General features: G+C 63.0%; 218 protein-coding genes, 5 tRNA genes, 2 pseudogenes and 1 riboswitch (2 of these 226 only partly in view). Of the genes and pseudogenes, 103 read left to right on the forward strand and 122 right to left on the reverse strand.

Annotated elements, in window-relative coordinates; genetic code table 11:
* The 4 genes and pseudogenes from AC1DYC_RS08250 to AC1DYC_RS08265 form a co-directional block, all read left to right on the forward strand.
* Positions 1–21, forward strand: partial view of a hypothetical protein gene (locus AC1DYC_RS08250; protein ID WP_477405343.1) — the end only. Its footprint begins 180 nt before the window's first position; 21 of the gene's 201 nt are visible here — the last part of the coding sequence; its start codon lies off the left edge, out of view; it ends in the stop codon at positions 19–21.
* A 254-nt stretch (positions 22–275) separates the two neighbouring features.
* Entirely contained in the window at positions 276–1553 is a 1278-nt protein-coding gene (locus AC1DYC_RS08255) for an efflux RND transporter periplasmic adaptor subunit (RefSeq protein WP_477405345.1), read from the forward strand.
* A 4-nt stretch (positions 1554–1557) separates the two neighbouring features.
* On the forward strand, positions 1558–4695 hold the full coding sequence (locus AC1DYC_RS08260; protein ID WP_477405347.1) for an efflux RND transporter permease subunit: 3138 nt from the start codon (positions 1558–1560) through the stop codon (positions 4693–4695).
* An 11-nt stretch (positions 4696–4706) separates the two neighbouring features.
* Positions 4707–6206, forward strand: a pseudogene (locus tag AC1DYC_RS08265) (efflux transporter outer membrane subunit).
* Between the two features lie 29 nt (positions 6207–6235).
* On the opposite strand, the gene AC1DYC_RS08270 reads toward AC1DYC_RS08265, so the two are convergent.
* The 4 genes from AC1DYC_RS08270 to AC1DYC_RS08285 form a co-directional block, all read right to left on the reverse strand.
* Entirely contained in the window at positions 6236–6511 is a 276-nt protein-coding gene (locus AC1DYC_RS08270; RefSeq protein WP_477405349.1) for a DUF6074 family protein, read from the reverse strand.
* Positions 6512–6656: 145 nt separating this feature from the next.
* Entirely contained in the window at positions 6657–6956 is a 300-nt protein-coding gene (locus AC1DYC_RS08275) for a DUF982 domain-containing protein (protein WP_477405351.1), read from the reverse strand.
* Positions 6957–7151: 195 nt separating this feature from the next.
* Entirely contained in the window at positions 7152–7376 is a 225-nt protein-coding gene (locus AC1DYC_RS08280) for a hypothetical protein (RefSeq protein ID WP_477405353.1), read from the reverse strand.
* A gap of 134 nt (positions 7377–7510) precedes the next feature.
* Positions 7511–7903, reverse strand: a complete 393-nt coding sequence (locus tag AC1DYC_RS08285) for a hypothetical protein (RefSeq protein WP_477405355.1) — start codon at positions 7901–7903, stop codon at positions 7511–7513.
* 234 nt (positions 7904–8137) lie between these two features.
* Between AC1DYC_RS08285 and map the strand changes: the two genes are divergently transcribed.
* The gene (gene map / locus AC1DYC_RS08290) at positions 8138–8965 is read left to right on the forward strand and encodes a type I methionyl aminopeptidase (RefSeq protein WP_477405357.1); all 828 of its coding nucleotides are present in this window, start codon (positions 8138–8140) and stop codon (positions 8963–8965) included.
* A 46-nt stretch (positions 8966–9011) separates the two neighbouring features.
* On the opposite strand, the gene AC1DYC_RS08295 is transcribed toward map, so the two are convergent.
* Both AC1DYC_RS08295 and AC1DYC_RS08300 read right to left on the reverse strand, forming a co-directional pair.
* On the reverse strand, positions 9012–9914 hold the full coding sequence (locus AC1DYC_RS08295; RefSeq protein WP_477405359.1) for an SDR family oxidoreductase: 903 nt from the start codon (positions 9912–9914) through the stop codon (positions 9012–9014).
* A 62-nt stretch (positions 9915–9976) separates the two neighbouring features.
* Positions 9977–10726: an SDR family oxidoreductase gene (locus tag AC1DYC_RS08300; protein ID WP_477405361.1), complete on the reverse strand. Its 750-nt coding sequence runs from the start codon at positions 10724–10726 to the stop codon at positions 9977–9979.
* A 107-nt stretch (positions 10727–10833) separates the two neighbouring features.
* Here AC1DYC_RS08300 and AC1DYC_RS08305 point away from each other — a divergent pair, with 107 nt between their 5' ends.
* Positions 10834–11736, forward strand: coding sequence for a LysR family transcriptional regulator (locus AC1DYC_RS08305; protein ID WP_477405363.1), 903 nt, complete (start codon positions 10834–10836; stop codon positions 11734–11736).
* Between the two features lie 37 nt (positions 11737–11773).
* On the opposite strand, the gene AC1DYC_RS08310 is transcribed toward AC1DYC_RS08305, so the two are convergent.
* Genes AC1DYC_RS08310 through AC1DYC_RS08320 form a run of 3 tightly spaced genes read right to left on the reverse strand, consistent with a single transcriptional unit; the run spans position 11774 to position 14745 of the window.
* Entirely contained in the window at positions 11774–13099 is a 1326-nt protein-coding gene (locus AC1DYC_RS08310; protein ID WP_477405365.1) for an ATP-binding protein, read from the reverse strand.
* Positions 13096–13866, reverse strand: a complete 771-nt coding sequence (locus AC1DYC_RS08315; RefSeq protein ID WP_477408209.1) for a response regulator transcription factor — start codon at positions 13864–13866, stop codon at positions 13096–13098. The genes AC1DYC_RS08310 and AC1DYC_RS08315 overlap by 4 nt, the downstream gene beginning before the upstream one ends.
* Before the next feature lie 27 nt (positions 13867–13893).
* A complete protein-coding gene (locus AC1DYC_RS08320; protein WP_477405367.1) occupies positions 13894–14745 on the reverse strand; it encodes a MipA/OmpV family protein in 852 nt (283 codons plus the stop codon).
* 199 nt (positions 14746–14944) lie between these two features.
* Between AC1DYC_RS08320 and radC the strand changes: the two genes are divergently transcribed.
* Positions 14945–15715 carry a RadC family protein gene (gene radC / locus AC1DYC_RS08325; protein ID WP_477405369.1) on the forward strand — a complete coding sequence of 257 codons (771 nt, stop codon included), beginning with the start codon at positions 14945–14947 and terminating at the stop codon, positions 15713–15715.
* A gap of 71 nt (positions 15716–15786) precedes the next feature.
* Here the strand turns inward: radC and AC1DYC_RS08330 are convergent, their stop codons facing one another.
* Together AC1DYC_RS08330 and AC1DYC_RS08335 are read right to left on the reverse strand one after the other, a co-directional pair.
* Positions 15787–16566 carry an alpha/beta hydrolase gene (locus AC1DYC_RS08330; RefSeq protein WP_477408211.1) on the reverse strand — a complete coding sequence of 260 codons (780 nt, stop codon included), beginning with the start codon at positions 16564–16566 and terminating at the stop codon, positions 15787–15789.
* Between the two features lie 199 nt (positions 16567–16765).
* The gene (locus AC1DYC_RS08335; protein ID WP_477405371.1) at positions 16766–17698 is read right to left on the reverse strand and encodes a LysR family transcriptional regulator; all 933 of its coding nucleotides are present in this window, start codon (positions 17696–17698) and stop codon (positions 16766–16768) included.
* A gap of 191 nt (positions 17699–17889) precedes the next feature.
* Between AC1DYC_RS08335 and AC1DYC_RS08340 the strand changes: the two genes are divergently transcribed.
* The 7 genes from AC1DYC_RS08340 to AC1DYC_RS08370 all read left to right on the forward strand — a co-directional run bounded on the left by AC1DYC_RS08340 (position 17890) and on the right by AC1DYC_RS08370 (position 24143).
* Positions 17890–18816: a DMT family transporter gene (locus AC1DYC_RS08340; protein ID WP_477405373.1), complete on the forward strand. Its 927-nt coding sequence runs from the start codon at positions 17890–17892 to the stop codon at positions 18814–18816.
* Positions 18817–18967: 151 nt separating this feature from the next.
* Entirely contained in the window at positions 18968–19852 is an 885-nt protein-coding gene (locus AC1DYC_RS08345; RefSeq protein ID WP_477405375.1) for a cytochrome c oxidase subunit II, read from the forward strand.
* A 20-nt stretch (positions 19853–19872) separates the two neighbouring features.
* The gene (ctaD, locus tag AC1DYC_RS08350; protein WP_477405377.1) at positions 19873–21642 is read left to right on the forward strand and encodes a cytochrome c oxidase subunit I; all 1770 of its coding nucleotides are present in this window, start codon (positions 19873–19875) and stop codon (positions 21640–21642) included.
* Complete coding sequence (locus tag AC1DYC_RS08355) at positions 21639–22343, forward strand: cytochrome c oxidase subunit 3 (protein ID WP_477405379.1); 705 nt, start codon at positions 21639–21641, stop codon at positions 22341–22343. The genes ctaD and AC1DYC_RS08355 overlap by 4 nt, the downstream gene beginning before the upstream one ends.
* Before the next feature lie 13 nt (positions 22344–22356).
* Positions 22357–23079, forward strand: a complete 723-nt coding sequence (locus tag AC1DYC_RS08360; protein WP_477405381.1) for a heme-copper oxidase subunit III family protein — start codon at positions 22357–22359, stop codon at positions 23077–23079.
* A 9-nt stretch (positions 23080–23088) separates the two neighbouring features.
* Entirely contained in the window at positions 23089–23493 is a 405-nt protein-coding gene (locus AC1DYC_RS08365; protein WP_477405383.1) for a cytochrome C oxidase subunit IV family protein, read from the forward strand.
* Between the two features lie 176 nt (positions 23494–23669).
* Positions 23670–24143 (forward strand): aminoacyl-tRNA deacylase, encoded by a 474-nt coding sequence (locus tag AC1DYC_RS08370; protein ID WP_477401440.1) that lies wholly within the window; start codon positions 23670–23672, stop codon positions 24141–24143.
* 53 nt (positions 24144–24196) lie between these two features.
* Here the strand turns inward: AC1DYC_RS08370 and AC1DYC_RS08375 are convergent, their stop codons facing one another.
* The 4 genes from AC1DYC_RS08375 to tig all read right to left on the reverse strand — a co-directional run bounded on the left by AC1DYC_RS08375 (position 24197) and on the right by tig (position 28680).
* Complete coding sequence (locus AC1DYC_RS08375) at positions 24197–25015, reverse strand: DUF2189 domain-containing protein (protein WP_477308131.1); 819 nt, start codon at positions 25013–25015, stop codon at positions 24197–24199.
* A gap of 378 nt (positions 25016–25393) precedes the next feature.
* The gene (gene cyoE / locus AC1DYC_RS08380) at positions 25394–26326 is read right to left on the reverse strand and encodes a heme o synthase (protein ID WP_477308129.1); all 933 of its coding nucleotides are present in this window, start codon (positions 26324–26326) and stop codon (positions 25394–25396) included.
* Positions 26327–26378: 52 nt separating this feature from the next.
* On the reverse strand, positions 26379–26759 hold the full coding sequence (locus AC1DYC_RS08385; protein ID WP_477405385.1) for a c-type cytochrome: 381 nt from the start codon (positions 26757–26759) through the stop codon (positions 26379–26381).
* A gap of 445 nt (positions 26760–27204) precedes the next feature.
* A complete protein-coding gene (gene tig, locus AC1DYC_RS08390) occupies positions 27205–28680 on the reverse strand; it encodes a trigger factor (RefSeq protein ID WP_477405387.1) in 1476 nt (491 codons plus the stop codon).
* Positions 28681–29020: 340 nt separating this feature from the next.
* Here tig and AC1DYC_RS08395 point away from each other — a divergent pair.
* Both AC1DYC_RS08395 and AC1DYC_RS08400 read left to right on the forward strand, forming a co-directional pair.
* A tRNA-Leu gene (locus AC1DYC_RS08395) sits at positions 29021–29105 on the forward strand.
* A 137-nt stretch (positions 29106–29242) separates the two neighbouring features.
* The gene (locus tag AC1DYC_RS08400; protein WP_477405389.1) at positions 29243–29947 is read left to right on the forward strand and encodes a class I SAM-dependent methyltransferase; all 705 of its coding nucleotides are present in this window, start codon (positions 29243–29245) and stop codon (positions 29945–29947) included.
* Positions 29948–30002: 55 nt separating this feature from the next.
* Here AC1DYC_RS08400 and AC1DYC_RS08405 read toward each other — a convergent pair whose 3' ends face one another.
* The 3 genes from AC1DYC_RS08405 to AC1DYC_RS08415 form a co-directional block, all read right to left on the reverse strand.
* On the reverse strand, positions 30003–31451 hold the full coding sequence (locus AC1DYC_RS08405) for an aromatic amino acid lyase (RefSeq protein ID WP_477405391.1): 1449 nt from the start codon (positions 31449–31451) through the stop codon (positions 30003–30005).
* A 75-nt stretch (positions 31452–31526) separates the two neighbouring features.
* The gene (locus tag AC1DYC_RS08410) at positions 31527–32108 is read right to left on the reverse strand and encodes a GDYXXLXY domain-containing protein (RefSeq protein WP_477405393.1); all 582 of its coding nucleotides are present in this window, start codon (positions 32106–32108) and stop codon (positions 31527–31529) included.
* A complete protein-coding gene (locus AC1DYC_RS08415) occupies positions 32105–33217 on the reverse strand; it encodes a DUF2157 domain-containing protein (RefSeq protein WP_477405395.1) in 1113 nt (370 codons plus the stop codon). The genes AC1DYC_RS08410 and AC1DYC_RS08415 overlap by 4 nt, the downstream gene beginning before the upstream one ends.
* 235 nt (positions 33218–33452) lie before the next feature.
* On the opposite strand from AC1DYC_RS08415, the gene AC1DYC_RS08420 reads away from it, so the two are divergent.
* Together AC1DYC_RS08420 and AC1DYC_RS08425 are read left to right on the forward strand one after the other, a co-directional pair.
* Positions 33453–33593: a DUF1127 domain-containing protein gene (locus AC1DYC_RS08420; protein ID WP_006335194.1), complete on the forward strand. Its 141-nt coding sequence runs from the start codon at positions 33453–33455 to the stop codon at positions 33591–33593.
* 51 nt (positions 33594–33644) lie between these two features.
* Positions 33645–33788, forward strand: coding sequence for a DUF1127 domain-containing protein (locus AC1DYC_RS08425; protein ID WP_142865062.1), 144 nt, complete (start codon positions 33645–33647; stop codon positions 33786–33788).
* Positions 33789–34105: 317 nt separating this feature from the next.
* On the opposite strand, the gene AC1DYC_RS08430 is transcribed toward AC1DYC_RS08425, so the two are convergent.
* On the reverse strand, positions 34106–35005 hold the full coding sequence (locus AC1DYC_RS08430; protein ID WP_477405397.1) for a LysR family transcriptional regulator: 900 nt from the start codon (positions 35003–35005) through the stop codon (positions 34106–34108).
* A gap of 131 nt (positions 35006–35136) precedes the next feature.
* Between AC1DYC_RS08430 and AC1DYC_RS08435 the strand changes: the two genes are divergently transcribed.
* The 4 genes from AC1DYC_RS08435 (at position 35137) to AC1DYC_RS08450 (ending at position 37982) form a co-directional block, all read left to right on the forward strand.
* Positions 35137–35616, forward strand: coding sequence for a carboxymuconolactone decarboxylase family protein (locus AC1DYC_RS08435; RefSeq protein ID WP_477405399.1), 480 nt, complete (start codon positions 35137–35139; stop codon positions 35614–35616).
* A gap of 36 nt (positions 35617–35652) precedes the next feature.
* Entirely contained in the window at positions 35653–36405 is a 753-nt protein-coding gene (locus tag AC1DYC_RS08440; protein WP_477405401.1) for an SDR family oxidoreductase, read from the forward strand.
* Positions 36406–36464: 59 nt separating this feature from the next.
* Positions 36465–36890 (forward strand): cupin domain-containing protein, encoded by a 426-nt coding sequence (locus AC1DYC_RS08445; protein WP_477405403.1) that lies wholly within the window; start codon positions 36465–36467, stop codon positions 36888–36890.
* 66 nt (positions 36891–36956) lie between these two features.
* Positions 36957–37982 carry a mechanosensitive ion channel family protein gene (locus AC1DYC_RS08450; protein WP_477405405.1) on the forward strand — a complete coding sequence of 342 codons (1026 nt, stop codon included), beginning with the start codon at positions 36957–36959 and terminating at the stop codon, positions 37980–37982.
* Here AC1DYC_RS08450 and AC1DYC_RS08455 read toward each other — a convergent pair.
* Positions 37965–38453 carry an RrF2 family transcriptional regulator gene (locus tag AC1DYC_RS08455; RefSeq protein WP_436260344.1) on the reverse strand — a complete coding sequence of 163 codons (489 nt, stop codon included), beginning with the start codon at positions 38451–38453 and terminating at the stop codon, positions 37965–37967. The genes AC1DYC_RS08450 and AC1DYC_RS08455 overlap by 18 nt on opposite strands.
* A gap of 170 nt (positions 38454–38623) precedes the next feature.
* Between AC1DYC_RS08455 and trmFO the strand changes: the two genes are divergently transcribed.
* From trmFO to AC1DYC_RS08470, 3 genes are all read left to right on the forward strand, one after another.
* The gene (gene trmFO, locus AC1DYC_RS08460) at positions 38624–40033 is read left to right on the forward strand and encodes a methylenetetrahydrofolate--tRNA-(uracil(54)-C(5))-methyltransferase (FADH(2)-oxidizing) TrmFO (RefSeq protein ID WP_477405407.1); all 1410 of its coding nucleotides are present in this window, start codon (positions 38624–38626) and stop codon (positions 40031–40033) included.
* A 69-nt stretch (positions 40034–40102) separates the two neighbouring features.
* Entirely contained in the window at positions 40103–40405 is a 303-nt protein-coding gene (locus AC1DYC_RS08465; RefSeq protein ID WP_477405409.1) for a type II toxin-antitoxin system ParD family antitoxin, read from the forward strand.
* Positions 40377–40709, forward strand: coding sequence for a type II toxin-antitoxin system RelE/ParE family toxin (locus tag AC1DYC_RS08470; protein WP_477408213.1), 333 nt, complete (start codon positions 40377–40379; stop codon positions 40707–40709). Before AC1DYC_RS08465 ends, AC1DYC_RS08470 begins: the two co-directional genes overlap by 29 nt.
* 8 nt (positions 40710–40717) lie before the next feature.
* On the opposite strand, the gene AC1DYC_RS08475 is transcribed toward AC1DYC_RS08470, so the two are convergent.
* The 7 genes from AC1DYC_RS08475 to yajC form a co-directional block, all read right to left on the reverse strand.
* Complete coding sequence (locus AC1DYC_RS08475; protein WP_477405411.1) at positions 40718–41668, reverse strand: sterol desaturase family protein; 951 nt, start codon at positions 41666–41668, stop codon at positions 40718–40720.
* Positions 41668–42102 (reverse strand): hypothetical protein, encoded by a 435-nt coding sequence (locus AC1DYC_RS08480; protein WP_477405413.1) that lies wholly within the window; start codon positions 42100–42102, stop codon positions 41668–41670. Before AC1DYC_RS08480 ends, AC1DYC_RS08475 begins: the two co-directional genes overlap by 1 nt.
* Positions 42103–42184: 82 nt before the next feature.
* Positions 42185–43006 carry a phytoene/squalene synthase family protein gene (locus AC1DYC_RS08485; RefSeq protein ID WP_477408215.1) on the reverse strand — a complete coding sequence of 274 codons (822 nt, stop codon included), beginning with the start codon at positions 43004–43006 and terminating at the stop codon, positions 42185–42187.
* Positions 43007–43031: 25 nt separating this feature from the next.
* On the reverse strand, positions 43032–43421 hold the full coding sequence (locus AC1DYC_RS08490) for an Mth938-like domain-containing protein (protein WP_477308100.1): 390 nt from the start codon (positions 43419–43421) through the stop codon (positions 43032–43034).
* Positions 43422–43432: 11 nt separating this feature from the next.
* Positions 43433–45985 carry a protein translocase subunit SecDF gene (gene secDF / locus AC1DYC_RS08495; RefSeq protein WP_477405415.1) on the reverse strand — a complete coding sequence of 851 codons (2553 nt, stop codon included), beginning with the start codon at positions 45983–45985 and terminating at the stop codon, positions 43433–43435.
* A 185-nt stretch (positions 45986–46170) separates the two neighbouring features.
* Positions 46171–47271, reverse strand: coding sequence for a SecDF P1 head subdomain-containing protein (locus AC1DYC_RS08500; protein WP_477405417.1), 1101 nt, complete (start codon positions 47269–47271; stop codon positions 46171–46173).
* Positions 47272–47326: 55 nt separating this feature from the next.
* On the reverse strand, positions 47327–47674 hold the full coding sequence (gene yajC, locus AC1DYC_RS08505; protein ID WP_112564772.1) for a preprotein translocase subunit YajC: 348 nt from the start codon (positions 47672–47674) through the stop codon (positions 47327–47329).
* Positions 47675–47944: 270 nt separating this feature from the next.
* Here yajC and AC1DYC_RS08510 point away from each other — a divergent pair, with 270 nt between their 5' ends.
* The gene (locus tag AC1DYC_RS08510) at positions 47945–48820 is read left to right on the forward strand and encodes an ATP-binding protein (RefSeq protein ID WP_477308093.1); all 876 of its coding nucleotides are present in this window, start codon (positions 47945–47947) and stop codon (positions 48818–48820) included.
* Between the two features lie 146 nt (positions 48821–48966).
* On the opposite strand, the gene AC1DYC_RS08515 is transcribed toward AC1DYC_RS08510, so the two are convergent.
* From AC1DYC_RS08515 to AC1DYC_RS08575, 13 genes are all read right to left on the reverse strand, one after another.
* The gene (locus tag AC1DYC_RS08515) at positions 48967–50460 is read right to left on the reverse strand and encodes a peptidoglycan DD-metalloendopeptidase family protein (protein ID WP_477405419.1); all 1494 of its coding nucleotides are present in this window, start codon (positions 50458–50460) and stop codon (positions 48967–48969) included.
* Between the two features lie 117 nt (positions 50461–50577).
* Positions 50578–51231 carry a protein-L-isoaspartate(D-aspartate) O-methyltransferase gene (locus AC1DYC_RS08520; RefSeq protein WP_477405421.1) on the reverse strand — a complete coding sequence of 218 codons (654 nt, stop codon included), beginning with the start codon at positions 51229–51231 and terminating at the stop codon, positions 50578–50580.
* Between the two features lie 30 nt (positions 51232–51261).
* Positions 51262–52020: a 5'/3'-nucleotidase SurE gene (surE, locus tag AC1DYC_RS08525; protein WP_477405423.1), complete on the reverse strand. Its 759-nt coding sequence runs from the start codon at positions 52018–52020 to the stop codon at positions 51262–51264.
* Positions 52020–53324, reverse strand: coding sequence for a serine--tRNA ligase (gene serS / locus AC1DYC_RS08530; protein WP_477405425.1), 1305 nt, complete (start codon positions 53322–53324; stop codon positions 52020–52022). The genes surE and serS overlap by 1 nt, the downstream gene beginning before the upstream one ends.
* A 116-nt stretch (positions 53325–53440) precedes the next feature.
* Entirely contained in the window at positions 53441–54316 is an 876-nt protein-coding gene (tatC, locus tag AC1DYC_RS08535; protein WP_477401452.1) for a twin-arginine translocase subunit TatC, read from the reverse strand.
* Positions 54313–55056 carry a Sec-independent protein translocase protein TatB gene (gene tatB, locus AC1DYC_RS08540; RefSeq protein ID WP_477405427.1) on the reverse strand — a complete coding sequence of 248 codons (744 nt, stop codon included), beginning with the start codon at positions 55054–55056 and terminating at the stop codon, positions 54313–54315. Before tatB ends, tatC begins: the two co-directional genes overlap by 4 nt.
* A 29-nt stretch (positions 55057–55085) precedes the next feature.
* The gene (locus AC1DYC_RS08545) at positions 55086–55307 is read right to left on the reverse strand and encodes a twin-arginine translocase TatA/TatE family subunit (protein ID WP_023681650.1); all 222 of its coding nucleotides are present in this window, start codon (positions 55305–55307) and stop codon (positions 55086–55088) included.
* Between the two features lie 180 nt (positions 55308–55487).
* A complete protein-coding gene (gene scpB, locus AC1DYC_RS08550) occupies positions 55488–56261 on the reverse strand; it encodes an SMC-Scp complex subunit ScpB (RefSeq protein WP_477405429.1) in 774 nt (257 codons plus the stop codon).
* Positions 56258–57061: a segregation and condensation protein A gene (locus AC1DYC_RS08555; RefSeq protein ID WP_477408217.1), complete on the reverse strand. Its 804-nt coding sequence runs from the start codon at positions 57059–57061 to the stop codon at positions 56258–56260. The genes scpB and AC1DYC_RS08555 overlap by 4 nt, the downstream gene beginning before the upstream one ends.
* 61 nt (positions 57062–57122) lie before the next feature.
* Positions 57123–58142, reverse strand: a complete 1020-nt coding sequence (gene nagZ / locus AC1DYC_RS08560; protein WP_477405431.1) for a beta-N-acetylhexosaminidase — start codon at positions 58140–58142, stop codon at positions 57123–57125.
* A 134-nt stretch (positions 58143–58276) separates the two neighbouring features.
* Positions 58277–61675 carry an SPOR domain-containing protein gene (locus tag AC1DYC_RS08565; protein ID WP_477405433.1) on the reverse strand — a complete coding sequence of 1133 codons (3399 nt, stop codon included), beginning with the start codon at positions 61673–61675 and terminating at the stop codon, positions 58277–58279.
* A gap of 103 nt (positions 61676–61778) precedes the next feature.
* Complete coding sequence (argS, locus tag AC1DYC_RS08570) at positions 61779–63542, reverse strand: arginine--tRNA ligase (protein WP_477405435.1); 1764 nt, start codon at positions 63540–63542, stop codon at positions 61779–61781.
* A gap of 62 nt (positions 63543–63604) precedes the next feature.
* A complete protein-coding gene (locus AC1DYC_RS08575; protein WP_477405437.1) occupies positions 63605–64819 on the reverse strand; it encodes a deoxyguanosinetriphosphate triphosphohydrolase in 1215 nt (404 codons plus the stop codon).
* Between the two features lie 76 nt (positions 64820–64895).
* On the opposite strand from AC1DYC_RS08575, the gene erpA reads away from it, so the two are divergent.
* From erpA to AC1DYC_RS08595, 4 genes are all read left to right on the forward strand, one after another.
* Positions 64896–65243 (forward strand): iron-sulfur cluster insertion protein ErpA, encoded by a 348-nt coding sequence (gene erpA, locus AC1DYC_RS08580; protein WP_142865088.1) that lies wholly within the window; start codon positions 64896–64898, stop codon positions 65241–65243.
* A 4-nt stretch (positions 65244–65247) separates the two neighbouring features.
* Complete coding sequence (locus AC1DYC_RS08585) at positions 65248–65640, forward strand: VOC family protein (RefSeq protein WP_477308070.1); 393 nt, start codon at positions 65248–65250, stop codon at positions 65638–65640.
* 8 nt (positions 65641–65648) lie between these two features.
* A complete protein-coding gene (gene xth, locus AC1DYC_RS08590; protein ID WP_477308068.1) occupies positions 65649–66443 on the forward strand; it encodes an exodeoxyribonuclease III in 795 nt (264 codons plus the stop codon).
* 68 nt (positions 66444–66511) lie between these two features.
* Positions 66512–66811, forward strand: a complete 300-nt coding sequence (locus tag AC1DYC_RS08595) for a hypothetical protein (RefSeq protein ID WP_477405439.1) — start codon at positions 66512–66514, stop codon at positions 66809–66811.
* Positions 66812–67023: 212 nt separating this feature from the next.
* Here AC1DYC_RS08595 and AC1DYC_RS08600 read toward each other — a convergent pair whose 3' ends face one another.
* The 5 genes from AC1DYC_RS08600 to AC1DYC_RS08620 all read right to left on the reverse strand — a co-directional run bounded on the left by AC1DYC_RS08600 (position 67024) and on the right by AC1DYC_RS08620 (position 74659).
* Positions 67024–67848 carry a tetratricopeptide repeat protein gene (locus AC1DYC_RS08600; RefSeq protein ID WP_477308064.1) on the reverse strand — a complete coding sequence of 275 codons (825 nt, stop codon included), beginning with the start codon at positions 67846–67848 and terminating at the stop codon, positions 67024–67026.
* Positions 67835–69559: a dihydroxy-acid dehydratase gene (gene ilvD / locus AC1DYC_RS08605; RefSeq protein ID WP_477405441.1), complete on the reverse strand. Its 1725-nt coding sequence runs from the start codon at positions 69557–69559 to the stop codon at positions 67835–67837. Before ilvD ends, AC1DYC_RS08600 begins: the two co-directional genes overlap by 14 nt.
* A 290-nt stretch (positions 69560–69849) precedes the next feature.
* A complete protein-coding gene (locus AC1DYC_RS08610; protein WP_477405443.1) occupies positions 69850–71118 on the reverse strand; it encodes an OmpP1/FadL family transporter in 1269 nt (422 codons plus the stop codon).
* A 359-nt stretch (positions 71119–71477) separates the two neighbouring features.
* Positions 71478–74261, reverse strand: a complete 2784-nt coding sequence (locus tag AC1DYC_RS08615) for a valine--tRNA ligase (protein WP_477405445.1) — start codon at positions 74259–74261, stop codon at positions 71478–71480.
* Between the two features lie 122 nt (positions 74262–74383).
* A complete protein-coding gene (locus tag AC1DYC_RS08620; RefSeq protein ID WP_477405447.1) occupies positions 74384–74659 on the reverse strand; it encodes a hypothetical protein in 276 nt (91 codons plus the stop codon).
* A 203-nt stretch (positions 74660–74862) separates the two neighbouring features.
* Here AC1DYC_RS08620 and AC1DYC_RS08625 point away from each other — a divergent pair, with 203 nt between their 5' ends.
* The gene (locus tag AC1DYC_RS08625) at positions 74863–75495 is read left to right on the forward strand and encodes a bleomycin resistance protein (RefSeq protein ID WP_477405449.1); all 633 of its coding nucleotides are present in this window, start codon (positions 74863–74865) and stop codon (positions 75493–75495) included.
* Positions 75496–75555: 60 nt separating this feature from the next.
* Here the strand turns inward: AC1DYC_RS08625 and AC1DYC_RS08630 are convergent, their stop codons facing one another.
* The 4 genes from AC1DYC_RS08630 to AC1DYC_RS08645 form a co-directional block, all read right to left on the reverse strand.
* Positions 75556–76476, reverse strand: a complete 921-nt coding sequence (locus AC1DYC_RS08630) for a PopZ family protein (protein WP_477405451.1) — start codon at positions 76474–76476, stop codon at positions 75556–75558.
* Between the two features lie 269 nt (positions 76477–76745).
* A complete protein-coding gene (locus AC1DYC_RS08635) occupies positions 76746–78137 on the reverse strand; it encodes a TolC family outer membrane protein (RefSeq protein WP_477405453.1) in 1392 nt (463 codons plus the stop codon).
* 186 nt (positions 78138–78323) lie between these two features.
* A complete protein-coding gene (locus tag AC1DYC_RS08640) occupies positions 78324–78998 on the reverse strand; it encodes a protein-L-isoaspartate O-methyltransferase family protein (RefSeq protein WP_477405455.1) in 675 nt (224 codons plus the stop codon).
* Between the two features lie 109 nt (positions 78999–79107).
* Positions 79108–79181, reverse strand: a tRNA-Cys gene (locus AC1DYC_RS08645).
* A gap of 218 nt (positions 79182–79399) precedes the next feature.
* Here AC1DYC_RS08645 and AC1DYC_RS08650 point away from each other — a divergent pair.
* Positions 79400–79603, forward strand: a complete 204-nt coding sequence (locus AC1DYC_RS08650) for a hypothetical protein (protein WP_477405457.1) — start codon at positions 79400–79402, stop codon at positions 79601–79603.
* Between the two features lie 23 nt (positions 79604–79626).
* Here AC1DYC_RS08650 and AC1DYC_RS08655 read toward each other — a convergent pair whose 3' ends face one another.
* Positions 79627–79887 (reverse strand): hypothetical protein, encoded by a 261-nt coding sequence (locus tag AC1DYC_RS08655; protein ID WP_477408219.1) that lies wholly within the window; start codon positions 79885–79887, stop codon positions 79627–79629.
* A 231-nt stretch (positions 79888–80118) separates the two neighbouring features.
* Here AC1DYC_RS08655 and AC1DYC_RS08660 point away from each other — a divergent pair.
* Positions 80119–80193, forward strand: a tRNA-Asn gene (locus AC1DYC_RS08660).
* Positions 80194–80452: 259 nt separating this feature from the next.
* Here the strand turns inward: AC1DYC_RS08660 and AC1DYC_RS08665 are convergent.
* Positions 80453–80722: a hypothetical protein gene (locus AC1DYC_RS08665; RefSeq protein ID WP_477405459.1), complete on the reverse strand. Its 270-nt coding sequence runs from the start codon at positions 80720–80722 to the stop codon at positions 80453–80455.
* A gap of 114 nt (positions 80723–80836) precedes the next feature.
* On the reverse strand, positions 80837–81100 hold the full coding sequence (locus AC1DYC_RS08670; RefSeq protein ID WP_477405460.1) for a hypothetical protein: 264 nt from the start codon (positions 81098–81100) through the stop codon (positions 80837–80839).
* A 667-nt stretch (positions 81101–81767) separates the two neighbouring features.
* Between AC1DYC_RS08670 and AC1DYC_RS08675 the strand changes: the two genes are divergently transcribed.
* The gene (locus AC1DYC_RS08675; protein ID WP_477405462.1) at positions 81768–83270 is read left to right on the forward strand and encodes a winged helix-turn-helix domain-containing tetratricopeptide repeat protein; all 1503 of its coding nucleotides are present in this window, start codon (positions 81768–81770) and stop codon (positions 83268–83270) included.
* Between the two features lie 386 nt (positions 83271–83656).
* Here the strand turns inward: AC1DYC_RS08675 and speD are convergent, their stop codons facing one another.
* The 9 genes from speD to AC1DYC_RS08720 all read right to left on the reverse strand — a co-directional run bounded on the left by speD (position 83657) and on the right by AC1DYC_RS08720 (position 91858).
* Positions 83657–84040 carry an adenosylmethionine decarboxylase gene (gene speD, locus AC1DYC_RS08680; protein ID WP_477405464.1) on the reverse strand — a complete coding sequence of 128 codons (384 nt, stop codon included), beginning with the start codon at positions 84038–84040 and terminating at the stop codon, positions 83657–83659.
* A gap of 11 nt (positions 84041–84051) precedes the next feature.
* On the reverse strand, positions 84052–85176 hold the full coding sequence (locus tag AC1DYC_RS08685; protein ID WP_477405466.1) for a hypothetical protein: 1125 nt from the start codon (positions 85174–85176) through the stop codon (positions 84052–84054).
* Positions 85176–86825 (reverse strand): FAD-dependent oxidoreductase, encoded by a 1650-nt coding sequence (locus AC1DYC_RS08690; protein ID WP_477405468.1) that lies wholly within the window; start codon positions 86823–86825, stop codon positions 85176–85178. The genes AC1DYC_RS08685 and AC1DYC_RS08690 overlap by 1 nt, the downstream gene beginning before the upstream one ends.
* Before the next feature lie 27 nt (positions 86826–86852).
* Positions 86853–88364 (reverse strand): polyamine aminopropyltransferase, encoded by a 1512-nt coding sequence (locus tag AC1DYC_RS08695; RefSeq protein ID WP_477405470.1) that lies wholly within the window; start codon positions 88362–88364, stop codon positions 86853–86855.
* A 37-nt stretch (positions 88365–88401) separates the two neighbouring features.
* Positions 88402–88629 (reverse strand): DUF350 domain-containing protein, encoded by a 228-nt coding sequence (locus tag AC1DYC_RS08700; protein ID WP_477405472.1) that lies wholly within the window; start codon positions 88627–88629, stop codon positions 88402–88404.
* Positions 88630–88638: 9 nt separating this feature from the next.
* Complete coding sequence (locus tag AC1DYC_RS08705) at positions 88639–88776, reverse strand: hypothetical protein (protein ID WP_477280944.1); 138 nt, start codon at positions 88774–88776, stop codon at positions 88639–88641.
* Positions 88777–88792: 16 nt separating this feature from the next.
* Positions 88793–90091 carry a DUF4178 domain-containing protein gene (locus tag AC1DYC_RS08710; protein WP_477405474.1) on the reverse strand — a complete coding sequence of 433 codons (1299 nt, stop codon included), beginning with the start codon at positions 90089–90091 and terminating at the stop codon, positions 88793–88795.
* The gene (locus AC1DYC_RS08715; protein WP_477405476.1) at positions 90091–90768 is read right to left on the reverse strand and encodes a DUF4178 domain-containing protein; all 678 of its coding nucleotides are present in this window, start codon (positions 90766–90768) and stop codon (positions 90091–90093) included. The genes AC1DYC_RS08710 and AC1DYC_RS08715 overlap by 1 nt, the downstream gene beginning before the upstream one ends.
* A gap of 76 nt (positions 90769–90844) precedes the next feature.
* Positions 90845–91858 carry an SPFH domain-containing protein gene (locus tag AC1DYC_RS08720; protein WP_477405478.1) on the reverse strand — a complete coding sequence of 338 codons (1014 nt, stop codon included), beginning with the start codon at positions 91856–91858 and terminating at the stop codon, positions 90845–90847.
* Positions 91859–92207: 349 nt separating this feature from the next.
* Between AC1DYC_RS08720 and AC1DYC_RS08725 the strand changes: the two genes are divergently transcribed.
* The 5 genes from AC1DYC_RS08725 (at position 92208) to AC1DYC_RS08745 (ending at position 95005) form a co-directional block, all read left to right on the forward strand.
* Positions 92208–92588 (forward strand): hypothetical protein, encoded by a 381-nt coding sequence (locus tag AC1DYC_RS08725; protein WP_477405480.1) that lies wholly within the window; start codon positions 92208–92210, stop codon positions 92586–92588.
* A 73-nt stretch (positions 92589–92661) separates the two neighbouring features.
* Positions 92662–93093, forward strand: coding sequence for a cupin domain-containing protein (locus AC1DYC_RS08730; RefSeq protein ID WP_477405482.1), 432 nt, complete (start codon positions 92662–92664; stop codon positions 93091–93093).
* 92 nt (positions 93094–93185) lie between these two features.
* The gene (locus tag AC1DYC_RS08735; RefSeq protein ID WP_477405484.1) at positions 93186–93956 is read left to right on the forward strand and encodes a copper homeostasis protein CutC; all 771 of its coding nucleotides are present in this window, start codon (positions 93186–93188) and stop codon (positions 93954–93956) included.
* Positions 93956–94450 (forward strand): GNAT family N-acetyltransferase, encoded by a 495-nt coding sequence (locus AC1DYC_RS08740; protein ID WP_477405486.1) that lies wholly within the window; start codon positions 93956–93958, stop codon positions 94448–94450. Before AC1DYC_RS08735 ends, AC1DYC_RS08740 begins: the two co-directional genes overlap by 1 nt.
* Before the next feature lie 66 nt (positions 94451–94516).
* Positions 94517–95005 (forward strand): SRPBCC family protein, encoded by a 489-nt coding sequence (locus tag AC1DYC_RS08745; protein ID WP_477405488.1) that lies wholly within the window; start codon positions 94517–94519, stop codon positions 95003–95005.
* A gap of 115 nt (positions 95006–95120) precedes the next feature.
* On the opposite strand, the gene AC1DYC_RS08750 is transcribed toward AC1DYC_RS08745, so the two are convergent.
* The 4 genes from AC1DYC_RS08750 to AC1DYC_RS08765 all read right to left on the reverse strand — a co-directional run bounded on the left by AC1DYC_RS08750 (position 95121) and on the right by AC1DYC_RS08765 (position 100204).
* Positions 95121–96143, reverse strand: a complete 1023-nt coding sequence (locus AC1DYC_RS08750; RefSeq protein WP_477405490.1) for an acyltransferase family protein — start codon at positions 96141–96143, stop codon at positions 95121–95123.
* A 284-nt stretch (positions 96144–96427) separates the two neighbouring features.
* On the reverse strand, positions 96428–97225 hold the full coding sequence (locus AC1DYC_RS08755; RefSeq protein WP_477405492.1) for an FAD binding domain-containing protein: 798 nt from the start codon (positions 97223–97225) through the stop codon (positions 96428–96430).
* Between the two features lie 12 nt (positions 97226–97237).
* On the reverse strand, positions 97238–99589 hold the full coding sequence (locus AC1DYC_RS08760; RefSeq protein WP_477405494.1) for a xanthine dehydrogenase family protein molybdopterin-binding subunit: 2352 nt from the start codon (positions 99587–99589) through the stop codon (positions 97238–97240).
* Positions 99590–99703: 114 nt separating this feature from the next.
* On the reverse strand, positions 99704–100204 hold the full coding sequence (locus tag AC1DYC_RS08765) for a (2Fe-2S)-binding protein (RefSeq protein ID WP_477405496.1): 501 nt from the start codon (positions 100202–100204) through the stop codon (positions 99704–99706).
* Between the two features lie 246 nt (positions 100205–100450).
* Here AC1DYC_RS08765 and AC1DYC_RS08770 point away from each other — a divergent pair, with 246 nt between their 5' ends.
* The 4 genes from AC1DYC_RS08770 (at position 100451) to AC1DYC_RS08785 (ending at position 104330) form a co-directional block, all read left to right on the forward strand.
* Positions 100451–101635: an FIST N-terminal domain-containing protein gene (locus tag AC1DYC_RS08770; RefSeq protein ID WP_477405498.1), complete on the forward strand. Its 1185-nt coding sequence runs from the start codon at positions 100451–100453 to the stop codon at positions 101633–101635.
* Between the two features lie 5 nt (positions 101636–101640).
* Positions 101641–102984, forward strand: coding sequence for an ATP-binding response regulator (locus AC1DYC_RS08775; RefSeq protein WP_477405500.1), 1344 nt, complete (start codon positions 101641–101643; stop codon positions 102982–102984).
* A gap of 26 nt (positions 102985–103010) precedes the next feature.
* Positions 103011–103442, forward strand: coding sequence for a hypothetical protein (locus tag AC1DYC_RS08780; RefSeq protein WP_477405502.1), 432 nt, complete (start codon positions 103011–103013; stop codon positions 103440–103442).
* A gap of 507 nt (positions 103443–103949) precedes the next feature.
* Positions 103950–104330, forward strand: a complete 381-nt coding sequence (locus AC1DYC_RS08785; RefSeq protein WP_477405504.1) for a hypothetical protein — start codon at positions 103950–103952, stop codon at positions 104328–104330.
* 47 nt (positions 104331–104377) lie between these two features.
* On the opposite strand, the gene AC1DYC_RS08790 is transcribed toward AC1DYC_RS08785, so the two are convergent.
* Positions 104378–105061: a response regulator gene (locus tag AC1DYC_RS08790; RefSeq protein WP_023681717.1), complete on the reverse strand. Its 684-nt coding sequence runs from the start codon at positions 105059–105061 to the stop codon at positions 104378–104380.
* 178 nt (positions 105062–105239) lie between these two features.
* Here AC1DYC_RS08790 and AC1DYC_RS08795 point away from each other — a divergent pair, with 178 nt between their 5' ends.
* From AC1DYC_RS08795 to AC1DYC_RS08805, 3 genes are read left to right on the forward strand one after another with little or no spacing between them, the layout of a single operon-like run.
* Positions 105240–105947: a fumarylacetoacetate hydrolase family protein gene (locus AC1DYC_RS08795; RefSeq protein ID WP_477405506.1), complete on the forward strand. Its 708-nt coding sequence runs from the start codon at positions 105240–105242 to the stop codon at positions 105945–105947.
* Positions 105948–105951: 4 nt separating this feature from the next.
* Positions 105952–106602 (forward strand): maleylacetoacetate isomerase, encoded by a 651-nt coding sequence (gene maiA, locus AC1DYC_RS08800; protein WP_477405508.1) that lies wholly within the window; start codon positions 105952–105954, stop codon positions 106600–106602.
* Between the two features lie 33 nt (positions 106603–106635).
* Positions 106636–107676, forward strand: coding sequence for a zinc-dependent alcohol dehydrogenase family protein (locus AC1DYC_RS08805; RefSeq protein WP_477341946.1), 1041 nt, complete (start codon positions 106636–106638; stop codon positions 107674–107676).
* A gap of 27 nt (positions 107677–107703) precedes the next feature.
* Here the strand turns inward: AC1DYC_RS08805 and AC1DYC_RS08810 are convergent, their stop codons facing one another.
* Complete coding sequence (locus tag AC1DYC_RS08810; RefSeq protein ID WP_477405510.1) at positions 107704–108567, reverse strand: DMT family transporter; 864 nt, start codon at positions 108565–108567, stop codon at positions 107704–107706.
* A gap of 106 nt (positions 108568–108673) precedes the next feature.
* Here AC1DYC_RS08810 and AC1DYC_RS08815 point away from each other — a divergent pair, with 106 nt between their 5' ends.
* A complete protein-coding gene (locus tag AC1DYC_RS08815; RefSeq protein WP_477405512.1) occupies positions 108674–110092 on the forward strand; it encodes an aminotransferase-like domain-containing protein in 1419 nt (472 codons plus the stop codon).
* A gap of 6 nt (positions 110093–110098) precedes the next feature.
* On the opposite strand, the gene AC1DYC_RS08820 is transcribed toward AC1DYC_RS08815, so the two are convergent.
* Positions 110099–110989, reverse strand: a complete 891-nt coding sequence (locus AC1DYC_RS08820) for a LysR family transcriptional regulator (RefSeq protein WP_477405514.1) — start codon at positions 110987–110989, stop codon at positions 110099–110101.
* A 131-nt stretch (positions 110990–111120) separates the two neighbouring features.
* On the opposite strand from AC1DYC_RS08820, the gene AC1DYC_RS08825 reads away from it, so the two are divergent.
* On the forward strand, positions 111121–112557 hold the full coding sequence (locus tag AC1DYC_RS08825; RefSeq protein WP_477408221.1) for an MFS transporter: 1437 nt from the start codon (positions 111121–111123) through the stop codon (positions 112555–112557).
* Here AC1DYC_RS08825 and AC1DYC_RS08830 read toward each other — a convergent pair.
* From AC1DYC_RS08830 to AC1DYC_RS08840, 3 genes are all read right to left on the reverse strand, one after another.
* Positions 112554–113051, reverse strand: coding sequence for a MaoC family dehydratase (locus tag AC1DYC_RS08830; protein ID WP_477307288.1), 498 nt, complete (start codon positions 113049–113051; stop codon positions 112554–112556). The two genes, AC1DYC_RS08825 and AC1DYC_RS08830, sit on opposite strands and share 4 nt — an antisense overlap.
* A 178-nt stretch (positions 113052–113229) precedes the next feature.
* The gene (locus AC1DYC_RS08835; protein WP_477405516.1) at positions 113230–113661 is read right to left on the reverse strand and encodes a phasin family protein; all 432 of its coding nucleotides are present in this window, start codon (positions 113659–113661) and stop codon (positions 113230–113232) included.
* A 217-nt stretch (positions 113662–113878) separates the two neighbouring features.
* Positions 113879–115174, reverse strand: a complete 1296-nt coding sequence (locus AC1DYC_RS08840) for a DUF445 domain-containing protein (protein WP_477405518.1) — start codon at positions 115172–115174, stop codon at positions 113879–113881.
* A 296-nt stretch (positions 115175–115470) separates the two neighbouring features.
* On the opposite strand from AC1DYC_RS08840, the gene rirA reads away from it, so the two are divergent.
* The gene (gene rirA / locus AC1DYC_RS08845) at positions 115471–115932 is read left to right on the forward strand and encodes an iron-responsive transcriptional regulator RirA (RefSeq protein ID WP_112565484.1); all 462 of its coding nucleotides are present in this window, start codon (positions 115471–115473) and stop codon (positions 115930–115932) included.
* Positions 115933–115937: 5 nt separating this feature from the next.
* On the opposite strand, the gene AC1DYC_RS08850 is transcribed toward rirA, so the two are convergent.
* The 5 genes from AC1DYC_RS08850 to hemP are packed head-to-tail and all read right to left on the reverse strand — an operon-like array spanning position 115938 to position 120047.
* A complete protein-coding gene (locus AC1DYC_RS08850) occupies positions 115938–116726 on the reverse strand; it encodes a heme ABC transporter ATP-binding protein (RefSeq protein ID WP_477405520.1) in 789 nt (262 codons plus the stop codon).
* Between the two features lie 22 nt (positions 116727–116748).
* Positions 116749–117846: a FecCD family ABC transporter permease gene (locus AC1DYC_RS08855; protein ID WP_477405522.1), complete on the reverse strand. Its 1098-nt coding sequence runs from the start codon at positions 117844–117846 to the stop codon at positions 116749–116751.
* Between the two features lie 4 nt (positions 117847–117850).
* Positions 117851–118738: a heme/hemin ABC transporter substrate-binding protein gene (locus AC1DYC_RS08860; RefSeq protein ID WP_477405524.1), complete on the reverse strand. Its 888-nt coding sequence runs from the start codon at positions 118736–118738 to the stop codon at positions 117851–117853.
* Positions 118739–118749: 11 nt separating this feature from the next.
* Positions 118750–119808, reverse strand: a complete 1059-nt coding sequence (locus tag AC1DYC_RS08865) for a hemin-degrading factor (RefSeq protein WP_477405526.1) — start codon at positions 119806–119808, stop codon at positions 118750–118752.
* 32 nt (positions 119809–119840) lie between these two features.
* Positions 119841–120047, reverse strand: coding sequence for a hemin uptake protein HemP (hemP, locus tag AC1DYC_RS08870; protein ID WP_023673860.1), 207 nt, complete (start codon positions 120045–120047; stop codon positions 119841–119843).
* Here hemP and AC1DYC_RS08875 point away from each other — a divergent pair.
* From AC1DYC_RS08875 to hmuQ, 5 genes are all read left to right on the forward strand, one after another.
* On the forward strand, positions 120040–120363 hold the full coding sequence (locus AC1DYC_RS08875) for a hypothetical protein (protein ID WP_477405528.1): 324 nt from the start codon (positions 120040–120042) through the stop codon (positions 120361–120363). The two genes, hemP and AC1DYC_RS08875, sit on opposite strands and share 8 nt — an antisense overlap.
* Positions 120321–122456 (forward strand): TonB-dependent hemoglobin/transferrin/lactoferrin family receptor, encoded by a 2136-nt coding sequence (locus tag AC1DYC_RS08880; protein WP_477405530.1) that lies wholly within the window; start codon positions 120321–120323, stop codon positions 122454–122456. The genes AC1DYC_RS08875 and AC1DYC_RS08880 overlap by 43 nt, the downstream gene beginning before the upstream one ends.
* A gap of 5 nt (positions 122457–122461) precedes the next feature.
* On the forward strand, positions 122462–122902 hold the full coding sequence (locus AC1DYC_RS08885; protein WP_477405532.1) for a hypothetical protein: 441 nt from the start codon (positions 122462–122464) through the stop codon (positions 122900–122902).
* 127 nt (positions 122903–123029) lie between these two features.
* Positions 123030–123995 carry an energy transducer TonB family protein gene (locus tag AC1DYC_RS08890; RefSeq protein ID WP_477405534.1) on the forward strand — a complete coding sequence of 322 codons (966 nt, stop codon included), beginning with the start codon at positions 123030–123032 and terminating at the stop codon, positions 123993–123995.
* A gap of 35 nt (positions 123996–124030) precedes the next feature.
* Positions 124031–124345, forward strand: coding sequence for a heme-degrading protein HmuQ (gene hmuQ / locus AC1DYC_RS08895; protein ID WP_477405536.1), 315 nt, complete (start codon positions 124031–124033; stop codon positions 124343–124345).
* A gap of 86 nt (positions 124346–124431) precedes the next feature.
* Here the strand turns inward: hmuQ and AC1DYC_RS08900 are convergent, their stop codons facing one another.
* Both AC1DYC_RS08900 and putA read right to left on the reverse strand, forming a co-directional pair.
* Entirely contained in the window at positions 124432–125490 is a 1059-nt protein-coding gene (locus AC1DYC_RS08900) for a glycosyltransferase (RefSeq protein ID WP_477405538.1), read from the reverse strand.
* Positions 125491–125575: 85 nt separating this feature from the next.
* Complete coding sequence (putA, locus tag AC1DYC_RS08905; protein ID WP_477405540.1) at positions 125576–129184, reverse strand: bifunctional proline dehydrogenase/L-glutamate gamma-semialdehyde dehydrogenase PutA; 3609 nt, start codon at positions 129182–129184, stop codon at positions 125576–125578.
* A 164-nt stretch (positions 129185–129348) separates the two neighbouring features.
* Between putA and AC1DYC_RS08910 the strand changes: the two genes are divergently transcribed.
* Positions 129349–129801, forward strand: a complete 453-nt coding sequence (locus AC1DYC_RS08910; RefSeq protein WP_477307316.1) for an Lrp/AsnC family transcriptional regulator — start codon at positions 129349–129351, stop codon at positions 129799–129801.
* Positions 129802–129805: 4 nt separating this feature from the next.
* On the opposite strand, the gene AC1DYC_RS08915 is transcribed toward AC1DYC_RS08910, so the two are convergent.
* Together AC1DYC_RS08915 and AC1DYC_RS08920 are read right to left on the reverse strand one after the other, a co-directional pair.
* Positions 129806–131005 (reverse strand): cytochrome-c peroxidase, encoded by a 1200-nt coding sequence (locus tag AC1DYC_RS08915; RefSeq protein ID WP_477405542.1) that lies wholly within the window; start codon positions 131003–131005, stop codon positions 129806–129808.
* 4 nt (positions 131006–131009) lie between these two features.
* On the reverse strand, positions 131010–131453 hold the full coding sequence (locus tag AC1DYC_RS08920; protein ID WP_352557407.1) for a FixH family protein: 444 nt from the start codon (positions 131451–131453) through the stop codon (positions 131010–131012).
* A 156-nt stretch (positions 131454–131609) separates the two neighbouring features.
* Here AC1DYC_RS08920 and AC1DYC_RS08925 point away from each other — a divergent pair, with 156 nt between their 5' ends.
* The gene (locus tag AC1DYC_RS08925) at positions 131610–132530 is read left to right on the forward strand and encodes a sugar kinase (protein ID WP_477405544.1); all 921 of its coding nucleotides are present in this window, start codon (positions 131610–131612) and stop codon (positions 132528–132530) included.
* Between the two features lie 4 nt (positions 132531–132534).
* Here the strand turns inward: AC1DYC_RS08925 and AC1DYC_RS08930 are convergent, their stop codons facing one another.
* From AC1DYC_RS08930 to AC1DYC_RS08940, 3 genes are all read right to left on the reverse strand, one after another.
* On the reverse strand, positions 132535–133560 hold the full coding sequence (locus AC1DYC_RS08930; RefSeq protein ID WP_477408223.1) for an aldose epimerase family protein: 1026 nt from the start codon (positions 133558–133560) through the stop codon (positions 132535–132537).
* 92 nt (positions 133561–133652) lie between these two features.
* Positions 133653–135110, reverse strand: a complete 1458-nt coding sequence (locus AC1DYC_RS08935; RefSeq protein WP_477280853.1) for an NAD-dependent succinate-semialdehyde dehydrogenase — start codon at positions 135108–135110, stop codon at positions 133653–133655.
* Positions 135111–135315: 205 nt separating this feature from the next.
* On the reverse strand, positions 135316–136266 hold the full coding sequence (locus AC1DYC_RS08940) for an AEC family transporter (protein ID WP_477405546.1): 951 nt from the start codon (positions 136264–136266) through the stop codon (positions 135316–135318).
* A 110-nt stretch (positions 136267–136376) separates the two neighbouring features.
* Between AC1DYC_RS08940 and AC1DYC_RS08945 the strand changes: the two genes are divergently transcribed.
* The 11 genes from AC1DYC_RS08945 (at position 136377) to AC1DYC_RS08995 (ending at position 146993) form a co-directional block, all read left to right on the forward strand.
* On the forward strand, positions 136377–139391 hold the full coding sequence (locus AC1DYC_RS08945) for a caspase family protein (RefSeq protein WP_477405548.1): 3015 nt from the start codon (positions 136377–136379) through the stop codon (positions 139389–139391).
* A gap of 102 nt (positions 139392–139493) precedes the next feature.
* Positions 139494–140042: a histidine phosphatase family protein gene (locus tag AC1DYC_RS08950; RefSeq protein WP_477405550.1), complete on the forward strand. Its 549-nt coding sequence runs from the start codon at positions 139494–139496 to the stop codon at positions 140040–140042.
* 217 nt (positions 140043–140259) lie between these two features.
* Positions 140260–140332: transfer RNA gene (locus tag AC1DYC_RS08955), tRNA-Gln, on the forward strand.
* A gap of 2 nt (positions 140333–140334) precedes the next feature.
* Positions 140335–140404 (forward strand) — tRNA-Lys (locus AC1DYC_RS08960).
* A gap of 360 nt (positions 140405–140764) precedes the next feature.
* Complete coding sequence (locus AC1DYC_RS08965) at positions 140765–141559, forward strand: SPFH domain-containing protein (RefSeq protein ID WP_477405552.1); 795 nt, start codon at positions 140765–140767, stop codon at positions 141557–141559.
* Positions 141556–141912 (forward strand): SPFH domain-containing protein, encoded by a 357-nt coding sequence (locus tag AC1DYC_RS08970; RefSeq protein WP_477405554.1) that lies wholly within the window; start codon positions 141556–141558, stop codon positions 141910–141912. Before AC1DYC_RS08965 ends, AC1DYC_RS08970 begins: the two co-directional genes overlap by 4 nt.
* A 177-nt stretch (positions 141913–142089) precedes the next feature.
* Positions 142090–142371, forward strand: a complete 282-nt coding sequence (locus tag AC1DYC_RS08975; protein ID WP_181056006.1) for an acyl carrier protein — start codon at positions 142090–142092, stop codon at positions 142369–142371.
* Positions 142372–142426: 55 nt separating this feature from the next.
* Positions 142427–143617, forward strand: coding sequence for a beta-ketoacyl-ACP synthase (locus tag AC1DYC_RS08980; RefSeq protein ID WP_477405556.1), 1191 nt, complete (start codon positions 142427–142429; stop codon positions 143615–143617).
* A gap of 42 nt (positions 143618–143659) precedes the next feature.
* Positions 143660–144931 carry a beta-ketoacyl-ACP synthase gene (locus AC1DYC_RS08985; RefSeq protein ID WP_477405558.1) on the forward strand — a complete coding sequence of 424 codons (1272 nt, stop codon included), beginning with the start codon at positions 143660–143662 and terminating at the stop codon, positions 144929–144931.
* Between the two features lie 36 nt (positions 144932–144967).
* On the forward strand, positions 144968–145996 hold the full coding sequence (locus AC1DYC_RS08990; protein ID WP_477341999.1) for a zinc-binding dehydrogenase: 1029 nt from the start codon (positions 144968–144970) through the stop codon (positions 145994–145996).
* A 4-nt stretch (positions 145997–146000) separates the two neighbouring features.
* Positions 146001–146993, forward strand: coding sequence for a lipid A biosynthesis lauroyl acyltransferase (locus tag AC1DYC_RS08995; protein ID WP_477405560.1), 993 nt, complete (start codon positions 146001–146003; stop codon positions 146991–146993).
* 243 nt (positions 146994–147236) lie between these two features.
* On the opposite strand, the gene AC1DYC_RS09000 is transcribed toward AC1DYC_RS08995, so the two are convergent.
* Both AC1DYC_RS09000 and AC1DYC_RS09005 read right to left on the reverse strand, forming a co-directional pair.
* Positions 147237–148139 carry a hypothetical protein gene (locus tag AC1DYC_RS09000; protein WP_477405562.1) on the reverse strand — a complete coding sequence of 301 codons (903 nt, stop codon included), beginning with the start codon at positions 148137–148139 and terminating at the stop codon, positions 147237–147239.
* Positions 148140–148270: 131 nt separating this feature from the next.
* Positions 148271–148702 (reverse strand): L,D-transpeptidase, encoded by a 432-nt coding sequence (locus AC1DYC_RS09005; RefSeq protein ID WP_477307343.1) that lies wholly within the window; start codon positions 148700–148702, stop codon positions 148271–148273.
* A gap of 223 nt (positions 148703–148925) precedes the next feature.
* Between AC1DYC_RS09005 and AC1DYC_RS09010 the strand changes: the two genes are divergently transcribed.
* The 5 genes from AC1DYC_RS09010 (at position 148926) to AC1DYC_RS09030 (ending at position 155467) form a co-directional block, all read left to right on the forward strand.
* Positions 148926–150206, forward strand: coding sequence for an acetylornithine deacetylase/succinyl-diaminopimelate desuccinylase family protein (locus tag AC1DYC_RS09010; protein ID WP_477405564.1), 1281 nt, complete (start codon positions 148926–148928; stop codon positions 150204–150206).
* 120 nt (positions 150207–150326) lie between these two features.
* The gene (locus tag AC1DYC_RS09015) at positions 150327–151805 is read left to right on the forward strand and encodes an ABC transporter substrate-binding protein (protein WP_477405566.1); all 1479 of its coding nucleotides are present in this window, start codon (positions 150327–150329) and stop codon (positions 151803–151805) included.
* A 229-nt stretch (positions 151806–152034) separates the two neighbouring features.
* Positions 152035–152982 (forward strand): ABC transporter permease, encoded by a 948-nt coding sequence (locus tag AC1DYC_RS09020; protein ID WP_477405568.1) that lies wholly within the window; start codon positions 152035–152037, stop codon positions 152980–152982.
* Positions 152979–153848, forward strand: coding sequence for an ABC transporter permease (locus tag AC1DYC_RS09025; RefSeq protein ID WP_477405570.1), 870 nt, complete (start codon positions 152979–152981; stop codon positions 153846–153848). Before AC1DYC_RS09020 ends, AC1DYC_RS09025 begins: the two co-directional genes overlap by 4 nt.
* On the forward strand, positions 153845–155467 hold the full coding sequence (locus tag AC1DYC_RS09030) for an ABC transporter ATP-binding protein (protein WP_477405572.1): 1623 nt from the start codon (positions 153845–153847) through the stop codon (positions 155465–155467). Before AC1DYC_RS09025 ends, AC1DYC_RS09030 begins: the two co-directional genes overlap by 4 nt.
* 15 nt (positions 155468–155482) lie before the next feature.
* Here AC1DYC_RS09030 and AC1DYC_RS09035 read toward each other — a convergent pair whose 3' ends face one another.
* Entirely contained in the window at positions 155483–155908 is a 426-nt protein-coding gene (locus AC1DYC_RS09035; protein ID WP_477280825.1) for a TerB family tellurite resistance protein, read from the reverse strand.
* Positions 155909–156114: 206 nt separating this feature from the next.
* Between AC1DYC_RS09035 and AC1DYC_RS09040 the strand changes: the two genes are divergently transcribed.
* From AC1DYC_RS09040 to AC1DYC_RS09055, 4 genes are all read left to right on the forward strand, one after another.
* Positions 156115–156900: a TSUP family transporter gene (locus AC1DYC_RS09040; protein ID WP_477405574.1), complete on the forward strand. Its 786-nt coding sequence runs from the start codon at positions 156115–156117 to the stop codon at positions 156898–156900.
* A gap of 52 nt (positions 156901–156952) precedes the next feature.
* Positions 156953–157123: a hypothetical protein gene (locus AC1DYC_RS09045; protein WP_477405576.1), complete on the forward strand. Its 171-nt coding sequence runs from the start codon at positions 156953–156955 to the stop codon at positions 157121–157123.
* A 116-nt stretch (positions 157124–157239) separates the two neighbouring features.
* Positions 157240–158064: a helix-turn-helix domain-containing protein gene (locus AC1DYC_RS09050; RefSeq protein ID WP_477405578.1), complete on the forward strand. Its 825-nt coding sequence runs from the start codon at positions 157240–157242 to the stop codon at positions 158062–158064.
* Positions 158065–158136: 72 nt separating this feature from the next.
* Positions 158137–158556 carry a VOC family protein gene (locus tag AC1DYC_RS09055; RefSeq protein WP_477405580.1) on the forward strand — a complete coding sequence of 140 codons (420 nt, stop codon included), beginning with the start codon at positions 158137–158139 and terminating at the stop codon, positions 158554–158556.
* Positions 158557–158810: 254 nt separating this feature from the next.
* Here the strand turns inward: AC1DYC_RS09055 and AC1DYC_RS09060 are convergent, their stop codons facing one another.
* A complete protein-coding gene (locus tag AC1DYC_RS09060; protein ID WP_477405582.1) occupies positions 158811–160286 on the reverse strand; it encodes a cobyric acid synthase in 1476 nt (491 codons plus the stop codon).
* A 3-nt stretch (positions 160287–160289) separates the two neighbouring features.
* Positions 160290–160898 (reverse strand): dimethylsulfonioproprionate lyase family protein, encoded by a 609-nt coding sequence (locus AC1DYC_RS09065; RefSeq protein WP_477405584.1) that lies wholly within the window; start codon positions 160896–160898, stop codon positions 160290–160292.
* Between the two features lie 150 nt (positions 160899–161048).
* Between AC1DYC_RS09065 and AC1DYC_RS09070 the strand changes: the two genes are divergently transcribed.
* The 3 genes from AC1DYC_RS09070 (at position 161049) to mmsB (ending at position 163613) form a co-directional block, all read left to right on the forward strand.
* Positions 161049–162215: an isobutyryl-CoA dehydrogenase gene (locus AC1DYC_RS09070; RefSeq protein ID WP_477405586.1), complete on the forward strand. Its 1167-nt coding sequence runs from the start codon at positions 161049–161051 to the stop codon at positions 162213–162215.
* A gap of 35 nt (positions 162216–162250) precedes the next feature.
* The gene (locus AC1DYC_RS09075) at positions 162251–162619 is read left to right on the forward strand and encodes a four helix bundle protein (protein WP_477405588.1); all 369 of its coding nucleotides are present in this window, start codon (positions 162251–162253) and stop codon (positions 162617–162619) included.
* Positions 162620–162728: 109 nt separating this feature from the next.
* A complete protein-coding gene (mmsB, locus tag AC1DYC_RS09080; protein ID WP_477405590.1) occupies positions 162729–163613 on the forward strand; it encodes a 3-hydroxyisobutyrate dehydrogenase in 885 nt (294 codons plus the stop codon).
* 283 nt (positions 163614–163896) lie between these two features.
* On the opposite strand, the gene AC1DYC_RS09085 is transcribed toward mmsB, so the two are convergent.
* The 5 genes from AC1DYC_RS09085 to AC1DYC_RS09105 all read right to left on the reverse strand — a co-directional run bounded on the left by AC1DYC_RS09085 (position 163897) and on the right by AC1DYC_RS09105 (position 170140).
* Complete coding sequence (locus AC1DYC_RS09085; RefSeq protein ID WP_477405592.1) at positions 163897–164538, reverse strand: cytochrome c oxidase assembly factor Coa1 family protein; 642 nt, start codon at positions 164536–164538, stop codon at positions 163897–163899.
* An 84-nt stretch (positions 164539–164622) separates the two neighbouring features.
* Positions 164623–164991, reverse strand: coding sequence for a hypothetical protein (locus tag AC1DYC_RS09090; RefSeq protein ID WP_477405594.1), 369 nt, complete (start codon positions 164989–164991; stop codon positions 164623–164625).
* 145 nt (positions 164992–165136) lie between these two features.
* The gene (locus tag AC1DYC_RS09095) at positions 165137–166516 is read right to left on the reverse strand and encodes an aspartate aminotransferase family protein (RefSeq protein ID WP_477405596.1); all 1380 of its coding nucleotides are present in this window, start codon (positions 166514–166516) and stop codon (positions 165137–165139) included.
* Positions 166517–166785: 269 nt separating this feature from the next.
* Positions 166786–168855 (reverse strand): prolyl oligopeptidase family serine peptidase, encoded by a 2070-nt coding sequence (locus AC1DYC_RS09100; RefSeq protein ID WP_477405598.1) that lies wholly within the window; start codon positions 168853–168855, stop codon positions 166786–166788.
* A 109-nt stretch (positions 168856–168964) separates the two neighbouring features.
* Positions 168965–170140, reverse strand: coding sequence for an MFS transporter (locus AC1DYC_RS09105; protein ID WP_477405600.1), 1176 nt, complete (start codon positions 170138–170140; stop codon positions 168965–168967).
* 267 nt (positions 170141–170407) lie between these two features.
* Here AC1DYC_RS09105 and AC1DYC_RS09110 point away from each other — a divergent pair, with 267 nt between their 5' ends.
* The 5 genes from AC1DYC_RS09110 (at position 170408) to AC1DYC_RS09130 (ending at position 178181) form a co-directional block, all read left to right on the forward strand.
* Positions 170408–171985, forward strand: a complete 1578-nt coding sequence (locus AC1DYC_RS09110) for a trimethylamine methyltransferase family protein (protein WP_477405602.1) — start codon at positions 170408–170410, stop codon at positions 171983–171985.
* Between the two features lie 166 nt (positions 171986–172151).
* Entirely contained in the window at positions 172152–172637 is a 486-nt protein-coding gene (locus tag AC1DYC_RS09115) for an endonuclease domain-containing protein (protein WP_477405604.1), read from the forward strand.
* Positions 172634–175204, forward strand: a complete 2571-nt coding sequence (locus tag AC1DYC_RS09120; RefSeq protein ID WP_477405606.1) for a GcvT family protein — start codon at positions 172634–172636, stop codon at positions 175202–175204. Before AC1DYC_RS09115 ends, AC1DYC_RS09120 begins: the two co-directional genes overlap by 4 nt.
* A gap of 80 nt (positions 175205–175284) precedes the next feature.
* Positions 175285–176817 (forward strand): ArnT family glycosyltransferase, encoded by a 1533-nt coding sequence (locus AC1DYC_RS09125; RefSeq protein WP_477405608.1) that lies wholly within the window; start codon positions 175285–175287, stop codon positions 176815–176817.
* 56 nt (positions 176818–176873) lie between these two features.
* Positions 176874–178181, forward strand: a complete 1308-nt coding sequence (locus tag AC1DYC_RS09130; protein ID WP_477408225.1) for a M24 family metallopeptidase — start codon at positions 176874–176876, stop codon at positions 178179–178181.
* On the opposite strand, the gene AC1DYC_RS09135 is transcribed toward AC1DYC_RS09130, so the two are convergent.
* Positions 178146–178973 carry a phosphate/phosphite/phosphonate ABC transporter substrate-binding protein gene (locus AC1DYC_RS09135; RefSeq protein ID WP_477405610.1) on the reverse strand — a complete coding sequence of 276 codons (828 nt, stop codon included), beginning with the start codon at positions 178971–178973 and terminating at the stop codon, positions 178146–178148. The genes AC1DYC_RS09130 and AC1DYC_RS09135 overlap by 36 nt on opposite strands.
* Before the next feature lie 91 nt (positions 178974–179064).
* Positions 179065–180075 carry a fatty acid desaturase gene (locus tag AC1DYC_RS09140; RefSeq protein WP_477405612.1) on the reverse strand — a complete coding sequence of 337 codons (1011 nt, stop codon included), beginning with the start codon at positions 180073–180075 and terminating at the stop codon, positions 179065–179067.
* Positions 180076–180305: 230 nt separating this feature from the next.
* On the opposite strand from AC1DYC_RS09140, the gene AC1DYC_RS09145 reads away from it, so the two are divergent.
* The 3 genes from AC1DYC_RS09145 (at position 180306) to bmt (ending at position 184301) form a co-directional block, all read left to right on the forward strand.
* The gene (locus AC1DYC_RS09145) at positions 180306–181163 is read left to right on the forward strand and encodes a helix-turn-helix domain-containing protein (RefSeq protein WP_477405614.1); all 858 of its coding nucleotides are present in this window, start codon (positions 180306–180308) and stop codon (positions 181161–181163) included.
* A 140-nt stretch (positions 181164–181303) separates the two neighbouring features.
* Positions 181304–183067, forward strand: a complete 1764-nt coding sequence (locus tag AC1DYC_RS09150; protein ID WP_477405616.1) for an adenylate/guanylate cyclase domain-containing protein — start codon at positions 181304–181306, stop codon at positions 183065–183067.
* A 211-nt stretch (positions 183068–183278) separates the two neighbouring features.
* Complete coding sequence (gene bmt, locus AC1DYC_RS09155) at positions 183279–184301, forward strand: betaine--homocysteine S-methyltransferase (RefSeq protein WP_477405618.1); 1023 nt, start codon at positions 183279–183281, stop codon at positions 184299–184301.
* Between the two features lie 92 nt (positions 184302–184393).
* Here the strand turns inward: bmt and AC1DYC_RS09160 are convergent, their stop codons facing one another.
* The 7 genes from AC1DYC_RS09160 to AC1DYC_RS09190 form a co-directional block, all read right to left on the reverse strand.
* On the reverse strand, positions 184394–184585 hold the full coding sequence (locus AC1DYC_RS09160) for a hypothetical protein (protein WP_477405620.1): 192 nt from the start codon (positions 184583–184585) through the stop codon (positions 184394–184396).
* A gap of 337 nt (positions 184586–184922) precedes the next feature.
* On the reverse strand, positions 184923–187061 hold the full coding sequence (locus AC1DYC_RS09165) for a vWA domain-containing protein (protein WP_477405622.1): 2139 nt from the start codon (positions 187059–187061) through the stop codon (positions 184923–184925).
* 2 nt (positions 187062–187063) lie between these two features.
* Positions 187064–187624 carry an RNA polymerase sigma factor gene (locus tag AC1DYC_RS09170; RefSeq protein ID WP_477405624.1) on the reverse strand — a complete coding sequence of 187 codons (561 nt, stop codon included), beginning with the start codon at positions 187622–187624 and terminating at the stop codon, positions 187064–187066.
* Between the two features lie 79 nt (positions 187625–187703).
* Complete coding sequence (locus AC1DYC_RS09175; RefSeq protein WP_477405626.1) at positions 187704–188882, reverse strand: BaiN/RdsA family NAD(P)/FAD-dependent oxidoreductase; 1179 nt, start codon at positions 188880–188882, stop codon at positions 187704–187706.
* 93 nt (positions 188883–188975) lie between these two features.
* Positions 188976–189713 (reverse strand): dienelactone hydrolase family protein, encoded by a 738-nt coding sequence (locus AC1DYC_RS09180; RefSeq protein ID WP_477405628.1) that lies wholly within the window; start codon positions 189711–189713, stop codon positions 188976–188978.
* A gap of 106 nt (positions 189714–189819) precedes the next feature.
* Entirely contained in the window at positions 189820–190506 is a 687-nt protein-coding gene (locus AC1DYC_RS09185; RefSeq protein WP_477307400.1) for a hypothetical protein, read from the reverse strand.
* A gap of 89 nt (positions 190507–190595) precedes the next feature.
* Positions 190596–192170: a trimethylamine methyltransferase family protein gene (locus tag AC1DYC_RS09190; RefSeq protein WP_477405630.1), complete on the reverse strand. Its 1575-nt coding sequence runs from the start codon at positions 192168–192170 to the stop codon at positions 190596–190598.
* Positions 192171–192432: 262 nt separating this feature from the next.
* On the opposite strand from AC1DYC_RS09190, the gene AC1DYC_RS09195 reads away from it, so the two are divergent.
* Positions 192433–193131, forward strand: a complete 699-nt coding sequence (locus tag AC1DYC_RS09195; protein ID WP_027029468.1) for a corrinoid protein — start codon at positions 192433–192435, stop codon at positions 193129–193131.
* Positions 193132–193220: 89 nt separating this feature from the next.
* Here AC1DYC_RS09195 and AC1DYC_RS09200 read toward each other — a convergent pair whose 3' ends face one another.
* Positions 193221–193361 carry an entericidin A/B family lipoprotein gene (locus tag AC1DYC_RS09200; RefSeq protein WP_023670401.1) on the reverse strand — a complete coding sequence of 47 codons (141 nt, stop codon included), beginning with the start codon at positions 193359–193361 and terminating at the stop codon, positions 193221–193223.
* A 65-nt stretch (positions 193362–193426) separates the two neighbouring features.
* Here AC1DYC_RS09200 and AC1DYC_RS09205 point away from each other — a divergent pair, with 65 nt between their 5' ends.
* The 10 genes from AC1DYC_RS09205 to AC1DYC_RS09250 all read left to right on the forward strand — a co-directional run bounded on the left by AC1DYC_RS09205 (position 193427) and on the right by AC1DYC_RS09250 (position 202523).
* Entirely contained in the window at positions 193427–194056 is a 630-nt protein-coding gene (locus tag AC1DYC_RS09205) for a DUF1638 domain-containing protein (protein WP_477405632.1), read from the forward strand.
* Positions 194057–194169: 113 nt separating this feature from the next.
* The gene (locus AC1DYC_RS09210) at positions 194170–194745 is read left to right on the forward strand and encodes a DUF4893 domain-containing protein (RefSeq protein WP_477405634.1); all 576 of its coding nucleotides are present in this window, start codon (positions 194170–194172) and stop codon (positions 194743–194745) included.
* 120 nt (positions 194746–194865) lie between these two features.
* Complete coding sequence (locus AC1DYC_RS09215; RefSeq protein ID WP_477405636.1) at positions 194866–195648, forward strand: formyl transferase; 783 nt, start codon at positions 194866–194868, stop codon at positions 195646–195648.
* 192 nt (positions 195649–195840) lie between these two features.
* A complete protein-coding gene (locus AC1DYC_RS09220) occupies positions 195841–196143 on the forward strand; it encodes a virulence factor (RefSeq protein ID WP_477405638.1) in 303 nt (100 codons plus the stop codon).
* Positions 196136–196732 (forward strand): methylenetetrahydrofolate reductase C-terminal domain-containing protein, encoded by a 597-nt coding sequence (locus tag AC1DYC_RS09225; RefSeq protein ID WP_477405640.1) that lies wholly within the window; start codon positions 196136–196138, stop codon positions 196730–196732. Before AC1DYC_RS09220 ends, AC1DYC_RS09225 begins: the two co-directional genes overlap by 8 nt.
* On the forward strand, positions 196729–197820 hold the full coding sequence (locus AC1DYC_RS09230; RefSeq protein WP_477405642.1) for a methylenetetrahydrofolate reductase: 1092 nt from the start codon (positions 196729–196731) through the stop codon (positions 197818–197820). The genes AC1DYC_RS09225 and AC1DYC_RS09230 overlap by 4 nt, the downstream gene beginning before the upstream one ends.
* Before the next feature lie 76 nt (positions 197821–197896).
* Positions 197897–198871, forward strand: coding sequence for a methyltetrahydrofolate cobalamin methyltransferase (locus tag AC1DYC_RS09235; RefSeq protein WP_477307418.1), 975 nt, complete (start codon positions 197897–197899; stop codon positions 198869–198871).
* The gene (locus AC1DYC_RS09240; protein WP_477405644.1) at positions 198822–200951 is read left to right on the forward strand and encodes an ASKHA domain-containing protein; all 2130 of its coding nucleotides are present in this window, start codon (positions 198822–198824) and stop codon (positions 200949–200951) included. The genes AC1DYC_RS09235 and AC1DYC_RS09240 overlap by 50 nt, the downstream gene beginning before the upstream one ends.
* 186 nt (positions 200952–201137) lie before the next feature.
* A complete protein-coding gene (locus AC1DYC_RS09245; protein ID WP_477307422.1) occupies positions 201138–201305 on the forward strand; it encodes a hypothetical protein in 168 nt (55 codons plus the stop codon).
* A gap of 252 nt (positions 201306–201557) precedes the next feature.
* Complete coding sequence (locus tag AC1DYC_RS09250; RefSeq protein WP_477405646.1) at positions 201558–202523, forward strand: alpha/beta hydrolase; 966 nt, start codon at positions 201558–201560, stop codon at positions 202521–202523.
* 1 nt (position 202524) lies between these two features.
* On the opposite strand, the gene AC1DYC_RS09255 is transcribed toward AC1DYC_RS09250, so the two are convergent.
* Positions 202525–203424, reverse strand: coding sequence for a LysR substrate-binding domain-containing protein (locus AC1DYC_RS09255; protein WP_023670389.1), 900 nt, complete (start codon positions 203422–203424; stop codon positions 202525–202527).
* Between the two features lie 202 nt (positions 203425–203626).
* Between AC1DYC_RS09255 and AC1DYC_RS09260 the strand changes: the two genes are divergently transcribed.
* From AC1DYC_RS09260 to AC1DYC_RS09270, 3 genes are all read left to right on the forward strand, one after another.
* Entirely contained in the window at positions 203627–203812 is a 186-nt protein-coding gene (locus tag AC1DYC_RS09260; RefSeq protein ID WP_477405648.1) for a hypothetical protein, read from the forward strand.
* Between the two features lie 341 nt (positions 203813–204153).
* The gene (locus tag AC1DYC_RS09265) at positions 204154–204288 is read left to right on the forward strand and encodes a hypothetical protein (protein ID WP_112565447.1); all 135 of its coding nucleotides are present in this window, start codon (positions 204154–204156) and stop codon (positions 204286–204288) included.
* A gap of 349 nt (positions 204289–204637) precedes the next feature.
* Complete coding sequence (locus AC1DYC_RS09270) at positions 204638–205576, forward strand: GlxA family transcriptional regulator (RefSeq protein ID WP_348643807.1); 939 nt, start codon at positions 204638–204640, stop codon at positions 205574–205576.
* A gap of 49 nt (positions 205577–205625) precedes the next feature.
* On the opposite strand, the gene AC1DYC_RS09275 is transcribed toward AC1DYC_RS09270, so the two are convergent.
* Positions 205626–206420, reverse strand: a complete 795-nt coding sequence (locus AC1DYC_RS09275) for a class I SAM-dependent methyltransferase (protein ID WP_477405650.1) — start codon at positions 206418–206420, stop codon at positions 205626–205628.
* An 80-nt stretch (positions 206421–206500) separates the two neighbouring features.
* Between AC1DYC_RS09275 and AC1DYC_RS09280 the strand changes: the two genes are divergently transcribed.
* Positions 206501–207349, forward strand: coding sequence for a hypothetical protein (locus AC1DYC_RS09280; protein ID WP_477405652.1), 849 nt, complete (start codon positions 206501–206503; stop codon positions 207347–207349).
* A gap of 28 nt (positions 207350–207377) precedes the next feature.
* Here AC1DYC_RS09280 and AC1DYC_RS09285 read toward each other — a convergent pair whose 3' ends face one another.
* The 4 genes from AC1DYC_RS09285 to AC1DYC_RS09300 all read right to left on the reverse strand — a co-directional run bounded on the left by AC1DYC_RS09285 (position 207378) and on the right by AC1DYC_RS09300 (position 212224).
* Positions 207378–208223 carry a DUF1194 domain-containing protein gene (locus AC1DYC_RS09285; RefSeq protein ID WP_477405654.1) on the reverse strand — a complete coding sequence of 282 codons (846 nt, stop codon included), beginning with the start codon at positions 208221–208223 and terminating at the stop codon, positions 207378–207380.
* Between the two features lie 94 nt (positions 208224–208317).
* The gene (locus AC1DYC_RS09290) at positions 208318–209148 is read right to left on the reverse strand and encodes a M50 family metallopeptidase (RefSeq protein ID WP_477405656.1); all 831 of its coding nucleotides are present in this window, start codon (positions 209146–209148) and stop codon (positions 208318–208320) included.
* A 126-nt stretch (positions 209149–209274) separates the two neighbouring features.
* Complete coding sequence (locus tag AC1DYC_RS09295; RefSeq protein ID WP_477405658.1) at positions 209275–211836, reverse strand: GcvT family protein; 2562 nt, start codon at positions 211834–211836, stop codon at positions 209275–209277.
* A 121-nt stretch (positions 211837–211957) separates the two neighbouring features.
* Positions 211958–212224, reverse strand: coding sequence for a hypothetical protein (locus tag AC1DYC_RS09300; protein WP_477408340.1), 267 nt, complete (start codon positions 212222–212224; stop codon positions 211958–211960).
* Here AC1DYC_RS09300 and AC1DYC_RS09305 point away from each other — a divergent pair.
* Positions 212197–212493: pseudogene (locus tag AC1DYC_RS09305) on the forward strand (helix-turn-helix domain-containing protein); the annotation flags it as partial. The gene AC1DYC_RS09300 and the pseudogene AC1DYC_RS09305 overlap by 28 nt on opposite strands.
* On the opposite strand, the gene AC1DYC_RS09310 reads toward AC1DYC_RS09305, so the two are convergent.
* The 13 genes from AC1DYC_RS09310 to AC1DYC_RS09370 form a co-directional block, all read right to left on the reverse strand.
* Entirely contained in the window at positions 212448–213254 is an 807-nt protein-coding gene (locus AC1DYC_RS09310) for a hydroxymethylpyrimidine/phosphomethylpyrimidine kinase (protein ID WP_477405660.1), read from the reverse strand. The pseudogene AC1DYC_RS09305 and the gene AC1DYC_RS09310 overlap by 46 nt on opposite strands.
* Positions 213245–213850 (reverse strand): thiamine phosphate synthase, encoded by a 606-nt coding sequence (locus tag AC1DYC_RS09315; protein ID WP_477405661.1) that lies wholly within the window; start codon positions 213848–213850, stop codon positions 213245–213247. Before AC1DYC_RS09315 ends, AC1DYC_RS09310 begins: the two co-directional genes overlap by 10 nt.
* A complete protein-coding gene (locus AC1DYC_RS09320) occupies positions 213847–214620 on the reverse strand; it encodes a thiazole synthase (protein WP_477405663.1) in 774 nt (257 codons plus the stop codon). Before AC1DYC_RS09320 ends, AC1DYC_RS09315 begins: the two co-directional genes overlap by 4 nt.
* A 1-nt stretch (position 214621) precedes the next feature.
* Complete coding sequence (thiS, locus tag AC1DYC_RS09325) at positions 214622–214819, reverse strand: sulfur carrier protein ThiS (protein ID WP_477307442.1); 198 nt, start codon at positions 214817–214819, stop codon at positions 214622–214624.
* Positions 214788–215786, reverse strand: a complete 999-nt coding sequence (thiO, locus tag AC1DYC_RS09330) for a glycine oxidase ThiO (RefSeq protein WP_477405665.1) — start codon at positions 215784–215786, stop codon at positions 214788–214790. Before thiO ends, thiS begins: the two co-directional genes overlap by 32 nt.
* Positions 215783–217618 (reverse strand): phosphomethylpyrimidine synthase ThiC, encoded by a 1836-nt coding sequence (gene thiC / locus AC1DYC_RS09335; RefSeq protein WP_477405667.1) that lies wholly within the window; start codon positions 217616–217618, stop codon positions 215783–215785. The genes thiO and thiC overlap by 4 nt, the downstream gene beginning before the upstream one ends.
* Before the next feature lie 104 nt (positions 217619–217722).
* Positions 217723–217839: riboswitch (TPP riboswitch) on the reverse strand.
* Positions 217840–217884: 45 nt separating this feature from the next.
* The gene (locus AC1DYC_RS09340; protein ID WP_477307448.1) at positions 217885–218643 is read right to left on the reverse strand and encodes an FkbM family methyltransferase; all 759 of its coding nucleotides are present in this window, start codon (positions 218641–218643) and stop codon (positions 217885–217887) included.
* A complete protein-coding gene (locus tag AC1DYC_RS09345) occupies positions 218640–219875 on the reverse strand; it encodes a hypothetical protein (protein WP_477405669.1) in 1236 nt (411 codons plus the stop codon). Before AC1DYC_RS09345 ends, AC1DYC_RS09340 begins: the two co-directional genes overlap by 4 nt.
* Positions 219876–219890: 15 nt before the next feature.
* Positions 219891–221321, reverse strand: coding sequence for an aspartate aminotransferase family protein (locus AC1DYC_RS09350; protein WP_477408227.1), 1431 nt, complete (start codon positions 221319–221321; stop codon positions 219891–219893).
* A 68-nt stretch (positions 221322–221389) separates the two neighbouring features.
* Positions 221390–222397: an NAD-dependent epimerase/dehydratase family protein gene (locus tag AC1DYC_RS09355; protein ID WP_477405671.1), complete on the reverse strand. Its 1008-nt coding sequence runs from the start codon at positions 222395–222397 to the stop codon at positions 221390–221392.
* Entirely contained in the window at positions 222394–222828 is a 435-nt protein-coding gene (locus AC1DYC_RS09360) for an EamA family transporter (protein ID WP_477342087.1), read from the reverse strand. Before AC1DYC_RS09360 ends, AC1DYC_RS09355 begins: the two co-directional genes overlap by 4 nt.
* Positions 222829–222935: 107 nt before the next feature.
* Positions 222936–224303: an FAD-binding oxidoreductase gene (locus AC1DYC_RS09365; RefSeq protein ID WP_477405673.1), complete on the reverse strand. Its 1368-nt coding sequence runs from the start codon at positions 224301–224303 to the stop codon at positions 222936–222938.
* Positions 224304–224306: 3 nt separating this feature from the next.
* Positions 224307–224998, reverse strand: partial view of a UbiA family prenyltransferase gene (locus tag AC1DYC_RS09370; RefSeq protein ID WP_477405675.1) — the final stretch only. Its footprint extends 742 nt past the window's final position; 692 of the gene's 1434 nt are visible here — the last part of the coding sequence; its start codon lies beyond the right edge, outside the window; the stop codon is at positions 224307–224309.

Below are 224998 nucleotides of genomic sequence, written 5' to 3' on the forward strand. Positions count from 1 at the left end.
GATGACAAGAAAATTGCTTAGTGGCCGCTCGTTGCCGATCACGGCAAAGCGCTTGGCGAAACGCTGTCTATTGGCCTATGGATGGTGCTGGGCATCGCGGCCAAAGACTTCATTCTGCCAAAGACTTCATTGTGCTTGTGAATACGACCTGGCCGCCGAGAAGGAGCGCGAGATGAGCCGCTTCGGGGCATTGCTCGACGCCACGCGCAAGCGGGCGCGGCCGATTGCAATAACCTTCCGATTGCCATGACCTTCGACCGCAACCCCAGCGAAAGATGATCGACGCCATGCCGTTCCCGTCCAGCCAGTCCTATCTGCCGTCGCGCCGGTCCGCATCCTGGGCCGCGCTTTGCGCCGCACTCCTTCTCGCGGCCTGCTCGCAGGAGGGAGCAAAGGCTCCGGCAGGCATGGGCGCTGCCGGTCGGCCCGAAGTCGGTGTCGTCACGCTGCATCCGCAGTCGGTGGCCATCACCGCCGAACTGTCTGGGCGCACCAGCGCGTCGCTGACCGCCGATGTCCGCCCGCAGGTGAACGGCATCATTCAGGCCCGGCTTTTCCAGGAAGGCAGCGAGGTCGTGGTCGGCCAACCGCTCTATCTCATCAACCCCGCGAGCTACCAGGCAGCCCTGGATAGCGCAAAGGCAGCCCAGCAAAAGGCCGAAGCGGCGGTGCCTACCGCACAGTCCAAGTTCGACCGCTACGCCGGCCTGCTGGCGCAAAAGGTTGTCTCGCAGCAGGATTACGACGACGCTGCCGCGACGCTGGCACAGGCGCAGGCGGATGTGGCGTCGGCCAAGGCGAGCGTGGAAACCGCCCGCATCAATCTCGACTACACCAAGATCACCGCGCCGATCGCCGGCCGCATCGACAAGTCGTCGCTGACGCCGGGCGCCCTGGTCACTGCCAACCAGGACACGGTGCTTACCACCATCCGCGCGCTCGATCCGATCAATGTCGATGTCACGCAGTCGAGCACCAACCTGCTCAATTTGCGCCAAGCGATCAATGAAGGCCGGCTGAAGTTCAGCGGCCCCAATGTCTCGGTCAAGCTGAAGCTCGACAACGGTACCGTCTATACGCAGACCGGCAAGATGGAATTCGCCAGCGCCAACGTCGACCAGTCCACCGGCACCTTCGCTCTTAGAGCGCAGTTTCCCAACCCGGATCGCCTGTTGTTGCCGGGCATGTATGTGCGCGCGCTCATCGAAGAAGGCGTCGCCCAGAACAGTTTCCTGGTGCCGCAGCGCGCCGTCAGCCGCAACACCAAGGGTGAAGCGACAGCCATGGTCATCAACGCCGCCGGCAAGGTTGAGCAGCGCGTGCTCGCCGTGCGCAACAGCGTTGGCAACAGCTGGCTGGTGGATTCGGGCGTTGGCGACGGCGACCGCGTCATCGTCGAGGGCTTGCAACTCGTGCGCCCAGGTGGCGACGCGACCGGTGTCGAGGTGACGATCGACGAGGCGACCGGCGAGGTCAAGGACCGCGCACAGACCTCATCGGCCGTGCCTGCCACCTCTGAGGTGGCCGCCAACGCCCCGAAGACCGGGAACTGAGCCGATGTCCGCATTCTTCATCAACCGGCCGATCTTCGCCTGGGTGATCGCCATCGTGATCATGTTGGGCGGCCTGCTCGCCCTCACCACGCTGCCGATCTCGCAATACCCGCAGATCGCGCCGACCACGGTCAACATCAGCGCCACCTATCCCGGCGCTGACGCCCAGACGGTGGAAAACTCGGTGACCAAGGTCATCGAGCAAGGCATGACCGGCATCGACAATCTCGACTACATGACGGCGACGTCGACCTCGACGGGTGCGGCCTCGATCACACTGACCTTCACCACCGCCGCCGATCCAGATACCGCGCAGGTGCAGACCCAGAACAAGCTGCAGCTGGTGCAGTCGCAGCTGCCGCAGGTGGTGCAGAGCAACGGCATCACCGTCTCCAAATCCTCGACCGGCTTCCTGATGGTCATCGGCTTCGTCTCCAGTGACGGCAAGATGAACTCGACCGACCTCGCCGACTATGTCGACTCGACCATCAATGACACGCTGAAGCGCGTCGCGGGTGTCGGCTCGACGCAGCTTTTCGGGTCCGGCTACGCCATGCGCATCTGGCTCGACCCCGACCGGCTCGCCAAATATGCCTTGATGCCGAGCGACGTGGCCGCCGCAATCGAGGCGCAGAACACGCAGGTGTCGGCCGGCCAGCTCGGCGGCCTGCCGCAACGCAAGGGCCAGCAGCTCAATGCAACGGTAACCGCCAAGAGCCGGCTGCAGACCGCCGAACAGTTCCGCAACATCATCCTGAAGAGCCAGACCGACGGCTCGCTGGTCCGCCTCAACGATGTCGCCACCGTCGCGCTCGGCGCCGAAAGCTATACGACGCAGGCCAATTACAACGGCAAGCCGGCGGCCGGTGTCGCCATCAATCTGGCGACCGGCGCCAACGCCATCAGCACGGCGGAAGCGGTGCGTTCGACGATCAACCGGCTGAGTTCGACCTTCCCGCAAGGCGTCGAGGTCGTCTACCCCTACGACACCTCGCCCTTCGTGCGGCTGTCGATCGAGGAGGTGGTCAAGACGCTGCTCGAAGCCATCGTGCTCGTCTTCCTGGTGATGTTCGTCTTTCTGCAGAACTTGCGCGCCACCATCATCCCGACCATCGCCGTGCCGGTGGTGTTGCTCGGCACATTCGGCGTGCTCTCCTTCTTCGGCTATTCGATCAACACGCTGACCATGTTCGCCATGGTGCTCGCCATCGGCCTGCTCGTCGACGACGCCATCGTCGTGGTCGAGAATGTCGAGCGCGTCATGCAGGAAGAAGACCTGTCGCCGAAAGAGGCGACGCGCAAATCGATGAACGAGATCACCGGGGCGCTGGTCGGCATCGCCACAGTGCTGTCGGCGGTGTTCGTGCCGATGGCTTTTTTCGGCGGCTCGACCGGCATCATCTACCGGCAGTTCTCGGTGACCATCGTCTCGGCGATGGTGCTATCGGTGCTGGTCGCACTGGTGCTGACGCCGGCGCTGTGCGCCACCATCCTGCGCCGGCCCAAGGACCACGCGACGCAGACCGGTCCGTTCGGCTGGTTCAACCGCGTCTTCGACCGCGGCACGACGGCCTATCGCGACGGCTCGCACGGCATCATCAACCGGTCCTGGCGTTTCCTCGCCGTGTTCCTGGCCATCGTCATCGCCATGGGCTGGATGTTTGCCCGGCTACCGAGTTCCTTCCTGCCGGAAGAGGACCAGGGCATCCTGATCACCAGCGTGTCGCTGCCGGTCGGCGCCACACAGGACCGCACGGAGCGCGTGCTGAAGCAAGTCACCGACCACTATCTCAACGATGAAAAGGACGCCGTCGCAGGGGTGTTCACTGCCTCCGGCTTCGGCTTCGGCGGCGCCGGCCAGAATGTCGGCATCGCTTTCGTGCCGCTGAAGGCGTTCAGCCAGCGCAAATCGCCGGCCTTGGCGGCGCAAGCGGTCGCCGGCCGCGCCATGGGCGCCTTCCGCAAGATCAGGGACGCGCAGGTGTTTGCGCTGGCTCCGCCCGCCATCCAGGGTTTCGGCAACACCAACGGCTTCGACTTCTACCTGCAGGACGTCAACGGCGCCGGCCATGACGCGCTGATCCAGACCCGCAACCAGCTGCTGGGTCTTGCCGCGCAGAGCAAGGTGCTCACCGCCACAAGGCCCAACGGCCAGGAGGACCAACCGCAATTCTCGGTCGACATCGACCAGGAGAAAGCCAGCGCGCTCGGCGTCAACCTCGCCGATATCAACAACACGCTGTCGGCCGCCTGGGGCAGCGACTACGTCAATGACTTCATCGATCGCGGACGGGTGAAGCCGGTCTATTTGCAGTCGGACCCGAATTTCCGCATGCAGCCGGAGGATCTGGACAAATGGCAGGTCCGCAACTCAGCCGGCACAATGGTGCCGTTCTCCTCCTTCGCCTCCAGCCACTGGACATTCGGCTCGCCGCGGCTTGAACGCTACAATGGTTCGGCCGCGGTCGAGATCCAGGGCGCCGCGGCCGCCGGCATCAGCTCGGGCGCGGCGATGGACGAGATCGACAAACTCGTGGCGCAGCTGCCCCCCGGCTACTCCCATGAATGGACCGGGCTGTCGCACCAGGAACGGCTTTCCGGCAACCAGGCGCTGTCGCTCTACGCAATCTCGGCACTGGTCGTGTTCCTGTGCCTGGCAGCACTCTATGAAAGCTGGTCGATCCCGTTCGCGGTCATGCTGTCGGTGCCGATCGGCATCTTCGGCGCATTGCTCGCCGCCAGCCTGTTCGGCCAGACCAACGACGTCTATTTCAAGGTCGGCCTGCTGACCACGATCGGCCTCGCCGCCAAGAACGCGATCCTCATTGTCGAGTTCGCCATCGAGCGGCAGACCGCCGGAATGGGTCTGGTCGAGGCGACGCTGGAGGCAGCGCGACAACGATTGCGGCCGATCCTGATGACGTCGCTGGCCTTCATCCTCGGCGTCACGCCGCTTGCGATCGCCAACGGCGCCGGCTCGGGCGCGCAGAACTCCGTCGGCATCGGCGTCATGGGCGGCATGATAGCGGCGACGGTGATCGGCGTATTCCTGGTGCCGCTGCTGTTCGTCACAGTGCGGCGCATCTTCAAGGGCGGGGCGGCTAAACAGGGCGAAGCACCAGCAGCAGCCAACCAGCAATAAGGGTTCTTCACATGGCAGGTTTTGAACGTGGCCGTCCGGCCGCGAGGCGGACGCTTTTGTCTATTTTTGCCGTCGTCCTGCTTTCAGGCTGCGTCGTCGGGCCGGACTATGAGAAACCGCTTCTGGCGATGCCGGCAAGCTGGAGCGACCAGAAGACGGCTTCAATAGCCAGGCCGCCGCAGCTGTCGCAATGGTGGCAGCGGCTGCGCGATCCGCAACTGAACACGCTCATCGACGAGGCGGTTGCCGGCAACCTCGATGTCGCTACCGCCAAGGCCAAGATCCGCTAGGCCCGCGCCAGCTACCGCCAGAGCGCCGGGACCTTGTTCCCCACCGTCGACGGCAGCGGCTCCGCCAACCGCAACAAGACCGCCGCGACCACGGAAGGTGGTGCCGCCAGCGATGCCTACAGCTATTACCAGGCCGGCTTCGACGCCAGCTGGGAGCTCGACCTCTTCGGCGCCAACCGCAGGGGCGTCGAGGCCGCCCGCTACGGTGTGGATGCTTCCGAAGAGGAGCTACGCTCGGCGCTGCTGACCCTGGTCGGCGACGTCGCCTCCTATTATGCGCAGGCACGCGGCTACCAGGCGCGCATCCAGTTGGCGCGGCGCACGGCCGCATCGCAACAACAGACCGCCGCCCTCACCCACACCATGCTGCTGGCCGGCACGGCAACGGCGGCCGACGTCGCCAAGGCCCAGGGACAGGCAAGCGCCACGGCGGCCGATGTCCCCTCGCTCGAGGCCAGTTACGCCCAAGCCGTACACCGGCTTTCCGTGCTGACCGGCCGCCCGCCGGCGGCACTGAACGAGCGGCTGAAGCGCGGGGCACCGATCCCGGCTCCGCGCCTGCCGCTGCCGACCGGCATTCCCGCCGACATCCTGCTGACCCGGCCGGACGTGCGCATGGCCGAGCGGCAATATGCCCAATTTACTGCCAAGGTCGGCCAGGCCGAGGCGGCCCGCTATCCCGCGGTGAGCCTCACCGGCAATATCGACACGTCGGCTTTCAGGGTCGGCGACCTCGGCAAGAATTCCACCATCGGCTGGTCGTTCGGACCGACGCTCAGCGTGCCGATCTTCAATGCCGGGCAATTGAAGGCGGCGGCTGACGTCGCCAGGGCCGAGCGCGACCAGTATTTCATCGACTACAAGGCGTCCGTGCTGACGGCGCTCGAAGATGTCGAAAACGCCATCGTCGCGCTGCGCCAGGAGCGCATCCGCAACGGCAAGCTTGCCGCTTCGGTGAAATCCTATGGCGAGGCGGCAAATCTCGAGCGCACGCTGTTCAAGTCGGGAGAAGCCAGCCTTCTCGACGTGCTGGACGCCGAGCGTTCGCTCTATTCGGCCGAGGACGATCTTTTGCAAAGCCGCATCGCCATTGCCACCGACTATGTCGCCCTCAACAAGGCGCTCGGCGGCGGCTGGGACGGCACCATCGACAGCGCAAAACCCGAGATCGTCGACGCCAAGACCGGGCCGCGGCTGGTGTCGGCGCCTGTGAGCCAGTGATGTCGGGCGGCGGGCTTGTCTGCGGTGGTTTAGAAGCGGGTGCGCGTCTGGCGCTGCCCCGGCGCGGCATCGTTCGCCTCAAAATGCATCTCGTCCTGGACGGCGGCGAAAAACCGGCGGACATCGTTGGCGGCCGAAGCCGCGTCGCTGCCGGCGGCGATCGCCTTGTCGAGGAGTTCGCGCGCTGTGGCTTTCCAGAAGGAGTTGGCTGTGTCGCCATGCAGCCTGCCCAGCCTGGCCGCCACCTCGCGCACCAGCATGGTCTGCCGGTCTAGCGGAAAGGCGCGCACATTTGCTGAGGACATATTCTGCACCATGACACTGACGCAACGAATCAGACGCTGCTCTATGGCGTCATGCCTAGCTGTGAAGTCGGAAACGGAACCTTAACGCTGCGGAGTCCGCGTCGATCCGAGCGAGTCGGTTGGCGGCCTCCGGATAAAAAGGGCTCTAGAACCGCAGGCCCCTCGCCTCGCCGCCGCTGCGCTTGGCCGTAATCATCATGTCCCTGGCCAGCAGGCCACTCACCCGGCAGAACGCCATGAAGGCGCGGCAGGCGTCCTCGGTCTTGACCACATCCACCGTGGCGCCGAAGCAGGCATTGAATGCCGCCTCGTAGACCTTGCCCTGTCGCTTCTTTGGCCACTCATGCAGGACATCCAGCGCCTGTTCGACGCTGTAGATCTCCTCTACCGGCATGCCGGGCGCGGGCGCGATGCGCACCGGCACCTCGAATTGCAATCTGTCCATTTCCAAGTCTCCCGAACTGGTGTCGCCACAACGCCGTTCGTCGTCAAAAGTTGCTTTGACCTGATGTCGCGCAAGAATGTGTCGTCACTGCGGTCGCAGCTGTCGGGCGTTAAAGCGCGCCCAGGCGCGCACTTTAACGCTTTGTTTTTAAGCAATTCCCAATGGAGACCGCTGCACTCGTTCGTGGAATTGTTGCTATTGGTTGGCCGGATCGGTCTCTGCCTCATAGGCCATGCGCACAGCGATGAAGAGCACATAGGCCGAGGGCAAAGCGAAGATCGCGGCAAGCACAAGCGCGGCGGTTCCCGCCATGCCGAGCGTCTCGGCGACCGCCCAATAGACCGTGCCGATGCAGATCAGAGCCTGTACCGAGAGGAACAGGGCGGCCGAGACCGCGCGGGTAAGCGTTTTGACTGTCATGATGCGTTGCATCGAAAAAACTCCGAAAAACGGCGCGTCACGCGACATCCATGGGCGGCCAGCGGCCGCCGCGGAACCGAGACGCAAAAACAATGAGATGGATTGAAGATGCGGGCTGCTAAGCCGTGCTCAGGCTAGGCGGATGGCGGCGCCCGCGGCTGGTTGGCATGCACCCGCGGCGCGAAGACAAACGCGGATGGCGCCGCCGCCAGAACCGGCACAGTCCGGTCGAGCAGGAAGAAGCCGGCAACCGGCGCAATCGCCGCTGCATTGCCGCTGACGGCTTTGGCCGGTACTGGCCGGCCGGCGCGGATTTCGAGGCCCTGCGCCTTGGCTGTGACGCGCAGCAGCGCCACCGCATCGCCCTGGCGCGCAGTACTGATGCCCGGCCCGCCCAGATTTGCGGTCGCCGATGCCGTCGCTTCGGCCTGGAACAGACTGAGCAGCGCAAGCAACAGCAACGCCATCAAGCCCGAGCAGGTGGCCCTGATCGGCGTCATGACGGGTTTTGCGTGCTTGAACGCCATGGGACGGCAAAATCTCCTGATGCTTCCACCGGCCTAGCTGACTGAGTCGAAAAAGGAAAGCTTCGGTCGCTCGGGCAGAACAAGGCACGAGACAGCGCCGCAAGGCATGAATATCACCGGCGCGAGCCCTTCGCCGGCAGTTCTTCCTTGAACCTTGCGGCTTCCGGTGCCAAATCTGGGAAGATTTTCGAACGGGCTGATATGCATAGCCCGCTTACAGGCAAAACGGACACTATGGTCACTTATCTCGACGCCGCCACGGCACCCCTCAGGAACACCGGCCAGATCCGCCTCTATGGCGAAGCAGGCTTTGCCGGCATGCGTAAGGCTTGCGATCTCACTGCGCGCTGCCTCGATGAGCTGGTGCCGATGGTCCAGCCGGGCGTCACCACCGAAACCATCGACCGTTTCGTGTTCGAATACGGCATGGACCATGGCGCGCTGCCGGCGACGCTCAATTACCGCGGCTACACCAAATCGTCCTGCACCTCGATCAACCACGTCGTCTGCCACGGCATTCCCGATAACAAGCCGCTGAAAGACGGTGACATCGTCAACATCGACGTCACCTACATCCTCGACGGCTGGCACGGCGATTCCTCGCGCATGTATCCGGTCGGCACCATCAAGCGCGCCGCCGAACGCCTGCTCGAAGTCACCCATGAATGCCTGATGCGCGGCATCGCGGCGGTCCGGCCCGGCGCCCGCACCGGCGCCATCGGCGCCGCCATCCAGACCTATGCCGAGGCCGAGCGCTGCTCGGTGGTGCGCGACTTCTGCGGCCACGGCGTCGGCCAGCTGTTTCATGACGCGCCAAACATCCTGCACTACGGCACGTCGAGCGAAGGCGTCGAGATGCGGCCGGGCATGATCTTCACCATCGAGCCGATGATCAATCTCGGCCGGCCGCATGTGAAAGTACTGTCGGACGGATGGACCGCGGTGACGCGCGACCGCTCGCTGTCGGCGCAATACGAGCACACGATCGGCGTCACCGACACCGGCTGCGAGATTTTTACGCTCTCGCCAAACAAGCTCGACCGCCCCGGCCTGCCGGCCTGAGCGGTCGATATTTGTCTGGCCGGTAGAAGGCCCACGCTCTGAAGGCTTAGCCAACAACAGCCGGGTGAAGCAGCTCTTCGAGGCCGATGTTGCGGTAGATTTCGCGGCGCATCCGGTCGGCAACGCCGTTGACGATCTCGGCGCCATCCTGCGACGGGTCGACATGGACGCGGAACGGCCGCTTGCCGAACGGCATATCCACGACGCGAACGATCTCGCGCGCCACTTCCGACGGATCGGCATCGGCGGGCTCGAGGCCGGCCAGTCCCTTCAGCGCCCGATCGGCAATCCCGGCATAGGGCCCGGCCTCATACTCGGCGGCCCGGGCCGCATCGGAAGGCTTGCCTGAATGGGCGAAGTGATTGGTGCCCTTGGTGAAGGCGCCGGGAACCATGATGGTTGTTTCTATTCCCCACAGAGCGAGTTCGGTGGAGTAGGACACGGCCAGCGCATCCATCGCCGCCTTGGCGGCAAAGTAAGGCGCGAGGAACGGCGGGGTGCCGCCGCGTGTCGAGGACGAGCCGACCCAGACCAGCAAGCCCTTGCCCTGCCCGCGCAGGTGCGGCAGTGCGGCGCGGTTGACCCGCTGAGCCCCCAGCACGTTGACGTCGTACTGCTGGATGAACTGGTCGGGGGTAAAGGCTTCGGCCGGCCCGAACACCATGTGACCGGCATTGTGGACGATGACGTCCAGCCGGCCCGCCTCGGCGATGATGTGGGCGATGCCGGCCTCGGCTGAGGCGTCCGATTGCACGTCGAGTTCCGCGGTACGCAGATCGGCCTTGTGCACAGCGGCCCAGGCGGCGACGGCAGCAACCTGCGGCGCATTGCGCCCAGCGGTCTCGCGCATCGTGGCGTAGACGGTGTGGCCGGCTTCGGCCAGCGACTGGGCGGTCATCAGGCCGAAGCCCGAGGACGCGCCGGTGACGAGGATGACGAATTTGGACATGACTGTGGTTCCTTGATTGAGGTGTGGTTGAGGCGGTACAGGGTTTGCCGGAGCCGGCCGGATCAGATGATCCCGCCATTGGCCCTGAGCGTCTGACCATTGATCCAGGCGCCGTCCGGGCCGGCGAGGAAGGCGACGGCGTCGGCGATATCCTTGGGCTGGCCGAGGCGTTCGAGTGGGGCCAATTTGGCCAGGCGGTCGACGAGCTCCTGCGGCTTGCCGTCGAGGAACAGCTTGGTTGCCGTTGGCCCCGGCGCGATGGCATTGACGGTGATGTTGCGGCCGCGCAGCTCCTTGGCAAGCACGCTGGTCATGGCCTCGACCGCCGCCTTGGTGGCGGCGTAGACGCCATAAGTCGGCTGCAGCAGGCCGACGACACTGGACGAGAAATTCACGATCCGGCCGCCGTCGCGCAGACGCTTCGCCGCTTCGCGCAGCGTGTTGAAGGTGCCCTTGAGATTGACGGCGATCGTACGATCGAACAGCGCATCGTCGCTGTCGGCGATGCTGGCGAGGTTCATGATGCCGGCATTGTTGATCAGCACGTCGACGCCGCCGAAAGCGGTTTCGGCCGTGTCGAACATACGCGCCACCGCGGCGGTGTCCGAAATGTCGGCCTTCGCCGTCACCGCCTTGCCGCCGGCCGCTTCGATCCTGGCGACGACCGCCTCTGCGGCAGCCGCATTGCCGGCATAGTTCACCACGACGGTGAAGCCGTCCCTGGCGAGGCGCTCGGCGACGGCGGCACCGATGCCGCCCGAAGCGCCGGTGACGAGGGCAATCTTGCCGGTCTGGTTGGTCTGGTTGGTCATGGTCTGTCTCCTTTTTGGATGCCGTTGATCGGCTGACAGCAACATGCGCCTTCCAGTCTCGCGGATAATCAGGCATAATCCGCCAACATCATTCGAGATTTCGAACAATGGATCGCTTCGACGCCATGCGCGTCTTCATTCGCATCGTCGAGCGGCGCAGCTTCACCAAGGCCGCCGACGATCTTGGTCTGCCCCGCTCATCCGTCACCGATGCGGTGAGAGGTCTGGAGGCGCGGCTGGGTGTGCGGCTTTTGCAGCGCACGACCCGTCAGGTCAGCCCGACACTGGACGGCGAAGCCTATTATCAGCGCTGCGTCAGCCTGGTTGCCGACCTAGAAGACGCCGAGGGCGCCTTTGTCGGCGCTAAGCCGTCGGGCCTGGTGCGCGTCGACATGCATGGCACCCAGGCGCGGTATTTCCTGTTGCCGGGCCTGCCCCGCTTCCGGGAGCTGTATCCGGACATCCGGCTGCACATCAGCGAGATGCACCAGCCTCTGGATATGATCCGTGAGGGGTTCGACTGCCTGCTGCGCGCCGGCGAACTTTCCGACAGTCCGCTGATCAGGCGGCGCCTGGCGACACTGGAAAGGGGCACCTTCGCCAGCCCCGGCTATCTCCACCGCTTCGGCACGCCGCAGACGCCTGACGACCTCGCAGGACACGAAATGGTCGGCCTGATGTCGCCCGAGGCAGCCGAGATCATTCCGCTCGTCTTCAGCGTCGACGGCAAGCCCCGCCGGCTCACCTTGCCTGCCAATGTGACTGTGACCGGCCCCGAGACCAACGTCGCTTCCGCCTGCCTCGGCCTCGGGCTGATCCAGGTCCCGCGCTACCGTGTGGTCTCGGAACTGGCCAGCGGCGCGCTGGTCGAGGTGCTCGCCGGCTTTCCGCCGACGCCCTTGCCGGTTCACGTTCTTTATTCACCCACACGACAACTGTCGCCGCGCCTGCGCGTGTTCATCGACTGGATGGCACAGCAGTTCCGCAGTCGAACCGCGCCGGCCGAATGAAGCGCCGCCGGTCCGATCGTTTCGGGCGGATTCCATGTTATGATAGCTGGATCGCTGGTTCATTCGGCAGGTCGACGGTAACGATCAGTCCGTTGGGCTGGTTGTCTTGCAGTTCGATCCTGCCGCCATGTCCCTGGATAATGTCTGCAACGATCGAGAGGCCCAGGCCAAAGCCATGTTTCGAAGCAACGCCGCGCGAGGCATCTTCCTTGAAGAAGGGTTCGAAGACCTGGGTGCGCGCCGTCATCGGAATGCCCGGGCCATCGTCACCAACCGCGATGCGTGCCGCTGAGCCGGTCTGTGTCAACGCGACCGTGACGTTGCCGGCGAATTTGACCCCATTGTCGCAGAGATTGGTGATCGCACGGGCCAGCGCATTGGGTTTGCACCAGCCCAGAAGCCGGTCCGGTCCCGAATACGATACCGAGAACCCCACATCGGAGAATTCCGCGCAGACAGTCTGCAGCACGCTGGCAATGTCGGCGCGCTGCAGCTTCTCTGTCGAGACGTCGTTGCGCAGATAGGTCAAGGTCTCGCTGATCAGGTCTTCGATATGCTGAATGTCGGTCAGCATTGCCGTGCGAACGGAATTCTCGTCCATGCGCTCGGCGCGCAGCCGCAGCCGCGTCAAAGGCGTGCGCAAATCGTGGCTGACGCTGCGCAACATGCGTGTGCGGTTCTCGATCATCGTCCGGATACGTGTTCTCATCCGGTTGAGAGCGCGCGTCAGGCCGACCATCTCGGTGGACCCGCGTTCGATGAAAAGCTCGTCGCCATTCTCGATCTCGGCCGAACCGACAGCGGTGGAGATGCGCTTCAGCGGGCCTGTGACGGTCCATACGGCAAAGAGCCAGATCATCGTGGGTAAGGCGATGAAAGCCATGAACCTGTAGAACGAAGAGCGGACGGTGCCTGACGTCAGAAAGGAATCGGGCATGCCGAAATGAGCCAGGACGCTCTGCTGGTCCAGGTCGACGACAAACGCGTATTGGCCGCCGATCCTTATCCAGCGCCCATCAATCGAACCCTTTTCGATCCGCAGAAGCCAAGCGATGCTTTGCCATTCCAGGTAGGACTTCGGGATAGCGCGGATCTGTTCCCTGGGCAGCACCTTGAAGTCAAAGCCGGCGCGCCTTGCCGTTGCCAGGATCGTACCGCGATCCTCCTCACGCGCCCCGCGCAGCAGAGTGGCGACAACGTCGGTTTGTGCGGCGCTGTCTTCCACGGTCGGGAGGTTGAAATAATCTGTAAAACTCTCGACGGCCGAGCCGCTGGACAGGATCACGATCACCGCGACGACAATGATTGCCGCGAACTGCCCACGCACCGACTGCGGCAGCAAACGGCCGAGGAAACTCCTCATGCCTCCTCCACCGTCGCGGTGAAGATGTAGCCCCCCAGCCGAACGGTTTTGAGCAGCACCGGATCGCGCGCATCCTTTTCGATCTTCTGGCGGATGCGGCTGACATGAACGTCAACGCTCCGCTCGATCGGGCCGGCAAGCCCGGCATGCGTTACGCCGAGAAGCTCTTCGCGCGACAGAACACGGCCCGCGTTGCGGCAGAATGCAAGCAGCAGGTCGAATTCATGCGTGGTGGTGGCAACCCTTGCATTGCTCGGGTCATGCAGTTGCCGGCGTATGGGATCGATGCGCCAGCCGTTGAAGCGAAGCACTCTCGATCGATCCCGCTCTTCGGGAGCATAGGCTGCGCGGCGCAGCAGAGCGCGTATCCGCGCGGTCAGTTCGCGCCCGCTGAACGGTTTGGTCACATAATCGTCCGCGCCGATCTCCAGTCCGAAGATACGGTCGATTTCTTCGCCAAGCGCAGTCAGTATCAGGATCGGGATGTTCGTTTCGGCGCGAAGGCGGCGGCAAATGTTGAGGCCGCTTTCACCCGGCAGCATGACATCGAGCACGATGAGATCGAATTTCTGAGCGCGAAGCGCGGCGTTCATCCGCACACCATTCCCGACGATTTCCACGATCATGCCGTTTTCGGCAAGCGTGTCGCCCAGCATGCGTGCAATTTCGAAATCGTCTTCGACGATAAGTATCCGCGGGCCCTGCCTTGCCGATTCAGCGCTCAGATCGTCTTGCTGCCTTTGCCAGGCCAGCTCGGATTTTGTCATAGCCTGCATTGGCGCGCCTGCGTGGTCTCAGAACCGGTATCCGACCAGAAGCATCCCCGAGGGCTGAACCTTGTCGACGACGATCGGGCTGTCGGCGGCGTCACCCAGGAGAATGCCGACCCCCGCTTCGCCACGCACCATCCAGTTCGCATCGAGCATATATGTGGCGGAAATCGAAAAATCGGCGCGCTTCAACCCGGCCCCGGCATCATAACGCGCCAGCCCTGAGCGGGCCGACTGTTCCGGCGTGACGCCAAAATAAGCCTGCATATAATTTTCATCGGCAAAGACGGCGGATGCGCTGGCGCCGACGATCAACGATTCCGTCAGAGGCCGGCTAACCTCGATCCCGACCTCGCCCTGCAAACCGTCACTGCCGCCGATGGTCTTGTCAACTTGGGCGAAGATTTCAGCCGGGCCGAACTTCACTGCCGCCTTCACGCCGGCTTTCCCGCCCATGTCGATATCGCCCAGGCCGCGAAGGCGATCGGCATCGTCTTCCTTGCGGCCCATTTCATAGCCAAGCCGCGCGCTGAGTTCGAACGGCCCTTGTTCATAGACGGCAATGCTGGCGCCTGACGGATTGATCGTCACGATATCGAGAAATGTCGCGGTGACGAACGGCACCGGCATGACCTTGAACTCGTCGCTGCCCTCATATTTGGGGACGATGATGGCGCCGCCGCCAAGAACCACGTGCCAGTCGGCGAGTTTCTGTTCGAAGCGCCCAAATCGGGAAACATCGGGCGGTCGGATGAAATCGTCGGAATTCACGGCAATGGCGTCGGCTGCCGTGCCCGAATGCGTTGAAAACAGAATTGCCATCGCCGCGACAGATGCCCGGCCGGCAAATAGTCCAGTCTCGATTTTAGCGAACATGCATGCTCCAAGCATAGAAAGGCGAAAGCCCCCGATGCTGTCAGCATTTCAGGTGAAGGTGGCTGCATGCATTAAGTGGTGTTAAGTTTTGTTGCGCAATCGTGGCTGCATCTTGCCGCCTCCACCCCCTGCGCGACGGACTGTTTCAATCCACGCCAGAAAAGCACTAATGTCTGCGGCGAAGGGATGTGGGCTGCATATGGCGAACAACGGCAATGACGACGAGCGGGGGTTCTTCTCCGAGCGGTGGATTGAACCGCCGGCGAAGGAAAAGGCGGCAAAGAACAGATCGGATGAGAAGCCGCACTATCACGGCCATCGCGACCGCCTGCGCGAGCGCTTCGTTGCCGGCGGCGCGGACGCCCTGCCCGACTACGAGCTTCTCGAACTGCTGCTGTTTCGCCTGATCCCGCGCGTCGACACCAAGCCGATCGCCAAAGCCCTTTTGGCGCGCTTCGGCACATTCGGCGAGGTGCTTGGCGCGCCGGTGGCGCTGCTGCAGGAGGTGAAGGGCATCGGCCCCGCTGTGGCGACCGATCTCAAGGTGATTGCCGCTGCCGCGCAGCGCATGGCGCGCGCGGAAGTCCGCGACCGCGAGGTGCTGTCCAACTGGACGCAGCTTCTTGCCTACTGCCGCTCGGCCATGGCGTTCGAGAACCGCGAACAGTTCCGCATCCTGTTCCTCGACAAGAAGAACGTGCTGATCGCCGACGAGGTGCAGCAGGTCGGCACCGTCGACCACACGCCGGTCTATCCGCGCGAAGTGATCAAGCGCGCGCTCGAACTGTCAGCCAGCGCCGTCATCCTGGTCCACAACCACCCATCCGGCGACCCGACACCGTCGCGCGCCGACATCGAGATGACCAAGCAGATCATCGACAGCGCCAAGCCGCTCGGCATCGCCGTCCATGACCACATCATCATCGGCAAGAAGGGCAACGCCTCGATGAAGGGCCTGTTGTTGATCTGAGCCTGACCAAGTAGCGCGGACGGAGCACGAGGCGGCTGATTTCGATGCCGCCCCAGATCCGGCCAACCGCGCTAGCTGAGCGACCCGGCTGCTTGCGAGATGAGCCCGGCGATCACGTCGGGGTGAGAGATCAGCGACAAATGGCTTGCCTTTACCTCGATGGTCTTTGCGTTCATGCGCTTGGCCATGAGGCGTTCGAGATCCGGATTGATCGTGCGATCCTCGGTCGAGACCGCATACCAGCTTGGCTTAGAGCGCCAGGCCGCTTGCGTCGTCTTTCCGGTGAAAAGCTTGTCCGAGATCGGCCCCTGGACGGCGTAGAGGATGCGCGCCTTGTCGCGAGGAATATCGCCGGCGAAATCTCGCAGGAAAGCCTCTTCGCTAAGCTTGCCGTAGCCTGCGGACCAGACGAGCCCGGCCGACGCCGGCGGCGCGGCAAAAGTCTTGGCGAGTGCGGTGTAATCTTCGCCCGCGTCCGGCGCGCGCGCCGCGACATAGACGAGCGAGGAAACCTTTGCATCCATCCCTGCCTCGGTAACGATCATGCCGGCAAAAGAGTGCCCGACAAGGACCGTCGGTCCATCCTGGAGAGCGATCGCACGCCGCGTTGCCTCGACACCAGCCTCCAGCGTGGTCAGCGGATGCTGGACGACCGTCGCGTTGAGGCCGGCCTGTTGCAGCAGGCCGACCACCTCTGACCAGCACGAGCCATCGGCATAGGCGCCATGGACCAGAACGACATTGCGAATTTTTGGGGCAGTCTGCGCTGACGTCGTGTGTGAGCTGGCCAGTATGGTGGTCGCCACCCCGGCGACGAGCGCGGTGGAGAAAGTACGCCGATTTATCATGATCGTGGACTCCTTGAGAGGTTGGCGGATCGCGCCCAGACTTCGGCTGGGACGCGCCGCAAAATGTTTTGCCCGGCGCCTTCATCCAGTCTTCGCAGCCTGCCGAACCTTCGTTACGAAGTCACCGCTTCGTGATCGCATGGCTCTGGCCCTCGCCGAACTCGGGCGCTTTTTTGCGGGCTGAACCCGAAACGCACGCGCTTCAGTTGGCGTGCGCCTCCAGCACGCCGCCGAGCCTGCCTTCCAGAAGATCGCGCCGCTGCTGCAATTCGCCGGAGACGAATTTGGTGAAGGCATGCACGCGCGCCGTGCGGCGCAGGTCGTCATGCACCAGGACCCACAGCGCCGAGCCGATCTCTTCGATCAGCCCGCCGACGCGTATAAGCCCGGGCAGGCTGTCGCCGAGATAGCAAGGCAGCGCTGCGACCCCCATGCCGGCGCCGGCCGCATGCGACATCGTCACCAGGGAATCGGCGCGCATGGCTATCTCGACATCCGGCAGCGACGACCGCATCCAGCGGGCAACGCCGGTGTTGGCCAGGCTGTCATCGGGCGCGATCCAGCGCAGGAGCCCAAATTTCGGCTCCGGCGGCAGCGTCCCGGCATAGGCGCGTGCGGCGTAGGCGGCGAAGGCGACGCCCGAAATGCGCCGGCCGACCAGAATTTCCTGCGGCTGCGACACCGGCCTAATCGCCACGTCGGCATCCCGATGCGTCAGATTGGCGATGGTATTCTGCGTCATCGCCTCGACCCGGATGCCCGGATGGAGCTCATGAAACGCCGCCAGGATCGGCGGCAGCACCGACGCCATCAGTGTGTCGGTGGTGGTGACCCGCAACGTGCCCTCGAACCTGAGATCCTGCCCCGACAGTTTGCGCGTCAGCTCATTGACCGTCTCGGCCATTGTGCGCGCCGCGCCCAGCAGTTCCTCGCCACCGGCGGTGAGCGCATAGCCCGTCGGCAGCCGATCGAAAAGACGGATGCCAAGCCGCGCCTCGAACGTGTTGACGCGCCGCAGCACAGTGGTGTGGTTCACGCCCAGGATGCGCGCTGCCGCCGCCAGCGAAGCGCCTTCGGCGACGGCCAGCACCATACGCAGATCTTCCCAGTCGATGTGGTCGCGTGAGCTGTGCATTTCTGCAGATAGGTAGAGGAAAGCGTTGCACTTGGCGAGCCAGACGCGTCACCGATGGACTTTTTCTCCTGCGCGCCTGTGCAAAATTGCACAAGTGGTGGGCGAATCAGCAGATCGATCTGCGCAGGAACGCAGGCCATATGAGCCTTAGAGCGCCGCTTGGCGGCGAGCCAAACTCAAGGAATGCGATCGTGGAAATCCTCTTCATCCCTCTGGCGCTTGTCGCCGGCGGCCTGCTCGCGGTGCAGGCCGGCGCCAACGCACAACTATCAAAGGCGGTCGGCTCGCCCTTTGCCGCGACGACGCTTCAGCTCGCCGTCGGCGCCATTGTGCTGCTGTCGATCACAGCCCTTACCGGAACGGCGCCAGCGCTGCTCACCATTCGCAACGCGGAATGGTGGCATGCGATTGGCGGCACGGCTTCGGCGTTCTATGTCGTTTCGACCATTCTCCTGTTCCCTCGCCTCGGCGCCGTCGTGTCGGTTGGGCTCTTCATCGCCGGGCAGATGCTTGCATCTTTCGCCCTCGACACATTCGGCTGGCTCGGGATTCCGGAGGCCGGCCTGCGAGCCGGACCTGCCTTTGGCGTGCTCGTCGTGCTTGCAGGCGCGGCCCTCATCGTTCTGGGACAGAAGGGCGCGGCGGATAATCTCGCGCCTTCGAAGCTGGGCTGGATCGGGCTGGCGCTGCTGGCGGGCGCCGTGCTGCCGGTGCAAGGCGCGGTGAACGCCTTGCTCCGGCACGACCTTGGCGGCGCGCCGTTTGCCGTCGGCACCATTTCGTTTCTGGTGGCGATGCTGGCGATGGCAGTCGTGCTTCTGGCCACGCTTGTCCTGACGAATACGCCCCGCCCTCGCCTCGCAGGCCTGTCGTCGATGCCCTGGTGGGGTTGGCTCGGAGGCTTTGCCGGCGCGACCTATGTCACGACGGTGTTCACCGCCATCCCCGTCATTGGTGCGGCGGCAGCGGTCAGCCTGACGGTGGCAGGCCAGCAGGTCGCCAGCATCTTCGTCGACAATTTCGGCTGGTTTCGCCTGCCGCAGCGGCCTGTCTCAGGCATGCGGCTCGTCGGCGTCGTGCTGCTCCTGGCCGGCTGCATCGTCATCAAGGCGCTCTAAACCCGGCGCTGAGCCTCGGCCGCCGCCGCAAAAGCGATTTTTTGCCCCTTCCACAGCCGGCTCTAGAATTTCGATCGCAAATCACGCATGATGCACTTTGGTATTTCCAGCGATGGCTTCACGCCAATTGGAATATCGGGAGGAACGGGACATGCCCATCGTGGTTGTACTCGTTTTGATCGTCGTGGGCTCGGTGTTGTTCCACTTCCTGAGCCCATGGTGGTGGACTCCGATTGCCTCGAACTGGGACTATATCGACAACACCATCATCATCACCTTCTGGATCACCGGCGTCGTCTTCGCCGCCGTGGTGCTGTTCATGGCCTATTGCGTCTTCCGCTTCCGTCATCGCGAGGGGAGTCGGGCGGCGTACGAGCCTGAGAACAAGCGGCTCGAATGGTGGCTGACGATCGTCACCGGAGTGGGTGTCACCGCCATGCTGGTTCCCGGGCTGTTCGTCTGGAGCCGGTTCGTCAACGTTCCAAGCGACGCAACGGAGGTCGAAGTCGTCGGCCAGCAATGGCAGTGGAGTTTCCGCTTGCCCGGCAAGGACGGCAAGCTCGGCACATCCGACACCCGTGACGTCACTGCTGAAAATCCGCTGGGCGTCATCGCCAAGGATCCGAACGGCCAGGACGATGTCGTGGTCGAAGCGGCCGACCTGCACCTGCCGGTCGGCAAGCCGGTCAAGATGCTGCTGCGCTCGATCGATGTGCTGCACGATTTCTATGTGCCGGAATTCCGCGCCAAGATGGACATGATACCGGGCTCGGTCACCTATTTCTGGTTCACCCCGACCAAGACCGGAACCTTCCAGGTCCTGTGCGCCGAATTGTGCGGCCAGGGCCATCCGATGATGCATGGCATCGTCATGGTCGACACCCAGGCAGACTATGTGGCCTGGCTCGACCAGCAGCAGACGTTCGCGCAATTGTCGGGGCCGCAGCAGACGGGCTCGGCGGAACAGGCGCCGGGCAACGCGACGGTGTCAGCTTTGAAAGTTGCGGCAAAACTCGAAACTGTCGGGTCCCGCTGAAAAGGGCACGGAGTGCTCCAATGGTCGATATCACGCCTGCAGATGCCGTCCCGCCTGCCGAAGTCGCGGAAATGGAACTGTACCATCCGCACAGCTGGTGGACGAAATATGTCTTCTCGCAGGATGCCAAGGTCATAGCCATCCAGTATTCGGCAACCGCAACGGCCATTGGCCTGGTCGCGCTGGTGCTGTCCTGGCTGATGCGGCTGCAGCTCGGCTTCCCCGGCACGTTCGATTTCATCACCCCTGAGGCCTACTACCAGTTCATCACCATGCACGGCATGATCATGGTGATTTACCTGCTCACGGCGCTCTTCCTCGGCGGCTTCGGCAACTACCTGATCCCGCTGATGGTCGGAGCCCGCGACATGGTCTTCCCCTATGTCAACATGCTGAGCTACTGGATCTACCTGCTTGCCGTGCTGGTTCTGGTGTCGAGCTTCTTTGCGCCCGGCGGACCGACCGGTGCCGGCTGGACGCTCTACCCGCCGCAAGCCATCATGACCGGCACACCCGGCGGCCAGGAATGGGGCATCATCCTGATGCTCGTCTCTCTGATCCTGTTCATCATCGGCTTCACCATGGGCGGCCTGAACTATGTCGTGACGGTGCTGCAGGGCCGCACGCGCGGCATGACGCTGATGCGCCTGCCGCTGACCGTCTGGGGCATCTTCACCGCCACCGTCATGGCGCTGCTCGCCTTCCCGGCGCTGTTCGTCGCCTGTGTAATGATGCTGCTGGACCGTGTGCTCGGCACCTCCTTCTTCATGCCTGCAGTCGTCGAGATGGGCGAACAGCTGCAGCACAATGGCGGCAGCCCGATCCTGTTCCAGCATCTGTTCTGGTTCTTCGGCCACCCCGAAGTCTACATCGTGGCGCTGCCGGCCTTCGGCATCGTCTCCGACCTGATCAGCACGCACGCGCGCAAGAACATTTTTGGCTACCGGATGATGGTCTGGGCCATCGTCGGCATCGGCGCGCTGAGCTTCGTGGTCTGGGCGCACCACATGTATGTCAGCGGCATGCACCCCTATTTCGGCTTCTTCTTCGCCACCACGACCTTGATCATCGCCATCCCGACCGCAATCAAGGTCTACAATTGGGTGCTGACGCTGTGGCGCGGCGACATCCACCTCACCATACCGATGCTGTTTGCCATGGCTTTCATCGTTACCTTCGTCAATGGCGGACTGACCGGGCTGTTTCTGGGCAACGTCGTCGTCGACGTCCCACTGTCGGATACGATGTTCGTCGTCGCCCATTTCCATATGGTCATGGGTGTTGCCCCGATCGTCGTTATCTTCGGCGCGATCTACCACTGGTACCCGAAGGTCACCGGCCGGATGCTCAACGAGACGCTCGGCCGGTTCCATTTCTGGGTCACCTTCATCGGCGCCTACCTGATCTTCTTCCCCATGCACTACATCGGCCTGATGGGCGTGCCGCGGCGCTACGCCGAGATGACCGATGTGACGGTGATGACCGAGTCGGCGCATCACCTGAACTCGTTCATCAGCATCATGGCGTTCATCGTCGGCTTTGCCCAGATCGTGTTCCTGTTCAACCTGATCTGGAGTATCCGCCATGGCCGCGAGGCTGGTGGCAATCCGTGGCGGGCCACGACACTCGAATGGCAGACGCCGCAGACACCACCGGCGCATGGCAATTTCGGCAAGGAGCTGCCGATCGTCTATCGCTGGGCCTATGACTACAGCGTGCCGGGTGCCAAGGAAGACTTCATTCCGCAAAATATGCCGGGCACCTTCGGCCCCTCCAGGGAGCCGACATGAGCGTCATCCTGGTCTTCCTGCTCGTGATCGCCGGGTTTGCCGGCTGGTGGCTCTCCCATCAGCGGCTGATGTCGAAACCATGGCTCGAGCAAGGTGTGGCGGAAGATTTTGTCCCCTTCGACGGGTCGAGCCTGCCGACCGCGAAGATCGGCCTCGGCGTCTTCCTAGCTGTCGTCGGCTGTCTGTTCGCGCTGTTCACCAGCGCCTACTTCATGCGTATGGCGCTGTCGGACTGGCAGCCCATGCCGGTTCCGCGCCTGCTCTGGCTCAACACCGGAATGCTGATCCTGAGCAGCATCGCGCTGCAGTGCGCCTCGGTCGCGGCGCGCAAGCGCCATGTCGACACGGTCAGGCTCGGCCTTGCGGCGGCCGGGCTCACCGCGCTCGCCTTCCTCGTCGGGCAGCTCATGGCATGGCGGGACCTGACCGCCGACGGTTATTTTCTGGCCTCCAATCCGGCCAACAGTTTTTTCTATCTGATTACCGGGATGCACGGCCTGCACATAGTCGGTGGGCTGGTGGGCCTGGGCAGGACAACCACCAGTGCCTGGAACGGCGCACGGCCGGAACGGCTTCGCCTCAGCGTCGAACTGTGCGCCATGTACTGGCATTTCCTGCTGTTCATCTGGCTCGCCATCTTCGCTCTTCTGGCCGGCTGGGCCGCGACATTCATCGACATTTGCCGGCAGTTACTGACCTAGGAGGTCCGGGAGCATGGCTGAGACGACCCTGACGCAAATCGGCCATACGGAGCTGCGGCCGGCGGGATTGCATGGCGTTGCCGCCGACTGGGCTTCCGACCAGCGCGCGTTCAAGAACGTGTCCTGGGGCAAGGCCATGATGTGGATCTTCCTGCTCAGCGACACCTTCATCTTCGGCTGCTTCCTGCTGTCCTACATGACCGCGCGCATCTCCACGCGCGTGCCGTGGCCGAACCCGAGCGAGGTCTTCGCGCTGCGCATCGGCGGCGAGGAAATCCCCCTTATCCTCATCGCCATCATGACCTTCGTGCTGATCTCGAGCAGCGGAACGATGGCCATGGCGGTCAATTTCGGCTATCGCCGCGACCGCCGCAAAACGGCTATCCTGATGCTTCTGACCGCAGCGCTCGGCGCGACCTTCGTCGGCATGCAAGCGTTTGAATGGACCAAGCTGATCACCGAAGGGGTACGGCCCTGGGGCAATCCCTGGGGCGCGGCACAATTCGGTTCGTCTTTCTTCATGATCACCGGCTTCCACGGCACGCATGTCACGATCGGAGTCATCTTCCTCATCATCGTGGCGCGAAAGGTCTGGCGTGGGGACTACGACGTCGGACGTCCCGGCTTCTTCACCAGCCGCAGGGGTCGCTACGAGAACGTCGAAATCATGGGACTCTACTGGCACTTCGTCGACCTGGTCTGGGTGTTCATTTTCGCATTCTTCTATCTTTGGTGAGAGGCAGATATGGCTGAAGCAACCGCAAACGGCCTGGGGCAACACGCCCTGCACGCAAGCCATGCACATGACGAGCCAGCGACCGGCGGCGTCCATGCGGAGGTTCATCAGGAACACCCGATCAAGCTCTACATGGTGGTTTGGGCATGGCTGTTCATCCTCAGCACCTGCTCCTACCTGGTCGACTATTTCGGCCTCCACGGCTATCTCAGATGGTCGCTGATCCTGATCTTCATGATCCTCAAGGCGGGGCTGATCGTCGCCGTATTCATGCACATGGCCTGGGAGCGGCTGGCGCTGACCTATGCGATCATCCTGCCGCCGGTTTTGATACTGGTGTTCGTGATGATGATGCTCTTCGAAGCGGATTATACGCTTCTCACCCGGATATCGTTTTTCGGAGCCGGACCCTGACATCTGGAACAAGACCCGGCGGAGGCATCTTCTGTCGGGAACAACGGACGCTTGCCGTTCGGCTGCCTTGAAACAATCGGCGGCTGGTCCATTTTGCTAGTACGGGAAACGACGGGAGCAGAATGATTGCCCCCGTTTCCGCCAATGCGTCGCGAACTCCGGCAAGGGAGGCCAAGATGACAATCGCAAGCAGGCTGAAGCACTTCATCGACGGCAAGGGAATTTCCTACGACACCGTCGCCCATCATCGCACATCCACGACCAGGCAATCGGCAATAGCCGCGCATGTGCCAGGCAGCATCTTGGCCAAATCGGTGGTTGTCCACCATGAGCTTGGCTATGCGCTGGCGGTGGTTCCGAGCACCCACAGGATCGAACTTGGCAAGTTGCAGGACGTCATGAACAAGCGTCTTGGGCTCGCCTCTGAAGACGAGGTGATCTCGCTCTTCGCTGACTGCGACATCGGCGCCATCCCGCCGATCGGCGCGGCCTACGATGTGCCGGTTATAGTCGATGAAAGCCTCGGCGATGCCACCGAGGTCTATTTCGAAGGCGGCGACCACAGGACGCTGGTGCATGTCAGCGGCAAGGATTTCCGCAACCTGACCATGGGTGCATACCAGGCCCGCTTCAGCCACGCGGCCTACTGAAAAATCAGCCTGCCTGCACCGGCAGCCTCGCCGGTGCAGCACGGAGATATCATCTAACTCGCCGATCTGGCGGGCGACGGCGGTTCCACAACCTTGCGGTAGACATGCCAGGTGGCGTGACCGAGGATCGGCAGCACGACCGCCAGCCCGGCAAACACCGGCAGCGAGCCGATGATCAAGGCGACGGCGACAATCAGCCCCCAGACAGCCATGGGGATCGGGTTTGCCAGCACCGCTCGCACCGAGGTGTGGATGGCTTCGTAGGCGCCGACATCGCGGTCAAGCAACAATGGGAAGGCGACGACCGTCGTGCACAACACCACCACGGCGAAGACGAAGCCGATGGCGTGCCCCAGGATAATCAGGGACCAACCGCGTCCGGTGGCGAATATTTCATTGATGAAGCCGGATATTGATTCCGGCGGAGCCGGGCCGAAGAGATATTGGTAGAACACCTGCGCAGCCAAAAGCCAGGCGATGAAGATTGCAACCAGCATGATCCCGACCGCCGCGATTGCCGGCAGGGCCGGAGAATTCCTGACCTCGAAAGCGTGCCTCCAGGAGGTGTCGAGCCCGGCTTCTCGTCTGCGGCTGATCTCATAGAGGCCGATCGCCGCGAATGGACCTATCAGCGCAAAGCCGGACACCAGCGGAAACAACATCGGCAACGCATTGGCGCCCGAAGTCCAGGCAGCGAGCACGACGCCGACAAGCGGATAGATCAGGCAGAGAAAAACGATGTGCGACGGCTTGACCATGAAATCGTCAACACCGCGCTTGAGCGCGTCGAAAAGATCGGAAACACCGATCTTTCGAATTTTGGTGTGCTCCAGCGTTTCGCTGGCGCCTGCAATCACGTGAAAACTTGTCATGCCGTTCCTCCAGACCAGGTCCGGTAAGGTCGCGGTTTCACGGTGCTGCCGTTCTGCATGACTGGCCACGCAAAACCGCGACCTGCACCGAAATCAACATACTCCATTGCCTGGAGCTTGTCGCCCTTTTGTCACAAAGGCTCGCAAGGTCATGCGCTGGCTCTTGAGGCCCTTCTTCGATATCCTCTCCAATCGAAGGTGCAGGTCATGGACGGAAAAACCATTCTGCTGCTCGGCCTTGGCGTCGTTGCTCTGCTGATTTTGGGATTCTGTGCTCTACCGTCGTGAGCCGATCCTGATGTGCAACGTTTTCGGTGCAGCGATCACCCCACCTGCCGTCCCGACCCGGCGAGTGTTCCAAGAACAGCGGGCCTGCCGTCAACCTCCGACTGAGATGAACGCGCGCATCGCGATGGTGTCGGCGAGCAGCATAGCAAAGATCGCGAAAAGATAGAAAATCGAATAGGCAAACAGCGCCTTTGCCGGCTTCATCTCCTTGTCGGGGGCGATCAGAGCCTTCCAGGCGTACCAGATGAAACCCACGCCCAACGCAGCCGAAACAATCCCATAGAACCCGCTGGTGAATCCGAACGCCCAGGGCAGCACGCCGGTTGGTGCCAGGACCAGTGAATAGGCGAAAATCTGCCTTCTGGTCGAGGCCTGGCCGGCCACGTTCGGCATCATCGGGATGCCGGCAGCGGCGTAGTCGCCGGCCTTGAACAGCGCGAGCGCCCAGAAATGCGGCGGCGTCCACAGGAAAATGATCAGGAACAGAATGAGGCTTTCAATGCCGATGGCGCCAGTGGCCGCCGCCCAGCCAATCATCGGAGGAAGGGCACCCGCCGCGCCGCCGATGACGATGTTCTGCGGCGTCGAGCGCTTCAGCCACATCGTGTAGATGACGACGTAGAAAAAGATGGTGAAGGCCAGCAGCGACGCGGCAAGCCAGTCCACCAGCACGCCGAGCGTCATGACCGAAAACGCGGAAAGCACCAGGCCGAAGCCGAGCGCTTCACCGGGCGTGACGCGGCCTGATGGAACTGGCCGTTTTGACGTGCGCGACATCAGCGCGTCGATATCCGCATCGTACCACATGTTGAGCGCCCCGGCCGCTCCCGCACCAACCGCAATGGCAGCTATTGCGACCACGGCGATGACTGGGTTCATCGCCCCGGGCGCCACCATCAGACCGACGAAAGCGGTAAAGATCGCAAGCGCCATGACCCGCGGCTTCAACAGTGCAAAGAAATCACCGGCCGTCGCCTCCGAGATGCGGACGCCGGTTTCCTTGAGGCTTTCCTTGACCGACATTTGAGACGACCATCAATGGAAAACGGGCGGCCTTGCCAACCGAAGCGCCAAGCTACTGGGAGAATTGCTTCAGATAGGCAATGACGTTGGCGACGTCCTCGTCCTTCTTGAGGCCGGGAAACGCCATCTTCGTACCTTTGACCATGGCCTTGGGATCGTGAAGGTACGTGGTCAGCGTCGGTTCATCCCATTTGACGCCGGATGCGCCGGCGGCGATCATGGCCTCGGAATATTTGAAATCCGGATGCGTGCCGGCCGTACGGCCGATAACGCCGTGCAGCGATGGACCGATCTTGTTCGTGTCCTGGTCTGCGACGTGGCAGACCTTGCATTTGGTGAAGACCTTCTCGCCCGCCGCCGCATCCTGTGCCCGCGATGGATTGGCGATAAAGGTTGCAACAGATATGACAGCGAAAAACGCAACCAAGCGCATGGCATTTCCTCCCTGGTCGTCAAATTTGCCCGAGACGATCTTCGCATGCCGATACCGTCAGCATGCGCGTTGCACGACAGAACGGATTCTCCGCTTCTCCCCCAAATGGATTTGCGGCACCTGTGTACCACAGAATCTGGCCGGCAGGTAGAACAGGTCGACCGTACAAAGGTTTAGAGCAATTCCAGGAAAAGTGTGTGCGGTTTTCCCGGGAAAAGCGCGAAGCGCTTTCCCTTGGGAATTGCGTAAAAACAAAGAGATAGAGCGGTTCGCCGTTTCCACGAAACGGTGAAACGCTCTAGGTGGCCTGCGGTGGCTCAAGGCACGCCCGCCACAACGAAAAAGGCCGCCTCGAGGGCGGCCTTTTCTGATCTAGAGCGATTCCAGGAAAAGCGCGTAGCGCTTTCCCTTGGGAATTGCGTACAAACAAGAAGCCGTCAGGAGCTTATTCGGCGTCCTTGGCGGCCTTCTTCTTCGGCGCGGCCTTCTTCTTGGGCTCTTCGGCGTCGTCGGCCTTTTCAGCCTTGTCGGCCTTCTTGGCAGCGGCCTTCTTCGCCGGTTTGGCCTTGGCGGTATCGGCCTCCTCGTCGTCAGCCATCAGCTCTTCCTTGCTGACCTTGACGTCGGTGACCGAGATCTGGCCGAGCAGATGGTCGACGACCTTCTCCTCGAACATCGGCGCGCGCAACGTGTTCAGCGCTTCCGGATTGCTGCGATAGAACTCGAAGGCTTCCTGCTGCTGGTTGGCCGGGTAGCGGCGCACCTGCTCGAACAGGCCGCGCTGCAGTTCCTCGTCCGAAACGGTGACGCCGGCCTTCTCGCCGATCTCGGCCAAGACCAGGCCGAGGCGCACGCGGCGCTCGGCAAGGCGCAGATATTCGGCACGTGCCTCTTCTTCCGTCGTCTCTTCGTCGGCGAAGGTACGGCCGGCAGCTTCGAGATCGCGGTTGACCTGGGTCCAGATGTTGTTGAACTCGGCATCGACGAGCTTCGACGGCGCCTCGAACGAATAGGCCGCGTCCAGCTGGTCGAGCAGTTGGCGCTTAACCTTCTGGCGGGTCATCGAACCGAACTGGTTCTCGATCTGGCCACGCACCACGTCGCGCAGGCGCTCCAGCGATTCCAGGCCGAGATTCTTGGCCATCTCGTCATTGATTTCCAGCGCGCCGGGCTTGGACACTTCCTTGACGGTGACGTCGAAGGTGGCTTCCTTGCCGGCCAGATGGGCCGCCTGGTAGTTTTCGGGGAAAGTGACCGTGACCTGCTTCTCGTCGCCGGCCTTGGAGCCGATGAGCTGGTCCTCAAAACCCGGGATGAATTCCTTGGAACCCAGCACCAGCGGCTGGTCGGTGCCGGTGCCGCCTGCAAAGGCCTCGCCGTCGATCTTGCCGACATAGTCGATCGAAACGCGGTCGCCTTCGGCAGCCTTGCCGGTCTTCGGCTCGAAGCTGCGTGCCGATTCGGCAACGCGCTGGACCTGCTCGTCGATCTCTGAGTCCGGCACTTCGAACACCTGGCGCGTCACCTTGATGTCGGAGAAATCCTTGATCTCGATCGCCGGGATGATTTCATAGTTGAGGCGGAATTCGAAGTCGGCGCCGCCGGCCAGGATCTTCTCGGCCTCTTTCTCGTCCTCGGTCATGATCACTTCGGGCTGCATGGCGGCCTTTTCGCCGCGGCCGGTGATGATCGAACGGGTCGAATCGTTGAGGATCTCGTTGACCACTTCGGCCATGAACGACTTGCCGTAGACCTTGCGCAGGTGCTGGACCGGCACTTTGCCGGGACGGAAGCCGTTGATGCGGACCTTGTTGCGGGCGTCGGACAGCCGCGCCATCAGCTTGGCTTCCATGTCACCGGCCGGCACGGTGATCTTGATCTCGCGCTTGAGACCGGAGTTGAGCGTTTCGGTGACCTGCATCGTAAAACCTTTATCTTCACCAAAGAGACTGCCACGGCCTTCTGCCGTTCACAGCCTGCCGGTACAATCTTGCCGGGAATGGCTTTTGGTACGGAACCTGGCGATTTGACCGAAATTACGGCTCAAATTCTTCCAAACTGCGTTCCAAGATGTGAATAAGTTCTTGTTTTTCCTACTTCTTATCACATTCTGCAGAAGCGGATCGGCGCGTCCCGTCACATTTGACACGCCTTTTGTCACAGGCGAGGCTAATTTTCAACCATCTTCGCGTTGCAGCGAATGACGGCCATTTTCGCCCCGACATTGACAGAATGATGGCTACATGGGATTGCCGGGCAATGCGGATGTGGCGGAACTGGTAGACGCCCTGGATTTAGGTTCCAGTGCCGAAAGGCGTGGGGGTTCGAGTCCCTTCATCCGCACCAACCTGTACCTTGGCTATTTCACTCTGCGTCTCCCCTACACTGCCTCTTCCCGGCACAGCCATGCGCCATCCTGCTGACTGATCGCTTGGGAGATAGCCGGCAATAAGATCAACGCATTGCCCAAGAAACGGCGGACAATGATGACGCTTGAATACTGGAACAAAGCGCACATCTGTGGGCTGCTCTCGGTTCGTTTCGGTCTCTCACGCTATTTTGAAATTACCACGGGCACCACTGGCTTCACGTACGCGGAAGTGTGCCAAATGGACTTTCAGCCTTGCATGCGCCTGGTTTATCGGATGACAGAGCCGCCGGGCGATGGTCTGCCTGTCGATTTCGCGTCTGCAAACGACGATATCGCGGCGTGTCTCGATGACACACGCCTGACGGGACAGGCATTCGACATCATATTCGTTGACCCGCACCACACCTACGACTGCTCGACTCGCGATATCCAGGAAGCGTTTCGCATGGTCGCGCCAGGGGGTGCGGTGGTGGTGCATGACTGCCTGCCCCCGCACCGGGCTGCAGCCAATCCCTCCTTTGTCCCCGGCGAGTGGTGCGGAGTGACATACAAGGCCTATATCGATTTCGTGCTGGGCAATCCGGATCTCGACTATTTCACTGTGGATGCCGATTACGGCTGTGGCGTCATCCTGAAGCCCAAGGGGGCTGGCGCGAAGATAAAGAACTGGCTGCGCGCCAGACGTGTTCGCGCGCTGAAAGACGAATGGCGAGCGATCGGCAATGATTTTGATGCGTCATTCGACAAGTTCATGGCCGACAAAACCAGACTTTTGCGCCTTGTCGACTTTCGCCTGCTTCGCAGAAAGCTTCTCTGAAACGATCGTCCGTCAAGCCTTGCCCAAGCGCAGCAATTTCCCCACGAGCTGTCGCCTATGCCTCAAAGACCTGCCCGGTGAACCACGCGGCCAAATCCGTCAGTTCAGGCCCTAGCACACGATCGGCATCGACCGGCGGCACGATCTTCCTGATATCCGCCACGAAAGCCTGCAGCGCCAGCGGCGCGGCGCGGTCGGTGACATGCATGGCCTGCGAGGCGATCATCGCCAGCATCGCCATAGCCGCGTCGAGGCAGCGGCCGGCGGTCGCCTCCTTGGTCCAGGCGAAGAATGCCGTGGTAGCGACGTCGTCCTGGCCGGCGCCGGCCGATTCGGTTCCCGGAATGAAGGTGCGCTGCGCCGCCAGCTTGGCCTGTTCGAGATAGCCGGTGATCGCCATCGGCACATAGCCGACATTGCCGTGGCCGTCGCTGTCGGCCCAATGCCGCCCGGTCATCAACAGGTCCGGCAGCAGCGAGACCTTGCCGTTGAGCAGCTTTGAGGCGTGGCGATCGCAGAGCAGGCAGAGATCGGCCCAGATCGCTGAGAGATCGTCGAGCGCCGGTGTCGCCATGGCATTATGATAGCCGCCGGTGGAGATGCAGCGTCCCAGTGGATGCGCGTCGTCGGGGGGAATGTAGACCGGATTGTCCGATATCGAAGCCAGCGAGACAGTCGCCGCATGCTCGGCGCCCGCCAGCGCCCGATGCGCGTGGCCGAGCACGCGGGGCACAATGCGGTAGCTGACCGGCGCCTGATAATTGCGCCGCCCATTGCCGGCGTCGACCAGGAACTGCCGCAAGCCACGCAAGGCGGCTGCTTCGTGTTCGTCGCCCCAAAGCCCGTCGAGCGCTGCATCATAGTGCTCGAGCGGCGCGCGAAACGCTTCGATCGACAATGCAAACACCTTGTGCGCAATGGCGACGCGCCGGCGTGCGGCAAGTGCTGCGTCGGCCACCAGCGCCGCCGCGCAAGGTGAGCCGTTGATCAGCGAGCCCCGCTCCTTCACTTCGAGATCGAAGCCAGCGGTAAGCGCGGCAAACAGCGGATAGAGCGCCAGGATCTCGCCGGCGCCGCCCTGCCCCTGTGACGGCACCATTGGCATCGGACCGCCGTCGAGCATCGCGGCAACGGCCAGCGCGATGCGCGGCGTGGTGGCGGCATTGCCTTCGACGAAGTTGGTCAGCCGGGCCAGCACGATCGCCCTGACGACACGGTCGGGCAGCGGCCCGCCGAAGGAGGTGGCGGCAGCAAAAGCCTTGATGCGCGCATGACGGTCGCGCTCGTCAAGTTCGAGCTTGCGGCTCGCCAGTTCGCCCATGGCGGTGGTGACACCATAGATGACCGGCGGCGGATCGGATTCAATGAGTTTCAGGAACGAGGCGCGGCATTCGGCAATGCGCTGCAAGGCCCTGTCGCTGATTTCGACCGTGTCGTTTTTCCAGGCGACGCGCAAAACTGCATCGAGATTGATGTCTTCGCGCGTTGTCAGCGTAGTGGTCATGGTTCTTCGCCCATCTGGTTTGCATGCGGGCGAAGCGATCGTTTTTACCGAAATCCATGCCCTGGGTAATGTCTTCTAATAGAGCGGTTCCTCGAACATTGTCTTGTCGCCGTCCATCAGCGCCTTGATCTGCGCCTCGCCATTGGCGGCGAGCGCGACGCGCACTCCGAATGGCCGCACACGCATATCGTTCTGGATCGCCATGCCTTGTCCCTCAGGCAAGTAGAAGCGGTCGATGCCATATTGCGGTGCGATCGTGGACTCGGGATCAAGCGTCCAGCCCGGTGCGACCTGGCCGACGATATCGGCTTCGTCGGTGGCGGGCGGCGTCGGCGCCTTGCCGAACCAGGCAGTGGTCGCATGCCAATAGCCGTCGGCGCCCGGCTTCAGCCGGACCACGATCGGCGTGTTGTCGCTGGTGCTCTGTCCGGCCGGAATGTTGGCGATGAGCTTCACGGGCAAGCGCGATATCTCGTAGCCGAGGATAATATAGTCGCCGCGCAAAAGATCGCGCGGATCGACCGGCTCGATCTTGAGCAACACTTCCTTGCCGTTGCGCAGGATCGCCGCGCGGCCGGCGATGATCCAGCTCAGGAAGCCGATCTGCACCAGCGCCAGGATCAGCGCCGAGATGACAAGTTTCTTTCCCGACATCATGCTGCCGCTCCTTCCGGGGCCTTCATGCGTTTTTCCACGCGGATGATCACAAGGGCCAGGATGCCAAACAGCACCGCGGCGGCGAGGAAGAAGCCGGCCGTGTCGAGCATCGACTGCAGTGTCACCACGTAGATGATGGCGAGTTCGAAGGCAAAGCCGGCATAGGCGACCCAGCGCAGTCCCCTGCTCTCGCGCCCGCCGAGCATGATCGCCGCGGCAATGCCGGCCAGTGCCACGACCGAGGCGATGGCAAAGCCGATGCTGAAGGCGTTGTCGTCGCCCAGCTCGATCTGGATCATCGCCAGCCCGGTCAGAAAGCCGATCAAGGCGTGCAAAGGCAGCCGCCCGCCGAGCTGCAATATCCGGTCGGCCGGCCCGGAGGCGAAGATACCGGCGGCGAACAGCAGTGCCGAAACCACGACCAGCGGGATGGCCCATTGCAACGTGTTGTGGTCGATGCCGCGTGCCGCGATATAGAAAATGACCGAAAGCAGGATCAGGTGACGGGCCGGCTGGCTGCGTGTCCAGAACGAGACGACGAACATCACCAGGGCCATGATGACGAAGAAATTGAGGACTTCGGGGCGATTATAAAAGTTGAAAGCCCGCACGAACAGCCAGGCAATGGCGATACCGACGGCAGCGACCGTCAGCGGATTCGAGCGCAGTGCCACCGCGGCAAGCGCCGTGCCGATGCCCCAGGTGACAATGGCCGAGGCCTCGTCGCCCGTGAGATGGTACATCTGGCCGATCAGCGCGATCGATCCGCCAAAAGCCGCGGCGGCAACGATCCACAGCGCCTCGCCGATCGCCGCATGGTCGCGCGTCTTCAGCACCGCGCCGCCGACATAGCCGGCGAGAATGACGGCAAACAGTGACGCGACCCGCACCAGCCGCGGAATGGCGTCCCAGTTGGAAGCCACGAACAACAGGATCGCGGCGCCAAACAGCAGCGCCGCCATCATTGCCAGGATGGTGCCGAAGCTCAGCGATTTGCGTTCGTTTGCTTCAATGTCGCGCGTCAGCGCATCGGCCGTCTTCGCGTCGATCAGGCCGGCCTGCAGCCAACGCCCGATATCCGACCTCACCCGTGACGAATAGCTCGCCATGCCGCGTCTCCCCCAATTTGGTCTTTCTGACAGCCGATCGGGTCAAATTATTGACGCCACGGCATTTTCCGATTCGGGTTTCTTTGTGTCGAAGCCGTGAACGGGCGTTAATGTTGCATTGCACAATTTGCATTGCTGCCATGCGTCAATGGCACTTTTAAATCGATATAGGTCCACCTATTTTCTGTTCGTACACAAACGGAATGATCCGAAGAAAGACGAAACGAGCACTACCATGAACCTGATCCGCAACTACCGCAACTGGCGCCGCTACCGGGACACCGTCTCCGAGCTGAGCCGCCTGTCGAACCGTGAACTGACCGATCTCGGCATCAGCCGCAGCGACATCCACTACGTCGCCCGCAAGGCGGTCTAATCCGCTTCGGATCGCAAATGATCCGAACCAGTTTTGAAAAAGAGAACGACAATGAACCTGATCCGCAACTATCGTAACTGGCGCGTTTATCGCGACACCGTTACCGAGCTGGGTCGCCTTTCGAACCGCCAGCTCCATGATCTCGGTATCGTCCGCGACGAGATCAAGATCATCGCCCGCAAGGCGACGATCTAATCAGAATTTCGCCAGGGTCGACCTCCTCCCCGACCCTGACGGAAACGGTCAGCCTTCACCTCCTCCCGAGGGTTGACCACCAAAACGGCGCCCGCCGCACCTCCTCCCGCGGCGGGCGTTGTTCCCGAAGCGAACGCAGTTCGTCTTCCAAAGAATTTCGTCAAAGCCGACCTCCTCCCCGGCGATGACGAATACGGCCGATCCCCACCTCCTCCCGAGGATCGGCCCCCAAAACGACACCCGCCGGATCCTCCCCCGGCGGGTGTTGTTGTTTCTAGGGCAGGCTTTCAGCTGAGCACACCGTCGACCAGGGCGCTTCATGCCGCCATCGAAGCGTCGCCGCGAACAGACTGGATAAGAAAGTCGAGCACCGTCGTCACACGCAATGGCATGTTCTTGCGGGATGGGTAGACGATGTTGATCGGTAGCCGCGTCGGCGGAAAATCCGACATCACCTTGACCAGCCTGCCTGTTTCGATGTCCGGTCCGGCCAGGATATGAGAGAGTACCGCAAGCCCGGCTCCGGCAAGCGTTGCCCGATGGACAGCCATTGAATTGTTGGCGACCAGGCGAGGCTCAACGCGCACGACCACTTCATCCAATCCATTGGAGAACGACCATGACCGGCCATCGCCGGCCCGGCTGTAGCAAATGCAGCTGTGGCCGCTGATGTCTTGCGGCGCTTGCGGGGTACCGCGCGCCTCGAGATAGCTGGGCGAGGCCACGAGAAAGGCCGTCGTCCAGCCGATCCGGCGGCAGATCAGGCTGCTGTCACCGACCGGCCCGAGGCGCACCTCGATATCGATGGCATCGGCGACCAGATCCGAGGCTTCCTCCCGCAAGATCAGTTCGACGGCAAGGGATGGATGATCGTCTAAGAGCCTTGCGAGGCGGTCGCTAATGGAGAGCCCGAGCGGCGCCGGCAGGCTGAGCCGCACTTTTCCAGACACCGTTGCACCCTCAGTGCCACTCGCTTCGCTCAACGCTTCGACCGCTTCCACCACGCGCAGCGCCATCGGCAGCATCTGTTCACCCTCGGCCGTCAGGGCAAGCGCGCTCGTCGTGCGGTGCAGAAGGCGCATTTTCAGATGCGCTTCCAGCGCGGAGACCTGCCGGGATACCGCCGGCTGCGTCAGATTGAGATCGATCGCGGCCGCGGAGAAGGACCTTGTCTGCGCCACCCGCAGGAACGTTCGCAACGCCGATACAACGTCCATCCTCATCCCCATTACATTTTGACATAAGCCTTATGTCTGCATCCTAGGCGGCAGGCGCTTTACTGTCCAGCTATTATGGATATTAATTATCCTTAAGGACATCAAATATCCTCAAAACCCAAGGACAAGCTATGACACAGCGCCTGAACGCCGCCCAACAATCGCCCGAGCTGTTCAAAAAGCTTTCCGACCTCAGCATGGCCGAGGCGCATAGCGCGATCGAGGAGACGATCCGCGACCTGGTCCATATCCGGGCATCGCAGATCAATGGCTGCACCTTCTGTCTCGACATGCATATCAAGGAAGCCAAGATCCACGGCGAGAGCGAGCTGCGGCTCTATCACGTCGCCGTCTGGCGGGAATCGACCCTGTTCATTCCGCGTGAACGCGCCGCCCTAGCCTGGACCGAAGCCGTCACGAAACTTCCCGAAGGCGGCATTCCCGACGACCTGTATGAGCGTGTGCGTGGGCAGCTTTCGGAAAAGGAAATCTCCGACCTGACCTTCTCGATCATGGCCATCAATGCCTGGAACCGCGTCAGTGTCGCCTTCAAGGCGGTGCCCGGCTCCGCAGACAAGTTCTACGGCCTCGACAAGGCCGGCCTGAACTAACCCCCCTCAGGCCAGACCCATCAAACGGAGAGCATTATGAAAATCGTCATCATCGGCGGCACCGGCCTTATCGGTTCCAAAACCACTGAACGCCTGCGCAAGCAGGGCCACGAGGTGATCGCTGCCGCCCCGAACACCGGCGTCAACACCATCACCGGCGAAGGTGTGAAAGAGGCGCTCGCCGGCGCCGAGGTCGTGATCGATCTCGCCAACTCACCCTCCTTCGAGGACAAGGCCGCAATGGAGTTCTTCGAGATTTCGGGGCGCAACCTGCTCGCGGCGGACAAGGCTGCCGGTGTCAGGCACCATATCGCGCTCTCGGTTGTCGGAACCGAACGCCTGCAGGATGCCGGCTATTTCCGCGCCAAGCTCGCCCAGGAAAAGCTGATCAAGGCCTCGGGCATTCCCTACACCATCGTTCATTCCACGCAGTTCATGGAATTCCTGCCCGCCATCGCCAAATCCGGCGCTGTCGGCGAGGCTGTGCATCTGTCGCCGGCCTATGTGCAGCCCATCGCATCCGACGACGTCGCCGACGCCATGGCCAATGTCGCGCTCGCCGCGCCGATCAACGGCACGATCGAGATTTCCGGTCCTGAGCGCGTGCGCATGAGCGAGCTCGTCGCTCGCTACCTCAAGGCTGCCGGCGATCCCCGCAAGGTCGTCACCGATCCGGAGGCGCTCTATTTTGGCGCCAGGCTGAACGACAATTCGCTCGTCTCCGACAACAATCCCCGCCTTGGCCACATCAGCTTCGAGCAATGGTTCGCCACCGCGGCGCGGAAATGACCGTCAGGCTGCGCTGCAGCCCAGGCGCAACGCATTGTTCAACACAAAGGAGTTCGAAAATGATCAAGTCAATCGCCGCGGCCGTCGTCCTGACGGCAGCCCTGGCAAGCCCGGCCGGAGCCAAGGATGCTCACGCCGGCGAGAAAGCCGCCAAAGTCACCCTTGTCTACGAACATGAACTGCCGAATGTGCCGGGCAAGAGCATCAAGGGCATCCTGGTTGAATACGGCCCCGGCGGCGTCTCCGAGGCGCACACCCATCCAAGCTCGGCCTTCATCTACGCGACGGTTCTGGAAGGCTCCATCCGCAGCCAGGTCAATGACGATCCGGCCAAGGTCTACAAGGCCGGCGAGAGTTTTTCGGAGATGCCGGGCGATCGCCACAGCGTGAGCGAGAATGGTAGCAAGACCAAGCCGGCAAAACTGCTGGCCGTTTTCGTGGTCGATACCGCCCAGAAAGAATTGACCTATCCGGTCACGAAGTAGGCCGAAAGGGCCGGACGCCATCCCGGCGCCCGGCCGTGCCTGTGAACTGTATCCTATCGGGGACCCATGTTCGGCGATCATCTGCCTCTGGTCTTGATCAATCTTCTGGGACTTGCCGGCATTGTCGTCTGGTATTTCCAGGGCCGTGCGCGTCCGATGGCACGCCTGATCGTCCAGATTCTGTTCTTCGCCGGCATGACCGCGGTGCTCGGCTTCAGCGGTATCCTACCGCATTGGGTGGCTGAGACAGATCTCACAGATCTTCAAGGCGCGGGCGCGTATCTGGCAAAGTCGGCACGCATCCTTTGGTGGATACACCTTGCCTGGACGCTTATCGGCTTTGTGCGCCTCTACATCGTCGTGGAACATCGGCCGCAAGAAGCGCGCCTGCTCCAGGAGCTCGTCGTCGCGGTTATCTATCTCGGCGTGGCGCTGTCGATAACGGGTTTCGTCTTCGGCGTTCCCATAGCGACGCTGGCGGCAACGTCGGGTGCGGTTGCGATCATTGTCGGCCTTGCGCTGCAGAACACGCTTGGCGACGTCTTTTCCGGCGTCGCGTTGACGCTGGGGCGTCCCTACACGCTCGGTGACTGGATCATGCTGAACGACGGCACGGAAGGACGCATCGTCGAAACAACCTGGCGCTCCACCCACCTGCTTACCGGCGCCAACAACATCGTCGTCCTGCCCAACAGCGTGCTGGCGAAACTCAGCCTGACCAATCTAAGCCGTCCCGACGAGAGGCAGCTGATGACGCTGACCGTGCGGGTTGCGGCGACGCACGCGCCGTACATCATCGAGGAGGCCATGCACGCGGCTCTGCAGAAATGCCAACGGGTCGTCAAGAACCCGGCACCGCTCGTCGCGCTGAAGGAGATCGATGCGGTGGCAATCGGGATGGATCTGCTGTTTTGCGTGGCCGGTCCGGCCGACCGGTTGCTGGCGAGGAATGAAGTGATCGATACTGTCCATCGGCATTGCGAGGCGAACGGTCTTTCCCTTGCAATGTCGCCGCAGAGCTATGCCGTCGTCTTGCCGGCGACGGCTGACCAGCCGCAAGCGAGGGTCATGCGCTCATCCGGCGCGCTCTAGCACCCATTCGAAACTGTTCTTCCAAAGCTCCGCCGGAATCTCCTGCGCCAGCGCCTCGGTGAGGTCGGAAAGCCGGACACTGCGCAATTTTGCCCGCCAGGCCTCGTCGGCTTCCCACATGATGCGAGACACTGCGCAAGGGCCGCTTTCGCAATAGCCCTGCGGACGGCACGGGTTGTTTTCGCGGATGTTGGTGCATACAAACGTCCGCGACTTGCCCTCCACCGCTTCCACGATCTCGAGGAAAGTCAGCTCGGCCGGCGGCCGCGCCAGCCGGTATCCGCCTGATGGACCGAGCGTCGTATCCACCAGGCCCGCTTGCGACAGACTTTGCAGCGCCTTGGAGAGATACTCCTTGGGAAGGCCGTGGAACTCGGCGAGCGCTTTTGTGGAGAGGTAGCGTCCCGCCGGCAGGCCCGCGAGAATGGCGCAGCAGTGCAGCGCCCATTCGACTTGGCTTTTCAGGATCATCAATGGATTCCAGGTCGATACCGATCGAACTTATATTAAGGATATGGAATATCCCTATTTTCCTGCTGTGTAAACAGGCAGGTCCGGCGCAGTGGTTACGGGGGCGGCAACGGCCCACCCTCGCAGCCGGCCAATTGCAAACAGCGCGGCAACCGATTATTCCGGCGCTCATGAGCAAAAATCCCATCCATATCGTCGGCGGCGGCCTTGCCGGCTCCGAAGCCGCCTGGCAGGCGGCACAAGCCGGCGTTCCCGTCATCTTGCATGAAATGCGCCCGGTGCGCGGCACCGATGCCCACAAGACGGACGGGTTGGCGGAGCTCGTCTGCTCCAATTCCTTCCGCTCCGACGATGCCGAAAACAACGCCGTCGGCCTGCTGCATGCCGAAATGCGGCTCGCCGGTTCGCTGATCATGAGCGCCGGCGACGCCAACCAGGTGCCGGCCGGCGGCGCGCTTGCCGTCGACCGCGACGGTTTCTCCGATGCGGTTACGAAAAAGCTCGAAGCGCACCCGCTGATCACCATTGAGCGCGAGGAAGTGCCGGGCCTTCCGCCGGCTGAATGGGATCAGGCGATCATCGCCACCGGCCCGCTGACAGCACCTTCGCTTGCCCAGTCGATCGCCGACGCGACCGGCGCCGATGCGCTGGCTTTCTTCGACGCCATTGCCCCGATCATCCATTTCGACACGATCGATATGGACACCTGCTGGTTCCAGTCGCGCTACGACAAGGTCGGCCCCGGCGGCACCGGCAAGGACTACATCAATTGTCCGATGGACAAGGGGCAGTATCTCGCCTTCGTGCAGGCGCTAATCGACGGCCAGAAAACCGAATTCAAGCAATGGGAAGGCACACCCTATTTCGACGGCTGCCTGCCGATCGAGATCATGGCCGAGCGCGGTGTCGAGACGCTGCGCTACGGTCCGATGAAGCCGATGGGGCTGACCAATGCGCACAATCCGACGGTAAAAGCCTATGCCGTCGTGCAGCTGCGCCAGGACAATGCGCTGGGCACGCTCTACAACATGGTCGGTTTCCAGACCAAGCTGAAGCATGCCGAGCAGGTGCGTGTTTTCCGCACCATTCCGGGCCTGGAAAACGCCGATTTCGCCCGCCTCGGCGGCCTGCATCGCAACACCTACATCAATTCCCCGACTTTGCTCGACGCCTCGCTGCAACTGAAGTCGCGGCCCGGCCTGCGCTTTGCCGGCCAGATCACCGGCTGCGAGGGCTATGTCGAGAGCGCGGCCATCGGCCTGCTTGCCGGCCGCTTCGCCGCCGCCGAGCGGCTCGGCCACGCCCCGTCGCTGCCGCCGCTAACCACCGCCTTCGGCGCCCTGCTCAACCACATCACCGGCGGCCACATCGTCTCCGACGACGAGCCGGGCAAACGCTCCTTCCAGCCGATGAACGTCAATTTCGGCCTGTTCCCGCCGGTGGAGGCGCCGAAGACCGAGGGCAAGCGGATGCGCGGCAAGGACAAGACCGTTGCCAAGCGCCATGCGATCACGTCGCGCGCACAGGCGGATTGCCGGGAATGGCTGGGGCTGCCGGCGCGAGCCGAGGCGGCGGAGTAAGCATGTTCAGGTTGGACGCTCGGCACAAAGTAGGATAGTATCCTACTTTGTGCATGATGGAGCCCAATCATGGAATCCGCCGAGAAGCTGTCCGTCACCGTTACACCCGCCATGGCTCGCATGATCCGAGAAAAGGTCGAGGACGGATCTTTCGGCTCGGCAAGCGAAGTCATTCGTGCCGCCCTTCGCGCCTTCCAGCGTGAAGAGGATGAGCACGCTGAGCGCATTGCCTCGATCCGAGCGCGGGTGAAGGCATCGATCGAGGACACAAGGCCCGCTGTCCCGCTCAACGAAGCAATTGATCGGGTGAAGAGCCGAATCTCGCAACTGGCGCAAGGCCATGATGATCCAGCGCCTCGTCGTCGCTCTTAGCGAAAACGCGATCTCCGATCTCGAAGCGATAGGCAGCTACATCCTTGAGGCAAGCGGCAGCGAAAACGTAGCAAACGGTTTCATGGATCGGATCAGGGAGCGCTGCCAAAGCATAGGCAATGCGCCTCGCGGCGGTCGATCAAGGGATGATATCTCGCCCGGACTGCGAACCGTTCCGTTCGAACATTCGGCCGTCATCGCCTATGTAATCGAAAGCGACGCTGTGCACATTGTCAACATCTTCTATGGCGGTCGCGACTACGAAACGCTGATGCGCGACGGAGGGTCCAGCGACCCATCCTGAGGCAGTAACTACTCCGCCGGCTCGGCACCCGTCATCGGCAGCCCCGGCTTGCCCGCCTCTCCCGGATTGCGCCTGACATAGGCCGCCTTCAAACTCTCCGAAGTCTCGCGCGAGCCGTCATGGCTCCAGCCCGGCGGCTTGATCAGGTAGTTGACGCGATCGCGCATCGTCAGCCCCGGTGCGAAGGCATCCCTGAACATGCCGATCCATTCGTGAAAGGCCACCTTCAGCGGGTTGAAGGTGCCGAGATTTTTCACGATGCCGTAGCGCGGCCGGTCTTCCTCCAATTCCTCGACAAAGGTGCCGAAGATGCGGTCCCAGATGATCAGCGTGCCGGCATAGTTGGCGTCGAGATAGCGCGGGTTGGTGGCGTGGTGGACGCGGTGATGCGAGGGCGTGTTGAAGACGAATTCGAACCAGCCCCACATCTTGCCGATGGCTTCGGTGTGGATCCAGAACTGCCAGACCAGGTTGAAGCCGAAGGTGAAGGCGATGACGGCCGGATGGAAGCCGAGCAGCACCAGAGGCGCCTGCAGCACGAACATGAAGGTGAACAGTCCGGTCCAGCTTTGCCTCAGCGCCGTCGACAGATTGTAGTGCTGGCTGGAATGGTGGTTGACGTGCTCGGCCCACACCCAGCGCACCCGGTGCGCGATGCGGTGGTAGACATAGTACCGCAGATCGTCGAGCCGGAACGCCACCAGGAACACCCAGACAGACAGGCCGAGATTGAAGAAGCGGAACTGCCAGAGCCACAGCAGCGCCCAGTAGGAAACGACGCCGAGCAGCAGGCCGGCAACGACATTGCCGGTGCCCATCATCAGGCTGGTCAGCGTGTCGCGTGTCTCGAACGAGCCCTTGGCGCGGCCGGTGCGCACCAGCCACAATTCGATCAGGATCGCGGCGACGAAGAACGGGATGGCAAGCTGCGTGACTTGCGGGAAATTATAATCGTCCATCACGCGGCCTCCCTGGCGAGGCTCGGATTGGGCGGCGCAAGCGCTGCGGCGACAGCCCTGGCGTCAGCCTTGTCGACAAAGGCGAAGCGTCCGCCCTTCCAGGTGAAGTCGGCCAGTCTGAGTGTGATCGCGCCGGCCTCGTCGACGTCGAGGCCCCGGATGTCGTGCGGCGTGACGACGCGGGTCAAGAAGCAGTCGCCGACACTGTGGACGATGCCGCAACGCCCCTCCCCGAGATCAAGGAACGCCGTCCTGGCGTCCGCCGTCAGGCGCACCGTCGCCACCTTCTCGTCGGGAAAATCATCGGCAAACCGGCTGAGCGCCTGATCTTTGCCGGCAAGCGTCGCAATCTTGCTGCCGCCGGTGAAGTGCACGGCCAGAACCGACAGCGCAATGCCGACAACAACGAGTGCGACCAGCACAGGCAGGCTCATGAACAGAAATCCCCTCCGGACCGGTCGCGTCTTCTGGCGACGATTTCGGGCCGAAGAATCTCTAGCACGATTGACGTTTACGTCAAATGGCTGGCCAGCCCCGCATTGCGCGTCTGAGCAACAGCCAATGCCGGCGCAACGCCGAAAGCCGTGCTACGCCGGCCAGCGGCGCCTGGCGACCACTCGCCATCTTACTGAGATAGGCGCTGGTCAGGGCCAGCGGCAGAAAGGCCGGGCGCAGCGTCTCCGGCAGGGCCGGAGCCCCTTGCTCGAAAGCGCCGAGATGCTCCTGCGCCAGCGCGATCATTGCGGCCACCGCGCGCGCCGCGCCGGGCCCGCCATCGCCGCTGACAAACTCCTCCGGCGACGAGCCCGCTGCCGCCAGGATATCGGCCGGCACGAAGCATTGGCCGCGCCGACGATGCAGCGGCAACAGCAGCAACAGGCCGGTCATTGCCTGCGCACAGCCCGCCCTGCCAGCCAGTTCGGCAAAGCGCGGCGCCTCAACGGGATCGAGCACCAGCGCCGTCAGCTGGATCAGCGCCGCCGCCGTCTCGCCGCAATAGCCTTCAAGATCGGTACGCGACGGCATCGGATCGTCATAGAGGTCGAATATGCGGGCTTCGAGCATGTTGTCGAAGGCAGCTTTCGGCAGCCCATGGGCGGCAATCGTCGCCTTCAACGCGTCGGCGAGCGGGTTGCCTGTCGCTGCGGCCTCGGCGGCGATGACATCGCGCCACCATTGCAGCCTCACCTCGCCCGGCAATCCCTCATGGATGCGGTCGCGGACAGAGGCGATCTCGGCATTGAAGGCGTAAAGCGAAAACAGCGCCGCGCGCTTGTCGGCGGGCGCATAGAGTGCGCTGACATAGCGATCATGGTCGCCGGCGCGCACCGCCTCCATGACGATGTTGGCGGTATCGGTCACGTCAGTCGACGGCGATCAGCGCCGCGGCCACGGCGCGGTCTTCGGCGAGCAGCACATTGTAGGTCCGCACCGCAGCGCCCGTCGACATCGGGTCGGAGCCAATGCCAGCGGCCTTCAACGCAGCACGCAGCGCTGCGGGCAACGGCCGCAAGTCCTTGCCTGTGCCGACCAGCAGGATCTCGACCTTGCCAGCCTCGGCCAAAAGCAGCCCGAAATCCGCCGCCGTCAGCGCCAGCGGATCGGCCGGTTCCCAGCCATGGATGCCGGAGGGCAGGCACAGAAGCGAGCCGCGATGCGACATATCGGCGAAGCGGAAGCCGCCATTGCCATAGGCCTCGATCGGCGCGCGGCCGGGAAAATGCGCCTCGCGGATGACGATGCCTTTTGCCACCTGAGCGGCCGTCAGGTCGCCACGGCCTTGCCGCCACCCACCGGCTTTTCCTCGTCGGCGGTCGTGGCCTGCGGCCGCAACCTGAACAGGATCAGCAAGGGTGCTGCAATAAAGATCGACGAGTAGGTGCCGAAGACGACACCGAACAGCATCGCCATGGTGAACGAACGGATCACTTCGCCGCCGAACAGCACCAGCGCCAGCAGCGCCAGGATCGTCGTCACCGAGGTCAGCGTCGTTCTCGACAGCGTCTCGTTGATGGCGTTGTTCAAGAGTTGCGGCAGCGGCATTTTCTTGTATTTCCGCAAATCTTCTCGAACGCGGTCATAGACGACGATCGTGTCGTTGAGCGAATAGCCGATGATGGTCAGGATTGCCGCCAGCGACGACTGGTTGAACTCGAGCCCGGTGATGACGAAGAAGCCCAGCGTCATCACCACATCGTGCACCGTGGCCACGATGGCCCCGACCGCGAATTGCCATTCGAAGCGGAACCAGACATAGACCAGGATGCCGATCAGCGCGATCAGCATGGCGATGGTGCCTTGCTTGGCCAATTCGCCCGAAACGGTGGGACCCACCACTTCGACGCGGCGGAAATCATAAGTGTCCTGCAGTTCGCCGCGCACCTTGTCGATGACGGTCTGCTCGGCGTTCTCGCCGCCCTCCTGGGTGCCGACACGGATCAGCACGTCGTTCGGTGCGCCGAACTGCTGCACCTGCACTTCACCGATGTTGAGCTCTGACAACCGGCTTCTGATATCGCCGATGTCGGCGCCGCCTTGCTTGGACTGCACCTCGATGATCGAACCGCCCTTGAAGTCGATGCCGTAGTTGATATCGACGGTCAGGAACAGCACCACCGACAGGACCGACAGCAGGCTGGACAGCGCGAACGTCCAACGCCGGATGCCCATGAACGGAATCTTCGTGCCAGGCGGAATGAAGGTCACCGGTGCCCGCGGCAATTCCTTCGGACGCGCGCGGCGCAGCCAGATCGACACCAGCAGGCGGGTGAAGGTGAAGGCGGTGAACACCGTGGTCAGGATGCCGATGGCGTAGGTGATGGCAAAGCCCTTGACCGGCCCGGTGCCGAGATAAAACAGCACCACCGTGGCGATCAGCGACGTCACGTTGGAATCGACGATGGTCGCCAAGGCTTTGGTGAAGCCGGTATCGATCGCCTGGATCACCGAGCGTCCGGCGCGTCGCTCCTCACGAATGCGTTCATAGATCAGAACGTTGGAATCGACCGCCATGCCGATGGTCAGCACGATACCGGCAATGCCGGGCAAGGTCAGCGTCGCGCCCAGCAGCGACAACAGACCGACGATCATCGCCACGTGTACGGCCAGCGCAATGTTGGCGAGGAAGCCGAGGAAGCCGTAGGCGACGAACATGAAGGCGACGACGAGAATGGAGCCAATAATGCCGGCGACCTTGCCGGCATGGATCGAATCCTGGCCGAGACCCGGGCCGACGGTGCGTTCTTCGATCACGGTCAGCTTTGCCGGCAGCGCGCCGGCGCGCAGCAACACTGCGAGGTCGTTGGCGCTTTCGGCGGTGAAATTGCCGGAAATCTGGCCGCTGCCGCCGAGGATCGGCTCGCGGATCACCGGCGCCGAAATCACCTGATTGTCGAGGATGATGGCGAACGGCTTGCCGACATTCTGCTGCGTCGCCTGGCCGAACCGGGTCGCGCCGCGCGAATTGAAGGTGAACGCAACCACCGGCTCGTTGTTCTGCGAGTTGTAGGTTGCCGTCGCCTTGGCGAGATCTTCGCCCGAAACGATGACGCGGTTTTCGACCAGATAGGGAACCGGCGGATCGTCCTGCGAGTAAAGCACCGAGGAGCCGGCCGGCGGGCGGCCATTCAGCGCATCCTGCACCGACATCGAAGTGTCGACCATCTGGAAGGTCATCTTGGCGGTCTGGCCGATGATCTCCTTCAGCCTTTGCGGATCCTGCAGGCCAGGCACCTGGACCAGCACACGGTCGTCGCCCTGCCGCTGCACGATCGGCTCGGTGGTGCCGAGTTCGTTGACGCGGCGCTCGACGACTTCGATCGACTGCGCCAATGCGGCCGAGGTGCGGTATTTGACGCCGGCATCGGTGACGGTGAACTTGAGCACGCCGGCTTCGGAATCATCCAGCGACATTTCCTGGATGGAACCACCGGTGAACAGGCCGGCGGCGACCGGATCGGTCAGCGGCTTAAGCGCCGTCTTTGCGGCATCGATCTGATTGGGATCCGTTATGCGCACCTGCACGGTTTTGCCGGTACCGCCAAGGCCGGTATAGCCCACCTTCGCGTCGCGCAGCAGTGTGCGGATTTCGTCGCGCGTCGTTTCCAGCTGCGCCTTGACCAGATCGTTCTGGTCCATCTGCAAGAGGATGTGCGAGCCGCCCTGCAGGTCGAGACCCAGCGTCATCTGCCGCTTCGGCACCCAGCTTGGCAGCTGGGCCAATGTGCTGGCGGGGAAAAGGTTGGGCGCGGCAAGGATGAACGTGGCGGCCACGGCCAGCCAGATCAGGATCATCTTCAGGCGCGAAAAATACAGCATATGGCGTCGTCCGTCAGGGCATACTGGCGGATCGTTCCGCCGACAATTCGGTTATTTCTTGGCGTTGTTATTTGCCACCGGCTCGCCCTTACCCTGCACATCGTTGATTGTCGAGCGCGCTAAGGTCAATTCGGCGCTGCGACCGGGGTCGCACCGGGCGCCAATCGCCTTCGCCGGTTTCCATTCTAATTCTGAACGCCGCCGGGCGCTATCGTTCGTACCTCGACTATTTTCAGCTTTGCCGGCATGGGGCCCGAGCGCAGGAGCAGAGCAAGATCGTCGGCGCTCTCCTTAGTGAAGTTGCCCGATATCTGACCGGTGCCGCCCAGGATCGGTTCACGGATGATGGGAGCCGAAAGCACCTGATTGTCGAGGATTATCGCAAACGGCTTGCCGACATTCTGTGAGGTCGCCTCAGCAAAACGCGTCTTACCCTTGGCGTCGAAGGCGAACGATACAACCGGCTCGTTCATGGCCGAGTTGTAGGTTGCCTGGGCATTGACGATGTTGTCGCCGGAAACAATGACGCGATTTTCGACCAGATACGGAACCGGCGGATCGTCCTGCGAATAAAGCACCGAGGAGCCTGCCGGCGGACGGCCACTGAGAGCGTCCTGTACCGGCATCGTCGTATCGACCATCTGCAAGGTCAAATTGCCGGGCTGCCCCAGAATGTCGGTAAGCCGAGCCGGCGTCTGCAAGCCAGGCACCTGAACCAGGAGGCGGTCACTGCCCTGGGGCTTTAAGATCGGTTCAACGCCGATGCCGTCGCTGACCCGGCGTTCGACAACTTCCAACGATTGCGCCAACGCCATCGACGTCCGCAGCTTCACCCCCTCATCCGTCAGCGTGAACCTGAGCAGTCCTGGTTCCGGCTCATCAAGCAGCATCTCCTTGACCGGATTATCCCCGGCGACCGGATCGGTAAATATCTTCAGGGCTTTCTTGGCGGCATCGACTTGTGCTGGATCTCTAATCTCGAGATGTGCCTCGCGGCCCGACTGACCAAGCCCCTTATAGCCAACTCGAGCGTCGCGCAGCAGCGTGCGAATGTCGGCAAGCACCGTCTCGAGACGAGACTTGATCAGATCGTCCTTCTCCACCTCGAGCAGCAACTGCGAGCCGCCCAGTTGCTCGAAGCTCGCGTGCCGCTTCGGCAGCCAGGCAAGAAGATCGTCGAGCGTGCCGTCCGGCTTCAGGGAGCGCGCGCCGAGCAGCACGCCAAACACCACCACGACCGCAACCGCCAGCCAGATCAGGATCTTCGTAAGGCGCGAAAACCGCATATGGCGTTGCCCGTTGCTGGTTTACCCTGCCCTAAAATCCGGTTCTGTTCTGGACTTACTTCTTCGCGTTCTGGTTGGCCACCGGCTCGCCCTTGACCCGCACATCGGCGATCGTCGAGCGCAGCGCCGTCACCTTGGTGCCGCCGCCGAGGTCGATCTCGAGCTCATGGTCGTCGATCACCTTGGTGACCTTGCCGACAAAGCCGCCGCCGGTGATGACCGTGTCGCCACGGCGCACCGCCGAGAGCATCTCCTGGCGCTTCTTCAGCTGCGCGCGCTGCGGCCGGATGATGAGGAAATACATGATCACGAAGATCAGCACGAACGGGAGTATCATGCCGATATCCCCGAACGGACCAAGCGGAGTTCCGGTGGCTTGGGCGTATGCCGGTGTGACGAACATCAAGAACTCCTGGTTACGAAGAAGGCCACAAGGCGGCCTCGCCAAATTTGGCCGGAATATAGTGGGTAAAGTTGCCAATGCAACTGGACGGCCCGGCTTTCGGCTGCTTTTCCGACCGGTTGACCCGTGTTAGAGCATGCACCCGGATAGCGGGCGTGGTTTTTGCAAAAGATCATGCTCAAACAAAAGCTTGGAACCAGTTTCTATCACCCGGAACAGGACGATGTCCGCCCCTGCGCACGTTTTCAGAACAAAACAAAAGACCGAGACATGACCGACAGCACCATCGAGGCCCTGAACGAGAAGCTCGACCGCCTGATCGAGGCGGTCACCCGCCTCGCCCCGCCGCCGGTGCCGCAGACCGATCTTGCCGTGGCCGACTGCTTCGTCTGGCAGGCCGATCCCGGCTATCTCGAGCCGGTGCGCAAGGTCAATCGGGTCGACATCGGCCTGATCCGCGGCGTCGACCGGGTGCGCGACATTCTGGTTGAAAACACCGAGCGCTTCGCCGCCGGCCACGCCGCCAACAACGTGTTGCTGTGGGGCGCGCGCGGCATGGGCAAGTCATCGCTGGTCAAAGCGGTGCATGCCGAGATCAATGCCAAGGCCAAATCCGACCTGCCGCTGAAGCTGATCGAGATCCACCGCGAGGACATCGACACGCTGCCCAGGCTGATGGGCCAGTTGAAGGCGGCGCCCTTCCGCATCATCCTGTTTTGCGACGACCTCTCCTTCGACCATGACGACACGTCCTACAAGTCGCTGAAGGCTGCCCTTGAAGGCGGCGTCGAGGGCCGCCCGGCCAATGTCATCTTCTACGCCACCTCGAACCGCCGGCACCTGTTGCCGCGCGACATGATCGACAATGAGCGCTCGACCGCCATCAACCCGTCCGAGGCGGTCGAGGAAAAGGTCTCGCTGTCCGACCGTTTCGGCCTGTGGCTCGGCTTCCACAAATGTTCGCAGGACGAATATCTCGACATGATCAATGGCTATGCCAGCCATCACGGGCTGGAGATCGACCCTGAGCAGCTGCGCGCCGAGGCGCTCGAATGGGCGACGACGCGCGGCAGCCGCTCCGGCCGCGTCGCCTGGCAGTTCACCCAGGATCTGGCGGGACGGCTCGGCAAGCCGCTCAACGACTGATGTCCGACCATGATCCCGACAAGTGGAAGCCGGTTTTCGGATAAGATCATGGTCAAACAAACAACTGAAAAAGCCCGCCCTTTGGCAGGGCGGGCTGAGCCGGCGGGCCGGACTGGAGGTCAGACGGCCTGCGATCGTTTATTGTTCTATTCGAGATAGCCGGACGGATCGACCGGGGCCGAGTTCTTGCGCACTTCGAAGTGCAGTTTCGGCGAGTCGGTGGTGCCGCTCATGCCCGACAACGCGATTTCCTGGCCGCGCTTGACCTTCTGGCCGCGCTGCACCTCGATCGAACTGGCGTGGCCATAGACGGTGACCAGCCCGTTCTCGTGGCGCACCAGCACCGTGTTGCCGAATTCCTTGAGGCCGTCGCCGGCATAAATGACGACGCCATTCTCGGCCGCCTTGACCGGCGTGCCTTCCGGCACCGCGATGTCGACACCGTCCTTGCCGCCACCAAAGCTGGAGATGACACGGCCGCGGACCGGCCAGCGCATCTTGCCGATGCCGGTGGCATCCGGCGCAACAGCGTCGTCGTCCTCGGCCTGCTGGATTACCTTGGCGTCCTTCTTCGGCGGTGTGTAGGTCGCGAGCGTCTCCGTCGGCTTTGCCGCCGGCTGGGTGGTGGCCGTCGTCACCGGATCAACCTTTGCCGGCTTGACGCTGGCGACGGTCGCAGTGCCACCGGCCGGAACCTTCAGCGTCTGGCCAATCTTGAGCAGACCGTCCTTCATGCCATTCGCCTGCTTCAGCGCGACGACGCCGACGCCGGTCTTGCGTGCGATGGAGGACATGGTGTCGCCCGACTGCACGGTATAGGTGCCCGCACCCGCCTTGGGCGTGGCCGCAGCCGTCTGCTGTGCCGGCTTGTCGGTCTTCGGCTTGTTCGCGGCGGCCGAAGCGTCGACCTGCGCGGCGGATTTGCCGTCTTTGACTTTTGGCTGCTGCGGCAGCACGGCGACCTTCTCCGGCGCCGGCGCCTTGGGGCTGTTCGCCGGCTTGCCGTCGGCGACCTTCGGCTCGGTGCCTTTGCTCGAATAGGCATAGGCCGGGATGACCAGCTTCTGGCCGGTCTTCAGCCCCTTGGTGGCGCTCAAGCCGTTGACCTTCATGATCACATCGGCCGGCACGTGATAGCGCTGGGCGATGCCGGAAATGGTCTCGCCGTCCCTGACGACGATCTCGGTGGCATGCGGCGTGCCTGCAGCGGCCGGTCTCGGATCGGACTCACCAGCATTCTTGAACGGCCTTGCCGGCTGAACGGTGCCGGTCGTCATCGTCCTGTCGACATGCGGTGCCGGTGCAAGCGCCGGTGCCGAAGCGGTGCGCATCGGCGCCGCCGCAGGCTGGCTTGGCGGCGGCAGCTGCTGGACGGTGACCGGCTCCAGGCTGGAGCGGCTGACCGACTGGGTGTGGCTGCCATCGACGGGTGCTGCCGAAACGTCGCCCGGATAGGGCTGCGCGGTGCTCTGCTTGTCGATGATGGCGCGCTGATTGTTGGTCGAGGAGGTGAAGACGTCGTCTACACCGTTGAACCGCGAGGCCTGGGAGCTACACCCCGCAGCCACGCCGGCTAGCATGAGGACAGCGCAACCCCGCGACAGAGTACGCCCGTTTGCCTTCAAAACACTGAATTGCATCGCACTAACCCGCACAGACCCGGTACACACTGGTCATGATTAAAGCGCGTTAATGTTACTGGCGGGTTAACCCATTAGAATCCGACGCAAATTTTCTTAAAATATTCGAGCGTGCTGCTAGATCACAGCCGCGACACTGCGCAGGATCGGTTGCAGGCGCACGGTTCCGATATCCTCGCGCTCGAAACGGCTGCCGACCTTGGTCAGCTTGGCCAGCACCTGCTCGCCCTCTTCCGGCCCGATCGGCGCGATGACGATGCCGCCGCTCGACAGCTGGTCGAGCAGGAAACGCGGCAGGCTGTCGAATGCCGCCCAGGCGACGATCCGGTCGAACGGCCCTTCATTGGCAAGCCCGTTGGAACCGTCCGCCTGGCGCACGACGACATTGCCGATGCCGAGCGCCTCGAAGCGCTGCTTCGCCTGCTCGGTCAGCGTCTTGTAGCGGTCGATCGAGACGACCCGCGCCGCCAGCCGCGACATCACCGCCGCCGTGTAGCCGGACCCCGTGCCGATCTCGAGCACCCGGTTGCCAGACTCTATCGCCAACGATGCGATCACCGCCGCCTGCAGGTCGGCGCCCTCGATCGCCTCGCCGCATTCGATCGGCAGCATGCCGTCCGACCACGCAATCGAGTGGTACTGGCCGTTGAGGAAGCCGCGCCGCGGCGTCGCCTCGAAGGCGGCGATCAGCGCCTTCGGCACCGCGCCCTGACCGCGCAGGCGCAGCAGGAAAGCAGCAAAACCCTCGCGGTCGTCGAGCGGCAGGTTCATGCCAACACCTTGTTCATGCCAAAACCTTGTCTATGCGAGTGCCTTGGTCAGTTGATCGCGGATTTCATGCGCGGTGAGGTCGAGCTGAAGCGGCGTCACCGACACCAGCCGGTTGCGCAAGGCATGGAGGTCGGTGCCTTCTCTGCCTTCGACCGGCTCGCGGCCGAAGCGCAGCCAGTAATAAGGCAGGCCGCGCCCGTCGCGGCGCTCGTCGACCCACAGGCTGTGCACCAGCTTGCCTTGCGAAGTGACCACCGTGCCGGCGACCTCATCGGGCAAACAGTTCGGAAAATTCACGTTGAGCAGGACGCCGTCCGGCAGCGGCATGGCGACGAGCTTTTTCAGCAGCGCCGGCGCCAGCGTCTCGGTGGTCTCGTACGGAACGACACGGTCCTCGCCGACATAGGAATAGCCTTGGCTGAGCGCGATCGAACGGATGCCGAGCAGCGCGCCTTCCATGGCGCCTGCCACGGTGCCGGAATAGGTGACGTCGTCGGCGATGTTGGCGCCGGAATTGACGCCAGACAGGATAAGGTCCGGCGGCTCGGGCAGTATCTTCTTCACGCCCATGATGACGCAGTCGGTCGGCGTGCCGCGCACGGCAAAATGCTTCTCGCCGATCTTCCTCAGACGCAGCGGCTCCGAGATCGACAGCGAGTGCGCATAGCCGGACTGGTCCTGCTCCGGCGCCACCACCCAGACATCGTCCGACAGCGTGCGGGCGATGCGTTCGAGCGACGCCAGGCCCTCGGCGTGGATGCCGTCATCATTGGTCAGAAGAATGCGCATTATTTCGATTCGATCTTCGCCAGACCACCCATGTAAGGCCGCAGCACTTCAGGAATGGTTACGCTGCCATCCTCATTCTGGTAGTTTTCGATGACAGCAATAAGAGCGCGGCCGACGGCAGTGCCCGAACCGTTCAGAGTGTGCACGAAGCGGTTGCCCTTGCCGTCCCTGTCCTTGTAGCGGGCGTCCATGCGCCGGGCCTGGAAATCGCCGCAGACCGAGCAGGACGAGATCTCGCGATAGGCGTTCTGCCCGGGCAGCCAGACCTCGATGTCACAGGTCTTGCGCGCGCCAAACCCCATGTCGCCGGTGCACAGCACCATGGTGCGGAACGGCAGTTCCAGCCGCTTCAGCACTTCCTCGGCGCATTGCGTCATCCGCTCATGCTCGGCGAGCGAAGATTCCTGGTCGGTGATCGAGACCAGTTCGACCTTGTAAAACTGGTGCTGGCGCAGCATGCCGCGTGTGTCACGCCCGGCCGAGCCGGCCTCCGAGCGGAAGCACGGCGTCAGCGCGGTATAGCGCAATGGCAGTTTCTCATGCGCCGTGATCTCCTCGCGCACCAGATTGGTGAGCGGCACTTCGGCGGTCGGAATCAGGCCCAGCCGGCCGTCGCCATGCGGCGTGAAGAACAGATCGTCCTCGAATTTCGGCAGCTGGTTGGTGCCGAACAGGACCTCGTCCTTGACCATCAGCGGCGGGATGATTTCCTCATAACCGTGCTCGGTCGTGTGCAAATCGAGCATGAACTGGCCGATGGCGCGCTCCATGCGTGCCAGCCCGCTCTTCAGCACGGTGAAGCGCGAGCCCGACAGCCTTGCCGCCCGCTCGAAATCCATCATGCCGAGCGCTTCGCCGATCTCGAAATGCTCTTTCACCCAGTTCGGCCGCGTCGGCACCTTGCCGACAATATGCCTGACGACATTGTCGTGCTCGTCCTTGCCGACCGGCACGTCGTCGAGCGGCACGTTGGGCAGCACCGCCAGCGCGTCGTTCAGCGCCTTGTCGAGTTCGCGCTCGCGCGCCTCGCCATTCTGGATGAAGGTCTTGATGTCGCCGACTTCGGCCTTGAGCTTTTCAGCAAGCGCTGCGTCGCCCGAACGCATGGCGTTGCCGATCTCTTTCGAGGCGGCGTTGCGGCGTTCCTGCTTGGTCTGCAATTCGGTGACGTGCTCGCGCCGCGCCTCGTCTTTGGCGATCAGATCGTCGACCGTGGACTGCGCCTCGTCAGCCGACCACGAGCGCTTGGCCAGCGCCTCGACAAGGGCCTTCGGGTTGTCGCGAATCCATTTGATATCGAGCATGTTGGTTCGTCCTCAAGCTAGGCCAGAGGGCGTAAACCGCATCCTTGATCGATGCAAGACGAGCGTTCAGCGACTGCCGCGTTTTTCCGCAGGCGCAGCCGCCCAAGGCTTGCCGTCTATGAAGAAGCCTGCGTTGAAGATGCCTTCGCTGCCTTTTCGGCAACAGCTTCGGCAGCTTCTTGCTTCTCGCGCGCCAGCTTCTGCTTGACCTGGTCGCGCTCGATCAGCCGTGCCGCCCAGATTGAAACTTCGTAGAGCAGGATGGTCGGGATGGCCAAACCGATCTGGCTCATCGGATCGGGCGGCGTCAGCACGGCCGCGACGACGAAAGCGATGACGATCGCCCATTTGCGCTTTTCGGCCAGCGCCTTCGACGACAACATGCCGACGCGCGTCATCAGGCTGGTCACCACCGGCAGCTGGAACACCAGGCCGAAGGAAAAAATCAGCGTCATGATCAGGCTGAGATATTCAGACACTTTCGGCAGCAGCGAGATCTGCACCTGGTCGTCGGTGCCGGCCTGCTGCATGGCCAGGAAGAACCACATCACCATCGGCGTGAAGAAGAAATAAACCAGCGACGCGCCCATCAGGAACAGGATCGGCGAAGCGATGAGGAACGGCAGGAAGGCGTTGCGTTCGTTCTTGTAGAGGCCGGGCGCGATGAATTTGTAGATCTGCGTGGCGATCAGCGGAAAGGCGATGACCATGCCGCCGAACATGGCTAGCTTGACCTGCGTGAAGAAGAATTCCTGCGGCGCCGTATAGATCAGCTCGACCTTGTGCGGATCGAGTCCCGCCCATTGCGTCGCCCATTTGAACGGGACGACCAAAAGGTTGAACAGCTTCTTGGCGAAGAAGAAGCAGACGAGGAAGGCAACGAAGAAACCGCCGATCGACCAGATCAGCCGCCGGCGCAGTTCGATCAGATGCTCCATCAGCGGAGCCGACGACTTCTCGATCTCGTCCTTTTCGCTGTCCGTAATGCTCACTTGGCGGCTCCGGCCGTCTTCTTGGGCGCAGGCTTTTTGGCCGGCGCAGGCTTCGGGTCAGCCTTTATAGCTGCCTTTGGTGCAGCAGCTGATTTGGCGGCTTTTGCCGGCGCCACCTTGGCGGGCGCTGCTGACGGCTTAGCCGAAGCCTTGGCCGCAGGTGTCGCCTTTGTCGGGGTCGCCTTGGCCGCCGTCTTGGTTGCCGGGGCGCTGGCTTGCTTGGATGCCACTGCCTTCTTCGCAGCCGCTTTTTGCGGCGCTGCCGTTGCAGCAGCCGGTGTCACCACTGATTCATCAGTCATGGCCGGAAAGATCGGCGCTAGCGGGGCAGCGTCCGGCGCACCCACACCGGGCATCACCGTCGCGCCGTTCTTGAGCGGCTCCACTGCCTGCGGCGTCTCTGCCGCCGGTGTTGAGGGATCGTCGGCCGGCTTCGGCTTCATCACCGCATCGACGCCGGAGCGCACATCGGCTGCCGCCTGCTCGAACGGATTGAGCTGCTTGCGGATCTCGGCTGCCGGGTTGAGGCTTCTGAGCGTATCGACCGACTTCTTGACGTCGTCGAGTTCGGCTTCCTTCAGCGCCTCGTTGAATTGCTTCTGGAAGTCGGCGGCCATGGCGCGCAGCTTCGCCGTCGTGCGGCCGAAGGTGCGCAGCATATTTGGCAAATCCTTGGGCCCGACGACCACGATCATGACGATCGCGATCACCAGCATTTCGGTCCAGCCGACTTCAAACATGGCAATCTGTTCCGACTAGAACCTTGGGCTCAGCTCTTGCTGGCCTTTTCCTTCACGGCCGAAACGGTCTCGTCGGGGCGGTGCTCGACTGTGCGCTTGTCTTCGGCGGTGTCGTCGTCAGCCATGCCCTTCTTGAAGCTCTTGATGCCCTTGGCCATGTCGCCCATCAGCTCAGGAATCTTGCCGCGGCCGAACACCAGCAGCACGATCACCAGCACGATCATCCAGTGCCAAATCGAAAATGAACCCATTGTAACTCTCTCTCGAATGTTTTCCCTGGCGATGATCTATGCGTTTTCGCGTTGGGATTCAAACACAACAGCGACAAAGTTTATGAAGGCGTGGCTTATGTCACGCATTTTCGGCAATGCGGCCCGCTACCAATCGGCGCATCTACAGTAGGAAAGCGGCTTTTCGACAGCGGCCTGCGGTCAATCTTCCGTGACGCGCGGTGTCAGCAGGCCGAGTTCCTCAAGGTCGATGTCGGTCAGCGCGTCCTCGTCCTCGGTCAGCGCATCCGGATCGGCCGGCGGCAGCGGGATGGCGAAGTTCGACGGCATGCGACCAGAAAGCAGCCCCGCCCCCTTCAATTCGTCCATGCCGGGAAGATCGCGGATCTCCTCCAGCGCAAAATGGTCGAGGAAGCTATCCGTCGTGCCATAAGTGACCGGACGGCCGGGCGTGCGGCGGCGGCCGCGCATCCGCACCCATTCCGTCTCGAGCAGCGTGTCGAGCGTGCCCTTCGACGTCTCGACGCCTCTGATGTCTTCGATTTCGGCGCGCGTCACCGGCTGGTGGTAGGCGATGATCGCCAGCACTTCGAGCGCCGCGCGTGAAAGCTTGCGCTGCTGGACGGTGTCGCGGCTCATCAGGAAGGCGAGATCGCCAGCGGTGCGGAACGCCCAGGCGTCGCCGACCCGGACCAGATTGACGCCCCGCCGCGCATAGATCTGCTGCAGCTCGGCCATGGCAGCGGCGATGTTGATGCCGTCGGGCAGTCTGGCTGCGAGCTGCTTTTCGCTGACCGGCTCGGCGCTGGCGAAAACGATCGCCTCGGCCATGCGTATGGCTTCCGCCATATGAAGCCGCTCGCCCGGATTCATGGGCGAATTCTGGGTCTCGGTCGGGTCCTGGGCGATAATGCCCTCCTCCGTCTCGTCTTCGACCTTGAACGGAATGACCGAAGCATTGGCGCGTTCGCTCATGATGCCACCTCGACTGCGTTGATTGCCGGTTCCCGGTGGTCGCGCAGGTAGATCGGCGCAAACGCCTGGTCCTGCCGCACATCGATCTCGCGCTCACGCACCATTTCCAGTGTCGCGGCGAACGAACTGGCGATGGCGGTGCGCCGCTCTTCCGGGCTATTCATATAGTTGATCAGGAAGCTGTCGAGCGTCGTCCAGTCGCGCATAGAGCCGACCAGCCGGGCCAGGATGTTGCGCGCATCCTTGAGCGACCACACGCCGCGACGCGCAATCGTCACATTGGTGATCGCCTGTTTCTGCCGCTGCTGGGCATAGGCAGTGAGCAGATCGTAGAGCGAAGCCGAATAGGCATTGCGCTTCTCGACGATGACCATTTCGGGCATGCCGCGGGCGAACACGTCGCGGCCGAGCCGATTGCGGTTAACCAGCCGCGCCGAGGCGTCGCGCATGGCCTCCAGCCGCTTCAGCCGGAACTGCAGCACCGCCGCCAATTCCTCGCCGCTTTCGCCTTCCTCGCCGGGCTGCTTGGGGATCAAAAGCTTCGACTTGAGGAAGGCCAGCCACGCCGCCATCACCAGATAATCGGCGGCAAGCTCAAGCCTGAGCGCCCTCGCCGTCTCGACAAAGGTCAGATACTGCTCGACAAGCGCCAGGATGGAAATGCGCGCCAGATCGACCTTCTGGGTGCGAGCAAGGTGCAGCAGGAGGTCGAGCGGACCTTCGAAACCGGCGACATCGACGACCAGCGACGGATCGCCGGTGACGCGTGAATCGTCGTTCTCGGCCCACAGACGGTCCATCGGTGCGGCCTTCGCAGCCTTGCTGTCCAATGTTTCCGCCACTTGCCCTTGTGTCTCCTGTCTAGGCCACCACGTCGAAATAGGTGGCAAACTCGGCGCGTATCTCGGTTTCGTCGGCCCGGTCGCGATCCCTTATATAGGTCAACGCCCGCTTGGCGCGTTCCAGCGATGTACCTTCAAGTCCTGTGGTTCGCGATGCGATGCCCGCCATCTCTTCGAAAACGCCATTGCAGTGAAGGACCAGATCGCAGCCCGCCGCAAGGATCGAGGCCGCCTTTGTCGGGAAATCCCCAGAAAGTGCCTTCATCGAAGTGTCGTCGCTCATCAGGAGCCCGTCGAAGCCGATTTCGCGGCGGATGATCTCGTCGATGACCTTGCCCGACGTGGTCGCCGGGTTGTTCGGATCGATGGCGCTGTAGACGACATGCGCCGTCATCGCCATCGGCAGATGGCTAAGCTCCCGGAACGGGGCGAAATCATGCCGCTGCAGGTCGCTCAGCGACGCATCGACCACAGGCAGTTCGAAATGCGTGTCGGCAAAGGCGCGTCCATGGCCCGGAATGTGCTTCATCACTGGCAGCACGCCGCCCGACATCAGCCCTTCCGCCGCCGCGCGGCCAAGTTCGATGACCGGGCGTGGCTCCTTGCCATAGGCGCGCGCGCCGATGACGTCGCTGGCGCCCTCGATCGGCACGTCCAGCACCGGCAGGCAATCGGCCGAGATGCCGTAACGCAAAAGGTCGAAAGCATGCAGCCGCGCCATCAGCCAGGCGGCGCGGGTGCCGGCGTCATGGTCCTTGCGCCACAATGCGCCAAGCGCGCCGCCGGCCGGATAGTTCGGCGCGAGCGGCGGCCGCAGGCGCTGCACCCGTCCACCTTCCTGGTCGATGAACACCAGGGCATCGGGACGCCCGATGCAGTCGCGCATTTCGGCGACCAGATCGCGGATCTGCTCGGTCTCGCCGATGTTGCGCGCAAACAGGATGAAGCCCCACGGGCATTCATTGCGATAGAAGCGGATTTCGTCGCGAGTGAGCGATTTCCCGGCACAGCCGAGGATCATGGATTTTGATTCGGTCATCCCGTCAGTTTAGGGCTTCGCGCCACCAAAGGGAATCACCCCGGGCGTCAAGCGCCCGAACCGCTTGTCTGTCCACATGAAAAAGCCGGCGCACCCCCTTGGGAACGCGCCGGCTTTGATGGGTTGGACAGGTCTTAGCGCGATACGAAGCAGTTGCCGCCGGCAGCCTTGTAGCTGGTGCACAGATTGATCGCATCGTTGCGCGACTGCGCCGGGACGCGGACACGGTAGAAGGTGCCCTTGCCGGCGATCTCCGCCTTGACGATGTTGGCTGTGCGGCCGGCCAGCACATTGCCGTAGCGGCGCTGCAGGTCGGCATAGTTGGCCTGGGCGCTTTCGACCGTCGGCTGCGAAGCGATCTGCATCGACCACGAACCGCCGCCTGATGTCGAAGCCGTCGCCGGAATGGAGGCAACCTGGTCGGGCTTGACCTCGCCGACCACGTCGACCGGCTGGTCGGATGGGCGCTGCGGCGCCACGGCAACGGTCTCCGGTGTGTTGGCGGACTGGGTCTCAACCTTCGGCGCGGCCACCGGCTTCACCGGCTTGACCGGCTTGGCGGTCTCGGCAGTTGCCTGGTCGCTGTTCGCCTGATCGGTGGCGGGCGCCACGGTACCGGTCTGCTCGGCATCGGCTGAAGGGGCGACGTGCTGCGGCGCCGGATCGGTTGGCTCGGCAGCCGCAATCTGCGGCGGGGCCGGCGCCGGATCCTCGCGTGCCACCAGCGAGCCGTCGGGCTTGACCACCATGGTGCGCACCTTGCGCGGGGCAACGGCGACCGTATCGGGGTTCTTGTCGGCTTCCTGCAAGACCTGCGCGATGCGGTCCTCGGACTTGGGTGCCGGCGCCACGGCTGCTTCCGGATTGCCGGCAGCGTCGGGGTTGCCGGCGGGATCAGTGCCTGGGGCAGCGTCGGTCTCGTCGGGCGACAGATCGACGACACGGCTTTCCGGCTCCTGTGCCTTCACGTCGACCGGCTCTTCGGTATTGGTGACCAGCTTCTCCTGCACCGGCTCGGCCGGCTTGGTGCCCTTGGCCACCGCGTCATAGACCTTGTTGTCCTGGTTCGGCACAACGGCGCCGCCCGGATTTTCCGGCTTGACCTTGATCGGGGTGTTGTCAGCCTTGACGATTACGGGAGCGTCGCTGCCGCCCTTGCCGCCAAAGGACAAGGCAAAGGCGCCGAGGCCCCCGATAACAGCCACAGCACCGACGACCGCCGCGATAAACAGGCCGCTCCGGCGCGGCTTTGCGGTTTCCTGCTCGGCCAGGCCCGGCACCGCCATCGCCTCGTCGAGATCCGGGTCGTAGTCGAGTTCGTCAACGGCGAAATCGTCGGCCCGCGAAACCGGCTGGCTGCCGGGCAGCTCGTCCATGTCGAAGCCGCCAGCAGCCCCGGCGTAGGCATTCTGCGTCGCCGCAAGTACTTCGGCCGGCCGCGCCGCATAGGCGCGCTGGTCGAGCTCATGACCCGAACTGAAGCCTGAACTGTAGGATTCGTCGTCATAGGCGGCGCTGCGCGTGGCCGCAGGCGGCGGCGCCGCTTCCACCGCGTTCATGTCGGTGAGCAGGCCCGCGAATTCGGCGTCTATGTCGTCATAGGCCGCCGGCTCGTCTTCCTGGAAGTTGAGTTCGGGAATATCGAGGTCGTCGGCGATGGCCACGACACGCTCCGGCACATCGACCGTCTCGACATCGGGCATCTCGTCATAGGCCTGAGGCGGCGCCTGGTGCGTCGGCGCCGGCGCCACATAGGCGGCCGCTGCGGCCGGCTGATCGCGATAGGTCGGCGCTGCTGCCGCAGGCATGGAAGGCGTTGCTGCAAAGGTAGGTTGCGGCTGCGCTGCAAAAGAAGGTTGCGGCTGCACCGCAAAGGAAGGCTGGGCGGGGGTCGGGGTCACGCGGCTCCACGAACGCGCCGGCTCCGGCGGCGTCGAGCGCCAATCACCAGTCACCGGTGCCGCTGTGTCGTCATCACCGAGATCGATGCCCTTGGCCAGGGCCGCATCGAAGGCATGATCATCGAACTCGATCTCGGGCTCATGACCGTCGAGTTCGCCCGCAAGCAGATCACCGAAATCGGCATCGTTCTGGGCCGCGGCGGCTTGAGGAGCCTGCGCCGGCGCGTGTTCGTCCAGGTCCCAGTCGAGATTGTCTGCAGGAGCCGCCGGCGCCGCAGCGGACCGCTGCACCGGTACGACAGGCTCATAGGCCCGGGTGGGCTCGATGGTCCTGGTGGGTTCAATGACTGGGGCCGGCCTTGGCGTGGTCATCGCGCCAAGCAGCGCGTTGAGTTCATCTTCCAATGTCCGTTCGTCAGCAGCCGGCGCGGCCGGGGTCGCCACAACGGTGGGCGCGACATAGGCAGGGGCGGCCGGAGCTGGCTGTACCGCAACTGGCTGTACCGGAGCTGGCTGCACCGGGGCGGCCGCCATCTCGGCAATCGGCTCGTGTTCGGCATCCGCGTCATCGATGCTCAGATCGAAATCGTCGAATGCTTCGTGCGCGGCCTCTTCGTGCACGGCCTCATGGGAGGGGCTGGCCTCGACGGTCCAGGCGGGCGCCTCATCGGCCTCCGGCGCATCGATTTCAACCGGCGCGCTGGCCTCCAGATCGCGATCTTCCGGATCCACGGCTTCAACAGGCTGAGCTTCGAAAGCCTGGGGCTCGAAATCCTGGCCAGCGAGATCCTGGGCAGCGAAATCCATGTCGACATCGGCCATCGCGTCGTCGAAATGGCCTGCGAAATCCTCGTCGGCAACAGCGTGGTCGCCGGCATCGGCGACCTCGGTTGCCGGAGCGGCATACTGGTCCTGCGCCGGCACATGGCTGTCCAGCGTCAGCTCATCTTCCAGCGACAGCGAGACGGCATTGTCGAAATCATCGTCGAAGGCGACGTCGTCGGCAGGCGCGGCAACCTCGGCGACACCAGCCCCATGGGCGACGGTCGCGTCGTCATCGAGCAGCAATCCGCGATCGAGCGAAGCGGCAAGCTCGTCGTCCATCGGCAGGTCGTCGTCGAGCGGCGACACGTTTTCCAGCGAACTGGCGACAGCCACGTCGAAATCGTCATCGAATGCAGGTTCGTCGAATGCGGGCTCGGCAAACGAAGGTTCGGCGACTCGCGCCAAAGCCTGCGGGGGAGCGCCAAAATCATGATCGGCGGCATCGTCGAACACGAAATCATGGTCGAGCGAAGCGGCAAGCGCATCGTCCATCGCGGCATCAGTGGTTTCGAAAGCCGGCTCGCGAATCTCGGCGGCAGGCTCATAAACCTCGGCAGCGGGCTGGTAGAGCTCGGCAACAGGCTGGCTCACTTCCACGGAAGCAGCGTCATCGCCGAGTTCGCCCATCAACTCCTTCTCGAGGTCGATGTCGAAATCGCCCTCGTCCGCAGCCTTCGGGGCGACTGGCGCCTGTGGCTTAACCGGCTGGCGCGGATCGAAACCCATGATCCTGGTCAGTTCCGCGAACGGATCATCCTCGGCGATGTCGTTGTTGTCGGCTGCTCTCAGCTGGGTTCTGTCTGCCATTATTGTTCCCGAACTCGCACTCATTCGGACGCCATGGACGTCGCGTAGGGTTGGCCCTTACCAGCGCAATGTGGGCAAATGGTGACAGGTGTTTTAGTCAAACCTAACGCATTTCGGTGGGCGCATCAGCCCCAATCAGCGTCAGGCCGGAGGTCAAAACATCCGAAACAGCCTGCACCAGCCCTAGTCTGGCATGCGTCAATTGTCGGTCGTTAACCTTAACAAAACGTAAGTCGGAATTCTCGGTGCCCCGATTCCAGTGGCCATGAAAGCTGGAGGCCAGATCGTAGAGGTAGAATGCCAGCCTGTGCGGCTCCAGCGCAAGGGCCGCGGATTCGATCAGGCGGGGATATTCAGCCAGCTTCCGGATCAGCCCAATCTCGCCCTCGTCGGTCAGCGACGCCGAAGCGGCGGCCAGGCTCTTGCGGTCGAAATTCGCCTCGCCCAGCTGCTCGCTCGCCTGCCGGAACACAGAATGGCAGCGCGCCGAGGCGTACTGCACGTAGAACACCGGGTTATCCTTGGATTGTTCGGTGACCTTGGCGAAGTCGAAGTCGAGCGGCGCATCGCTCTTGCGATAGAGCATCATGAAGCGGATTGCGTCGCGCCCGACCTCCTCCACCACTTCGCGCAGCGTGACGAAGTCGCCCGACCGCTTCGACATCCGCACCGGTTCGCCGTCGCGAAACAGCTTCACCAGATTGCACAGCAGTACGGTCAGCTGGAGCTTCAGATCATCGCCCGCAATCGCTCGCGCCAGCGCTTCCAGCCGCTTGACATAGCCGCCATGGTCGGCGCCCAGCACATAGATCAGGTCGACGAAGCCGCGATCGACCTTGTCCTTGAGATAGGCGACGTCGGCGGCGAAATAGGTGAACGAGCCGTCGGACTTGACCAGCGCGCGATCCATGTCGTCGCCGACCGCGGTCGACCGAAACAAAGTCTGTTCGCGATCTTCCCAGTCGTCCGGCTTTTCGCCCTTGGGCGGCGGCAGCTTGCCCTTGTAGATATGGCCCTTCAACGTCAGATCGTTGATTGCCGAACGGATCTTCTTGGCATTGTCGGCATGCAGCGTGCGCTCGGAAAAGAACACGTCATGATGCACGTTGAGCAGCGCCAGATCGGCGCGGATCATCGCCATCATGGCGTCGATGGTGCGGTCCTTGACGATGGCCAGCGCCTCGTCGTCCGGCATCTGCAGCAGCTTGCGGCCAAATTCAGCGACCAGCGCCTCGCCGACCGGAACCAGATAATCGCCGGGGTAGAGACCGGACGGTATCTCGCCGATGTCGTCGCCCAGCGCTTCGCGGTAGCGCAGGAAGGCAGAGCGACCGAGCACGTCGATCTGCGAGCCGGCGTCGTTGATGATGTATTCCTTGGTGACGTCGTAGCCGGCGAAGGCCATCAGATTCGCCAGCGTGTCGCCGACCACTGCGCCCCGGCAATGGCCGACATGCATCGGCCCGGTCGGGTTGGCCGAGACATACTCGACATTGGTCTTGCGGCCGCCACCGATGTTGGAACGGCCATAGTTGCGGCCCTCGCCGAGCAGCGCGGTCAGATGCGCCTGCCAGAAAGCGTCCTTGAGCCTGAGATTGACGAAGCCGGGGCCGGCGACGTCGGCTGCGGCGACATCGGCGTCGCTGCGCAGCACTTCCACCAGCCTCTCGGCCAGTGCGCGCGGGTTCTGCCCCGTGGGCTTGGCCAGGACCATCGCCGCATTGGTGGCGAGATCGCCATGGCTGGCGTCGCGGGGCGGCTCCACGGCGATGCGCGACAGGTCAGGCGAAACGCCGTTACTGTCTTTCAAATCAAGCGCTTCGACGGCTTTTGTGATTCGCGCGCTGAAATCGGCGAAGATGTTCATGGGTCTTGCTCTGGCGGACTGTGCAGGAGAACCGGCTCATTGGCCGGCAAATCGCGCTCGCCCTAGCTTAAATCGGGCGTGTGGTCAAACAAACGGCGGTGTTCCTTCAAGGCGTAGGTGTCCGTCATCCCCGCCAGGAAATCGGCAACGCTGCGCGCCTTGATGCGGTCTTCGGCCCGGTCGAGCCCTTCGCGCCAGCCATCCGGCATGGCGCGCGGATCGGCGAAGTAGACGTCGAACAGGTCGCGCACGATCTGCTCGGCATCGCCACGCACGCGCATCACCTCGTCATGCCGGTAGAGATGTTTGTAGAGAAACGCCTTCAATTCTTTCTCGGTCGCCGCCATCCCGGCTGAAAACGTCACCATCGTCTCGCCCGCCGCCCGCACCGCTTCGGCGCTGTCGGGCTTGATGCGCGCTAGATTGGCGGTGGTCGAAACGATGACGTCCTCAACCATCATCGTGATCTGACGGCGCATCAGCTCATGGCCGGTGCGTACGTCGTCAAGGCCCGGGTAGCGGGCGCGCACGCTTTCCAGAATGGATCCCGGCAGCGCGACCGTTTCGAGCATGTCCAGCGTCAGGAAGCCGGAGCGCAAGCCGTCGTCTATGTCATGGGTGTTATAGGCGATGTCGTCGGCGATCGCCGCGCACTGCGCCTCGATGCCGGCGTAGCGGTCAAGTTCGAGGTCGTGCAGCTCGGAATAGTCGCGGATCGCCTGCGGCACCGGGCCCTTCAGGCCTTTACCCTTGGTGTCGGTCAGCGGGCCATTGTGCTTGACCAGGCCTTCCAGCGTTTCCCAGGTCAGGTTCAGCCCGTCGAACTCGGCATAGCGCCGCTCCAGCCGCGTTACCACGCGCAGCGACTGCGCATTGTGGTCGAAGCCGCCCCATTGGGACATCCGCTCGTTCAGGGCATCCTCGCCGGTATGGCCGAACGGCGTGTGGCCGAAATCGTGCACCAGGGCGACCGCCTCGGCCAGATCCTCGTCGCCGCGCAAGGCCCGCGCCAAAGCGCGCGCAATCTGCGCCACCTCGATCGAATGCGTCAGCCTGGTGCGATAGTGGTCACCCTCATGCGCCACGAACACCTGCGTCTTGTGCTTCAGCCGGCGGAAGGCGGTGGAATGGATGATACGGTCGCGGTCGCGCTGGAACGGCGTGCGCGTCGGGCTCTCGACCTCGTCATAGAGCCGCCCGCGCGACTTGGCGGGATCGCTGGCATAGGCCGCGCGCGGCCGATAGCCGAACCCAATGTCGCCAAGCTCATTTGTCATGGCTGATGCCGCCGCAGTTGACTTGCCCCTTCCCGCTTCATACCTATCATGTGAAACCGAAAGCAAGGTGACGCCCATGGGCGCTGATGCCAAGACTGCCATGAAAGTCGAGATGACCGACTCCGCCGCCAGGCGGATCGCGAAAATCGTCTCTGGCGAAGCCGGCAAGACGGCGCTGCGCGTTTCCGTCGAAGGCGGCGGTTGCTCCGGCTTTTCCTACAAGTTCGACCTGGTCGACACCCGCAATGACGACGACGTCGCCATCGAGAAGGACGGCGCCACCGTGCTGATCGACGATTTGTCGCTGGTCTATATGGGCGGCTCGGTGATCGACTTCGTCGACGATCTGATGGGTCAGTCGTTCCAGATCCGCAACCCCAATGCAGTCGCCTCCTGCGGCTGCGGCACCAGTTTCTCCATCTAACGATATGTCTGCGGTCGGCGCGGTCCGTCAGGTCGCGCTGTCGGCCGGGCGCGATCTCGACGTCACGCTGGCCTTCTGGCGCGACGTGCTCGGTCTCAGCGTTCACGCCCGCTACGACCCGCCCGGCATCGCCTTCATCATGGCCGGCCCTGTGCGCCTGCTGTTCACCGACGGCGTGCCGGCCGGCACCGTCTATCTCGACATAGCGGGGCTCGAAGCCTTCCATGCCGAGGCGAAAGCATCCGGCGTTCCCTTCACCGCGCCGCCCGCGCTTGTCCATCGCGATACCGAAGGCACGTTCGGTCCAGCGGGGGAAAGCGAGTGGATGGCCTTTCTAAAGGACCCGGCAGGCAATACGATCGGGCTTGTCGAACGTCTCCCGCCCGAACATCCATGAGGCCGCCCATGAAAATCGTCACCTGGAACATCAACGGCGTTCGCGCCCGCATCGGCAACCTCACCCATTGGCTGACCGAGAGCCAACCCGACATCGTCTGCCTGCAGGAAATCAAGACGGTCGACGAACAGTTCCCACGCGCCGAGATCGAGGCGCTGGGCTACAATGTCGAAACCCATGGCCAGAAAGGTTTTAACGGCGTCGCTTTGCTGTCGAAGCTGCCTTTCGACGAGGTCACCAGGGGCCTGCCCGGCGACGACACGGACGAACAGGCGCGCTTCATTGAGGGCGTGTTCTCCACCGACAAGGGCGCGCTGCGCGTCGCCTCGCTCTATTTGCCCAACGGCAACCCGATCGATGACGACAAGAAGTTCCCGTACAAACTGTCCTGGATGGAGCGGCTGCACCGCTGGGCGGAGCAGCGCCTGCTTTTGGAAGAGGCGCTGGTGCTGGCCGGCGACTACAATGTCATCCCTGAACCGATCGATGCGCGCTTCCCCGAGAACTGGCTGGGCGACGCGCTGTTCCAGCCGCAGACGCGGCAGGCTTTCCGCCGGCTGAAGAATCTCGGCTTCACCGAGGCGGTGCGCGCCGTCACCGACGCGGCCGATGTCTACACCTTCTGGGATTACCAGGCCGGCGCCTGGCAGAAGAACAACGGCATCCGCATCGACCATCTGCTGTTGTCGCCCGAAGCGGCCAATCGTTTTTCCTCGGCCTCGATCGAAAAACACGTGCGCGCCTGGGAAAAACCGTCCGACCACGTGCCGGTGGCGATCGATCTTGCCTTGCTGCCGGCCTGATATCAGCCCAAACCCTGATATCGCCACAATCGCGCCGTTGATTTGGAAATCAGCATGGCTGGGGTTCCATGACTATACGATTCCTTCTTTGTCCGATCGGCCTGGCATTTGCCATGGTCGCCCCTGCAGCGGCTCTTGCCGATCAGGAGTGCCTGGCCAACGGCAAGTCCTACCAGCTGGGCCAGGTCGCTTGCCTGACGGTTTCCGACCAGAGCCATATGGCTCGCTGCGACCTGGTGCTCAACAACACCTCATGGACGAAGATCGGCGACACCTGCCCCGACAGCACGATGAAGCCGCACCTGCACGTCACGCCGATCTCGGTGCCGGCACACAACGCGGTGCCGGCGGAGCCAGTCGCGAACTGATCGGTGAGGGCTGATCTCCCCCCTTATGGGGGAGATGGCCGGCAGGCCAGAGGGGGGCGCGAAGGATCGCGACCTCTCAATCAACCTATGAAGTGCGAGAATTATCTAGCCGAAATTGGTGCCTTGTAGGCTCGACAGCCCGATAGGCCGGAGGGACAGCGCCCCCTCTGCCCTGCCGGGCATCTCCCCCACAAGGGGGGAGATCAGCAACCTTACTGGTCGCCGCCGCCCTTGGTGAGAATGTCGTCGGCCAGCGAAATGGCGGTGCGGCGGTCGGCTTCGCCGGCGGCGGCAAACGCTTCTTCCTGCATGCCGCGGATCCATGGCTGATCGGCCGGCGAGGCGCGTTCGAGCGCGGCCGTCATCATCGCCAGCCCGCGCACGATCTTGCCGCTCTGGAACAGAAGGTTGCCGAGCGTCGCCTGGGCGCCGGCATGGCCTTTTTCGGCGGCGAGCTGGAACCAGCGGCCGGCCTGCTTGACGCTGGCCTTCACGCCGCCCTCGCCCTTCAGGAACATCTGCCCCATCTCGAACTGGGCGTTCGGGTTGCGGTAATTGGCGGCCGCGCGCATGTAATATTCCTGCGCCGCGACCTCGTTTTCCTCGACCGGGCTGCCGGGAATGCCCGTCCTGAGATAGTCGCCCAGCGCCACCAGCGCGTCGGAGACATAGCTTTCCTCCGGCGAACCCGGCTCGACGTCCTGATCGACGATCTCGGAGAAGAACTTGAAGGCCGCGTAGTCGTCGCGCGTCACGCCGTCGCCTTCGGCATACATGCGTGCGAGCTTCCAGGTGGCGCCGATCTGGCCGTTTTCGGCGGCGTATTTATAGGCCTCGACCGCCTGTTCCTTGTGGCCGCTCTTGTAGGCGGAGAAGCCGAACTGGAACACCGCCCACGGGCTCGATTGCGGCTTCACGCCGGTCTTGTCGTCGAACACCTTGTCGTCGAAGGCCATGGCCTGGCCCGCGGCGCCAAAGATCGCAACAGCGACCAGTGCCGGAAGGACAGACGACCTCAACAACTCAGATATCCGCATAGCAATGTGTTTCTTTGGCACCGCCGGGATGGGTGACCGCGCCGTCGCGGGCAGGCCCTACCGTCTGTGCATATTTCCAGATCGCGCCCGACTGATAGTCGGTCGTGCGCGCCTTCCAAGCTTTCGCCCTCGTTGCCAGTTCAGCCTCGGACAGGTCGACCTCGATCGTGCCTTTGGTTGCATCGATCGAGATCACGTCGCCATCCTTCAGCAGTCCGATCGGTCCGCCAACGGCAGCTTCTGGCCCGACATGGCCGATGCAGAAACCGCGCGTTGCGCCCGAAAAACGGCCGTCGGTGATGAGGGCCACCTTGCCGCCCATGCCCTGGCCGTAGAGAGCCGCCGTCGTCGACAGCATCTCGCGCATGCCCGGGCCGCCGCGCGGACCTTCGTAGCGGATGACGAGAACCTCGCCTTCCCGGTAGTTGTGGTGCGTGACCGCCTCGAAACATTCCTCTTCCGAATCGAAACAGCGTGCCGGGCCTGAGAATTTCAGTTCCGTCATGCCCGCGACCTTCACGATCGCACCTTCGGGGGCAAGGTTGCCCTTCAAGCCCACGACACCGCCGGTTTGGGTGATTGGTCGGTTGGCGGGACGGACCACATCCTGGCTATCATTCCAGACAACGTGCTCCATGTTTTCGGCCAAAGTACGGCCGGTCACGGTCAGGCAGTCGCCATGCAGATAGCCGTGGTCGAGCAGCGTCTTTATCAACAGCGGAATGCCGCCGGCCTCGAACATGTCCTTGGCGACATATCTGCCGCCCGGCTTGAGGTCGGCGATGTAGGGCGTCTTCTCGAAAATTGCGGCGACGTCGAACAGGTCGAACTTGATGCCTGCCTCATGCGCGATTGCCGGCAGGTGCAGCGCGGCATTGGTCGAGCCGCCGGTGGCCGACACCACCGTCGCTGCATTCTCCAGCGCCTTCAGCGTGACAATGTCACGCGGCCGGATGTTTTTGGCGACCAGCTCCATGATCTTTTCGCCGGAAGCGAAATTGAAGCGGTCGCGCATCTCGTAAGGCGCCGGCGCACCGCAGGAATAGGGCAGCGCCAGGCCAATCGCCTCGGCGACGGTGGCCATGGTGTTGGCGGTAAACTGCGCGCCGCAGGAGCCGGCCGACGGACAGGCCGCCTGCTCTATCTCCAGCAGTTCGGCATCGCTGACCGTTCCGACCGAATGCTGGCCGACAGCCTCGAACACGTCCTGCACGGTGATCTGGCGGCCGCGATAGCTGCCGGGCAGAATTGAGCCGCCATAGATGAAGATCGACGGCACGTTGAGCCGCACCATGGCCATCATCATGCCGGGCAGCGACTTGTCGCAGCCGGCGAGACCGACCAGCGCATCGTAGCAATGGCCGCGCATGGTGAGTTCGACCGAATCGGCGATGACATCGCGCGACACCAGCGACGACTTCATGCCCTGGTGGCCCATGGCGATGCCGTCGGTGACGGTGATGGTGCAGAATTCGCGCGGCGTGCCGTTGGCGGCCGCAACACCCTTCTTGACGACCTGCGCCTGGCGCATCAGCGAGATGTTGCAGGGGGCAGCTTCGTTCCAGCAGGAGGCGACGCCGACCAGCGGCTGCGCGATCTCGGCCGCCGACAGGCCCATGGCATAGAGATACGAACGGTGCGGCGCACGCGCCGGACCGACGGTCACATGGCGGCTAGGCAGCTTGGCCTTGGAAATGACTCTGGCGTCCATACTCTTCCTTGCCGCGGGCGGTGCGGCCTGCCCCATCGCCGAGCCTTGTGGCGCGTGTCCCGAGACAAATTCGAGGTGCGCCGGGTTTATGGCGGGAAATGGGCAATTTCCTCCAGCGGAACTCTAGCGCGGGGGTTGTTCAGAAACTGTTGCCAAAACGTCACAATCGCGAGAGGCCAAAGTTGTGCGGCGGACTTGCAACGCTGGCGGGTGCCGGGACGACCCGGCACACTCCTGCAAAAGAAAAAGGCCGGGCAACGCCCGGCCTTTTTCTCTTCAATTTTAAAGGCTTACCACTTCACCTTCAACGAGGTTGAAACGGCCGACACAAGATCGTTGCCGAAGTCTGCGGTGTAATCTGTACCATACGTGACGCCATCGCCGCCTACGACCGGATGGATCGACCCGCTGGTAAGCACGCCCAGCGCGCCGCCAAGGCGAACCTCGATGTTCTGGGTCGGCGTGTAGGCGACGCCGCCGCTGACCGTCCAGGTGTCCGTCTGGGCGCTCAGACCGGTGGAGGTTCCGCGATCCCAGGTCAGAGCGGCAGCACCGCTCCACTGATCGTTAAACTTGTGACCAATACCACCTGAGACCGTCCAGCCATCCCGGTAGAGCAGATCAAGCGATGTAGCGCGGGTGGGGCCGGTCGTGGTGCAAGCACCCGGGGCGCCGGTCGGGCAGAATGGTATGCTCTGCAACACGCTCCAATTGACCCACTTTATGGATCCAAACGCGAGCCAACCAGGAGCGATACCTGACTGGAGCTTGAGTTCCAAAGCCTCAGGCACCTCCGAAGAACCGCTTACGTCGGTTATGCGACCCAAAATTGGATTGGTGGGATCGAGGAATCCAGGAACCTGGGTCAGATCAAGCGTGCCCGAAAGGTTGTCGAGCTTGACGGCCGAATTGTAAACAAGGCTGGCTCGCAAAGCGATATCAGGAATCTCATAGGCAACGCCTGCACGCCATCCATAACCGTCGCCCTTGAGATCGAGGCGCCCTATGCCCGTACCAAGAAACGCCGGAAGGGGAGCGACCAGCTGTTCCTTGTAGCCGGAAACGTCCTCGTGGAACACGCCGCCGATGAAACGAATTTGTCCTTTGCCAAGGTCCATCTTGTACGAGCAGGTCCCGCCCACGGCTTCGCTCTTGACCTTGGTCACGATATTGCCGTTCGCACCGGCCCAATTGGCGCCGGGATTGCTGTACGCGCCGATCGGTTGGCCATAATCGATAAGACAATCAACCGGCCCGAGACCGGCCTTGATGCCGACGCTCGGAACCCAATAGCTTTCGGTATCGCGGGCGCTGTTGGAAAAGCCCAACGCGTTGAGAGGGCCGCCACCTTTAGCAGTCGGATCTATGTCCACCACGTTCTTCAGGTCGCGCTGCGGCATCACATAGGTGCCGGTAAACTCGGCCGTGACCGGCGCCGGATCGAACAGCAGATCGATATCATAGCCGCCGCGCTCCAGGCCGCCGGCATGAACGGAACCGATCAGGCCCAGCGAAAAACACCCCGCCCCCAGCAGTGTTTTTAATCGCAAATTGTTCATGGATGTCCTCCCCGAAATACTAGTGCGTCAAGCTAGAACCAATTCGGGTTAACGGCGCAACAATGAATTCACATAGCGTACATGTACACCTGAGCCGGCTGCCTTTCCGGCACAGCGCCTGGTCCCAAAGCCAGGACGAAAAACGGCTTCCCAGGGGCAAGTCGGCGAAAAATTCTGTGAAACCTGTCACAAAAAGCTCAAAAACAAGCCCTTTCGGGGCTATTTGGCCCGATTGTTACATTATGGCAACAATAGGGCCAAAACTTTCCGTTTACGTCAATATTAACGCTACGGAATGCCTGTTTTTCGGGCAAAGGCGCCGCCGCGAAGCACGCGCCGAGGGTTGCGAATCCGGCAACTCAGCCGGCGTCGCGCACCCTGGTCAGAGCCACCGAAAGCTTCTCCTGCTGATCGCGGTATTCGTCGAGTTTTTCGCGCTCGGCTGCGACGATCTCTTCCGGCGCACTGGCGACGAATCGTTCGTTGGACAGCTTCTTGTGCAACCGCGCGATTTCCTCGGTCACCTTGGCCAGTTCCTTCTGCAGCCGCGCCGCCTCGGCGGAGAGATCGATCAGGCTGCCGAGCGGCAGGCAGATCGTCGCCTCGTTGAGCACGATCTGGGCCGAGCCCTTGGGTGCGGCGTCCTGCTGCGATATCTCGCCAATCCGTGCCAGCCGCTGGATGGCGGAAGCATGGCGTTCCAGCCTCTGCTGGGTCTCGGCGCTGGCGCCGACCACCACCAGCGGCGCGATCGCCGCCGGCGGCACGTTCATTTCCGAGCGTACCGAGCGGATGCCGGAGACCAGATCGACCAGCCAGTTGATGTCGGCGGCCGCATCGGCGTCCTCGAAGTCCGGCGACGGCCAGGCGGCGTGGCAAAGCAGCGAATCGCGCGTCCTGCCCTCGCCTGCCGTCTGCGCCCACAATTCCTCGGTCATGAACGGCATCATCGGGTGAAGCAGCTTGTAGATCTCGTCGAGCACGAAGGCGACGCAGGCGCGGCTTTCCGCCTTGGCCGCCTCGTCGGTGCCCATGAACACCGGCTTCAGGAGTTCCAGATACCAGTCGCAGAACAGGTTCCAGACGAAGCGGTAGGCAGCGCCCGCCGCTTCGTTGAAGCGGTATGAGGTGATGCCCTCGGTGATCGCGTGCGACGCCCTGGTCAGTTCGGTAAGGATCCAGCGGTTGACCGGCAGCTTGGCGTCGTTCAGCCAGAAATCGTCATTGCGCGCGACCTCGTTCATCTCGGCAAAACGCGTCGCGTTCCACAGCTTGGTGCCGAAATTGCGATAGCCGGCGATGCGCGCCGGGTCGAGCTTCACGTCTCGCCCTTGCGCCGCCATCACCGTCAGCGTGAAGCGCAGCGCGTCGGCGCCAAACTCGTCGATGAGGTCGAGCGGATCGATGACATTGCCTTTCGACTTCGACATCTTCTGCCCGTTCTTGTCGCGCACCAGCGCGTGCACATAGACGGTGTGGAACGGCTCCTCGTGCATGAAATGCAGGCCCATCATCATCATCCGGGCGACCCAGAAGAAGATGATGTCGAAGCCGGTCACCAGCACGTCGGTCTGGTAATAGGTCTTCAGCTCCGGCGTGTGATCGGGCCAGCCGAGCGTCGAGAACGGCCACAGCGCCGAGGAGAACCAGGTGTCGAGCACATCCTCGTCGCGGGTCAGGATCTCGCCCGGCTTGAAGGTTTCGAGCTTGTCCTCGACCCAGGCTTTCCATGGCCCTTCCAGCGCCAGGTAATATTCGATCGCCGCGCCCAGCGCCTCTTCCTCGGTCTTCTCGACAAAGACGCGCCCGTCCGGCCCGTACCAGGCCGGGATCTGATGGCCCCACCACAACTGGCGCGAGATGCACCAGGGCTGGATGTTCTCCATCCAATCGAAATAAGTCTTTTCCCAGTTCTTCGGCACGAAGTTGGTACGGCCTTCGCGCACCGATGCGATCGCCGGTTTGGCGAGTTCGGCGGCATTGGCATACCACTGTTCGGTCAGGAACGGCTCGATCGGCACGCCGCCGCGGTCGCCGTGCGGCACGGCGTGACGATGCGGCTCGATCTTGTCGAGGAAGCCGCCGGCCTCCATCAGCTCGACGATCTTCTTGCGCGCGACGAAACGGTCGAGACCGTCGAGCTCGTCCCAGACGGCCTGGCGTTCCGGCGTGATCTCAAGGCCGGCAAGGAAGTCCTCGTTATCCCTGAGTTTTATGGCTGCCTCGATGGTCAGGATGTTGATCGCCGGCAGCTTGTGGCGCTTGCCGACCTCGAAATCGTTGAAGTCGTGCGCCGGCGTGATCTTGACCGCGCCGGAGCCTTTCTCCGGATCGGAATACTCGTCCGCCACAACAGGGATCTTTCGGCCGACGATTGGCAGCACGACATTCTTGCCGACCAGATGCCGGTAGCGCTCGTCGTCCGGGTGCACGGCGACCGCGGTATCGCCGAGCATCGTCTCCGGGCGCGTCGTCGCCACCGTGATGAACGTCTCAGGATTTTCCGGATCGAAAACCTTGCCCTCGATCGGATAGCGGAAATGCCAGAGATTGCCGTTGACCTCCTGCGGCTCGACCTCGAGGTCGGAGATCGCCGTCAACAGCTTGGGGTCCCAGTTCACAAGGCGCTTGTCCTTGTAGATCAGCCCTTGCTTGTAGAGCGTCACGAAGACTTCGAGCACGGCCTTGGACAGGCCCTCATCCATGGTGAAGCGTTCGCGCGACCAGTCGGCCGAGGCGCCGAGCCGCTTCAGCTGGTTGAAGATGGCGCCGCCGGACTCGGCCTTCCACTCCCAGACCTTTTCGATGAACTGTTCGCGGGTGAGGTCGCGGCGATGGATCTGCTTTTCCATCAGCTGGCGCTCGACCACCATCTGCGTGGCGATGCCGGCATGGTCCATGCCGGGCTGCCACAGCACGTTCTTGCCGCGCATGCGCTCGAAGCGCACGAGGATGTCCTGCAGCGTGTTGTTGAGCGCATGGCCCATATGCAGCGAGCCGGTGACGTTGGGCGGCGGGATAACGATGGTGAAGGCCTCCGCCCCCTCCTCGGCGCCGGCGCCGGCGCGAAATGCGTCCGCCTCTTCCCAGATTTTGGCGATCTTCGGCTCGACGGTCTTGGCGTCGTAGGTCTTTTCAAGCATGGGAAAATGGTCCGCGCTGTCGGGATTTTGTTGGTTCGGTGTAAATCGGAAGGTCTTGGCCAAGTCAACCGCGGGCGGCAGCCATGACCCATCAACGGCAAATAGGCGTCGTCCCGGTCATTTCAACGCACGCCGTGTCCGCATTCGGCGCAGAGCTTTGCCCTTGGTGTCCGATACAGCTTTCCGCATGCCGGACAGTCGCGGCCGTAGTCGGAGCGGCGGACATGCAGGAGCCAGGACGTATGATGAAGTGTAACGCCGGTGAGTTCGCGATAGCGATCGGCTGCAGGATGCTTCATTTCCGTCCACAGGCCATGCCGGGAGGTGAATCTCTTTACCTGGAAATAGAGAGTTGCAGGGTCGCCGACGACCTCCCGGTACTCTTCGTCGGTCAGCATCGGAACCTTTGCCCGCAATCGGAAGCTGTACGTCAACTCTCGGTCCATCGACCCAGAATAGCGATCGCATATGCCTTTGAAAGGGCAATATGCTTGACGGAGCAGCCTGGCCACCATACCTTGCTCACGCTGCTGTAGGGCGCATCGGCTTCCAGCCGGAGGGGCATTGCCCGCCTACACCACCTCAACCCAGCAATGCGCCCATGCCGACCCTCGAACACCACAAGAAACAGGCCAAGCTCTATCTCAAATGGCACCGCGAACGGCATTATCCCGTCGCCGCTGTGATTGGATGGCTCTTGCCGCGTTTTCACCATCTCAGCGACAGCCAAATCCTCGATCACGGCTTCAAGCTTGCCGATGCCCAGGAACTCGTCGCCAGGAAGTCAGGTTTCGAGAGCTGGCAGGCGCTGAAGGAAGGCCTTCAAACCGTGACCGATCATGCAGCAGCAGACGCCGCAAAACCGCATCTTGCCTTTGCCGAGCCACAGCTCTTTGTCTGCGACATCGCAGCGGCCTGTAATTTCTACCGGCAAAAGCTCGGCTTCGAGACGCGCTTCACCTATGGCGAGCCGCCCTTCTACGCCCAAATCATCCGCGATGGCGCACGGCTCAACCTGCGCCATGTCGACAAGCCTCCACTCGCCGCCAATTCGACCGATGACCTGCTGGCGGCGACGATCATTGTCGACAACATCAAGGCTCTGTTTCTAGAGTATCAGGCGGCCAACGCCCCGTTCCATCAGACATTGCGGACCGAACCCTGGGGCGCCCGCACGTTCATCATCAAGGATCCCGACGGCAACCTCATCTGCTTCGCGACGAGCGCGGGCTGAACTCATCGACAAAAAACGCCGCCTCATGGGCGGCGTTTCGAGAGTGAGCGTTGGGGGAGTTTACTGCGCGCCGCGCGCGACGCGCTCTATTTCCTCGCGCACCAGCCGCTCGACCAGCGTCGGCAGATTGTTGTCCAGCCAGTCCTGCAGCATCGGCCTCAGCATTTCCTCGGCCATCTCGTCGAAGGTCTTCTTGCTACGGCTGGCAAAGGCGTCGGAGAGCTCGCCGAAGGCTGCGGCGACTTGCCGTCCCGTGTGTTCCGAAACGATCGCCGGGCGAACATGCGTTGCATCGGCTTGGCGCGCCTGCTCGCGGTGCGAAGGGCCAGGCTCGAAAGCCGGCTCGGCCGCGAAATCGTCCTCGAAAGCCTCAATCTCCGCAGCAGCAGCCTGCCGCTTCTCGGTCTCTTGCTGCGTGACCTCTTGCTGCCTGACCTCTTGCGGCCTGACCTCTTGCGGCCTGACGTCCAGGGGCTTGGCCACGTCGGCGGGCTTTGCCTGACTGCCGACGGCTGCAATTTCGCGCCGCCAATCGGTGACGATCTGGTCGGTGGTTTCCGCCTTCGGCCGGGCCGGCGCTTCTGCCCTGGCCGCCGGAGCAGACTCGCTGGCTATCCTGGCGCTCACTTCTGCCAGAGTCATCGGCGCATGCGCGGGGGGCGCGACGGCCGTAGGAGCAGGATTTGCCGGCGTCGCGGGCCTCACCGGAGCCGGCTCGGAACGCGGCTCCAACCGTGCCACCACCGGTTCTGCCAGTTGCGCCTGCACCTCGGCCAGCGTCACCGGCTTCTTGCTTTCGGCCGCGCTGTGCAGCTCGCTCCGGAAGGCCTCGACATCCGAGGCCGGCACAAGGTCCTGGCGCAACTCATCAGCGTCACCCGGCTGCTTGCGACCGGTGTCGCTGTCTTCGATGATCCTCCTGATGGAAGCCAGTATTTCTTCCATGGAAGGTTCGCGCTGCGCGCTGCTTGCCGTCGCCATTGTCACATCCGCCGCCCTTGTGACCCGTTTTGCAGATTCCTGTCCGTCAAAGCCGGACACGAATCATGGCGACAGCGTAGCCGACGGATCGCCATCGGAGAATCCCCAATCTCTGGAGACGCGGGATTTCAACAATTTAGACATGGCCCGGACCGAAAACCTTCTTTGGGAAAAGATCATGTCGGTACAAAAGGATAGCGCCGCGCATCCCCGGATGCGCGGCGCTCCAATGCTTCAATCCTGGCGGGTTTTGAACCGCCTAGGGACGATCAGCGGCCGTCCGGCGTGCGCAGGCCGATCCACTTGTCCTTGACGGCCCTGTAGTGCTCTTCAGGCTTGTACTTCACCACATTCAACGCCAGGCGCTCGACCGACAGACGGCCCATGGCCGAAAGGATGGCATAGCTCGCCACGACCACATCGCGCTCGGAGCTGGCGAGGTCGATCTTGGCTGAGATGACGGCGTTCTGGGCGTTCAACACGTCGAGCGTGGTGCGCTGGCCGACATTGCGCTCCTCGATGACGCCGTTGAGCGCCAGTTGTGCGGCGGCGATAACCTGCCGGTTGGCGTCGACGCTCTCCTGGGCGGCGGTGTATTGCGTCCATGCCGACGTCACGGCCTGGCGCACCTGGTCACGGCTGACATCGACCTCGATGCGAGCCTGGCCAAGCGATTCCTTCGACCGGCGAACCAGGGCCGAGGTGCGTCCGCCCGAATAGATCGGGATGGTCAGCGTGGCGCCGATGCTGGCGGACCTGGTCGTACCATTTGGCGACGACCCCCCGGAAGCGGGCGAGTTCTTGGAGTAGTCGTCCGAAACGTTGGCGGAAGCGGTCAGTTGCGGCAGCAGCGCCCCTTCCTGCGATTTCACTGAAAACGCCGCCGCATCGACCAGATGCTCGGTGGCGAGAATGGCCGGATGCTCGGTCGAGGCGATCGTGATCGCGGCATCGAGACTCCTGGGCAGAAGCTTCGCCAGTGGCGACGCCGCCTTGAGCTTACCCGGCTCGTCGCCGACGATCTGGCGGTAGGTCGCGGCACTGGCCAGCGCCTGCGCACGGGCGGCACTCAACTGCGCCACCGCGGACGAGCGCGAGGCGTCGGCCTGCGCCACGTCGGTGCGCGTGCCTTCACCGACCTCGAAGCGCGAGCGCGCCGCGCGCGCCTGCTCGGTCAGGAACTGCAAATTCTGTTCCGTCAGCACCGCGACCTGACGGTCGTGGATGACATCCATATAGGCGCTTGCCGCATTGAACAGCGTGTTCTCTTCGGTGTTGCGCAGGGTCTCGACCGACGCCTTGACCTGCGCCTCGGCCGCCGCGACGTTGTTCTTGGTCTGAAAGCCGTCGAACAGCATCTGATTGATGGTAACGCCGAAGCTGCCAGTGGTCAGACGAGTGCCGGCGATCGAGCCGTTGAGATGCCGGCTGGAGTAGCCGACATCAGCATCCCCGGTAATGACCGGCCTGTACCCCGACTTGGCGATCGGCACGCCCTCATCGGTGACGCGCACGCCCGCACGGGCCGAATTCAGCGACGAATTGTTCTGGTAGGCCTTGGAAAGCGCACCGAGAATGGTTTCCGCCGAGGCGGCTATCGGCGAAAGCGCTGTCGCGGAAATGAGGACGGTAACAAACAAACTCTTGGCTAAGGACGGCACTTTTAATCCCTCATTCGTTTTGCACGGGAACCACGCCACGCCAGCCCACCCCGAGGGATCAGCCAGCGCCGCGTCGATTTATCGTTCCCCCGCTGACGGCCTCCCGAAACACCGGTTAACCAAATCAGCAACGATTGTCCAATCGCAAGCCAACATGACAGCGCCTTTGCTGCAAGGCAAAATCACTTAGAATTCGAACGCGTGAATACGTTCAAATCCCGGTAGTGGCTTAATTGCCGCATTAAATGCCCGTCTCCCGGTTACAACCCCCCCTGCCTTGAAAAACAAGCGGGCCACGCCCGCATTGCCCTGCCCTTCGACAGCCACCAGCCGACCGCCTTCGGCAAGCTGGCCGAGCAGCGCCACCGGCACTTCCTCGACGCTGCCGCCGATCAGAATCACATTGTAGGGCGCCTTGGCGGCATGGCCCTGCGGCAGCGGCCCGGTGACCACGGCGACATTGTCGCAGCCCTGCGCCGAGAGTGCGGCCTTGGCCGTTTCTGCCAGTCCGGCATCGCTTTCCAGCGCAATGACGGATTTTGCCAGCCTCGACAGGAGTGCTGCGCAATAGCCTGTGCCGCAACCGACATCGAGCACCGAATCGCTCGCGTCGATCTCGGCCAGCTGCAAAAGCTTGGCCAGCGGCGACGGCTCCATGAGGTAGCGCGCACCGCCGCCATCGCCGCCGTCGGAGATGCGGATGTCCTCGTCAATGTAGGCAAGAGCCTGTTGCGCCGCGCCAACAAAGGCCTCGCGCGGAACGGCAAGCATGGCGTCGAGCAATGCCGCGTCGGTCACGTCGGTGGTGCGGACCTGGCCGTCGACCATCTTGACGCGAAGTTCGGAGAAATCAGCGCTCATGTCCCAACCAATCCGTCAAAAACCAATGCGCTGAAATGCGCTTGCCGCGCCAACACTGCGGCGCATTCGACCGGAACTCAAGCCCCCGCCGCGCGGGAGCTGAAGCAACTGGAGGCCTCGCCCGGAATCGAACCGGGGTGCAAGGATTTGCAGTCCTCTGCGTAACCACTCCGCCACGAGGCCTCGTCGCTCCCGGCGAGCGAACTCAATATGGTGGCGACGAAAGGTCGTCAAGCGTCCGCGCAGCATTCCGGCGCGCTTTCCGCGTCAGCCTCCGCAACGTGGTTCCCGAGCGGTTCAACCGCTTGGCGCACCGGTATATTAGCCACTCGTTAAGCATGACTGCCTGGCAGGCGAAACTCAAACCCGCACCTTTACGTTGCGGGAGGTGGAGGTAGCCCATGCAAAGGGCCGCGGCAGACCGGAAAATCAGCCCTTCGCGCAGATTGTCGCTGCTGCGCTGCCAACAGCTTGTGCACTACGCCATCGACTGCCTCGCCATCGAGGGTGCAAACCAGCTTTCGCCGCACGATCGGGCGCGGCTGGCTTCCGCCGCCGCCATTCTCAAGGAAATCTGCGAGGGGCTGGAAAGGCGCGGCCGCTGAGCCGGCACCGCGCGCCGCGTTTCTCAACCCGGCCGGCGCCGTCGTTCCCACCAGACCACGAACCGCCGCCGCTGACGCCGCACTGCGGCAAATTCGTAGGAAAGCACCAAAAGACCGAGCGGAATCATCCAGAAGCCGAGAATCGGCAGGAAGCCGAGAAGACCGAAAAACACCAGCACGATGCCGATGGCGATCCTGAGGCCGCGTGAGCGCGGCATGGTGAACTCGCGGCCGAACACCGAGATTTTCCGCGCCGGTTCCTGATTTTCGCCTGCTGCAGTCATGTCGAACGTCGATCCGGTTGCCATCAACAAACCCATATGCACCAAAGGCTGCAATCGCCTTTTTGGTTCCGCCGACCGGGGCCGGACGGCATTCCAGACGGCTCATATGTGGTGTCATCAGGCGATTGCCAAAAACCATTGCATGAAAAAGCGCTAAAAAATGCGAAATGCTTCTTTGCAAAGCCGAAACGGGTTTGCTATAGGCTGCGCCACTCACATGAGAGCCTCTGTTCCCCGGTAGCTCAGTGGTAGAGCAACCGGCTGTTAACCGGTTGGTCGCTGGTTCGAATCCGGCCCGGGGAGCCAAATTTTTTCAAGCACTTACCGCACATGCAAAATCGCCATTTTGGGCGATAGGTACGGTTTAGGTACGCATCTCTTTCGCTGGGCCCTGATCTATACGCGAAGGAGAGAATGAGCATGGTCCGCGTTTTGGCGATCTGATCGCATCAGACTCGGGCAACATTGAATTGGTTTCGCTTGGCCATTGGCGTGGCATTCGGTGTCGCCATGGGTTCTGGCCGTCGCCGACAAAGAAAGACCCGGAAGCCGAAGCAGCCGTCAATCATTGCCAGTTCGAAAACCACGGATCGGTGTCATACCCTAAGCGCGGATTATAATGATCCAGGAAGTTTGCCGCGTTATTTGACGGTTGCGCAACGACGGTGCGGGTCGATTTGCACCCCGCTTTCGAGGTCGGCTTTCTGCCAGCCTTCATATGAGCTGCAGAGCACGAGGTTGCAGCCTGAGCGGTGGCCACCTTTTTCTTCTCTTTCGCAACAGCCGCTCCGGTGGCTGCCAATACCAGTGCTACGCCAAAGACAACGAGTTTCATTGCAACGCCCTCACCCTGAACATCCGAAATGATTGTGCCTAGTTGACCTGACGTCAACAGTATTTTGTCGGCAACGACGGCGAACAGGTGCCACCGAATTATTATCTGGCATCTTCAAGCGCGCCCTTGTGGCGGCGAAGCTGCGCGCTTGATCGGCCGTTTTGTGGCGTCCGGAACGGCTTCGTTCGCATCCTGCTCAGTGTCCCGCCGCCCGTAGACGAGCCCAAACACAAGCGCGAAATACCCCACCTGCACCACAAAAGCGGCGATGACGCCCCAGATCACACCCTTTCCGATGGACCCCGTGTCGAGATAGACCCAAGCAGCAACGACCACCGACGTCGCCAGCATTCCCACCAGAAACCGCGGAAAATACATCGACCTAAGCCCCTTGCAGCCGTTCCCCAACGGCTCCCCACATCCTTCTGACCATTATTTAGTATTTTAGCAATCGCGCAAGTACTGCTGTTCGGCCGCTTGCGCAGCAGCCCTGAGGGAGAGCCTTGCGGGATAAGCGCTCTCGCGGAAATCCTGCAGCCAGGCGGGGTGCGTGTCCTCCCGGCAGGGCCATACGCGATCACACCATACCCTTGATTGGTGGGGCCGCTACGCTTCATGGGCGGCGGACCCCATTTCCGCCTTAAGGCCGGCGCCACCCCAAAAGCCACCCAGGCATACCCCAACGGCGCCGGCCACTTTTCCCGGAACATTTCCACGACACCGACCTTCGCCTTGATGGCGATCGTCACCGGGATCTGCAGTGGTGGCCCTGCTTGTCGTGCTGCTGTTCATCCACGCAGCTCGAGACCTTCAAAGCTCGCCCAGCTATCACCGGTTGTGTCGCCGCCTGCACAAAGGCTTCCAGCGCCTGACCAGCGGTCGCAATGTGCCCGGTCGCATTGGATGTATTGTCCCTCGTTGCGGCGCCCGGGAGTGTACCTACGACCTCTACGCCCGGCGCGCGTTCAGGGAATAAGCCTCGAAAGCGACCAGAGGCCGGTGCCGAAACTGTTCCGAAAACTTCCGAAACGTCTAGTATGCCCACATGCAGGGGACTCGCATCGCCTTTGGTCCGTTCGTACTCGATCCCGACATCGGGACGCTCCTCAAAGAGCAGATCCCGATCGCTGTCGGGCATCGTGGGCTGACGCTGCTTGCTGCGCTTACGGCACGGCCGGGTGAGATCCTGACCAAGGCCGAGCTGATGGATGCTGCCTGGCCGGGGACCGCCGTCGAGGAAGGCAACCTTACCGTCCAAATCGCGACACTAAGAAAGGCACTCGGTCCGGCGGACAATGGCAGCGAGTGGATCGCCACGGTGCCTCGCATCGGCTACCGCTTCACCGGGACTGTCGAGCCGGTGGCGAGCGCATCGCGCAGAGCGATACCACCGTCCGGCAAGCCGTCGATTGCGGTGTTGCCTTTTGCCAACTTGAGCGGCGATCAGGACCAGCAGTATCTCAGCGACGGCATAACCGAGGACATCATTACGGAGCTGGCCAGGTTCCGCTCCCTCCTTGTCATCGCGCGCAATTCATCTTTTCAGTTTCGCGATCCGGCATTGGACATTGCCGAAGTCCATCGCAAACTCGGCGTTCGCTACCTCGTCGAAGGCAGCATGCGAAAGCTCGGTGATCGCATTCGGATCACCACACAGTTGATTGACGCCGCCACCGGCACCCACCTGTGGGCCCAACGCTACGACCGGGCCCTCGACGACATCTTCGCTTTGCAAGACGAGGTTGCGGCTCTCATTGCCTCGATGGTGGAAGGCCAAACAGAGGCCGATTCGGCGAGCCGGACCAGACGCAAGCCTCCGGCCGATTGGGATGCATACGACTACTACCTGCAGGGGCGCGCGCACTTCCACCGATACGAAAATGACAAGGCCGAGCCCCTGTTCGTCCGGTGTGTCGAGCTCGATTCGACGTTCGCCCAAGGCCACGCTTTCCTCGCACAGGCCCTTGTTAGCCGATTTTGGTACGACAACGATCCGCGGACGCTGCAGAAAGCCTGGGACTCGGCACGAACGGCGCTCGCTCTCGACAGGAGCGATGGCGTCTGTCACCAGAGCATGGGGCTGGTGCTTACGCATATGCGCCAGCACAGCGATGCGGGAGTGCATTTCGAGCAAGCGCGCTCGCTTAACCCGCTGGACGTGAACATAGCGGGGGACTACGCAAGCTGGCTCAACTACGGCGGACGGGCCGACACGGCGCTGAACGTGCTCGAAGCCGCGCTCCTGCGCGACCCGTTACCTCCGATATGGTTCTGGGAGGTGAAGGGCAGCTCGCTCTTCCTGCTTGGAAGGTACTCCGAAGCCGTCGGTTCGTACCAAAAAGCCGGCGATCAATTCTTCATTCATGCCTTCCTCGCAGCCGCGTACGCACATTTGGGCGAGACGCAGAAGGCGCGCGCTGAAGTCGAGGAAGCACTGACGAGGAAACACGACCTGACTGTCCGGCTGATGTCAGGTCTCCCGTTCGCCGACAAAGTCGCCCTCGAGCTTTTCACCTCAGGCTTCAGAAAGGCCGGTTTTCCCTGTTGAACGCACCTTTCGACAGGCTCGATCAGTCGTCGAGCATGGCTAGCCGGCGGACATCAGGTACATCAAAACGCTCACTGCGGCAGCGACTGCTGTGCCACCCAGGATCATGGCAAACCGTTTCCGCTTGCGGGTCTTCACGCGCTGTTTCTGGTCGGTCCCAAGGTAAGCGCTATAGAGGCGCCGTCCGTCCTCTCCAAAGCGGTCGCTATTTGGGTAAGCCTTCCTAGGCTTAGGTCGCGGTCGAAGTATTTTCATCGCCCAATTCAACGAAGACCCGTCATCTCGCGTCAGTTTAGCGACCACTCATATGTGCACTCAAGCCTTGATTGGTCTCGGCCCGTAGCGGAGTCACAATCTCGCTGTTGGATCTATGTTGGCGGCAATCCTCATCCCCGCCGGTGCTCCGTTATCCTCGTACTGCCCGGCGCGAACCAGGCCTCCAGCACCGGCAAGGCTGCTCGAGGGTCGCAGCGGCCGCACATGAAGATGTCGAGGGCCGCATAGTCGATCTCGGGCCAGGTATGGATGCTGATATGGGATTCGGCGAGCAACGCGACGCCGGTAATGCCGCCGCCATCGCCGAAATTGTGCAGCATGACGTCGAGCACCGTGGCGCCGCAGGCTGCGGCCGCCTCGCGCAACGTACGCTCGATGCCCTCGGCGTCCAGCAGGCCGCGGCACTCCCAGAAATCGACGAGCAGATGCAGACCAGGCGCGAAGGGTCGATCCTCTACGGTCTGGGCCTGATCGGTCTGGTTCTGATCGGTCACGGGGATATCCATCAGGACCGCCCCGGTTCTTGCGCGAACAGCACCCGCTTCCAATTGGTGTCCCTTGTCTGCATGCGCCAGATGAAGGCATCCAGGATGTAGTGGGTGGCCTGGGGCATGGCAAGCAGCGGCGCCAGCCAGATCAGTGCATCGGAAGAACCGAGCGACGGCAAGGTCGCGAAGATGCCGAACAGGCCGCCATGCTCGCGCCAGACGAAGCCGTCCCAAAACCCCTCCTCCAGATAGGCGAGGCCGAAAAGAACGGCCATGTAGACAGGCACGGCCCGCCAGGTGAACAGATGGGCGATCCATGGCGCCAGGAAGGAACTGTGCCCGCCTTGCAGCCGCGCTTGGTTGCGGCCATAGCCCCAGATCAGCGCGATATAGGGGATGCCGTGGGCGATGATGTTGGTGCCGGTGAAGACGAGGTCATTGTCAAACAGCACGATGCCGATGAACCAGGACGTCGCGGTGCCGACGAGCAGCAGATTGCGTGGCAGGTTGAAGCCGATGCTGCGGCGCAGCAGCGCGGCTTCCTTGACAACGTAGGCGACCAGGATGGCGCCATAGGCGAGGCCGGCGATGGTGGCGAGCAGCGGCAGGTCGAGGCGGATGAAATCGCCTTCGATAAACCAGGAGAATTGCCGCTGGTGGCAATGCCAGTAGATCAGCGGATAGAGCGTTGCGCCGTAGATCGCCGCTATGTCGATGCGGCGGAAGAGCGGCGGCAGGCCGCGTTCCCGGCGGGCATAGATCATCATGAACCCGTATTGCTGGCGCACGAAGTGGAACACGGCGGCATAGGCGAGCACACGCCAGAACACCATGCTGCCGCACCAGTAAAGCAGGCAGCCGCCCAGCCAGGCGAGCAGCGGCGTGAGGCCGTAGAGCCACGGCCGCGCGCTCAACTCGGCACGGTCGAGATAGGTGCGAAACAGGGTCGAATAGACGTGCGCCACGTCGACGCCGACCACGAGCATCAGCCAGACCCAGGGCGACGTCTCGCTTGCCGCGCCGCCGAACAGCGACCAGGCCAGGGCGGCCAGCGTCACCACCAGCGCCGGCGCCAGGATGAAGCCGAGGTCGAAGCGGGCGGAGAATATCCAGGGTTGGGCCTTGAGCAAGGAATGCGCCATCACAGCACCGTCTCGAAGGGATGGCCCAAATGGGCCATGGCATTCTCGGCCGCACGAACCCCGTGCGTATAGGCTTCCTCGAAGATGGAGACGCCGCTCATGTCGGAATGGGCGGTGAAGATAGGCGGCTTCTGCGCGAGACCCGCGCGCCGCTGCGCGCCCCAGATGAAGCCCGGCACCGGTCGTATCATCGCATGCCCCCAGACCCAGACGTCGGCTCGCACGACATGGCCTTCGAGCTCGGGGTGGACAGCCAGAAGCTCCTTGAGGAAGATGTCCTGCCAGGCCTGTAGCGGCCGCGCCAGGGCCTCCCGGCGTGCCTCTTCCGGCGGCAGGTGGCTGAGCGGCCAGTAATAGGTCAACACCGTCTTCGTGGGACGCATCTGCGTGATCTGGTGGGTGGCCACGACATAGCCGAGCAGTGGGCTGTCGAAGACGACATTGTCCCAACTGAGGCCTGCCCCCGTGCCGCCGGGCAGACTGTCGAGCGTGATGTTGGCCACCACCCAGGGCGCATAGGAAAAGCCGGCGGCAAGGGCGGCATTCTTCATCAGCCGCGCGGTAACGAAATGCGGCGTCGCCAGCACCACCGCCTTCGCCTCGACGCGGAAGGTCTTGTCCTCAGCCGCATCCCAGACGTCGACCGCCACGCCGTCACCAACCGTTTCGACGGCAAAGGCCAGCGCCCGCGGCCGCACGCGCGGGCCGAGAACCTCGGCGAGGCGGCGCGTGAGATAGCCATTGCCTTCCGGCCAGGTGACCAGGCCCTGCTCGTCGGCATCGGCCGCCCTGCCGTTGCGCGAGGCGAAGTAATGGATGCCGGCCCAGGCCGAGACATCCTTCGAGCGCGTGCCGTAGTCGTCGCGGCAGCAATAATCGACATACCAGGCGAGCCCCGGCGAACGATAGCCTTCATGCTCCATCCAGGCCGTCATGGAAATAGTGTCGAGGGCCATCAGGTCGGCGTCCTGCGAGCTCAGATCGAGCGGAATGGCGAAGGCGCGCCGGCCGTCGCTGCCGATGCGCCGGCGAAAATCGCGCATCGTGGCGAAGAAGCGCCCAGTCTCTACCTCCTCCTCCGCGGTGAGGCCTATTGCCGGCACCAGGCCATCCTGCCAGCGCCCGTAGCGGTAGAGGCGCTCGGTCGGGTCGGCGCACAGCGCATACTCGTCGTAGACCGGTGCACCCGTCGGACTGTGGCCGGTGATGATGCCGAAATCCTCGAACAGTGCCCGCACCGCCTTGGCTTCCTGGGTCAGCAACGGCACGTAGTGGGCGCCCCAGGGAAAGCCGCTGACCTCGTTGCGCCCGCTGGCGGCATTGCCGCCGGGACCGGCTTCGAGGTCGAGCAGCAGGAAATCGTCATAGCCGGCTTTGGCGAGGCGGTAGCCGGCGCCCAGGCCCGCCACGCCTCCGCCGACGATGACGACATCGGTGCGGCGGATCTCGATGGGTGCAGCGAAGCTGCCGCCGCGCAGCCTGTGGCCGATGGAGGAGGAGGCGCCGACAAGGTCACCGGGCACCGCGCCCTCCCCGCCGCCGGACAGCCCATTTCCGGCCAGCAATCCGCGGCCGGCCAGCCCGGACCCGACAAGCCCGAGCGAGGCGGCTCCAAGGGCCAGGAACTGCTTGCGGGTCATCCGGCTCATGGCAAGGCCACCCCCGCGTGCCGGCTTTCAATAAATGAGGTAATCGCCCCACTCCTCGTCGAAATAGCGCACCAGCGGCTGGTCATCGAGCCGCTGGATGGCCGTAATGACATGCGCCATGTCGGGCGGAAACTGGAACATCGCCTTCATGGTCGGCAGGTCGAGAAAGCGCAGCCCTTCGGGCAGGTGCTGGGGCACCTGATAGGGCGAGAAGGATCCGATGATGAAGCCCCACTCCCCGAACGACGGCACGAAGAGATGATAGGCGGCGGTCTGGTAACCGGCAGCTGCCAGCGTGTTGTCGACGCACCAGAAGGATTTGCGCGCGATCAGCGGCGACGTGCTCTGGATCACCACGATGCCGTCGTCGTTCAGGGCCGATTTCAGCTGGCGGTAGAAGGTGAGCGAGTACAGCTTGCCGATCGAGAAGTTGGAAGGGTCCGGCAGGTCGATGATCACGGCATCGAAGCGCTGATCAGCGGGCTTGCGTTCCCGCAGCCACAGAAAGGCGTCGGCATTGATAAGTGTCAGCTTGGGCGAGGACAGCGCGCCGCCATTGAGGGCCGTCATCATTTCGTTGCTGGAGAACAGGCGCGTCATGGCGGGGTCGAGATCGACCATGGTCACCGCCTCGACCGCCGGATATTTCAGAACCTCTCGCAGCGCCAGCCCGTCGCCGCCACCGATGATCAGCACTTTGCGCGGCGCCTTCAGCGCGCTCATCGCCGGATGCACCAGTGCCTCATGGTAGCGATATTCGTCCAGCGAAGAGAATTGCAGGTTCGAATTGAGGAAAAGGCGGATGTCGCGCTGCTGGCGGGTGACCACGATGCGTTGGTAGGGCGTCGATTCGGCAAAGATCACCGTGCCCGGATAAATGCTCGCCTCAGAGATCGACTGGATGCGTTCCGACCAGACGAAGCCGGCCGATAGCAGCGCCAGAACCGCGAAGGCCGCGGCCTTGTGCGCGCCCCGCCTTGGTATCATCTCGGCCCTGTTGGCATAGAGCATCCAGATCGCCACCATGGTGTTGAGGATGCCGAACAGGAAGCCGGAGCGGATCAGGCCGAGATGCGGCACCAGCACCAGCGGGAAAAGCAGCGAGGCGAAGAGCGCGCCGATATAGTCGAAGGTAAAGACCTTGGAGACCAGGTCCTTGAAGGTGAGCCGCCCCTCCAGGATGCGCAGCAAAAGGGGAATTTCGACGCCGACCAGGATGCCGATCACGCCGACCAGGAAATAAAGCCAGAAGCGGAAAGAGGCGACCTGGTCGAACAGGATGAAAAGCGCCGCGGCCGAGGAACCGCCGATCACCCCGATCAAAATCTCGATGCGGACGAAATAGGCGAGCAAATTGCGTTCGATGTAACGCGAGAGCCACGACCCCACGCCCATGGCGAAGAGATAGGCGCCGATGATGGTGGAGAACTGCGTGACGGAATCGCCGAGCAGGTAGCTCGCCAGCGTGCCGGCGATCAGTTCGTAGACCAGCCCGCAGGTCGCGATGACGAAGGCCGAAAAGAGCAGCAGGATTTCCACGAACGCGCCTTACGCCAACCTGGCGGAGAGTAGCCCGTCAGCCATGGATGGCCGAGGCGATGATGATGGCGATGCCGATCGCCACCGACCCCAGGAAAACCGCCAGCGCCATGTTCTGCTTCTCGCAGATTTCCTTCCAGACGTGCACCTTCGGGGTCAGCAGGTCAAGCAGCACGAAGGCGACGACGAAGACGACGAGGCCCAGGCCGGAATACACCAAAGAGGCAACGACGAATTTCAGGTCAATCAGGCCGTTAGCATCCATTGAAGCCTCCTATTTGTGGTATGAGTTGACGTCGCGGTTGGCGGCCTGCTTGCCGTTGAACATTGCGGTCACGGCATAGCCGTTGAAGTTGGCCGTCGACATGCCGAGAACGACCAACGCGGCATAGATCATCTGTACCTTGCTCATGTCTTCCCCTCTCTTGTCACTCGGCAACTCCACCCTTTTCCCAGCGCGACTTCTCGAACATCGACCGTTTGATGAGGCCGAAGGCCGGCACGACCAGCAGCAGCGCCATGGCGATCAGGTAGTTCGACCAGACCGGCACGTCATGTCGGACCGAGATGACGACACGCTGCGCCGGTGACGACGGCTTGGAGAAGACGCCGGCATCGGGCTCGAGCAGCAATTGATATGTGCCTGGCGGAACCGGCGGAAGCAGCGAACTCGTGCTGTTGGCGCCCTCCTCCCAGGAGCCGTCGGAATCATAGCCACTGTAATGCTCCAGTGCCTGGAACACGGGATAGGCCCGGTTGGTGTCGGTGTTGACCAGCTCCATGTCGAGCTCAAGCCAATCATTGGTGAGGTACGAGATGGTCTCGATCTCGATATTGCCCTCCTTGTCCAGCCGGAACGCCCTGGAGGCCAGGGTCTTGCCCTTGTTGGCGGCGGACAGATCGTAGGTCTGCAAACTGACGAGCGCATTTGCCGACATCGCCAGCGAGACGATTTGCACCAGCGTAGCCACCGCGACTGCCGCGGCGATCACGGCGAGCGACTGCTTGTGCGGATTGACCTGGCTGACGCCGGCGGAGGAGGACGAAGGTACGGGGATCGGCAGCTTGAAGGCGGCGGCGACGACGCGCGCATCGAGATACTCGCCCTCGGAGACGATGATCTCCTCGTCGTTTTTCTCCACCATCAGCCGGTAGGGCGGCGCGATATAGTCGGTTACGGCGGTGACGTCGGAGGTCGATGCCCGCCAGAAGAATTCGCCGGCGACGTAGGTGGTGCGGGCAAGGCCCTTGCCGAAGAACTGGTAGCTGCGCCCATTCGCGTCGATCCACCCCTCGCGGCCTGCGCCCGGCACGTCGCGGCTCAGCATCTTCACCAGGGTCCAGTGGCCGTACTCCTCGGCCAGGAACCGATAGCCGTGATAGGGGTTGAACAGCAGGTATTCGGTCCACTGGAAGTCGCCGGGCCCGTCGCTGCGCCGCATATAACCGACGACTTCCCATTCGATATCCTTGAGGCGGGCGCGCGCGCCGATTGGAATCTCGGCGTCCTGCATCGCCGATCGCGCCGTCTGAATGATGCTCAGATTTTCGTCGGCGACGTCGATCAGGGACGAGCATTGGCTGCAGGTGGCGGTGATCGACTGGCCGACCGCACGCAGCGTGACCGGCCCACCGCAGTTCGGGCAGGCGAAGGTGCGCGGCTTGCCGGGCGTGCGCGGCGGCGGCGTCGGCTCGGCGGACGGCAGGATCGAAGGCTGGTCGCCCATCACCACCCCTCCAGCGGCCGCAGATTGCTGAAGCGGAAGGCATCCCACTCCAGATAGCGGCCGACATAGGCGTGAGCCTCGCGGCCATCATGGTCGAGCGTGGCGAACTCGCCCTGCCTGCCGATGCAGTCGATCGCGACCGTCCGGCGGCCCTTGGGCGCGGCAAAGGGCAGTTCGCCCTCCGACCCCAGGCAGGTCGCCAGCTTGATGTCGACCGCGCGCAGCGCGGTGCTGCCGAGCTGCACCGTAAAGCCGGGCCTGGCGTCGGAGGCATCGTTGCCGCTTGTCAGCAACGCGTGACAATGAACAAGCGTCGCCTCGACGTCGCGGGGCAAGGCTCCCTCCAGTTCAAAGCTGATGGAGAAGGACCCTTGTGCCTCACCGATCCAGCCGCGCCGGCCATCCGCCATCAGCAGGTGCCATTCGTTCCATAGCCCGTCGCGCCAGCCGATCTTCAGCCGTCCGATAAGGGTAAAGGACTGCCCGTCGAACTCGCCGCCGCTGCCCAGTTGCAACGGGCTCATGTCGTCCGGCAGGGTCGCCATCACGCCGATCGACTTCACCTCGACATCGGTGCGCACCACCATGGACTGGCAATGAGCGCAGACGGCATAGACCGATTGCGCCGAGCGGAAAGTTACATCCGCGCCGCAGGACGGGCAGTTGAACTTGCGCATGAAGACCCTGAGTTGGCGGTTGGATGCGCCGGACCCTCCGGCGCCAAGGCATGGGCAAACTGAGCCGGCTGCGGGCTCACTTGATCCGCGACAGCAGTTCGGCCTTCTTGGTGTCGAATTCCTGCTGCGTCAGGATTCCCTTGGCGAGCAAGCCACCGAGCTTTTCGAGAAGCTGGATCGGATCCTCGGGCGGCTGGGCCGGCGGCGCCGGGACCTGTTGCGCCGGAGCGGCGGCGTTGCCAAATCCCTGCCCCATGGCCTGGCCGATCGCCAGCCCTGCCCCCAGCCCGGCCCCCGCCCCCGCCAGGCCGCCCGGATTCTCGGCGGCGATCGGGATCGATTCGGCGGTCTGGAACTGGACATAGCGATTGAGGTCGCCCAGCATGTTCATCGAACTCACCTTGTCGAGGACGCGCTGGAGTTCCTCGGGCAGCGACAGGCTCTGAACGTAGAAGCTCTTGACCTCGATGCCGTAAGCCTGGAGCGCCGGGCCGATCGCCTCCGCCAGCTTCTGCGAGAAGACTTCCTGGTTGGCCGCCATGTCGATAAAGGCGACGCTGCTCTGGCCGAGCGTGGTGGCGATGGCCGTGAGGATGACACCGCGCAGCTGCCCTTCGATCATCTCGGAGGTGGAGCGCTCGGCCGTGCCGACCAGGCGCGACCAGAACATCTCGACATCGCCAACGGCATAGGAATAGTTGCCGAAGGCGCGCAGCCGGATCGGCCCATATTCCTTGTCGCGGACGGTCAGAGGCTGGGTGGTGCCCCATTTGCGGTCGATCTGGTCCTTGGTGTCGAAGAAATACACGTCCGACTTGAAGGGCGACTCGAAGAACTTTTCCCAGTTCTTCAGATAGGTCAGCACCGGCAGCGTCTGCGTCGTGAGCGTGTAGGTGCCTGGCCCGAAGACGTCGGCGATCTTGCCTTCATTGAAGAAGGCTGCCTTCTGCGTCTCGCGCACCACGAGCTGGGCGCCGTTCTGAATTTCCATGCCGGACATCGGGAAACGCGAAGCCAGCACGCCCGGCTCGTCGGCAGTCCACTGGATGACGTCGATAAATTGCTTGGAAATGAAGTCCAGAATGCCCATGCCGCTCACCCCCATTTCGACGAATCTAAACCCGGAGACAGCCTATCCGACCCAGCACAGCCGGCAAAGAAGGAAGACTAACCCGTCTCCAAACGCCACGACAACTACCTTTGGTACCGGTCGCCATGGTCGAACACAACCAGTTTATAGGATAGGACAGGCCCCGTCCCTATTCAATTGAGCGGCTGCTTTGTCGGCATCGCGGCGTATCGCCAAGGTCTGCCGATGGGATGGATCGCCTGCTTCCACAACAGGGAAGAGCACGACGCGCCGGGGTACTAGCTGCTAGCACCCTGCCCCGAGAACACCGCACTGGTAGGCCCTAAGCCTTTGTGCTTCGATTGCTTCGATGAGTGTTGGCAGCAAATCCCTGGGCATCCGTGCAACGCTCGTCCTGTGGGCGTTCCTGTCCGGCCTGCTGGCTCTGCAATGGCTTGTGGATCTCGGCATGGTCGGCTTTCCCGACGGGTACATAACGCCCTATGCCAGAGCGACGGGCACGCTGCTGCATGTCCTCGTCTGGGCATGCCTGGCGCAAAGCCTCTACTTCGCTTGCCGGGCCTTGTTCGGCAAACACTTCGAGGCTTCTCTCTTCCCGCAAATCCTGGTCGCGGTCGCACTGACTGTCGTCCCGGTGCTTGTCGTAAAACACTGCCCGCGGTCTCAGACATGCAGCAATATCTATGAGAAACTCACGAATACGATGATGGACGATGGCACGGGCGGATGAATTTATGTCTCCATCGACCGGTAACTGACGACAGGTGGCGCCGCGCGGCGTGACGGCAGAAATTGGAGGAACCATGCGAAAGATTCTGGCATCGGCACTGCTGCTCGCAGCAGCGTTGTCTGCAAACCCCGCTGCGGCGCTGGACAGTTCCAGTCCGCCGGTCGTCGTCACGTCGCTTGCCGATCGCACCCAGACGGCGTCCGGCCAGCCGATCGTGCTGCCGCAGAAAAATGTCCAGGTGCTGGTTTCGACCTATGACATTGCAGTGGGCGCCACGCTGCCGGTGCACAAGCACCCGTTTGCCCGCTACGCCTATGTCGAGGCCGGAACGCTCAAGGTGACGAATGTCGAGACCGGCAACAGCAGCACCTACAAGACAGGCGATTTCATCATCGAGATGATCGGCCAGTGGCACCAGGCCACCAACATCGGCGACGGCCCGGTCAAGCTGCTGGTCATCGACCAGGTCGAGCAGGGCGCCAAGAACACGATCCTGCGCCAATAGCTACGGCCGGGTTACCGGCTGGCCCAAGCAGCGATTGGCTGTTCCGCTTCCCCGGCAACCGAGCCGATGCTAGGGCTGGCCGTCTTTAAGTCATGAAGGATCGCCCCTTGGCCGGAAATGCTCGCCCCCTGATCGAAATCTGCGTCGAAGGCATCGACGGATTGCTGGCCGCGCAAGCCGCCGGCGCCGACCGGGTCGAGCTCTGCGCCAGCCTGGTCGAAGGCGGCATCACGCCGAGCCTCGGCACGGTGCGCGCCGCACTCGAAAGCGCGACTATTCCCTTCCACGTTATCGTGCGTCCGCGCGGCGGCGATTTTCTCTACAGCGATACCGAATACCGCTCGATGCTCGCCGATGTCGCAGCGCTGCGCGATCTCGGTGTTGCCGGCGTCGTCGTCGGCTGCCTCAACGCCGACGGCACCATTGACGAGACCCGCATGGGCGCACTGGTCGACGCCGCCGGTCCGCTCAACGTCACCTGCCACCGCGCCTTCGACATGACCCGCGACCCGGCGGAGGCGCTGGAAGCGCTGATCCGCTGCAAGGTCGGCCGCGTGCTGACCAGCGGCCAGAGGGACACCGCAGTGGAAGGCGCCGGCCTGTTGGCGGATCTCGTCCGCCAGGGGGGCCACCGCATCATCATCCTCGGCTGCGGCGCGCTCGACCCCAACAACATCGCCGGGGTGCTGGCAGCCACCGGGCTGACGGAAATGCATTTCGCCGCGCTCAAGGACGTGCCGAGCACTATGACCTACCGCAACCCGCAAGTCGGCATGGGCGGCACCGATCTCGACCGCGAGTACCGTGTCACCGTCACCGACGGAGCACTGGTGGCGGCGACGATTGCGGCGGCCAGGGCTTGATGACCGCGCCCTCACCGATCAGCCGCGTCTCGGCAGCGGACGAAGCTGCCATCCTCGCCCTCAACAATGAGCATGCGGCTGAGCTGTCATGGCTCGAACCCGAGCGGCTGTCCTTCCTGCTCGGCGAAGCGTTTTATGCCCGCTGCATCGGTTCCCTCGAAGCCTTCATCATGACCTTCGACCAGGATGCGGACTATGACAGCCCGAATTTCCTCTGGTTCCGCGAACGCTATCCACGCTTCGTCTATGTCGACCGTGTCGTTGTCGCCGGTCAGGCGCGCGGCCGCGGCCATGCCCGCCGGCTCTATGAGGAACTGTTTGTGGAGGCCGCCCGCGCGGGCCACAGCATCGTCACCTGCGAGGTCAACGCCGACCCGCCAAACCCCGCTTCGGACGCATTCCACGCCGCGCTTGGCTTTGCCGAGGTCGGCGACGCCGTAATCCATGGCGGCAAGAAGGCGGTGCGCTACTACCTCAGGCAGATCAACGGCTGACGCTACTGGTGCCACAAACAAGCCCGGACTAATGTAGCCGCTTCCGCCAGCCGGGGGCGAAACACCATGCCAAGCAACGTCTTCCGCTTCGACGAAAGCTGGGACATTCCCGAAGCGACGCCGCAACAGGTCTGGGACGTGCTCTCCGATGCCGAATTGCTGCCGCTGTGGTGGGGCGATGTCTACAAGGAGGTCGTGCCGCTCGACCGCAAAGGCAAGGGCGTCGTCGGCTCGCGGGCCAAAGCCCGGGCACGCGGCGCCCTGCCCTATGAATTGAACTTCATCGTCGAGGCGGCCGAACTCGAGCCAGGGCGGCTGGTGGTGGTCAAGACGTTCGGCGATTTCGACGGGCTGTGGCGGGCGGAACTGTCGCCCTCGGGATCGGGAACCCACGTCAAGCTGACCTGGCAGGTCACGGTGCTGCGGCCGATCCTGAAGCTGCTGGCGCCATTGCTAAGGCCGGCCTTTGCCTGGAACCATCGCTGGACCACGCCGCGCGGCGAAGCCGGCCTGCGCCGCTATCTCGCGGCGCAGAAGAAGGGCGCAGCGGTCTGATCCCGCCCGCGATTACTGGAACAGCGCCAAGGCGCTGCTGAGCGTTATCCAGAAGCCCCATACGGAATGCCGACCAGGAGGCATACCAAGCACGAGAAAGCCGGCGCCGCAGAACTCACCAATTGCGGTTCAGCCATGCGCGTGCGGGCTTCTCGACCAGATAGTAGCTACACAGCGCACAGGCAAAGACTGCCGCCAGCATCGGGATCGGCGCGCTGCCCTGCTCGGCGACGAATTTGTAGAAGGGCTGTTGCCAGAGATAGAGCGAGTACGACCACAGGCCGATCATCACCATCGGCCTCGACGACAAGAAGCCGCTCAGGTGCCAGCTGCTGGTGTCCAGCGTGTTGACGGCCAGCGCCAGCAACGGCACCGCCAGGAGATAGTGGATCGGCGTCGGCACCGGATCGACGAACAGCAGGACGGCGACCACCGCCGACACCAGGCTCACATAGGGCCCTTTCAGCAAGGATGGCAGCCGGCCGTCATGCTTGAGCAGGCAGATCGAGGCCGACAGCAGGATCGACGCGATGTGCACATCGGTGCGCCAATAGCTGTGTTCATAGTCCATGCCGAGCACCCAGTATGAAATCGCGCCATTGGCCATTGCCAGCAGCGAGAGCGTCACCAGCAGCCGCACGACATTGGCCCGCCCCGTCACCACCACGCTGATCAGCGCCAGGATGATGTAGGCATGCTCTTCGACACAGAGCGACCAGATATGGTCGAGCGCGCCGGCGCGGGTAATCAGAATGCCGGCATAGTTGTAGGTGAAGGTCAGCGCCGTCAGCGCCGCCTTCCATTTGAAGGCGATGAAGGTTGCGGAAAGCCCGATCATGGCGGCGACCACGAACACCAGCAGCGCCGGATAGATGCGCGAGAAGCGGCGCTTGAAGAATTTCTTCAGCGGAAATCTCTCGATGAACAGGATCTCGCCCATCAGCCGGCCGCTGAGCACGAAGAAGAACTCGACGCCGAGCACGCCGAGATTGATCCCGGGAACGGGGAAAAAATGGCCGATCAGCACCAGTGCGATCGACAGCCCACGCCAGCCGTCGAGATAGGCCAGCCTGGTTCTTGCGGTTTGATCGGCCGCCGCCCGCGGCAAGGCAACGGACGCTGCGGAAATGTCGGTCATGCCGATCCTCTACGACGCAAAATCCCGGCGCAGCTCATATCACTGCGCTCAGAATCCACCCCGTGCTCCGCCTGACTGTATATTGCAGTGCAATATCACTTTGTGCAAGTGCGAGAATGGGGCCGGAGCAGTCCCTGGGAAGCATGCGTCTGTTCTTGCACGGGAATTACCTGGAGCAACGGATCCGCGCGCTACGGCGAACTCGCGAGAACTGGGCAGGTACAGCGAGCCTTCCACGAAAAAGGGGCCGCAAGGGCCCCTTTCCTTGTCAGTAATGGACAGTGTCAGGCATTGGCCGCGGCCACAGCGCGTTTTGCCATCACCGCGATCAGATTGGCGCGGTATTCGGCCGAAGCGTGGAGGTCGGTCATCAGATTCTTCGCCGGCACTTTCACGCCGTCGAGCGCCGATGCGGCGAAGTTTTTTGCCAGTGCCGCCTCGATCTCCTTCGAGCGGAACACGCCGTCATCGCCGGCGCCGGTGACGGCCACGCTGACCCCGTCCTTGCCCTTGGCCACGAACACCCCGACGATCGCATAGCGCGAGGCCGGATTGCGGAATTTTTCGTAGGCTGCCTTGGCCGGCGCGGTAAAACTCACCGCGGTGATGATCTCGCCGTCTTTCAGCGCCGTCTCGAACAGGCCGGTGAAGAATTTGGCGGCCGCAATCTCGCGCTTGTTGGTGACGATGGTGGCGCCGAGCGCCAGCAGCGCTGCCGGATAATCGGCGGCCGGGTCGTTGTTGGCGACCGAACCGCCGATCGTGCCCTTGTGGCGCACCGCCGGATCGCCGATCAGCGACGCCAGATGCGCCAGCGCCGGGCAGGCCTTTCTCAGCTTCTCGTCATTGGCGACGTCGTAATGGGTGGTGGCCGCACCGATGGTGACGGTCTTGCCCGACACCTTGACGCCTTGCAGATCCTTGATCCGCGACAGGTCGACCAGGTCGGAAGGGGCGGCAAGCCGCGTCTTCATCGCCGGGATCAGCGTCATGCCGCCCGACAAAAGCTTGGCGTCGCCGCTCTTCACCAGCTTGGCGGCGTCAGTGACCGAGGCGGCGCGATGATAATTGACCGAATACATCTTCGTTCCTCCTCAGTGCTTCTTTGCCGCGCGGATCGCTGCCCAGACCGTTGACGGCGAGGCCGGCATGGCAATGTCGACAATGCCGATGGCGTCGGTGATGGCGTTGATGACCGCTGGCGGCGAGCCGATGGCGCCGGCCTCGCCACAACCCTTGATCCCCAACGGATTGCTCGGGCACGGGGTGTTCGAGGTCGAAACCTTGAACGACGGCAGATCGCCCGCGCGGGGCATCGTATAATCCATGTAGCTCGCCGTCAGCAGCTGTCCGCTGGCGTCATAGTGAGCGCCCTCCAGCAGCGCCTGGCCGATTCCCTGGGCGATGCCGCCATGCACCTGGCCCTCGACGATCATCGGGTTGATGATGTTGCCGAAATCGTCCGCGGCGACGAACTGGATGATCTCGGTCGTGCCGGTTTCCGGATCGATCTCGACCTCGCAGATGTAGCAGCCGGCCGGGAAGGTGAAGTTCGCCGGATCGTAGAAGGCCGTTTCCTTCAAGCCGGGCTCCATGCCGGCCGGCAGATTGTGCGCGGTGTAGGCGGCAAGCGCCACCTGGAACCAGGGCAGGCTCTTGTCGGTGCCGGCAACCTTGACCTCGCCATTTTCGATGACGATGTCGCCCTCGTCGGCCTCGAGCAGGTGGGCGGCGATTTTCTTGGCCTTGGCCTCGACCTTGTCGAGCGCCTTGGCGATTGCCGACATTCCGACGGCGCCCGAGCGCGAGCCGTAGGTGCCCATGCCCATCTGCACCTTGTCGGTGTCGCCATGGACGATCGAGACCGAGTCGATCGGCACCCCGAAACGCTGGTTGACCAGTTGCGCGAACGTCGTCTCATGGCCCTGGCCGTGGCTGTGCGAGCCGGTCAGCACCTCGATCGTGCCGACGGCGTTGACCCGGACTTCGGCCGATTCCCACAGGCCGACGCCGGCGCCGAGCGAGCCGACCGCCGCCGACGGCGCAATGCCGCAGGCCTCGATGTAGCAGCTCATGCCGATGCCGCGCAGCATGCCCTGCTTGGCGGCGGCCGCCTTGCGCTTGGCAAAGCCGGCATAGTCGGACGCTTTCGTCGCCGCATCGAGCGAAGCGCCATAGTCGCCGGCGTCATAGTTCATGATGACCGGCGTCTGATGCGGGAAGGTGGTGATGAAGTTGGTGCGTCGAAGCTCCGCCGGCGACACGCCGAGTTCACGCGCGGCCGTCTCCATGGTGCGTTCCAGCAGGTAGGTCGCCTCCGGCCGCCCTGCCCCGCGATAGGCATCGACCGGTGCGGTGTTGGTGTAGACGGTGCGCACATTGGCGTGGATCGTCGGGATGTTGTACTGGCCCGACAGCAGCGTCGCGTAGAGATAGGTCGGCACGCAGGACGAGAACAGCGACATGTAGGCGCCGAGGTTGGCGATGGTGTCGACCTTGAAACCGGTGATCTTGTTGTTCTTGTCGAACGCCATTTCCACGGTCGAGACATGGTCGCGGCCATGCGCATCGGTAAGGAAGCTTTCGGTGCGGTCGGCGACCCATTTGACCGGCACGCCGGTTTTCTTCGACGCCCACAGGCAGACGATCTCTTCGGGGTAAATGTAGATCTTCGAGCCGAAGCCGCCGCCGACATCGGGCGCAATGACGCGCAATTTGTTTTCCGGCGCGACATTGTAGAAGGCGCTCATCACCAGCCGCGCCACATGCGGGTTCTGCGACGTCGTCCAGCAGGTAAAATGATCCTCGGCCTTGTCGTAATGGCCAAGCGCCGCGCGCGGCTCCATGGCGTTGGGCACCAGCCGGTTGTTGACGATCTTCATGCGGGTGACGTGGGCGGCCGCCTTGATCGCCGCGTCGGTCGCCTTGGCGTCGCCGATCTCCCAGTCGAAGATCAGATTGTCCTCGGCCTCGGCATGGACCTGCGGCGCACCCTTTTGCAGCGCCTTGGTGGCATCGACCACCGCCTTCAGTTCCTTGTAGGTGATCTCGACGGCCTCTGCCGCGTCGCGCGCCTGACCCTTGGTTTCGGCCACCACGATGACGATGGCGTCGCCCACATAGCGCACCTTGTCGACGGCGAGCGGCGACCATGCCCCCATCTTCATTGGCGAGCCGTTCTTGGAATGGATCATCCAGCCGCAGATCAGGTTGCCGATGCCGTCGGCCTTGAGTTCCTTGCCGGTCAAGACGCCGATGACGCCGGGCATGCCTTGAGCCTTCTTGACGTCGATCTTCTTGATCTGCGCATGCGCGTGCGGGCTGCGCACGAAAGCGGCATGCTTCATGCCGGGAACCACCATGTCGTCGACATAACGGCCGGCGCCGGTAATGAACCTTTTGTCTTCCTTGCGCACGACCCGAGCGCCGATGCCTTCAATACCCATAGGAAATTCCTCCGGAATTTAGGGGAATAGGCAGTAGGGAGTAGACATTAGAAAAGGGGCTCGCGGTTCCGTTTGGCCGGTTTGCCCTACGCTCTATTGCCTACTGCCTACTCCCTAAGCTGCCTGTTTCGCCTTGCCCTTGGACACCTTCGCCATCGTCTTCGATGCGGCGAGGATCGCCTTGACGATGTTGTGGTAGCCGGTGCAGCGGCAGATGTTGCCTTCGAGCTCGGTGCGCACCGTCGCCTCGTCGAGGCCTTCGGGATGGCGCGCGATCATGTCGGTCGCGGTCATGATCATGCCCGGCGTGCAGAAGCCGCATTGCAGGCCGTGATGTTCCTTGAACGCGGCTTGCACCGGATGCAGGTCGGCGCCGTTGGCGAGCCCTTCGATCGTCACCACGATCGACCCGGAGGCCTGCACGGCCAGCATCGAACAGGACTTCACCGCCCTGCCGTCGACATGCACGACGCAGGCGCCGCATTGCGAAGTGTCGCAACCGACATGCGTTCCGGTGAGACCAAGATTTTCACGCAGGAAATGAACCAGAAGCGTTCGGTCCTCGGCAGCGCCAGTGACCCGTTTTCCGTTCACGACAAACGAAACGTCCGACATGCATCCTCCCTGGGTATTACCTCGGTAATCATGCTGCCGATGCGGCTTTGGCGCTCGGCCATGCGCTATTCGTACACCGCACAACGCGCAAAAAACACACGGCGCTCATTGTACTTTCGGTCATGGAGAAAGCGAAAATCATGGGCCTGTCGGCCCCATTGCCAAAGTGCGGATTGAAGGCAACAATGTCATCGACGCCGGCGCCAAGAGACATAAAAACAAGCGCGCAAAAAATGCGTCGGAGGAATGCGGAGAAAGCTGCTGGCCAGTTCACGGACGAGCTATGCATCCGGTCTGTCGGCGCTCACCACAGACGAGCCTGACATGGATGCGTTCGCCCAGGCGGTCGCCGCCGAAGCCTCTGCCATCAACGCCGGCTTTGCGCTGCTGTTCTTCTCGCAGAGCCTGGTCGACGCCAGCGCGCTGTCGCAAGCGCTGAAGACCCATGCGCCGGGGCTGGCCTATGCCGCCTGCTCGACTGCCGGCGAGATCACCCCGCAGGGCCTGGAGGAAGGCCATGTGCTGGCCCTTCTGCTTCCTTCCGCGTCGTTTTGCGCGGTCAGCACCATGGTCGACAATCTCTCCTCGTCGGGCATGGACAGGATCACCGGTGAAGTCGAGGCTTTGCGGCGGCTGCTGCGCGGGCGCATCGGCAGTTGCCATTCCAACAGCACCTTTGCGCTCTGCTTCATCGACGGCCTGTCGTTTGCCGAGGAAGCGGTGACCTCGGCCATCCATTGGGGGCTGGACGACATCCCGCTGATCGGCGGTTCGGCGGGCGACGATTTGAAATTCGAAACCACCAGGCTGATCTCAAACGGCAAGGTGGCTTCCGACAGCGCCATCATCGTGCTTATATCAACCGAAGTTCCCTTCCACGTCTTCAAGACCGACAATTTCGTCCCCACCGACGAGAAGCTGGTGGTGACGGCATCCGATCCCGACCATCGCACTGTGCGCGAATTCAACGCCACCAATGCGGCTGAGGAATATGCCGCTTCGGTCGGCATCGTCGCGCAGAACCTGACGCCGCTGAGCTTCGCCTCGCACCCGGTGGTGGTGAAGGTGGGTGGCGAATATTACTGTCGCTCGATCCAGAAGATGCATCCCGACGGCTCGCTGTCGTTCTTCTGCGCCATCGACGACGGCGTCGTGCTGTCCATCGCCCAGCCCAAGGACATGGTGGAATCGACGCGCGCCGCCCTGCGCGACGTCGAGGAGCGGCTCGGCGGCATCGACATGATCCTCGGCTTCGATTGTGTGCTGCGAAGGCTCGATGCGCGCAACCGCCAGGTCTTCCGCGACATCTCCGAACTCTACCGGGTCAACAACGTCATCGGTTTCGGCACCTATGGCGAACAGTACCGCTCGATGCACCTCAACCAGACTTTCACCGGCATCGCTTTCGGCGACCGCCAGGCGGCGGAATAGGTTCCATGCCGCTCAGGGATATCGACGACATCGACCGGCTGAAGAAGATCAACGCCGCTCTGGTCAGCCGCGTCGAGCGCTCGATGGACCAGCAGGGCAATGCCTTCTCGCTGTTCCAGACTGCGATTTCGCTCGAGAATCGAGTGCGCATCCGCACCGAGGAACTGCATTCGACCCTGCGCCGGCTGGAACAGTCGAACATCGACCTCAGTGCCGCCAAGGAAAACGCCGAACTGGCGAACCTGTCCAAGACCCGGTTCCTGGCCGCCGCCAGCCATGACGTGCTGCAGCCGCTGAACGCCGCCCATCTCTCCGTCTCGGCGCTGGCCGAAGTGCAAACCAGCGACGAGGGCAAGAAACTCGTCCGCCAGGTCGAGCGCTCGCTGGAGACGATGGAAGACCTGCTGCGCACGCTGCTCGACATTTCCAAGCTCGATGCCGGCGTGGTCCTGCCCGACATTGGCGACGTCAATTTGGAGACGCTGTTTTCCTCGCTACGCTCGGATTTCCAGCCGGTTGCCAAGCTGAAGGGGCTGACACTGAAATTCCGCCCGGTCAGCGCCGTGGTGCGTTCGGACCGCACACTTTTGCGCCGCATCCTGCAGAACATCCTGTCCAATGCGCTGCGCTACACCCGCTCCGGCGGCGTGCTGGTTGGCACCAGGCACCGCGGCGACACCATCCGCATCGATGTCGCCGACACCGGCTGCGGCATTCCCGACGACCAGCGCGAAGCGGTGTTCGAGGAATTCCATCGCGGCTCCACCTTTCCGGCCGATACCGGGATCTCCGGCGGCGGGCTGGGACTGGGCCTTGCCATCGTGCGGCGCATGGCCGCCGCGCTCGGCCATCCCGTGACGTTCTCCTCGAAGGTCGGACGCGGCACGATCTTCCACATCGATGTGCCGGTCGGCATCGGCGCCAGCGCCGACGCCATCGCCAGCCTTGCCGAGATGGAGCGTCCGCGCGGCTACGGCCTGTTCGGCACCAAGGTGCTTCTGGTCGAAAACGACGCCGACGTGCTGCAGGCGATGACCTTCCTGCTCGAGCGCTGGCAGTGCCTGGTGCGCGCCGCGACCTCGACCGAGGATGCAATCAGCCTGCTCGGCGACACCGATTGGGTGCCCGACATCGTCATTGCCGACCAGCATCTCGACGACGGCGACCTCGGCACCGCCACCATCGCTGAAGTCCGCGACTATCTCGGCCGCGCCGTACCGGCGCTGATCGTCACCGCCGACGCCTCCGAAGCCGTCGCCAAGGCCGCCCGCTCCGCAGGCATCGAGCTGATGCGCAAGCCGCTGAAACCGGCGCAGCTAAGGGCGCTGCTGGCGCATTTGCTGGCTTGAAACAGGTTGTGCGGTAGGTAGAACCGATGGCTAATAATATTCTTGGCTACCTGGGAAAGCCGGCATCATCGCTCCTGGCGTCATCACCCTTCATGTCCTGGAAGTTTAAAAAAACGATCGATGATGACCTGCCGGAAATCCGCATAAACTATGTGTCTAAGCGCAATAATTTTTCCATCACCTCCGATATCGACGACAAGATAGACTGCATATTCATAGAAGCCGACAATCTGGATCGGGACCTCTGGGACATTCCCTTCTCATCCAGTCGCAACGGCGTGCTGAGCAGTTTTGGCACGCCCTCAAAAAGCGGCGCCGCACGGACAGATCCCATCTTGGGTGAATACGGCCCTTGGGACCGATTTGACGAGGCGGATCATTCAATACACATCGAATATCAGCCTCATGCAGATCGGATAAGGAGGGTGACGCTGATGCGCGCCGACGCGGTGCCGTGAGCGAGATGGCGGGCAACAGGCTGGCGATCATAGACGGGGTTGACTTGAGGCTTGACGAAGCAGGACGTTGGTACGTCTCATGGTCAAACGGCAGGGCCTATCTCAGTGAGCCCAAAGATTTTTCAGGGTCTGGCCCCTTCTGGAGCGCCCGCTTCCAGAGGTCAGACCGTTGCTCGATGAGCTTGCGAAAAGCGCCGGTTCGATCGACAGATTCCCAGCCTGGAAAGTCGTCGCCGCAGCTTTCGAGTCGGGATCCAGGGGGTGGACAGAATTTGCCGTGGCATGGCTTCCGTTTCTCGACGAAGTGGAAATCGGAATGCTGAAGAGCTCGCTCGTTGCCATCAGAGACTCGAAATGGGCGAGTCAGAAAAGCAGACAGATAGCCCGGAAATTCGCGAGGTAGTGCCGATCTACCCCAAGGGCTCGGGCAAGTGAGGAAATAGTGCGCTGCCACCGGAATTCATCGCAACGGTGCTGCACTATCACGGCAATCTTGGATTAAATAAAATGGCAGCCAGATCAAGAGCTCATCGAATTCTGTCGAAATTGAAAAATTACAAAACTGTTCCACAGGATGTGTTCGAAAACTCCGAAGAAGCATCTGAAATTGGCCGGCTTATTGGAACATACCTCGGCGACAAGCCCAACGGCCCTATTTATTTCTACGAGAGTGGAATCGAATATGACCACTTGGGAAAAAAGATCATACTATATCGAGATCTTGGGCTCGTATCCACTCCAGATGGAAAGGATAGCAAATACCTAAACGTACATCTTAAGGACGGCTCGATAGTCAATTTGTTTCCGAACGGCGTTTCAGATCTTTTGGCGATGACCAGGTACTTTATGAGAGTTAGAGAGGATGCGGAAAGCGGCCTGAAGTTCTAACCTGGGCGCCAAGAATTACGGCCAACAGGGTACTCTTGAGCCACCCCTCAAAACCCCGCCTGATCCCTGAACAGCTCCGCATTGTCGAGCTTCGACACCTCGATCACCGCTTGCGTCCGGCTATACACATTGAGCTTGCGCAGGATCTCCGAGACATGCGCCTTCACCGTGGTCTCGCCGACCTGCAACTCGTAGGCGATCTGCTTGTTGAGCAGGCCCTGGCGCAGCATCTGCAGCACGCGCAATTGCTGCGGCGTCAGTTTCGCCAGCCGCTGCACCATGTCGGCGCGATCTGTGCTGTCAGCGTCCGGCGGCTGTCCCTCATAGTTTTCCGGCACATAGATCGCGCCCTCCATCACCGAGCGGATGGCGGCAGCGAGATCGCTTTTGCGCGCCGATTTCGGGATGAAGCCGGCAGCGCCATAGGACAGCGCCTCGGAGATGATCTTCGGTTCCTCATAGCCCGAGACGACAACCACCGGCAGCCGCGGATGTCGGGTCCTGAGCTGCAGCAGCCCGTCAAAGCCATGGACATCGGGCATGTTGAGATCGAGTAGCGCCAGATCGAACGGTTTTATCCCGCCCAGAAGATCGAGCGCCTCGGCGATCGAGCGCGCCTCCACAGTGTCGACTTCCGGGTAGGCCATCTGCACGGCGCTGTGCAGCGCCTCGCGAAACAGCGGATGGTCGTCGATGATCAGAAACCGGGCGCGATCGTTGATTGCTGTCATGGGGCTCGTTTCAGTCCTCCCTGGGCACGATACTCCCGCTGGTATGGCCAGCTTATTGGCAAATAGTCTATCGCCATCTTAATCAAGCAAGCGGCGCCGACGCTTTCGCGACGCTCATGCCTTGCCCGGCCGTCCAAATCGGTCAAATGTGCCGGCAACTGAAGCAGAAAGACCTGGCATGACAGACTTCGTCCTCCCCTTGCCCGCAACACCATCGGTGGCCGTCGCCGGCTCGGCCGAGCGCTTTGCCGTGCGCCGCATCTTCTGCGTCGGCCGCAACTATGCCGCGCACGCCCGCGAACTCGGCAATGACGAGCGCGACCCGCCCTTCTTCTTCACCAAGCCGGCCGATGCGGTTGTCGATAGCGGCAGCACGATCCCCTACCCCCCGCTGACCAAGAACCTTCATCACGAGATCGAACTGGTGGCGGCGATCGGCAAGGCCGGCTTCCGCATCCCCCGTGCGCAAGCGCTCGACCATGTCTGGGGCTACGGCGTCGGTATCGACCTCACCCGCCGCGACCTGCAGGACGAGGCCAAGAAAGCCGCGCGTCCCTGGGACTGGTCGAAGGCTTTCGACCGCTCGGCGCCCTGCGGCCCGCTGGTCCCTGCCGCACAATCCGGCCACCCGCAAAAGGGCCGCATCTGGCTCGCCGTCGACGGCGCGGTGAAACAGGACGGCGACCTCGCCGAACTCATTTGGCCTATCGCCGATATCGTTTCGATCTGCAGCGAGTCGGTTGCACTACAACCGGGCGACCTGATCTTCACCGGCACGCCGGCCGGCGTCGGCGCGGTCGCCACGGGGCAGACGATGACCGGCGGTGTCGACGGCATCGGCACCATCGAGATCACCATCGGCCAAGATTCCATGAGCAAGACGTGATCCGATGAGCGACCTCGTCCTCCACAATTACTACCGCTCCTCCACCTCCTACCGCGCGCGCATCGCGCTGGAGATGAAGGGGCTGACCTACGAATACGTGCCGCATCACCTGCGTCATGGCGACCATCTGGAGCCGGCCTATCGCGCGGTCAATCCGCAAGCGCTGGTACCGGCGCTGATCCTCGGCGACGGCACACTTTTGACGCAGTCGCTGGCGATCATCGAATATCTCGACGAGACCAATCCCGAACCGCCGCTGCTGCCGAGGGACGCGCTCGGCCGTGCGCGCGTGCGAATGCTGGCGCAGATGATCGCCTGCGACATCCACCCAGTGAACAATCTGCGCGTGCTGACCTCGCTGCGCACTTTGTTCGGCGCCGGCGACCAGGATATCGTCAACTGGTTCCGCCACTGGGTGAACGAGGGCTTTCAGCCGCTTGAAAAGATTCTGGCTTCCTCGGCTGAGACAGGCACTTTCTGCCACGGCGACGCGCCGGGCCTCGCCGACATCTGCCTGGTCGCGCAGATCGCCAGCAACGCCCGCTTCGGCGTCGACCTGACGCCCTACCCTACGATCTCGCGCATCCACGCCGCCTGCATGGCGCAGCCGGCCTTTCAGCAGGCAGCGCCGGAGAATCAGATAGATGCGGAATAGAAGCGCGCTGGCGCAGAGCATGAGGACCACCCGATGAAAGCCGTCGTCTTCGAGAAATTCGGCCAAGCGCCGACGATCCAGACCGTGCCGGATCCCAAGCCGGCCGCCGATGGCGTCGTCATCAAGGTCGAGGCGACAGGGCTCTGCCGCAGCGACTGGCATGGCTGGATGGGCCATGATGACGGCATCACGCTGCCGCATGTTCCCGGCCATGAACTGGCCGGCATCGTCGTTGCCGTCGGCAAGCAGGTCACTCGCTGGAAGGCCGGCGAGCGCGTCACCGTGCCGTTCTGCGTCGGCTGCGGCCGCTGTTTCGAATGCACCTCCGGCAACCACCAGGTCTGCGAGCATCAAACGCAGCCAGGCTTCACCGCCTGGGGCTCGTTTGCCGAATATGTTGCCATCGAACATGCCGACACCAACCTCGTGCGGCTGCCCGAGGAGATGGAATTCGCCACCGCCGCCAGCCTCGGCTGCCGCTTCGTTACCTCGTTTCGCGCCATTGTCGACCAGGGCCGGGTGACGCCGGGCGAATGGGTCGCGGTGCATGGCTGCGGCGGCGTCGGCCTGTCGGCGATCATGATCGCCAGCTCCATGGGCGCCAATGTCATTGCCATCGACCTTACCGACGAGAAGCTGGAGTTCGCCAAAAAGATCGGCGCCGTGGCGACCATCAATGCCTCGAACACGCCGAATGTCGTCAAGGCGGTCAAGCAGATCACCAATGGCGGCGCACACATGTCGATGGACGCGCTCGGCCACCCCACGACGTCGTTCAACTCGATTTCCAATCTGCGCCGGCGTGGCCGCCACGTGCAGGTCGGCCTGATGCTGGGCGAACACGCCCGGCCACAGGTGCCGATGGACAAGGTGATCGCCTTCGAGCTCGAAATCCTCGGCAGCCATGGCATGCAGGCCTACCGCTACCCCGCGATGATGGAGATGATCCGCACCGGCAAGCTGAAGCCGGAACTGCTGGTCGGCAAGAAGATCAGCCTCGATGAGGCGCCAGCGGCGTTGATGGCGATGGGCGGGTTCGAGGGCATCGGCATCGGGGTGGTGACGAAGTTTTAGGTGCGGAGTCGCCCTCCGGCACCAAAACTAGCGCGCAAATTTCTTCGCCCCGAACACGCAGGCAACCACGCCGAGCGTGACGACCACCATCAGCGGGCTGACCTGTTCGTGCAGCAGCGTCGCCGCCAGCGCCAGGCCGAAGAAGGGCTGCAGCAGTTGTAATTGCCCGACCGCAGCAATGCCGCCTTGCGCCAGGCCGCGATACCAGAACACGAAGCCGATCAGCATGCTGAACAACGAGACATAAGCCAGGCCGGCCCAGGCGCCGGAGCCGACGGCGGCAAAGGACGCCGGTAGCGTCACGAATGTCAGCACCAGCATGATCGGCAACGAGATCGCCAACGCCCAGCAGATCACCTGCCAGCCGCCGAGCCGGCGCGATAGTGCGGCACCCTCGGCGTAGCCCAGGCCACAGACGATGATGGCGGCCAGCATCAGGCCATCACCGATTGGGGACGCCGTCACGCCTTGCATCAGGGCAAAACCCGCAACCAGCGCACTGCCGATACAGGAAAACAGCCAGAAGGCCGGGCGTGGACGCTCGCCGCCGCGCAGCACGCCGAAGATCGCAGTGGCCAGCGGCAACAGGCCGACGAAGATGATGGAATGGGCGGAGGTGACGTGCTTCAGCGCCAGCGCCGTCAGCAGGGGAAAGCCGACAACCACGCCCAGCGCCACGATCACCAATGACAGGAAATCGCTGCGCTCCGGGCGTTTCTGCCGGAACAGAATGAGCATCGCCAGACCGAGCAGGCCGGCGATCGCCGCGCGAGCCGAGGTCAGAAAAGTCGGATCGAAATCGGCCACTGCCACGCGCGTCGCCGGCAGCGAGCCGCTGAAGATCAGCACGCCGACGAATCCGTTCACCCAGCCGCTCGTGCTCTTGTCCATTCCAGGCTCCATTGCTTTGGCTCTGTATCGGGCTTGACCCTATGGTGGAGCTAGAGACAATGCGGTACAATTTTGCGAAACTGTAATGGCCGATTGAGCAATACAGATGGCCGAACTGGCTTTGGAAACCGACGCCGCGCACACCATTGTCTCGACCACGCTTGTCGAAACTGTCATGGCGACCATCCGTCAGCGGATAGCGGCGCGCAGCCTGACACCGGGTGCGCGGCTGCCCTCTATCCGCGCCTTTGCAAAGTCGATGCAAGTGTCGAAATCCACCGTGGTCGAAGCCTATGAGCGGCTTGCCGCCGAAGGCGCGATCCGGTCCCGGCCGGGTTCGGGTTTTTATGCCGCCGGCTCGCTGGCGCCACTATCGCTGGCCGAGATCGGCCCCCGGCTCGACCGCGCCATCGATCCGCTCTGGGTCTCGCGCCAGTCGCTGGAAGCCGGCGGCGAGATGCTGAAACCCGGCTGCGGCTGGATGCCGGCTTCGTGGATGCCGCAGTCCGCCTTGCGCCGGGCGCTGCGGACAGTGGCACGCGCCGACGATGTCGCGCTCGCCGATTACGGCACGCCGCTCGGCCTGCCGCCGCTCAGGCAATTGCTGACACGGCGCATGGAAGGGCATGGCATCGACGTCTCGCCGGACCAGATCATGCTGACGGAATCCGGCACGCAGGCTATCGATCTCCTGTGCCGCTTCCTGATCGAGCCAGGCGACACCGTGCTGGTTGACGACCCCTGCTATTTCAATTTTCACGCGCTGCTGCGCGCCCACCGCGCCAAGGTCGTCAGTGTTCCCTACACGCCATCGGGACCGGATATCGAGCTGTTCGCGCAGGCGCTCGCCGAGCACAGACCGCGCCTCTACATCACCAATTCCGCCATCCACAACCCGACAGGCGCGATCCTGTCGCCGGTCACCGCGCACCGGCTGCTGAAGCTCGCCGACCAGTCGGATCTGACCATCGTCGAGGACGATATTTTCGCCGATTTCGAACATGCGCCGGCGCCCCGGCTGGCGGCATTCGATGGCCTCAACCGCGTCGTCCAAATAGGCAGTTTTTCCAAGACGCTGTCCGCCTCGGTACGCTGCGGCTTCATCGCTGCACCGCGCGACTGGATCGAGCAACTCACCGACCTCAAGATCGCCACCACATTCGGCGGCGGCCGGCTGGCGGCCGAACTGGTGCTGGCGTTGCTCAGGGATGGCAGCTATCGCAAGCATATGGATCTGCTGCGCGCCAGGCTTGCCCGCGCCATGAGCGAAACGGGCGCGCATCTGAAGGCAATCGGCATCACGCCCTGGATCGACCAGCCCGCCGGCCTGTTTTTGTGGTGCAGCCTGCCCGACGGTGTGGATGCGGCCGATGTTGCCCGCCGCGCGCTGACCGACAACATCGTGCTGGCGCCCGGCAATGCGTTCAGCCTGTCGGGAACCGCCAGCCGCTTCCTGCGCTTCAACGTTGCTCAGTGCCAGGACGAGCGGATTTTCAGGGTGCTTGAGGCAGCAATGGCGAGATAGTTCCCTTCAGCGAGAGGCACAAACCTCCCGCACGCAATCGCGCAGCCAGCGCTGTGCTGGGTCGGCATCGAGCCGCGGGTGCCAGAGCATCGAGATAGTGACCTCGACGGTGGCGACCGGCAGCGGAAAGCTGACCATACCGGCGCGTGCGCCTTGCGTGTGCCGCTCGGGCACGCTGGCGACCAGGTCCGACGCTCGCGCCATGGCAAGGGCTGCCGAGAAGCCGGAGACCATGCACACCACCGTTCGATGCAGGCCAAGCAGCGCAAGGGCCTCGTCGATCGGTCCCCTTTCGCGGCCGCGCCTTGAAACACTGATGTGGCGGCCGGCTGCATAACGCTCAGGCGTCAGCCCGCCTTCGCTCAACGGATGCCCGGCTCGCACAGCGCCGACGAACCGGTCGCGAAACAGCGCCTGTATCCGCACTTCCGGCCCCGTCTCGCCGGCAACGCCGATTTCCAAATCGATCGCCGCGTCGCGCAGGGAGGCGACGTCCTTGTCGGATTTGGGCGCAAAGCGCAGCCGCACGCCGGGCGCCTCGGCCTGAATGCGGGCGACGAGACGCGGTCCAAACTCCTCGACGAACCCTTCATTGGTGCGCAGCGTGAAGATCCGGTCCAGCGTCGCGAGATCGAGAAGCCTGGCAGGGCGCAGCAACGCCTCGGCATCCCCAACGACGCGGCCAGCCTGCTGCCGCAATTCTTCTGCACGCGGTGTCGGCACAAGGCCGCGCCCGGCGCGAACCAACAGCGGATCGCCGGTCGCTTCCCGCAACCGCGCCAGCGTGCGGCTCATCGCCGAAGGGCTGAGCCGCAACCGGGTTGCGGCGCGCGCCACGCTGCCTTCGGCCAAGAGGACGTCGAGTGCGAACAGCAAATTGAGATCGGGCGGTGTCATCGGCGGGTTGTAACACATGACATGGCGCTGGACGCATGAATAAGATGCAAATGCTGCGCCTTCCGCCACACCGCCTTGGCGACTACATCTCCGACAGATCCGGTTTCCGGACCGGCAAGAAGGAGATCGCCATGGCAATTGCTGAGCAGAACGGGCGCGTATCCGCGCCGCAGCAGGTCCAGTCCGCAGTCCTGGCCCAATCTCCTCTCTTGGTATTGGCCAGCCTGTCGCTCGCCACGCTGCTGTCCTCGCTGGGAACCAGTATTGCGAGCGTCGGCCTGCCTTCCCTGATGCAGGCTTTCGGCGCGTCGTTCCAGTCGGTGCAGTGGGTGGTTCTCGCCTATCTGCTGGCCATCACCGCTTTGATCGTCAGCGCCGGACGGCTGGCCGACATGTTTGGCCGCCAGCCGTTGCTGCTCGGCGGCATCGCGCTGTTCACGCTGGCCTCGGTGCTGTGCGGCGTGGCGCCGACGCTCTGGTTGCTGATCGCGGCGCGCGCCGTGCAAGGGCTTGGCGCAGCGCTGATGATGGCGCTGACGCTGGCCTTTGTCGCGGAGACCGTGAGCAAGGAGAGAACCGGCAGTGCCATGGGCCTGCTCGGCGCCATGTCGGCGATCGGCACGACGCTCGGCCCCTCGCTCGGCGGCCTGCTGATCGCCGGCTTCGGCTGGCGGGCGATCTTTCTCGTCAATGTCCCGCTCGGCGTCGCGGCCTTCGCTCTCGCCTGGCTGGCCCTGCCCGGTAAAGCTGCCGAAGCCGATCGAGGCAGCTTCGATGCAACGGGCACTGCGCTGCTCGCTTTGACGCTTGCCGCATATGCGCTGGCCATGACGCTCGGCCGCGGCCATTTCGGCACCCTCAACATCGGCCTTCTGATCGCTGCCGGCATCGGCGTCGTTCTGTTCGGCGTTGCGCAAACCAGAGCGAAAAATCCCTTGGTCCGGCTTGCCCGGTTGTACGACATCCGTCTTACCACCAGCCTCGCCATGAACCTCGTCGTCGCCACGGTGATGATGGCGACCCTGGTGGTCGCTCCGTTCTATCTGTCGCGCGGTCTCGGGCTCGATGCCACGATGGTCGGCGTGGTGCTGTCGACAGGTCCGCTGGTGTCGGCGCTCTCGGCGCTTATCGCCGGCCGCCTCACCGATCGCTTCGGCGCCCACAGGATGATGGTTGTCGGGCTGTTCAGCCTCGCCACCGGCACCTTGCTTTTGTCGCTTGCCATGACAAAACTCGGCATTGCCAGTTATGTCGTGCCGATCACCGTCACCTGCTTCGGCTACGCGCTGTTCCAGACCTCCAACAATGCCGCCGTCATGGGCGGTGTCGCCGCCGGCGAACGCGGCGTCGTGTCCGGCCTGCTCAATCTGTCGCGCAATCTCGGCCTGATCACCGGCGCATCGCTGATGGGCGCCATCTTTGCGGTTGCCTCGGCCGGAGAAAGTCCGTTGACCTCAACGGCAGCCGCCCACGGCATGCAGGCCACCTTTCAGACGGCGACGGCGCTCGCAGTGGCTGCACTGTTCCTGGCGCTGTTCTCTGCCCGCGCCGGCGGCAGGTCGGCCTAGGCTCCGGCCCGCTTGCGGCGCTCATAGAGCATGACCAGCGTTTCAGCGGTCAAAGCCGGCCTCTGCTCACCCTCGATCTCGACCGTGTTGGCGGCCTTCATCAGATACTGGCCCGGCCCCCTGTCCTCCACCGACAACAGCGTCGAGCGCAGTCTGATTCGTGCGCCGACCCTGACCGGCGCCAGGAACCGCACCTTGTCGAACCCGTAGTTGAAGGCGGCTTGCGTGTTTTCGGGCACGATGCCCATGTCAAGCGCCAGCGCGCCGATGATCGACAGCGTCAGATAGCCATGCGCAATCGTGGTGCGGAACGGGCTCTGCCGCTTCGCCCGCTCCGGATCGACGTGGATCCACTGATGGTCGCCGGTGCATTCGGCGAACTGGTTGATGCGGCTCTGGTCGATCGTCGTCCATTCCGACACGCCGAGCTCCTGCCCGGCCATCGCCCTTAGCTGCTCAAAGGTCGGCGGCGTTTTCGGCCGTAGTTCCGTCATTCCTGCTTTCCCGATGGCTCCCAACGCCTCGGACCACGAACCGACAGCCCCTGTCAATTCGCCTCTTGCGATTCCGTTCCGTCATTTTCCGCCAAACGGCACGCCCCGTCCATGCCCATGCACCGCAAACGGCCGGTCTGTTCAGAGGCGACGGGCAGCGGTCAGGCCGTGCCTGACATCACTTCCTCTTCTCATAGCCGGAGCGGATCTCCTCCATCGCTTCCTTGATGCGCTCGCGCAGGATCTCGACGGATTCGGTGCCGGACTTCTTGACGAGCTCGGCCACTTCGCTGGCGTTTTTCAGGGCGGCTTCGAAGGATTTCTTGGCGAACTCCGCCTGCTTGGACATCAGCTCCTGCGGATTGCCCGGCGCCTTGTAGTTACGCGCCATGTCGCTGACTTCGCGCAGCGTGTCCTGCAGCATCTCGCGTTGCCTGGACAGAAGCGACGTCGCGCCGGCAGCGCCTGCCCGCGCCGATTTCTCCAGCGCCTCGAGGTTCTTGCGGTGGTGCGCAAGGATCGCCTCGACATCGACATTGGGCACCTTCAGGTCACGGCCGAACCGGCTGAACATGTCCAGGAACGAATCGGATTCGGGTTGTTTGGCCATTGCTCGCTTGCTCCCCAGTTTGCGCAAATGCGGAATCCTAGAGCAATTCCAGGAAAAGTGTGAAACGGTTTTCCGTCCGGAATTGCGTCGAAACAAAGAGTTAGAGCAGGTCGCCGTGAAACGGTGAACTGCTCTAAGCTGGACAATAGCACTCGCGCGCCGCGTGTCCATTCGCCCGCGCAACGCAATTTTGCGGTGCAAAGGCGAAGCGCCCGCTTCAACCCGCGAGGAACAATAGCTCAGCCGTGTAAAGCACCAGGCCGGCAAGGCCGCCGATGATCATGCCGTTGAAGCGGATATATTGCAGGTCCCTGCCGATGTTCATCTCGATCAGCCTGGTCAGCTGGGCAAGGTCCCAGCGCTTGACCTGGTCGGCGATGAACTTGGACACGCCGCTCTTCTGGCTCTCCACGAACGAGGCCAGCGCCACGACAAAGCCCTGGTTCATGTCGGCCCGGATCTGCGGATCGCCGGCAAGATGGCGGCCGACCTCGACGAACATGTTGGCGAGATGGTCGCGAACAATCGAATTCTCCGCCTTGGCGTCTTGTTCGATGAACAGGCGCAGACTCTCCCACATGTCGCCGGCCAGCGCCTTGACCTCCGGCCGCGCCAGAAAATCGCGCTTCAGCTTCTCGGCCCGCTTGGCATATTGCTTCGAGGTCCTGAGCCGCTCGATGAAGCTATGCGCGAAGCGATCGAACTCAGCGCGCATCGGGTGATCGGGATCGGCCCGCACCTCGTCGAGCAGCGAACCGGCGGAAGCGACGATCTTCTTCAACAGATAGGCGTCGGCGCGGAACAGGTTGAACAACGACGGCAGTTCCTCGCGGATTTTTTCGCGCATGGTCGCCAGCGCCTCTTCGTCGTTCAGGAACCGGCCGATCACACGGGTGAACTCATCGAACAGTTTCTGGTGGCGGCGATCGTCGGTCAGCGCCGACAGAAGTTCGGCGGCCAGCGGCGCCAGCGGCACCTTGTCGATCTGCTCCAGCATGCGGCTGGCGACGAAACCGCGCAGGCCGGATTGCTCGATGGCCGCAAGCGTCTGCGGCACCAGCCGCACGACGAAGCGCGACAGGCCGGCAGAGCGTTCGGCGTCAGTCAGCCAGTCGGCGACGAGCGCTGCAAAATCGACCTCGGCGAGTTTCTCGCGCACCGGCTCGGGCGCCAGGAAATTGACCTCGATGAAGCGGCCGAGATTGTCGGCGATGCGGTTCTGGTTCTCCGGGATGATGGCGGTGTGCGGGATCGGCAGGCCGAGCGGCCGCTTGAACAGCGCCACCACCGCATACCAGTCGGCCAGCCCGCCTATGGTCGCCGCCTCCGCGAAGGCCGCAACAAAGCCCAGCCACGGATAGGTGCCCTCGAACGATTTGGCGACGGCAAAGACCACGACGCAAAGCACCAGCGCAGCCGTGGCGAGGAACTTTGTTCGCCGCAGTGCAAAAAGCTTGGCGCCCGCCTCGGCATCGAAACCGCCGGACGCCAGGGACGAAGCCGATTGGGACATGATACGCCGCTCCTCATCGATCTCTTGGCTATCTGGTCTGGGCTATTTAGGGAGTGTTTCGGCCCGTAGCATGATCGGATGGGCCGATTTCGTCTGGGAATTGCCGATTTCGCACGCAAAGTTGACAAGAATATTCATCTATCATGCAATCCCAGTCTGGAATTGTTCCAAGGTATAGGCCATATTCCGGCTAGGCCAGTGTGGGGCGAATCCGAAGTTCCGGATGAGAAAGCCGCACCAGCACAATCTAAAATCTGGTGCAGTTCCAATGCGCCAGCACTTGGGTGAGGAATGAAATGCGGTTAACGCGCCAGACCAACTACGCCATGCGCATCCTGATGTATTGCGCTGCCAACACCGAACGGCTGAGCCGCATTCCGGAGATCGCGGCCGCTTATTCGGTGTCGGAGCTTTTCCTGTTCAAGATCCTGCAGCCGCTGGTCGAGCATGGTCTGGTCGAGACGGTGCGCGGCCGCAATGGCGGTGTCAGGCTTGGCCGTCCCGCCGAGCAGATCAACCTGTTCGACGTCGTGCGGGTGACCGAAGAGAGCTTCGCCATGGCCGAGTGCTTCGAGAACGACGCCGCCGAATGTCCGCTGGTCGACAGCTGTGCCCTGAACTCGGCGCTGCGTGAGGCGCTCAACGCCTTCTTTGCCGTGCTCTCCCGCTACACGATCGCCGATATGGTGGCAGCACGGCCGAACGTGCGCCATCTGCTCGGCATCGACATGCTGGTGCAGCGCGCTCCAGCCGCCTGAACTTTCTAGGCGGCGGACTGCGGCAGGACGAACGGCACATTTCCAGTCGGCAGTACGCCGACCTTGAGCCGGCAATCGAACACTTTTTCGATCAGATCGTCGCTCAGCACCTCTTGCGGCGAACCGTCAGCCGCGAGCCGACCGCGATGCATGACGAAGATCCGGTCGGCATACATGGCCGTCAGATTGAGATCGTGCAGGATGGCGATCACGCCGCCGCCGCGCCGGGCGAAATCTCGAGCGATGTTCATGATGATCAGCTGGTGCTTGATGTCGAGGCTGGACACCGGCTCGTCGAGGAACAGATAACGCGGCTTGCCGTCGAGCACCGGCGCCCAGACCTGGCACAGCACGCGCGCCAGCTGCACGCGCTGCTGCTCACCGCCTGAAAGCTCCTGGTAGAACCGGCCGGCAAAGCCGTCGAGGTCGACGCGCGCCAGCGCCCGCTCCGGCAGTCGTTCGTCTTCGCTCGGCAGCACTTCGGAACGGCCGCCGACAAGGCCGAGCCTGACCACCTCGCGCACGGTGAAGGGAAAGGACAGCGTGGTCGCCTGCGGCAGCACGGCGCGCACTGCCGCGACCTCCACTGGCTTCATGGCGGCGAGGTCACGGCCGTTGACGGTTACCGTTCCGGTAAACGCAAGGTCGCCCGACAAAGCCCTCAAGAAAGTGGTCTTGCCCGAACCATTGGGTCCGACAATGGCGGCGATTTCGCCAGGCCGCGCGCCAAAATCGACGTTGGCGACAATGCGCTTGCCGCCGATCGCTACCGAGACATCGCGTGCTTCGATCATGCCGCCTCACAGGTTTCAAGTCTCATAGGTCGACTACGCCGCGCTTGCGCAGCAGGATCCAGAGGAAGAACGGCGCCCCGGCGATCGCCGTGACGATGCCGATCGGCAGTTCGGCCGGCGCCACGATGACGCGGGCGACCGCGTCGGCAAGCAGCAGCATCGAGGCGCCGAGCAGTGCCGATGCCGGCAAGAGATAGCGATTGTCCGGACCGATCAGCAGGCGCAGCAGATGCGGCACGACGATGCCGACGAAGCCGATGCCGCCGCTGACCGCGACCGACGCGCCGACCGCCGCCGAGACGCCGACGATCGCGGTGTATTTCAGCCGCTGCACCGGGATGCCGAGATGGCCGGCGGTCGCCTCGCCGAGCGCTAGCGCATTGAGGCCGCGGGCCAAAAACGGCATCGCCGCCAGCGCCAAAACGATGATCGGGCCGACGGAAGCGATCTTCGGCCAGGTCGCGCCACCGAGCGAGCCCAGCTGCCAGAAGGTCAGGTCACGCAACTGCCGGTCGTCGGCCATGAAGATCAGGATGCCGGTCAGCGCCATGGCAAGGGCGGCGAGCGCAATGCCGGCAAGCAGCATGGTGGCGACCGAGGTGCGCCCCTGCCGCGTGGCGACGCGGTAGAGCACCAGCGTCACCGCCAGGCCACCGCAAAAGGCGGCGAGCGGCAACGCCATGCTGCCGAGCGCCAGAGTCAGCGGCGCCAGCCAGGTCGTACTGAGCACGATGACGGCGACGGCGCCGAGGCTCGAACCAGCCGAAACCCCGATCAGGCCGGGATCGGCGAGCGGATTGCGAAACAGGCCCTGCATGACCGCGCCCGATACGGCGAGTGCCGCCCCGATCAGCATGCCGAGCAGCACGCGGGGCATGCGGATGTCGTAGACGATCAGCCGGTCGCGAGCGCCCAGAGCGGCGTCGGCCGGGATAGCACCGGTCAGCCAGTCCCGGATGACGCCGACGGCCGACGCATCGGAGGCACCCGATGTCAGCGACAGGAACATGGAAAGGGCAAGAACCACGCACAGGAGCAAAATAACCAGGCGAGCGCGCCCCGAACGATCGCCCTCGGCCGCCACCTTGCCCGCCGCGCCGGCGATCGACTGGTCTACCATCCGCTCAGTCCGTGACCTGGCTGCCATAGAGCGAGACAGCAAGGTCATGGATGGCAGCAGCCGTGCGCGGCCCGAAGCCGAGGAGATAACTGCCATCCATGAGGATCAGTTTGTGGCCTTCGCCCGCCGGCGTCGAGGTGATCGACGGGATGGCGAACAGCTCGTCTTCCGCAATGGGCGGTCCGGCGTTTTTCATGGCCAGGATCACGTCCGGCCCGGCGGTGACGATGGCCTCGTCGGACATCGGCTTGTAGCCGGAAAACCCTTCGACCGCGTTGACCGCGCCAGCAAGCTTGATGATTCCGTCCCCGGCGGTGTCGCTGCCGGCGGCGAGTATCTTGCCGCTCTGGATCGACAGCACGAACAGGATGCGCTTGCGATCCTTGATCGACGCCGTCTGTTTTTCGGCGGCCTTCAGCTTGGCGTCGGTCTCGGCCACCAGCGCCTCTGCCTTGGCATCGACGCCGAGCGCCTTGCCGACGATGCGGATCTTTTCCAGGATGCCGTCATGGCTGTAGTGCTCGGGCACGTCGATGAACGGAACGCTCGACTTTTTCAGCACATCGACCGCTTCCCTCGGGCCGCTGCCCTGCAGCGCCAGAATGCCGGACGGATTGACCGACAAGACACCTTCCGCCGACAGCTGGCGCATATAGCCGACGTCGGGCAGCGCCATCGCGGCGGCGGGGTAGCGGCTGGTCGAATCGCGGGCGACGAGATGGCCCTCTTCGCCGAGCGCGTAGACGATCTCTGTGATCGAGCCTCCGATCGCCGCGATCCGCGTCGTGTCGGCAAACACGGCGAGGTTTTCGGTGGCCGGAGCGGGTGCCGCAAGAAGCAGTGATAGGGCCATCGCCATGGCAAGCGTCGGGCGCGGAAACAGTGAAATCATCGTCGTGGCTTTCAGGCTGCGGTCGGGCTTGGAATGCGCGGCAGGTTTTCGGCCAAGAACCGCCAGTCGTCTCGCTCGCCCTCACCCTCATGGCGCTTGCCGAAGAACTGGATGATCATCTTGCCGTCGGCGCCATAGGCTTCGAGCGAGGTGACGTGACCGTCCTTGGTCGGCTTGCGTACTGCCCAGACCTCCTGGATGTGATCGGTGCGCAAGTGCAGGTGGAAAGTCTCGTCCATGACGTTGATCCAGGGACCCATCGGCTTGATCGACTTGACCGGGCCGGAATGGATCTGGATGCAGCCGCGGTTGCCGACGAAGCACATGATCGGCATGTCGCCGGCTGCGGCATGGTGGAACATGGCGCTGACGGCGTCATTGTCGAGCAGCCAGGCATAGTCCTGGCCGACCATGCGCACGGCCTGGCGACGGCTGAGTTTCAGCGCCTTCAGCATGCCGAAGAACTGATGCACGTCGGTGAGCCGGCTCCAGCGGTCGCGCAGATCGTCGATGTTGGCGGCGGCACCGGGCGTCTCGGCGTCATCGTCGGCAAGGCCCGCGATAGACACGGTCGGCTCCTGGTTCGATGATTCGAGCGCCGCCACCAGCTTCTGGTAGGCGTAGAGATTGGACGCCGGCCGCAGATGCACCTTGTGCACGGCATCGCCCGCCGCGTCGAAGAATTGCAGGCTGCGGCGGATGTCGCCGCCATCGCGCTTCTCGACGGCAAAGCCATGCGCCCAGACGTTCGGAAAGATGCGCAGGTCGATGTTTTCGCCGAGCACCATGGCATTGTGGGTGCCGGGCACGACCTTGTCGTAGACGCCGATCTTCTCGTGCACCGCGCTTTCGTTGCGGGTCAGCGCCATCACTTCGCCGACGGCGTCGAGGCCGGTCAGCAGATCGTTGACCCGCGGCTCGACTCGCACGACCCCCTCGCCGCAATGGGCGGCGACCAGTTCAGCCTCCGAAATGCCGAGCTCGGCGGCAAGGTCGCGCTCGCGCGCTTTCGGATTGTCTGCCCGCGCCCGCCGGATTTCATGCGGGGCGGGTTTTACGCGCTGGTCCATGTCCTGCTTACCTGTCTGCCCTGTCTGGTAATTTACTTGTTGAGGATGAGCTTGCCCTGACGGGTGATCTTGAGCCGATAGAGCGCGCCATGGTGCTCGATGCCGATCTCGTGCTCGCCCTGGAACAGCGTGTTGGACGACAAGGTCCGCACCGCCAGCGGCACCCTGTCGAAGCGGGTCGGCGTCTCCTCGGAACGGCGGACGCGGTAACGGAAGTCATTGGGATTGTGGGTGTTCATTTCTGTCTATCCCTTTCCTGTGCCGGGCGTCTGGCTAGGCGTTGCAAAAATGCCGATTCATTTCTTGACTCGAATAATCATGTTTATTAGTCAGTGCATTACCGGACCAAATGAGTCAACATTTAAGACGCCGGACGAAATGAAAAATGCCAGCGAGCGCCGCCGCCAGCCAGCATCGAACCTGGATTTGGAGTTGGGGCAATGGGGTTGGCAAATCGTGGACGACTGGATCTGGCACACGCCGATCCGGCGCATCGGCCTATGGCAAAGACAATGGCAGCCTGGCTTGCGGGGGCAGCAGCGATCGTGTTGTTGACGCCGCCGGCCGGCGCGCAGCAAGCTACCGACCAGCAGCAGACTGATCCGAGCAAGAAAACCGAGGACACCAAGCCTGCGCCTGCCGGCGTGACGCTGCTCGACAAGATCCTCGTCATCAGCCGCACCGGCGAGACGGCGATCGAGTCGCTGGCCTCGGCCAGCCATGTCGACCAGGAACAGCTCGACCGCCGCATGGCGACGACACCCAACGAGATGCTTCTCGGCGTGCCGGGCGTCACCGTGCAGGCCGATGCACAGCGCGTCAGTTCCAGCATCAACATTCGCGGCCTGCAGGATTTCGGCCGCGTCGCGGTGATCGTCGACGGCGCCAGGCAGAATTTCCAGCGCTCCGACCACGGCACGCAGTCGACCTTCTATGTCGATCCCGAACTCATCAAGTCCGTCGACGTCGTTCGCGGTCCCACCGCCAACACCTATGGCTCCGGCGCCATTGGCGGCGTCGTCTTCTTTGACACCAAGGATGCCGAGGACTTCCTGAGGCCGGGTGAGACCTGGGCCGGCTCCGTCACCGGACGCTATGAGAGCAATGGCAAGGGCTGGACCGCCAGCGCGACCGGCGCCTACAAATTCAACGAAAACTGGGATGTCCTGGGCAACATCGTCTACCGCGACTACGACGACTACAAGAATGGCAGCGGCGACACCGTCGCCGGCACCGGCTTCGATGTGCTGAGCGGCCTGCTCAAGACCACCATCCGCCCGAGTGAAAACAGCGAATTGAAGCTCGGCTGGGTCGGTTCGAGCGATGGCTGGACCGAAACCAGCGGCGGCGTGCCGGCGAACGACGTCGACCTGAAGTCGAACACTTTTACCGCCCGCTACAACATCACCGACGATGCCAGGAGCTGGCTCGATCTCCACATCAACGCCTCCTACAACAAGACCAATCTCGACCTGACCACGCTCGTGCCGCAAAACCGGTTCGATCCGGTCACCGGCCTCCCCGTCGTGCTCCCGGCAGGCTCGACATCGACCTTCGATGTCGGCACCACCGGCATCGACATCTGGAACACATCGCGCTTCGAGACCGCCGGCATCGCGCACGAGCTGACCTATGGCGGCGACTGGGTCGGCGACAATGTCGAGACTGGCGGCACGGCCGGCGGCGACAGTTTTTACACGCCATCCGGCAAGCGCAACGTCTCGGGCGCCTACATTCAGGATAAGCTGAGCTGGGCCTGGCTCGAAGTCATCACCGGCCTGCGTTACGACAATTACAGCCTGAAGGATTCGGAGAACGAAACCTCAGGCGACAGGCTGTCGCCGCGCATCACCGTCGGTGTCTCGCCCTTCGAAAGCGCCAGCCTGGCTGGCCTGCAATTCTACGGCACTTACGCGGAAGGGTACCGCTCGCCGTCGCTGACCGAAACGCTGATCAGCGGCAACCATCCGGCCGGCGTCACCTTCCCGTTCCTGCCCAACCCGAACCTGCGGCCCGAAACCGGCAAGACCACCGAATTCGGCGTCAACTACAAGCTGAACGATATCATCGAAGCTGGCGACGCGTTCCGGCTGAAGGCCGCCTACTTCCACAACGATGTCGACGACTACATTGAGGGCGTGACGCTGTCGCCGTTCGACCCGACCAGCGGCTGCCTGTTCGGCCCCGGCATCCCGATCTGCTTCCAGTACCAGAACTTCGCCCAGGCCAAGATTAATGGCTTCGAGCTGGAAAGCGTCTACGATGCCGCCTGGGGTTACGCCGGGCTCTCGGCCTCGATCATCAACGGCCATACCATCTCCTATGAAGGTGAGCGGGCCGACCTTGCCACCATCCCGTCCTCGCAGGTCACCGGGCAGCTCGGCTTCCGCTTCCTTCAGGACAAGCTGACTGTTGGCGGCGAGGTGCAGTACAACGGCAAGCCCAAGGGCAATCCCGCGGCCAAGGATTATACGCTGGTCAACGCCTTCGCGAGTTACCAGGCAACCGACAATTTGAAGGTGGACTTCCGCGCCGACAATCTGTTCGACGTCAAATACACCAACCCGCTGAACGGCGGCACCACCGCCGTCATCTACGAGCCCGGCATCACGCTGAAGCTGGCCGCAACCATGCGCTTTGGAGGCTGACGTCAATGACAAGCTTGACGACATCGCTTCGTCTGTTGACCTCGATGCTGGCGATGTCGCTTGGCTCCGCGCCGGCGTGGGCTCAGTCCGCGCCGGCGCCGCAACTCAGCCTCGAGCTCAATGCCGCTCAGCCATCGGACAAGGGCTGCCGCCTGACCTTCGTCGTCAACAACGCGCTCGGCGCCGATCTGTCCAAGGCGGCCTTCGAGATCGCGCTTTTCAACGAGGCCGGTGTCGTCGACCGTCTCAGCGTGCTGGATTTCAAGGACCTGCCGGCCGGCAAGACCAAGGTGACCCGCTTCGATCTCGCCGGCACCGACTGCACCAAACTCAGCCGCGTGCTGATCAACAGCGCCACCGAATGCGCCGGCGCCGGTGTCGAGCCGGCTGCCTGCATGCGCGGCCTGAAGACTGAGACCAAGACCGGCATCGCCTTCGGCGTCTGAGGTGGGCCTGCATCCCGCCTTCAAGCAAGACAGCGCGGTTTGGCCCCTCTCCAGCCCACCGTCATGGCCGGCAACCGATCTTGATTTGACAATTCCGCCGCGCTCGCGGCAGGTCTCGCCGCGAACCATGCAGGACATCAACCCCCTCCCCGACGCCGGCAACGACCTGGCGATTGCGCCTGCCGAGCCGCTTGCGCAGTCGCGGCCGGCGTCAGCTGACCGCAAATGGACGGTGGCGATCATCGCCTCCTGCCTGCTTCATGCCGCGGCGGTAGCGTTTCTGATCTCGCCGGCCGGAACATTCGATTCCAGCAACGCAATACAGTCGGAGGGCGCCGATCAATCGGGCGCCGACGTGGTCGGCAGCGCTTTGGACAGCCAGGCTCCCGACGCGATCGATGTCGCCTTGGTGACCGATCCGCAGCCGCCCAAGCCCAAGGCCGTTAAACCCGCCCCGCCAGCCGAGGCGCCTCAGCCCGTCAAGGAGCCGCCGGCACCCGAGCCGGAGCCGGAAGCGGCCGAACAGGCAACCGCCGCTCCAGACACACTGACGGCCGCCATCCCACATGATCAAAGTGTCGCCCCAAGCGCCGAGAAGTCGACACAAGAGGCGGTGCAAACACAAAGCCTGGAGGCGCCTCCGGCAGACGAACCTCCTGTTGATTTGCCTGCTGCCAAGCCACCAGTTCCAAGCGCAAGGCCGAGTGCACCAGCGGGATCGGGAGATACGCGCGGGGCGGCAGATGGTGAGGAGCGCGACGCGCCGGCGGTTGCAAGCAAGGGTAAAAAACAGGGCGCGGCCGGCAATGCGATGGAAGCCCGCTACAGCGGTGAGATTCAGAAGAAGCTTGCCCGCGCCAACCGCCGCGTTTCGAAAGCGATTCAAGAAAAAGCTCTCAACAATGCCAGGGTCGTCTTCGTCGTCGCGGCTGACGGCAGCATCAGCGACTTGCAGCTTGCCGAGAGTTCTGGATCCGCAGAACTCGACCAATTCGCCCTGAAACTGGTGCGCCAGCAGGCTCCGTTCCCGCCCATCCCAACCGAAACCGGCAAGTCAAGCTGGGTGTTCAGGGCGCGGATCGGCCCGTTTTAAGACCATCGCAATTCATCCACGTCGAAAGGAAGCCAATGTACATCGCCATGAACCGCTTCAAGGTCCAGAACGGCTCCGAAACCGCCTTCGAGGATGTCTGGAAAAACCGCGATTCCAGCCTCTCGGAGATGAAAGGCTTCAGGGAATTTCATTTGCTGCGCGGCCCGGTCAACGAGACCGAGGGCTACACGCTATTTGCCTCGCATACGGTGTGGGCAAGCCAGGAGGATTTTGTCGCCTGGACCAAATCGGAGAATTTCCGCGCCGCCCACCGCAATGCCGGCACCTCCAAGGTGCACTATCTCGGCCATCCGCAGTTCGAAGGCTTTTCGGTCGTCGAAGGCGCCTGAGACGGCCTCACCAGAGGACGGTTCCGGTCCGCACCATCCCGATCTGCCCTCGCCCGAACATCAGTGCCTTTGCGGCCTGCCGATCCTCAGGCGGTTGCCAAGCCGAACAGCCGCCGCAACGACCGGACGAAGCGCTTGCGCCGCAGCCGGATCCGGCCGCGCCGATCCAGGAAAGGCAACAGGCGCGGATCATCTGCCAAAACGCCAAAACGTCTGACGTGCTGCGACAGGAATTCGGGCAAGAAGGCCTTGCCGTTGGCGGCTCTCAGCAAAGTCGCGTTGGCCAGGACATAATCAAGGACATCCAAAGCCCTGACGGTCTCGCGCGCCTGATAACCCGGCGACAGTTGCACGTGGCCGCCGGCAAAAGAAACATTGGTTGATTCATTGGCCCCATGCAGGCGATAGAGGCCTAGGCATTCGGACAGGATCAGGCTGCCTGCCGCCAGATGCGCACATGTCGCCGCAAGATAATCGGTCCCCATCTCGGCCTTGAATGGAAAAGCCAGAACCGGCTCCAGCGCGCCACGCCGGAAAAGCAGCGATGACGTCGGCGCCCATATCCAGCCATAGGCATCAGGGCCAAAATAGGTGATCGGATACTCCGACGAATAGGCGATGTCGGGCGCAAGGTCACCAAGCTGCTTGCCGGGCGTGACGGCCAGGCCCCGCGCGTCCGGTTTGAAACGCGGCTTGCGCAGGACAAGATATGTGCCGCTCAAAAGTTGGCGATCGCGGTCGATCAGAAAAAGATCGCAACTCGACAAGGCCGCCGTGCGTGTCGCGTTCAAATGGGCCGACAGATGCGCCAGCAGAAAATCCGGCAGCCACACATCGTCGGAATCGAGAAACGCCACGAACGGCGCATCGGTCGCGGCGAAGCCGTCGCGAAATCCCGCGAGTTGTCCGCCATTCTCCGCGCGCGCCAGGAGGCGAAAGCGCGGATCGTCTATTGTCTGGAGGAGTTGCCGGATATGTTCGGCCGAGCCATCGGTCGAGGCATCGTCGACGATGACGCAGTCCCATCTCTGATAGGTTTGCGCCAGGACCGAACGAATGGCGTCCTCGACATAGGGGCGGTAGTTATGGCTGGTGATGACCACCGACACGCGCGGCAGCTCAAACGGTCGGAACGTGTCTTCCATCTGTTCGGCTGCGCCCGCTCACGTTGCTGCCTGCTAGCGCATACCCTTACTATCCGAGGCAGGCAAGCGAGCCGCGAAAAGTCCCCTACGCTGCGGCGAGCAGGCTGGCATTGCCGCCGGCAGCCGTGGTGTCGACACAGACGGCGCGTTCATGCGCGTAGGCCGCCGGGTTGAGCACTTCGGTGACCAGCGGCACGATCGGACCGGTCCGGTTGGCGATCACCTTGCGCACGATGCGCGCCGCCTCGGGCTTGCCCGAGAAGGCGACGACGTCGACGCGCAGCGAGCGCGCCTCGACCGGATCGGGCCGGCCATCTATGGCGGCCAGCGGCAGCCCCTTGCCGGTCAGCGCCGACAGGGCTGCCGGCGCCCCCGGCGCCACGGCCAGCACCGCGTTGCCTGCCGCCAGCGCCTGGATCGTCTGCGCCAGCAGCGTGTCGCCGTCCGGCCCGAGGCACAGCACCCGGCCGCGCGGCGAAAGCGACAGCGTGTTGGCCTCTCCGGTCGGTCCCGGCAGGTCGACCTGACCGAAATCGATGCCGGCGGCAGCGCCGATCGCTGCCGCGCCCTTGCCGCGCAGATGTTTTCTCAAAATGGCGATGCGGTCCGGCCGCGTCGACCAGCCGCCAAGCGTCGGATCGGGCAGATTGTCGGCGAGTTCGGTGGCCGTCACCTTGTCGCCCTCGGCAATCTCGGTGGCAGCTTCCGGTCCCTTGCGGAAACGCCGGAGATAATGCGGTCCGCCGGCCTTCGGCCCGGTGCCGGAAAGCCCCTCGCCGCCAAAGGGCTGCGAGCCGACGACGGCGCCGATCTGGTTGCGGTTGACATAGATGTTGCCGGCATGGATGCCGTCGACGAAATGCTGGACGCGGCCTTCGATGCGGGTGTGCAGGCCGAACGTCAGGCCATAGCCCTTGCGGTTGATGGCGGCGATGACGGCGTCGATCCCGTCGGCGTCGAAGCTGGCGACATGCAGCACCGGGCCGAACACTTCGCGCTCCATCTCCTCGATGCCTTTGACCCGGAAAACATGCGGCGCGACGAAGCGGCCATCCTTCGGCGCCTCGAGCTTGGCGATCAGCCGGCCCTGCAGGCCCATCGTCGTGCAATAGTCGCGGATCGAGCTTTGCGCCTCATCGTCGATCACCGGCCCGACATCGGTCGAAATCTGCCAGGGATCGCCGATGGTGAGCGCCTCCATGGCGCCTTTCAGCATCTCCAGCATCTTCTTCTCGACGTCCTTCTGCACATAGAGCACGCGCAACGCCGAGCAGCGCTGGCCGGCACTCTGGAAGGCAGACGCTAGTATGTCGCGCACCGCCTGTTCGGGGAGTGCTGTGGAATCGACGATCATTGCGTTGAGGCCGCCGGTCTCGGCGATCAGCATGGCGTCGGGCGCAGCCGTCTCGGCCAACTGCTTCTCGATCAGCTTGGCGACCTCGGTCGAACCGGTGAAGCAGACGCCGGCGATGCGCGGATCCGCCGTCAGCGGTCCACCGACCGACGGGCCGTCGCCGGGCAGAAGCTGGATGACGTCCTCCGGCACGCCGGCCTCGCGCAACAGTTCGACGGCACGGAAGGCGATCAGCGGCGTCTGTTCGGCCGGCTTGGCGATGACCGAGTTGCCGGTGACCAGTGCTGCCGCGATCTGGCCGGTGAAGATGGCGAGCGGAAAGTTCCACGGCGAGATGCAGACGATGGCGCCGCGCGCCTCGGTGCCCGCTTCGTTGTTGGCGGCCTCGGCCGCGTAGTAGCGCAGAAAGTCGACGGCTTCGCGCACTTCGGCGACGCCGTCGGCCAGCGACTTGCCGGCTTCCCTTGTGGCGAGCGCGAAGAACTCGACGGCATTGGCCTCATAGAGATCGGCCGCGCGGTTGAGGATGGCCGCGCGCTCGGCGACGGGACGTTTCGCCCAGGCCGGCTGCGCTTCGACCGCAAAGCGCACGGCCGTCGCGACCTGCTTGGCCGCGGCTTCGCTGACCGTGCCGACGATCTCGGCAGGCTTCGCCGGATTGACCACCGGGCGCTGCTTGCCGTAGCCGGCAGCACGCGTGATCGGCTTGGCATGCCAGCGCTCGGGCCCGGCGAAGGCCGCCTTGGCCTTGTCGATCGCCGCCAGCGTCACCGGATCGGTGATGTCGAAACCCTTCGAATTACGCCGACCGACGCCGAAAATCGTCGCCGGGCGAGCGATTGCCGGATTGGCGGCGGGGCCCTGGGCCTCGACCGTCTCGAGCGGATCGCGCGCAATATCCTCCGGTTCGACGTCCTCATCCGTGAGCTGATGGACGAAGGAGGAGTTGGCGCCATTCTCCAGCAAGCGGCGGACCAGATACGCGAGCAGATCGGAGTGCGCGCCGACCGGCGCATAGATGCGGCAGCGCGTGCCTTCGCTCTGGCGCACCGTCTCATGCAGCGCCTCGCCCATGCCGTGCAGGCGCTGGAATTCGAAGGCGTCGCGATTGTCGGCCATCGACAGGATAGCGGCGACGGTGTGGGCATTGTGGGTGGCGAATTGCGGGTAGATGCGGTCGGTCATCGACAGCAGCTTCTTGGCGCAGGCCATGTAGGAAACGTCGGTGTTGGCCTTGCGGGTGAAGACGGGGTAGCCGGCAAGGCCCAGCGTCTGCGCCCGCTTGATCTCGGTGTCCCAATAGGCGCCCTTGACCAGCCGCACCATGATGTTGCGGTCGTACTTTTTCGCCAGCGCATAGAGCCAGTCGATGGTAAAGGCCGCGCGTGGCCCATACGCTTGCACCACGACGCCAAAGCCGTTCCAGCCGGCAAGTTCCGGCTCGGCCAGCACGCGCTCGATGACATCCAGCGACAGGTCGAGCCGGTCGGCCTCCTCGGCGTCGATGTTGAGGCCCATGCGCGAATGCCGCGCGGCCAGCGCCAGCGACAGCAGCCGCTCGGCCATGACAGGCAGCATCTTTTCCTTCTGCGCCTCTTCATAGCGAGGATGCAGCGCCGACAGCTTGACCGAGATGCCATGGTTCTGCCTGATATCGGGACCGTTCGAGCCGGAATCGAGCGAGGAAATGGCATCGGCATAGGCCTTGAGGTAGCGCAGCGCATCGGCCTCGGTGCGGGCGGCCTCGCCCAGCATGTCGAAGGAGTAGAGATAGCCTTTCTGGATCATCGCCTTGCCGCGCTTGACGGCCTCCGCAATGGTGCGGCCGAGCACGAACTGTTCGCCCATTTCGCGCATGGCGGCGGCGACCGCCTTGCGAATGACCGGTTCGCCCAGCCGGCGCACCATAGAGCGCAGTGTGCCTTCAATGCCGCCCTCGCCCTCGTCGAGCACGCGACCGGTCAGCATCAGCGCCCAGGTCGAGGCGTTGACGAAGATCGAGCTCGAACCGCCTGAATGCGCCGACCAGTCATGCGGCGCGATCTTGTCGGCGATGAGGTCGTCCATGGTCTCGGTGTCGGGCACGCGCAGCAGCGCCTCGGCCAGGCACATCAGTGCCACGCCTTCCTTGGTGGAGAGCCCATAGGCCGAGAGAAACACCTCCATCAGCCTGGGGTCAGACGAGCCGCGCACCGCCCGCACCAGATCGGCGGCACGAGCCGAGATCGCATCGCGGTCTTTGGTGGAAAGCCCGGTTGCTTCGGCAAGCCTCTTCACCGCCGCGTCTTCGTCGGGCAGGTAGTTGGCGCGGATCTGCTGGCGGATGGTGTCGAGCGGCATGGCGGTCCTGCGGAGCGAGCATCTGGGAGCGGGCCGGCGGTCGCCGGACCGAATGGCGCAAGCTAGCACAGAGCCGTATTTTCAGCCGGTCCAAAGAAATCGACATGGCAGGTCGATTGATCTATGATTGCGGTCAAATTCTTGTCAGATGGACTGCAATATCGGTGACTGAAGACCAATTGGACCGCATCGACAAAAACATCCTCTCGGCGCTGGCGCGCGACGGGCGGTTGTCCATGTCGGAACTGGCTGGCAAAGTCGGCCTGTCGAAGACGCCGGTGCAGGCGCGGGTGAAGCGCCTGGAGAAAGACGGCTATATCAGGGGCTACCAGGCAATCATCGACCGCGAGCGCATGGGTGAAGGCCATGTCGCCTTCGTCCAGGTCAAACTGTCGGACACGCGCTCGGCCGCGCTCGACGCTTTCAACCGCGCCGTGCAGGCGGTACCGGAGATCGAGCAGTGCCACATGATGGCATCGAGCTTCGACTATCTGCTGAAAGTCCGCACCACCGACATTGCCGCCTACCGCCGCGTGCTCGGCGAACACATCTCGGCCCTGCCCCACGTCGCCCAGACCTCGACCTTCGTGGCGATGGAGACGGTGAAGGATCGCTGACTCCTCAATCCGACAGCGTCTTCAAAAACGCCACCAGCGCCGCGCGTTCGCGCTCCGACAGCTGCAGCGGGTGCACCTCGGAGGTGCCCTCGACAGCCGCCTCCGCCTTCGCATAATGCGCCACGACCTCCTCCAACGAGGAGAACTGTCCGGCATGCATGTAGGGCGGCCGCGTCGCCGCGCCTCGCAGCGATGGCGTCTTGTAGGCGCGCATCAGTTCGGGCGCGTCCTTGACCATGAAACGCAGCTCGCCGCAGGCGCTGGTATCGCCATCGCGAAAGGCGCCGAAGCAATTGAACGGATCGGCCTGGACTTGGGCAACCGCGTCGAAGCGGCCGCGATCCAGCGGCAGATCCTTGACCGGCGGCACGCCGGTGTTGTGGAAAGAGTTGTCGGTGAAGCGCGGACCGTTATGGCAGGTCACGCAATTGGCCTTGCCGATGAATAGTTTCAGCCCGAGGATTTCCTCCGGCGAAAACGCAGCGTCGGCTTTCGGCTTGGCGCCGGACGCCAGGTCGATGGCAAACCGGTCGAAGCGCGTCTGCGCCGGTTCGATCGACCGTTCGAAGGCGGCGATCGCCTTGCCGATGTTGGAAAAGACGCGGTTGACGTCGTCCATTTGGGCCGCAGTCATCGCCTTCCACGCCGCCTGCTCGGCTTCGTTGCCGAGCGGGCTGGCATTGGCCGGGACAGTGGAAAGGTCAGGAAGCGGCCCGAAGATGCGCTCGTAGCGGGCGCCGAAACGCTTCTGGATGTAATGCGCGAAAGCGGCGCGGTTTCCCGCCTGTTCGAGCGGGTTTTCCAGCGGCGTCAGCGCCTGCGCCCAAAGGCTGTCGCGCCGTCCGTCCCAGAAGAGCCACGGATTGCGCGCCACGCCAGCCAGCGGCATCGAGCGCCGGTTGGTGCGGCCGACGCCGACGGCCTGCGGCAGGTCGTCCTGGAACTGCCGGTCGATCTTGTGGCAGGTCGAGCACGACACGGTGCCGTCATGGCTCATGCCCTGGTCGAAGAACAAAGTGGAGCCCAGGGCCGCGGCGGCCGGCACGTCGGCGAAGCGGTTGGTCGTATCGGGCTTCAGCGCCGGCAAGGCGTTCAGCGCCAGTGAAGCGATTGTCTTTTTCTCGGCATCTGAAAATTGCGGCTTGCCGCAGCCCGCAGTGAGCAGAACCGCTGCCAGTGCCAGAAGGCGCAACAGGCGGTTCATCGGCTCACAGCACCACGTTGAAGACGACCGTGTCGGAACCGGCCGCGGCAGAAATGGCGAAGCGCAACTGCCACACGCCGCTCATGGTGAACTTCAGCCCCTCGATGCGGTAGCGCCCCTCGCCCAGATAGTCGGTGGCTTGAGGGCTGGTCGGCAGGCCGTGATTGTGCTGCGGCATGCCGCCGGAGACCGAGATCGCCGCACCTTCCACGGGATCGCCTTTGACCGTCTTCAGGGTGAGCAGCCAGGATTGCAACTCGCCTTGCTTGATAACGCCCCGCTCCGGCTGGAAACTGGCAACAAACAGGCCGTTCGCCGTTTTCTTCGAGCGCGAAACATCCGGGCCTGGCGCCGATTGCGGCGCGGTCAGATAGACGATCGCCAATATGCCAGCCAGCAAGGCGGCCAGACCAAGGCCCGCAAGAAGATAACGCCATAGTGATGCCAAACCGGTTCCTCTTCCAAACATAACGTCTCAGGGAGCAATTCGCGTCCCGCCGCTTCTGTGGGAAAACGCTTCTTGCGCAAAAAACCGCCCCCGCCAAGCATGGCGCTGCCGGACGCAAAAAGCTACAGGACCGAAACCAACCCCCGAGGGAGAGTTATGGCAGCAGACGGCGTCGCTTCGATCGGTGAATGCATGCTCGAACTGTCCGGCCAGACCGGGCCGAACTGGCGCATGGGCTTTGCCGGCGACACGTTCAACACGCTGTGGGCGCTGCATGCGCTGAGCGGCGAGCGGCCCGCCACTTACGTCTCTGCCTTCGGCGACGATCCGTTCTCGCAGGGTCAGATCTCGTTCTTCGCCGAAAACGGCATCGGCATTGGCGCCAGCCCGGTCATCCCGGGCGCGCGGCCCGGCCTCTATGCCATCACCTTGACCGGCGCCGAGCGCGCCTTCACCTATTGGCGCAGCGATGCGGCAGCCAGACGGCTTGCCTCGGACCCCACCGCCTTGGCAAAAAGCCTTGAAAACCAGGCGCTTGTGTATTTTTCCGGAATCACCTTGGCAATTCTGGACGGCGCCGCGCGCAAGACGCTGCTGGCGGCCATCGCCAAGGCGCGCGCCGCCGGTTCGTTGGTCGCCTTCGACCCCAACTACCGGCCGCGCCTGTGGCAAAGCCGCGAGGAGGCGCAAGCCGCGATCCTCGGCGCGCTTGCCGTCACCGACATCGCGCTGCCGACCTTTCCCGACGAGCAGATGCTGTTTGGCGATACGGCACCGCAGGTGACCGCCGAGCGATTGGGAAAGCTGGTTAGCGAGGTCGTCGTCAAGAATGGCGAGGAGCCGGCGCTGATCGCCACTGGCGGGACGCTGCAGCCGGTTCCGGCCCAGCATGTCGCTGTCCCCGTCGACACCACCGGCGCCGGCGATTCCTTCAATGGCGGCTATCTCGCCGCCCGGCTTGCCGGCCATGTGCCGGCCGAGGCCGTACAGCGCGCGCACCATGTCGCCGCCGCCGTCGTGCAGGTGCGCGGCGCGCTGGCGCCGTTCGAGGTTCTAAAAACCGCTTTCGAGGGCTGACACCTTAAGGAAGCCGGAAGCGGTATTCCGTCACTTGATGATAGATCTGGCCCGGCCACAGCGTCGCCTGCGGGAAATAGGGCCGGTTCGGCGCGTCGGGCCAGGCCTGCGCTTCCAGGCAAAAGCCGGAAAACGCCTTGTAGCGCCGCCCGTCCAGGCCGCCCGAGGTCGGTGCGACATACTGGCCGGTGTAAAGCTGCAGGCCGGGCTCGGTGGTCCAGACTTCCATCTCGACGCCTGAATTGGCGCCTTGAGCCCACGCCACCTGGTGAAGCGGTCCTCGGTCTGACGCCAGGCAGAAATTGACATCGTAGGGGAGTTGCTCGCCTTCCGTTTCCATGCGCAGCGGCCGCGCCTGGCGGAAGTCGAAAGGTGTGCCGTCGACAGGCTTGATCACGCCGGTCGGGATCATCTCGCCATCGACCGGCGTATAGGCGCCGGCATTCAGCATCAGCCGATGGTCGAGGATGTCACTGCTGCCGCCATCGTCGAGATTGAAATAGGAATGCTGCGCCAGATTGCACAGCGTCGGCTCCTCGCAAGTGGCGGTCAGTTCCATGGAGAGCGTGCCGGGGATCTTCAGCCGGTAGGTGCAGGTGACGTCCAGCGCGCCGGGAAAGCCCATCGTGCCGTCGGGATCGTGCAGCGTCAGCGTGACAAAATCCCGGCCGTGCAGCGAAACCGTCCATGGCCGGTGGAAAAACCCCTGCGAACCGCCATGCAGCGTGTGTTTGCCGAGGAAGTTGCGCTCGGTCTGGTAGCGCTGGCCGGCAATGGTGAAGCGGCCGTCGCGGATTCGGTTGGCATAACGACCGACGACCGCGCCGAAGAAGGCCCGGTCGGTCTCGTAAGGCTCGAAGCGGTCATAGCCCAGCACCAGCGGCGCATCGTGGCCGGCGAGCCGCAGATCCTGGATGATGGCGCCGAGCCCGATGATGTTGGCGCTGATGCCGCCGCCGCGGATGGTAAAACGGCGCACCGGTTCGCCCGCCTGCGTCGTGCCGAAGACCTCGCCGTCCTTCATCGCTATGCCCAAACGTTGGTTCGTTGATCCATGGACTTAGGCTGGCTGGCGGTGGTCTGGCAAGGGCAGGCTCGAGGCCTGCCCTGTCCGTCAATGCTTCAGAGGCCGAGGCCGCCGATGCAGACATATTTGGTGTCGAGATAGTCCTCGATGCCCTGATGTCCGCCTTCCTTGCCGAGGCCCGATTCCTTGACGCCGCCGAACGGCGCTTCCGGCGTGGTGATCAGGCCTTCATTGACGCCGACCATGCCGTATTTCAGGCCTTCCATGACGCGGAAGGCGCGGCCGAGATCGCCCGTGTAGAAATAGGCGGCAAGGCCGAACTCGGTGTCGTTGGCGAGCGCGATGGCCTCTTCCTCGGTCTCGAACTTGAACACCGGGGCGATCGGGCCAAAGATCTCTTCCTTCATGAAGCGCATGTCAGGCTTGGCATTGGCGATGACGGTCGGCTGGAAGAACGAGCCGCCAAGCGCGTGGCGCTTGCCGCCGGCAACGACCTTGCCGCCCTTGGACGTGGCGTCGGCGATGAATTCCTCGACCTTCTCCACCGCCTTCACATCGATCAGCGGCCCCTGCTGCACGCCCTCTTCGAGGCCGGAGCCGACCTTCAGGCCATTGCTGGCGACGACCAGCTTCTCGACAAACTTGTCGTAAATGCCGGCCTGAACCAGGAAGCGGTTGGTGCAAACGCAGGTCTGCCCGGAATTGCGGTACTTCGCCGTGATGGCGCCGGCGACGGCACGATCGAGGTCGGCGTCGTCGAAGACCAGGAACGGCGCATTGCCGCCGAGTTCCATCGACACTTTCTTGACGGTGACCGACGACTTCTGGATCAGAAGCTTGCCGATCTCGGTCGAGCCGGTGAAGGTGATTTTCGATATCAGCGGGTTGGCGCAGATCTCATCGCCGATTTCGGCGGCCGAGCCGGTCAGGATGTTGACGACGCCCTTGGGGAAGCCGACTTCCTCGGCAAGCGCGCCCCAGGCAAGGCCGGAGTACGGCGTCTGCGAGGCCGGCTTGACCACGGCGGTGCAGCCGGCGGCAAGGGCCGGGCCGAGCTTGCGGGCAAGCATCGAGGACGGGAAATTCCACGGCGTAATCGCAGCGATGACGCCGACCGGCTCTTTGGTCACCAGGATGCGGCGATCGCCCCACGGTGACGGCACGACATCGCCATAGGTGCGGCGGCCTTCCTCGGCGAACCACATGATATAGGCTGCGGCCGAGCCGATCTCGCCCTTGGATTCGGCCAGCGACTTGCCCTGCTCGATGGTGAGCAGTTCGGCCAGCACGTCCTGATTGTCCATCATCGCGTCATGCAGCTTGCGCAGGAGCTTCGAGCGCTCCAGCGCGGTCGTCTTGCGCCAGCTCTTGAAGGCTTCGCTGGCGGCTTCGATGGCACGGCGGGTTTCCGCCTTGCCCGACTTCGGCACGGTGCCGATCTTCAGGCCGGTGGCCGGGTTGTTGACGTCGACGGTCTGGCCGCTGTCGGCCTGCACCCATTCGCCATTGATGAGATTGGCCTGGCGCATGAAATGGCTGGTTTTCTGAAGCATGGTCTAGCCTCCGTTCGGCGCACTGACGGGCCGGTCTGTGAATGTCTTCGATGAGCGTACGCGATGGCGTGTATGCCCGGCACGCTGAAAAGCCACTGCTCTTTACCTAGGGCAAGCCCCGCAAGCAATTGCAAGATGGCATATAGGCTTTGGGCCAGCCAAACACCAGAGAAAATTCACATGTAAACTAGTTTCGAGTCCTAGCCTATCCAAAGACGTGAACCACCACCGTCAGCCAGAACGTCGTGGTGAGAGCGGCCAAGGCCGTGGCGATGGTCATCTGGTTCGACGCCAGCGCCTGACCGGTGTTGAACTGCACCGCGATTAGATAGGAATTGACCCCGGATGGCATGGCAGCAACCATCACCGCCACTTTAGCCGTCAGGGGCGGCAGGCCGAGCAACCAGACGAAGACCAGGACCAGCGCCGGCATCAGGAACAGTTTGAGGGCTGACAGTACCAGCGCCGGCCTGACATTGCCCGATATGCCGAAGCGGCGCAGGCTGAGCCCCATGGCGAACAACGCCACCGGCCCCGCCGTAGCGGCCAGCGCATCCACCAGGCGCATGGCGACGTCAGGCAGCGGCGCACCGGTTATGCGCCATGCAAGCCCCGCCAGAATGCCGATGATCAGCGGATTCGTGAACACCCGCCTGAGAAATCTACGGACAACGCGCCAGGGATGCACGGGTTCGCCGCTGCCGCGGCCGAACACTTCGAACAGCACGATCGAGGCCATCAGCATGGTCGGCAGATGCACCGAGACCAGCAGGGACAGCACCTCGAAGCCTTCCGTTCCGAATATGCCGAGGATGAAGGGAATGCCGAGCAGCACGACATTTGAAAACGCCGATGACACCCCACCGACGACGCCGGCGCGGGCATCCCTGCCGAAGACACGGGTGGTGACCAGATGGCCGGCGGCCCAGGTGATGGCGACGGCCGCGAAGTAAGCGCCCCACAACGACCATGGCGCGACGCCATGAAAATCGGACTTCACCATCGTCTGGAACAGCAGCAGCGGCATCGCCACGTTGACGGCGAATTCCGATATGCCCTCGCCGCTCGCCGGCCGGAGATAGCCGGTCCACCCGGCGATATAGCCAAGCGCGACAAGGCCGAAGACAAAGAGGACGGTTTCGATAAGCGCGGACATTTCCCGAGGGATAAGCGAGCCATGCTCGCGGCGCAATCGCGCCTGAATTTGATCATCGTCGGCCGGCAGGCTTATAGAGGGTTTGGATCATTGGGCGGACGAAACGACAAATGGCCTTTGTCGGCATCTCGAAAGGCAATCTTGTCCGGCGGCTGACGGCTTTCGTCGCCGTGCTGCTTTGCCTTGCCGTATCTGTGGCTCAGGCCGCCGAGACCAAAAGCCTCAAGGGCGTGGCGCTGATCATCGGCCAGTCGAAATACGACCATATCGCAGCCCTTGCCAATCCGGCCAACGATGCCCGCGACATGGCCAAGATGCTGACCGACCTCGGCTTCGATGCCCGCAACGTCACCGATCGCGATGCCGCCAAGCTGAAGCGCGACCTGGAGCGGTTCACCGAGGACGCCGAAGGTGCCGACGTCGCCTTCATCTATTATTCCGGCCACGGCATCGAAGCCGGCGGCGAGAACTATCTGGTGCCGGTCGACGCCGACGTCTCCTCGCTGAAAAATGCCGGTGAGGCGCTGGTGCCGATTTCCGCCGTCATGGACGAATTGAAGAAGACCGTGCCGGTGACGATCGTGCTGCTCGACGCCTGCCGCACCAATCCGTTTCCGGCCGACGCGGTCGTGCGCCGGGCGCCGACGGCATCCGCCGAGCCCATTGGCGCTGGCGGACTTGAACCGGTGCGCGGCGCCAAGGCGCTTGGCAACGCCTCGGCGGAGGATGCCAGCCTCGGCACCGTGGTCGGCTTTGCCGCCGAACCGGGCCGCCCGGCGCTCGATGGCGCCGCCGGCGAAAACAGCCCCTACGCCGCCGCCCTGCTGCGCCATCTCACCGCGATGAAGGGTACGGAATTCGGCTCGGTCATGCGCATGGTGACCGAAGAGGTCTATCTCGACACCAAGGCAAAGCAGCGCCCCTGGGTCAATGAGAGCCTGCGCCGGCTGCTCTATTTCGGCGTCGCGCCGCCGGAGCCGACCGGCGATGACGGGCTGATCACCGGCGAGCGGCGGCAATTGCTGCTGACCATTTCCGACCTGCCCGACCCCAAGCGGGCGCAGGTGGAGCTGGCCTCGCTGCAGGATGGCGTGCCGCTCGATGCGCTCTACGGCGTGCTCAAGGCGCTCGGCACGGAAAAGATCCCCGAAGACCCGACCGACCTGCAAAAGGTGCTCGACGGCCAGGCCGAACGCCTGAAGAAGATGATGGCCGAGCGCGCGGCGCTGCGCACCGACGACCCTGAGATCTCGCGCCTGGTCGCGTCCGCCGACAAGGCCATCGGCCAGGGTGCCATGATGACGGCGCGCAAATTCCTCGATGACGCGGTCGGCCGGGTCGAGGAAAACAGCGGTGCGGTTGACGAGGCCGAGGATCTGCTGCGCAAGAAGCGCATCGCCGATGCCGCCATCTATGCCAAGCGCGCCGACGCTTCGGCACTGGTCTTCGACTACAAATCCGCCGCCACCGATTACGCCAAGGCATTCTCGCTGGTCGAGAAATGGGACGAAAAGCTGCGCTGGAACTACAAGAACCAGGAGGCCGAGGCGCTCGGCGCCCATGGCGACGCGACCGGCGATCTCGATGCGCTGCAGCGCTCCCTCAAGGCCTATGATGTGATCCTCGGCTATATCCCCAATGGCGAACACAATCGCGACTGGGCGATCACCCGCAACAACAAGGCGGCCGTGCTGTGGACCATTGGAGAGCGCGAGACCGACACCGCGCATCTCGAGGAAGCCGCACAGATCTTTCGCGATTCGCTCGCCGTGTTCGAACGCGAGAAGGACGATACCAACTGGGCTGCCGCGCAAGGCAATCTCGGCAGTGTCCTGTTGAAGATCGGCGAACGCGAGAGCGACCCGAAGCGTTTGAACGAGGCCGTGGCGGCGATGCGCGCCACGCTGGAGAAGCGCCCGCGCGACAAGCTGCCATTGGACTGGGCCTCGGCGCAGATGAATCTCGGCATCGCGCTCTACGCGCTGTCCGAGCGCGAACCGGGCGGCGAGCGCCTGGCTCAAGCCGAGGCCGCCTACCGGCTGGCGCTGGAGGAATACACGCGCGAAAAGACCCCGGTGCAGTGGGCAATGGTCCAGAACAATCTCGGCAACACGTTGGTCACTCAAGGCACCCAGCTGAACGACAAGGCCAAGATCGACGCGGCGGCAGCTGCTTTCCGCGCCGCGCTTGAGGTGCGAACCCGCGAAACTTTCCCGATCTCCTGGGCCACCACCCGGCTCAACCTCGGCAATGCACTGAGCGGCGCCGCCCGCTTTGAGATCGGCACCGGCGCGCTGGAAGAGGCGGCAGCCGCCTATGACGATGCGCTGACGGTGTTCACCCGCCGGCGCTTTCCGATGGACTGGGCCTCGGCGCAGAACAATCTCGGCTCGATCTACCAGACGCTTGGCCAGCGCACCCAGGATGTGGCCAGGCTCGAACAATCGGTCGCCGCGTTTCAGGCGGCGCGGCAGGTCTATGTCAGGCGGAAATTCCCCCTCGACTGGGCAAACTGCTACTACAATCTCGGCAACACGCTGATGCTGCTCGGCGTGCTCTCCGATAAACCGGACTATTACGACCAGGCGGTCGGGGCCTTTCGCGACGCCTTGCGCGAGCACAAGCGCGAGACGGTGCCGCGGCTATGGGCGCTAAGCCAGGCCGGCCTCGGCTCGGCGCTGAGCTGGCACGGGCTCAACAACGGCGATGCCAAAGACCTGGCCGATTCGATCGCCGCACGCAGGGCAGCGCTCGAAGTGCTGACCGCCGAAACAGCCCCCGTCGACTGGGCGAACGCCGAGAGTGGCATCGGCACGACCCTGCTCAATCTCGGCAATCTCGAACGAACCGGCAAATATCTCGACGAGGCCGAGGCTGCCTTCACGGCAACGCTGAAAGTGTTCACCCGCGAGAGCCTGCCGCTGCAATGGGCCGGCCAGCAGAACAATCTCGGCGACGTCTACTGGAACCGCGGCACCTATGGCGGTGGCAAGGCCGATTTTCAAAAGGCGATCGCCTTCTTCGAAAATGCCAAGCAGGGCTACACCGAAGGCGGCGTCACGATGGCCATCCCGCTGACCGACAAGAAGATCGATCTGGTGAAGAAGCAGATGGCGAAAATGTGAGGCTGCGAGCCTACTGTCAGCCTGTCGCTTGTCTTTGTGCCGGCTTTCCGATCCCTATATGCGAATAACGGGAGCCGATTTCTGGCTCCCTAGAGGAAACCGATGATTCGATTTGTGCTGGCGCTGTTCCTGCTTGCCGTTCCGGCAGTTGCCCATGCGACGGACGCCGGCTGGGCGTTGCTGCGCGACGGCGGCCGTGTCGTGCTGCTGCGCCATGCGCTGGTCACCGGCACCACCGACCCCGCCAATTTCGACATCGGCAACTGTGCGACCCAGGTCAATCTGTCGGCACGCGGCAAGCAGCAAGCAAACAAGATTGGCGCCTTGTTCGGCGCTCGTTCCGCTCCCGTGGAGCGCGTGCTGTCCAGCCGCTATTGCCGCTGCCTCGACACCGCCCGCATCGCCTTCGAAGCGGAACCGGAGCTTTTTGCACCCCTCGACCTCCTGAAGAGCGATCCCACCGAAAAGGCGGCGCAACTCGACGCGGTCATGAAGGAAATCCGCGCCTATTCTGGCTCGGACAATCTGGTCATGGTCACCCATCTGGAAAACATCCAGGCGCTGACCGGCGTGTCGCCGCGCGAAGGCGAAGCGGTGGTGGTGGAGCCGCAAGGCGACGGCTTGCGCGTGCTTGGCCGCGTCACTTTCTGACAAGCCCGCCAGCCCTGCGCACTGTTGCCGAAATACCACCACCGAAAGAAGCCGCAAATTCGCCCCGACAATGCCGCTTGCGACAACCCGTCGCAGGGTCTATAGGCGCGCTCCCGGTCACGAAAACCGAAGCGAGCACAACGGTTGGAGCTTTCGTCTCCGCCCGTGCAGGCGGCTTTGCCGCCCTGTATACGGCGCCGTTTTGGGGATTGGGATCGCGGATGTAGCTCAGAGGGAGAGCGCCGGATTTGATCCGGAGGTCGCAGGTTCGAGTCCTGCCGTTTGCACCACGGATAGCTCAGTTTGGTTAGAGCGTCAGACGTTTAATCTGATTGTCGAAGGTTCGATTCCTTCTCCACTGGCCTGAAAAGCCAACACCCCTGCCAGGTGTTATCCGAAAAACGGTCCGGGGACCGGAATGCTGAAGACCTCAAGGCGGCTAAAGCCCACGGGCGGAGGCCGTATCGAAAGGTCCGACGCCATCGGTTCGCGGCCAGGCCCGCGGTGACGATCGAGGCGCAGCGTCGCCGGCAAGGGAGGCTTCGGCCTCCGGCGCTCGCTTCACTGCCCCGCGATCCGCTCCCGAAGGCCCGCCGCGGCTTGATGCCACCGGTCCCCGGATCATTCGTGCCGGGAACGACGAAGTGAAACGAGAAACGAGAAGGAAGATCGACGCATGACGTGACGCCTCGCATGGGGCCATGCCCGACAGGAGCAAGACAATGACGACTATTCTCGACAAGGTTCTTGGACGCGAGCGCGTCCTCGTAAAGGAAAACGAACGTGCCCTCACCCTCTACAAGGGGGAGATCAAGGCTGTCCTGCTGCCGGGCGAGCATTCGCTCGTCAACCGGCGCGGCAACCTCGAAGTATCGCGGCACGATCTGAAGAACCCGGAATTCGTTTCGGCGTACGAGAAGGCCTTGTTCGACAAGCTCCCGGATGTGGCCGCGCGTCATTTCACCGTCGTTCGCACCGGGCGCACGGATGTCGCCGTCATCGAGCGTGACGGCAACCTCCATGCCGTGCTGGCGCCGGACCGCAAGCTTGTGCTGTGGACGGATGCCGGGCCGTGGAAGGTGACGTCGGTCGACACCGCAGTCGATCTCGCCATCGACCCGGCGGTGATGCGCCGGCTCGGCCAGGCGCGGAAGACGGAATTGATGTCCGTCCATCCGGTTGTCGACGGCCAGGCCGGACTGCTGTTCGTCGACGGTGTGCTGGTGCGCACGCTCGCTGCCGGCGTGCATGCGTTCTGGAACGTCGGGCGGATGGTGCAGGTGAAGGTGGTCGACCTCAAGCGCCAGTCGCTCGATGTCGCCGGGCAGGAAGTGCTGACCAAGGATCGCGTGACGATCCGCGTCAACATCGCCGCCGAATACCAGGTCATCGACCCGGTCAAGGCGATGAGCATGGTGAAGGACTTCTCCGAAGCCCTTTACCGCGCCCTGCAGTACGCCTTCCGCAAGACGCTTGGCGCGCTGACGCTCGACCAGATCCCCTTGAAAAGAAGGTGACGGTCGATGAGGAGGCGGCGGCCAAGGTCCGTGCCGATATGGCCGCGATCGGGGTCGAGGTCAGCGATATCGCCCTCAAGGATGTGATCCTGCCGGGCGAGATGCGCGAGATCCTCAACCAGGTGGTTTCGGCCGAAAAGCAGGCCGAGGCCAACGTCATCCGCCGCCGCGAGGAGACGAACGCCACGCGTTCGCTGCTCAACACGGCCCGGGTGATGGCCGAAAACCCGGTGATGCTGCGGTTGAAGGAGCTCGAGGCTCTGGAAACCATCGCCGGCAAGGTCGAGCGGCTGACCGTCCACAACGGGACGGGCGGACTGCTCAACGACATCGTCAAGCTCCGCGAGAGCTGAGCTGACGTGACGTCAACGGGAAGGGCCGCCGGGTTCGCCGGCGGCCCTTCTTGCGTTTCTTGAGACCCCTCCCCATCTGCGCCCGGCGCATCAGGCCTTTTCCTGCCGGGAAAAACCGATTAGACAGCGCCCAAACCAGATGCGGACAGATTCCGCCCGCAACCGAAGGAAGAGCCCTTGTCCACCACGTTCGAGAAAGTCGCCAAGATCATTGCCGACACCAGCGAGATCGATATCGACACCATCACCCCCGAGAGCCACACGATCGACGATCTCGGCATCGACAGTCTCGATTTCCTCGACATCGTCTTTGCCATCGACAAGGAATTCGGCATCAAGGTGCCGCTGGAAAAGTGGACCCAGGAAGTCAATGACGGCAAGGCTTCGACCGACGATTACTTCGTCATGAAGAACCTGTGCGCCAAGATCGACGCGCTGGTCGCCGCCAAGACCGCCTGATATCGGCTGGCGCGCGGCCTTGACGGGCTGCGCCGCCTGACCCACAAAGCCGCACATGAGCAGCCCCCGCGACGTCGTCATCACCGGCATTGGCCTTGTCTCCTCGCTTGGAGAAGGCCCTGACGCCCACTGGCAGAAGCTGGCGCAGCCCGGCCTGCAGCCGGTGCTCGAGGCCGCGCGCTTTGCGCCCTACACCGTGCATCCGCTGCCCGAGATCGACTGGAACCTGCAGATCGCCAAGCGCGGCGACCAGCGGCAGATGGAGACCTGGCAGCGGCTCGGCACCTATGCCGCCGGCCTGGCGCTGGACGACGCCGGCATCAAGGGCAATGACGAACTCTGCACGACCATGGACATGGTGGTGGCCGCCGGTGGCGGCGAGCGCGACGAGGCCGTCGATGCCGCCATCCTCGCCGCTTCCGAAAGCCGCAACGACCGTGACGTGCTGCTCAACGAGAAACTGACCACCGAATTGCGGCCGACGCTGTTTTTGGCCCAGCTCTCCAATTTGCTCGCCGGCAACATCTCCATCGTCCACAAGGTGACGGGATCGTCCAGGACCTTCATGGGCGAGGAAGGGGCTGGTGTCGCCGCCGTTGAAACGGCCGCCGCGCGTATCCGCTCGGGACAGTCGACACACATCCTGGTTGGCGGCGCCTTCCAGACCGAACATTCCGACATGCTGCTCGGCTATGAACTGGCCGGCTACCTGCACCGTGGCCCATGGAAGCCGGTCTGGCAAAGACAGGGCGCCGAAGGCGGTGGTCTGGTCTCCGGCTCCGGCGGTGCCTTCCTGGTGCTGGAGCAGCGCGAGCATGCGCAAAGCCGTGGCCGCAAGATCTATGCCGAGCTCGGACCGGTCGTCTCCGGCCGCGCGCGGCGCTCGCGCGGCGAACTCGACGCCGAGATCGCAGCCTTGCTCAAACAGGCGGCGCTTCCCAACGGCAAGCTGCTTGCCCTGTCCGGTGCATCCGGCGCGCATACAGCAACGTCATCCGAAAAGGCAGCGCTCGATGCCAATCCGGCGATTTCGGCGCGCGGCTTCGCGACACTGACCGGCCATATGAAGGAAGCCCAGTTTCCCTTCGCCGTGGCGCTCGCCGCTCTGGCCGTCGACCGCAAGGCCGCCTACCCCGTTTTCGACGCCGCGGCCGAGAAGGCGTTCGAAGGCATTCCGCAAACCGTGCTTGCAACGGCGATCGGCTATCACCAATTCGAGGGCATGGCGCTGGTCAACGCCGCCTGAGGCGGTTCTGCGCGGTCGTGCAATAGGGACAAGAGGGCTCTTATGGCCAATCTCAGAGATCACATGGGCAGGCCGATCGTCGCCGTCACCGGAATCGGCGTGGTGACCTCGCTCGGTGTCGGCAAGGCAGACAATTGGGCAGCGTTGACCTCCGGCAAATCGGGCATCCACCCGATCACCCGCTTTCCTGTCGATCACCTCAACACCCGCATCTCCGGCATGGTCGATTTCCTCGATTCAAGCTCGAAGGGCGCCAGCCTGCTGACCTACGAGCTGGCTGAAACCGCAGCGAATGAGGCCGTGGCCGAATCCGGCCTCGATTCCTCTGACTTCGGTGGGCCGCTCTTCCTCGCCTCGCCGCCGGTCGAACTCGACTGGCACGATCGCTTCTCGCTCTACAATTCCGATGGCCAGGGCGCCGGCGCCGAAAGGCTGCTCAGGGTGGCGCGCGGGCTGAAGGAACTGGATGTATTCGAGACCACGCAGTTCGGCTCGATCGCCGATCGGCTGGCCGACCGGTTTGGCACGCGCGGCCTGCCAATCACACTGTCGACGGCCTGCGCCTCGGGCGCCACCGCCATCCAGCTCGGCGTCGAGGCGATCCGCCGCGGCGAATGCGACCGGGCGCTGTCGATCGGCGCCGACGGTTCGGCAACCGCCGAGGCGCTGATCCGCTTCTCGCTGCTGTCGGCCCTTTCGACCCACAACGACATTCCGGAAAAAGCCTCAAAGCCCTTTTCCAAGGACCGCGACGGCTTTGTGCTGGCCGAAGGCTCCGGCGCGCTGGTGCTGGAATCGTTGGAGGCTGCCCTTGCCCGTGGCGCCAGCGTTCTTGGCATCCTGCGCGGCTGCGGCGAAAAGGCCGACGATTTCCACCGCACCCGCTCCAAGCCCGACGGTTCGCCGGCGATCGCAGCCGTTCGCGCCGCCCTTGCTGACGCCGGTTTGAGCGAGGACGAGATCGACTATGTCAACGCCCACGGCACCTCGACGCCGGAAAACGACAAGATGGAGCATCTGTCGCTGTCGACCGTCTTCGGCGAACGGATCGGCTCGATGCCGATCTCGTCGAACAAGTCGATGATCGGCCACACGCTGTCGGCCGCCGGCGCGGTCGAAGCGGCATTTTCGCTGATGACCATGCGCGAAAGCGTCATTCCGCCGACCATCAACTACGACAATCCCGACCCGGCAATCGTGCTCGACGTGGTGCCGAACAAGAAGCGCAATGCCGACGTTCGCAGCGTTTTGTCGAACTCCTTCGGCTTCGGCGGCCAGAACACCTGCCTTGTCATGGCGCGGGAACCGGTCTAAGCGAGCCGTTCAGCTCGAACAGAACCGACAGGCCCCATGCGCGCACTGCAACTTATCGAGGACCGCCGTCTTGAAACGGTGGACCTGCCGCCCCCGCCGCCCCCTGCACTGGGCGAAGTGACGCTGCGCATCAAGGCTGTGGCGCTGAACCATATCGACGTCTGGGGCTGGCGCGGCATGGCCTTCGCCAAGCGCAAGCTGCCGCTGGTCGTCGGCGCCGAAGCTTCCGGCGAGGTCGAGGCCGTCGGTCCAGGCGTATCCAGCCTGCTGCCCGGGCAATTGGTGTCGATCTATGGCGCCCGCACCTGCGGCCTCTGCCGCGCCTGCCGCGAAGGCCGCGACAATCTCTGCGAACATGTCTCGGGCGTGCATGGCTTCCATCTCGACGGTTTCGCCCAGGAGAAGATCAACCTGCCGGCGCGCCTGCTGGTCCCCGCCCCGCCCGGCGTGACCGATGTCGGCGCGGCTGTCGCGCCCGTCACCTTCGGCACGGTCGAGCACATGCTGTTCGATAACGCCAAACTGCAACCCGGCGAGACCATCCTCATCCATGCCGGTGGCTCCGGCATCGGCTCGGCGGCCATTCAGTTGGCCAAACGGATGGGCTGCACCATCATCACCACGGTCGGCTCCAACGACAAGATCGACAAGGCCAAGGCGCTCGGCGCTGACCATGTCATCAACTACCGCGACGACCGTTTCGAGGGCGTGGTGCGCAAGCTGACCAAGAAGAAGGGCGTCGATGTCGTCTTCGAACATGTCGGCGCCGACACCTTTGCCGCCTCGATGCTGTGCCTGAAGCGCGGTGGCCGCCTGGTCACCTGCGGTTCGACTTCGGGCGTGTCGACGCAGATCAATCTGATGCAGCTGTTCCAGCAGCAGCTGAAGCTGCTGGGGTCCTTCGGCTGCCGCATGGAGAACATGGCCAACGCCATGCAGAAGATGGCGGCCGGACAGGTTGCACCGGTCATCGACACTGAAGTCGACTTCGACGGTATCGACGCCGCGCTGAAGCGAATGGAAGGCCGCGACGTGTTCGGCAAGATCATCCTGCGCGTTTCCTAGGCCAATGGTCGGCAAGGTGTTCAAGAAAGCCCGCCGGGACTTCATGTTCCGCTATGGCCGAAGACTGCGCCAGCTGGATCACTGGGTGACCGCGCGTGTGGCGATGACAATCATCTCGCTGCTGCGCCTTTTGCCCGCCGACAGCGCGCTCAATTTCGCCGACCGCTCCGCCCGGTGGATCGGTCCGCGAGTCGGCCGCCACCGCGTCGCCATCAATAATTTGCGTCTGGCCTACCCTGAAAAGAGTGAAGCCGAGATCGAAGCCATCGCCTCCGACATGTGGGGCAACATGGCCCGGCTCGCCGCCGAATACATCTTCCTCGATGCGCTTTTCGACTATGATCCAAAGGCGACCACCCCCGGCCGGGTCGAGGTCCGCGGCGTCGAGCATTTCCATGAGATTGCCGGCGAGGAAAAGCCGCACATCCTGTTCACCGGCCATCTCGGCAATTTCGAGCTGTTGCCGGTGGCGGCCGCCACCTTCGGCATGAAGATCACGGCGCTGTTTCGCCCGCCCAACAACCCATACCTCGCCGACTACATCCACTCGACCCGCCGCTCGAGCATGGGGGCGCTGCTGCCCTCTTCCACCGGCGCCTCCTTCGCGCTGGCGTCCATTCTCGAGAATGGCGGCAATATCGGCGTTCTGGTCGACCAGAAATTCTCCAGCGGGCTGGAGACGACCTTCTTTGGCCGCCCATGCCAGAGCAATCCGGTGTTGGGCATGCTCGCCCGCCACTACGATTGCGACGTCTATCCGGCGCGCTGCGTCCGCTTGCCAGGCAACCGCTTCCGCCTCGAGATCGAAGACAAGTTGACCTTGCCGCGCAATGAGAGCGGCAGTGTCGACGTCCCAGCCACCACCCAACTGCTCGCCGACGTCGTCGAACGCTGGGTGCGCGAGGACCCGGGACAGTGGATGTGGTTCCACAAAAGGTGGGAAATATCAGGCCGGCGTCGCCGCCGGCGCGGACAGACCAAGGCGGCCGCGAACTAAAGCAATTCCAGGAAAAGTGTGGGCGGTTTTCCCGGGAAAAGCGCGAAGCGCTTTCCCTTGGGAATTGCGTAAAAACAAAGAGATAGAGCGGTTCGCCGTTTCCGTGAAMCGGCGAACCGCTCTAGGCCAACAGCCGTTCTACGAGCGCTGATCTGCTGGTCGCGGCAAACGCACGGGCTGCAAAGCAAAAGCCGCGAAGATTGCTCCCCGCGGCTTTGGCTCCGTCCCCCGACGCTCGATCTGTTATCCCCCAAACGGCAGGATAATGTTTGGCCGATAGGTATCCATCGTGGCGCCGTTGCGATCTTCATCAAGCAACGTGTCCGAACCGAAGCTCCCGCGCAGGCCAACCACATATTTGTGGATGTTTTCACTTATGCCGCCCGCCGAGATACGGTCGAACTGATAGCGTCCAAATACCGAGAGTGGCGTCCCGGAAAACCGGTACATGGCTTGTGCCGCCCCAGAGACCGTGTCGAGGTGGTTGCCAAATCCCGAGACCCTCGTAAAGCCGAGTTCGCCGTCAAAGCGAAGATTGTCCTGGGCGAAATAGCGCACTATGCCCCGGCCACCCCAATTGTCGAAGTGTTCGGATTCACCCGTGGCCCGAAGCTGGCCATAGTAAACCTGACCGTAGAGGGTCACATTGCCAAAGTAGGCTTGGGCCTCGGGTCCAACTGCAAAGCTGTAGATGTTCTCGTCACCTATGTCGCCGCCAAAGCCGGTGAGGGAGGCGAACCCGCCTAACGCATAGGCGCTTGGATCACGCCAGTAGGCATGAATGGCGCCACCATAGCCATAGAGATTATCGCCCTGCACCCAAAGCGAATCGACGGTCGCATCGGCCTGGACGTTCCACCGGGGATCGATCGGAAAATTGATACGGCCGGCACCGCCGGCGGTCGTCGCCGTCTCATGCTGGCCAAACGCCGTCAGGTACAGCCCACCGAGATAGGCCTCGACGTAACCGGAAATATGCGGCTGGGTGATAGCCGGATCCATGACGATTGGAGCGACGGCATCGGCGGCGAAGGCCGATGAAGCGGTTGCAGCAAGCGCCGCGCCAAGAAGAAGCCGATACATCAAGAAAGCCCTCGCATTGCCCTGACGGCTAATACCGCCGCTACTGGCATCTACCACTGCCATTCATTACGCGAGGCTTAATTAGTGCACAAACCGGGCTCAAACGCCCGGTTTCAAGGCCAATGCGATATTCCTGCAACGCTTTGAGCGGCGCAAACGACGCCCGCTGTAAGCTGCTTGTTGTTTCGTCCAGCTTAGTTTGTCACCACGATCCGCGTATTGCCGAAGCCGACTTCGCGGACCATCGAATAGAAGGCCGCGGCATTGGCCGTGTGCAGCCGCACGCAGCCATGCGAGGCCGGACGCCCGAGCTGCCTTACCGCATTGGTGCCGTGGATGGCGTAGCCGCCATGGAAGAACACCGAATAAGGCATTGGCGACATGTGGTACTTTTTCGAATACCACATCCGCGCCGTCCGCTGCGGCCGATAGGTGCCCCGCGGCGTGAAATAGCCGCTGCGCGCGGTGGAGACGTTCCACCGGTAAAGCACCTGGCCATATTGGCTGACGGTCATGGTCTGCGACGAGACGTCGATGTTGGCCACCAGCGAAGCCGCCCGGCTTTCGATGGACGTACCGAACAGCATCGCAGCAAAAGCTGCCGCCATGAGAACGATTTTAGTCATGAGATCAAACCCCTTTGATGCCCCTTGCCTGCTCTGTTATCACGCGGTTTTTCACCTTTTTAACGGCAGGTGAATGAAGTAACACACACTCCTTGAGGAAATCGCCAATCTAAAGCAGCGAATTTGAACGATTTTCCCGCCATAGTTGCCGCCGCAACACGTAGTTTCCTCGCCAGCGGCGTGACACTTGCAAAACCATCCCCTTGCCTGCTCAAATCCAGGGATGAACGAACGACTCTTCAAGGCGATCGACGACCGTTCCGATGAACTGGTCCAGCTTACCGCCGACCTGATCCGCTTCCCGACCATCAACCCCCCGGGTGAAGCCTATCGTCCCTGCGCGGAATATATCGCTGCACGGCTAAGGAAACTTGGCTTCGAAACCGAATTCATCCGCGCCGAGGGCACGCCCGGAGACACCGACCGCTACCCGCGCGTCAATGTCGTCGCCCGCTTCGACGGCCGCGTGCCCGGCGCCTGCGTCCATTTCAACTCGCACATAGATGTCGTCGAAGCCGGCGAAGGCTGGAGCGTCGATCCCTTTGCCGGCGTGATAAAGGACGGCAAGGTCTACGGGCGCGGCGCCTGCGACATGAAGGGCGGGCTGGCCGCCTCGATCATTGCCGCCGAAGCCTTCATGGAGGTTTTCCCCGACTTTCCCGGCGCCATCGAAATCTCGGGCACGGTCGACGAAGAGTCCGGCGGCTTCGGCGGCGTCGCCCACCTGGCTAAGCTCGGCTATTTCTCGAAACCCAAGGTTGATCACGTCATCATTCCCGAGCCGCTGAACAAGGACCGAATCTGCCTTGGCCATCGCGGTGTCTGGTGGGCGGAGATCGAGACCAAGGGCGAGATCGCGCATGGTTCGATGCCGTTCCTCGGCGACAATGCGGTGCGCCACATGGGCGCCGTGCTGCAGGCCTTCGAGGACGAACTGTTTCCGGCGCTCGACCGCAAGGTGACGCGCATGCCTGTCGTGCCCGAAGGGGCAAAGCGCTCGACCATGAACATCAACTCGATTCATGGCGGCCAGACCGAGGATTTCCGCCCGGGCCTGCCCTCGCCCAATGTGCCGGATGCCTGCCGGCTGACCATCGACCGCCGCTTCCTGCTTGAGGAAGACCTGGCCACGGTCAAAAGCGAGGTCACCGACATCCTCGATCGGCTGAAGCGCGAGCGCAAAAAATTCGACTATGAAATCCGCGACCTGATGGAGGTGCTGCCGCTGATGACCGAGCGCGATGCGCCGGTGGTCAAGGCGGTGGCGCAAGGCATCATGGCGATCTTCGACCGCGAACCGGATTATGTCATCTCGCCAGGCACTTACGACCAGAAGCACATTGCCCGCATCGGCCATATCTACGATTGCATTGCCTATGGTCCGGGCATTCTCGATCTCGCCCACCGGCCCGACGAATGGGTCGGTATCTCAGATATGGTGGAGTCGGCCAAAGTGATGGCGATCGGGCTGAATGTGCTGCTGAGGGGCACGGCTACAGGCTAAACCCCGACTTCGCCGGAAAAACATTCCGCTTGGCACAACTGGGGAGCACGAAACGCAATTTACTCCACCTCGAAATCACGCTTCTATCGCACCAGGGTTCGAGCATTTGGGAGTTGCACGATGAAATTGTGGAAAACCATTCTTGCCGCGGCGGTGTTGGCGCTGGCCGCCAGCAGCCAGGCATTTGCCGCGCGCACCGACCTGGTGATCGGCATTACGCTCGAGCCGCCACATCTCGATCCGACCGCCGGTGCCGCCGCGGCAATCGACGAAGTGCTCTACGCCAACGTCTTCGAAGGCCTGACCCGCATCGGCCCGAATGGCGAAGTTCTGCCCGATCTCGCCGAGAGCTGGGCCATTTCCGACGACGGCAAGGTCTACACCTTCAAGCTGCACACCGGCGTCAAATTCCATGACGGCACCGATTTCGACGCCAGCGACGTGAAATTCTCGCTCGACCGCGCCCGCGCCGACAATTCCGTCAACGCGCAAAAGGGCCTGTTTGCCGCCATCGACACGGTCGAAGTCGTCGATCCGTCGACGGTCAAGGTCACGCTGAAGAACCCGCAAGGTTCGTTCCTCTACAATATGGGCTGGGGCGACGCGGTGATCGTGGCGCCCGAGAGCGCCGACACCAACAAGGAAAAGCCGATCGGCACCGGCCCGTTCAAATTCCAGAGCTGGGCCAAGGGCTCGTCGATCACGCTGGTCAAATCGGACAATTACTGGGGCGCGCCGGTGTTCCTCGACAAGGCCGAGTTCCGCATCGTTCCCGATGCCGCCGCCGCCGTGCCGGCGCTGCTCTCCGGCGACATCCAGGCCTTCCCCTTCTTCGACCCCGACAGCGTCGCGCAGGTCAAGGATGACCCGCGCTTCAAGGTGGTGATCGGCTCGACCGAAGGTGAAACCATTCTGGCGATCAACAACAAGAAGCCGCCTTTCGACAAGCTCGAGGTGCGGCAGGCGATTGCTTTTGCGCTCGACCGCAAGGCGATCATCGACGGTGCCTCGGCCGGGCTCGGCGTGCCGATCGGCTCGCACATGTCGCCCGCCAGCAAGGCCTATGTCGACCTCACCGGCCTCTATCCGCACAATGTCGACAAGGCCAAGGAACTGCTGAAACAGGCCGGCCTGGAGAACGGCTTCAAAGCGACGCTGAAACTGCCACCGCCCTCCTATGCGCGGCTCGGCGGCGAGATCATTGCGTCGGAGCTTCGCGATGTCGGCATCGACCTCGAAATCATTCCGGTCGAATGGGCGCAGTGGCTGGATCAGGTGTTCACCAAGAAGGATTACGACCTGACCATTGTCTCCCACACCGAGCCGAACGACATCGATATCTACTCGCGCAAGGATTATTACTTCAACTACGACAATCCGGCCTTCGACAAGATCATCGCCGAGTTGAACCTCACCTCCGACGACGCCAAGCGCAACACGCTGCTCGGAGAAGCCCAGAAGATCCTGGCCGACGACGCCGTGGTCGGCTTCCTCTACGAGCTGCCGAAGGTCGGTGTCTGGGACGCCAAGCTGCAAGGACTGTGGGAGAACGCGCCGATCCAGGCGAATGATCTGACCAAGGTGAAGTGGAGCGAGTGAGGCTGTTGGCCAAGGCGCAACGCTTGCGCTCCGTCACACCCCCCTCTGCCCTGCCGGGCATCTCCCCCTCAAGGGGGGAGATCAGGCCTTCATTACGACTTTCGCCAATCGCCGACGTTGCATTGGTTGCGTCAGCGCTGAAACTGCCAATCTCCCCCCTTGAGGGGGAGATGTCCGGCAGGACAGAGTGGGGTGGGCGGGAATACAACCTTTGCCCAGTCCCGCCACCATGACCGCCTACCTCCTCAAACGCCTCGCCATCGCCATCGCCACGCTGATCCTGGCCTCGATGGTGGTGTTCGCCGTGCTGGAGATCCTGCCCGGCGACCCCGCGCGGCTGATGCTTGGCCTGAACGCCAGCGCCGAACAGGTCGAGCTGCTGCGCAACCAGATGGGCCTCAACGCGCCGCTGGCCTATCGCTACCTCAACTGGGTGGGCGGCCTGCTCAGCCTCGATTTCGGCCGCTCCTACACCTATTCGGTGCCGGTCATCGACCTTGTGCGCGAGCGCATGGCGGTTTCCCTGCCGCTGGCACTGATCGCGCTGGCGCTGTCCACCATCATCGCCATTCCGGTCGGGCTCTTTTCCGCCAGCCGGCGCGGCCGGGCCGGCGACACCATCGCCATGGGCGCGGCCCAGCTCGGCGTGGCCATCCCGAACTTCTGGTTTGCGCTGATGCTGATCTACCTCTTTGCCGTCTGGCTGCGGCTGGTGCCCGCCGGCGGCTTTCCAGGCTGGAGCGCCGGTGTTTGGCCGGCGCTGAAATCGCTGCTTCTGCCGGCCGTAGCGCTCGCTCTGCCGCAGGCGGCGATCCTGGCCCGTGTTGCCCGCTCGGCGCTAATCGAGGTGCTGAACGAGGACTATATCCGCACCGCCCGCGCCAAAGGCCTGCCCTACCGCGCCGTACTGTGGCGGCACGCGCTGCGCAATGCGATGATCCCGGTGCTGACCATTCTGGGCCTGCAATTCGCCTTCCTGCTCGCCGGCACCATCATCATCGAAAACGTCTTTTATCTGCCCGGCCTCGGGCGGCTGGTTTTCCAGGCAATCACCCAGCGCGACCTGATCGTCGTCGAAAGCATCGTCATGCTGCTGGTCGTCGCCGTCATTGCGGTCAACCTCGTTGTCGACATCTCCTATGCCATCGTCGATCCGCGCCTGCGAGGCCGGCAATGACGCTGCACATCGACATCCCAGAGGAGACGTTGGGCAGCATCCTGGCCAAGGCCTTCCGCAACCGCTCCTTTCTCATCGGTTTCGCCATCACTGTGCTGGTGGCTGCGATGGCGCTCATCTCCTATGTCTGGACGCCTTACGACGTGACCAGACTGGTGATCTCGGACAAGACGCTCGCGCCGTCTGCCGCGCACTGGTTCGGCACCGATCATTTCGGTCGCGACATCCTGTCGATGATCATGGTCGGCGCCCGCAATTCGATCGCCGTGGCGCTGGTCGCGGTCGGCATCGGCATGGGCGTCGGCGTGCCGCTCGGCGCCTTCTCCGCGGCGCGCGGCGGCCTTGTCGACGAGGCGCTGATGCGGTTGAACGACCTCGTCTTCGCCTTCCCCGCGCTGTTGTCGGCGATCATGATCACCGCCATCTTCGGCCCGGGCGCGATCAACGCCATCATCGCCATCGGGATCTTCAACATTCCGGTGTTTGCGCGCGTCGCCCGCGCCGGCGCGCTGGCGATCTGGCCGCGCGAGTTCATCCTCGCCGCCCGCGCTGCAGGCAAAAGCAAGACGCAGATCAGCATCGAGCACGTGCTGCCCAACATCGCCACGCTGCTTCTGGTGCAAGGCACCATCCAGTTCGCGCTTGGCATCCTCGCCGAAGCCGGCCTCTCCTATGTCGGCCTCGGCGCCCAGCCGCCAATGCCGAGCTGGGGCCGCATGCTGTTCGACGCCCAGACACGCATGGTGGTGGCGCCGTGGATGGCGATCTTCCCCGGCATGGCCATCGTCATCACCGTGCTCGGGCTCAATCTGCTGGGCGACGGCATCGCCGACATCCTCGACCCCAAATCGCGGCGGCAGCGATGAGCCTGCTGGAGATCGAAAACCTGTCGCTGGCAATCGGCGACACGCCGATCCTGAAAGGTGTCGAACTCTCCGTTGCGCCCGGCGAGGTCACGGGGCTGGTCGGCGAATCCGGCTCAGGCAAATCGATGACGGCGCTGACCGTCATGCAGCTTCTGCCACACGCCGCGCGCGCCAGCGGACGCGTCAGCTTCGACGGCATCGACATCCTTGCTGCCACCGAGGACCAGATGTGCGCCCTGCGCGGCGACGACATCGGTATGGTCTTCCAGGAGCCGATGACGGCGCTCAATCCGGTGAAAACCATCGGTGAGCAGGTCGCCGAAGGCATACGCTGGCACACCAAGGCAAGCCGCGCCGAAGCCGAGGACCGGGCGCGCAAGATGCTCGATCGTGTCGGCCTGCCCGAAGCGAAATTCCCGCTGTCGCGCTATCCGCATGAGCTATCAGGCGGCCAGCGCCAGCGCGTCGTCATCGCCATCGCCTGCGCATTGAAGCCGAAGCTGCTCATCGCCGACGAGCCAACGACGGCGCTGGACGTCGTGCTGCAGGCGCAGATCCTCGACCTCTTGCGGGGCCTTGTCAGCGAAAACCGCATGGGCCTGCTGTTGATCTCGCACGACCTCGCCGTCGTGACCGAGATGGCGGACCGCATCACCATCCTGCGCCATGGCGAGGTGATGGAGGCCGGCGATACCGCACGTACGCTGTCGGAACAGCTGCATCCCTACACGCGCCAGCTGGCGCTGGCCTCAATGCATGTGCCGGCGCGCCCGAAAACGCATGCCATCGGCCAGGGCAAACCGCTGCTCCAGGTTGAAGGCGTGACGCGCGACTATCCCGGCCGACGCACCTCTTTGTTCAAACCCGCCCCTCCAATCCGTGCTGTCGACGACGTCTCTCTGTCGTTGACGCCCGGTCAGTCTGTGGCGCTGGTTGGCCGCTCCGGCTGCGGCAAGTCCACGCTTGCCCGTATGATCCTGGCGCTCGACAAATCGACATCGGGAACGATCCGCTTTCGCGGCGAGACCATCACCGGCAGGAGCGAGGCGGAGCTCAAAGCCGCGCGACGCGACATGCAGGTGGTGTTCCAGGACCCCTACGGCTCGTTCGACCCGCGCCAGAAGGTCGAGAAACTGGTGGCCGAGCCACTGCATGTGCTGGAGAAGAAAACGTCACCGGCCGAGCGACGCGAGATGGTGGCGCATGCACTGCACGAGGTAGGCCTCGGCATCAGCGACATGGATAAATATCCGCATGAATTTTCAGGCGGCCAGCGCCAGCGCCTGTCGATCGCCCGCGCCATCATCACCCGCCCGAAGCTGGTTGTCGCCGACGAACCGGTCTCGGCGCTCGATGTCTCGATCCGCGCCAACATCCTCGATCTGTTCGCCGAGCTCAACCAGAAGCTCGGCATCGCCTATCTCTTCATCACCCACGATCTGACCGTCGCCCGAGCCATCACCGACGAGGTGCTGGTCATGCATGACGGCAGGATCGTCGAGCGCGGCAAGACCGGCGATGTGCTCGACCATCCGCAATCGGAAGCGGCCAAGGCGCTGGTGGCGGCTGCTCCCGACCTGCACCGGGCGATCGCACGCAGGATGCAAGAGCAAGGGTGAGCAGGCTGGTCTGCCTTACTCCTCCGGTTTCACCACATCGACCGGGCTGATGTCGAGCAGGTCGAGCGTGCGGCGCAGCAGCCGCACCTCGCTCTCGGCCAGTTTCGAATCGGCCTTGGCGATCTCCGCCATGTGGCGTGCCAAGAGCTTCCGCCGCTCGACATCGAGATCGCGAAACAGCGCGATTGCCTGCGAGCCGTTGGTCTCGTAGCCGAACTCGTTGAGATATTCGATGACCGCGTCGATGCTGGTTTCCGGGATGCCGAACGCGTCCTTGCAGATGCGCCGGAAGGCGACCATCTCGCTCTCCGACACCGAACCGTCGGCGAGGATCATGCGAAACAGCATCAAGAGCTCCGCCGACAGCACCGGGTCGTCGGCCACCTTGCGCACGCCGGGGTCGCCATCGAAGATCGAACGTATCTGGTCGAGCAATGCCATCGCTACAAACGTCCCTTTTCCCGAGCCCGCCCCAGTGCATATGACCCAAAACTGCGCAGCGGCTTTGGCATAATGACATGCACCACAGGAAATCCAAGCGCAACGCGCCTTGATAGAGGTAGCGCGAAATCGGCCTTGCGCAAACCGGGTCGCCGTGGTCGAAGGCGCGGCGCCACCTCCCCCTTCGGAATGCTCAGAAAATCCCGATGATCGACCTCGCTACCCAGACCATTGTCATGCTCGCCGTCGCTGCCTTTGCAGCCGGCTTTGTCGATTCGATAGCCGGCGGCGGCGGCCTGATCACCATTCCGACCCTGCTGCTTGCCGGTTTCCCGCCGGCCGCGGCACTTGGAACCAACAAGCTGCAAGGCATTTTCGGCACCGGCTCGGCGACCATCCACTACGCCATGAATGGCCATGTCGATCTGCGCCGGCAGCTTCCGTCAGCCCTGCTCGCTCTTGCCGGCAGCGCCGTCGGCGCCTTGCTGGCGGCCTTCGTGCCCGGCGATCTCTTGCGGGCGCTGCTGCCGCTGCTGTTGATCGCCATCGCGATCTACTTCGCCGTGAAGCCCAATATGAACGATGTCGACCGCGCCGAGCGCCTGTCGCCCTTCCTGTTCGGACTGACCGTCGCCCCCTTGGTCGGCTTCTATGACGGCCTGTTCGGGCCGGGCGCCGGCTCCTTCTACATGCTGGCCTTCGTCAGCCTCGCCGGCTTTGGCGTGCTGAAGGCGACGGCGCACACCAAGCTGCTCAACTTCGCCTCCAACATCGGCGGCTTCATCGTCTTTGCCGTCGCCGGCGTCGTCTACTGGAAGATCGGCCTGATGATGGGCGTCGCCCAGTTCCTCGGCGCGCGTCTCGGCGCCAGCCTTGCCATCCGCATCGGCGCCCGGCTGATCAAGCCGCTGCTGGTGATCATCTGCCTGGCGCTGGCGATCAAGCTGCTGGCCGACCCGGCCAACCCGTTGCGCCAGCTAATTGGTGTATGAGCCCCACGCCTGATAGAATGTGGTCGTACGAATCATGTTGGAGGGACCACACATGAATCTTAGTGCACCCACTCAGCTTATTTTCATTATTTCCCTTGTTATCGCCATCATCGGCGTTCTCGCCGCGCTTGGCGTTCTTGCGTTTATTCCCTTGGCACCGGTCTGGATTATGCTCATCGCCTACATCGTGCTTGCCGCCGGCTGCATGATGCGTGGCGCCTGAGCATCCAGCTCTCAGGTAACCGAAGCGCCCGGCCAAAAGCCGGGCGCTTTTGCTTTCGGCCCCGTTTTGATTCGGGATTGGGCGTCTGCTAGATTTGATCTCCAAAGGGATCGCCGATGCCGATCGAGATGCAGCGCCGCAAGGAACAGGACCGCTCCATCGCCGGGCGGTTCGAGATGCGCCGGCGGTCTCCACCGCCCGCGCTCGTGGGCATCGTGTCCGACATTTGCGGCTATCGCGAAACAGCAGTCGGCCATTTCCGCAACATCGAATATGCCTCGCTGACCGTGCCGCTGGTGATCAGCTTCGCCGAGCCGTTCGCCATCGGCCTCGGCAAGGCTCCCGGCGACAATGACCGTTTCGCCAGCTTCGCCGCCGGCCTGTTTGCCGGCCCGGTGATGATCGAATCCTTCGGCGCCTGCTGCTGCGTGCAGATCAACTTCACCCCGCTCGGCGCCCGCCGCTTCTTCGGCCTGCCGATGAGCGAGCTGACCGACAGCATGGTCGTGCTCGACGATGTGCTTGGCGCGGAGGGCATGGCGCTGCGCGAAAGGCTTGGCAACGCACCGGATTGGGCGGCGCGTTTCGACCTTGCCGAAACCTTCGTCGCCACCCGTCTCGGGCATGCCGCCGATACATCGCCTGAAATCACCTGGGCCTACGACCGCATCGTTATCTCAGGCGGCCGCACCCGCATTTCCTCCATCGCCGAGAAACTGGGCTGGAGCCGCAAACATCTCGCCGGCAAATTCTCCGATGCGACCGGCATCGGACCCAAGACGCTGTCGCGCATCGTCCGCTTCAACCGGGCGCTCGGCCTGTCGCGGCAGGACCAAAGCGACTGGGCCGATATCGCAGCCGATTGCGGCTATGCCGACCAGGCGCATCTGGTGCGCGAGTTTCGCCAACTCGCCGGCGATCCGCCAACGGCGCTGAGGTAACATTTCTTCAAGACGGGCAAGCGGCCTTCGAACAGAGTGGGTTATCGACCAACCCGATTGAAGGAGATTTTCATGCCAGCCACCAATGAAGCACCCCGGCTCTACCCCGCGCTGCGCTACAAGAATGCAGGAAAAATGATCGACTGGCTGTGCGAGGCCTTCGGCTTCGAAGTGCGCGCCCGCTATGGCGAAGGCGACATCGTGCACCATGCCGAGCTGGTGTTCGGCTCCTCGATGATCATGCTCGGCACCGCGCGCAGCGACGACTACGGCAAGATGGTCGGCGAACCGGGCTCGGGCGGCGGCAAGTCGATCTATGTTGCCGTCGACGATGCCGACGCCGCTCATGCCCGGGCCAAAAAGGCCGGCGCCACCATCATCCAGGAGCTGACCGATCGCGACTATGGCAGCCGAGAGTTCATCTGCCGCGACCCGGAAGGCAATGTCTGGTCGTTCGGGACGTATTGGCCGAAGGCGGGGGAAAAGGGATGAAGCAGCGCTGCCGGTTCGCAATTGGCCGGCAGCCTCTCAACTTCGTCATCCTAGGGTGGAGCAGTCGCGAAGCGACGTAGCGGAAACCCTAGGATCCATGCCGTGACGGCCGCCGAAGAACGCAGCGGCCCAGAATGAAGGTCGCGCTAACCAGAGCCGGTTCTGCACCGTAGCATCGCACAGAAGTCGCGGCATGGATCCTCGGGTCTGCGCCGCGTCGCTAATCGCAGAGGTGTATGGTTCGCCGACGGAATCTACCTGGCCAGCCCAAAAATCGCATCGCAGTCGAGATGCCGCTCCAGTTCGACTGCGATGTCGTCCAGCGCCTTTTCCACCTCGGCGCGATAATCGATGCCGCCGCCTTTAACGCCGAGGCTTTCCAGGAATCTGGCCCGGAAGGCGTCGGCGGAAAACAAGCCATGTAGATAGGTGCCAAAAACCTTGCCGTCGGCCGAGATGGCGCCGTCATCGGCACCGTTGATGACGGCGGACGGCCGCGCCATGTCCGGCCCGGTGGTGTGGCCGAGATGGATTTCGTAGCCCTCGAGCGGCAGACCGAACGGCACCGAGCGGGCGCTGACATTGCGCACCGTCTTTTCCGGTTCCATCACCGTCTCTATGTCGAGCAGGCCAAGGCCCTCAGCCTCGGTGACGCTGCCTTCAATGCCGTCGGGGTCACGCACCATGCGGCCAAGCATCTGGAAGCCGCCGCAAATACCGACGACATGGCCACCCCGCTTGCGGTGGGCAGCGAGATCGCGATCCCAGCCATTCTCGCGGAACTTTATGAGATCGCCGATCGTCGATTTCGAGCCGGGAATGACCACCAGCCCGGCATCCTCCGGCAGGCGCTGTCCCGGCGGCACGAACACCACCTCGACCTGCGGTTCGGCCTTGAGCGGGTCGAGGTCGTCGAAATTGGCGATGCGGCCAAGCATCGGCACCGCTACCTTCAGCGGCCGTTTCTCGCCGGAGGCGAGACGTTCGAGCACGACCGAATCCTCCGACGGCAATCGAGCCGCCGCCTTCAGCCACGGCACGACGCCAAAGCAGCGCCAACCGGTGAATTTTTCGATCGACCGGATGCCATCGTCGAACAGCGAGACATCGCCGCGGAACTTGTTGATGAGGTAGCCGACGATCATGCGGCGGTCTTCTTCCGGCAGGATCAGATGCGTGCCGGCGACCGAAGCGATGACGCCGCCGCGGTCGATGTCGCCGACCAGGATCACCGGCACATTGGCGCGCGTGGCAAAGCCCATATTGGCGATGTCACGGCTTCTCAGATTGATCTCGGCCGGCGAGCCGGCACCCTCGACGATGACCAGATCGGCGCCCTCGCCGACCTTGCCCCAGGAGTCCAGCACTGCGTCCATCAGCCCTGCTTTCATCGTCTGGTAGTCGCGCGCCCGCGCCTCGCCGAACACCTTGCCCTGCACGATCACCTGCGAACCGATGTCGCTCTGGGGTTTGAGCAGCACCGGATTCATATGCACCGTCGGCTGAACACCACAGGCCAGCGCTTGCAGCCATTGCCCACGGCCAATCTCGCCGCCGCCGGCGCTGACATCGCCGGGAATGTCGGCGACGGCGGCATTGTTCGACATGTTCTGCGGCTTGAACGGCCGCACCTTCAGCCCGCGCTTCTTCGCGGCGCGGCAAAGCCCCGCCACCAGCACGGTCTTGCCGACATCCGAGCCCGTGCCTTGCAGCATGATCGCTTTGGCCATGGCTCAGCCCCTGCCCTGCGCGCCGGGAATGGTAGACTTCTGCGCCAGCGGCCCGCCACGCCAGATGTAGAGCGCCAGCAGCGGCTCGCTGCCGGTGCGCATGGCGTGGCTGACATTGGAGGCGTGATGGATCACCTCGCCCGCCCGCCGGACGTGAAAGGCGCCCTCGCCCATGCGCCACTCGGTGCCGCCGGTCAGCGGAATATAGATCTCCTCGGCAATATGATGATGGTCGGGATAGGTGATATCGGGTCCGAGGATCAGCAGGCCGGCCGCGACCTCGTCATTGGTGAAATGACCGCGCAGGCCAAAGACCTCCAGCCAGCCATACTTCTGCAGAAACGCGGCGCCGAAATCCACCGCATTGTAGGTCTGCCCCCAGCGCAGATCGTTGCGGCGCTGCGCCAATAGCCGCACCAGCGGCTGTGCATCCGGCGGCGCCAGTTCGCCAATGCGGTCGAGTTGGTCAACGCCAGCCAGCGGATGCGGTTCGAGTGCACGCGCCGGCATAGTCCAGTCGATTCGGGCGACAGCGTCCCGCACCAGCGCGTCGTCCACGCCCCGGAGATAGGCATGGAAGCGGTCAAGCAGCTCATCGAAATCTGTCGGCACGCAATGCTCCGTTGATCCATTCATGCACAGCCGCTGCGCAGCAGGCCGGGTTGCGCGGCGGCATCATTGGTCTAGATTGGGCGGCGCGCAAAGCCAAAAACAACAGGCCAGCAAGCCAACCCCCAGTTGGGGAAACACAGGGAGCACGCCATGGACGCCGCGGTCGATGCGAGCACCAGCCAGTTCGAACTCAACGAGGAACAGCGCGCCATCCAGGAGATGGCGCAGGCCTTCGCCGCCGATCGCGTCGCGCCCAATGCACTCGAATGGGACCGGGCAAAGCACTTTCCCGCCGATGTGATCCGGGAGACCGGCCCGCTCGGCCTCGGCGGCATCTATGTCCGGGAGGATGTCGGCGGTTCGGCACTCGGCCGGCTCGATGCCGTGCTGATCTTCGAAGCGCTGGCGCATGCCGATCCGGCATTCTCCTCCTTCATCTCGATCCACAATATGGTGGCCTCGATGATCGACCGCTTCGGCAGCGACGAACAGCGCCAGCGCTTCCTGCCGAAGCTGACCTCGATGGAATGGCTGGCGAGCTATTGCCTGACCGAGCCGGGCTCGGGCTCCGACGCCGCAGCGCTGAAGACGCGCGCGGTGAAGAGCGGCGACGACTATATGCTGAACGGCGCCAAGCAGTTCATTTCCGGCGCCGGCGACAGCGACCTCTATGTCGTGATGGCGCGCACCGGCGCTAACGGTCCCAAGGGCATTTCCACCTTCGTCGTGCCCAAGGACGCGCCCGGGCTCTCCTTCGGCGCCAATGAGCACAAGATGGGCTGGCACATGCAGTCGACCCGCCAGGTCATCTTCGAGGACTGCAAGGTGCCGGCGGCAAGCCTGCTGTCGGGCGAAGGCGCCGGTTTCGGCATCGCCATGGCCGGTCTCGACGGCGGCCGCCTCAACATAGCCGCCTGCTCGCTCGGCGGCGCGCAATCGGCGCTCGACAAGGCGCTCTCCTATACCGGAGAGCGCAAGGCCTTCGGTTCCAAGATCAACCAGTTCCAGGCACTGCAGTTCAGGTTGGCCGACATGGAGACCGAGCTGCAGGCGGCGCGCATTTTCCTCTATGCCGCCGCCTCGAAGCTCGACCGCAAGGCGCCGGATGCCGGCAAATGGTCGGCGATGGCCAAGCGCTTCGTCACCGATATCGGCTTCAACGTCGCCAACGAGGCACTGCAACTGCATGGCGGCTACGGTTATCTGCACGATTACGGCATCGAAAAGCTGGTGCGCGACCTGCGCGTCCACCAGATCCTCGAAGGCACCAACGAGATCATGCGGGTGATCATCGCGCGGGCCTTGATCGGCCGGTAGGCAGTAGGCAGTAGGCAGTAGGCAGTAGGCAAAGGATGACCGGCAAGATCAATTCGTACAAGGATCTTATCGTATGGCAGCAAGCGATGGATCTGGCCGTCGCCACCTACTCTCTGACCAAGAAATGGCCAAAAGAGGAGCTGTATGGGCTGACCAGCCAAATCCGCCGCTCAGCAACCTCTATCCCTGCAAACATCGCGGAAGGCTATGGCCGAGACAACCGAGGCTCCTATCAGCAATTTCTCAGGATAGCCCAAGGCTCGCTGAAGGAGTTCGAGACACACCTCCAAATCGCTCAACGCATTGGCATTGCCACGCATGACCAAGCTGAGCACCTGCTTCTGGCGGCCGAGGCCATCGGAAAGATGCTTCGCCAACTTATTCTCAAACTCGCACCCGAATAGGTCACCCCTACTGCCTACTGCCTACTGCCTACTGCCTACTGCCTACTGCCTACTGCCTACTGCCTACTGCCTACTGCCTACTGCCTTAGCCAAATCATGGAGCACCGCTATGACCACCATTGCCTTCATCGGCCTCGGTAATATGGGCAATCCGATGGCTGCCAATCTCGTCAAGGCAGGACATGCGGTGAATGGTTTCGACCTTATGCCGGAAAACCTCACCGTCGCCCGTGAACATGGCGTGACGGTGATGGCTAATGCCGTTGCTGCGGTGAAAGACGCCGACGTCGTCATCACCATGCTGCCTGCCGGCAAGCATGTGCTCTCCGTCTATGAGGACATCGCTCCCAAGGCCAAGCCGGGCGCTCTGTTCATCGATTCCTCGACCATCGACGTAGAATCAGCCCGCAAGGCCCATGCCGTCGCCAGGAAGCACGGACTGCATTCGATCGACGCCCCTGTCTCCGGCGGCACCGGCGGGGCTGCCGCCGGCACGCTGACCTTCATGGCCGGCGGCACGAAGGACGCCTTCGCGAAGGCCGAACCGATCCTGAAGCCGATGGCAGGCCGCATCGTCCATTGCGGCGACGACGGCGCCGGCCAGGCGGCAAAAATCTGCAACAACATGATGCTCGGCATTTCGATGATCGGCGTCGCCGAGGCCTTCGTGCTGGCTGAAAAGCTCGGCCTCTCGCATCAGGCGCTGTTCGATGTCGCCTCGACCTCGTCGGGCCAGTGCTGGTCGCTGACCACATACTGCCCGGTGCCCGGCCCGGTGCCGGCATCGCCGGCCAACAGAGACTACAAACCGGGCTTTGCCGCGGCACTGATGCTGAAGGACCTGAAACTGTCGCAGGAAGCCGCGCAAAGTGCCGGCGCGGTGACGCCGATGGGGGCCGAAGCAGCCCAGCTCTATGCGCTGTTCAACGCCCAGGGAAATGGCGGCGCCGATTTCTCCGGCATCATAAATTTCCTTCGCGGCAATTCTCTATAAGTTTCGAATTTTGCAGCGGTTTTCTCGATTTTTATCGCGCGGAAAAATTGCAAATTTAGATTTGCTTAAGCTCTCGATAACCCGGCGGTAACGATGTGCCTATACAACGGACAGCGAGGCGGACATATCGCATCCGCCCGGCGCTCCGGATCAGGTCTCGCGTACCGGAGCCCGTAAGTTTCGCAAGTGTTTTGTTGGCGAAACGCCATGCGTATCTGGCAAAGCCGCGTTCCCGATGGGACGCGGTTTTTGCGTTTCTAGGAACTATTGCTGCGTCGTCCGATTATATTTTGGTTGCCGCCCCTGGACTGCCGATGTGATCCTCGTCAACCAGCACGATCGGCGCCCCTCCGGCCATGACGACAAGCAGGCGCAGGTTCCATTTTCCCGCGCTGCGCACGGCATGCGACATCACCCAGCCCCATCCATGGCTGCCATGGACGGGAACGCTGAGCTGGGCGTCGCCCGAGCCGTCTCCGACGACCTGGACGCTGCCGACCACCCAGTAACCAGCGTCAATATCCTCACCCAGCGCGGCCTTCACGCGGTCATCGGCGCGCACCGTCTCCATGGTCAGCCGGTATGCGTCGCTGTTCTTTATCATGCGAGGAACGAGGACGATCACGGCGGCGATACTGAGAAGCGAGACTACGAATAGGCTGAAGCCGGCGATCGCCCAGTTGCGTTGCACTCTTCGAAAATGCTCGGCATCGCGCCAGGACACATTCTGCCACGCCCAGCGGCTGCCCTTGGCGCCCAGCACGAAGAGCATGACGATGTTGACCAGCGGCACGAACATCAGCAGCGCGATGAACGTGTTGTTGGCGATGCCCCAGATCCAGTTGAGGAAAAAAGCGCCCCAGTTCCAACGGTTGAGTTCCGGCGGAATTTCAGCGGGCTGGTTGAGCGGTTGTACGGCCATCATGTCCCCCATCGGCAAATATGCCTCAGCGGGTTTTAGCCTATGGCCCCGAAAACCGGAATCGGTTTTCGCTTCACCCTCAAGCCGTCATGAGCCCTTTGACGACAGCCGGCGGAAATTCGCTCTCACCGCGCGGCTGGCAGGCTTCAGCGCCGCACTGATCGACCGTTCCACGGCTATGCCATTGAACAGCGACGGCGTGCGGCCGGAAAAAACCTCCGGCCAGAAGCGCGCCGTCGATTGCAGCAGCGCCATTTGCGCGGCAAACGCGCCTTCGGCCACCGCCGTTGCCTTTTCCTGCACCGCGCGTGCGGTTTCAGGGCTCCAGCCCCGGCCGCTCTGTGCGTCTGCTGCCATCAGCGGCAGGCGCATCATCGCCACCAGCGGCGCCAGCATCAAATCCTGGCCGATCGCTGCCGCTTCCAGCACCCGCCGGCTCTTACCTGTCTTTGTCATGAAAATGCCAACCCCAATGCAGCCGGTCTTGGCCGGTCCCGCAACACTACGCGCGACGAGGGCTATTCGTTCCCTCTTATTCACCACGCAAGTTGCATTTGAGGCCGGGCGCCCGGATCGCAGGGCGCCCGGCGATTGTTTTCGCCTACTTCTTGCGCAGATCCGCTTGCGCCAGATCCAGCGCCCTGGCGATGCGGTCGCAAGCCATGTCGATCGTCTCGCGGGTCCAGACCAGCGGCGGCGACAGGATCATCGTGTCGCCGGTGGCGCGCAGCATCATGCCTTGGGCGATCGCATGGTCGCGCACGGTGACGGCGGCACTGCCCGCCGGCAGGAAGCGCTCCTTGGTCGCCTTGTCCTTGACGATCTCGATCGCCCCCATCAGCCCGATCGAACGCACCTCGCCGACCAGCTCATGGCCGGCGATACGCTCCTGCAGTGCCTGGGCGAAGTAAGGTCCCGTGTCGTTCTTGACCCGGTCGACCAGGCCTTCGCGCTCCATGATCTCGATGTTCTTCAGCGCCACCGCGCAGGCCACCGGGTGACCCGAATAGGTATAGCCGTGATAGAATTCGCCGCCCTTCTCGACCAGCGTCGCCGCGATGCGGTCGCCGACCAGCAGCGCCGAAAGCGGCTGGTAGCCCGAGGTCAGCGCCTTGGCGGTGGTGATGGTATCGGGCTCGATGCCGAAGGTCTGCGCCGCAAACCATTCGCCGGTGCGGCCATAGCCGGTGATCACCTCGTCCAGCATCAGCAGCACATCATACTTGCGGCAAATGTGCTGCACTTCCGGCCAGTAGCTCATCGGCGGAATTTTTACCCCGCCCGCGCCCATCACCGGCTCGCCGATGAAGGCCGCGACCTTGTCGGCGCCGGCTTCGAGGATGGCGTCCTCGACCGCCTTGGCCGCGCGCAGGCCGAATTCATGGTCGCTTTCGCCGGGCAGCGCCAGCTCATAGGCATAGGGCATCATCACATGGACGATGTTGGGCACCGCGCCGCCGAGCTGCTTGTGCATCAGATCCATGCCGCCGAGCGACGTGCCGGCGACGGTCGAGCCGTGATAGGCCGACTTGCGCGAGATGATGCGGTTCTTCTCCGGCTTGCCTTCCAGCGCCCAGAAATGGCGGACAAGCCTGAGTGCCGTATCGTTCGCCTCCGAACCGGAGGAGCCGTAAAACACCTGGCTGACATGCTTAGGCGCCAGCTCCGCCAACTTCTTCGACAACAGCACCGGCGTCGGGGTCGAGCATTTGAAGAAGGAGTTGTAGTAGGGCAATTCCTTCATCTGCGCATAAGCCGCATCGGCCAGCTCGTCGCGGCCATAGCCGACATTGACGCACCACAGCCCGGCCATGCCGTCGAGGATCTCGGTGCCGTCGGCATCGTAGATGAACGGGCCGTTGGCGTGGGTTATGATGCGCGAGCCGGCCTCGCGCAATTCCTTGTGGTCGGTGAAGGGATGCAGATGATGCGCGGAGTCGATCTGCTGAAGCTGCTTCAGCGAATAATTCTGATAGGTCATGTCTGGAATCTTTCCTCTGAAATCATTCCGGCGATGCCGGGGCGAATTCGTCAGAGGACGGCAGGCGGTGAATAGCCAATGCGGGCGCACAGCCGTAAAAGCTCGGCACGCAACGTGCGCGGTGACGGTGTCACCGCGACCCGAAATACGCGAGCCCCAAAGGCGCTGACCCCAAATGGGCTGACCAAAGTCCTGACGAGAGCCATGGCCGCACCTTAGAGCAAAGGCTGGTCGAGGTGAACCACCCTTTGCTTGGCCCACGAGGGGGCCTAGGCCTTGGCGGACAACGCCCGCTGCAGGAAGACATACTTCATTGCGGTTTGCGCGGCCTGTGGCCGGCGGTCGCCGCGCCCACCATGGCCGCCCTCGGTTTCCTCGAAGAACAAGGTCCTGTCGTGCCCGGCTTCCTGCAGCCGCGCCGCCATCTTGCGGGCATGGCCGGGATGGACGCGGTCGTCGGCAGTCGATGTCGTCAGCAGCACCGGCGGATAGGCTGCATCGGCCGAGACGTGCTGATAGGGCGAGTAAGCCCCCAGCCATTTGGCGTCTTCCGGCTTTGACGGATCGCCATATTCGGCCATCCACGAGGCGCCGGGCGGCAGTTCGGTGTAGCGCAGCATGTCGAGCAACGGCACCTCGATGATGACCGCGCCGAACAGCTCTGGGTGCTGCGTCAGGGAAACGCCGGTCAGCAGACCACCATTCGAACCGCCCTGGATGCCGAGCGAGCCTGCCGTGGCGATGCCGCGCCTGACGATATCTTCGGCCACCGCGGCGAAATCGTCGAAGGCAGTCTGACGATTGCCCTTCAGTGCCGCCTGATGCCAGGCCGGCCCGAACTCGCCGCCGCCGCGGATGCAGGCCTGGACATAGGCATTGCCCTTTTCCAGCCACAGCCTGCCGCGCACGCCGGCATAACCGGGCAGCAGCGGTATTTCGAAGCCGCCATAGCCGTAAAGCAGCGTCGGCACCGGACCCCTTTGGTCGCGTCGCCTGACGACGAAATACGGGATCATTGTGCCGTCCTTCGAGCGCGCCTCGAACTGTTCGGAAATCAGCGGCGCGGCATCGAAACGTGCCGGCTGCGATTTTACGGTCTCCAGCGTCTTGCCGTCGTCGTCCGACCAGATGATCGAGCTCGGCGTCAGGAAATCGGTGAAGGAGAAGGAGACGCTGGCGCCGAAATGCTCGGCATGCGCAATGCCGACATTGCCGTTTTCAGGCAGCGCCACCGGCTTCAGCGACCAACGTTCGCCGGTGCGTTCGGCGACGATGACCTTACCGCGCACATTGTCCATCAGGTTGATGAACAGCCGGTCCTGCGTGCGGGCAATGCCGGCGATCGACACGCGATGCGCCGGCTCGAGCATGGTTTCGACAGGGCCCAAGTCGCCGGTGTCGATCCAGCGTTCGAAATCCAGGGAATAGAGGCCGTCTGGCAAGCATTCAGTGCCGTCCGGCGCCGTCCACGGGGTGCGCACGCCGAATACAAACCGGCCCTTGAACAGAGCACTGTCGGTGACATCGTCCGGCAATGGGATGCGCCGGTTTTCGCCCGATGGCAGGCGCAGAAAACTGTGCGAGGAAAAGAAAGCAAGCGTGCGGGCCAGAAACAGATACTGCTTGCCGCTATCATGCTCGACGCCTGCACCGGCCGCGAGATCCTGCTTCTCCGCCTCGAAGATCGGCGTCGCATCCTCCAACCGGGTGCCGCGCTTCCACAGCTTGACGATGCGCGGATAGCCGGACTGGGTCTTGTCGTCTTCCTCGAAGGCGGCCGAGACAAGGACAGTGTCCTTGTCCAGCCAGGAAAAGCCGGATTTCGAGGCGGGAGCGCGGAAACCGCCCTCGACGAAGGATTTGGTTCCGATGTCGAATTCGCGCATCTCGCTGGCATCGCCACCATCCGGCGACATCGCGACCAGGCAGAGGTTGAAATCGGGGTAGAGGCGGCTGGCGCCGCTGAACACCCACTTCACGCCCTCCTTGGCCGACAGCACGTCGAAGTCGATGATCGTCTCCCAATCCGGCTTCTCCGTCTTGTAAGAGGCGACCGTCGTGCGGCGCCAGAGGCCGAGCACATTGGTCTTGTCCTGCCAGAAATTATAGACATGGCCGTTGAGCGCCGCACCGACCGCGATGTTGTCTTCGGCCGTCATCAGGTCGAGCGCGGTCTCGAACGCCGCCTGGTAGGACGGGTCGCCTTGCAGTTCGCCGACCGTCAACTCGTTCTGACGGTGGACCCAGCCGAGCGATTCCTTGCTGGTCCGATCTTCCAGCCAGAGGAAATTATCGTCCGCAGCGGCCTCGGTCTGGCGTTTTGTCGTCGATTGGGTCACGCATGGTCTCCAAGCTTTTTGTCTGGCGGCCCTGCCTACATCGCGTCGCAGGCCGTTTTATTCAAGATGGTGACGTCAAGGTAAACCCTCCCCGCCGCTGCTCAGCCCGTTATGAGTTTTTACGGCTGGCGGAGCGGTAGAGCGCAAAGCTCACCAGCAGCGCGTCAAGGCTGGCGATCACAACGGGCAGGCCGAGCGGACCGATGAGCTGCATCAACGCACCGGCGCCGGGCGGGCCGACAATGCCGCCCGCGCCCCACATCAGCGCGAAAGCGGCGTTGCCGGCGACCAGCACCGTTCCCTTGAAGCGGCTGCCAAGTTCGACCAGCGCCATGGTGTAGACGCCGTAGCCGACCGCGCCCATGACCACCAGCACCGGCCAGACCAGCGGCGTGGTGATCAGCATCGGAAGCGACAGCGCGCACGCCGCTGTCGCCAACGCGCAAAACACGATCATCGCCCGGCCGCCGAAACGTTCGGCCATCAGCCCGAGCGGAATCTGCAACAGGATATTGCCGGCCGACAGCGCCGTCACCAGCGCCGCGAGCTTTGCCTCGGGAAGCGCGTAGCCAGTGCCGAACACAGGGATCAGCGCATAGGTGCTCTGCTGCACCGCCGCCGACACCAGCACCGCCAGAAGCAGCGCCGGCGCCAGCCCGGCAAAGCCGAAAAGGCCGCTGGCCGGCTGGCCGTCATCCTCGAAACCGGTCAGCTTCGACGACACGGCGCGCAGGATCAGCGCGCAGAGCCCAAAGCCTGCTATCGCGGCAATGAAGGGCGGCCATCCCGAGGCGCCGACAGTGATCAGGATCAGCGGCCCGGCCGCATAGCCGGCGCCCATCAGCGCGTTGAACACCCCCATGACCCGACCGCGCCGCGACGGCGGCGCCAGCGACAGCGCCCACACTTCCCCAAGCACATAGAGCGGGTTGATGACCACGCCGACAAGAAAGCGGATGACGAACCAGGCCACCCAGTCCTGCAGGTAGCCGATCCCCAGAAAGCACAGCGCCCCGATCAGCGAACAGCCGACGGCGAGGTTGCGCGCGCCGAACAGCCGCACGGCCGCCGGCACGAAGGAAGCCGACAGGATGAGGCCGACCGGCATCATCGCGGCTGACAGGCCGATTAACGCCGGCGACATGCCTTGCCGCTGCATCAAAAGCGTGAACAGCGGGTAGCTCAAGCCTTGCGCGGCCCCGAACATGGCAAGAGCGGCGGTAACGCCGGCCAGCGCCGCCCATTGCGTTGCCGCTTCGCCCTCGCTCGATTCGGTCGCGGCCATGCTGCCTTCCCAATGAATTGCCGGCCCAGCGGCAAACCACTTGAGCTAGCGGTTCGATTCAGGGAAAGGAAGAGCCGCGGACGAAATCCCCTTGCGCCAAGGGTCGTGGTGGGCGCGTCCTGTCAGCCTATTCCCTCAGGCTTGTCAGCTGTCCAACTGCCGTTCCGGCATGTCGCTTCCCTCGTCCTAGTGGTCGCCGCCTCCGCAATGGCCGGAGAGCCGCCGGTCCATTATGCCGCCCGCTACCTGCATCGTACGAGGACCATCATGACCGCCGCCCTGCATCCAGCCGAACCGCCTTTGGCAACCGACCGCGCCCGTCGCGGTGGCCGTGCGGGCAAGCGCGCCGGCGGCTCGGCCGCCTTCGAACAGCCGGCTTTCCGGCAGCTGAGAAACCCGCTGACGCCGACCAAGCTGGTCTCAGACGACGAGCTGGAATCGATCCATCTCGCCTCGTTGCGCGTGCTCAGGGAAATCGGCGTCGACGTGCTGCACGACGAAGCCCGCCGCATCATGAAGGAAAATGGCGCTGACGTTACCGCCGGCAGCGAGCGGGTGCGCTTCGACAGCGACATGATCCTCGAACTGGTCTCGAACTGCCCGTCGGAGTTCACGCTGCATGCCCGCAACCCGGCGCACAATGTGCGCTTCGGCGGCAACAATGTGATCCTGTCGATGATGGCCTCGGCGCCCAACTGTTCCGACCTCGACCGTGGCCGCCGCCCGGGCAACCAGGCCGACTACCGAAACTTCCTGCGCCTGGCGCAGATGCACAACATCCTGAACTGCACCGGCGGCTATCCGGTCGAGCCGACCGACATCCATCCGTCGGTGCGCCACCTCGAATGCATCCGTGACCTCGCCACGCTGACCGACAAGGTGTTCCACATCTATTCGCTCGGCAAGGAACGCAATGTCGACGGCATCGAGATCGCCAGGATCGCGCGCGGCATCAGCCATGAGCAGATGCTCGAAGAGCCGTCCGTCTTCACCATCATCAACACCAACTCACCGCTGAAGCTCGACGTGCCGATGATGGAAGGCATCATCCAGATGTCGAGCAAGGGCCAGGTCGTCGTCGTCACGCCCTTCACGCTGTCGGGCGCGATGGCGCCCGTCACCATCGCCGGCGCGCTGGTGCAGCAGAATGCCGAGGCGCTGTCCGGCATCGCCTTTGCTCAGATGGTGCGCAAGGGAGCGCCGGTCGGCTATGGCGGCTTCACGTCCAATGTCGACATGAAGTCCGGCTCGCCGGCCTTCGGCACGCCCGAATACATGAAGGCACAGCTGGTCGGCGGCCAGCTTGCCCGCCGCTACAAGATCCCCTACCGCACCTCCAACACCTGCGCCGCAAACACCGTCGACGCGCAGGCGGCCTATGAAAGCGTGTTTTCGCTGTGGGGCGCCATCCAGGGCGGCGGCAATCTGATGATGCACGGCGCCGGCTGGCTCGAAGGCGGCCTGCGCTGCTCCTACGAGAAGACCATCCTGGACATCGACCTGTTGCAGATGGTGGCGGAGTTCCTAACCCCGCTCGACCTGTCCGACGAGGCGCTCGGCTTCGACGCCATCCAGTCTGTCGGCCCAGGCGGCCATTTCTTCGGCACCCAGCACACGCAGGACCGGTACAAGAACGCCTTCTATTCGCCCATCCTTTCCGACTGGCGCAATTTCGAGACCTGGGCCGAAGCCGGGTCGCCGACCGCGCTGGAAAAGGCCAACAAGGTCTGGAAGGAACGGCTGGCGTCCTACGAGGAACCCTATATGGACCCGGCGATCCGCGAAGAGCTCAACGACTTTGTCGAAAAGCGCACGTCCGAAGGCGGCGCGCCGACCGATTTCTGATCATCTGTGTTGGTTTGATGAACTGATCATTCGTATGGATTTGATGAACGGTCGACCCCCACTCCGTCGAGCTGCGCTCGACACCTCTCCCCCGATCGACGGGGGAGAGGAAGGGCGTGAGCTTATGCAGGCTGGCTCCCTTCCTCTCCCTCCGGAGGGGGGAGAGGTGGCGCCGCGAAGCGGCGACGGAGTGGGGGAAGGCGCTCATCAAACCCGCAGCCGCCGAAAAATAGGGACAACGAAGCGAGCGCGGAATCTCAGGCAGGCTGGCAACCAGGCGGAGGCCTTGCTTTGGCTGGAATTGAAGGCTCGCAAGCTTGGAGGCCATCGCTTTACGCGCCAGCTCTCCATCGGCCCCTTCTTTGCAGACTTCGCCTGCCGCGAAAAATGGCTTGTCGTTGAGGTCGACGGACACCAACACGCCGACAGTTCCTATGACCGCCGCCGCGACGACTTCATGCGCGCGCAAGGCTATTCGATTCTGCGCGTCTGGAGCCATGACGTCCTGAAACATCGCACTTCCGTCTGTGAAACCATCCTTGCCGCGCTTGATGGCAGGCTGGCCGAAAACATCACTGCATCCGATCTGCGCTTTGTTTTCACGCCCCGCCCACTCGAATCAATCTCTTCAGAAACGGACCCATCTTTATGAAATCTCACGTCAAAGCGGTTGTCATTGGCGGCGGCGTCGTCGGCTGCTCGGTTCTCTACCATCTGGCCAAGGCCGGCTGGACCGACATCATGCTGATCGAGCGCTCGGAGCTGACCTCCGGCTCGTCCTGGCACGCTGCGGGCGGCTTCCACACACTGAACGGCGATCCCAACGTCGCCAAGCTGCAGGCCTACACTGTGCAGCTCTACAAGGAGATCGAGGAGATCTCCGGCCAGTCCTGCTCGCTGCATTTGACCGGCGGCGTGATGATGGCCGATACGCCCGAGCGCATGGACTTTCTGCGCCTTGCCCACGCCAAGGGCCGCTATCTCGGCATGGACACCGAACTCATCACGCCCTCCGAAGCCAAGGCGATGTTCCCGCTGATGGACGAGACCAATTTCGTCGGCGCCATGTGGGACCCGGTCGAAGGCCATCTCGACCCCTCCGGCACCACCATCGCTTACTCCAAGGCAGCCAAGAAACTCGGTGCCGAGATCTTGCTGCGCAACCGCGTCGTCGATCTGACGCAGCAGCCGGACGGCACCTGGAATGTCGTCACCGAACAAGGCACGGTCCACGCCGAGCATGTCGTCAATTGCGGCGGCCTGTGGGCGCGCGAGATCGGCCGCATGGTCGGCGTCGAACTGCCGGTGCTGGCGATGGAGCACATGTACCTGCTCACCGAGCCGATGCCGGAGGTCGAGGAATTCAACAAGTCGACCGGCCGCGAAATGATCGGCGTGCTCGACTTCAAGGGCGAGATCTACACCCGCCAGGAGCGCAACGGCATCCTGCTCGGTACCTATGAAAAGGCCTGCAAGCCGTGGTCGCCGGTCAACACGCCGTGGGATTTCGGCCACGAACTGCTGCCGCCGGATCTCGACCGCATCGCGCCGTCGCTGGAAATCGGCTTCAAGCATTTCCCCGGCATCGAAAAGGCCGGCATCAAGCAGATCATCAACGGCCCCTTCACCTTCGCGCTGGACGGCAACCCGCTGGTCGGCCCGGTGCAGGGCCTGACCAATTTCTGGTGCGCCTGCGCCGTCATGGCCGGCTTCAGCCAGGGCGGCGGCGTCGGCCTCGCACTGTCCAACTGGATGGTGCATGGCGATCCGGGCTTCGACGTCTGGGGTATGGATGTCGCCCGCTTCGGCGAGTGGGCCGGCCTGCGCTACACCAACGCAAAGGTGCGCGAAAACTATTCGCGCCGCTTCTCCATTCGCTTCCCCAACGAAGAGCTGCCGGCAGCGCGCCCGGCGCAGACCACGCCGCTCTACGACACCATGGTCGCCAACAACGCTGTCATGGGGGACAGCTGGGGTTTGGAAACGCCACTGTGGTTCGCGCCGAAGGGCAAGGAGCCGAAGGACGTCGTCTCCTTCCACCGTTCCAACGATTTCGGGCCTATCGGTGAGGAAGTTCGCGCCACGCGCGAAAACGTCGGCGTCACCGAGATTGCCAACTTCGCCAAATACGAGGTGTCGGGACCTACAGCTGAGGACTTCCTCAACCGCCTGATGACCAACCGCATGCCGAAGATCGGCCGCATCGTGCTGACGCCGATGATCAACGAATTCGGCAAGCTCATCGGCGACTTCACCATCGCCAAGGCCGGTGAAGACCGCTTCATGATCTGGGGTTCGTCGGCCGCGCAGAAATACCACATGCGCTGGTTTGAGAAGCACCTGCCGAAAGACGGTTCGGTGCGCATCCACCGCTTCGACCAAACGTTGGTGGGTCTTTCGATCGCCGGGCCGAAATCGCGCGACCTCTTGCAGAAGCTGGTCGATGTCGACATCTCGACCAAGGCGTTCCGCTTCATGGACTTCCGCGAAATGGCGGTCGGCGGCGCGCCCTGCATGGTCAACCGTATCACCTATACTGGCGATCTCGGCTACGAAATCTGGATGGCGCCCGCCTATCAGCGCCTGGTCTACAAGGCGATCAAGGACTCTGGCGAGGAGTTCGGCCTGGTCGATTTCGGCATGCGCGCTCTGCTGTCGATGCGCCTGGAAAAGAACTTCCCGACCTGGTACCGCGAGCTGCGGCCGATCTACGGGCCGTTCGAAGGCTCGATGGACCGCTTCATCAAGCTCGAGAAGAACGACTTCATTGGCCGCGACGCCGCCGCCAAGGAACAGGCGGAAGGACCGAAACTGCGCCGTGTCTCCTTCATCGTCGATGCCGCCGATGCCGATGTGATGGGCGACGAGCCGATCTGGGCCAAGGTCAGCAAGGACTATGGCACGGTGGAAAAGCCGCATGGCTATGGCGCGCCGCGTTTCGACAAGGCGGGCAAGGAAGTCCGCGGTTCGAAAGCCGCGGAAGGGGCTTCGGCCGTACGCGGCATCGTCGACGGTGACTGGCGCGTGGTCGGCTGGGTGACATCGGGCGGCTATGCGCATTCCGTGCAGAAATCGATGGCGCAAGGCTATGTACCGGCAGCGCTGGCCGAAGACGAAAGTGCTGGCCTTTTCGAGATCGAAATCCTCGGCCACCGGCGTTCCGCCCGCATCAATGTCGAGGCGCCCTTCGATCCGAGCGGCGAGAAGATGCGGACCTGAAAGGCGACAGCGTTTGCGAGATCGTGTAAGGGGCCTTCGGCAGTTGGCCGCAGGCATTCCTCGATGAGAAGACGATCCCCTTGCAGTATCTAGAGAAATGGACGGACTGGCTGTGTGAAGGCAAAGTCGGTCCCTTCAACGCCGCGCTTGTCTGTCTCGCGGTCTATTGCCTCGTCCAGATCGTGGTAATGGCGCTGTTGTCCCACATCGTCGGAACCGGCGTCGGCGTCGACGATTCCGAACAGCTGATGTACATGCACTACCTCTGGGCCGGCTATGGCGGCTCGCAGCCGCCTCTCTACACGTGGCTTGCCCGCCTCGTCGCGGGCGTGGTCGGGACGAACATACTCGCGCTCAAGATCGTGAAGTACTTTCTGATCGGAGTGGCGCTGGCGTCGGCTTTCATCGCTGTCCGCCGTCTCGGCTATTCCAGCCGGGCTGGCGCCGCCGCTATGTTCGGCCTGCTGTTGTTTCCGCAGATGGTGTGGGAGATGCAGCATGCCCTCACCCACTCGATTGCCGCCTTCTGTTTTTCAGTGGTGCTGTTTCTTGCGCTCGTCGAACTGGTGCAGCGGCGATCGCTCACCGCCTATGTGTTGTTCGGTGTGGCTATCGCTGCCGCGATCCTGTCGAAATACAACAATGTGATTTTTCTCGGCGCGCTGGTGCTGTCCACCCTGTCGCTGCGTGAAACACGCGGCGCGATCCTGCACCGCAACTTTCTGCTCAGCGTGGCACTGGCCGTGCTGCTTTGCCTGCCGACATTCTACTGGAGCCTGACTCACACCGACCAGGTCCTATCGCACGCCGGCGGTTTCGGCATGGCCAGGGAAAGCGTGATCCTGAACGCGTTCTCCGGAGTGTGGGGGCTGGGCAAGGCTATGCTGAATTTCGCCCTTTTGCCGGCCGGGATATTCGCGGCAGCTTTTCTCATCGCGAGGAACAAGCCAGCGCCGGCCCTGCAACCGGCGCCATGGACCGGGAAACTGGTGTGGCGCACGATCGGCTTTGCACTTGGTATGACGGTCGTGCTCGTCCTGGCGAGCGGCGCGACGCAATTTCGCGATCGCTGGATGCTTCCCATCCTTGTGTTGCTGCCCGTCGCACTCGCCCTCCGCATGGACATCAAGGGCGATAGGGGCCGGAAGTGGCAGGAGATCATCGTCTTTGTCGGCGCAACGCTTGCCATCCTGGTGCTGCCCTTGACCTGGTACACGCACCTTTATGGCGGCGACAGCCGCGGCAGCATCGCGCGTGTGGACTACAATTCGCTCTACAGCCAGTTGACGGCAAACGGACCGATACGCACCACCGTATCGAGCTGGCACTGGTTGGGAAATCTGCGTCTGGTCGACCCCGATCTCGTCGTCCTCGATGGAGAATTGCCGGACTTCGGCCAATTGCTGAAAGAGCCGGCGGTGTTCGTCACAGCAGACGACAGGGTGGGGGTCGAAACTATCCTCAAACTGCTGGATCAGGCCGGCTACGCAGCGGATGGCCCGCCGCAACAGCTGACCGTGCCCATGCTGTTCGGCAGCGACCCGCCCACCCGCACCGTAACAGTCACGCGGCTGAAGAAAGTGGCGGCCGCAGCAGGCGCGGCACCACAATAGCATCGGCAGGGAGGCCTCGGGTGGAGAAGCAAGGGTTCGGTCGTCACCGCAAGATCATGCCGTTCGAACCGGGCTCGGTCGAGGCCTTGCGCGACGCCTCGCGCCAGAAGGCGGCGTCGCTGAACCAGCATGTGCTGGGCTATGGCGCGCAAGCTGAATCCGAATGGCAAGCCGCAGGCATCGCAGCACCCGACCTTGCCGCGATGCGCAAATACCGGCTCGAGCGCATCCGCGCCGAGCTGAAGCGCCGAAACTATGCCGGCGCCCTCCTCTACGACCCCGTCAACATCCGCTACGCCACCGATTCGACCAACATGCAGCTGTGGGTCGCGCACAACCCGACCCGCCACTGCTTCGTCGCTGCCGAAGGACCGGTGGTGCTGTTCGACTATTTCTCCTGCGAGCATCTGTCCGACCATTCCGGCGTCGTCGACGAGGTGCGGCCGGCAGTGTCGTGGATGTATCTCTATGGCGGCGAACTGACCGAACAGAAAGTCCGCCGCTGGGCCGCCGGCATCGCCGATCTGGTCAGGGAACATGGTGGCGGCAACAGCCGCATCGCCGTCGACCACATCAATCCCGAAGGCGTCGAGGAACTCGCCCGGCTCGGCATTGCCATCGGCAATGGCGAGGCGGTGATGGAAAATGCGCGGCTGATCAAATCGCCCGACGAGATCCTCGCCATGCGCCGCGCCATCGTCGCCTGCGAGGCTGCGATGGGCGAGATGGAAGCGGCGTTGAAGCCGGGCATCTCCGAAAACGAGCTATGGGCCGAACTCCACCGCGGCAACATTGCGCGCGGCGGCGAATGGATCGAGACCCGGCTGCTGTCGTCGGGGCCGCGGACCAATCCGTGGTTCCAGGAATGTTCATCACGCGTCATCGAGGAAGGCGACCTCGTCGCCTTCGACACCGATTTGGTCGGCCCTTACGGCTTCTGCGCCGATCTCTCACGCACCTTTCTTTGCGGCGACGCCAGGCCGTCGAACGAGCAGCGCGACCTCTTCCGCATCGCCGCCGACCAGATCGCCCGCAACACGCAACTGATGCAGCCCGGCATCTCCTTCCGTGACCTGGTCGAACGCTCCGCGGTGCCGCCGGGAGACTGCTTCCCGACGCGCTACGGCGTGCTCTATCACGGCGTCGGGCTGGCCGACGAATATCCGACCCTGCCGCATGCCAGCGACTGGACGCCGGACACGCCCGACGGCGTGCTGGAGCCGGGCATGGTGCTGTGCGTGGAAAGCTATATCGGCAGGCTTGGCGGACACGAGGGCGTCAAGATCGAGGAGCAGATCCTGATCACCGAGACGGGCAACGAGCAGCTTTCAACCTACCCGTTGGATGCGAGGCTGCTCGGCTAGTGCGGCAAGCGCCTCGCGCAGCGCCTTGAGCGTCTTTTCCGGCGTCGTCCTGGCGGTGATGTAGGGCAGGCCTTTACGCCGTGCGGTCCAACCGACAACAGCGACGTCGCGCGCCGCCTGCTCGAAACGCTGCGCCAGCGCCCAGCTCTCGCAGTCGATTGCCGCGATATCCGCCTCGCCCTCGGCCACTGTGACGATCGAGCTGCGATGGCCGCCACTTTCGCTGCGCGACGAAAAGATATCCAGACTTTCGCCGGCGGCTTGCAGGTCGCGCGTCAATCCGATGACGCCCGACATCGAATCGAGATTGTTGAAGGTAAAGCGCTTGCCACGCATGAGATCGAGCGGCAGCGAGGCTTTGCCATCGGCGGGCGAGCGAACTTCCGGCCCCGCGCTTGTCCGCATTACCAATGCGCTCGAATAGAGTTCGCCTTGACCGCCCTCGTAAGCGTCGTAGCTCGGCTGTCCGACCACCTGCACCTGTCTGGACAGGCCCAACTCCATCGGCCCCCAGCAGGTCTGCGCGAGCAGCAACGCCGGATGCAGCCACAACTGGTGATAGTCGAGTTCGTTCGGCGGCAATGTCGCCGGATCGGGCGCGATCAGTCTGCCCTCGCCGTCGTGGATGCCGCCCGGCACCGGCGGCAGGTCGCCATTGCGGCGCACGATGGCCTGCGGCGCATCGATGCCATTTTTTCGGAAGGCTTCCCGCAACCCGGCCCATTGCGCGTCGACCTCGTCGCGCACTTCGGGCCAGTCATACATCGGCAAAGCCGCAACCAATTCATTCATGCCGACACTCAATCATCATGTCTGGAAAAAGGATCGCAAAAACGCGGCGTCCAATCAGAATTGGCCGACACGGGTCCCCAGATGCCCGAAATTATTCCTTGGGTGGCTCGGCGGGAACCGGCGCGCTGCCAAGCCCGCTGATGCTACGCGCCCTGACGCGCGGCTTGAACGCCCTGCCCGGCTCGGCCTGGCGCCGCAACACCGGGTGCACGATCGGCTCCTTGGCCTTGAAGGCGTAGGCTTTGATCAGCGCGAAATAGTTCGGATAGGCATAGCCGTTGTTCATCCGCAGCCACTCGTCGCGGCGGTCGCGAAACAGTTTTGGCAGTCTGTACCAGGCCACCGTCGGGGTCTTGTGGTGGACAAAATGCAGATTGTTGTTGAGGAACAGGTACGACAGCGGCGAGCGCTCGATGATCACTGTGCGCCCCTCCGGATGCTCGGACCACTGATGCTCGGCGAAAGTGCGGACGGCGATCAGCGACTGGCCGAGCCAGACCGGCGCCAGAATGTAGAGCCATACGGGGATGCCGAAGCCGAACTGCACGACCGGCAGCACGATGGCGAGGCCGATCGCATGCAGCAGCCATGCCTTGCGGATCGCCTTGTCGCCGGCAATGACATGCTTGGCGTCGTCGATGAAGAAACCGATGCAGGACAGCCACGGGCCGAGGAAGAACCGGCCGGCCATGGTGTTGTTGATCTTGAGCAGGAACTTCATCGTCGGCGGCAGATCGTCATGCATCCACAGCGCCTGGTAATAGCTCTCGGGATCGTCGAGCGGGTCGGTCAGCCGCTCGTCGGCGTGGTGGCGCAGATGAAGCGTCTTGAAGCGACGGAACGGCCAGACCAGGCCGATCGGCAGGAAGACGAAGGCTTCATTGATCAGCGCGTTGCGTGTCGGATGGCCATGCAGCACTTCGTGCATGATCGACGACTGCAAGGCCAGGATGAAACCGAGGAGAATGAGGGCGGGGATCGGATACGAGGGCCAAAGCAGGAGCCCGACAGCAAGCCACGTCCCGTAACAGAAGAAAGCGAGAACCACGGTCGGCCATTCGATGGCCGCTGCGTTGCGTCGCTTGATGCTCTTGCCTGCCATGCTATCGACCACTGTCCCTCAGTCGCCGGAACCCCAATTGGTTCCTGACAGCATAATGTCAGGAGAAGCGATTCCACTCAACGAGACAAAGTGTACAAAATGTTGCATTTGCGCATTTTTGACCGCACATGTTACACATTGTAAACAACCTTAGGGATTCATTTACGCCTGGAGTGCTGATTCGACGGCTCTGGCGCAAATTTTTCCTCAAATAGCCTAGGGAACGAACAGTGGACAAACGGGATCTGTCAGCCATCTTTCGGGAGCGTCTGAAGCTGCTCCTGACACGGTCCGACCTCAACCAGTCGGCCTTCGCGTCAGCAGTCGGCATCGACCGGTCGGCGCTGTCGCAACTGATGTCCGGCGCCTCGACCCGCCTGCCGCGCGCAGAGACGCTGCTCAACATCGCCGCTGAATTCAAGATCTCGCTGGACTGGCTGCTTGGCCTCAGCCAGGACGAAGGCGTCACCGGTGAAATCCGCGAAAGCCTGGAGATCGAGGAAGCGCCGGACGGTTTCGACCGCACGCTGCTGGCCAAATGGTTCGCGGAAGCCGCGGGCACCAAGATCCGCTATGTGCCGGCCGGCATTCCCGACCTTCTGCGCACCCACCAGCTGGTCGACTATGAGGCCAACATCACCAATCGCAGCCGTCTGGCGCAGGCCAGCGAGACGCAGTACCGCATAGAATACAACAGGCGCCCGGAGACCGATATGGAGGTCTGCATGCCGCGCCACACACTGGAGATCTTTGCCCGCGGCCTCGGCGTCTGGGACCGTTTTCCCGAGGCAGACCGGCGGCAGCAGCTCGCCCACATGGCGACGCTGCTTGACGATCTCTATCCGACCTTCCGGCTGTTTCTCTATGACGGCCGCATGCGCTACTCGATCCCGCTGACCATCTTCGGTCCCTACCGCGCCGCCATCTATGTCGGCGACATGTATGTGGTGCTGAACGCCACCCAGCCGGTGCAGGCGCTGACCCAGCATTTCGACAATCTGATCCGCGCCGCCGACGTCAACCCGCACGAAGCAGCCGCCTTTGCACGCAATCTGGCCGGCGCATCATTCCCGTCGGGTTCTGCCTGATCGCCGACACTCCCGGAAAGGGGTAAGTGTCAGTTTGAATTCGAGATTACGAGACCCATACGCGACGTTCCGGCTCGTGGACTCTGCCGGCGGTCGCCCTTACAATCCTTGTCCTGTTGCTCTTGAAAGCAATGCACTACATGACCGAAGGACGCGTCCAACGCCGTCTTGCCGCAATCCTGGCCGCTGACGTGGTGGGTTATACGCGCCTGATGGGCAGCGACGAGGCCGGCACACTTGACGAACTGACGACGATACGGGCCTACCTTATCGACCCAAAGATGGCCGAGCACCAAGGCCGCATCTTCAAAACGGCTGGCGACGGCATCCTCGCCGAGTTTCCAAGTGTCGTGAACGCCGTGGCTTGTGCCGTTGCCATGCAGCGTGCCATGTCGGTTCACAACGCAGACTTGTCCGAGGACCGAAAGATACAATTCCGCATTGGGATCAACCTCGGCGACGTAATCGTCGAGGATGACGATCTCTTCGGTGACGGCGTAAACGTGGCGGCAAGGCTCGAGGGTATCGCTCCCATCGGAGGTGTCATGGTTTCGGGCACCGTACGAGACCATCTCGGAAACCGGCTTGACCTGCAATTCGACGACAACGGTGAGCAGACACTTAAAAATATTGAGCGCCCTGTGCGAGCTTATGTGGTGCGTCTCGACGGTCCCGGAGCGACCCACACTTCGCCGACCTCGCTTGCTGATAAGCCCTCCATCGCTTTGCTGCCGTTCGTCAATATGAGCGACGACCGTCAGCAAGACTACTTTGCGGATGGTATTACAGAAAACGTCATCACCGGATTGTCTCGGTTTCGCGATCTTTTCGTCATCGCGAGCAATTCGACATTTGCTTACAAGGGCAAAGCCACGAAGATACAGGATGCCAGCCGGGAGCTGGGTGCCCGCTATATCCTAGAGGGCAGCGTACAGCGGTCGAAGGACCGTGTCCGGGTTACTGCCCAGCTCATTGACGGCAAGACTGGGCGGCACCTTTGGGCAGAGCGCTACGACCGAGGCATCGATGACATCTTTGCCGTGCAGGACGATGTCACCGAAAGAATAATTGGCAGTTTAGCCACAGCGTACGGAGGCCGTCTGTTAAAGGCGTGGCAAGAGCGCCCGGAAGTCGCGGGGACACGGAACTTTGAGGCCCTGGACTATTTCGTGCGCGGCATGGAGTCTCTCAACCGTTATACAAAAGAGGACAACTTGCGAGCCCGCGAACTCTTTGAGAGGGCGGGTGAACTCGATCCGAAGTTCGGAAAAGCGTTTGCGAAGCTCGCTTGGACGCACTTGATCGACGCAAGCGACGGTTGGAGCGAGAATCCCGAGGCCTCACTGGCAAATGGCCTGAAATACGCCAATTTGGCGATCGAACGCGACGACGCCGAGGCATGGGGGCATTACGCCCTCGCAGGGCATTGCCTATTTTGCCGACAATACGAACGCGCTATCATTGAGTATCAACGCGCCCTTGAGCTCAATCCAAATGATGCCGACGTGCTGTTGGATTTTGGTTCCTGCCTAAGCTATTGCGGGAGGGCACAGGAAGGCCTTGAGACGGCGCAAAAAGCCATGCGTCTCAACCCTCACTACCCCGAGTGGTACATTCTACAGATTGGCCAGATTTACTACGACGTTCGCAGATATCATGAAGCGATTGCGGCGTTGGAAGGTCTACGAACCCTCGACACCGTATACCAACACTTATACCTGGCAGCGAGCTACGCGGCTTTAGGGAGCGAAGACGAAGCGCAGCAGGCAATTGAGCATGTTTTGCAGCTGGAGCCACGAGCCACAATCACGATGAGAACGACCTCGGACATGGCGCCATACAAGAATTCAAGTGACTTGGAACATCTTCGCGAAAACTTGCGCAAGGCAGGCCTGCCCGAATGAGAGAAAGCTCGCACTCACCTTGAAGGGCTGCAATGGCGCTCTTGCTCGTTCCGATCTGCGAGACCAATGGCAACGTTCCGCCACTAGCCGAAATTCAAACTGAGACTATCGAAAGGCGCGCAGAGCGGCAACCGCGGGCCGCAAACACATTGACTGGACATAAAGACTTCTTTATATCCTTATTCCATTCGAAAATCTGAAAGCCGATCCGATGACCGCAACCAATCCCATCGACGCATTGCTGGCCGAAAAGGGTGTGCTGCTCGCCGACGGCGCCACCGGCACCAATCTGTTCGCCATGGGTCTGGAGGCCGGCGAAGCGCCCGAGCTGCTCAACGAGACAGCGCCTGACACCATCACCAGCCTGCACCAGAATTTCGTCGATGCCGGCGCCGACATCATTCTTACCAACTCGTTCGGCGGCACCCGCCACCGGCTGAAGCTGCACCACGCGCAGGATCGCGTGCATGCGCTGAACAAGCGCGCCGCCGAGATCGCCCGTGCTGTCGCCGACAAGGCCGGCAGAAAAGTCATCGTCGCCGGCTCGGTCGGCCCAACAGGCGAGTTGCTGGTGCCGCTTGGCGCCATGACCTATGACGAGGCGGTCGAGGCCTTTGCCGAACAGATCGAGGGTCTGAAGGAAGGCGGCGCCGAAGTCGCCTGGATCGAAACCATGTCGGCGCCGGACGAAATCCGCGCCGCCGCCGAAGCCGCCATCCGCGTCGGCCTGCCCTACACCTATACCGGCTCCTTCGACACTGCCGGCCGCACCATGATGGGGCTGCTGCCCAGGGATATCCATGGCGTCGTCGACGGGCTGTCGCAAAACCCGCTCGGTGTCGGCGCCAATTGCGGTGTCGGCGCTTCCGACATCCTGGCCTCGCTGCTCGACATGACCGATGCGAGGCCGGAGGCGACGGTGATCGTCAAGGGCAATTGCGGCATTCCGGAGTTCCGCGGCACCGAGATCCATTATTCCGGCACGCCGGAGCTGATGGCCGACTATGTCAGGCTGGCGGTCGATGCCGGCGCCAAGATCGTCGGCGGCTGCTGCGGCACCTCGTTCCAGCACCTTGCCGCCATGCGCAAGGCACTCGACGCGCACACCAAGGCGGATCGTCCGACCGTTGCCGCGATCGTCGAGCGCATCGGTCCGATGCGCAACAAGGTGGCGACGGAAAACACCGCCGAGACCAGCGAAGCCCGCCGCGAGCGCCGTCGCAGCCGTGCCTGATATCCAATGCATGTCGCTCAAAAGTGTCTGCGGTTTTGAGAGAACGACATGCATAAAACAGGGGCCTAAAGCGCGCCGGCGCGCTTTAGGAGTTAGTCGCTGTTTTCAGCGTAACGCGATAGCGCCGTCTTGAAATCCACGACGGTGCTGTCGGCGTTTCCGCTCATCGTCGTCACCAAGTCACCCGATGACTCCGGATTGCCGATCTGCTCCAGCATGACGCGGAAGCGGTCGTTGTTCAGCGCCGACATCGCCGTGGTCCTGGCCGCGGCCACATCATTCATGATGCGCCGAGATTCCGCCGAAGGCGCCTGCGAAGCGGTCGACTGAACGTCCCTTGCTGCCGGCATCGAAGTCGCAATGTATCTGATCTGCAATTCGGCCCCCAAAGCCCTGTATTAGCTCGTCGTAACAAGAGGAAATTGCGATCCGGTTCCGGAATTGCCGCACAATTTAACGATCCGGCACATCACCCTTTGTTCGAGGCGCTCACCCAAATACCACCAGGCCCGAAAAAAGGCCGGCAAGGGAAAGATCCCTCGCCGGCCTGCCTCACCCGCCCGTAGCCGGTTCCCCCGTATCAGAACGACCCCCGTCTGAAAGGAGCCGGCTGTATTGCCACTACCGGTTACCGCCCAGCGCCGAGGCAAGGCGCACAAGCGAAAGGAACTCGGACCTGTACCCAAACGGGTCGGCTCCTCGGGCGGCGGTGGCAATCTCCATGATCTTGTCGTAGCCGAACTTCGCGGTCGCATCCTCGTCGCGCAGCTTCTGGCCAAAGGCGGCGACAGCGACGGAGAAACGCTGGTCGGTGCTGGCCTGGTCGAAGGACTCGACCTCGTTGGCCGAGGTCACCGGCGTGGTGATCAGCTTCGAGACGTCTTCGTTCGGCAGCTTGTAGCGGATCTTCACGAAGGCATATTCGTCAGCATTGGCGACGCCACCATTGTTCACCGTGGCCTGGCCGTAGCGCAGCGGATCGATCTGTTCGCCACCACTGCCCTTCGGCGTGATCTCATAGATCGCGGTGACCGAATGGCCCGAGCCGATATCGCCGGCATCGACGCGATCATTGTTGAAATCCTCGCGGTTCAAGGCGCGGGTTTCATAGCCGATCAGCCGGTATTCCGAGACCTTGTTCGGATTGAACTCGACCTGGATTTTGACGTCCTTGGCGATGGTGAACAGCGTCGAGGAGGCATCCTCGACCAGGACCTTCTCGGCCTCGGCCAACGTGTCGATATAGGCGGCGGTGCCGTTGCCGTTCTGGGCGATGGTCTGCATCATCTGGTCGTTCAGATTGCCGCGTCCGAAGCCGAACACCGACAGGAACACGCCCGTCTTGCGCTCCTGCTCGATCAACCGCTTCAGGTCCTCGTCATCAGTCTGGCCGACATTGAAGTCGCCGTCTGTGGCCAGCATCACACGGTTGATGCCGTCCTTGACGAAGGACTGCTGGGCAAGCTTGTAGGCTTCCTTGATACCCGCCTCGCCGGCCGTCGAGCCGCCAGGCGACAGATTGTCGATCGCATTGAGGATCTTGTCCTTCTCGGTGACCTTGGTTGGTATCAGCACCGTGCCGGCATCACCGGCATAGGTGACGATCGAGATGGTGTCGTCAGCCTTCAGCTTGCTGACCAGCAGCCGGAAAGCCGACTTGAGCAGCGGCAGCTTGTCCGGCTCGTCCATCGAACCCGAGACGTCGATCAGGAACACCAGGTTGGCCTTGGGCTGCTCGACCGGCTTGATGTCAAAACCCTTGATGGCGACGTGCATCAGCTTGGTGTGCCCGTTCCACGGCGTCGGCATCACGCTGACGGTCGAATTAAACGGCGTCGAAGCCGAATCCGGACCCTTCCAGTCATAGGGGAAGTAATTGACCATCTCCTCGACGCGCACCGTATCGGCCTGCGGGAGGTAGCCCTGCTTCAGCGAGCCCCGCACGAAGGAGTAGGAAGCGGTGTCGACGTCGATCGAGAAGGTCGAGACCGGATCCTGAAGGGCCGCATGCACCGGATTGGTCTTGAAATCCTCGACGCGGTCGCGGTTTGGCTCCTGCGGTGCAATCTGGTCGGCCGGCATCGTTGAGGGCTGCTGCGGCGCCATCAGCTTGGACTCGGCGGCCCCCTGGACACGGCTGGCGCGCGCGGCATCGGCCGCTGGCGCAGGTGGTACCATTTGCATGATAACTCGGCCACCCGATGGCGCGGCCTCGGTGTTTGGCGCAGGCTCGGGCGCCTGCTGGTTAGTCTGCAAAGTGCCGTACTCGGCTTCGTTCACCTTCGCCGCAGCCTCGGTCTTCGGGGGCGCGGTCGGCGCGACAAGCGCGTCGTTGACGTCGCGGCTTCGCACTTCGGCATCCGCATCGGCCTTCTTCAGGTCGCCTTCGGGCGCCTGCTTGTCTTTTGCCGGCGCATTGGTTGCCGGCTTGTCTGCCAGCGTTTCGGTGATCTTCTCGTCGCCGCCGAACGGCGACGGCTGTTCCCTCAGCATGTGGAAGGTGGCGTATCCGGCGATCGGCAGGGCGACGAGCCCGGCAATGGCCGGCGTGGCGATGAGTTTCTTTTGCATGATCTCGCTCCAGAGCTTTTGTGCTCGCTCTGTGAGACGAAGCCCGCCAACCGATCCTTGGGTGACGGCGGAAATATTTTCCTGATCATAGGCGCGCATGGCGGCTTCGAAGGCGCGTGCCTTCGCGCTCTCGCCCGGCGCCGGTACTGCTGCGTCGCGCAGCCTGTTGAGTTCGTTGTCGTCGACCATGGTCACACTTCCCCGGCTGAACGCATCAACGTCTTCAGCCGTTTCTTCGCTTCATGGATGTGCCAGGAAACCGTCGTCTCCGAGATTGCCATCGCCTCGGCGGCGGCCGCATGGCTCAAACCTTCGCCATAGACCAGAAGTACGGCATCGCGCTGCTTGTCCGGCAATTGCCGCACCGCAGCCCAGAGCGCTTCAGCGGGATCTTCGGGCTCGGCCGAGGCCTCTCCCGATATCATGCTGTAGGCGCCGTAGGCCTCGGTCTTGACGTTTTCGCGCGTGGTCTTGCGCATCATGTCGCGCGCCGCATTCATCGTCACGGAATAAAGCCATGTCGTGAACGCGCCGCCGCCGCGATAGTCGCGAATGGCCTTGCCGAGCCGGACGCAAACTTCCTGGGCAATGTCTTCGGCATCGGCCTTTTTTCCGCACCAGCGATAGGCGGCGCGATAGACGAAGTCGTAGTGCCGCTCCAGCAATTTGCCGAAGGCACCCCTGTCTCCGCCCTTCGCCCGCCCGATCAACTCGGCGTCGGAGGCTTCGCTCTCATCCAGCATCATCGCCATCATTTGCCTGTAGGACGAAGGCTAATGGCCAATCCTTGGGGTTATGGAAAGATTTTTTTCAGGCAGGCGCTTTTTGAAACTAGACGGCTTGTCCCGCCACCCAACCGGACGACCACGCCCACTGGAAATTGTAGCCGCCAAGCCAGCCCGTGACATCGACGACTTCGCCGATGAAAAACAGTCCCGGCACGGATTTCGCCTGCATCGTCTTCTGGTCGAGCCCGTTGGTGTCGACGCCGCCAAGCGTCACTTCGGCGGTGCGATAGCCCTCGGAGCCGGCCGGCTTGATACGCCAGTCATTGACGGCGGCCCCGACGGTTTTCATCTGCAGGTCTGTCAGATCAGCGAGATTGCCATCGATCCCGCTGCGCTCGGCAACCGCTTGCGCAAGGCGCTTCGGCAGATGATTGGCCAGCACCGTCTGCACCGCTTGCCTGCCGTTGACGCGCCGGGCAGTGCGCAGCAGCTCGGCCACATCCCTCCCCGGCAGCATGGCGATACGGATCTCGTCACCCTCACGCCAATAGGACGATATTTGCAGGATGGACGGCCCGCTCAGGCCGCGATGGGTAAACAGCATCGCCTCCGAAAACCGCTTCCTGCCGCAAGAGACGTCAGCGTCGACGGCGTTGCCGGCCAAAGGCGCCAGCCGCTCGAGCGTCCTGGCGTCGAAGGTCAGCGGCACCAGAGCCGGGCGGGTTTCCACCACCGCCAGGCTGAATTGCGCCGCAAGCTCGTAGCCGAAACCCGTCGCGCCCATCTTGGGGATCGACTTGCCGCCGCAAGCAACGACCAGCGATTGGCAGGCGACCGTTCCACTGGTGAGCGAAAGCACAAACCCTTCCACGGTCTTGGTGACATCCCGGACCTCGGTCGACAATGCCAATTCCACGCCCCGGTCCCGCATCTCCGCGACCAGCATGCCGATGATCTGCTGCGCCGAGCCATCGCAAAACAGCTGTCCAAGCGTCTTCTCGTGATGGGCGATGCCATGGCGTTCGACGAGCGCGATGAAATCGCGCTGCGTGTAGCGGCTCAGCGCCGAGATGCAGAAATGCGGATTGCCGGAGAGAAAATTCTTCGGGCTGGTATGGATGTTGGTGAAATTGCAGCGGCCACCGCCCGAGATGCGGATCTTTTCGCCGGGCTTTGCCGCGTGATCGAGCACCAGAACCGAGCGACCGCGCTTGCCCGCCTCGATGGCGCACATCATTCCGGCCGCACCCGCGCCGATCACCACGACATCATAGGATTGCATCAGGCTGTTCGTTCCCGCTCGACTGGTGGCGTTGGCAGGCCGCGCCAATCGTGCAGTCTCTACCCGTTCGTTGCGACTGCAGGCAACGCCTCGTTAGATCAGCGTCTCGGCGAACAGTGTCGTCAATCGCTTCCAGTGACGTTCGGCGCCGGTGGCGTTGAAGACGCTGTGGTCCGAAACGCACCAGCCATGCGCCATGCCGGCGTAGTTTTCGATGGCATGGTCGACTTCCGCCACGCGCAGCGCCTCGGCCAGCCGCGCTGATTGCTCCGGCGGAAAGCTGCGATCGACTCCCGATGTTCCGACATAGACGCGCGCCTTGATCGAGGCAGCCTTGCGGTGCGGACTGTCGGCGGCATCGCTTGCCAGATTGCCACCGTGGAAGCTGGCGGCGGCCTTTATCCGGTCGGGATAGGTTGCAGCGGCATTCAAGGCCCGCGCCCCGCCCATGCAGTAACCGACGGTGCCGACCTGTCCGGTGACACCTTCAGCAGAGAGCGTGTCGAGAAACGCCCCGCTGTCGCGGATGGTCATGTCCTGTGTCGTGCCATGGACCAACGCCGTCAGCGCGACCTTGGTCTCCTCCACGACGAAAGCGGTCTTGGGCTCGAACGGCCCGTAGGGTGCCTTGCGATAGAAAAGATCCGGCACCAGCACCGCGTAGCCCTCGCCTGCAAGCCGCTCCGCCATTGCGTCGAGCGCCGGCCGCGGGCCGAAAGCGTCCATGTAGAGAATGATGCCGGCCTTGGCCGGGGAAGCGGCCGCCGGACGGAACAACCCCGCTGTCGCAACGCCGTCCTCGGTCTTTATCTCAATGTCCTGCTTCGCCATGGCCCGCTCCGTTGACTGTCGTGCGATACATATCCGCAGGCATTGTCAGGGCAAGCTGTTCCCTGACAATTGCGTTCAACATTCTGTGCGGGCGTTTAACACCCCGCTAGAGGCCGGCAAAGCTCGCCATGTGAAAGGCCTGAACCTCAGGGGGATAGCGATAGGCCGTGCCATACGGACAAGCGTTGCGGTCGAGGCAGCCACCGCCCCGACACGGTTCGCCATTCGCTCCCCGCACATGCGCCAGGCACGCCTCATAGGCGAAGCCGTCCACGGAATAGGCATCCACCGGACAGGATTTCAGGCAAGGTTTTTCGACACATGCGTCGCAAAGGTGAATCACCTCGCGAGGTTCCGGAAGCGCGATCGCATCCTCGAACAGCAGCGCGCCGCGATAGGCGTGCCAGAGCCCGTATTTCGGATGCATGAGAATACCGAGCGGCGACGGTTTCAGCCCTTCGGCCCGCATCGCCCATTGCTGGAACGGCAAATACGGCTTGTCGGATGGCGAAACCGCGCGCGCGCCAAATTTTTCCGCAACCGCGCCGATCACCTCGCGCGACCATGTGTCGAGCGGGTTGGCGATGACCTCCGGTTGCCGTTCGCGCCAGCGCTGGAAATGCAACCAGGGTGCCGCACCCGCCTGTCCGACCAGAAGGGTTGACTTGGCGGCTGCGCCTGAAACGGCAAGGGGAACCTCCTCGCCTGCCGCGAAGTTGAACCCGCCGCGAAGAATGAGGCCGTTGGCGGAAAGCGCGGCCGCTATCTCGTCAGCGGTGCCGCGCGCAATCATCCCTTCTGGTCCGGGTCGGAGAAAGCGCTCCGCCAGACTTCCTTGTGGATGATGTTGGCGACTTTAGCCCCGCCTGACTCGGGCTCCTTTCAAGTGAAGGCGTCAGCCATCGACGCCTTCTTCGTCGCGATGTAGTCCTTCAACCCGTCGTCGATGCCCGGATCGAGATACGGCGCCTCGTAGCTTTCCAGCCAGCGGCGAGCGAGATCGTTGGCGCGCTGCGGTGCGGTCTTCTCGCCCTCGGCCAGCCACTGCTCGTAGGAATTGTTGTCGGCGATGCTGGAGCGGTAGAAGGCGGTCTGGAAATTCGCCTGCGTGTGGTCGCAGCCGAGATAGTGGCTGCCCGGCCCGACCTGGCGGATGGCGTCCATCGCCTGGCCGTTTTCCGACAGGTCGACACCTTCGGCGAACTTCTGCTGCATGCCGAGCTGGTCGATATCCATCATGAATTTCTCGTAGCAGGACGCCAGTCCACCTTCGAGCCAGCCGGCCGAATGCAGCACGAAATTGGTGCCGGCCAGAATGGTCGAGTTCAGCGTGTTGGCGCTTTCATAGGCGGCTTGCGCGTCCGGAACCTTGGAGGCGCAGAGCGAGCCGCCGGTGCGGAACGGCAGGCCGAGCCGGCGGGCGAGCTGTGCCGCACCATAGGAGACCAGCGACGGCTCCGGCGTGCCGAAGGTCGGCGCGCCCGACTGCATCGAGATCGACGAGGCGAAGGTGCCGAACAGCACCGGCGCACCGGGCCGGATCAGCTGCGTGAACGAGGCGCCGGCCAGCACTTCGGCCAGAACCTGCGTCAGCGTGCCGGCGACCGTCACCGGGCTCATCGCGCCGGCAAGGATGAACGGCGTGACGATGCAGGCCTGGTTGTGGCGCGAATAGACTTTCAGCGCGCCGAGCATGGTTTCGTCGAACACCATCGGCGAGTTGGCGTTGATCAGGCTGGTCAGCACGGTGTTGTTTTCGACGAAATCGTCGCCAAACACGATCTTGGCCATGGCGACGGTGTCTTCGGCCCGCTCCGGCGCCGTGACCGAACCCATGAACGGCTTGTCCGAATACTTTATGTGCGAATAGACCATGTCGAGATGGCGCTTGTTGACCGGCACGTCAACCGGCTCGCACACCGTGCCGCCTGAATGGTGGATGGACGGCGCCATATAGGCGAGCTTCACGAAATTCTGGAAATCCTCGATCGTCGCATAGCGCCTGACACCGTCGAGATCGCGCACGAAGGGCGGGCCATAGACCGGCGCGAAAACGGTGGCGTTACCGCCGATCTGCACCGAACGTTCGGAATTGCGCGCATGCTGGGTGTAGATGGGCGGCGCGGTCTTCAGCAGCGAACGGCACAGCCCTTTGGGAAAATGCACGCGCTCGCCCTTGACGTCCGCGCCGGCCTCTTTCCACAGCTGCAGCGCCTCGGCGTCGTCGCGGAAGATGATGCCGATCTCTTCCAGCACCGTGTCGGTGTTGTTTTCGATGATCGCCAGGCCTTCCTCGTTGAGGACCTCATAGATGTTGATCTTGCGCTTGATGTAGGTGAGCTGCGTGCCCGGTCCGCCGCCCGAGCGCGCCGCGCGCCTTGCCGCCGCGCCGCCGCTGGCCGCACGCCCGCGTCGCGCATTGGACGCTTCCTGGTCGACTGACGCGTTCTCACTCATGATCGTTTTCCCTAAAAAACCGTTTGCGACCGCATATCGCGGCTTCTCGCCCGGATCGTAGCCATGCACCCTATTGGAAACGGCCCGCCAGCGCCAACGCCTGTCGCAAAATCGACAAGAATTCCAATAGATTTTGCGGTCGCTTTCCTTTTGCGGGAAGTCGCAAATCAGCTATGGATACACGCCCCCGCCGGGTTAGGTATTGACGCGATAAATTTGAGCCGCCGCGATCTCATCCCGCGCGGCAAGGAGCCTGAGAAAAATGTCCGACGACGAGATCATCCTCTCCGAGCTTTCCGACGACGAGTTGGTGCAGCAGATGCACGACGATCTCTATGACGGGCTGAAGGAAGAGATCGAGGAAGGCACCAACATCCTGCTCGAGCGCGGCTGGGTACCCTACAAGGTGCTGACCGAGGCGCTGGTCGAAGGCATGCGCATCGTCGGCGAGGACTTTCGCGACGGCATCCTGTTCGTTCCGGAAGTGCTGCTGTCGGCCAATGCCATGAAGGCCGGCATGTTCATCCTGCGCCCGCTGCTCGCCGCCACCGGCGCGCCCAAGCAGGGCAAGATGGTGATCGGCACCGTCAAGGGCGACATTCACGACATCGGCAAGAACCTCGTCGGCATGATGATGGAAGGCGCCGGCTTCGACGTCATCGATCTCGGCATCAACAATGCGGTCGAAAAATACCTCGACGCCATTGAGCAGCACCAGCCTGACATCATCGGCATGTCGGCGCTTTTGACCACCACCATGCCCTACATGAAGGTCGTCATCGACACGATGAAGGAAAAGGGCATCCGCGACGACTATGTCGTGCTGGTCGGCGGTGCGCCTCTCAACGAGGAATTCGGCAAGGCGGTTGGCGCCGACGCCTATTGCCGCGACGCGGCGGTGGCGGTCGAGACCGCCAAGGACTTTATGAAGCGCAAGCACAACGTGCGCGCTTCAGCCTGATCTTTTCAGCAAGGCGTCTGGCCAACAATCGAAAGCCGCGCCTTGCAGCGCGGCTTTTTTGTTCCCAGCTATTGGAACGGATGGCGGCGTCAGGGTTTGGTGACGGTGTCGTCGACGGCTTTCGCGGTCGATTTGATATCCCGGCCGACGCCGCGGACGGTGTTGGCGCAGGCTGTAAGAGCCAGGACGCAAGCAAGGATTGCGATCGGCGCAACGCGTAACAGTTTCATGGACGGTTTATCCCTCTCTCGATAGATTCGCCCCACAGCAACGAAGGCCGCTTCGACCGGGTTCCATGGTCAGGAAACAAAAAACGAATCCGAATCAAGACGACAGGCTGCTGGTCATCGCCTGCGGAATGATTGCGCGCGAAGTTTTGGCCGTCAAGGAGCAGCTCAAGCTCGACCATCTCGACCTGACCTGCCTGCCGGCGGAGTTCCATTTCTACCCCGACCGCATCGCGCCGGCCATGGACAAGGCGATCGAAAAGGCCAAGGCGGACGGCTACAGCAACATCTTCGTCGGCTATGCCGATTGCGGCACCGGCGGCCTGCTCGACCGCGTGCTGGAGAAGCACGGCGTCGAGCGCATGGCCGGCCCGCACTGCTTTGCCTTCTACCAGGGCATGAAGGCCTATGCGAAGGTCGCCGACGACGACATGATGTCGTTCTACATGACCGATTTCCTCTGCCGCCAGTTCGATGCCTTCTTCATGAAGCCGCTTGGCCTCGACAAGCATCCCGAGCTGATCAAGGACTATTTCGGCAACTACGAGAAGCTGGTCTACATCGCCCAGACCGACGACCCGGAGCTCGACAAGGTTGCCGAGAAGGCCGCAGCCCTGCTCGGTCTCGCCTATGAGCGCCGCTCGACTGGCTATGGCGATCTGACAGGCGAGCTCGCGCGGGCAGCAGCACACGCCTGAAGCGATTCTTGACCCGCGATGCTGTCAAATATGGATGACAGACCGCCGCGAACGGGTAAGTTGTGCGCCCAAGCAATGGGCTGATTCAGCCATCAGAACACGGAAACGTCCGGATGACCCCTCGCCTCCTGTTCGCCGCCCTTGGCCTCCTCTGCCTCTCTCTGCCCGCTCATGCCGACGGCGAGGTGCAGAAGATCATCACGCCGGCCGACAAGGTGCGCCTCGACAAATATGGCGAGACCCGCAAGGCGGCCCTAGCCGAGGCGAAAGCGGGTGACCCCGCAGAAGTCAGCCAGCTCGACGCGTTGCTGGCGAAGCCGCTGGTCGCCTTTTCCGACAAGGATCTGACCGGCAACTGGCAATGCCGCACCATCAAGGTCGGCGGCATCAGCCCGCTGGTCATCTATGGCTGGTTCAAGTGCAAGGTCACGGATGACGGCTCCGGCTGGCGGCTGGAAAAGATCAGCGGCTCGCAGCGCACCACCGGCCGTTTCTTCGATGATGGCGAAAAGCGTTCCATCTATCTCGGTTCCGGCTATGTCAATGACAACAAGCCGAAGCGCTATGGCAGCGGCCCGGAAAGCGACCAGGTCGGCTACGCCTTCCGCAACAGCACCAATGAGTGGCGCATCGAATTCCCGGCGCCCTACTACGAATCGCATCTCGACATCATGGAATTGAAGCGCTGATCCACGAGCTTTTCGCCGTCGGGGCGGCTGGCGCGGTCATCAAGATTTAACCCTGCCCGGCACAGAATTGAGCCAGGTAGCGCACGGGAAGACGGTTGCGCGCCGGCAAGAAGGCGCGCCATGGCTGCAGCGATTGGGAAAAGCACTGCGATCGTCGTTGTCACCGAAGGCGGTCCACACATCTGGGCCATCGTCAACGCCATCGCCGACCGGCTCGGCCCTGTCAGCGTCATCCTCGAAAGCCCTGAATCCAAAAAGCAATTGCTGCTCGGCCGCGCTCGCCGCCAGGGCTGGCTTCTAGCCATGGGCCAGCTCGGCACGATGGTGCTGACCAGGCTCGGCAAGCGCTTCTTCGCCGGCCATGCGGCGCGGCTGATTACCGAACAGAAACTTGAGACCGAGCCGAAGCCGGGACAAAAGATTATCCACGTCTCTTCGGCCAACGCGCCGGATTGCCTGCAGGCGATCACCGATATCCGGCCGGGCGTGGTGCTGCTCGCCGGCTGTCGGCTCTTATCCCGGCAGACACTGGCGAAAATGCCTTGCCCGGTGCTCAACTATCACGCCGGCATCGCGCCGAAATACCGCGGCATGAATGGCGGCTACTGGGCGCTGGCTTCTGGCGACCTGCAAAATTTCGGCACCACCGTTCATCTGGTCGATGCTGGCGTCGACACCGGCGGCGTGCTGAAACAGGCGCGCGGCAAACCTGAGCCCGGCGACACCATTTCGAGCTATGCGTTGCGCCAGGCGGCCTTCTCACGCGACATCTGCGTCGAGGCGGTCCGCGATGCGCTAGCCGGCAAGCTTGTCACGATCGACCCCGGCCTGCCGTCGAAACAATGGTACCACCCGACGATCTGGTTCTATCTCTGGACCGGTCTCACCAAGCGGGTCTGGTAGCCGGGTTTCGCCCGCGAATCTCGCCTTTCTTTTTGCGACTCCCAATAGCGTCGCTTTTGAATGCGCGCGCGTCGTCCCATAACAAGCAGCCCCACTGCGCATCCGGCAATGCTCGCTCCTGCTGAATAGAGTGGCCGAGCGTCCTTCATGCGTCCAAGCGGACGCACTGCGCTCGGCAGGGAGTGAGAATTCATGGCCGATCTGATCGTCGTCTACTGGCGCGACATCCCAGCCCAGGTCATCGTCAAGAAAGGCCGGCAGAACGCCAAGCGCGAACTGCCGCTGCGTTTCACCGAGGCGATCGACATGTGCGCGATGCGCACCGGCGCCGGTGGCACCGACGACTATCTCGCCGAATGGCGCAAGGCCGAACCGGTTCCGGTCGGCGACGATCTCGAGGCCGAGGTCGAGAAGGCTTTCAGCGACATCGACGCAAAATACGACCGCGAGCGGCTGGTCGCTCTGGTCAAGGCGGGCGGGAAAGAACATGTCTGAGACGCAACCGGCGGTTACCCAGGCCACCCTGGTCAAGAAGGCAGCGCCGAAATCCGACTACAAGCCGGCCGATGTGTCGCCGCAGCGGCGCGTCCAGCGCTCGTTTGCAGTCAGGCTATGGTCGATACGCCATTCGCGCCTGCTCGAATGGTTCTACTCCAGATTCGCCGACATGTTCCTGCTTCTCCACCCTTTGTGGAAAGGCCTTGGCTACGGGCGCGTCGAAGCCCCGGTCAAGTTCGTCGAGAAGCGCGTCAAAGGCTTCATGTTCGACTGCCGCATGTGCGGCCAGTGCATCCTGTCGTCGACCGGCATGTCGTGCCCGATGAATTGCCCCAAGCAGCTGCGCAACGGCCCTTGCGGCGGCGTGCGCGCCAACGGCAATTGCGAGGTCGAGCCCGATATGCCGTGCGTCTGGGTCAAGGCCTGGGAAGGCTCGCAGAACATGAAGCATGGCGACAAGATCCTGACCGTGCAGAAGCCGGTTGACCAGTCGCTGCGCGAAACATCGGCCTGGCTGCGGGTGACCGCGCAGTCGGCAGCAGCCCGCGAAGCCGCGGCCAATGCCAAACCCGGAGCCGCCGCATGATCGCCCGCCAGCGCGACGAGAACCCGGCCGGCATCCATCTGCCGCTCGACCCCCTGCCCGGTCACTCCTCTCGCGGCCGGCTGGAGCGCGTGTTGCGACGTGGCGAGTTCGCCGTGACCACCGAGCTCAACCCGCCCGACAGCGCCGATCCGGAAGACGTCTATAACAGGGCGAAAATCTTCGACGGCTGGGTCGACGCCATCAATGCCGTCGATGCCTCCGGCGCCAACTGCCACATGTCGTCGGTCGGCATCTGCGCGCTGCTTACCCGCATGGGCTACGCCCCGATCATGCAGATCGCCTGCCGCGACAGGAACCGCATCGCCATCCAGGGCGACGTTCTGGGCGGTGCTGCGATGGGCGTCGCCAATATGCTGTGCCTCACTGGCGACGGCGTGCAGGCCGGCGACCAGCCCGGCGCCAAGCCGGTGTTCGACCTCGATTCCATGTCGCTGCTCGAGACCTGCCGCATCATGCGCGACAACGGCAAGTTCCTGTCCGGCCGAAAGCTGACGACGCCGCCGCAAATTTTCCTGGGCGCCGCCGTCAATCCGTTCGCGCCGCCTTTCGATTTCCGCCCGATCCATCTCGGCAAGAAGATCGCCGCCGGCGCGCAGTTCGTGCAGACGCAGTACTGCTTCGACGTGCCGATGTTCAGAACCTTCATGCAGAAGGCGCGCGATCTCGGCCATACCGAAAAGGTGTTCATCCTGTGCGGCGTCGGCCCGCTGGCCTCGGCCAAGACGGCCAAATGGATCCGCTCCAACGTGCCCGGCATCCATATTCCGGACGCGATCATCAAGCGGCTGGAAGGCGCGCAGGACCAGAAGAAGGAAGGCAAGCAGCTCTGCACCGACATCATCAACGAGGTGAAGGAAATCCCAGGCGTCTCCGGTATCCATGTGATGGCCTACCGCCAGGAGGAATATGTCGCCGAGATCGTCGATGAATCAGGCGTGCTGAAGGGCCGCCAGCCTTGGAAACGTGAGATCCGCCACGACGACCAGATGGTCGCCGACCGGCTCGACCGCATATTGCATGACGAGATTACCGAAACACAGGTGGACATGGTAAAGACCGCGCACTAAGCCCGGCCGAGCACCAGACCTGGAACGAAACCAGACACGATATAAAGAAGCACTTTATATCAGGCGGAGAGACTTCATGACCCGGACCATCGTCGCCTCGGCGACACGCGAGATCATCATCGGCTTCGACCAGCCCTTTTGCGTGATTGGTGAGCGCATCAACCCAACCGGCCGCAAGAAGCTGGCCGCCGAGATGATCGCCGGCAATTTCGAGACCGTCATCAAGGACGCGCTGGAACAGGCCGCCTGCGGCGCCACCATGCTCGACGTCAATGCCGGCGTCACCTCGGTCAATCCCAATGAGACTGAACCGGGCCTTCTGGTGCAGACGCTGGAGATCGTGCAGGGCCTGGTCGATCTGCCGCTGTCGATCGACTCCTCGGTCACCGCTGCCATCGAGGCCGCCCTCAAGGTCGCCAAGGGCCGCCCGCTGGTCAACTCCGTCACCGGCGAGGAAGAAAAGCTCGAAGCCATCCTGCCGCTGGTCAAGAAGTACAACGTCCCGGTCGTGGCCATCTCCAATGACGAGACCGGCATTTCGATGGATCCGGACGTGCGCTTTGCCGTCGCCAAGAAGATCGTCGAGCGCTGCGCCGATTTCGGCATCCCGGCGCATGACGTCGTCGTCGACCCGCTGGTGATGCCGATCGGCGCGCTGGGCGACGCCGGCCGCCAGGTGTTTGCGCTGCTGCGCCGCCTGCGCGAAGAGCTCAAGGTCAACACCACGTGCGGCCTCTCCAACATCTCGTTTGGCCTGCCGCACCGCCACGGCATCAACGCCGCTTTCATCCCGATGGTGATCGGCGCTGGCATGACATCGGCCATCATGAACCCGGTGCGCCCGCAGGAAATGGAAGCCGTGCGCGGCGCCAATGTGCTGAACGGCACTGACGAGAACTGCACCAACTGGATCAGGACCTACAAGGACTACAAGCCGGCCGAAGGTGGCCAGGCGGTAGCTGCGCCCACGGCTGTCAACGCGCCGGGCGACGCTGCTGCCAATGGTGGCCGCCGTCGTGGCGGTCGCGAAGCCCGGATGGGTCGAGGATAAGCGCGCAATCGTGAACTCGCCTGCAAACATTACCGATCCGCTCGTGCTGTTCATGCCGTCAGGCAAGCGCGGGCGGTTTCCCGTTGGCACATCGGTGCTCGATGCCGCGCGCCAGCTTGGCGTCTATGTCGAAAGCGTCTGCGGCGGCCGCGCCACCTGCGGACGCTGCCAGATCGAGGTGCAGGAAGGCAATTTCGCCAAGCACAAGATCGTCTCGTCCAACGACCACATTTCGCAGAAGGGCGCCAAGGAAGAGCGCTATGAGCGCGTGCGTGGCCTGCCCGAACGACGCCGCCTGTCCTGCTCGGCGCAGATCCTCGGCGACCTCGTCATCGATGTGCCGCAGGACACGGTCATCAACGCGCAGACCATCCGCAAGGATGCCGACACCCGCGTCATCGCCCGCGATGCCGCGATCCGCATGTGCTATGTCGAGATCGAAGAGCCCGACATGCACAAGCCGCTCGGCGATCTCGACCGCCTGAAGATCGCCTTGATGAAGGATTGGGGCTTTAAAAACCTCGAATTCGATTTCTATCTGATGCCGCAGGTGCAAGGCATACTGCGCAAGGGCAACTGGACCGCCACCGCCGCCATCCACAAGGATGCCGAAAGCGACATCGCCCGCGTCATCGCACTGTGGCCTGGCCTCAAGAACGAGGCCTATGGACTGGCCTGCGACATTGGCTCGACCACCATCGCCATGCATCTGGTGTCGCTGCTGTCGGGCCGCGTCGCCGCCTCGTCCGGCACCTCGAACCCGCAGATCCGCTTCGGCGAGGATCTGATGAGCCGCGTCTCCTATGTGATGATGAACCCGGACGGCCGCGAGGGCATGACGGTCGCCGTGCGCGAGGCGATCTCCGGCCTCGTCGACAAGGTCTGCGCCGAAGGCAACGTCCAGCGCAACGACATCCTGGATTCCGTCTTTGTCGGCAATCCGATCATGCACCATCTGTTCCTCGGCATCGATCCGACCGAGCTCGGCGGCGCCCCCTTCGCGCTCGCCGTCTCGGGCGCGGTGCGCATCAAGGCCTCCGATATCGGCCTGAAGCTCAACCAGGGCGCGCGCCTCTACATGCTGCCTTGCATTGCCGGCCATGTCGGTGCCGATGCCGCTGCCGTCACCCTGTCGGAAGGCCCGCACCGCCAGGACGAGATGATGCTGATCGTCGACGTCGGCACCAATGCCGAGATCGTGCTCGGCAATCGCACGCGAGTCGTCGCTGCCTCCTCTCCGACCGGCCCGGCCTTCGAGGGCGCCGAAATCTCCGGCGGCCAGCGCGCCGCCCCAGGTGCCATCGAGCGCGTGCGCATCGACCCGGACACGTTGGAGCCGAAATACCGCGTCATCGGCTCAGAACTGTGGTCCGACGAACCGGGCTTCCTCGACAGTGTGCAGGCCACCGGCGTCACCGGCATCTGCGGCTCCGGCATCATCGAGATCGTCGCCGAAATGTACCTCGCCGGAATCATCTCCGAGGATGGCGTCGTCGATGGCTCCCTTGCCGCCCGCTCGCCGCGCGTCACCGCCAATGGCCGCACCTTCTCCTATGTGCTGAAGGAAGGTGAACCCAAGATCACCATCACCCAGACCGACGTGCGCGCAATCCAGCTTGCCAAGGCAGCGCTCTATGCCGGCACCAAGCTTTTGATGGAAAAGCAGAACACCGAGCATGTAGACCGCATCCATTTCGCCGGCGCCTTCGGCTCCTTCATCGATCCGAAATACGCCATGGTGCTTGGCCTGATCCCGGATTGCGACCTCGACAAGGTCTCGGCCGTTGGCAACGCGGCCGGCGCGGGCGCGCGCATGGCGCTGCTCAACCGCGGCTATCGCCGCGAGATCGAGGACACGGTCAGCCACATCGAGAAGATCGAAACCGCGCTGGAGCCGAAATTCCAGGAGCATTTCGTCTACGCCATGGCGCTGCCGAACAAGGTCGATCCGTTCCCGAAACTGTCGGCGGCGGTGAAATTGCCGCCGCGCAAGACGGTGAGCGAGGATGGCATCGCCGGCGATGCCGCCCCGCGCCGGCGTTCTCGCGAGGGCCACGCGGCCAGGCGCAGCCGGGAATAGGCCGGCCGCCAAGGCCGGCGAATTCTTTCAATTTCATTTGTATGCAGATGTTTCCAGATCGCACCGATCTGGAAACCGAAGCGCTGTTTTGGCGCAATCCATCCGATACAGACGTGAAGCATTTAACGGGCATCGAATGGCGGGCCGGACTAATCCGCCGTCACAACGCTTCAAAGGAGAATGACGATGTTCAACAGCCTCGGCCGTTTTCGTGCGGCCATCAAGCATGCCCAGTCCGTGCGCGCCATGAACAGCCTGCCGCCCGAAGTGCAGAAGGACCTTGGCTGGCCCGTGTCGCCGCGCATCGACGCCCAGGCTAACCTGACGCGCCTGATCCTGGGCTCGGGCCGCTGATGACCTTCGCCGACAAATGCAAATTGCTGACCAAACGCCGGGGCCGCCGCGTGGTCCCGGCGACGACCGACATCAAGCTGCGCGCCGCGCTGCTGCCGCGGCGCTGAGCGCATTTGCGGGAAAACTGCAAGCTCGGTTGATCAAACAACCGTGTTGCGTTGGGCCAAATTCTTGACATTTCGGCTGGAGGTACGATGTTCGAGATAGTAGGGGAATTCTCTTAGTCGGCTGCGGCCGAGCTTGTGTATTCGAATGCCCAGTTTCAAAAGCCACCTCGTTTCCTTCATACTCCGGCATAGCCGGAAGAAGGCGTTTGCCAGCCCGGAAAATCTGCAGCGCTGGATCGCCTATGCACGCAAGACCGAGGACTACCATCCGCCGGCATTGCTGCGTGAACGGCTCGATATCACCGAGCGCAGCGTCGATGGCTTTCCCGTCTACGAGATCGCGCCGAAGGCCGGCGAGCGCAGGCGCATCCTCTACATGCATGGCGGCGCCTTTGTCTTCCAGATCACCTCCTATCATTGGGGGCTGATCGCCGAGATGGCCGAACGGCTGGGTTTTGGCATCACCGTGCCGATCTACCCGATTGCCCCCGAGCATGATTTCCACGCCATGTTCGGCATGGTCGGCGACGTCTACCGGCAGATGCTGGATGAGACGGACGCCGAAGACATCGTCTTCATGGGCGATTCCGCCGGCGGCAACATGGCCGTGGTGCTGACCATGATGGCGGCCGAAGAAGGCCTGCCCTTGCCGTCGCGCCACGTGCTGATTTCGCCCGGCCTCGACATGTCGCTGTCCAACCCGGAAGTGTTCGAGGCGGAACGCAACGATCCGTGGCTCGGCATTCCCGGCGGGCTGGAGGCGATACGCATGTACAGTGCCGGCATCGATCGCAGCGACTGGCATATCAGCCCGCTCTACGGCGACCTCTCGGTGCTGCCGCAGACCCTGCTTCTGACCGGCTCGCATGACCTGCTCAGCCCCGACAATCTGATCTTCGCCAAAAAGGCGCGCGCTGCCGGCGTCGATATCGACGTCGTCTACGAGGAAGGCATGTTCCACGTCTGGCCGCTGATCGAGATGCCGGAGGCGCGCCGCGCCAGGGACAGCATCGTCACTTTCCTCGCCGGTGAGCCCACCAGGCGGCGCGCAACTGCGCCGCGCAGAGCGCGAACCGCTTTCGCCGCGCGCCCTGCGGAAGCAGCGGAATAGATCAGAACTTTCCGGTTTCCCGGAACAGTTCGAAGGTCGCGCGGATGTGGTCGGCGACGGCCTTGACCGGCGCGCTGGCGTCCGGCGACACCACCATCGCCAGATTGTAGGTGCCGATATCGGGCATGCCGTCCTTCGGGCATAGTTCGACCATGTCGTTGCCGAGGAACGACTTCGGCAGCGGTGCCACCGCGAGATCCGACATGATGGCGGCGCGCTGGCCGGCCGTATGCGCACTCATATAGGCGATGCGGTAGTTGCGGCCCTCACGGCTCAGCGCATCGAGCGCGCCGGCCCGCCAGGCGCAGCCCTCTTCCCACAACGACACCGGCAAAGGCTCGCGCAGATGCGCGCTGCCGCCCTTGGCGCCGGCCCAGACGATCGGCTCGGTCAGCAGAACCTCGGCACCGAGCGCGCTGGTCTTGTAGGAATTGGTCAACAGCGTGATGTCAAGCGCCCGGTCGTCCATGCGCCGGCGCAGATTGCTGCTCTGGTCGATGGTGACGTCGACGGCAATCGACGGATGCGATTGCGCGAAGCGCTTCAAGACATGTGGCAGCACGCGCTCGCCATAATCGTCCGGCGATCCGAGCCGCACCACACCGACGATCTCGGGGATGATGAACTTGGACACCACCTCACGGTTGATCGACAGCAGCCTGCGGGCATAGCCGAGCAGCATCTCGCCATCGGTGGTCAACGTCACCGAGCGCGCATCGCGCGCGAAGACCGAGCGGCCGAGGATGTCCTCGAGCTTCTTGATCTGCATGGAGACCGCCGACGGCGTACGGAACACCGCATTGGCAGCGGTGGTGAAGCTGCCGGTCTCCGCAATGGCCACGAAGGTGCGCAAAACGTCGAGATCGAGCAGCGGCAGCGGATGATTGAGTGGGGCGTTCATCGGGATCGACCTTCAATTTTTCTGATGTGAAGCATCATTCCATTTCGTTTGATTGAACATCAGATTGGGAGGATAGTCAACTCCATCGAAGGCAGGACGTGCCCTGGGTCGAAAAGCTCCTGACACAAAACTGCATCGGTACGGAATATCCCGGCGACGAAACGCGTTCGTGCGGGACGTGCCACAACCAAAGGAGAATGAAATGTCTATCCTGTCATCCATCGGTCGGCTTGCGACCGAGTTCAGCGCGGCCCGCGCCCGCTTCCAGACCGAACGTGCGATCCGCTCGCTGCCGATCGAACTGCAGAAGGATATCGGCTGGCCTGAAGCTGCCGACGCCAAGACCGGTGCACGCCACGGCGTCGGATCCTGGGCTGGAGCAAAGTAAACCATTGTGTATCATGTGCTGAAGGCCTGCCGCGCAGACCAGCCCGGCAGGCCTTCTCTATTTTATTCGTACTCAAATGAATTTCAGAGCCATGTTGCCACTGCATGGCGCATATGTGCAAGTTGCATAACGCCTCAATGTCGCGCTTAACACGTTGTAAGTAATCGTAAATTTTAGGCAGAATGCCCAGAAATGTCGCAATCGATGTCGCATTTCCATTCAAGCGCTTCGCATTTGCGATTTAGTTTCTGCTCACACACGCCTATATCAGCGCCAGCAAACGAGCTGCCCCACTCCATCAAGCGAAGGCGACCCGTCTGAGCAACCGATAGGAGATGATGATGAAGCTTTTTGCCCGCCTTTTCCCCCGCCGCGAAATGAACCTGACGACCGCTCTCGAGCGCCAGCGCCTTGCCAACACCATGCCCGGCCAGACCGGCGCCATGAATGCGGTGCGCCTCGGCTTCGTCGCCTGAGATCACGACTACCGCGCAGCGCTCCCTGCCGCTGTCGACAGTCGATTACAGCGCCGCTTCGGTTTGACCGAGGCGGCGTTTTTCGTTCTGAAGCCGATGTTGCGGGGTAGCGATGCTCATTCCGGCGGCAGCCTTTGCCCGTCATCCCGGACAATTGCCCATTTGCGACCCATGTCGCAAAATTAGTTGCTACTTGGCCGCCTAGCCGATTGACAGGAATGGTTTTTCCTGATGTCGCTATGCTGTTCGCGACATCCTGTTCGCGCCATGGCTGCGTGAGGTTCCCTTGAACGCCGTAAAGCATCCGATCAAGCGATCGTTTGTATTCTTCCTCGTCCCCGACTTCACCATGATCGCCTTTGCGACGGCGCTCGACCCGCTGCGCTCGGCCAACCGCATGCTCGGCTATGAGGCCTATTGCTGGCGCCTCGCCAGCATCGACGGCAAGCCGGTGCGCGCCTCCAACGGCGTCGAATGCGCTGTCAACACCTCGCTCGAAGAAGAGCGCAAGAAGATGGCCGGACCGGACCGGCCGAACATGGCCATCGTCTGCAGCGGCGTGAATGTCGAGCGCTACCAGAACAGGTCGGCTTTCGCCTGGCTGCGCGAGGAGTATAACAGAGGCGTCGCCGTCGGCGGCCTGTGCACCGGCGCGCATATCCTCGCCGCCGCCGGCCTGTTGTCCAACAAGCGCTGCGCCATCCACTGGGAGAATCTGCCGGGCTTTTCCGAGGCTTTTCCGAAGGCCAATGTCTTTGCCGACCTCTTCGAGATCGACCAGAACATCTACACCTGCGCCGGCGGCACCGCCGCGCTCGACATGATGCTGAAGCTGATCGGCGACGATTTCGACGACAATCTGGTCAATCGTGTCTGCGAACAGGTGCTGACCGACCGCGTGCGCAGCCCGACAGACCGCCAGCGCCTGCCGCTGCGCGCCCGCCTCGGCGTGCAGAATTCGAAAGTGCTGACCATCATCGAACTGATGGAAGGCAACCTCTCCGAGCCGCTGTCGCTGATCGAGATCGCCGACCATGTCGACCTGTCGCGCCGCCAGATCGAGCGCCTGTTCCGCACCGAGATGGGCAGGTCCCCTGCCCGCTACTATCTCGAAATCCGCCTCGACCGCGCCCGGCACCTCTTGATCCAGTCGTCGATGCCGGTGGTCGAGGTGGCGGTCGCCTGCGGCTTCGTCTCGGCCTCGCATTTCTCCAAATGCTACCGCGAGCTCTACGCCCGCTCGCCGCAGCAGGAGCGCGTCGACCGCAAGCAGCTGCTGGCCGCCTGAAGCTCTTCAGTACGGCGCGTCCTCTCGGACGCGCCTCGATCTGTTCGAGCTACTTGCGTGGCGACCTGACGACCAGGACCGGACACCGCTCGGCCACCGGATAATCGCCGCTGGCAACGAGGCGGACATCCTCGAAGTAGCGCGACGCTTCCGCCACATGCAGGTCCTCGCCCAGCCAGCAGCAGATCGTGTCGGAATCCTTGTAGAGGTTGATGAAGCCGAAATCGTCCGGCTGCCAGCCGCCAGCCGCCATCAAGGCGGTTCGGTCACCAAACATGTCGACGATGGCGTCCCACACGGCCGACATCTTCAGGCCGTAGTCCGGCGCGGCAGCCGGCAGCGACAAGGCAATGCGAAGAACGATCTCGGCCAGCGCCCTGACCCGACCGGAAAGCGCGTCGGCCTTGATGGCTTCGAGGGGCTCCGCAGACTTGGGCCGCGCAAACAGCCTGATGCCGGCGCGGCCGCCGGGCCGTAGCACACGGGCCATTTCTTCAAGGCATTTCAGCCGCTGCGCCTCGGTCGTCACCGCCGACAGGCAACCGTCGCCGACAATGACGTCGAGGCTCTTGTCGGGCAAAGGCAGGTCCAGCCAGTTCCCGGCAACCGCCTTTCTGGAGGCGTCGTCACCGATCCACAGCGCGCCGATCATATGCGGGTTGGCATCGACGGCAACCAGGCTCCGGCCGAGCCGGGCGAATTCCGGCGTGACGCCAAGCAATGCCAGGTCGGCCGCATCGGTATCGAGCTCGCGTCTCAGCACGCCGACGACATCGGCATGCGGCCGCATCGGCGGCTTGAACAGATCCCAGGTTCTGCCGATTTGTGCCCACAGGTCGGACATGCCGATCACCCCCTTTTGTAGTTCCCCGGAACAGGGCTTTATATTACCACTTGCTGAAACGGAAGCGGCCGGGGGGCCAGATGGCGCACATCGTGGTGATCACGCACGAGCATGACCGCTTGCTCGAGCGCAAGATTTTCCGACGCGCCCAGAGCAGCTACATGATCCACGGCATCCTCGAGGAACTGCGCCGGCACGGTCATTCGTGGGAGATCGCCAAAGGGCCATCGAGCCGAGCGAGGGGCGATGCGGCCATTCTTCACGTCGACGCTACGCTGGTCGAACCGGCCTACAGCGAATATGGCCGTCGCTTCCCGCTTTGCCTGAATGTCGGCGTAAGCGATATCTCGAAACACCGTATCAGCGTCGCCAGGGTGATCCAAGGTGACGGCTGGAAAGGCCCGGTCATCGTCAAGGGCAACCTGAACTGCAGCGGCCTGCCGGAAGCACGCATAAACGCTCGCGCCACGCGGGCGGGAAGGCCCGCGCCGTTCCCCGACGCCTTGGTGATGAAGGAATATGACGTGTTCGAAAGCCCTTCGCTGGTACCGCCGGCGGCTTTCGATGACCCGGCCCTGCTGGTCGAACGGTTCCTGCCTGAAATCGAGCCTGACGGGTTTGCCCTGCGCTACTGGGTCTTTTGCGGCGACTATGATTTTTGCGGTCGCTTCGTCTCACGCGACCGCATCATCAAGGGCGCGACGGTGTTTCGCAGCGAAATTTGCCCAGTCCCTGAAGACCTGCGCCGTCGACGCAAGGAATTGGGCTTCGACTATGGCAAGTTCGACTTCGCCGTACATGACGGCAAGACCTACCTGATGGACGCCAACAAGACGCCTGGCAGGATTCCGCTTGACGCTGGGAAAGTCGCGTCCCCGCCGCGCATGGCGGACGCATTGGACCGTCTGATCCGCAACGCATTGTCCTGAAGGCAATCGTCTGCCAGCCAAGGCAAGCCTAGTGAGCGTCGAACATCCAGCTGCGGTCGCGCCACATTTTTTCGCCGACCTGGCAGTCGGTCGGCCGGTCCTGCGCCAGCACCACCGGCGGGTGAGCGGCTTCTTCGCTTGCCCATTGCGGCGAAGCGGGGCCGGCCAGCTCCAGCACCAGCTTGCGGCGGATGGCTTCGGGAAACTGCGTCCAGTCATTGACGGGGATCATGAAGGCGCCAGGCCCGCCGATAACGCAGTCGCTGTAGTAGCGGTCGAGATTGTTGACGTCGTAGCCGCCAAACCCGCCGCCGCGCGTCATCAGCGGCAGGCCGTTGATGATGATGCCTTGCTTGACCACCGCGTCGCGGGTGATGTCGACGGGCGCGCCCTGATTGTTGGGCCCGTCACCGGAAATGTCGATGACGCGCTTTGTCCCCTGGAAGCCGCTTTCGGCGAAAAGGTCGCTGCCGAATTCCAGCGCGCCGGATATCGAGGTGCGCCGGGCGCTGGCCGGCGGATGAGCGGAAAGCTGCGCGGCAACCCGTTCCGCGTCGGCCCGGCTGGCGATCACCGTCCACGGCACGACGACCACCTGCGTGGTCGCTCCCGCCCATTCGACATAGGTGACGGCGACCTTGCCATAGGCGCCGTCGGCAATCGCTTGCAGCACATTGTCGTGCGTCAGCGCAGCCGCATAGCCGTGACGCTGTATCTCGAGTTCGGCCGGCGACATCGACAGGGACACGTCGACGGCCAGCACCAGCTCGACATCGACCGGCTCGGCGGCATGAACTGCCGGCGCCAGACAGAGCCCCAGCGCCAGCGCGGCGCTGCCGGAAAGGAAATGTCTTGCGCGCGAAAAAGCAGACATGCCGCAAGGTAAGCGAGAATCAGCGGCCGACAAAGGGAAAAGGCGGCCTGCCGGTTCTGCGTCTAATCTCGGAAACAGCAGTAGCGGTTCGGCCTCATCTGTCGATCGGCCGCCCGCCCTTCCCGCGCCATTCCACATCATCAACAGTGGCCCTCTCCGGCTCCGGCCGCGGACCCGTCTTCGTTCTGCCGACGCCGCGAAGCGCCCTCCAGTTCGGCTTGAACGATGGCGGCAGCCACAACAGGATGCCGGCGACCGCAGCTGGCAGGATCACGGCAAAACGCAATATTGAGAGCACGACACCACAGAACCCTACGATACGAGCTGCGCGCGCCTCGCCGAAGCGCCGCGCGAGCAAATGCCGGGCGATCATTCCACCATCGAGGGGATATGCCGGCAGAATGTTGAGAATGGCCAGAATTCCGTTCAACAAGGCGCCGACCCATAGCGTCCACGCGAGATAAGTCATCGGCATTGGTGGCGGCGCACTGAACAGGCTGTCCGTTTCTACGGGCGCCGAGGGCCTGGCGATCACGTAGTAGGAAGCAACGAAAAACGCCGCCAACAGGATGTTGGCCAAGGGGCCGGCAAATGCAATCCACGCCCAGCCATAGGGCGAGGTTGCACCGCGCTTGAAGTAGGCCACGCCGCCAAACAGATAGAGCTCAATCCTGTCGGTGCCGATCCCTTGCCGGCGGGCGGCCCATGCATGCGCCAGTTCATGTAGGAACACCGATCCGAAGAACAGCACGGCAAAGATTGACGTGTGGATCAGCGCGGTTTTGGGACGCGTCGACCATTCATGCAGAAAGGGCAGGATGACAGGGATGGCAAAGGTCCAGCTGACGTAAACCGGAATGTTCCCCTTCAGGCTGAACACCAGCGCATCGTTCTTTCGGTCCCAGCCAAATCGCCGCAAATGCATCACTCCGCCCGAAGCAACGGTAGGCGAGAATTGCCCGCTTAAAAAGAGAAAAGCCCGGCAGAGCGCCGGGCTTTCATTCGCTTGCTTTGCGTCGCACCAGAGCCCCGGTCGGGAAACTGGCGGCGCTCAACTTCTCGGCTTCAGATTCTCCGGGTCGTAGAGCGGCTTGTAGCCGACAGCAGCCACCTCGACCGGATAGGTCTCGCCGAAATATTCAATGGCGAACTTGCGGCCTTCCTGGGCATGGGCCCAGGGCAGATAGGCGAGGCCAATGTTCTTGCCGATGGTCGGGCCATAGGCCATCGACGTCGTGAAGGAACGGCGGCCGAGTTCGTCGACCAGCGTCTCGCCCGTCTTCGGATCCATCACCGGCATCGTGCCGACGGGATAGCGGGCAACACCCTTCTTATCGACGTTCTCGGTCATCACCAGCGTGCACAGGATGGCCGGCTGGTGCTCGCGGGCGCGGTATTCCACGTGCTTCGCCTTGCCGCAGAAATCGTTCTCCTTGACCTTCGGACGCGCGAGATCGGCTTCCAGCAGATTGTACTCGGTCAACAGGTCGGCATTCTGCAGGCGCAGGCTTTTTTCCATGCGCCGGGTGTTGGCATAGGTCTCGACGCCGAAAGGCATGACGCCGGTCGAGCGTAGCGCGTCCCAGACGGCGAGGCCGTCCTCGTAGCGCATATGCAACTCCCAGCCCTGCTCGCCGACATAGGAGATGCGGAAGGCGGTGACATCCTTTCCGCCGATCCTGACCGGCTTGATCGCCGCGAACGGGAAATTCTCGATCGACAGCCCCTCAGGATTCTCGACCACCTTCTGCAAGGTCGCACGCGCGTTCGGACCCCAGATGCCGATGGTGACATACTTCTCGGTCACGTCGGTGACGGTGACATCAAAGCCTTTGTCCTGCGCGGTGCGCTGCATGTAGCGGAAGTCGCGCGGGCCGGCGTCGGCGCCGTCGATGACACGGCAGCGGTCGGCCATGCGGATGACGGTAAAGTCGGCGCGCACCATGCCTTCCTCGTCGAGGAAGTGGGTGTAGATGCCTTTGCCGATGTTGTTGTCGCCGCCGATCTTGGCTGCGCACAGCCATTCCAGCAGCGCGACATGGTCGGGACCTTCGACGTCATACATGGAGAAGTGAGAGAGGTTGACGATGCCGCAATCCTCGCTCATCGCCAGATGCTCGGCATTGGACACGCGCCAGAAATGGCGGTTGTCCCATTCGTTCTCACGCACGGGAACCCGATTGCCATACTTCTCCAGCAGGTGCTCGTTGGCGGCATAGCCATGCGCGCGCTCCCAGCCGCCCAGTTCCATGAAGTAGCCGCCGAGTTCTTTCTCGCGCTCCCAGAACGGCGAGCGCCTGATGTTGCGGCCCTTGGAGAACGGCTCGCGCGGATGCACCGCGGGATTGTAAACCTTCATCGCCGTCTCGGTGCAGCGATCCCAGATGAACTGCTCTTTCGTCTGGTGCGGATAGAAGCGTGCATAGTCGATGGCGTGGTGGTCGATCTCCGTGCGGCCGTCGGTCATCCAGTCGGCGATCAGCTTGCCCATGCCGGGGCCGTCCTTGACCCAGATGGCGACGGCATACCAGAGGCCCCGCACCTTCTGGCTCTCGCCCATGGACGGGCCGCCATCGGCGGTCACCTGCAGCAGGCCGTTGAAGGAATGGCTTTCGTTGTAACCGAGCTCGCCCAGGATCGGCGTCAGCTCCATGGCGCGCTCGAGCGGCGCCAGGATTTGTTCCATGTCGAGATCGCGCTGCGACGGCGACAGCCGCGCCTGGTCCTTCTCCAGCAAATCGCGCGGATGGCAGAGGCGCGGATTGTTTTCCTCGTAATAGCCCCACTCGATCTGGCCGCCCTCGGCGGTCTTGGGGTCGCCGGTGTCGCGCATATAGGCCGAATTGCCCTGGTCGCGCAGCAGTGGCCAGCCGATCTCCTTGCCGGTGCCGGCAAACTCGTTGTAGGGGCCGAAGAAGGTCAGCGGATGGTCGATCGGCATCACCGGCAGGTCTTCGCCGACCATTTCGGCAATCAATCGGCCCCAGATGCCGGCGCAGACGATGACATAGTCGGCCATGATGGTGCCGCGGTCGGTGACGACACCCTTGATGCGGCCATCCTCGACAATGAGGGATTTGGCCGGCGTATTGGCGAAGGATTTCAGCTTGCCCGAAGCCTCAGCCTGGTCGACCAGCTTGCCGGCGACCGTCTGCGAACGCGGGATGACCAGGCCTGCATCCGGATCCCACAGGCCGCCCTGCACCATGGACTCTTCGATCAGCGGGAACTTTTCCTTGATCTCGGCCGGCTCGATCAGCCGGGCGCGGGTGCCGAAGGACTTGGCCGAGGCGATCTTGCGCTTGATCTCATCCATGCGGCTGTCGTCGCCGACGCGCGCCACTTCAAGGCCGCCGATACGGGCGTAGTGGCCCATCTTCTCGTAGAAATCGATGGAATAGAGCGTCGTCCAGCAGGACAGGAAGTCATGGCTGGTCGTGTAGCAGAAGTCGGAGGCATGCGCGGTCGAGCCGATATCGGTCGGGATGCCCGACTTGTCGATGCCGACAATGTCGGTCCAGCCGCGCTCGATCAGATGATGGGCGATCGATGCGCCGACAATACCACCCAGGCCGACGATGACGACCTTCGCCTGTTTCGGAAACTCTGCCATTGCCCGCGACTCCAAAGGAATAAAGCGGGCGGACTATAGGGCGGACCGGTAGGGCTATTGAAGCCTGTTTGCGACATTGGCAAAAGGCCGTGCGACCATGGGGCAGAATGTCCTGGCCGGCTCAGTCCAGCCCGGTCTTGCCCGGCGCCCAATAGGCCTTGGCTTTGATCCGCGACGAGCCGACGCCAGCGGTTTTCAGCGCGCGGCTCACATGCTGGATCGACTGCGCCTTGCCGGTCAGCACGAAATGCGCACCGCCGGCGGCAAGGGAGGATGTTTGGGTGGCAACCGCGCCAAGATGTGCTTCGCCAGCGACACGCTCGACCAGGGTGGCGTCGCCGAGGCCGATCGCCTCCAGAACCTGCCGATCGCGGCACGATGGAGACATGGGCGAGCCGCGCCGGGCTCAGCGAACGAACGCTGGCGCGCATTCTTGCGCGTGAAACTGGAATGAGCTTCGGCCGCTGGCGCCAGCAGCTGACGATCATGCTGGCGCTGCAACGCATGGCCACGGGCGCTTCGATCCAGAGCGTGGCGCTCGACCTCGGCTATGAAAGCGCCGGCAGTTTCGTGACCATGTTCAGGAAAGCGCTCGGCACCTCGCCCGGCCGCTACATGGCCGAACGGCGCGGGCCGGCATTGCCTGGCGACGAGTGAGTGACACCGGTGTTGACAAGCTCCTCGAAGACCAGCTGCTTGCCGTCGCGCACGCTGTCTTCAAGCGCCCTCGCCTTCGCCAGATGCGCCGCGATCGCGCTGGCCAGCATGCATCCCGTCCCGCGCATCGATACGGCAAGGCGCGGCGTATCGAAACGGACCAGTTCCCTGTCCGGAACCAGCAGGATGTCAGTCGACCTGTCCCCCTTCGCATGCCCGCCCTTGATCAGCAGAGCCTGAATGCCGGTGGCGGCCAGCAATTCCCGGCCCTGTCTCAGCAGGCCGTCCTCATCCGTTGCCGGTTCCGCGCCGACAAGCAGCGCCAGTTCGAGCAGATTTGGTGTGACCAGGCGACAAAGCGGCATCAGATCGCGCTTCATGAGAGCGACGGCATCGGCGGCCAGAAGCGCCCGGCCCGAAGTGGAAGCCATCACCGGATCCAGCACTGCCGGTATCGATGGATTTTCACGCAGCACGGCGGCGACGGCAACGGCAATCGGCGCGGTTGCCAGCATGCCGATCTTGATGGCCGCAACTTTATTGGCTTGCAACGCCGCCCGCATTTGATCGGCGACCAGACCGGGTTGCAGATGAAGGATGTCGCTGACGGCGTCGTGCGTCTGCACCGTTACCGCGGTGACGGCAAGGCAGCTGCGCAGACCGACGGACGAGACCGTCTCTATATCGCGCGCAAGTCCGGCGCCGCCGCTGGAATCCGATCCGCCGACGACGAGCACGTGCGGATCCTGCCTCAACGCCATCGGTTCGTCTTTTCAATCCATTCCCTGGCGCGCGCTTCAGGATCGGGGTTGAGCGTAATGTCCGTGACCACCGCGGCGCTGTCGGCGCCGGCATCGAAAACGCCACCGAGTCGGTCAGGACTGAGGCCGCCGATGGCGACCAATGGGATAGGCGCGACCCGGCTCTTCCATTCGCCGATCCGTTCAAGGCCCTGCGGCGCCCATTTCATCTTCTTCAAGATGGTTGGATAGACGGGGCCGAGCGCAATGTAATCGGGTTTGGCGGCCATCGCCGTTTGCAGTTCGGCATGATCATGCGTGCTCAATCCAAGCCTTGTGCCTGCCGCCCGTATCTGTGCGAGGTCGGCGGACTGCAGATCCTCCTGGCCAAGATGGACAAAGTCGCAACCTTCCTCGATTGCCAGGCGCCAGTGGTCGTTGATGATGAGTTGGCAGTTGTGTTGGGCACACAAGGCTTTGGCCTTGCGGATTTCCGCACGCAACAGCTCCTCGTCCAAGTCCTTGATGCGAAGCTGCACCAGCCTGACGCCGAGCGGTATCAGCCGCTCGATCCAGGCGGCGCTGTCGACGACCAGGTAGAAGGGGTCGAGCTTCATGAGAACACCGCCCTGCCGAAGGTCGGCGTCGATGGCATGGCGACATTGCGCGGCTCGAGCAGTCCCGAACCGAAAGCTTCGCGGCCGGCTTCGATCGCCTTGCCGAAGGCGCGCGCCATGCCAACCGGGTCGGCTGCCTTGGCAACCGCCGTGTTCAAAAGCACTGCGTCAAAACCGAACTCCATCACGGTTGCCGCATGCGACGGCCGTCCAAGCCCCGCATCCACGATCAACGGAACGTCAGGGAAATGCGCGCGCATCGAGCGCAGCGCCGTGATGTTGATTGGACCAAGGGCGGAGCCGATCGGCGCGCACCACGGCATCAGCACCTTGCAGCCGGCTTCAAGCAGACGCTCAGCCACGACAAGGTCATCGGTCGTATAGGGGAATACTGCAAAACCGTCGTCGCACAGGATGCGCGCGGCCTCGACCAGGCCGAACACGTCAGGCTGCAGCGTGTCGTGGTTGCCGATCACTTCGAGCTTGATCCAGGAGGTGCCGAAGACCTCGCGCGCCATCCTGGCCGTCGTGACGGCTTCCTTGACGGAATGGCAGCCGGCCGTATTTGGCAGGACTTTTACACCGAGCGAGCCGATCAGGGACCAGAATTTCTCGCCGGCCCTGCCGCCTGCCATCTCGCGCCGCAAGGAGACGGTCACCACCGACGTGCCCGATGCCTTGACTGCCTCGGCAAGGATGGCGGGCGACGGATATTGCGCCGTGCCGAGAAGCAGCCGGGACGATAGTGTTGTTCCGAGAAGCTCGAACATTCTAGCCTCCTTGCATCGGTGAAAGAATTTCGATCCGGTCGCCGTCGCTCAACCGGAACTCTGCCCGATTGGCTTTGTGGACGATTTCGCTGTTGACGGCGGTCGCCAGCCAGTCGCCTTCATAGTCGAGTGCGGCGAGCAGGCCCGCCAGCGTTGTGGTGGCGAACTCAAGCACTTCGCCGTTGACGGTCAATTTCATGTGCGAACTCCTTGTCGTCATTGAAGACGCGTTCGGCGGCCAGCCGCGCCATGGCGGGCGCAAGCAGAAAGCCATGCCGATACAGCCCGTTGATCGCGACCGTGTTTCCAAAAACCTCGACACGCGGAAGATTGTCTGAAAAGGCCGGGCGAATACCGGTACCGGTCTCGATGATGCCCGCCTCGCCGAACGCCGGATGCAGGGCGCAGGCCGCACTGAGCAACTCCGTCGTCGAACGGACTGAAACCGGTTCTTCGGACCGGCTTTCGATCATCGTCGCGCCGACCATGAAACACTGGTCGCCGCGTGGAACCAGATAGAGCGGAAAGCGAGGATGAAGCAGCCGGACCGGCCGCGACAGCGAGACATCCGGCGCACGCAGGATCAGCATCTCGCCGCGAACGCCGCGCAACCTGTCGTTGACCGCCGCCATTCCCTTGCAATCAATCTGGCGATCGAAACCGGAAAGCTGATCGCCGTCGGTGCCGAAGCGGAATTCGGAGCCCATGGCTATGAGCTTTTCATACAGCGCCGCCATGGCTTGGCGTGGGTCGAGATGGGCCTCGCCGGGGAAGAAAAGTCCACGGCGAAAGCGGCCGGCGAGATCCGGCTCCAGAAGCGCTATTTCGTCTTCATCGACACGCCGGTACCCTGACGTACGGCTGGCAAACCGGTCGAGTTCGCCAGCATCGCGCGGCGACGCGACGACCAGTGTCCCGGCCCGTGTCACCTGGCCAGGCGTTGCCGCCTCCCACCAGTCGGCCGCGCCGCGTCCAAGCTCCAAAACCGGCTGCTCGGCGCTTTCACGCTCGCACCATGGCGCCAGCATGCCGCCGGCAAACCATGACGCATTGCCGCCAAGGCTTTGCCTTGCCTCTGCAACGACCACGCTCGCGCCGCGCCTGGCGAACTCAAAGGCGGCGGTGAGGCCGGCGACGCCGGCCCCTTTGACCAGCACCCTCGTCACGTCGCCGGTCCCTCTGCCGGCGTTGCCGGTGAGCCGGTCCCGTCCACAGGCATATAGAGGTCGCCTCCGGCGCGATATTTCGCCGCCATGGCGGCCATGCCTTCCTTCTGCGCCTCGGCCCGGATGTCATGGGAAATGCGCATGGAGCAGAATTTCGGCCCGCACATGGAGCAGAAATGCGCCAGCTTGTGCGCCTCCTTGGGCAAGGTCTCGTCGTGGAAGGATCGCGCGGTTTCGGGGTCGAGAGACAGGTTGAACTGGTCCTCCCAGCGGAACTCGAACCGGGCCCGGGAAAGGGCATCGTCCCTGAGCTTTGCCGCCGGATGGCCCTTGGCCAGATCGGCGGCATGGGCCGCGATCTTGTAGGTGATCACCCCCGTCTTGACGTCGTTGCGGTCCGGCAGGCCGAGATGTTCCTTCGGCGTCACGTAGCAGAGCATGGCGGTGCCGAACCAACCGATCATCGCCGCGCCGATGCCGGAGGTGATGTGGTCGTAGCCCGGCGCGATGTCGGTCGTCAGCGGCCCCAGCGTGTAGAACGGCGCCTCGCCGCAGACGGCGAGCTGCTTGTCCATGTTCTGCTTGATCTTGTGCATCGGCACGTGGCCGGGGCCTTCGATCATCACCTGGCAGTCCTTGGCCCAGGCGATCTGCGTCAGTTCGCCGAGCGTTTCCAGTTCGGCGAATTGCGCGGCATCGTTGGCGTCGGCGATCGAGCCAGGACGAAGGCCGTCGCCGAGCGAGAAGGACACATCGTAGGCGCGGCAGATGTCGCAGATCTCCGCAAAGTGTTCATAGAGGAAGCTTTCCCGGTGATGGTGCAGACACCATTTGGCCATGATCGAGCCGCCGCGCGAGACGATGCCGGTGACCCGGTTCACGGTGAGCGGGATGTAGTGCAACCGCACGCCGGCGTGGATGGTAAAATAGTCGACGCCCTGCTCGGCCTGCTCGATCAGCGTGTCGCGATAAACCTCCCAGGTCAGGTCTTCAGCGATGCCGCCGACCTTTTCGAGCGCCTGATAGAGCGGCACCGTGCCGATCGGCACCGGCGCATTGCGAACGATCCATTCGCGGATGTTGTGAATGTTGCGCCCTGTCGAAAGGTCCATCACCGTGTCGGCGCCCCAGCGGATCGCCCACACCATCTTTTCCACCTCTTCGGCCATCGAGGAGGTGACCGCCGAGTTGCCGATGTTGGCGTTGATCTTCACCAGGAAATTGCGGCCGATGATCATCGGCTCGCTTTCGGGATGATTGATATTGGCGGGAATGATGGCCCGTCCGCGCGCCACCTCGTCGCGCACGAACTCCGGGGTGACGAAGTCGGGGATGTCAGCGCCAAAACTTTCGCCGTCGCGCTGCAACTGGCCGCGCAGCATCTCGCGGCCGAGATTCTCGCGGATGGCAACGAACTCCATTTCAGGCGTGATGATGCCGGCGCGCGCATAGGCAAGCTGGGTCACCGCCTTGCCTGCCGTGGCTTTGAGCGGCCGGTTGCGAACCGGAAATTCCGGCGTCAGACGCTCGCCGGCGGCAAATCCGTTGTCTTCCGGCCGCACATGGCGGCCGTCATAGGCCTCGACATCGCCACGCGCCGTAATCCACTCGTGGCGATGCCGGGCAAGGCCATTTTCGATGCTCGTTTCGACAGCCTGATCCGTATAGGGCCCGGATGGATCGTAGACGGTGACGGGCGGCTCGCCGGCCGTCGGATGAACAGAGATTTCGCGCATCGGCACCGCGATGTGCGGATGGACGATACCGGGCTTGTGGATCTTGCGGGAGGCAGGCAGCGGTCCCGTCGAAACGGCGGGGGTAAAGGCATTCATTGTGAGGCTCCTTTGCTCGTGCATTGGAGACCCAGTTCTGTGCCGGAAGGATGAAAAGACGCCTTGGCCGCCCTGTTCGAAACAGGACCTCGGGCATGGAATCCCGCAAAGCGCTTGCACCGTCCCTACGCCAGTATGAACTGGATCAGGTTCAACGGGTCACTGCGCTGCGAAAGCCAGCAGTATCTCAGCCCCTTGTCGGGACCCCCCTGGTGAATGCCTCAAGTTGAACGGGCAAACGTGGTTTTGTCAAGCGGCTCGGTCGCTCAGGCGAAGGCCCAGATGTCCTCGGCCTGGAAACCGACCTGGTAGCCTGCAGTCTTCAGCTTGACCACGACCTGGCCGATTTCGGCGGCCGGCAGTGCGCCGACCTCGACCTTGATCATGCCGGGACGGTAGCGCTTGAGGTCGAGCTGCTCAAAGACGATCCAGTCGGCGCCCTCGCAATCGACCAGGAAGGCGTCGATATGCGTGACGCCGTTGCGGTCGAGCAGCGTCTGCAACGTTTCCGACGGCACCTCGATATCCCTGAGGTGCGGCGCGAACTTGTTGAAATTGGCGTCGGCCTCGCCCCAGGCGTTCTTGCCCGACATCAGATTGGTGTCGGTGACCGACGAGCAGCCGATGAACTCGATTGGCAATGTACCGGCCTCGAGCGCTGCTGCATCGAAAGTGTGGACGGTGATCGTGCCCTTGGTTTTGGTCACCGCAACCGGCTCGATGATGAATCGGGTCGTGTCGGGATAGTTGGCGCGCAGCCGCTTCTGATTGTACGGGATCGGCTCGACCAGCACGGCCCGCGCCCGCGGGATGCGATGCAGCCACGGCGTGACGTCGTCGAACAGCGCGCCGTCGCAGGCGCCGACATTGACCATCTGGAACGGTTGCCCGCCACCGCTGAAGCGCGCCTTCAGCGCCGCCTTGGCCAGGAATTTCGTGCCATGCAGCGCCGGCCCGCGATCGAGCAGGCCGGCAGGCAGACCGAGTGAAAGGGCAATGCGCGCCAGACCGGATACAGAACTCATGGCTTATCTCCGGGAAGGGCGTGCAAGGCGATGGGCCGCCTTCCATTCAGGTTTGCCGACGCCCACAGCGCCATGACCGGACCCACCAGCAGCAGGAAGGGCGGCAGAAGGTTGGGGAAATAGATGCGGGTGTCGTGGATCGGAAAGACGGTGAATTTTGCCAGCACGCCGAGCACAAGTGCTGCCAGCAGGATGCCCGCGCGGCGATCGAGCCGGAAGCCCGCGCGGCTGAGCGCAAACCACCCGGCCAGCGCCAGCACCGAGACGCCGACCCAGCTGTTGAGCTCAATGGCGCGAAGGAAGGACGCGGCAAACGCCTTGAGATAGGCGGCGACCGAAAACGGCGGCTCGAAGCCATCCATATTGTAGTGCTGCTCGATGCTGGAGAACCACAGATGCGGCCACCAGCCGGGATGCTGCGCCCAGTGCGAGATGGCGAAATAGGCGACAAGGGACGCGGCAAAGCCGGCCAGCGCGCCCCATGCCCGCTGCCGGAAAACCACCAGCAGCACGGCGAAAATGGCAAGGAAAACAATATTGTCCGGCCGCGCCATGAAGGCGAGGAAGAGCAGGACCGCGGTCGCAACTTCACGACCACGCACGTAGGCAAGCAGACCGCCGAGGAACAGCGCCGAGCACAACAGATCCGGCGTCGAGGCGCGTGCCGCGTCACCGAAATCAGCCATGATTAGCACCGCGCCGACCACCGGTGCCAGCGCCAGCCCGCCTTCAGTTCGCAGCCAGAGCAGCGTGATCGCGCCGAACAGCAGCACCGAGACGACCTGCAGCAGCCGCATCGCCTCAACCGGCGACATCACCGCGCTCATCGTCGACAGGACCTCGGCGTAAAGGAACTTGATCCGGTACATGCCGAGCAGCGAATGGAAGTCGGCGGCACTTTGCGCCATGTGGCTGCGGAAGCCGCCGCCATCGTCGGTCAACGCCTTGTAGTCGGCGGCCGACACGCCCGCCTGGATCGTGCTGTACGCATAGTCATGCAACGCCTGCGCATCGGGATAGCTGCCCTCCTCGGCAATGGCGAGATAGGGCAGCATGTCCCAATTGGCGTCGGGCATCGTCCAAGCGGTAAAGGCCGTGACCAGGATGTAGAGCGAAAACGCGATCGCGCCGATCGGCGCCGCCCAGCGCGCATAAGTCCCCTCGCCCCACGCCAGAGCGGCAGCGGTCAGGCGGTCGAGTGTGTTTTGCGCGGCGGGAGGCTTGCTCAGCATCGTCAGGCTCGGGACTTAACGGACTTGGCTTTTTACGAAATCCTTCACGATCGACACGATGCCGCGCGACAACAGGCTGTCGAAGGCATCGACGAAACGGTCGACATGCTCGCGCTGGCAGATCAGCGGCGGCTCGAGGCGGATGACGTTGCGGTTGTATTCGGTGAAGGCGACGAGCACGTCATAGTCGCGCAGCAACAGCGCGCCGACGAAGCCTGACAGCGAGCCCTTCAGCTTGTCGTCGAGCACGCTGACGATCGGCCGCAGCACCATCGGCAAGGTCTGCGAGAAGTCGTGGAACTCGAGCCCGACCATAAAGCCTTTGCCCCGCACATCCTTGATGATCTTCGGATATTTCTCCTTGAGCGCCCGCAGACGCTGCAGCAAATAGTCGCCGGTCGAGGCGGCATTGTTGATCAGCCCCTCATCATAGAGCACGTTGATGCCCTCGATCGCCGTGATGCAGGCCTCGCCCATGCCGCCGAAGGTGGCCATGGCGTGGATCATCGCCGTCTTCGGCGTGCCGTAGGCCTTCATATAGACTTCACGCCGCGCGATCATGGCGCCGACCGCCGCCTTGCCGGCGCCGAGCGACTTGGCCAACGCCGTCACATCGGGCACGACGCCATAGTGCTCGAAGGCATAGAAGCGGCCGGAACGGCCGTAGCCGCACTGCACTTCGTCGGCCACCCACAGCACGCCATACTGGTCGCAGAGCGCGCGCAGCTTCTGCCAATATTCGGCCGGTGCCTGGATGATGCCGCCGCCGCCCTGGATGGTTTCGAGCACGATGACGCCGACCTCGGGATCGGTGCGGAACAGCCTCTCGACCGCCTCGATGTCGGCGAACGGAATGCGCACCGTGTTCTCCGCCATCTTGAAGTCGGCGCGGTAGAGCTGACCGTCGGTGATGCCCAGCACGCCCTTGGTCTTGCCGTGGAAGGAGTTCTCGGCATAGACGATCTTCGGCCGCTTCGGCCCGGCGGCCCGCTCGGCGAGCTTCACCGCTGCTTCCATGGCTTCCGAGCCGGACGAGCCCAGAAACACCATGTCGAGATCGCCGGGCGAGCATTTGGCGATGTTGTGCGCGAGTGCCGCCGCATATTGCGACATGAAGGCGATGGCGATTTCCTGGCGCTTTTCCTCCTGGAACTTTTTCCGAGCCTCCAGGATGCGCGGATGGTTGTGGCCGAAGGCCAGCGAACCGAAACCGCCAAAGAAGTCGAGGATCTTGCGGCCGTTCTGGTCGATGTAGAACATGCCTTCGGCGCGCTCGATCTTGATCTTGTGGAAGCCGAGCAGCTTCATGAAGTGCAGCTGGCCCGGGTTGAGATGCGCCTTGAACAGGTCGGTCATGCGCGCGACATCCATCGACTTCGCCTGCTCGACACTGATCAGTTCGGGCTTGGCGATGGTGGTGGGCGACAGCGCCGGCGCGCTGACCATGGTGCGCGCGTTCGTCTGCTCAGGCTTGGCCATGACGGTCATCTCGGAGTTCTCCTGGTCGTCCCATTCTATTCGGCAGGGACATGATTGGCGGTGACGGCAAGGCCGTCCTTCTTGGCGCGGTATTCGCTGTAGGCGGCGATCAGCATGTCCTCGTCGCGATATTGCGGCACCCAGCCGAGCTGGCGCTCGGCCTTGGACACGTCGAGCACGCACTCCTCGTCGGCGATCAGATATTGTTCGGGATCCATGATCGGCATGTTCATGAGATCGAGCAGGTCGAGCGTGCGCTTGACCGCCCAGCCCGGCGTCGGGATCAGCAGCGATTTCGACCCGGCATGCTTGATCAGGTCGCCGAGCAGTTTTTTCACCGGCGGCGGATTGAGCGAGCCGAGATTATAGGCCTCGTTGGGCACGCCGGCCTTCCAGGCCGCGCGGGCAGCCTCGGCGCAGTCGAACACCGAGATGAACTGATAGGGATTCCTGCCCGAACCGATCATCGGCACCGGAAAATTCCAGTCGATCAGCTTGAACAGTTTTTCCAATATGCCGAGCCGGCCGGGGCCGATGATCAGGCGCGGCCGAAACAGCGAGACCGACATGCCGCGCTTGCGCCATTCGGCGGCGAGCTCCTCGGTCTTCTGCTTCGACCAGCCATATTCGCCGAGCGGGGCGACCGGGTGCTCCTCGGTCATCGGCTGGGTCACCGTGTGGCCGTAGATCATGTCGGTGGTGTAGTGGACGAGCTTGGGCGCGCCAGCCTTGTCCATCGCCTGCATGATGTGTTCGGTGCCGTGGAAATTCACCGGGAAGAAGAAGTCGTGGCGCTTGGCGCGCACCTGGATCGGCGACAGCATCTTGGCCGACAGATTGTAGACCATGTCGTCGGCCTTCAATCCGACTTTGGCCACCGAGGCCGGATCGGTCACGTCGCAGGTGACGAAGCGGACCGAACGGTAGTGCGGCAGATCGCTCTTGACGATGTCGGCAACAACCACATCCTCACCGTCGGCCACAAGCTTCGGGGCAAGATGACGGCCGACGAAGCCGTCACCGCCGAAAATTATATGTCTCATCGAACGGTCTCGCTGCTGCTGATCTTGTCGGAGCTGATGGAAGCCGTCTGGTCCTCATGCCCGCGCCCGCTTTGCGCGATCAGCACCGTGCCGACGCAGATGAAGGCGATGCCGGCAATGCGCCAGGCGTTGAGGTCCTCGCGGAAGATGAAGTAGGCGAAGATCGCCACCGCGACATAGGCAAGGCTGAGGAACGGATAGGCAAAGCTGAGCTCGACCTTGGACAGCACATAGAGATGCGAGGCCATCGAGATGACGAAGGTGCACAGGCCGAGGAACACCCATGGGCTGAAGACGATCTGCAGGAGCTTCAGAAGCGGGTTGGTGCCTTCGAACGAAATCGGGCCGAGCGACATCATGCCTTGCTTCAGCATCAGCTGCGCCGCGGCATTGGTCATGACTGTGAACAGAATGAAGACGATATATTTCATATTTTCCACCCGCCGCTTGCGACGGTCCTACTACTAACCTGCAAACATTTCGTGAAGCCACGACAATGTTTGAACTACCCCGGGACTTACGGTCTATTTACCATAAACTATTCGAACTCTACCTGTTCCGCCGCCTCGACGCGCCCCGGCCTCATGCCGAGCTTTTTCGCTGTTCGCAGCCAGAAACTGGACATGAACGCAGGGTCGCGTAGCGCTTCCAGCCGCTGCCACTGCGGGAAGGATGCCGCGAAAGTCTCAGGCCCCATGCGCGCATCCTTGTATGGGTTGACCGCGCCGCCGGCCGCGACCGTGATGCGGTCGAGTTCGCCAAGCAGTGCCAGCGTCCTGCCGCCGCGATTGGGGAAATCGAGCGTCAGCGTGAAGCCCGGCCGCGGAAAGGAGAGCAGTGCCGGCGAGCGGATCGACCCGAAGCGCTTCAGCACGGTGAGGAAGGAGCCCTGCCCTGCCCGCCGGGCCGCGTCGAGCAGCGCCGGCACAGCCTGGCGCGCGGCATGTTCCGGCACCACGCTCTGGTGCTGGTAGAGACCTTTGGGGCCATAGAGCCGGTTCCAGTCACCGACACCGTCCAGCGGAAAGAAGAAGCCCTGATAGCCGGTTTGGCGCGGCTCCGATGAGCGCCCTTTCTTCCACCGGTAGGCGGCGTTGAAAGCAGTCAGGAACGGCCGGTTGAGCACGTTGAAAGGCGGCTGGACCGGCACCGAAAGGCGGGAGCCGGCACGAGACGCGGCATGCGAGCCATGCTCGGCGTGATTGCCCGACAACAACAGGCCGCGCCCGCGGCCATGGCCGCCGGCCAGTTGGTCGATCCAGGCGACGGCATATTCATTGGCCTGGTCGGCGGCCTCGGCCAGTCCGAAGAATTCACTGAGATCGGCAAACCGCGTCGCCGTCTCGACGATGTCGAGCGAAGGCACCCGCATCAGCCGGATCGAGGCCGACAGGATCAGGCCGGTCAGCCCCATGCCGCCGATCGTCGCCGCAAACAGCCGGGCATTGTCGGTTGCCGAGCAGGTGTAGCTCCGCCCGTCCGAGCGCAGCAGCGTCAGCGATTCGACATGGCAACCAAAGGTGCCGCGCCGATGATGGTTCTTGCCGTGAACGTCGTTGGCGATCGCGCCGCCAAGGGTGACGAACTGGGTGCCCGGAACCACCGCCGGAAAGAAACCGTAGGGTGCGGCGTACGCAATGATATCGGATAGGAGCACGCCGGCTTCCGCTTCGAGCACGCCGGTTTCGGCATTGAAGGCGCCGATACGGTTCAGCGGCCGCATGTCGACAACCGCACCCGCCTCGCTCTGGCAGGAATCACCGTAGGAGCGACCGTTGCCATAGGCGAGCAAGCCGTTTGCCTTCGCCTTGCCGCCTTTCATCAGCTCGACAGCCGTATTGGCCGTGATGGTTCGCTTTGCGGCCGGCGTGGCGCGGCCGAAACTCTGGAACCGTTCGCCCGCCATGCCCTACCAGCCTCCGACGACCAGCAGTGCTGCGCCGATCGCCACGATGATCTGGCTGCGCCAGTCGCGGATGATGAAGACGACCGGATCGTCGTTCATCTCGTCGCGACGCGCCAGGATCCAGACGCGCATGGTCAAATACAGCACGATCGGCGCCAGCGGCCAGACCAGCCATGGATGCGGATAAAGTTCGCGCACGGCGGCGCTGTCCATGTAGAGCGCCAGCACCAGCGCCGAGGAGAAGGCCGACGCCATGCCTGCCTGGGCGACGATCTCCTGGTCTTCGATGCGGTAGCCGCGGCCGGCAATACGCTCGCCCACCGGAATGACTGTGGTGCGCAGTTCGACATAGCGCTTCACCAGCGCCAGCGACAGGAAGAAGAAAATCGAGAAGGCGAGCAGCCAGAACGAGACCTCGACGCCGGTCGCCGCAGCGCCCGCCAGCACGCGCACCGTGTAGAGGCCGGCCAGCGTCAGCACGTCGACCAGAAGCATGCGCTTGAACGACAGCGAATAGGCCGTCGTCACCACAATGTAGCCGGCGAGCACGCCCAGGAACTCGATCGGCAGCAGCAGCCCGGCGGCAATGCCGATCGCCAACAGCACGGCCATTGCGCCGAGGCCGAAGGGGATCGACAGCGCGCCGCTGGCGAATGGCCGGTTACATTTGGTCGGGTGCTTGCGGTCGAGCGCAA

Source organism: Mesorhizobium sp. P2_E7 (genome assembly GCF_056403855.1).

Coding starts and splice junctions, on each gene's coding strand:
- AC1DYC_RS08255 (WP_477405345.1), top strand. CDS start 276: ATGATCGACGCCATGCCGTTCCCGTCCAGCCAGTCCTATCTGCCGTCG.
- AC1DYC_RS08260 (WP_477405347.1), top strand. CDS start 1,558: ATGTCCGCATTCTTCATCAACCGGCCGATCTTCGCCTGGGTGATCGCC.
- AC1DYC_RS08270 (WP_477405349.1), bottom strand. CDS start 6,511: ATGTCCTCAGCAAATGTGCGCGCCTTTCCGCTAGACCGGCAGACCATG.
- AC1DYC_RS08275 (WP_477405351.1), bottom strand. CDS start 6,956: ATGGACAGATTGCAATTCGAGGTGCCGGTGCGCATCGCGCCCGCGCCC.
- AC1DYC_RS08280 (WP_477405353.1), bottom strand. CDS start 7,376: ATGACAGTCAAAACGCTTACCCGCGCGGTCTCGGCCGCCCTGTTCCTC.
- AC1DYC_RS08285 (WP_477405355.1), bottom strand. CDS start 7,903: ATGGCGTTCAAGCACGCAAAACCCGTCATGACGCCGATCAGGGCCACC.
- map (WP_477405357.1), top strand. CDS start 8,138: ATGGTCACTTATCTCGACGCCGCCACGGCACCCCTCAGGAACACCGGC.
- AC1DYC_RS08295 (WP_477405359.1), bottom strand. CDS start 9,914: ATGTCCAAATTCGTCATCCTCGTCACCGGCGCGTCCTCGGGCTTCGGC.
- AC1DYC_RS08300 (WP_477405361.1), bottom strand. CDS start 10,726: ATGACCAACCAGACCAACCAGACCGGCAAGATTGCCCTCGTCACCGGC.
- AC1DYC_RS08305 (WP_477405363.1), top strand. CDS start 10,834: ATGGATCGCTTCGACGCCATGCGCGTCTTCATTCGCATCGTCGAGCGG.
- AC1DYC_RS08310 (WP_477405365.1), bottom strand. CDS start 13,099: ATGAGGAGTTTCCTCGGCCGTTTGCTGCCGCAGTCGGTGCGTGGGCAG.
- AC1DYC_RS08315 (WP_477408209.1), bottom strand. CDS start 13,866: ATGACAAAATCCGAGCTGGCCTGGCAAAGGCAGCAAGACGATCTGAGC.
- AC1DYC_RS08320 (WP_477405367.1), bottom strand. CDS start 14,745: ATGTTCGCTAAAATCGAGACTGGACTATTTGCCGGCCGGGCATCTGTC.
- radC (WP_477405369.1), top strand. CDS start 14,945: ATGGCGAACAACGGCAATGACGACGAGCGGGGGTTCTTCTCCGAGCGG.
- AC1DYC_RS08335 (WP_477405371.1), bottom strand. CDS start 17,698: ATGCACAGCTCACGCGACCACATCGACTGGGAAGATCTGCGTATGGTG.
- AC1DYC_RS08345 (WP_477405375.1), top strand. CDS start 18,968: ATGCCCATCGTGGTTGTACTCGTTTTGATCGTCGTGGGCTCGGTGTTG.
- ctaD (WP_477405377.1), top strand. CDS start 19,873: ATGGTCGATATCACGCCTGCAGATGCCGTCCCGCCTGCCGAAGTCGCG.
- AC1DYC_RS08355 (WP_477405379.1), top strand. CDS start 21,639: ATGAGCGTCATCCTGGTCTTCCTGCTCGTGATCGCCGGGTTTGCCGGC.
- AC1DYC_RS08360 (WP_477405381.1), top strand. CDS start 22,357: ATGGCTGAGACGACCCTGACGCAAATCGGCCATACGGAGCTGCGGCCG.
- AC1DYC_RS08365 (WP_477405383.1), top strand. CDS start 23,089: ATGGCTGAAGCAACCGCAAACGGCCTGGGGCAACACGCCCTGCACGCA.
- AC1DYC_RS08370 (WP_477401440.1), top strand. CDS start 23,670: ATGACAATCGCAAGCAGGCTGAAGCACTTCATCGACGGCAAGGGAATT.
- AC1DYC_RS08375 (WP_477308131.1), bottom strand. CDS start 25,015: ATGACAAGTTTTCACGTGATTGCAGGCGCCAGCGAAACGCTGGAGCAC.
- cyoE (WP_477308129.1), bottom strand. CDS start 26,326: ATGTCGGTCAAGGAAAGCCTCAAGGAAACCGGCGTCCGCATCTCGGAG.
- AC1DYC_RS08385 (WP_477405385.1), bottom strand. CDS start 26,759: ATGCGCTTGGTTGCGTTTTTCGCTGTCATATCTGTTGCAACCTTTATC.
- tig (WP_477405387.1), bottom strand. CDS start 28,680: ATGCAGGTCACCGAAACGCTCAACTCCGGTCTCAAGCGCGAGATCAAG.
- AC1DYC_RS08400 (WP_477405389.1), top strand. CDS start 29,243: ATGATGACGCTTGAATACTGGAACAAAGCGCACATCTGTGGGCTGCTC.
- AC1DYC_RS08405 (WP_477405391.1), bottom strand. CDS start 31,451: ATGACCACTACGCTGACAACGCGCGAAGACATCAATCTCGATGCAGTT.
- AC1DYC_RS08410 (WP_477405393.1), bottom strand. CDS start 32,108: ATGATGTCGGGAAAGAAACTTGTCATCTCGGCGCTGATCCTGGCGCTG.
- AC1DYC_RS08415 (WP_477405395.1), bottom strand. CDS start 33,217: ATGGCGAGCTATTCGTCACGGGTGAGGTCGGATATCGGGCGTTGGCTG.
- AC1DYC_RS08420 (WP_006335194.1), top strand. CDS start 33,453: ATGAACCTGATCCGCAACTACCGCAACTGGCGCCGCTACCGGGACACC.
- AC1DYC_RS08425 (WP_142865062.1), top strand. CDS start 33,645: ATGAACCTGATCCGCAACTATCGTAACTGGCGCGTTTATCGCGACACC.
- AC1DYC_RS08430 (WP_477405397.1), bottom strand. CDS start 35,005: ATGGACGTTGTATCGGCGTTGCGAACGTTCCTGCGGGTGGCGCAGACA.
- AC1DYC_RS08435 (WP_477405399.1), top strand. CDS start 35,137: ATGACACAGCGCCTGAACGCCGCCCAACAATCGCCCGAGCTGTTCAAA.
- AC1DYC_RS08440 (WP_477405401.1), top strand. CDS start 35,653: ATGAAAATCGTCATCATCGGCGGCACCGGCCTTATCGGTTCCAAAACC.
- AC1DYC_RS08445 (WP_477405403.1), top strand. CDS start 36,465: ATGATCAAGTCAATCGCCGCGGCCGTCGTCCTGACGGCAGCCCTGGCA.
- AC1DYC_RS08450 (WP_477405405.1), top strand. CDS start 36,957: ATGTTCGGCGATCATCTGCCTCTGGTCTTGATCAATCTTCTGGGACTT.
- AC1DYC_RS08455 (WP_436260344.1), bottom strand. CDS start 38,453: ATGATCCTGAAAAGCCAAGTCGAATGGGCGCTGCACTGCTGCGCCATT.
- trmFO (WP_477405407.1), top strand. CDS start 38,624: ATGAGCAAAAATCCCATCCATATCGTCGGCGGCGGCCTTGCCGGCTCC.
- AC1DYC_RS08465 (WP_477405409.1), top strand. CDS start 40,103: ATGGAATCCGCCGAGAAGCTGTCCGTCACCGTTACACCCGCCATGGCT.
- AC1DYC_RS08470 (WP_477408213.1), top strand. CDS start 40,377: ATGATCCAGCGCCTCGTCGTCGCTCTTAGCGAAAACGCGATCTCCGAT.
- AC1DYC_RS08475 (WP_477405411.1), bottom strand. CDS start 41,668: ATGGACGATTATAATTTCCCGCAAGTCACGCAGCTTGCCATCCCGTTC.
- AC1DYC_RS08480 (WP_477405413.1), bottom strand. CDS start 42,102: ATGAGCCTGCCTGTGCTGGTCGCACTCGTTGTTGTCGGCATTGCGCTG.
- AC1DYC_RS08485 (WP_477408215.1), bottom strand. CDS start 43,006: ATGGAGGCGGTGCGCGCCGGCGACCATGATCGCTATGTCAGCGCACTC.
- secDF (WP_477405415.1), bottom strand. CDS start 45,985: ATGCTGTATTTTTCGCGCCTGAAGATGATCCTGATCTGGCTGGCCGTG.
- AC1DYC_RS08500 (WP_477405417.1), bottom strand. CDS start 47,271: ATGCGGTTTTCGCGCCTTACGAAGATCCTGATCTGGCTGGCGGTTGCG.
- yajC (WP_112564772.1), bottom strand. CDS start 47,674: ATGTTCGTCACACCGGCATACGCCCAAGCCACCGGAACTCCGCTTGGT.
- AC1DYC_RS08510 (WP_477308093.1), top strand. CDS start 47,945: ATGACCGACAGCACCATCGAGGCCCTGAACGAGAAGCTCGACCGCCTG.
- AC1DYC_RS08515 (WP_477405419.1), bottom strand. CDS start 50,460: ATGCAATTCAGTGTTTTGAAGGCAAACGGGCGTACTCTGTCGCGGGGT.
- AC1DYC_RS08520 (WP_477405421.1), bottom strand. CDS start 51,231: ATGAACCTGCCGCTCGACGACCGCGAGGGTTTTGCTGCTTTCCTGCTG.
- surE (WP_477405423.1), bottom strand. CDS start 52,020: ATGCGCATTCTTCTGACCAATGATGACGGCATCCACGCCGAGGGCCTG.
- serS (WP_477405425.1), bottom strand. CDS start 53,324: ATGCTCGATATCAAATGGATTCGCGACAACCCGAAGGCCCTTGTCGAG.
- tatB (WP_477405427.1), bottom strand. CDS start 55,056: ATGTTTGAAGTCGGCTGGACCGAAATGCTGGTGATCGCGATCGTCATG.
- AC1DYC_RS08545 (WP_023681650.1), bottom strand. CDS start 55,307: ATGGGTTCATTTTCGATTTGGCACTGGATGATCGTGCTGGTGATCGTG.
- scpB (WP_477405429.1), bottom strand. CDS start 56,261: ATGAGCGAACGCGCCAATGCTTCGGTCATTCCGTTCAAGGTCGAAGAC.
- AC1DYC_RS08555 (WP_477408217.1), bottom strand. CDS start 57,061: ATGGACCGTCTGTGGGCCGAGAACGACGATTCACGCGTCACCGGCGAT.
- nagZ (WP_477405431.1), bottom strand. CDS start 58,142: ATGACCGAATCAAAATCCATGATCCTCGGCTGTGCCGGGAAATCGCTC.
- AC1DYC_RS08565 (WP_477405433.1), bottom strand. CDS start 61,675: ATGGCAGACAGAACCCAGCTGAGAGCAGCCGACAACAACGACATCGCC.
- argS (WP_477405435.1), bottom strand. CDS start 63,542: ATGAACATCTTCGCCGATTTCAGCGCGCGAATCACAAAAGCCGTCGAA.
- AC1DYC_RS08575 (WP_477405437.1), bottom strand. CDS start 64,819: ATGACAAATGAGCTTGGCGACATTGGGTTCGGCTATCGGCCGCGCGCG.
- erpA (WP_142865088.1), top strand. CDS start 64,896: ATGGGCGCTGATGCCAAGACTGCCATGAAAGTCGAGATGACCGACTCC.
- AC1DYC_RS08585 (WP_477308070.1), top strand. CDS start 65,248: ATGTCTGCGGTCGGCGCGGTCCGTCAGGTCGCGCTGTCGGCCGGGCGC.
- xth (WP_477308068.1), top strand. CDS start 65,649: ATGAAAATCGTCACCTGGAACATCAACGGCGTTCGCGCCCGCATCGGC.
- AC1DYC_RS08595 (WP_477405439.1), top strand. CDS start 66,512: ATGACTATACGATTCCTTCTTTGTCCGATCGGCCTGGCATTTGCCATG.
- AC1DYC_RS08600 (WP_477308064.1), bottom strand. CDS start 67,848: ATGCGGATATCTGAGTTGTTGAGGTCGTCTGTCCTTCCGGCACTGGTC.
- ilvD (WP_477405441.1), bottom strand. CDS start 69,559: ATGGACGCCAGAGTCATTTCCAAGGCCAAGCTGCCTAGCCGCCATGTG.
- AC1DYC_RS08610 (WP_477405443.1), bottom strand. CDS start 71,118: ATGAACAATTTGCGATTAAAAACACTGCTGGGGGCGGGGTGTTTTTCG.
- AC1DYC_RS08615 (WP_477405445.1), bottom strand. CDS start 74,261: ATGCTTGAAAAGACCTACGACGCCAAGACCGTCGAGCCGAAGATCGCC.
- AC1DYC_RS08620 (WP_477405447.1), bottom strand. CDS start 74,659: ATGCTGACCGACGAAGAGTACCGGGAGGTCGTCGGCGACCCTGCAACT.
- AC1DYC_RS08625 (WP_477405449.1), top strand. CDS start 74,863: ATGCCGACCCTCGAACACCACAAGAAACAGGCCAAGCTCTATCTCAAA.
- AC1DYC_RS08630 (WP_477405451.1), bottom strand. CDS start 76,476: ATGGCGACGGCAAGCAGCGCGCAGCGCGAACCTTCCATGGAAGAAATA.
- AC1DYC_RS08640 (WP_477405455.1), bottom strand. CDS start 78,998: ATGAGCGCTGATTTCTCCGAACTTCGCGTCAAGATGGTCGACGGCCAG.
- AC1DYC_RS08650 (WP_477405457.1), top strand. CDS start 79,400: ATGCAAAGGGCCGCGGCAGACCGGAAAATCAGCCCTTCGCGCAGATTG.
- AC1DYC_RS08655 (WP_477408219.1), bottom strand. CDS start 79,887: ATGACTGCAGCAGGCGAAAATCAGGAACCGGCGCGGAAAATCTCGGTG.
- AC1DYC_RS08665 (WP_477405459.1), bottom strand. CDS start 80,722: ATGAAACTCGTTGTCTTTGGCGTAGCACTGGTATTGGCAGCCACCGGA.
- AC1DYC_RS08670 (WP_477405460.1), bottom strand. CDS start 81,100: ATGTATTTTCCGCGGTTTCTGGTGGGAATGCTGGCGACGTCGGTGGTC.
- AC1DYC_RS08675 (WP_477405462.1), top strand. CDS start 81,768: ATGCAGGGGACTCGCATCGCCTTTGGTCCGTTCGTACTCGATCCCGAC.
- AC1DYC_RS08685 (WP_477405466.1), bottom strand. CDS start 85,176: ATGGCGCATTCCTTGCTCAAGGCCCAACCCTGGATATTCTCCGCCCGC.
- AC1DYC_RS08690 (WP_477405468.1), bottom strand. CDS start 86,825: ATGAGCCGGATGACCCGCAAGCAGTTCCTGGCCCTTGGAGCCGCCTCG.
- AC1DYC_RS08700 (WP_477405472.1), bottom strand. CDS start 88,629: ATGGATGCTAACGGCCTGATTGACCTGAAATTCGTCGTTGCCTCTTTG.
- AC1DYC_RS08705 (WP_477280944.1), bottom strand. CDS start 88,776: ATGAGCAAGGTACAGATGATCTATGCCGCGTTGGTCGTTCTCGGCATG.
- AC1DYC_RS08710 (WP_477405474.1), bottom strand. CDS start 90,091: ATGGGCGACCAGCCTTCGATCCTGCCGTCCGCCGAGCCGACGCCGCCG.
- AC1DYC_RS08715 (WP_477405476.1), bottom strand. CDS start 90,768: ATGCGCAAGTTCAACTGCCCGTCCTGCGGCGCGGATGTAACTTTCCGC.
- AC1DYC_RS08720 (WP_477405478.1), bottom strand. CDS start 91,858: ATGGGCATTCTGGACTTCATTTCCAAGCAATTTATCGACGTCATCCAG.
- AC1DYC_RS08725 (WP_477405480.1), top strand. CDS start 92,208: ATGAGTGTTGGCAGCAAATCCCTGGGCATCCGTGCAACGCTCGTCCTG.
- AC1DYC_RS08730 (WP_477405482.1), top strand. CDS start 92,662: ATGCGAAAGATTCTGGCATCGGCACTGCTGCTCGCAGCAGCGTTGTCT.
- AC1DYC_RS08735 (WP_477405484.1), top strand. CDS start 93,186: ATGAAGGATCGCCCCTTGGCCGGAAATGCTCGCCCCCTGATCGAAATC.
- AC1DYC_RS08740 (WP_477405486.1), top strand. CDS start 93,956: ATGACCGCGCCCTCACCGATCAGCCGCGTCTCGGCAGCGGACGAAGCT.
- AC1DYC_RS08745 (WP_477405488.1), top strand. CDS start 94,517: ATGCCAAGCAACGTCTTCCGCTTCGACGAAAGCTGGGACATTCCCGAA.
- AC1DYC_RS08750 (WP_477405490.1), bottom strand. CDS start 96,143: ATGACCGACATTTCCGCAGCGTCCGTTGCCTTGCCGCGGGCGGCGGCC.
- AC1DYC_RS08755 (WP_477405492.1), bottom strand. CDS start 97,225: ATGTATTCGGTCAATTATCATCGCGCCGCCTCGGTCACTGACGCCGCC.
- AC1DYC_RS08760 (WP_477405494.1), bottom strand. CDS start 99,589: ATGGGTATTGAAGGCATCGGCGCTCGGGTCGTGCGCAAGGAAGACAAA.
- AC1DYC_RS08765 (WP_477405496.1), bottom strand. CDS start 100,204: ATGTCGGACGTTTCGTTTGTCGTGAACGGAAAACGGGTCACTGGCGCT.
- AC1DYC_RS08770 (WP_477405498.1), top strand. CDS start 100,451: ATGCGGAGAAAGCTGCTGGCCAGTTCACGGACGAGCTATGCATCCGGT.
- AC1DYC_RS08775 (WP_477405500.1), top strand. CDS start 101,641: ATGCCGCTCAGGGATATCGACGACATCGACCGGCTGAAGAAGATCAAC.
- AC1DYC_RS08780 (WP_477405502.1), top strand. CDS start 103,011: ATGGCTAATAATATTCTTGGCTACCTGGGAAAGCCGGCATCATCGCTC.
- AC1DYC_RS08785 (WP_477405504.1), top strand. CDS start 103,950: ATGGCAGCCAGATCAAGAGCTCATCGAATTCTGTCGAAATTGAAAAAT.
- AC1DYC_RS08790 (WP_023681717.1), bottom strand. CDS start 105,061: ATGACAGCAATCAACGATCGCGCCCGGTTTCTGATCATCGACGACCAT.
- AC1DYC_RS08795 (WP_477405506.1), top strand. CDS start 105,240: ATGACAGACTTCGTCCTCCCCTTGCCCGCAACACCATCGGTGGCCGTC.
- maiA (WP_477405508.1), top strand. CDS start 105,952: ATGAGCGACCTCGTCCTCCACAATTACTACCGCTCCTCCACCTCCTAC.
- AC1DYC_RS08805 (WP_477341946.1), top strand. CDS start 106,636: ATGAAAGCCGTCGTCTTCGAGAAATTCGGCCAAGCGCCGACGATCCAG.
- AC1DYC_RS08810 (WP_477405510.1), bottom strand. CDS start 108,567: ATGGACAAGAGCACGAGCGGCTGGGTGAACGGATTCGTCGGCGTGCTG.
- AC1DYC_RS08815 (WP_477405512.1), top strand. CDS start 108,674: ATGGCCGAACTGGCTTTGGAAACCGACGCCGCGCACACCATTGTCTCG.
- AC1DYC_RS08820 (WP_477405514.1), bottom strand. CDS start 110,989: ATGACACCGCCCGATCTCAATTTGCTGTTCGCACTCGACGTCCTCTTG.
- AC1DYC_RS08825 (WP_477408221.1), top strand. CDS start 111,121: ATGGCAATTGCTGAGCAGAACGGGCGCGTATCCGCGCCGCAGCAGGTC.
- AC1DYC_RS08830 (WP_477307288.1), bottom strand. CDS start 113,051: ATGACGGAACTACGGCCGAAAACGCCGCCGACCTTTGAGCAGCTAAGG.
- AC1DYC_RS08835 (WP_477405516.1), bottom strand. CDS start 113,661: ATGGCCAAACAACCCGAATCCGATTCGTTCCTGGACATGTTCAGCCGG.
- AC1DYC_RS08840 (WP_477405518.1), bottom strand. CDS start 115,174: ATGTCCCAATCGGCTTCGTCCCTGGCGTCCGGCGGTTTCGATGCCGAG.
- rirA (WP_112565484.1), top strand. CDS start 115,471: ATGCGGTTAACGCGCCAGACCAACTACGCCATGCGCATCCTGATGTAT.
- AC1DYC_RS08850 (WP_477405520.1), bottom strand. CDS start 116,726: ATGATCGAAGCACGCGATGTCTCGGTAGCGATCGGCGGCAAGCGCATT.
- AC1DYC_RS08855 (WP_477405522.1), bottom strand. CDS start 117,846: ATGGTAGACCAGTCGATCGCCGGCGCGGCGGGCAAGGTGGCGGCCGAG.
- AC1DYC_RS08860 (WP_477405524.1), bottom strand. CDS start 118,738: ATGATTTCACTGTTTCCGCGCCCGACGCTTGCCATGGCGATGGCCCTA.
- AC1DYC_RS08865 (WP_477405526.1), bottom strand. CDS start 119,808: ATGGACCAGCGCGTAAAACCCGCCCCGCATGAAATCCGGCGGGCGCGG.
- hemP (WP_023673860.1), bottom strand. CDS start 120,047: ATGAACACCCACAATCCCAATGACTTCCGTTACCGCGTCCGCCGTTCC.
- AC1DYC_RS08880 (WP_477405530.1), top strand. CDS start 120,321: ATGGCAGCCTGGCTTGCGGGGGCAGCAGCGATCGTGTTGTTGACGCCG.
- AC1DYC_RS08885 (WP_477405532.1), top strand. CDS start 122,462: ATGACAAGCTTGACGACATCGCTTCGTCTGTTGACCTCGATGCTGGCG.
- AC1DYC_RS08890 (WP_477405534.1), top strand. CDS start 123,030: ATGCAGGACATCAACCCCCTCCCCGACGCCGGCAACGACCTGGCGATT.
- hmuQ (WP_477405536.1), top strand. CDS start 124,031: ATGTACATCGCCATGAACCGCTTCAAGGTCCAGAACGGCTCCGAAACC.
- AC1DYC_RS08900 (WP_477405538.1), bottom strand. CDS start 125,490: ATGGAAGACACGTTCCGACCGTTTGAGCTGCCGCGCGTGTCGGTGGTC.
- putA (WP_477405540.1), bottom strand. CDS start 129,184: ATGCCGCTCGACACCATCCGCCAGCAGATCCGCGCCAACTACCTGCCC.
- AC1DYC_RS08915 (WP_477405542.1), bottom strand. CDS start 131,005: ATGAACCGCCTGTTGCGCCTTCTGGCACTGGCAGCGGTTCTGCTCACT.
- AC1DYC_RS08925 (WP_477405544.1), top strand. CDS start 131,610: ATGGCAGCAGACGGCGTCGCTTCGATCGGTGAATGCATGCTCGAACTG.
- AC1DYC_RS08935 (WP_477280853.1), bottom strand. CDS start 135,110: ATGCTTCAGAAAACCAGCCATTTCATGCGCCAGGCCAATCTCATCAAT.
- AC1DYC_RS08940 (WP_477405546.1), bottom strand. CDS start 136,266: ATGTCCGCGCTTATCGAAACCGTCCTCTTTGTCTTCGGCCTTGTCGCG.
- AC1DYC_RS08945 (WP_477405548.1), top strand. CDS start 136,377: ATGGCCTTTGTCGGCATCTCGAAAGGCAATCTTGTCCGGCGGCTGACG.
- AC1DYC_RS08950 (WP_477405550.1), top strand. CDS start 139,494: ATGATTCGATTTGTGCTGGCGCTGTTCCTGCTTGCCGTTCCGGCAGTT.
- AC1DYC_RS08965 (WP_477405552.1), top strand. CDS start 140,765: ATGACGACTATTCTCGACAAGGTTCTTGGACGCGAGCGCGTCCTCGTA.
- AC1DYC_RS08980 (WP_477405556.1), top strand. CDS start 142,427: ATGAGCAGCCCCCGCGACGTCGTCATCACCGGCATTGGCCTTGTCTCC.
- AC1DYC_RS08985 (WP_477405558.1), top strand. CDS start 143,660: ATGGCCAATCTCAGAGATCACATGGGCAGGCCGATCGTCGCCGTCACC.
- AC1DYC_RS08990 (WP_477341999.1), top strand. CDS start 144,968: ATGCGCGCACTGCAACTTATCGAGGACCGCCGTCTTGAAACGGTGGAC.
- AC1DYC_RS08995 (WP_477405560.1), top strand. CDS start 146,001: ATGGTCGGCAAGGTGTTCAAGAAAGCCCGCCGGGACTTCATGTTCCGC.
- AC1DYC_RS09000 (WP_477405562.1), bottom strand. CDS start 148,139: ATGGCAGTGGTAGATGCCAGTAGCGGCGGTATTAGCCGTCAGGGCAAT.
- AC1DYC_RS09005 (WP_477307343.1), bottom strand. CDS start 148,702: ATGACTAAAATCGTTCTCATGGCGGCAGCTTTTGCTGCGATGCTGTTC.
- AC1DYC_RS09010 (WP_477405564.1), top strand. CDS start 148,926: ATGAACGAACGACTCTTCAAGGCGATCGACGACCGTTCCGATGAACTG.
- AC1DYC_RS09015 (WP_477405566.1), top strand. CDS start 150,327: ATGAAATTGTGGAAAACCATTCTTGCCGCGGCGGTGTTGGCGCTGGCC.
- AC1DYC_RS09020 (WP_477405568.1), top strand. CDS start 152,035: ATGACCGCCTACCTCCTCAAACGCCTCGCCATCGCCATCGCCACGCTG.
- AC1DYC_RS09025 (WP_477405570.1), top strand. CDS start 152,979: ATGACGCTGCACATCGACATCCCAGAGGAGACGTTGGGCAGCATCCTG.
- AC1DYC_RS09030 (WP_477405572.1), top strand. CDS start 153,845: ATGAGCCTGCTGGAGATCGAAAACCTGTCGCTGGCAATCGGCGACACG.
- AC1DYC_RS09035 (WP_477280825.1), bottom strand. CDS start 155,908: ATGGCATTGCTCGACCAGATACGTTCGATCTTCGATGGCGACCCCGGC.
- AC1DYC_RS09040 (WP_477405574.1), top strand. CDS start 156,115: ATGATCGACCTCGCTACCCAGACCATTGTCATGCTCGCCGTCGCTGCC.
- AC1DYC_RS09045 (WP_477405576.1), top strand. CDS start 156,953: ATGAATCTTAGTGCACCCACTCAGCTTATTTTCATTATTTCCCTTGTT.
- AC1DYC_RS09050 (WP_477405578.1), top strand. CDS start 157,240: ATGCCGATCGAGATGCAGCGCCGCAAGGAACAGGACCGCTCCATCGCC.
- AC1DYC_RS09055 (WP_477405580.1), top strand. CDS start 158,137: ATGCCAGCCACCAATGAAGCACCCCGGCTCTACCCCGCGCTGCGCTAC.
- AC1DYC_RS09060 (WP_477405582.1), bottom strand. CDS start 160,286: ATGGCCAAAGCGATCATGCTGCAAGGCACGGGCTCGGATGTCGGCAAG.
- AC1DYC_RS09070 (WP_477405586.1), top strand. CDS start 161,049: ATGGACGCCGCGGTCGATGCGAGCACCAGCCAGTTCGAACTCAACGAG.
- AC1DYC_RS09075 (WP_477405588.1), top strand. CDS start 162,251: ATGACCGGCAAGATCAATTCGTACAAGGATCTTATCGTATGGCAGCAA.
- mmsB (WP_477405590.1), top strand. CDS start 162,729: ATGACCACCATTGCCTTCATCGGCCTCGGTAATATGGGCAATCCGATG.
- AC1DYC_RS09085 (WP_477405592.1), bottom strand. CDS start 164,538: ATGATGGCCGTACAACCGCTCAACCAGCCCGCTGAAATTCCGCCGGAA.
- AC1DYC_RS09090 (WP_477405594.1), bottom strand. CDS start 164,991: ATGACAAAGACAGGTAAGAGCCGGCGGGTGCTGGAAGCGGCAGCGATC.
- AC1DYC_RS09095 (WP_477405596.1), bottom strand. CDS start 166,516: ATGACCTATCAGAATTATTCGCTGAAGCAGCTTCAGCAGATCGACTCC.
- AC1DYC_RS09105 (WP_477405600.1), bottom strand. CDS start 170,140: ATGGCCGCGACCGAATCGAGCGAGGGCGAAGCGGCAACGCAATGGGCG.
- AC1DYC_RS09110 (WP_477405602.1), top strand. CDS start 170,408: ATGACCGCCGCCCTGCATCCAGCCGAACCGCCTTTGGCAACCGACCGC.
- AC1DYC_RS09120 (WP_477405606.1), top strand. CDS start 172,634: ATGAAATCTCACGTCAAAGCGGTTGTCATTGGCGGCGGCGTCGTCGGC.
- AC1DYC_RS09130 (WP_477408225.1), top strand. CDS start 176,874: ATGCCGTTCGAACCGGGCTCGGTCGAGGCCTTGCGCGACGCCTCGCGC.
- AC1DYC_RS09135 (WP_477405610.1), bottom strand. CDS start 178,973: ATGAATGAATTGGTTGCGGCTTTGCCGATGTATGACTGGCCCGAAGTG.
- AC1DYC_RS09140 (WP_477405612.1), bottom strand. CDS start 180,075: ATGGCAGGCAAGAGCATCAAGCGACGCAACGCAGCGGCCATCGAATGG.
- AC1DYC_RS09150 (WP_477405616.1), top strand. CDS start 181,304: ATGACCGAAGGACGCGTCCAACGCCGTCTTGCCGCAATCCTGGCCGCT.
- bmt (WP_477405618.1), top strand. CDS start 183,279: ATGACCGCAACCAATCCCATCGACGCATTGCTGGCCGAAAAGGGTGTG.
- AC1DYC_RS09160 (WP_477405620.1), bottom strand. CDS start 184,585: ATGAATGATGTGGCCGCGGCCAGGACCACGGCGATGTCGGCGCTGAAC.
- AC1DYC_RS09165 (WP_477405622.1), bottom strand. CDS start 187,061: ATGGTCGACGACAACGAACTCAACAGGCTGCGCGACGCAGCAGTACCG.
- AC1DYC_RS09170 (WP_477405624.1), bottom strand. CDS start 187,624: ATGGCGATGATGCTGGATGAGAGCGAAGCCTCCGACGCCGAGTTGATC.
- AC1DYC_RS09175 (WP_477405626.1), bottom strand. CDS start 188,882: ATGCAATCCTATGATGTCGTGGTGATCGGCGCGGGTGCGGCCGGAATG.
- AC1DYC_RS09180 (WP_477405628.1), bottom strand. CDS start 189,713: ATGGCGAAGCAGGACATTGAGATAAAGACCGAGGACGGCGTTGCGACA.
- AC1DYC_RS09185 (WP_477307400.1), bottom strand. CDS start 190,506: ATGATTGCGCGCGGCACCGCTGACGAGATAGCGGCCGCGCTTTCCGCC.
- AC1DYC_RS09190 (WP_477405630.1), bottom strand. CDS start 192,170: ATGAGTGAGAACGCGTCAGTCGACCAGGAAGCGTCCAATGCGCGACGC.
- AC1DYC_RS09195 (WP_027029468.1), top strand. CDS start 192,433: ATGTCCGACGACGAGATCATCCTCTCCGAGCTTTCCGACGACGAGTTG.
- AC1DYC_RS09200 (WP_023670401.1), bottom strand. CDS start 193,361: ATGAAACTGTTACGCGTTGCGCCGATCGCAATCCTTGCTTGCGTCCTG.
- AC1DYC_RS09205 (WP_477405632.1), top strand. CDS start 193,427: ATGGTCAGGAAACAAAAAACGAATCCGAATCAAGACGACAGGCTGCTG.
- AC1DYC_RS09210 (WP_477405634.1), top strand. CDS start 194,170: ATGACCCCTCGCCTCCTGTTCGCCGCCCTTGGCCTCCTCTGCCTCTCT.
- AC1DYC_RS09215 (WP_477405636.1), top strand. CDS start 194,866: ATGGCTGCAGCGATTGGGAAAAGCACTGCGATCGTCGTTGTCACCGAA.
- AC1DYC_RS09220 (WP_477405638.1), top strand. CDS start 195,841: ATGGCCGATCTGATCGTCGTCTACTGGCGCGACATCCCAGCCCAGGTC.
- AC1DYC_RS09225 (WP_477405640.1), top strand. CDS start 196,136: ATGTCTGAGACGCAACCGGCGGTTACCCAGGCCACCCTGGTCAAGAAG.
- AC1DYC_RS09230 (WP_477405642.1), top strand. CDS start 196,729: ATGATCGCCCGCCAGCGCGACGAGAACCCGGCCGGCATCCATCTGCCG.
- AC1DYC_RS09235 (WP_477307418.1), top strand. CDS start 197,897: ATGACCCGGACCATCGTCGCCTCGGCGACACGCGAGATCATCATCGGC.
- AC1DYC_RS09240 (WP_477405644.1), top strand. CDS start 198,822: ATGGTGGCCGCCGTCGTGGCGGTCGCGAAGCCCGGATGGGTCGAGGAT.
- AC1DYC_RS09245 (WP_477307422.1), top strand. CDS start 201,138: ATGTTCAACAGCCTCGGCCGTTTTCGTGCGGCCATCAAGCATGCCCAG.
- AC1DYC_RS09250 (WP_477405646.1), top strand. CDS start 201,558: ATGCCCAGTTTCAAAAGCCACCTCGTTTCCTTCATACTCCGGCATAGC.
- AC1DYC_RS09255 (WP_023670389.1), bottom strand. CDS start 203,424: ATGAACGCCCCACTCAATCATCCGCTGCCGCTGCTCGATCTCGACGTT.
- AC1DYC_RS09260 (WP_477405648.1), top strand. CDS start 203,627: ATGTCTATCCTGTCATCCATCGGTCGGCTTGCGACCGAGTTCAGCGCG.
- AC1DYC_RS09265 (WP_112565447.1), top strand. CDS start 204,154: ATGAAGCTTTTTGCCCGCCTTTTCCCCCGCCGCGAAATGAACCTGACG.
- AC1DYC_RS09270 (WP_348643807.1), top strand. CDS start 204,638: ATGATCGCCTTTGCGACGGCGCTCGACCCGCTGCGCTCGGCCAACCGC.
- AC1DYC_RS09275 (WP_477405650.1), bottom strand. CDS start 206,420: ATGTCCGACCTGTGGGCACAAATCGGCAGAACCTGGGATCTGTTCAAG.
- AC1DYC_RS09280 (WP_477405652.1), top strand. CDS start 206,501: ATGGCGCACATCGTGGTGATCACGCACGAGCATGACCGCTTGCTCGAG.
- AC1DYC_RS09285 (WP_477405654.1), bottom strand. CDS start 208,223: ATGTCTGCTTTTTCGCGCGCAAGACATTTCCTTTCCGGCAGCGCCGCG.
- AC1DYC_RS09290 (WP_477405656.1), bottom strand. CDS start 209,148: ATGCATTTGCGGCGATTTGGCTGGGACCGAAAGAACGATGCGCTGGTG.
- AC1DYC_RS09295 (WP_477405658.1), bottom strand. CDS start 211,836: ATGGCAGAGTTTCCGAAACAGGCGAAGGTCGTCATCGTCGGCCTGGGT.
- AC1DYC_RS09300 (WP_477408340.1), bottom strand. CDS start 212,224: ATGTCTCCATCGTGCCGCGATCGGCAGGTTCTGGAGGCGATCGGCCTC.
- AC1DYC_RS09310 (WP_477405660.1), bottom strand. CDS start 213,254: ATGGCGTTGAGGCAGGATCCGCACGTGCTCGTCGTCGGCGGATCGGAT.
- AC1DYC_RS09315 (WP_477405661.1), bottom strand. CDS start 213,850: ATGAAGCTCGACCCCTTCTACCTGGTCGTCGACAGCGCCGCCTGGATC.
- AC1DYC_RS09320 (WP_477405663.1), bottom strand. CDS start 214,620: ATGTTCGAGCTTCTCGGAACAACACTATCGTCCCGGCTGCTTCTCGGC.
- thiS (WP_477307442.1), bottom strand. CDS start 214,819: ATGAAATTGACCGTCAACGGCGAAGTGCTTGAGTTCGCCACCACAACG.
- thiC (WP_477405667.1), bottom strand. CDS start 217,618: ATGAATGCCTTTACCCCCGCCGTTTCGACGGGACCGCTGCCTGCCTCC.
- AC1DYC_RS09340 (WP_477307448.1), bottom strand. CDS start 218,643: ATGAGTTCTGTATCCGGTCTGGCGCGCATTGCCCTTTCACTCGGTCTG.
- AC1DYC_RS09345 (WP_477405669.1), bottom strand. CDS start 219,875: ATGCTGAGCAAGCCTCCCGCCGCGCAAAACACACTCGACCGCCTGACC.
- AC1DYC_RS09350 (WP_477408227.1), bottom strand. CDS start 221,321: ATGGTCAGCGCGCCGGCGCTGTCGCCCACCACCATCGCCAAGCCCGAA.
- AC1DYC_RS09355 (WP_477405671.1), bottom strand. CDS start 222,397: ATGAGACATATAATTTTCGGCGGTGACGGCTTCGTCGGCCGTCATCTT.
- AC1DYC_RS09360 (WP_477342087.1), bottom strand. CDS start 222,828: ATGAAATATATCGTCTTCATTCTGTTCACAGTCATGACCAATGCCGCG.
- AC1DYC_RS09365 (WP_477405673.1), bottom strand. CDS start 224,303: ATGGCGGGCGAACGGTTCCAGAGTTTCGGCCGCGCCACGCCGGCCGCA.